Source organism: Rubrivivax sp. JA1026 (assembly GCF_011065555.1).
Classification (GTDB): domain Bacteria; phylum Pseudomonadota; class Gammaproteobacteria; order Burkholderiales; family Burkholderiaceae_C; genus Rubrivivax; species Rubrivivax benzoatilyticus.
In genome coordinates this window covers 166317-393122 of record NZ_JAALCQ010000001.1, presented here as the reverse complement: position 1 = coordinate 393122, position 226806 = coordinate 166317, and the positions used below count along the sequence as shown (strand labels likewise).

The window sequence follows — 226806 nt, the reverse complement described above, 5'->3', positions numbered from 1 at the left end:
GCGCACCCGCAGACGGTAGCGCGCCAGGCCGCCGTCGGCATCACCCGCCTCGGCCTCGAACACCAGGCCGCAGCGCCGCGACACCCGGCCATCGGCATGGCGCGCGAGCAGCGCCAGCGGCCGGCCGAGCATCGGCGCCAGATCCAGCGTGGCGTCGGCGGCACGGCAGGCGAGCTCCATCTCGCCGGGCTCGTTCAAGCCCTCGCGGGCCGCCCAGGCCTCCAGTTGCAGGCCCGGCGGCAGGTCGGGCGCGTGCAGCAGGAAGCGCGCGCCCCCCTCGGTCCCGGCCGACGCCGGCCCGCCGCCTCGCCGGCCGGGCGGAGGCGGAATCGACGTCGGGGCGGAGCGCTGGAACATCGTCGGACGGCACTCAGGACGCCGCCGGACGCGACGGCACGCCATCGTAGGCAGGCGCCTTCGGCGGCCACTCCCCACGGCGGAGGCGCCGCCGCGAGCCCCCTCCGCGGAGGGATGGTCGCAGCAGACCGGGTCGGCACACTGCCACGGCCCACCCCGAGTCAGCCCACGCGGAGCCACCATGTCCAGTCCGGTCGTCCTCGTCGCCGTCCTGCTGTACTTCGCCGCCGTCAGCGGCGTGCTCGGCCTGATCATGCTGCCCCACTGGCAGGCCCAGGCCGGGCGGCTGGTGGTGCGCGCATGGCAGCGGCTGCGCCCGGGGCAAGAGCTGGTGCTGCCGGCCGGCCTGCGAAAGCTCGGGCGGCCGTTCGCCGCGCTTCACGCCGGCCTCGAGGCCGACCGCCTGCCGCCGCACCTGATGCTGCTCGGGCTGCTGACGGCGGTCGTCATCGCCGCGGGCCCGGTCGCCGGGTTGCTGCTGCACGAGCGTATCGGGGCCCGTCTGCCACTGGCCAGCTTCGGCACGCCGTCGGCGGCGGACGATCGCATCGCGCCGCGGCTGGCGCCTGCGATGGTGGCCGAGCCTTTGCCACCCGCCTGGCTGCACGAGGCTGGCCAGCCGCGCGGTCAGGAGCACGGTGCCGATCGCGACTGGTCGAAACTGCAGCCGCAGTTCCGGCGCCGGCTCGTCGCGCTGTTCGAGATCGCGCAGGAGCGCCACGGTTACCAGGTCGTGCTGATGGAAGGCCACCGCAGCGCCGAACGTCAGGCCCGGCTGGCAGCACTCGGTCCGGCCACCACCCTCGCCGGCCCCGACCGCAGCCGCCACCAGGCCGGCCTCGCGGCCGACCTCGCCTTCGTGCGCGACGGCCGCCTGCACTGGTCCGAACGCGACCCGTGGACGCTGCAGGCCTACCGGCACATCGGCGAGATCGCGACCTCGCTCGGCCTGCAATGGGGCGGCCACTGGACGTCGTTGCGCGACCTGGCCCATGTGGAATGGCGGGATCGGGAGCCGGCGTCGGCGCCCGGCGCGCCGCCGTCCGCGGCCGTGCTCGCCTCGGCGCGCTGATCCAACGCCACGACGATGTCCCGCGCCTACGTCCGTGTCGGCGACCGCACCAGCCACGGCGGCGTCGTGCTGGCCGGCAGCCCGAACACCGAGCTCCAGGGCCGTGCGGTGGCCCGCGTCGGCGATCCGGTCAGCTGCCCGCGCAAGGGGCACGGCCAGCACAACCGCATCGTCAGCGGCGACCCACGCCTGCTGATCGACGGCCAGCCGGCGGCACGCGAGGGTGATCGCTGCGCCTGCGGCGCGCGGCTGCTGGCGTCGCAGACGACGGCGGGCGACTGACATGACCAGCGTCCCGTCTCCGCGCCGGCAGGCCGGCACGAAGCTCGCACGTCTGGCCGCAGCGGCCGGCGTGCTGCTGCTGGCCGCAGGCGCCTCGCTGGCTGCGGTGGCCGCAGGCGCGGGGCGCGCATGGGCTGCCAGCGCCGCACTCGTGGTGCTGCTGGTGGCCGCTGCGGGATGGGCGATCGACCAACACCGCGACCGTCGGCGCGCCCGGCAGCTCGAGGCGGCCGTCGCCGGCCAGGCGCCGGCCAGCGGCGGCGACGCCCTGCGCGAGCGCCTGCGCCTGGCGATGCGCACGCTGCGCCGCTCGCGCCTGGGCCAGGCGCACGGCCACGCGGCCCTGTACGCCCTGCCCTGGTACGTGGTGATCGGCGAGCCGGCGACCGGCAAGAGCAGCGCGGTGCTGGCCTCCGGGCTGGGTTTTCCGTTCGACGGGAGCGGCACGGCGGTGGGCGGCGTCGGCGGCACGCGCGACTGCGACTGGTTCTTCGGCTCCGAGGCCATCGTGCTCGACACCGCCGGGCGCTACGCGGTGCAGCCCGAGGACCGCGACGAGTGGCTCGAGTTCCTGCGCCTGCTGCGGCGCGCGCGGCCGCGGGCGCCGCTCGATGGCGTCGTGGTCGTCGCGAGCGTCGCCGAACTCGCCCGCCTGGGCGCCGACGGCATCGTCGCGCTGGCCCGCCGGCTGCGTTCGCGGGTCCACGAGCTGAGCGAGCGGCTGGAGATCGTGATGCCGGTCTACCTGGTGTTCACGAAGGCCGATCTGGTCGACGGCTTCGAGCCGTTCTTCGCCGACGCCGACGACACCGAACGTGAGCGCGTCTGGGGCAGCACGCTGCCCTGCCGCGATGCCGGCACGGCCAGCGCGGCGCAGCGTTTCGAGGCCGGGTTCGCCGCGCTGCGCCAGGGCCTGCGCGAGCGCGCGCTCGCCCGGCTGGGCGCCGAGGGCGGCGCGGCAGCGCCCCAGGTTCTCGGCTTCACGCTCGAGTTCGCCGCGCTCGAGCCGGCGCTGACGAGCTTCGTCGCCACGCTCTTCGACGACGACCCGTATCACCTGCGCCCGCTGCTGCGCGGCTTCTATTTCACCAGCGCGCTGCAGTCCGGCCAGGCCCGCCCGATGGCCTGCGCCGCAGTCGCGCAGCGCTTCGGCCTGGTCCCGGACACCGTCGCGACGGCAGCGCGGCGGCCCGGGCCGTCGGACGGACGGCCGTTCTTCCTGCAACCCCTGTTCGGCCGCGTGCTGGGGGGCGACCGCGGGCTGGTGCGCCGGCAGGCGTCGCCCCGCCGTCGCCGCCTGCAGCGTGCCGGTTTTGCCGCCTCGCTGCTGCTCGTGGCCGTGGCGCTGGGCGGCATGAGCACGTCCTACCTGGCAAACCGCAGCCTGGTCGCGGACACCGCCGCCGAACTCGAGCGCCTGGCGGCACGGGCATCCGAGGGAGACGATCCCGGCCCACGGCTGGCGGCCCTCGAAGGCCTGCAGCAGCGGTTGCAGGCGCTGCAGGCCTGGCGCGGCTCGGCGCCGTGGTCGCTGCGCTGGGGCCTGTACCAGGGCGAAGCCCTCGAGTCGCGGCTGCAGGCCGACTACCACGCCGGCCTGCAGGCGCTGCTGCTGGCGCCCGCCGCCCAGGCCCTCGAACGAGAGCTCGAGGCCTTCGCCGGCCGCGACCCGGCGTCACCGCCCTCCGGTGACGGCGACGCCGACGCCGCCTACGGCGCGCTGAAGGCCTACCTGATGCTGGCCGAACCCGGCCGCCGCGAGGCGGCACACCTGAAGGATCAGCTGACGCCGCGCTGGCGCGACTGGCTTGCGGCCCGCCGGGGCGCGGCGCTCGACGACGAGACGCTGCGACGCGCGCAGGCGGTGGCGGCGTTCGCGTTGTCGGGCGGCGGCAAGGCGGTCTTCCCGCCGCTGCCGCTGCGGGCCACGCTGGTCGACGCGGTGCGCCGGCGTCTGCACATGGCGCGCGACACACGCCCGCCGGAAGAACGGGTCTACGCCGAGATCCGGGAGCGTGCCGCGGCGCGTTACGCGCCGGTCACGCTGGCCGGCTTGCTCGGTGCCGCCGACGACACCCGCGCCCCGTTCAGCGGCGGCGAGGTGGTATCGGGCGTCTACACCGCCGAAGCCTGGCACGGGCTGGTGGAACCGGCGATCCGCGCGGCGGCCGAAGGGGCGCTGCAGCGGCAAGACTGGGTCCTCGACACCACGACCAGCGAAGACCTGTCGCTGCGCGGCAGCCCGCAGCGCATCCGGGAGGACCTGAGCGCGCGTTATCGGCGCGAACACGCCGCCGCATGGCAGCGCTTCGCCGACGGGCTGAGCGTCGGCCCATTCGCCGGCCCCGGCGACGCCGCAGCCGCGCTGGAGCGCCTGGCCGATCCGGCGCTGTCGCCGCTGCGCCGCCTGGTGCTGGCCATCGCACGGCAGACGCCGGCCGCGGAACACGAACTCGCGCCGGCCGTCGCCGGCAGCCTGGCGGCGTGGGCGCGCCACGCGATCGGCGGCGTGACACCCGGCGCCCAGGCGGCGACGCCGGTGGCGGGCCGCGCCTCGGGCGCCGACATCGCGGCGGCACTGGCCGACTTCGCCGCGCCCCGCCCGGCAGGCGAGGCACCGGCCGCGCTGGCACGCTACGAGGCGGCGCTGGGCCGGGTGCGCACACGCATGCAGGCACTGGCGCAGTCCGAAGATCCCGGCCCCGGGGCGCGAGACCTGCTCGCGGCCACGCTGGCCGACACCGAGAACTCGGAACTCGCGGCCGCGCTGCGCCTGAGCGAGGAACTGCTGGCTGCCGTGCCGACTGGCGCGCGCTCGCTGCTGCGCCCGCTGCTCGTGCGCCCGCTGTCGGCCAGCGTCGCGGTGCTGGTGCCACCCGCCGAAGCCGAGCTGAACCGGCGCTGGCAGGCCGAGGTGCACGACGGCTTCGCGCGCTCGCTGGCCTCGCGCTACCCGTTCGCGCCGGGTGCACGCGTCGAAGCCGCGGCCGAGGAGATCCTGCGCGTCTTCGGGCCGGCCGGCAGCATCGCGCGTTTCACCGACACCGCGCTGGGTCCGCTGGTCCTGCGCCGCGGCGACACGATCGAGCCGCGGCGCTGGGGCGACCTGGGCGTGCGCCTGCGTGTCGAGTTCACGCGCGGTGTGCCGGGCTGGCTGGCCGCCGACGGCGTGCCCGGGGCCGGGCGCGACGCCTCGACGGCCTTCCAGCTGCGGCCGCTGCCCAGCCCGGCGCTGGTCGAGTACACGGTCGAGATCGACGGCCAGACGCTGCGTTACCGCAACGCGGCCGCCGGCTGGGCCGACTTCGTCTGGCCGCACAGCAGCGCGGCGCCGGGCGTGCGCATCCGCGGCACGACGGCCGACGGCGCAGCGGTCGTCTTCGTCGACGCACCGGGCGCCTTCGGCCTGGACCGGGCCTTCGAACTCGCCGACCGTCGGCGGCAGGACGACGGCAGCACCGAGCTGGCCTGGACGCAGGACGGCCACACGCTGCGCCTGCGTCTGCGCCTGATGCGCGCCGCCGCCGGCGCCGGGGCCGCGGGGGCCTGGCGTGGCCTGCAGCTGCCCGCGCTGGTGGCCGGCCCCGTGAAGCCCGAGCCCGGCAACACCCGATGAACACCCGACTGCCCAGCAACACGATGCCGGTGCACGCCGCCTGCTTCGGCAAGCTGCCGTCGCAGCCCGACTTCGTGCGCGACAGCCGCCATCCCCGCCTGGAGGCCTGGATCGACCGCTGGCTCAGCCAGGCCCTGGAGTCGGCAGCGTCGGACGCCCACTGGAAGCGGCTCTACGACAGCGCCCCGGCGCTGGACTTCGCCGTGCTGGGGCCGGCGTCGCCCATCGCCGTCGCCGGCCACCTGCGGCCCAGCCGCGACGCCGCGGGCCGGCGCTTCCCGTTCGCCGTGGCGCTGCAGTGCGACAGCACGATGCCGAGGCTGCGTGCAGCGCGCGCGCCGCTGGTCTTCGCGCGCACCTGGCAGCGCTGCGCGGAGGCAGCCGGCCGCGCCGCGGCCCGGCCGCTGCGGCCGGCGGCGGTGGTCGAACACGAACTCGCGGCGCTGCGTGTGCCCGAGCCCTGGGACTACGAAGCGAGCTGCGCCGACCACGCCGCACTCGAAACCCTGGGCGGCCTGGAGGCAAGGCTGCGCCCGGCGCATCCCGAGATCGACCTGCGGGCCACGCTGCTGGCGCTGGGGGCCCTGCTGCAGCCGCTGGCACGCCGCGGGGCCGGCGTGCCGGCGCGAGGCCTGAGCCTGCCGCTGCCGTCGACGGCCGCCGAGCAGCCGGTCGTCGCCGCCTGGTGGACGTCACTGGTGGCCGACGCGCTGGGTGCCGCCGGCCACGACTGGCTGCTGCTGCGCCCCGGCGGCGGCGCAGGGGCGTCGCCGCGCCTGCTGCTCGAGTTCTCCGGCGCCTGTGCCGAAGCGCTGCAGGCCGCCTGGGACCCGCATCGCTGCGCCGAGCGTTACGTCGACCTCGCCGCCCCGGCCTGGGCCGAGGCGGTGGCCGAGCGCAACGAGCACACGCGCCGGCTCGCCGCCTACCTGAACCACGGCTCGCTGTCGCTGGCACTCGCCGCCGCCAGCTGGCGCGAGGCCTTCGCGGCCGATGGGCCATGAGGCGGGCCACCGTCCTCGCCATGGTGGCCTGGGCTGCCGGCCACGGCCACGCGGCCAGCGGCCGTGTGCTGCTCGACGGCGTGGTGCCAGACGAGGCAACGAAGCGGGCGATCGCCGCCCAGGCGCGCGAGGTCTTCGGCGCCGACCGTGTCGACGACCGGCTGCGCCTCGGGGCGGTGGCGGCCCCGCCGGGCTGGGCCGACGCGGCACGGCGCCTGGTGGTCCCGGCGTTGCGCCAGGTGGCACGCGGCGAGCTGACGCTGCACGGCCGGGACGCCCGCATCGAAGGCGAGGTCGCCGACGAAGCGGCACGGCGGGCGCTGCTGCGTGCGCTCTCCGCCCCCGCCGACGGCTGGCCGCTGCACGACGCGCTGCGCCTGAGCGCAGCGCCAACGGGTCGCGCGCCGCCGGTCCCGGTGCCCGGCGTCGAGTTCGAGCCCGGCAGCGCCCGGCTGACCGACGCCGGCATCGAACGCCTGGACGGCCTGCTGGCGGCGTTGAACCGCGCGCCGGCACGCCGCTTCGAGGTCGTCGGCCACACCGACGACGCCGGCCCCCGGGACCTCAACCTGGCGCTGTCGCGTGAACGCGCCGAGGCGGTGCGCGCGCACCTCGTCGCCCGCGGCGTGGCCGCAGCCCGCATCGAGGTCCGAGGCGCAGGCCCTGACGAGCCCGCAGCCGACAACGGCACGGCCGCGGGCCGGGCCCGCAACCGGCGCATCGAGCTGCGCCCGCTCGACTGACGCCGCCACGCCCCCGGGAGCCCCGCCCATGACCCCAGCAGACCTCCTGGCCCCGCTGCCCGGCGAAACCGGAACCGGAAGCGACCTCGCGCTCGGGCCCGAGTTCGAGGCCATCGCGCGCTGGCGCGAGGAAGACGATGCCACGCTGGCCCAGGGCGCGTGGCGCACCCCGCCGCGCCAGGCCGACTGGGACGCCGTGCAGCGCGAGTGCGCCGCCCTGCTGGCCACGCGCAGCAAGGACCTGCGGCTGGCCGGCTGGTGGGGCGAAGCCTCGGCCCGGCTGCAGGGCCCCGCCGGCCTGGCCGACGGGCTGGAGCTCGCCGCGGCCCTGTGCGAGCGTTTCGGCGCCGAGCTGCATCCGCGCATCGTCGACGGCGACACCGAACCGCGCGCCGCGGCGCTGGGCTGGTGGCTGTCGCGGGTGGTGCGCCTGGCCGGCACCGCGCCGGTGCTGCGCCTGGGGCGCCGCGGGCTGGGCATCGGCGAGCTGGAACTGCTGCGCCGGCGCGCGGCCCTGTCGGCGGACAACCCCGACGGCGCACACGGCGCCGTGCAGAAGGAGCTGAACCAGGCGCTGGCCACCGGCGTGGACCAGGCCGCGCACGGCCCCGCTGCCGCCCTGCGGCGCGCCCGCGAGGCGCTGTCGCGGCTGCAGGCCGTGTGCGACACGCAGCTGCAGGCGGACTGCCCCTCGTTCGACGCCGCCACCGACGCGCTGGAACAGGCCGCGGCCACCTGGGCGCGTTTTGCCCGCGACGGCGGCCTGGCGGTGCCCGATGTCGTCCGCCCCGCACACCCGCCGGGCGGTGGATCGACCGGCGGCCAGACCCTTCCGGAGAGCCGTTCGTCAGCCGCGGCGCCGCGGCCGGCCGGCCCGGACGACGACCCGGCCGGAGCATGGCACCGGCTGGAGAGCGGCGAGCCGCAGGGCCGGGACCAGGCGATCGCCCAGTTGCGCCAGATCGCCGAGTACCTGCACCGCACCGAGCCGCACAACCCGGCGGCCTATCTCGCCGACAAGGCGGCGCGCTGGGCCGGGCTGGCGCTGCACGCCTGGCTGCGCGAGGTGCTGGCCGACGAGCAGGCGCTGGCACGCCTGGAGACGACGCTCGGCGTCAGCCGCGGCGCGGACCCCGGGCACGAGGCGCGCTGAAACCGCCTGAAGAGCGGCTGGGACGGCTGGGACGACCGGAGTTGCAGGGATGGCCGGGACGGCCGGAGCAGTCGCAGCAGCCCCTTGCCGCGGCCGATGCCGGTCGGCATCCCGCGGCGAGGGCCGCGGCGACGGGCCGCTGCGGCTGCAGCTTGGCGCCGGCCTGTCGCAGGTCTGCGACCCGTGGACAGCCGAATCGATGATGCGGCCACGAGTCCGGTGGCAGGGCGCCTCCCGGCGCCCCGCCACCGGCTCAGCGCGGCGCGCTGGCCGCCGGCGCCGCCGCCGTGGTGGCGTCGGCCTCGCGCCAGCCGCCGCCCAGCACGCGGTACAGCGTGACCAGGTTCTGCGCCTGCAGCGCACGCACCTGGACCTCGCTCTGCTGCGCCGCGAACAGCGAACGCTGCGCGTCCAGCAGGTCGAGGTAGCTGGCCGCGCCGTTGCGGTAACGCAGCTCGGCCAGCTCGACGCGGCCCTGCTCGGCCTTCACCTGGGCCTGCAGCGCGGCAAGCTGCTCGCCCAGCGTCGCCCGGCCGGCCAGCGCGTCGGCGACCTCGCGGAACGCCGCCTGCACCGCCTTCTCGTACTGCGCGACGGCGATGTCGCGCCCGGCGTTGGCCGAGTCGAGGTTGGCGCGGTTGCGGCCGGCATCGAAGATCGGCAACAGCAGCTGCGGCGCGAAGGTCCAGCCGGTGCTGCCGCCCTTGAACAGGCCGCTCAGCTCGCTGCTCGCGCTGCCGGCGGTGGCCGTCAGCGTGATCTGCGGGAAGAACGCGGCACGCGCTGCGCCGATGCGGGCGTTGGCCGCGATCAGCTGCTGCTCGGCCTGCAGCACGTCGGGCCGGCGCGTCAGCACCTGCGACGGCAGCCCGGCGGGCAGTTCGGGCAGCGCCGCCTGCTCCGACAGCGGCAGCGCCGCCGGCAGGTCGCCCGGCAGCGGCTGGCCGAGCAGCAGCACGAGCGCGTTCTCGTCCTGGGCGCGCTGGCGCAGCAGCTGGGCGTGCGTTGCACGCGCCGCCTCGTACAGCGACTGCGCCTGGCGCAGGTCGAGCTGCGACGAGGCGCCGACGTCGAAACGCAGCTGCGTCAGCTTCAGCGACTCGGCGCGCGTGGCGAGCGTTTCGCGTGTCACGCGCAGCAGCTCGTCGTCGGCCTGCAGCGCCAGGCAGCCGTTGGCCACCGACGCGATCAGGCCGATGTGCACTGCCTTGCGCGCCTCCTCGGTGGCCAGGTAGCTGGCCAGCGCGGCGTTGTTCAGGCTGCGCACGCGGCCGAACAGGTCCAGCTCGTAGCTCGACACCGCCAGGCCGGCCTGGTAGGTGCTGTTGATGCCGGAGTCGGTGGACACGCGGTTGCCGCTGACGCCGACGCCGAGCGTCGGGAACAGATCGGCGCGCTGCACGCCGTACTGCGCCCGCGCCTGCTCGATGTTGAGCACGGCGACACGCAGGTCACGGTTGTTGGCCAGCGCGATGCCGACCAGGCGCTTCAGGCGTTCGTCGCGGAAGAACTGCTGCCAGGGCAGGTCGGCCGCGGCGACGGCGCCGGGCGCCGTCGTGCCGCCGGCCTCGGGGAAGGCGCCGGCCACCGGGGCGGCCGGGCGCTGGTAGTCGGGCGCCAGCGTGCCGCAGCCGGCGAGCCCCGCCGCGGCGACCAGCGTCAGGCCCGGAAAGATACGACGCGCGGCCATCACTTCTTCTCCTCGCCGGCCGCCGGGGCTTCGCCCTCGGCCGCCTCGTGCGCGTACATGCGCCGTTGTCGTTCGCTGCCCTTGAACATCTTGCGCACCAGCACGAAGAACAGCGGCGTGAAGAACACCGACAGCACGGTGGCGGTGAGCATGCCGCCCATCACGCCGGTGCCGATCGAGTTCTGGCTCGCCGAGCCCGCGCCGCTGGAGATCGCCAGCGGCAGCACGCCCAGGATGAAGGCCATCGAGGTCATGATGATCGGGCGGAAGCGCAGGTGCGCGGCCTCCAGCGCCGACTCGACCAGGCTCTTGCCCTGCGCGTGCAGGTCCTTCGCGAACTCGATGATCAGCACCGCGTTCTTCGCCGACAGGCCGATGATCGTGATCAGGCCGACCTTGAAGTACACGTCGTTCTCGAAGCCGCGCAGCAGCGTCGCCAGCGCGACGCCGACGACGCCCAGCGGCACCACGAGGATCACCGACAGCGGGATCGACCAGCTCTCGTACAGCGCCGCCAGGCAGAGGAACACCGCCAGCAGCGAGAACGCGAACAGGATCGTCGCCGTCGAGCCCGAGAGCTTCTCCTCGCGCGAGGTGCCGGTCCACTCGAAGGCGAAGCCCGGCGGCAGCTGGCCGGCCAGCCGCTCCATCTCGGCCAGCGCGTCGCCGGTGCTGTAGCCCGGCGCGGCCGCGCCGGCGATGCGCATCGCCGGATAGCCGTTGTAGCGCACCGTCTGCATCGGGCCGGTGACCCACTCGGTCGTCGTGAACGCCGACAGCGGCACCGGCTTGCCCGACGAGTTCAGCGCGTTGATGCGCAGCAGATCCTCGGGCTGCATGCGCGCCGGCGCATCGGCCTGGACGACGACACGCTGCATGCGGCCGGCGTTCGGGAAGTCGTTGACGTAGGACGAGCCGAGCGAGGTCGACAGCGCGGTGTTGATCGCCGAGAAGCCCACGCCCAGCGCCGCCGCCTTCTCGCGGTCGATGTTGAGCTTGAGCTGCGGCGCGTCTTCCAGGCCTTCGGGGCGCACGCCGGCGAGCACCTTGCTCTGCGAGGCCATGAACAGCAGCTGGTTGCGCGCTGCCAGCAGCGCCTCGTGGCCGTTGCCGCCGCGGTCCTGCAGCCGGAACGCGAAGCCGCTGGCCGAGCCCAGCTCGGGGATCGGCGGCGGGCTCACCGGGAAGATGAAGGCGTCGCGGATCTGCGAGAGCGCGCCGAACGCCCGGCCGACCAGCGCCTGCGCCGAGCCGGTGTGCAGGTCACGCTCGTCCCAGTCCTTCAGCGTGACGAAGCCCAGCGCCGCGTTCTGGCCGCTGCCCGAGAAGCTGAAGCCCATCACGCTGACCATGCTCGAGACCTCGGGCTGCTTGAGCATGAAGTCCTCGACCTGGCTCATCACCGCGCTGGTGCGCTCGGTGGTCGCGCCCGGGGGCAGCTGCACGTTGACGATCAGCGTGCCCTGGTCCTCGTTCGGCAGGAACGAGGTCGGCAGCCGCGCCATCAGCAGCGCCAGCGCGCCGCCGATCGCGGCGTAGATGATCAGCATGCGTCCGCCGCGGCGCAGCACCCAGGCCACGCGGCCCTCGTAGCCGCGCGCGGTGCGCGCGAACGTGCGGTTGAACCAGCCGAAGAAGCCGCCCTTCTCCATGTGGTGGCCGGCTTCGACGGGCTTCAGGAAGGTCGCGCACAGCGCCGGCGTGAACGACAGCGCCATGAAGGCCGAGAACAGGATCGAGGCCACCATCACCGCCGAGAACTGGCGGTAGATGTTGCCGACGGCGCCGCTGAAGAAGGCCAGCGGCACGAACACCGAGACCAGCACGACGGTGACACCGACGATGGCGCCCGAGATCTGGCCCATCGCCTTGCGCGTGGCCGCGCGTGGCGACAGCCCCTCGGTGCTCATGATGCGCTCGACGTTCTCGATGACGACGATCGCGTCGTCGACGACGATGCCGATGACCAGCACCATGCCGAACATCGTCAGCACGTTGATCGAGAAGCCCAGCCCCAGCAGCACCGCGAACGTGCCCAGCAGCGACACCGGCACCACGAGCGTCGGGATGATCGTGTAGCGGATGTTCTGCAGGAACAGGTACATCACGAGGAACACCAGGATCACCGCCTCGATCAGCGTCTCGACGACCTGCTTGATCGAGATGTCGACGAACTTGGAGCTGTCGTACGGGATCGTCGCCTTCACGCCCTGCGGGAAGTAGCGCGAGAGCTCGTCCAGCCGCTCCTTGACCGCCTTGGCGGTGGCCATCGCGTTGCCCGACGGCGACAGCTGCACGCCGATGCCGGTCGAGGCCTTGCCGTTCAAGCGCGCCTGCGTGGCGTAGGCCTGGGCGCCGAGTTCGACACGCGCGACGTCCTTCAGCCGCACGGTCGAGCCGTCGGCGTTGGCGCGCAGCACGATGTTGCCGAACTGCTCGACGGTCTTGAGCTGGCCGTCGACGACGACGGTGGCGAAGATCGGCTGGCCCGGCACGTTCGGCCGGTCACCGATCGTGCCCGAGGCGACCTGCGCGTTCTGCGCCTGGATCGCCGCGTTGACGTCGGCCGTCGACAGCTTGTAGCCGACGAGCTTGGCCGGGTCGATCCAGATGCGCATCGCGCGTTCGGTGCCGAACAGCTGCACCTGGCCGACACCGGGCACGCGCTGCAGCTCGGGCACGACGTTGCGCGCCGCGTAGTCGCCCAGCGCCACCGGGTCGTAGGCCGGGTTCTCGGAGGACAGGATCGTGAACAGCAGGAAGTTCGAGCGCGACTTGTCGACGCGCACGCCCTGCTGCGTCACCGCCTGCGGCAGCCGCGGCGTGGCGCGGCTCAGGCGGTTCTGCACGTCGACCTGGGCCAGGTCGGGGTCGGTGCCCGGCTCGAAGCTCAGCGTGATCGAGCCGCTGCCGTCGGCCTGCGCGACCGACTCCATGTAGATCAGGCCCGGCGAGCCGTTCATCTCGCGCTCGATGACGCTCAGCACGCTGTCTTCCAGCGTCTGCGCCGAGGCGCCCGGGTAGGCGGTCTGCACGACGATCGACGGCGGCGCGACCGAGGGGTACTGGGCCACCGGCAGCTGGGTGATCGCGACACCGCCGAAGACGATGACGAACAGCGCGATCACCCACGCGAAGACGGGGCGGTCGATGAAGAAACGTGCCATCTAGACGCCCCTCACTTGGCCGCCGAGGCCGGCGCCGAAGCCGCCGACGCCGCGGCCGCCGGCTGCGAGGCCACGGGGCTCCACGGCACCGGCTTGACGGCGGTCGCGCCGCGCAGCTTCTGGAAACCGTCGACGATGATCTTGTCACCCGCGGCGAGGCCCTCGAGCACGACCCACTGGCCGTCGCGGCCGCCGGCGATCTTCACCGGGCGCGGCGCGAACTTGCCGTCGTCGCCGACGACCAGCACCGTGTCGCCCTGGTTGCCGCGTGTCACCGCCTGCTGCGGCACGAGGATCGCGTCCGACGCGGCCGCCTGCTCCAGGCGCACGCGCACGTACATGCCCGGCAGCAGCGTGCCCTTCGGGTTGGGCAGCTCGGCGCGCAGCGTGATCTGGCCGGTGGTCTCGTCGACCGTCAGGTCGGAGAACAGCAGCTTGCCGGGCGTCGGGTGCACGCTGCCGTCGTCGAGCACGACACGCACCGGCACGGCGCCGCCGACACTCTTGAACTTGCCCGCGGCGATCGCCTGGCGCAGCCGCATCACGTCGGCCACCGGCTGCGTGAAGTTGACGTACATCGGGTCGATCTGCTGCACGACGGCCAGCTGCGTGGCTTCGCCCTGGCCGACGAGCGCGCCCTCGGTGACCAGCGCGCGGCCGACGCGGCCGGAGATCGGCGAGGTGACGGTGGCGTAGCCGAAGTTGATGCTGGCCGTCTGCACCGCGGCCTGCGCGGCGGCGACGTCGGCCTCGGCGGCCTTGGCCGCGGCGACGGCGTCGATGTAGTCCTGCTGGCTGATGGCGTTGGCCTTGACCAGCGGCTCGAAACGCTGGGCCTGGGCGCGCGCCTGGGTCAGCGAGGCCTCGGCGCGCGCGAGCTGGGCGCGGGCGCTGGCCAGCGACGCCTCGTACGGCGCCGGATCGATGCGGAACAGCACCTGGCCGGCCTTGACGTCGCTGCCTTCGGTGAAGCGGCGCTCGACGAGGATGCCGGCGGCACGCGCACGCACCTGCGCCACGCGCGAGGCCTCGGTGCGCCCGGGCAGCTCGGTCACGACGGGAACCGTCTGCACCGCCGCGGTGACGATGCCGACTTCTGGCGGCGGCGGCGCCTGGCCGCCGGCCTGGGCCGGGTCCTGCTTGGAGCAGGCGGCCAGCATCACGGCGGCGGGGACGGCCAGCAGCAGCGGCCATGCGAGCACGCGGCCCGGCGACTTCACGTCACGACGCATCGAGGACATGCGGAGAACCTTTCTTGTTCGCGAACCGGGGCGGACACTACCCCGAATGGCGCGGGGCCGTGCGTCAACCCCGTGACCAAAGCGCGGAACTATACATACAATCGTGGATGTATGTTTAAGACAGCCTGAAGAGATGGCCCGACGCACCAAGGAGGAAGCCGAGGCGACGCGCGAGCGCATCCTCGACGCCGCCGAGCAAGAGTTCCAGCAGCGCGGGGTGTCCGGCACCTCGCTGGAGGACATCGCGCGTGCCGCCGGCGTCACGCGCGGCGCCATCTACTGGCACTTCCGCGACAAGGCCGCGCTCTTCGAGGCCATGATGGACCGCGTCGTGCTGCCGCTGGAGACCGAGATGCTGCGCGCCGGCGACCCGGCCGTCGCCGACCCGCTGGCCCAGGTGCGGCTGGCGACGATGGGCGCGCTGCGCGCGGCCGTCGAGGACGAGCAGGCGCGGCGGGTGCTGGAGATCGCGCTGCACAAGGTCGAGTACGTCGACGAGATGCAGGGCGTGCGCGAGCGCCGCATCGCCTGCCTGGTCGACCGCATCGGCCACCTGGCCTCGATCTTCGAGCGGGCCCAGGCCGCGGGCCAGATCCGCCTGGCCCTTCCCGCCGCCGCCGCGGCCAGCGGCCTGCACGCGCTCGTCGACGGGCTGCTGCAGAACTGGATGCTCGACCCGGGCTCCTTCGACCTCGTCGTCAGCGGCGAGGCGCTGCTCGACGCCTACTTCCGCGGTCTGCAGACGCCGGCCTGAAGCCCCTCGGCCGCCGCGATACGGCGGGCAAACGGCGAGGCTGTCGATAGACTCGGCCGATGCCGCACGAGACCTCGCTGATCGCGACGATCGCCGCGGGGTTCGGCCTGGCCCTCGTGTTCGGCTACCTCGCGGCGCGCCTGAAGATGCCGCCGCTGGTGGGCTACCTGCTGGCGGGCATCGCCATCAGCCCGGCGACGCCCGGCTTCGTCGCCGACGTCGCGCTCGCGGGCCAGCTCGCCGAGATCGGCGTGATGCTGCTGATGTTCGGCGTCGGGCTGCACTTCTCGCTCGCCGACCTGCTGGCGGTGCGCCGCATCGCGGTGCCCGGCGCGATCCTGCAGATCGCCGTCGCCACCGCGCTGGGCATGGCCACCGCGAGCTTCTGGGGCTGGCGGCCGGCGGCGGCCTTCGTCTTCGGGCTGGCGCTGTCGGTGGCCAGCACCGTGGTGCTGCTGCGTGCGCTGGAGGCGCGCGGCCAGATCGACACCGTCAACGGCCGCATCGCGATCGGCTGGCTGGTCGTCGAGGACCTGGTGATGGTGCTGGCGCTGGTGCTGCTGCCGCCGGTGGCGGCGCTGCTGGACGGCCAGGCGCCGGTGGGCGAGGAGCTCGGCGAGACGCTGCTGTGGACGGCCGCCAAGGTCGGCGGCTTCATCGCGCTGATGCTGCTGGTGGGGCGCCGCGTGCTGCCCGGGCTGCTGTGGCTGGCCGCGCGCAGCAACTCGCGCGAGCTGTTCACGCTGTGCGTGGTCGCCGCCGCGGTCGGCGTCGCCTGGGGCTCGGCCAAGCTGTTCGACGTCTCGTTCGCGCTCGGCGCCTTCTTCGCCGGGATGATGATGCGCGAGTCGGAGTTCGCACGCCGCGCCGCCGACGAGTCGCTGCCGCTGCGCGACGCGTTCTCGGTGCTGTTCTTCGTCTCGGTGGGCATGCTGTTCGACCCGGCGATCCTGCTGGCCGAGCCGCTGCGCGTGCTGGCCGTCGTCGCCATCGTGATGCTGGGCAAGACCTTCGCCGCGATCGCCCTGGTGCTGGCCTTCCGCTACCCGCTGGGCAGCGCGATGACGGTCGGCGCCAGCCTGGCGCAGATCGGCGAGTTCTCGTTCATCCTCGCCGGCCTCGGCGTCACGCTGGGCGTGCTGCCGGCCGAGGGCAACAGCCTGGTGCTGGCAGGCGCGCTGATCTCGATCGCCGCCAACCCGCTGCTGTTCGCCGCGATCGAGCCGGCGATGGCCTGGCTGCGCGAGCGCTCGCCGGCGCTGCGCCGCTTCGAGGCCCGCGAGGACCCGCTGGCGGCGCTGCCCGATCACGTCGACACGCGCCGGCTCGAAGGCCTGGTCGTCGTCGTCGGCCACGGCCGCGTCGGCCGCGCGGTGACCGACGCGCTGCGCCAGGCGGCCGTGCCCTTCGTCGTCGTCGACCAGAACCGCGAGCGCGTGGAGGCCCTGCGCGAAGCCGGCGTGCATGCCGTCTGGGGCGACGCCGCCGAGCCGCTGGTGCTGGTCCAGGCCCACGTCTCGCGCGCCAGCGTGCTCGTCGTCGCGACGCCCGACACCTTCGACGTGCGCCGCGTCGCCGAGACCGCGCTGGCGCTGCGCCCGGGCATCGAGATCGTCGCGCGCTCGGCCGGCGCCGACGCCGACGCGCTGCTGCTGACCGCCGGCGTGGCGCGGGTCTTCGTCGCCGAGGCCGAGCTCGCGCGTGCGATCGCCGCCCATGCCGTCGCCCGCTGGCACGGCACCGGGCCGGCCTGAAGGCAACGCTTCTTTACGCGGGCAGCGGCACGGCGTCACCGACGGCTCGGCAAGAATCCAGCCGTCCGCCACCCGACACGCCGCCGCGATGACCGACCGCCGCCGTTCCGTCCCGCCCGTGCGCCCTGCCCTGCCGGCCCGCCGCGGCGCGCTCGCCCTGCTGCTGGCCACGCTGGCCGGTGGCGCCCATGCCGAAGGGGCAGGCCTCCTGGGGCTGGTGCGCCGCATGCGCGGCCAGGACGACGGCGAAGGCGACTTCGAGCGTGACGACGACGGCCGGGGCTCGGTCGTGCTGCCGCCCGGTGCACGGTCCGAGCTCGACCTCGCCTACGGCGACGACCCGGCGCAAAAACTCGACGTCTTCATCCCCGCCGGCGACGGCGGGCGCCGACCGATCCTGCTGATGGTGCACGGCGGCGCCTGGATGGTCGGCGACAAGGCCAACCGCGCCGTCGCCGCGGCCAAGGTGGCGCGCTGGCTGCCGCGCGGCTGGATCGTCGCCTCGACCAACTACCGCATGGACCGCCGCGCACCCGACCCGCTGCAGCAGGCCGACGACGTCGCCCGCGCACTGGCCTTCGTGCAGCGCCGCGCCGCCGGCTGGGGCGGCGACGGCGACCGCGTGCTGCTGATGGGCCACTCGGCCGGCGCCCACCTCGCCGCGCTGCTGGCCGCCGACCCGGCCATCGCCGAGCGCCGCGGCGCCCGGCCCTGGGCCGGCACCGTCGCGCTCGACAGCGCCGCGCTGGACGTCGCGCAGATCATGGAAGGCCGGCACTACCGCTTCTACGACCGCGTCTTCGGCCGCGACCCGGCGGTCTGGCGCGACAACTCGCCCTACCACCGCCTGGCCGGCACGCCGCGGCCGATGCTGCTGGTGTGCTCGTCGCGGCGCCAGGACAGCTGCGGCCAGGCCGAACGCTTCGCCGCCAAGGCGCAGGCCGCCGGGGCGCGCGTGCAGGTGCTGCCGGTCGACCTGAACCACGGTGGCATCAACGCCGAGCTGGGCCGGGACGTGCGCTACACCGAGCAGGTGGAAGCCTTCATGAAGTCGCTCGGGCTGTCCTGAGGCGCAGTCGTGCAGGCCGCTCGCCGGCCCGGCGGGTGTGAACTCCGACCGGCCCGCGCCGAGCAAGGATCGCGGCAACAGTCCAGAATCACAGAAATCCCAAGTCGACCTGCCGTCCCGGCAGCGCACGACCGCTGGGCCCGACTGCCAGTGCCGTGCCCGGCGCCTATTCGAGGCCGATGCCGCCAGCTCCCTTTCTGCTCACCCGACACGATCCGCTGCTCGTCGCGACCTCGCTCGCCGTCGCCGTGCTCGCGTCCTATGTCGCGCTGGACCTCGCGCGCCGGCTCGGCTCGGCCGCGGCCCGCCATCGCCGCAGCTGGTGGGCCGCGGGCTCGCTGGCGCTGGGCACCGGCATCTGGGCCATGCACTTCATCGGCATGCTGGGCTTCGACGCCGGCATCCCGCTGGGCTACCAGCGGGACCTGACGCTGGCGAGCTGGGTCGCCGCCGTCGCCGCCTCGGCGATCGCGCTCGGACTGGCGACCCGCGACCGGCTGACGCCGGCCACGCTGGCGGCCGGCAGCGCCTGCATGGCTGCGGGCATCGGCGCCATGCACTACCTCGGCATGGGCGCGCTGGACATCGTGCCCGGCATCGTCTGGGACATCCGGCTCGTCGGCGCCTCGATGCTGATCGCCTGGCTGGCGTCGGCGGTGGCGCTGTCGATCTTCTTCGTCCTGCGCCGCCACCAGGGCCCGCAGCGTCTGCGCCTGCAGCTGGCCTCGGCGCTGGTGATGGGGCTGGCCATCGGCGGCATGCACTACTGCGGCATGGCCGCGGCGCAGCTGCCGCAGGGGGCCATCTGCCTGAGTGCCGACGCGCTGGGCGGCGCGCCGCTGGCCATGCTGGTGAGCGTGGTCAGCGTGCTGCTGCTCGGCGGCACGCTGGCGCTGTCGGTGTCCGACACGCTGGCACGGGCGCGCGAGGCCCGGCTGCTGCGCTCGCTGGACGCGGCCCAGGACACGCTGCGCCGCAAGGCGCTGGAAGACCCGCTGACCGGCCTGCCCAACCGCGTGCTGTTCGAGGACCGCCTGCAGCACGCGCTCGCCCGGGTGTCCCGCGACGCGGCACCGCGCCGGCGCGGCGAGCGGCTGGCGGTGCTGTTCGCCAACGTCGACGGGTTCAAGCCGGTCAACGACTCGTTCGGCCATGAAGCCGGCGACGCCGTGCTGCGCGAGATCGGCCGGCGCCTGCGCGGCGTGAAACGCGACGCCGACACCTTCGCCCGGCTCGGCGCCGACGAGTTCGTCGCGATGGTCGAGGCGCGCGACGCCGAGGCCGCCGCGGTGGCGCTGGCGCAGCGTGTCGTCGACGGTTTCCGCCCCCCGTTCACGCTCGGCGGCCAGCCGGTGTCGCTGTCGTGCTCGGTCGGCATCGCGCTGTACCCGGACCACGACGACTCCGGCCAGCGCCTGCTGGGCTGCGCCAATGCCGCGATGGACGCGGCCAAGCGTGCCGGCGGCGGTTGTTTCACGGTCTACGAGTCGGCCATGTCCGGCGACGCCTCCGAGCAGCTGGTGCTGCAGCAGGCGCTGCGCCGCGCGATCGAGCTCGGCGAGCTGGCGCTGTTCTACCAGCCCAAGATCCGCGCCAACGGCGCCGCGGTGCACGGGCTGGAGGCACTGCTGCGCTGGCACCACCCGGAGCGCGGCCTGGTCAGCCCGGCGGTCTTCGTGCCGCTGGCCGAACGTTTCGGCCTCATCGGCACGATCGGCCACTGGGTGCTCGAGGCCGCCTGCGCGCAGCTGGCGCAGTGGCAGGCCCAGGGCCACGCGTGTCGAGTCGCGATCAACCTCTCGCCGCACCAGCTGCGCCAGACCGATCTGCCCGAGCGCATCGCCCAGGCCCTGCAGCGCCACGGGCTGCAGCCGTCCAGCCTGGTCTGCGAGATCACCGAGACGGCGATGATGGAGAACCTGGGCCCCGAACGCGGCGTGCTCGACGCCATCGCGGCGCTCGGCGTGTACGTCTCGATCGACGACTTCGGCACCGGCTACTCCAGCCTGGCCCATCTCCGCAACATCCCGGCACGCCAGCTGAAGATCGACCGCAGCTTCGTCGCCGATCTCGAGCAGGACGCCGACGCCCGCGCAGTGCTCGGGTCGATCGTGCAGCTGGCGCACGCGCTGCGCATGGAGGTCGTCGCCGAAGGCGTGGAAACGGCCGCCCAGCGCCGTCTGCTGGCCAGGATGGGCTGCGACCTGCTGCAGGGCTACCTCATCGCCCGGCCGATGCCGGCCGAGGCGGTGCTGCCGTGGATCACGGCCTTCGAGCAGGGCGTGCGAGCGGCGCGTGCCGACGAGGTGCCGTCGGTGCCCTGAGGCGGCCGGGCGCGGCCCGAAGCGCTCGCGGCGCCCGAGACGTCCCGCTTCTAAGCTCCGGCACCGGAAGCAAGAACGACCTGGACGTTCGCCGTGCCACGCACGCGTCCAAGTCGTTGATTCATCTGGTCGGGGTGACACGATTCGAACGTGCGACCCGCTGCGGCCAACGCAGTGGCGAGATCCTTTTGAATCAACGGCTTGGCGCGGATTCTGCCAACCGCAGCGGCCTCGAAGAGCAGGCTTGCTCCCTGGGAAGACCGGGCCGCGTCAGCCGTCTGAACACGCCTCGATCCGATAGCCGGCACCGGCGAACAGGGCGCAGAGATCGCCCGGTTCCCGACACACGACAGCCGTCACGATCCCGGAATGCCGATCTCGGCCGCCCGCGCGCGGATCCGTCCGACGACCTCGGCGAGATCACAGGAAGGCAACCTGTTCTTGCGCAGGAAGGCGGCCCACTGGGTGCGCTTGCCGGCATCGGTCGCGAAAGCCTCGCTGAGCCCGATCGGCAGTTCCGTCGGTAGCGGCATCAGACGACGCTCGAACGTTGCCACCACCGCGCGCCGCAGTTCAGCGGGCTCGATCTCGCCGGCCTGCAGCAGCAGGTCGAGGTCGAAGTAGTCCTTCATCCGGCTCTTGACCATGCCGAGCAGGCAGATGGCGTGCAGCTTCTCGGCGACGACGCAGGCCTTCGGATAGGCGCGCAGCGTGGCGGCTGGCAGATCGGGCAGCAGGCCCGGGTACAGGACGGGCGTCGGGGCCGGGGTCACGGCGTCGCCGTAGCCGACGTCGACCTGCAGCGTGATGCGTGCGGCATCCAGACTCGCGCACAGTTCGACGCGCACGCCGCCGTAGCGCGCGTCCTCCCGGATGACGCCGACGCGCACCGACCCGGCGTCGAACACGATCCCGTCATCGACCTCCACGGCACAGAGCGAGCGGAACACCGCGGCCAGTTGCTCCGGGTCGTCGGGCCCGAATCCCAGCAGGTCGGCGTCACGCGTGGGCCGGTGCGGCTGGCCGTACCAGAGTGCGAACAGCAGCGCCCCCTTGAGCACGAACTGCGGCCCGTGCTCCGAGGTGGCCAGGCGATAGAGCAGCCGCTCGATGCCGTAGCGCGTGAGGACGAGGTTGAAGTCCTCCTTCGATGCGTCGGCAATCTGCTTGAGCCGCGCGCGGATAGCCGCGGCGCGATTGGCGCTCATGCCGTGATCGACTCGATGTAGGGCCGCATCACCGCGGCCGCGCGGCGCTCCTGCGCATGGCGCCAGAGTTCGTCGAGCGTGAACTTGCGCTGGCGCCAGCCGTCGCGCAGCGCCTCCAGAGCGACGTCCAGGCCGATCTTGTTGCGAAAGCGAAAGCAGTCGACGACCGTGCGTGCGGCGTCGAACACCGGCACCGCGACGGCATCGACGTCGATGTGCACGACACCCGAGGCGAGCGCCGCGTCATTCATGCGCACGATGCGCACGCTGGGCTGGTCCAGCCGCGGCGCGCGCACGTTGTGCGGCACGGCCAGCCACACCTCGAACGGTGCCTGGGTGCCGATTTCGTGCACCCGCAGCGCCGACAGCAGGCAGACGACGCCCTTGGGGACGCGCAAAGCGACCTCGGCCAGCGAACGGTGTTCGCCGATCGGCACACCCGGCAGGCCATAGAGGCCGCGAGCATGTCTTTGAAGGCGACCGGCCTGCACGAGACGCGTGAGCACGACCGCCGGCAGCCCCCGGGCCGTGAGGTCACGCGGGCGCAGCAGACCGCGGTCGCGGGCGAGGCGAAGGACTTGCGATTCCTGCGTGAGGGGTGCCGCCATGGCACCAGTATGTTCTGAAAAATATGATTTTTCAAAAATTCTCATACAAAACAGAACACCACCAATGCCAGAACCTCACCACACACGATCTACGTCGAGCTGCGGGATCGCCTGCTGCCAATGGATTGCGTTCCAGCCCCTGCGGCCACCTGGGCAGATTCCGTCAAACGGCCAACAGCACCTGAAATGAAAAACGACCTGGACGTTCGCCGTGCCACGCACGCGTCCAAGTCGTTGATTGATGGTCGGGGTGACACGATTCGAACGTGCGACCCACTGCTCCCAAAGCAGTTGCGCTACCAGGCTGCGCTACACCCCGACGAAGCCGGCCATTGTAGCGGTCGGCCCCTGGCGAGCCGCTCGCCGCCCTGGGGGGTCAGATCCGTTCGGCCGGCGCCGGCAACTGCAGCTGGCGCGCCACCGCCATGCATTGGCGGATGTGCTGCTCGCAGACGATCTTCAGCGCCGAGAAGGTCAGCGCCGCCGACACCGCCTGGCCGGCCACCGGCACGACCTTGGCGGCCTGCTTGGTCGTCAGCCGCACGCCGACGGTGCGCACGATGCGCAGCACGAGGTCGCGCGTCACCAGCCGCCCGACCAGCACGCCACCGCCGACGCTGATCGCCTTGTAGACGACGAGGCGCCGGTCCGGCGCCAGGCGCTCGACCTGCTCGGCGCTGAGGCCGAACTCGGCGTTGATCTCGGGCAGCAGCTTGACCAGCGTGCCGACGTCGGTGATCCAGTCGATGCCCGGGATCGGCACCGCGGCGATGCCCGCCGCCACCAGCGCACGCCGCGTGACCAGGCGCCGCGCGCGGGCCGCGGCGGCCTCGATCTCGGCCTCGGTCCCCGGCACCACGACCCAGTCCGCCGGGGCGGCCATCGTCAGGGCCGGGCCGGCATCACGACGATGCCGTCTTCGTCGGCGACGACCCACTCGCCCGGCGCCACGCGCACGCCCTGCACCTGCACCGGCACGTCGCGCCGGCCTTCGTGGCGCTTGACCGTGGGCATCGGCATCGCGGCCAGCGCGCGGATGCCAACGTCGCAGGCGGCGAGTTCGGCCAGGTCGCGCACCGCACCGTCGACGACGAGGCCGGCCCAGCCGTTCTTCGCCGCCGCGGCGGCCAGGTTGCCGCCGACCAGCGCGCGGCGCAGCGAGCCGCCGCCGTCGACGACGAGCACCCGCCCGGCGCCCGGCTCGTCGAGCGCGGCCTTCACGAGGCTGTTGTCCTCGTGGCACTTGACCGTGCTCGCCGGGCCGGCGAAGCGCACGCGCCCGCCGTAGCTCGCGAACACCGGCGGCAGCACGCGGAAGTCGCCGCGGTCGTCGTCCTTGTGCCGGTCGCAGAGGTCGCAGGTGGAGAAGTCGTTCATCGTCGGTCCCCCTGGAAGAATGCTAATCGCGCCATGTCGACGGCCGCCAAAGCCCCATGCCGGCCGGCTATCGAGCCGGCTCGCGCGGCGCCGGCGGCAGCATCACGCGGTGCTCGCGCACCGACTTCAAGATGATCGAGGTCGAGGTCTCGGCCAGCAGGCACAAACGCGACACCACGGCGTCGAGGTGGGCGACGTCGGTGACCGCGATCTCCAGCATCCAGCTGTCCTCGCCGGTGATGTTCCAGGCGTTGACGACCTCGGCCGTCTGCTCGATCAGCTCGAGCATGCGCTCGTAGTCGGTGCGGCCCACACGCACCAGCGCGCGGATGCCGTAGCCCAGCGCGCCCAGGTTGACCGTCGCGCGGTAGCCGGTGATGACACCGGCGGCCTCCAGCTTGCGCACGCGTTCGGCCACCGCCGGCTGGCTCAGGTGCACACGCCGGCCCAGCTCGGCCAGGCTCAGCCGGGCGTCGGCCTGGAGTTCGGCGAGCAATCTCGTGTCATAGGCATCCAAGGCGCAGCTCATTCAGAACCTTTGTTTCGACGGCAGACAACCGCGATCACCTTCGATTCTGCATGGATCTCGGCTGAAGAGCTTTCTATCATCTCGCCCCATGTCAACCGCCGCCCTGCCCACCTCCGCCGCCCGGCTGTCGCCGCTGCTGCTGGCCTGCCTGGCCGCCACCTGGCTGATCTGGGGCTCGACCTACCTGGCGATCAAGTGGGCGCTGGTGAGCTTCCCGCCCTTTTTCCAGATGGGCACACGTTTCGTCGCCGCCGGGCTGGTGCTGGGCGCTTTCGCACGCTGGCGCGGCGCCGGCTGGCCCGACCGCGCGCAGTGGACCAGCGCCTTCATCCTCGGCGCGCTGATGCTCGGCGGCGGCTACGGCGCCACCGCGTACGCGCAGCAGAGCGTCAGCTCGGGTCTGGTCGTGGCCTTCATCGCCGTCGTGCCGGCGGTGGTCGCGCTGTTCGAGCTGCCTTACGGCCTGCGCCCGTCGCGGCTGGAGACGCTGGGCATCACCACCGGCCTGGCCGGCATCGTGCTGCTGACGCAAGGCGAAGGTTTCGGCGCTTCGGGCGAGGGCCTCGTGGCGATGACGATCGCCTGCGCCGCCTGGTGCGCCGGCAGCGTCTGGGCCAAACACGGGCTGCCGGGCGGCCGCCGGCTGGAGCTGGCGCCCGGCGCCGCCGGCTACGCCAGCCAGATGCTGGCCGGCGGGCTGCTGCTGATGGCCATGTCCTGGGCCGCCGGCGAGCAGCCGACGCTGCCGCCGGATGCCCGTTCGCTGGCCTGCTGGGTCTACCTCGTCGTCGCGGGCTCGCTGATCGGCTTCAGCGCCTACATGCTGCTGCTGCAGCGTGCCAGCACCGCGCTGGCCTCGAGCTACACCTTCGTCAACCCGGTGATCGCGATGGTGCTGGGCGTGACGATCGGCGGCGAGGTCGTCGGCGCCGGCGAGATGCTGGCCGCCGGCATCGTCACCGCCAGCGTGGTGCTGCTGCTGGCCGGACGGCGCTGACTCAGCGCCGGGCGGCCGCGGCGCGGATCTGCGCCAGCGTCGCGCGCGAGGTGCTGACCTCGACGTCGAGCTTCAAATGCAGCAGCGCCGGCTTGCCGGCTGCCAGCGCACGCTCCAGAGCAGCCTCGAAGTCGGCGGTCTTCTCGACGGTCTCCCCGGCCCAGCCGTACGCCCGCGCCAGCGCGGCGAAATCGGGGTTGCACAGCTCGCTGCCGCTGATGCGCCCCGGGTACTCGCGCTCCTGGTGCATGCGGATCGTGCCGTAGCTGCCGTTGTCGACGACGACGACCAGCAGCTGCTGCACGCCCGCGGCGCGCGCCGTGGCCAGCTCCTGGCCGGTCATCAGGAACTCGCCATCGCCGAGGAAGGCCACCGCCTGGCGCTGCGGCTGCAGCACCGCGGCGGCCACCGCGGCCGGCAGGCCGTAACCCATCGCGCCCGAGGTCGGCGCCAGCTGCGTGCGGCCGTGGTGCTGCAGCCCGGGGTAGCGCAGGAAACGATGGAGCCAGCCGCTGTAATTTCCGGCGCCGTTGGTCCAGACGGTGTCCTCGGGCAGGCGGCGCTGCAGCGTCTGCACGACAGCCGCCAGGTCCAGCGGCTCGACCGGCGTCGGCACCTGGTTGGCCTCGTAGTCGGCGCGCGCCGCGGCGGCCCAGGCGCCGTCGCGGCCCGGCGGCGCGGTCAGCGCCTCCAGCGCCTTGGCAGCGCTGCGCATCGAGGCCTGCAGCAGCAGGTCGGCGGCGTAGACGCGGCCCAGCTCCTCGGGGCCGGCGTGCACGTGTACCAGCGTCTGCGCCGGGCGCGGCGCCTGCAGCAGCGTGTAGCCGCCGGTCGTCATCTCGCCCAGGCGCACGCCGAGCGCGATGACGAGATCGGCGTCGCGCACCCGGGCGGCGAGCTTCGGATTGATGCCGATGCCGACGTCGCCGGCGTACAGCGGGTGGGCGTTGTCGAACGTGTCCTGGAAGCGGAAGCCGCAGGCCACCGGCAGCTGCCAGTTCTCGGCGAAACGCTGCAGCGCCGCCGCCGCTTCGGCGTCCCAGCCGCTGCCGCCGGCAATGACGATCGGCCGCTCGGCCTGCAGCAGCAGCCGGCGCAGGTCGCGCAAGGCGCCCGGCGCCGGCCAGGCCAGCGCCGGCTCGACACGCGGCAGCACCGGCGCGGCCGTCTCGCGCGTCAGCACGTCCTCGGGCAGCACCAGCACCACCGGGCCGGGCCGGCCCTGCATCGCGGTGTGGAAGGCGCGGGCGACGTACTCGGGGATGCGGTCGGCGTCGTGCACCTCGCCCACCCACTTGGCCATGCCCAGCGTGCCGGGGCCGAACATCTGGCGGTAGTCGACTTCCTGGAAGGCTTCGCGGTCACGCTGGTCGCCGGCGACCTGGCCGATGAACAAGACCATCGGCGTCGAATCCTGGAAGGCGGTATGCAGCCCGATCGCTGCGTTCGACGCGCCGGGGCCGCGCGTGACGAAGCAGACGCCGGGCCGCCCGCTCAGCTTGCCCTGGGCCTCGGCCATGAAGGCGGCGCCGCCTTCGTGGCGGCAGGCGACGAAGCGGATGTGCTCGCGGTGTTCGTGCAGGCCGTCGAGCACGGCGAGGTAACTCTCGCCGGGCACGCCGAAGCAGGTGTCCACACCCTGGGCGACGAGGGCCTCGACGACGGCGTGGCCGGCAAGGCGGGAGGCGGCGGTGCTGTGCATCGCGCGACTGTAGCCGCGCGGCGCACCGGCTTCAGGCCGGCGCCAGGCGGCGCCGGCGGTGCAGCGCCAGGCCAACGAAGGACGCCGACAGCACGCCCAGCGCCATTGCCGCCGCCGAGCCGCCGAACACCGCGTTCGGCAGGCCGGCGTCCATCAGCGCGCCGAACACCGGGGCCGACAGCGCGAAGCCGACGTCCAGCCCGGAGTAGACGGTGCCGTAGACGCGGCCGGTGGCGCCGGGCGGCGCCGCACGCTTGATCAGCATGTCGCGCGACGGGCCGGCAAGCCCGGTGCCGAAGCCGGCCAGCGCGGCGGCGGCCGCGGCCACGAGCCCCGGCAGCCAGCCGCTGGCGACCAGCAGCAGCAGCGCGGCAGCCAGCGCCATCGCGCCGGCGATCACGCGTTCCAGCCGCTCGGCGCGCGCCACCAGGAAGCCGCCGACGATCATGCCGGCGGCGCCGCAGAGCATGTAGCCGGTGACGACGAAGGCCGTCGTCGACAGCGGCAGCCCGTACATGCGCTGCAGCGCCGGGCTGGCGAAACTCTGGATCGCCGACAGCGCGGCCGTGGTCCAGAAGAAGAACGAGAAGCACAGCCAGACGCTGGGCAGCTTCAGGAAGGCCATCGGGTGCTCGGTCGCGCCGGCCACCGCGGCCCGCTGCACGTGGGCGTCGTGGTGGTCGTCGATCAGCTCGCGCTGTGCGACCAGCAGCACCAGCACCGCCGCGCCCAGCAGCGCGCAGCCCAGGTAGGCCGCGCGCCAGGAGCCGAAGGCCGCGGTCAGCCCGATCAGGAACACCGGCGCCAGCGCCCAGCCGAGGTTGCCGCTGATGCCGTGCACCGAGAACGCATGGCCCAGGCGCTGCGGCGAGATGCGGCGGTTGAGGATCGTGAAGTCCGCCGGATGCAGCGGCGCGTTTCCCAGCCCGGCCAGCACCGCGGCCAGCGCCAAGCCGGCGAAGCCCTGCGCCGCCGCCGCCGCCAGCGAGCCGGCGATGAAGCAGCCCATCGCGCCGTAGAGCACCGGCCGCGCGCCGATGCGGTCGACGACAAAACCCGCCAGCGCCTGGCCGACGCCCGAGACGACGAAGAACACCGTCACCAGCAGCCCGAGCTCGGCATAACTCAGGCCGAAGTCGCGGATGAAGGCCGGGAACATCGGCGGCAGCAGCAGGTGGAAGAAGTGCGAGCTGCCGTGCGCGAGGCCGATCAGCGAGATCGTCGCGACGTCGCGGCGCGCGTCGCCGGCAGACGGGGAGGCGGTCGGGGTCATGCGGCGCAGCGTAGCGGCGCCGCTGGCGGCGCAGTTACGATGGTCGGCCAACTTCTGTCGAGATCGTGCCACGCACCACCCGCCCCCGCGCCTCGCGCAGCGAACTGCCGCTGGACCCGGCGATCCACGCGCCCAGCGCCGCGCACCCGGTCTGGGTGCGCAAACGGCGCTTGAGCGCGGCGACACGCATCGTGCCGCACCGCCACCCGTGGGCGCAGGTGGCGTTCTCGGCCACCGGCGTGGTGCGCCTGACGGTGCCCGACCACACCTTCATCGTGCCGCCGACGCGCGTCGTCTGGGTGCCGCCCGACGTCGAGCACTTCGTCTCGGTCGTCGAGGACGCCGAGCTGGTGACGATGTACCTGCTGCAGGACGAGCCGCACGGCCCGCGGCCGCTGGACGGCGCGGCGGCCGCCGGCGACTGGCACCGCTGCCGCGTGCTGGAGGCCTCGCCGCTGCTGCGCGAGCTGGTGGCGCAGCTCGCCGACGAGGCGGTGGTGCAGGAGCCGGCGCGCGAGCAGTGCCTGGCCGCGCTGCTGCAGGACGAGCTGGCGCGCGCGCGGCCGCTGCCGCTGGGCGTGCGCCTGCCGGCCGACAAACGACTGCGTGCGCTGTGCGAGGCCGTCATCGAGCAGCCGACGCGGCACGAGCGCCTGGACGGCTGGGCCCGCGAGGCCGGCGCCAGCGTGCGCACCGTGGCGCGGCTGTTCCGCCAGGAGCTGGACACCGGCTTCGCCGAGTGGCGCCAGCAGGTGCTGCTGGCCAAGGCGCTGTCGATGGCCGCGGCGCGCCGGCCGATGGCCCACATCGCCGCCGAACTGGGCTACGCCAGCCCCAGCGCCTTCAGCGCGATGGTGCGGCGCGCCGTCGGCATGCCGCCCAGCCGTTTCTTCAACGCGGGCTGATCCAGCCCCGGCGGGTTGACTCCCGGCCTGCGGCCACAATCTGCCCTCTGCAGCGGCCGCAGGCCGCACGAGAAACACGATGGACACCGACGAGATCGTCTACGACTACACCCGCCAGGACGCCAGCGGCGCGAGTTGCACCGCGCACGCCTGGGCCAAGGTGCCCGCCGCGCTGCCGCCGGCCGAACGCGAAGCCGCCAAGGCGCGCATCGCCGAGCTGCTGAAGGCCCGCGACGCGGTGCTGGTGGCCCACTACTACGTCGATGGCGACCTGCAGGACCTGGCGCTGGCCACCGGCGGCATCGTCGCCGACTCGCTGGAGATGGCGCGTTTCGGCCGTGACCACGCGGCCAAGACGCTGGTCGTCGCCGGCGTGCGTTTCATGGGCGAGAGCGCCAAGATCCTGTCGCCCGACAAACGTGTGCTGATGCCCGACCTGGACGCCACCTGCTCGCTGGACCTGGGCTGCCCGGCCGACGAGTTCGCGGCGTTCTGCGACGCCCACCCCGAGCGCGAGGTCGTCGTCTACGCCAACACCAGCGCCGCGGTGAAGGCGCGTGCCGACTGGATGGTGACGAGCTCCTGCGCGCTGGCCATCGTCGAGCACCTGAAGAACCAGGGCCGCAAGATCCTCTGGGCGCCCGACCGCCACCTGGGCCGCTACATCCAGGAGCAGACCGGCGCCGACATGCTGATGTGGAACGGCGCCTGCATCGTGCACGACGAGTTCAAGGGCCTGGAGCTGGACCTGCTCAAGCGCGAGCACCCCGGCGCGATGGTGCTGGTGCACCCGGAGTCGCCGGCCTCGGTGGTCGCGCAGGCCGACGTCGTCGGCAGCACCTCGCAGCTGCTGAACGCGGTGATCCGCGGCGACGCGCCGGCCTACATCGTCGCCACCGACAACGGCATCCTGCACCGCATGCGCCAGCTGGCGCCGGGCAAGACGCTGATCGAGGCGCCGACCGCCGGCAACAGCGCCACCTGCAAGAGCTGCGCGCACTGCCCGTGGATGGCGATGAACGCGCTGCAGGGCGTGCTCGCCTGCCTGGAGCACGGTGCCGGCGAGATCACCGTGCCCGAGCCGACACGCGCCCAGGCGCTGGGCTGCATCGAACGCATGCTGGACTTCGTGCAGCGCCATCCGGCGGCCGTCGCGAAGCCGGCGCAAGGGTTTGTTCCGAACGTGGGGGCTGCATGAACGAGACGCTGGAGATCGCGCGCGAGCGCAACGTGCGCGACGCGATCGCCGAGGACCTGGGCGACGGCGACTGGACCGGCATGCTGGTGCCGGCCGAACGCCGCGTGAAGGCGCGTGTCATCGCGCGCGAACGCGCCGTGCTCTGCGGCCGCGACTGGTTCGACGCCGTGGTGCGCACGCTGGACCCCGAGGCGCGCATCGCCTGGCAGGTCGAAGAAGGCGACTGGATGACGCCCGACGCGCCCGTCGTCGAGATCGAGGCCCAGGCGCGGGCGCTGCTGGCCGCCGAGCGCCCGGCGCTGAACTTCATCCAGCTGCTGTCCTGCACCGCCACCGAGGCCCGCCGCCACGTCGAGGCGGTGGGCGGCGCCTCGCCGCTGCCCGAAGGCTGCGCGATCCTGGACACGCGCAAGACGATTCCCGGCCTGCGCCAGGCGCAGAAGTACGCGGTGCGCATCGGCGGCGGCCGCAACCAGCGTCTGGCGCTGTGGCACGGCATCCTGATCAAGGAGAACCACATCGCCGCGGCCGGCGGCGTCAGCCAGGTGCTGGCCAACGCGCGGGCGCTGAACGCCGGCGTCGAGATCCAGATCGAGGTCGAGACGCTGGAGCAGCTGCGCGAGGCGCTGGCCGCTGGCGCGACCAGCGTGCTGCTGGACAACTTCGACCTCGAGCGCATGCGCCAGGCGGTGGCGATCAACGAAGGCCGGGCGCTGCTGGAGGTCTCGGGCAGCGTGCAGCTGGAGCAGCTGCGGGCCATCGCCGCCACCGGCGTGCACCGCATCTCGATCGGCAAGCTGACCAAGGACGTGAAGGCGGTCGACTTCTCGATGCGCGTCGTCGAGGAGTTCTGAGCGCCGCACCCTCAAGTCCGGGCCTGCGGCGGCCGATAAAGCGCAGGCACGCAAACCCTCGCGAGGCTGCCCGATGAGCATCGATTTCACGTCGATCCACAACCACAACGAACGCGCCGTCTTCGAGGCCGTGCTGGCCGCAGCGCCGGCACATCCCGGCGTGGCCGGCAACGAGGAACTGCTGGCCGACGTCGCCTGCGTCGCGCTGAACCGGCTGCAGCCGCGTTACATCCGCCACGCCGTGGACTTCTCGTTCTATCTCAGCGAACGCGAGCGCAAGGACAGCGAGCACCAGATCGCCGAGGCGGTGGAGTTCGCCTTCGGCTTCGTCCAGGCCCGGGTGGCGATGCGCGCCCGCGGTTGATCCGGCGCAGGCGGCGCGTGCGCGCCGCCGCTGCCACGCTTCAGTGGCGCGGTCATCGGTCGATACAAGGGTTAACCCGGAGTCCTGACGGACTCCCCGCAACCTTGTCCTGAAGACCGATGAAGTACCTTCGTTCAGCCTCGCTGCGCGTGCGCCTGGTCGCCACGACCGCAGGCCTCGTCCTCGCCGGCCTCACCGGCCTCACCATCGTCAACGCGATCGGCGCCCGCACCGAGGCGCTGCTGCAGCTCGACACGCAGAGCACCGCGCTGGCGCGCGCGCACGCCGCCGACCTCGGCGGCTGGGTCGAGCAGCATCAGCGAGTCGTGCGATCGATGGCCGGCAGCGCCGCGGCGGCCGACCCGGTGCCCGCGCTGCAGCAGGCCGAGGCCGCCGGCGGCTTCGACACCACCTACGTCGCCCACGCCGACCGGCGCATCGAGTTCTCCAAGCCGCAGGATCTGCCGCCCGGCTACGACCCGACGGCGCGCCCCTGGTACCAACTGGCCGCGGCCGCCGCCGGCCAGCCGGTGCTGACCGCGCCCTACCTCGACGCGGCGACGAAAAAACTCGTCGTCACCTTCGCCCAGGCGGTGGACGACGGCCAGGCCGTCGTCGCCGGCGACGTGTTCATGGACGGCGTCGTCAAGGTCGTCGGCTCGATCCGGCCGACGCCGGGCACGAGCGCCTTCCTCGTCTCGCGCACCGGCCAGGTGGTGGTGCACGAGGACGCGGCACGCCTGCTCAAGCCGGCGGCCGAACTCTCGCCCGGGCTGGTGCCGCAGGCGCTGGCGGCGCTGGCCGGCCGTGACGGGCTGGCGGAGCTGGCCATCGCGGGCCAGCCGCGCCTGGTGCGCGCCGAACCGGTGGCCGGCACCGACTGGCTGCTGGTGCTGGCGCTGGACCGCGACGAGGCGCTGGCCGGCGTCATGGCGATGGTCTGGCGTTCGGTGGCCGCCAGCCTGGTGGTGACGGTCGTCGCGGTGCTGCTGCTCGCCTGGACACTGGGCCGCCAGCTGCGCCGCCTGCAGGCGCTGGAACACGCGATGGCCGAAGCCGCCTCGGGCGACGGCGACCTGAGCCGGCGCCTGCCCAGCGAGGGCGGCGACGAGCTCGCCAGCATCGCGCGCCACTTCAACGCCTTCGTCGCCAAGATCGAGCAGGCGGTGCGCCAGATCCGCGAAGCCAGCGACTCGGTGCACGTCGCCGCGGGCGAGATCGCCGGCGGCAACACCGATCTGTCGGCACGCACCGAGCAGACCGCCGCCAGCCTGCAGCGCGCCGCCAGCGCGATGCAGCAGATCAACGGCACCGGCCGCGAGAGCGCCGACTCGGCGCGTGTCGCGCACGATCTGGCGACCCGCGCCGCCGAGGTCGCGGCGCGCGGCGGCGAGGTCGTGCAGCGGGTCGTGACGACGATGGACGAGATCAACCAGGCCTCGCACCGCATCGCCGACATCACCGGCGTCATCGACGGCATCGCCTTCCAGACCAACATCCTGGCGCTCAACGCCGCGGTCGAGGCGGCGCGCGCCGGCGAGGAAGGCCGCGGCTTCGCGGTGGTGGCCGGCGAGGTGCGCGCGCTGGCGCAGCGCTCGGCGGCCGCGGCACGCGAGATCAAGGGCCTGATCGGCGCCTCGGTCGACAGGGTCGAGAACGGCGCCGCGCTGGTGGCCGAAGCCGGCCGCACGATGGAGGAGCTGGTCGCCGGCGTTCAGCGTGTCAACGACACGATCGCCGAGATCACCGCCGCCGCGGCGGCGCAGCACGAGGAGATCGTGCAGGCCGATGCCGCGGTCGGCGAGCTCGACCGCGCGACGCAGCAGAACGCGGCGCTGGTCGAGCAGTCGGCGGCCGCCGCGCAGTCGCTGCACGAGCAGGCCGAGCGCCTGGCCGGCGTCGTGCGGGGCTTCCGCCTCGGCTGATCAGCGTTTCGGGCTCTTGGCCGGGCGGATCAGCACGGTCGGGAAGCTGACCGGCAGCGTGTCCGGGAAGTCGCGGCTGAAGTGCAGGCCGCGGCTCTCGTGGCGGCGCAGCGCCGAGCGCACGATCAGCTCGGCGCAGCCGACGAGGTTGCGCAGCTCCAGCAGGTCGCGCGTGACGCGGAAGTTGGCGTAGTAGTCGTCGATCTCGTCGCGCAGCAGCTTGATGCGGTGCAGCGCACGCTCCAGCCGGCGCGTCGTGCGCACGATGCCGACGTAGTTCCACATCAAGAGGCGCAGTTCGTCCCAGTTGTGGGCGATGACGACTTCCTCGTCGGCGTCCTCGACCTGGCTCTCGTCCCAGGGCGGCGGCAAGGCCGGCAGGTGGCCATCGGTGGCCAGGATGCGCTCGGCGCAGGTGCGGCCGAGCACGGCGCACTCCAGCAGCGAGTTGCTCGCCAGACGGTTGGCGCCGTGCAGGCCGGTGTAGGCGGTCTCGCCGATCGCGTACAGGCCCGGCAGGTCGCTGCGGCCGTCGAGGTCGGTGACGACGCCACCGCAGCTGTAGTGCGCCGCCGGCACCACCGGGATCGGCTGGCGCGCGATGTCGATGCCGAGCTCCAGGCAGCGCGCGTGGATCGTCGGGAAGTGCGACTTCAGGAAGTCCTCGCCCAGGTGCGTGGCATCCAGCCACACGTGGTCCAGGCCATGTTTCTTCATCTCGAAGTCGATCGCGCGGGCGACGATGTCGCGCGGCGCGAGTTCGGCACGCTCGTCGTGCGCCGGCATGAAGCGCGTGCCGTCGGGCAGGCGCAGCAGGCCGCCTTCGCCACGCAGCGCCTCGGTGATGAGGAAGCTGCGCTCCTGCGGGTGGTACAGGCAGGTCGGGTGGAACTGCACGAACTCCATGTTCGCGACGCGGCAGCCGGCACGCCAGGCCATCGCGACGCCGTCGCCGGTGGCGGTGTCGGGGTTGCTGGTGTAGCGGTAGACCTTGCCCAGGCCGCCGGTGGCCAGCACCACGGCCGACGCGGCCAGCGTCTCGACGCGGCGCTTGTCCATGTCGAGCGCGTAGACGCCGTAGCAGCGCGGCGTCTCGTCGCGCTTGAGGTGGCGCGAGGTGATCAGGTCCACCGCCATCCAGCGCTCGCGCAGGCTGATGTTGGGGTGCGCGGCGGCGCGCGCCAGCAGCGCGTCGTGGATCGCGCGGCCGGTGGCGTCGGCGGCGTGGGCGATGCGGCGCACCGCGTGGCCGCCTTCGCGTGTCAGGTGCAAGCCCAGCGGGCCTTCGGGGTCGACCGAGAACGGCACGCCGGCGTCGACCAGCCAGGCGATCGCCGCGGCGCTGCGCTCGGCGATGAAACGTGCGGTGTTCTCGTCGACGAGGCCGGCGCCGGCCTCCTGCGTGTCGCGCACGTGCGACTCGATGCTGTCGTCCTGGCCGAGCACGCCGACGATGCCGCCCTGCGCCCAGGCGGTGGCACCTTCGCCCAGGGCGCGCTTGGCGAGCACGATGACCGGCCGTGTGTCGGCGATGTTCAGCGCGACGACCAGGCCGGCGAGGCCGGCGCCGACGACGACGACGGGCGCGGTGCCCGGAGAAGTGGAATCCGTGGACATGGTGGCGCGGCACACGACGGCCGCTGGTTCCCGTGAGGAGAGAGGCATTCTACGAACGCGCACTCGGCCGGCCGGCCGGCGGCGGGCGGAGCAGCCGACGTGAGCTGCAACCGCGGGAGCCCCCCTAGAGCGGCAATCCTTGATCGGCCCGCGCGGGCGCATTACCTATGATGACGCGAGCCGTCCGCCGGGCGGCCCCAGCCTCGTGCCATGACCCGATCCCACGACAAGCTCCCCTGGCCGCCGCCCGCCTACCGCTCCAGCCGCGACCCCGAACTGCTGTCGCCGGCGACGCAGATCGTGCGCGACCGCGAGGACTACCTCGGCCAAGGGCTGCGCGACATCGGCCGGCGCATCGCCGACGACCAGGTCGAGCTGTTCGTCAGCACCGATCCCGCGACCGCGCTGCAACAGCAGTTCGAGCGCCAGGCGCCGCAGTTCATCACGCTGCACGACGTCGGTACCAAGGCCTCGCTGCACCTGCTGGGCGCGCTGGCCGGTGCCGCCGGCGCACGCGTGCAGCGGCTGACGATCCGCCGCCAGGGCCACGGCGTCGCGCTGGCCGTCGTGCAGTTCGTCGAGGTGCCGCTGGCCGACGGCAACCACGTGCGCATCTACTCGACCGACCTCAACGCCGACACGCAGACGCGCCAGGCGCTGGCCCTGGTGCTGCTGGGCCGCAGCCGGCTGGGCGTGCTGATGGTCGGCGAGCTGCCGGCGCATGCGCTGCAGTCGACGCTGCAGCCGCTGCAGGACGCGATCGCGCGCGCCCCCTGGCCCAACCGCGACCTGCTGCTGCTGCCGCTGGCCGCCGCCGGCACGCTGGCGGCGCAGGCGGCACGCCTGGGCGGCAGCAGCGGCATCTCCGTGCGCGTGACGCCGCTGGCGGCACGCCCGAACGACGCCTGGTCCTTCATCAGCGGCGCCTGGAACCGCATGAGCGGCCACGGTGCCGCCCAGACCGCGCTGAACACCGACATCGAGCAGGCGCTGCCGCCGCCGCCGGTGCCGCTGCCCGAGGCGCCGACGATGGCGATGGACCTGATGCCGGCCGGGCCGGCGCTGTCCGGCAGCCGCCCGGGCGCGCCGGCAGCACCCGCCCGGCCGGTGGCCGCGCCGGTGGCGGCACTATGGGCCGACTACCTGCAGCGCTGCCTGGCGGTCAAGAGCGCGGTCAGCGGCTGCGTCTTCGACCTCGTGTCGCAGCGTGCGCTCGCGCATGCCGGCAGCACGCCGGCCTCGGAGCCGCTGGCCGCCCAGGGCTCGCTGCTGATCGACGCGATGGCCGGCGCCGCACGCTCGCTGGGGCTGGCCGGCGCCGCGCCGCAGGCGGCGATCAGCTTCGACCAGCAGCATCTGGTGCTGCAGCCGGTGCGCGGCCACCCGGGCATCGTGCTGCACCTGGTGCTGCACGGCAGCGCCAACGCGCTGACGCTGGCGCGCATGCAGCTCGAACGCCTGACGCCGCCGCCCAGCGGGGCGGTCTGAGGCATCGGCCCGCGGCACGGTAACTCGGGGGTAAGCGGCTCGCGCCTACCTTGGCTTCGGGGATGCCCGCCGGGCATCCGCAGCCAGGAGGTTCGCATGATGTCCATGACCGCCCGTCGTCTCGCAGCCCTTGCCGCCGCTGCGTCCTTGGCCGCCTGCGGCGGCGGGGGCGTTGGCGATCCGGCAAATCCTGAAACGCCCTCTGAACCCGGCTCGGCATCGACCGCCGCCGTCTGCTACGACGCTCAGCTTGGCGACAGCCCGGGATCCAGCTTCCGCGTGGCCTTCCGATCGTTCTCCGAGGGCGACAGCGAGACACTGGACTACGTCGACGTCGGCAGCGTCGCAGGCCCGGTCGACTTCAACGGCCATCAGGCCTACGAAACGACGGTGACGACCTTCTTCGGGACGCCCGAAGCGGTCACCGGCGTCTACCGGTACTACGGCCGGCGCACGGGCACGGCCGAACGCACGGACTACGGCCTGACCTACGGTACCGACGCAGACACCGTGTTCACGACGCTGCCCGAGGAACCGCCGGTGGTGGACACGACCTACGCATTGGAGCCCGGACAATCGGTCGCGCTGCACTACAGCCACACGCCGAACCTGCGTGTGACCTTCAAAGGCATCGAGCAGATCACCGTCCCCGCGGGAACCTACCAGGCGTGCCGCCTGCAGCTCGACAGCACGACGCCCGACTACTCCAACACGCATTGGCTGCTGGTCGGCACCGGCGTGCTCATCAAGGAAGTTCAGACCTCACCCGGCGATGCCGACTGGACAGCGGAAGCCACCGCGATCGAGGTGAACGGGCGGCGCCCCTGAAGCCTGACGCTGGCGTGCAAGGCCTTCCGGCCTTGCACGTCCCGCCTCAGTGAACCGTGCGTTCGAAGCTGAACTGGCCGTCGAGCACGTCCACCGGGATCACGTCCTTGGGCCCGAAGCGGCCCTGCAGGATCAGCTTGCTGACCGGGTTCTCGATGCGCTGCTGGATCGCACGCTTCAGCGGCCGGGCGCCGAACACCGGGTCGAAGCCGACCTTGGCCAGCTCGGCCAGCGCCGCCGGCGAGACCTCGAGCTTCATCTCCAGCTTCTCCAGCCGCGTCTCGAGCAGCTTCAGCTGGATCTTCGCGATGGCCTCGATGTTCTTCTCGTCGAGCGCATGGAAGACCACCGCCTCGTCGATGCGGTTCAGGAACTCGGGCCGGAAGTGGCTTTTCACCTCGCCCCAGACCGCTTCGCGCACGAGCTCGGTGGGCTGCCCGGCCATCTGCATGATCAGGTGCGAGCCCAGGTTGCTGGTCATCACGATGACGGTGTTCTTGAAGTCCACCGTGCGGCCCTGGCCGTCGGTCAGGCGGCCGTCGTCGAGCACCTGCAGCAGCACGTTGAAGACGTCCGGGTGCGCCTTCTCGACCTCGTCGAGCAGCAGCACGCTGTAGGGCTTGCGCCGCACGGCCTCGGTCAGCGCGCCGCCTTCGTCGTAGCCGACGTAGCCCGGCGGCGCGCCGATCAGCCGCGACACCGAGTGCTTCTCCATGTACTCGCTCATGTCGACACGGATCATGTGGTCCTCGCTGTCGAACAGGAACGAGGCCAGCGCCTTGCACAACTCGGTCTTGCCGACGCCGGTGGGGCCGAGGAACAGGAAGCTGCCCAGCGGCCGGTTCGGGTCGGACAGGCCGGCGCGGCTGCGGCGGATCGCATCGGCCACCGCGACGATGGCCTCGTCCTGGCCGACGACACGCTCGTGCAGACGGCTTTCCATCTGCAGCAGCTTGTCCCGTTCGCCCTGCATCAGCTTGCTGACCGGGATGCCGGTGGCGCGCGAGACGACCTCGGCGATCTCCTCGGCACCGACCATCGTGCGCAGCAGCTGCGGGCCCTGGCCGCCCTGGGCCTTGCCGGCCTCCTTGGCCTGGGCCTCCTTCAGGCGCTTCTCGAGCTCCGGCAGCTTGCCGTACTGCAGCTCGGCGACGCGGTTGAAGTCGCCCTTGCGCTTGAGTTCCTCGATCTGGAACTTGATGCGGTCGATCTCTTCCTTGACCTGGGCGCTGCCCTGGGCCTGGGCCTTCTCGGCGGTCCAGATCTCCTCGAGGTCGTTGTATTCACGTTGCAGCTTCAGCAGCTCTTCCTCGATCAGGCCGAGGCGGCGCTGCGAGGCTTCGTCCTGCTCCTTCTTCACCGCTTCGCGCTCGATCTTCAGCTGGATCATGCGCCGGTCCAGCCGGTCCATCGCCTCGGGCTTGGAGTCGATCTCGATCTTGATCTTGGCCGCAGCCTCGTCGATCAGGTCGATCGCCTTGTCGGGCAGGAAACGGTCGGTGATGTAGCGGTGGCCCAGCTCGGCCGCGGCGACGATCGCCGGGTCGGTGATCTCGACGCCGTGGTGGACCTCGTACTTCTCCTGCAGCCCGCGCAGGATGGCGACGGTGGCCTCGACGCTGGGTTCGTCGACCAGCACCTTCTGGAAGCGGCGTTCGAGCGCGGCGTCCTTTTCGACGTACTTGCGGTATTCGTCGAGCGTGGTCGCGCCGATGCAGTGCAACTCGCCGCGCGCCAGCGCCGGCTTCAACATGTTGCCGGCGTCGATCGCGCCTTCGGCCTTGCCGGCGCCGACCATCGTGTGCAGTTCGTCGATGAACAGGATGATGCGGCCCTCGTCGGCCGAGACCTCCTTCAGCACCGCCTTCAGCCGCTCCTCGAACTCGCCGCGGTACTTGGCACCGGCCAGCAGGCCGGCCATGTCCAGCGACAGCACACGCTTGTTCTTCAGCGACTCGGGCACCTCGCCGTTGACGATGCGCTGCGCCAGGCCTTCGACGATGGCCGTCTTGCCGACGCCCGGCTCGCCGATCAGCACCGGGTTGTTCTTGCTGCGGCGCTGCAGCACCTGGATCGCGCGGCGGATCTCGTCGTCGCGGCCGATCACCGGATCGAGCTTGCCCTGGCGGGCACGTTCGGTCAGGTCCAGCGTGTACTTCTTCAGCGCCTCGCGCTGGCCTTCGGCTTCGGGCGAGTCGACCTTCTGGCCGCCGCGCACGGCCTCGATGGCCGCCTCCAGCGACTTGCGCGTCAGGCCGTGGCCGCGGACGATGCCGCCGAGGTCGGTCTTGGCCTCGGCCAGCGCCAGCAGGAACATCTCGCTGGCGATGAACTGGTCGCCGCGCTTGGTGGCTTCCTTGTCGGCCGCCTGCAGCAGCGCCATCAGGTCGCGGCCAGGCTGCACCGGCTGGCCGCCGCCCTGCACCTGGGGCAGGTTGCGGATCGCGGTTTCCATCGCCGTCGTCAGCGCGCCGGTGTTGGCGCCGGCGCGCTCGAGCAGCGCCTTCGGGCCATCGGGCTGCTGCAGCATCGCCGCGAGCAGGTGCGAGGGCTCGATGTAGGGGTTGTCGCGCGCGACGGCCAGGCTTTGCGCGTCACCGAGCGCCTGCTGGAACGCCGTCGTCAGTTTGTCAGCACGCATGGGAATCCTCCGTTGCCCTGCAATTCGGGCTGGACGGCGGCTTTTCAAGCCCGCCGCCGCGTGCCGACGCACGCGTCAGAGGGAGTCGCCGAGCCGGCGGTAGTGTCCGCCCTGGTAGAGCAGCGGCGCCATCGGGGCGTCCGCCAGCCGGCAGACGCGGCCGATGAAGAGCACGTGGTCGCCGGCCGCCTGGGCCGAGACCGTCTCGCATTCGAAGACCGCGGCGCAGCCGGCGAGCACCGGCGCGCCGCCCTCGCCGGCGTGCCAGTCGCCTTCGCCGAACTTGTCGGGCACCGGCGAGGCGAAACGCCGCGACAGCCCGAGCTGGGCCTCGGACAGCACATTGACGGCGAAATGGCTCGCCTGGCGGAAGGCCGGCAGGCTGGGGCTGGCTTCGCGCAGCGACCACAACACCAGCGGCGGGTCCAGCGACACGGCCTGGAAGGAGCTGACGGTCAGGCCGACACGCTGGCCATCGGCATCGGCGCAGGTGACCAGCGTGACGCCGGTCGCGAAATGGCCCAGCGCGCGGCGCAGCTGCTTGGGGTCGGAGGGGTCCAGACGGTGCATCAGGCGTTCGCGGCGTTGTCCGAGTCCAGGCCCCAGCGGGCCAGCGCCGCGTCGTCGGCCGCGCGCGCGTCGACCCAGCGCGAGCCCTCGGGCGTCGTTTCCTTCTTCCAGAACGGCGCCTGGGTCTTCAGATAGTCCATCAGGAATTCGCAGCCCTCGAAGGCGGCGCGCCGGTGCGGGGCGGCGACGCCGACGAAGACGATGTTCTCGCCGGCCGCCAGGCGGCCGACACGGTGCACGACCCGCGCCGCCCGCAGGCCGAAACGGCCGACGGCGGCGTCGATCATGGCCTCGATGGCCTGCTCGGTCATGCCCGGGTAGTGTTCCAGTTCCAGCGCCTGCACGTCGTGAACGCCGTCACGGCCGCGCACGGTGCCGACGAAACCGACGACCGCGCCGGTGCCGGCGTCGGCCGCGTGAAGTGCCTGGAACAGCGCGCCGACGTCGAAGTCTTCGCCTTGGATCGCGACGCGCGCCACGTTCAGCCGCCGGTGACCGGCGGGAAGAACGCCACTTCGGCGCCGTCGCGCACGACCGCCGCCTCGTCGCTCATCACCTGGTTGAGTGCGCAACGCACCGCCCGCCCGCGCGCCAGCACGTCGGCGTAGGGGCCGCCGCGTGCAGCCAGGCCGTCACGCAGGCCGCCGAGCGTCGCGACATCGGGCAGCTCCACGGTCTCGCCGGGGCCGAGCGCCTCGCGCAGCGAGGCGAAGTAGCGCACTTGGATCTTCATCGGGCGATCAGTTCGGATAACGGCAGATAGCGTACCGTTTCGCCGGAAACGATGCGCTGGCCCGCCGGGATATCCACGAGGCCGTCTGCCCACGCGGCCGAGGTCAGCACGCCCGAACCCTGGTTGGGGAACAGGTCGAGCCCGCCCTGGTCGTTCAGGCGCACGCGCACGAACTCCCGCCGTCGGTCGGGGCGCGGCCAGTCGAAGTCGGCGCGCAGCGGCAGGCCCATCGGCAGCGCCGCCGGGGCGCCCTGCATCGCACGCAGCACCGTCGTCACGCAGAGCAGGTAGGTGACGAAGCTCGACACCGGGTTGCCCGGCAGCCCGACGACCAGCGCCGACGTGCCGTCGTCGCGGCGCACCGTGCCGAAGGCCAGCGGCCGGCCCGGCTTGATCGCCATCTGGAAGTGCTCCAGCGTGCCCTGGGCCTGGATCGCCGCCTTCAGGTGGTCTTCCTCGCCGACCGAGACGCCGCCGCTGGTGAGGATCAGGTCGTGGAAACGCGCCGCACGCTCCAGCGCCGTGCAGGTGGCGTCCAGGCGGTCGGGCACGATGCCCAGGTCGGTGACCTCGCAGCCGCCGGCCTGCAGCAGGCCGCGCAGCGTGTAGCGGTTGGAGTTGTAGATCGCGCCGGGCTTCAGCGGCTCACCGGGCATCACCAGCTCGTCGCCGGTGGAGAACAGCGCCACACGCGGGCGGCGGCAGACGGCCAGCGTCGCCGCACCGACCGAGGCCGCCAGGCCCAGGCCCTGCGGCGTCAGCCGGCGGCCCTTGTGCAGCACGATCGCGCCGTGCAGCACGTCCTCGCCGCGGCGGCGGATCCACTGACCGAAGGCCGGCAGCTCGCCGATGCGCACCGCGCCCAGGCCGTCGCCGGGGATCGCTTCGCAGCGCTCCTGCATGACGACGGCATCGGCGCCGGCGGGGATCTGCGCGCCGGTGAAGATGCGTGCCGCGGTGCCGCGGCGCAGCGGCTGGCCGACGACACCGGCCGGGATGCGCTGCGACACCGGCAGCACCGTGCCGGCGGCCGGCACGTCGGCGGTGTTGACCGCCCAGCCGTCCATCGAGCTGTTGTCGCCGGGCGGCACGTCGAGCATCGACAGCACGTTGACCGCCAGCACGCGCCCGAGCGCGTCGGCAGTCGGCACCGACTCGGTCTCGACGATGCGGTGCGGCGCGACACCGGCGACCAGCCGCGCCAGCGCCTCGTCCAGCGAGATCAGCGGCTGCGGCGCGTTCATCCGGCGTGGGCCTCGATGAAGGCCTTGACCGTCGCCGCGTCGGGCGGCACGACGGTGAAGCGGCGCGGCAGCGCCTCCAGCCCGGCCAGCGCCGCCGGGCGCGGCGGCACCGGCGCGTCGGCGCCCAGCGCCTCGGTGATCGTCGCGGCGAACTTGGCCGGCAGCGCGGTCTCGAGCACGATCATCGGCACGCCGGCGTCACGGTGCTCGCGCGCGACCTTCAGGCCGTCAGCGGTGTGGGTGTCGACGAGCACGCCGGTCTCGCGCCAGGTGGCGGCGATCGTCGCCAGGCGGTCGGCGTGCGTGCTGCGGCCCGAGACGAAGCCGAAGCCGGCGCAGCGTGCGTGCTCTTCGGCGGCGAGCGTGAAGCCGCCCTGCTGCGAGACGCCGGCGCCGAACAGCTCGCGCGTGCGCGCCGCGTCGCGGCCCAGCAGGTCGAAGACGAACCGCTCGAAGTTGCTCGCCTTGCTGATGTCCATCGACGGCGACGAGGTCTCGAAGGTCTCGGCGCTGCCGCGCACGCGATAAGTCCCCGTGCGGAAGAACTCGTCGAGCACGTCGTTCTCGTTGGTCGCCAGCACCAGGCGGTGGATCGGCAGGCCCATCATGCGCGCGACGTGGCCGGCGCAGATGTTGCCGAAGTTGCCCGAGGGCACGGCGAAGCTGACGCGCTCGTCGTTGCTCTTCGTCGCCTGGAAATAACCGGCGAAGTAGTAGACGACCTGGGCCAGCAGCCGCGCCCAGTTGATCGAGTTGACGGTGCCGATCTTGTGGCGGCGCTTGAACTCGAGGTCGTTGCTGACGGCCTTGACGATGTCCTGGCAGTCGTCGAACACGCCTTCGACGGCCAGGTTGTGGATGTTGGCGTCCTGCAGGCTGAACATCTGCGCCTGCTGGAACGGGCTCATGCGGCCGTGCGGGCTGAGCATGAAGACGTTGACGCCCTTCTTGCCGCGCATCGCGTACTCGGCGGCGCTGCCGGTGTCGCCGGAGGTGGCGCCGAGGATGTTCAGCGTCTCGCCGCGGCGGCCCAGCTCGTACTCGAACAGGTGGCCCAGCAGCTGCATCGCCATGTCCTTGAAGGCCAGCGTCGGGCCATTGGACAGGGCTTGCAGGCAGAGACCATCGCCCAGCGGCTTCAGCGGCGTGATCTCGGGCGTGCCGAAGACGGCCTCGGTGTAGGCGGCGTGCACCAGCCGCTTCAGGTCGGCGGCCGGGATGTCGTCGATGTAGAGCGACAGGATCTCGAACGCGAGGTCGGCGTAGGACAGGCCGCGCCAGCGCTGCAGCGTGGCCGGATCAACCTGCGGATAGTGCGTCGGCAGGTACAGGCCGCCGTCGGGCGCCAGGCCTTCGAGCAGGATGTCGGAGAAGCCGCGCGGCGTGAGGTCGCCGCGGGTGCTGAGGTACTTCACTTCAGCTCCTCCTTGCGGATGCGCACGATGGGGGCGAGCACCGTCGGCAGCGCCTGCATCTGCGCCAGCGCGGCGCGCATGCGGCCCTCGACGGTGTCGTGCGTCAGGATGATCAGGTCGGTCTGCTTCTCTCCCTCGGCACTCTCGCGCTGCAGCACGGCGTCGATCGAGATGTCGTGCTCGGCGAGGATGCCGGTGATCCGGGCCAGCACGCCGGCCTGGTCGGCGACCTGCAGACGCAGGTAGAACGAGGTGACGACCTCGTCGATGGCCAGGATCGGCGTGTCCTGCAGCGAGCCCGGCTGGAAGGCCAGGTGAGGCACGCGGTGGTCGGGGTCGGCGGTGTGCAGCCGGGTGATGTCGACCAGGTCGGCGATGACGGCGCTGGCCGTCGGCTCGGCACCGGCGCCCTTGCCGTAGTACAGCGTGCTGCCGACGGCGTCGCCCTGCACGACGACGGCGTTCATCGCGCCCTCGACGTTGGCGATCAGGCGCTGCGACGGCACCAGCGTCGGGTGCACACGCAGCTCGATGCCGCCCGCGCCGCCCGGCGCGGTCGCCAGGTCGTCGCGGCGCTTGGTGATGCCCAGCAGCTTGATGCGGTAGCCGAGCTGCTCGGCGTAGCGGATGTCGGCCGCCTGCAGCGCGGTGATGCCCTCGACATAGGCCTTGTCGAACTGCACCGGCACGCCGAAGGCGATGGCGCTCATGATCGTCGCCTTGTGCGCGGCGTCGACACCTTCGATGTCGAAGGTCGGGTCGGCCTCGGCATAGCCCAGCGCCTGCGCCTGCTTCAGCACCGCGGCGAAGTCCAGCCCCTTGGAGCGCATCTCCGAGAGGATGAAGTTGGTCGTGCCGTTGATGATGCCGGCCACCCACTCGATGCGGTTGGCCGTCAGGCCCTCGCGCAGCGCCTTGATGATCGGGATGCCGCCGGCCACCGCGGCCTCGAAGGCGACCATCACGCCCTGGGCGCGTGCGGCCTCGAAGATCTCGGTGCCGTGCACCGCCAGCAGCGCCTTGTTGGCGGTGACGACGTGCTTGCCGGCGGCAATCGCCTCCAGCACCAGCGTCTTGGCGATGCCGTAGCCGCCGATCAGCTCGACGACGATGTCGATCTCGGGGTTGGCGATGACCTCGCGCGCGTCGGCGACGACGCGGGCGCGGTCGCCGACGATGCCGCGGGCGCGTTCGACGTCGAGGTCGGCGACCATCGAGATCTCGATGCCGCGCCCGGCGCGGCGCCGGATCTCCTCCTGGTTGCGGTTGAGCACCGTGAAGGTGCCGCTGCCGACGGTGCCGATGCCGAGCAGGCCGACCTGGATGGGTTTCATGCGGGGTCTCTCCGGGAACGGGGGCCGACGCGGCGGCCCGGGTGGCTTAAAGGGAGTGGCGTTTGCGGTAGCCGGCGAGGAAGCGCTCGATGCGCCCGATGGCCTCGGTCAGGTCGTCCAGGTTGGGCAGGAAGACGAGGCGGAAGTGGTCGGGCTCGGGCCAGTTGAAGCCGGTGCCCTGCACGATCAGCACACGCTCCTGCTCCAGCAGCTCGTAGGCGAACTGCTGGTCGTCGGCGATCGGGTAGACCTTCGGGTCCAGGCGCGGGAACATGTACAGCGCCGCCTTCGGCTTGACGACGCTGACCCCGGGGATCGCGTTCATCATCTCCCAGGCCAGGTCACGCTGCTTGAGCAGCCGGCCGCCCGGGGCGACGAGGTCCTTGATGCTCTGGTAGCCGCCGAGCGCGGTCTGGATCGCCATCTGGCCGGGCGTGTTGGCGCACAGCCGCATCGAGGCCAGCATGTTCAGGCCCTCGATGTAGTCCCGGGCGTAGCGCTTCTCGCCGGAGACCACCATCCAGCCCGAGCGGTAGCCGCAGGAGCGGTAGTTCTTGGACAGGCCGTTGAAGGTGACGAAGAGCACGTCGTCGGCCAGCGAGGCGATGCTGGTGTGCTCGGCACCGTCGTACAGCGTCTTGTCGTAGATCTCGTCGGCGAAGACGATCAGCTGGTGCCGGCGCGCGATCTCGACGATGTCCTTCAGCAGGTCCACCGGGTACAGCGCGCCCGTGGGGTTGTTCGGGTTGATGACGACGATGGCCTTGGTGTTGGGGCTCACCTTGGCGCGGATGTCGTCGAGGTCGGGCAGCCAGCCCGAGCCTTCGTCGCAGCGGTAGTGCACCGGCGTGCCGCCGGACAGCGAGACGACCGCGGTGTGCAGCGGGTAGTCGGGCGCCGGGATCAGCACCTCGTCGCCGGCGTCGAGCAGCGCGTTCATGCTCATCGCGATCAGCTCGGAGGCGCCGTTGCCCAGGTAGACGTCGTCGACGGTCACGCCGGCGATGCGCTTCTCCTGGGTGTAGTGCACGACCGCCTTGCGCGGCGCGAACAGACCCTTGCTGTCGGTGTAGCCGGCGGCCACCTGCGACGGCAGGTTGTGGATCATGTCCTGGACGATCTCGTCCGGGGGCATCAGGCCGAAGGCGGCGACGTTGCCGATGTTCAGCTTGATGATGCGCTGGCCCTCCTCCTCCATCTGCCGGGCCTTGTCGAGCACCGGACCGCGGATGTCGTAACCGACGTTGGCGAGCTTGCTGGACTTGGCGATGGGCTTCAAGGCAGGCGGCTTTCGTGAGGGAACCTAGAATTATCCACGCATGAAATTCCAGCCGGACAGGTTCAGCGGCGCCAACGTGATCACGCGTCACGACGCCGGGCAGGTGTGGGTGGGGCCGAGCGCCTTCCTCCACAGCATCGTCGTGCCCTGGAAGGGGGCCGTGCTGCCCTGGGAGGCGCCGTCGCTGGACGCGCTGACCGCCGAGCACTTCGAGCGCCTCGCCGAGCTGCGCCCCGAGCTGGTGATCTTCGGCTCGGGCCGCAGGCTGCGATTCGTCTCGCCGGCGCTGTTGCGCCCGCTGATCGAGCGCCGCATCGGCGTCGAGACCATGGACACCGTCGCCGCGTGCCGCACCTACAACGTTCTCGCCGCGGAGGAACGCGAGGTTGTCGCGGCTCTCGTTTTGGAGGGCGATGGGTCGTAATGCAGGCGTTTTATAATCACGTGTTGAGCCGGCGACGGCTGCCTACGTTCCGAGAAAACCATCCATGACGCCCGTTGTCAACAAGACCCTTCCGGAATTCGAAGCCTTCGCGACCAGCGGCGTGAAGTTCACGCCTTCAGCGAACCTCGGCCACGCTGTGGTCCTGTACTTCTACCCGAAGGACGCAACGCCCGGCTGCACGACCGAGGCGATGCAGTTCCGCGACCACCATCAGGAATTCCTGAAGGCCGGCGCGGTCGTCTTCGGCGTGTCGCGCGACAACCTCGCGTCGCACGAGAAGTTCAAGCAGGCGCTGGAGCTGCCCTTCGAACTCATCGCGGACACCGAAGAGAAGCTCTGCCACATGTTCGGCGTGGTCAAGAACAAGATCATGTACGGCAAGAAGGTGAAGGGCATCGAGCGCAGCACCTTCCTCATCGGCGCCGACGGCGTGATGCGCGCCGAGTGGCGCGGCATCAAGGTTGCCGGGCACGTCGATGAAGTGCTCAAGGCCGTCAAGGCCCTCAAGCAGGCTGCCTGAGATCGAACGCCCGCGTGTCCGGCGCCGCCTCGGCGGTGCCCTCCTCCCGCTCCCGCCGAAAGCCGCACGGTCCGCCGTGCGGCTTTTTGCTTTCTCCTGAGCCCACCATGCCCCTGCCCAAGCCTCCGACGAAGAAAGCCGACCTGCTCGCCGCCGCCGACTACGAGGCGCAGGCCGCACCGAAGCCGCGCAAGCGCACGATCAAGGCCGCCGCGCCTCAGGCGGCCCCGGCCGAAGCCGCGCTGGAGCTGCACGACGGCGGCGCGGCCGTCGCCGCCCGCCGGCCGACCCCGGCGCCCGCACCCGCCGCCGCGCCCGCCCCGGTGCCGGCGCCACGCCCGCGCGTGCGTTCGCCGCGCGGCACCGGGCCGGTGAAGCTCTTCGTGCTCGACACCAACGTGCTGATGCACGACCCGACCTGCCTGTTCCGCTTCGACGAGCACGACGTCTTCCTGCCGATGATCACGCTGGAGGAGCTCGACGGCCACAAGAAGGGCATGAGCGAGGTCGCGCGCAACGCCCGCCAGGTCAGCCGCGAACTCGACGCGCTGGCCACCTTCACCGGCGAGAACGGCGCCGTCGACTCGACCGCCGGCATCCCGCTGGCCAAGACCGGCCACCGCGAAGCCGGCGGCAAGCTGTTCTTCCAGACCATGCTGCTGGACGTCAAGCTGCCGGCCGGGCTGCCGCAGGGCAAGGCCGACAACCAGATCCTGGGCGTCGTGCAGGCGCTGCGCGAGCAGCGCAAGGACCGCGAGGTCGTGCTGGTGTCCAAGGACATCAACATGCGCGTCAAGGCGCGCGCATTGGGCCTGCCGGCGGAGGACTACTTCAACGACAAGACGCTGGACGACGGCGACCTGCTCTACACCGGCGTGCTGCCGCTGCCGGCCGACTTCTGGGAGCGCCACGGCAAGACGATGGAGAGCTGGCAGCAGGGGGGCAACACCTTCTACCGCATCAGCGGCCCGCTGGTGCCGGCGCTGCTGATCAACCAGTTCGTCTACCTCGAGACGCCCGGGGCGGCGCCGCTGTACGCGCGCGTGGCCGAGATCACCGGCAAGACCGCGGTGCTGCGCACGCTGCGCGACTACACGCACGGCAAGAACGCCGTCTGGGGCGTCACCGCACGCAACCGCGAGCAGAACTTCGCGCTGAACCTGCTGATGGACCCGGAGTGCGATTTCGTCACGCTGACCGGCACCGCCGGCACCGGCAAGACGCTGATGACGCTGGCCGCGGGCCTGGCCCAGGTGCTCGACGAGCGCCGCTACAGCGAGATCATCGTCACCCGCGTGACGGTGCCGGTGGGCGACGACATCGGCTTCCTGCCCGGCAACGAGGAGGAGAAGATGGGCCCCTGGATGGGCGCGCTCGACGACAACCTCGAGGTGCTGGCCCGCAGCGACTCCAGCGCCGGCGAATGGGGCCGGGCGGCGACCAACGACCTGGTGCGCGCGAAGATCAAGATCAAGAGCCTGAACTTCATGCGCGGGCGCACCTTCCTGAACAAGTACGTGATCATCGACGAGGCACAGAACCTGACGCCCAAGCAGATGAAGACGCTGATCACGCGCGCCGGCCCGGGCACCAAGATCGTCTGCCTGGGCAACCTGGCGCAGATCGACACGCCTTACCTGACCGAAGGCTCCAGCGGCCTGACCTACGCCGTCGACCGCTTCAAGGGCTGGCCGCACGGCGGCCACCTGACGCTGGCACGCGGCGAACGGTCGCGCCTGGCCGACTTCGCCAGCGAGGTGCTCTGAACGGCCACGTTCAGAACTCGCGCACGCGCAGGAAGCTGGCGAAACGCGGCAGCCCGCCGGCCGTGCGCCCGCGGTAGCGGTAGCTGACGACCGTGCCGACCGGCGGCGGCGCCGCGCGTTCGGCGTCGCTGAAGCCGGTGCCGAGCAGGAACTCGGTGCCGTCGTCGGCGCGCACGCGCAAGGCGCCCATCCGGCCTTCGAGCCGGCCCTGGCCGCCGACGTGGCCGACGACCACCGCTTCGGCGTCCTGCTGCGGCTTGAGCTTGAGCAGCGCGTCGCTGCGGCCGGGCAACCAGAGCGCGTCGGCACGGTGCAGCACCAGGCCTTCGCCGCCGCCGGTCACGACCTCGTCGAGCCAGACGTTGAGCGCCGAGGCCGAGGCGACGCTGCGCTGCTCGACCGCGAAGAACGCGTTCGTGCCGCGCGCCAACTCGGCCAAGCGGCGCGCACGCTCGGCGAACGGCCCCGGCACGCCAGGCAGGTCGAAGACGCCGTAACGCAGCGCGCGCCAGCCGGCGTCGTCGGGCGACTCGCGCCGCACCAGGCCCGAGACGGCGTCGAAGGCGCCGCGGCCCAGCCACAGCTCGCCGTCCAGCGGCACCGGTGGCAGACGGGCGACGAAACCCGGCGGTGCGACGACCTCGCGGCCGCTGCGAAAGCGCAGCCGGCGGCCGTCCCAGACGGCGCGCACGCCGTCGAGCTTCTCGCTCACCAGGAACCCGGCCGGATCCAGGCCCTGCCGGGCTTCGCGCGCCAGCATCACGGCCGGCGGTGACACGGCCGCGGCCACCCGGGCCGACAGGCCGACGCAGGCCAGCGCGGCCGCGAGGAAATCACGTCGACTGAACGGCATTCGGCCCCCTTCGCATCAGCGTCGGGGGCCGAGTCTGGCGGCGCACGCGGCGCCGTTCCATCGCTCCGCGAAGCGCCCTCGGCGGAGGGCGCGGCGGATCAGGCGGCGGGCGTGACGAGGTCGCGGATCTGCTGCAGCGCCGTCGGGTCCTCGATGGTCGTCAGGTCGCCCGGGTCGCGGGCTTCGCAGACAGCCTGGATCGCCCGGCGCAGCAGCTTGCCGGAGCGCGTCTTCGGCAGCGTCGAGACGAAACGCACGCGCGCCGGGCGGGCGACGGCGCCGAGCTGCTCGTCGACGAGTTTCATGACCTCGCCTTCGAGCTTCAGCGCGTCGGCCTCGGTGGCGATCACCGACGGGTCCTTCAGCACCGCGAACGCCATCGCGACCTGGCCCTTCAGGTGGTCGGCGACGCCGACGACGGCGACCTCGGCGACCTTCGGGTGGCTGGAGATGCTCTCCTCGATCTCGCGCGTGCCCAGGCGGTGGCCGGCGACGTTGATGACGTCGTCGGTGCGGCCGAGGATGAAGAAGTAGCCGTCCTCGTCGCGGATGCCCCAGTCGAAGGTGCTGTAGACCAGCTTGCTGGGCACGCTGCTCCAGTAGGTGTTGACGAAACGCTTGTCGTCACGCCAGACGGTCTGCATGCAGCCCGGCGGCAGCGGGCCTTCGATCGCGACGACACCCTTCTGGCCGGCGCCCTTCAACTCCTCGCCGGTGTGCTCGTCGAGCAGCTTGACGTCGTAGCCGTAGACCGCCTTGCCCGGCGAGCCGAACTTGCTCTTCGCGGCCTCGACGCCGTTGCACAGGCTGAGGATGGGCCAGCCGGTCTCGGTCTGCCAGTAGTTGTCGATGATCGGCTTGCCCAGCGCCTCGGCGATCCAGGTCGCCGTCGGCTCGTCCAGCGGCTCGCCGGCGAGGAACAGCGCGCGCAGCGAGGACAGGTCGTGCTTCTTCAGCGCCGCCGGGTCCTGCTTCTTCAGCACGCGCACCGCGGTCGGTGCGCTGAACATCGAGGTGACCTTGTACTTCTCGACCAGGCTCCACCAGATGGCGGCGTCGGGGCGGATCGGCAGGCCTTCGTACATGATCGTCGCGCAGCCGCCGAGCAGCGGGCCGTAGATGATGTAGCTGTGGCCGACGACCCAGCCGATGTCGCTGGTCGAGAAGAAGGTCTCGCCCGGCTTGCAGAGGTAGATCTTCTCCATGCTGGCGGCCAGCGCGACGGCGTAGCCGCCGGTGTCGCGCTGCACGCCCTTGGGCTTGCCGGTGGTGCCGCTGGTGTAGAGCGTGTAGCTCGGGTGCGTGGCGTCCACCCACTCGCAGGGCACCTCGGTCTTGAAGTGGCACTCGCGCCAGCTGGCGTAGTCCTCGTCGCGGCCTTCGACGCGGTCGAAGGCGACGAGGCCGCGGTCGACCATCAGCACCTTCTGCGGCTTGTGGCCGGCGAGGCGGATCGCCTCGTCGAGCAGCGGCTTGTAGGGCACGACCTTGCCGCCGCGGCTGCCGGCGTCGGCGCTGACGATGACCGTCGGCTCGGCGTCGTCGATGCGGGTGGCCAGGCTGACGCTGGCGAAGCCGCCGAAGACCACCGAGTGCAGCGCGCCGATGCGCGTGCAGGCCAGCATCGCGAACGCCGCCTCCGGGATCATCGGCATGTAGACCAGCACCCGGTCGCCCTTCTTGACGCCCAGGCTCTGCAGCGTCGCCGCCATGCGCTGCACTTCGGCGTGCAGCTCGCGGTAGCTGTAGATGCGCTCCTGGTTGGTCTCGGTGGAGACGTAGATCAGCGCGTTCTGGTCGGCGCGCGTCGCCAGATGGCGGTCGACGGCGTTGTGGCAGAGGTTGGTCTCGCCACCGACGAACCACTTCGCGAACGGCGGCCGGCTGTAGTCGCAGACCTGCTCGAAGGGCTTGTGCCAGTCGATCAGCCTGGCCTGTTCGGCCCAGAACGCGTCGCGATCCTGCAGCGATCGACGATGAAACTCGGTGTAATCGGTCATCGTTGTCTCCTTGTTATCGGCGCGGATTAAGAGACCGGGCGCTGACGAGCGGCTGACTCAGTGGGCGATGCGCACCACGACACGCCCGGTGAGCTTGCCCTCCATCAATTCGACGGCCTTGGCGGCCACGTAATCCAGTGAAACCTCGCTCGCGATGCGCTCCAGCAGCCGCGGATCGAGGTCACGCGCCAGGCGCTGCCAGGCGGCTTCTCGGCGGGCCTTCGGCGCCATCACGCTGTCGATGCCGGCCAGCGTGACACCGCGCAGGATGAAGGGCGCGACGCTGGCCGGCAGGTCCAGGCCCTGCGCCAGGCCGCAGGCCGCGACGACGCCGCCGTAACGTGTCTGCGCCAGTGCGTTGGCCAGCGTGTGGCTGCCGACGGCGTCGACGACGGCCGCCCAGCGTTCCTTCTGCAGCGGCTTGCCGGGCGCGCTGAACGCGGTGCGGTCGAGCACCTCGGCGGCGCCGAGAGACCGCAGGTAGTCGGCGGCGTCGGCCTTGCCGCTGACGGCGACGACACGGTGGCCCAGCCGGGCCAGCAGCGCGATCGCGACGCTGCCGACGCCGCCGCTGGCGCCGGTGACCAGCACCTCGCCGTCACCGGCGACGACGCCGTGCGATTCGAGCGCCAGCACGCAGAGCATCGCCGTGTAGCCGGCGGTGCCGATGGCCATCGACTGGCGCGGCGTGAAGGCCGCCGGCAGCTTGACCAGCCAGTCGCCCTTGAGCCGCGCACGTTCGGCCAGACAGCCCCAGTGCGTCTCGCCGACGCCCCAGCCGTTGTGCACGAAGCGGTCGCCGGGCTTCCAGTCCGGGTGCGTGCTCTCCAGCACGGTGCCGGCGCCGTCGATGCCCGGCACCATCGGCCAGGCGCGCACGACCGGCGCGCGGTTCGTGATCGCCAGCGCATCCTTGTAGTTCAGCGTCGAGTACTCGGGCTGCACCAGCACGTCGGCGCAGTCGGCGCCCGGCAGGCGCGATTCGTCGATCTCCGCGAGGCGCGCGCCGAAGCCGCCCTCGCCCTTCTCCAACAGCCATCCACGGAACATGCGTTCCCTCCAGAAGAGTGCGCCAGGCCACGCGGCCGCCCCTGCGAAGCGTGCATCCGGCACGGCCGAGCATAGTGCCCCTGCCGGCGACGTTGACACTGCTGGGGCTGGCCCCTATGCTCGCCGGCCGATGCCCGTCCGTCTCCGCCTCCTCCGTCACTGCGTCGCCGGCCTTGCCGCCGCCGCGGTCTTCGGCGCCTCGGCGGCCCCGGACTCGCCGGCCACCCCCGCGCAGAACGGCGACGCCGTGATGCAGCTGCTGCAGCAGAAGGGCCTGGTGCCGTCGGCAGCGGCCGTGTCCGACACCACGCAGGGCATCGTCCAGCAGGTGCGCGACACCGCATCGGACCTGGTGATGTCGGCGATGAACTTCCTCGGCGTGCCCTACCGCCGCGGCGGCAACAACGCCGAAGAGGGCTTCGACTGCAGCGGCTTCACGCGCCACGTCTTCGAGCGCAGCCTGGGCCTGGTGCTGCCGCGACGCGCCGACCAGCAGGCCAAGGACGGCGCGCTGACCAAGGTCTCGCGCGACGAGCTCAAGCCCGGCGACCTCGTCTTCTTCAACACGATGCGGCGCGCCTTCTCGCACGTCGGCATCTACATCGGCGACGGCAAGTTCATCCACGCGCCGCGCACCGGCAGCGAAGTCCGCATCGAGGACATGCGCCAGTCTTACTGGATGAAGCGCTTCAACGGCGCACGCCGCGCCGACCTCGACGACGCTGCCCAGGTCGAGGCTGCCCCGCCCCGCCCCTGAGCGGGAGACCCCTGACCCGACGTCGGGGGCCCGAACCGGCAGAATCGCAGGATGGGCGAGAGCTTCATCCCTTTGGCCGACCTGCGAGCCCGCGCCACATCGCCCGTGGTGCCCCTCGACGCGACAGCGCCCGCCGGCCACCTGGCCGACCGCCTCGGGCGGCCGCTGCGTGACCTGCGCATCTCGGTCACCGACCGCTGCAACTTCCGCTGCGGCTACTGCATGCCCAGCGAGGTCTTCGACCGGCGCTACCGCTTCCTGCCGCACGACGCGCTGCTGAGCTTCGAGGAGATCACGCGCGTCGCATCGGTGTTCCTGGCCCACGGCGTGCGCAAGCTCCGCCTCACCGGCGGCGAGCCGCTGCTGCGCAAGCAGTTGCCCTCGCTGGTCGAACAGCTGGCTGCGCTGCGCACCGTCGACGGCACGCCGCCCGAGCTGACGCTGACGACCAACGGCAGCCTGCTCGCGCGGCTGGCCCGCCCGCTGCGCGAGGCCGGGCTGACGCGCGTGACGGTGAGCCTGGACGCACTCGACGACACGGTCTTCCGGCGCATGAACGACGTCGACTTCCCCGTCGCCGACGTGCTGCGTGGTGTCGACGCGGCGCTGGCCGCGGGCCTGGCGCCGGTCAAGCTGAACATGGTCGTGCGCCGCGGCATGAACGACCACGAAATCCTGCCGCTGGCGCGCCACGTGCGCGACACATGGGGCCCGGCGGTTCGGCTGCGTTTCATCGAGTACATGGACGTCGGCACGAGCAACGGCTGGCGCCTGGACGAGGTGCTGCCGTCGGAACAGCTGCGCGAGCGCCTGGACGCCGCCTTCGGCCTGGAGCCGCTGCTGCCGGCCTCGCCCGACGAGACCGCCGAGCGCTGGCGCTGGCGCGACGGGCGCGGCGAGATCGGCCTGATCTCCAGCGTCACCAAGGCCTTCTGCGGCGACTGCAGCCGCGCCCGGCTGTCGACCGAAGGCAAGCTCTTCACCTGCCTGTTCGCCACCCGTGGCCACGATCTGCGCTCGCTGCTGCGCGGCGGCGCCAGCGACGCGCAGATCGCCGCCGCGGTCGGCGGCGTGTGGTCGGCGCGCGCCGACCGCTATTCCGAGCAGCGCGGCGAGCACACCGCCGCGCCGGGCGAGCGCCGCATCGAGATGCACTACATCGGCGGCTGATGGCGGCCACGGCGATCTCGCGCGACGAGGTCACGGGCCTCGTGCTGGCCGGCGGGCTGGGACGGCGCATGGGCGGCGTCGACAAGGGCCTGCTCGCCTGGCAGGGCCGGCCGCTGGCGCAGCACGCGCTGCAACGGCTGGCGCCGCAGGTCGGCGCGCTGGCGGTCAGCGCCAACCGCCATCTCGACACCTATGCCGGCTTCGGCGTGCCGGTGCTGACCGACACGCTGCCGGGTTCGCTGGGGCCGCTGGCCGGGCTGCTGGCCGGCCTGCGCCACGCCCGCACACGCTGGCTGGCCGTGGTGCCCTGCGACGCGCCGTATTTCCCCGTCGACCTCGTCGCGCGCCTGGCGGCCGGCCTCGGCGGCGCGCCGATCGGCTACGCTCGCGCCGCGCGCACGCATCCGGTGTTCTGCCTCGTCGACACGGCGCTGGCCGAGACGCTGGAGGCGGCACTCGCCGGCGGCGAACGCCGCGTCGAGCACTGGCTGCGCGCGTCGGGCGGTGTCGCCGTCGATTTCGACGACGAGGCCGCGTTCGCCAACTTCAACACCCCGGAGACGCTGAACGATGGCTGAGGCCACGACGCCGATCGCGGCGATCGCCGACGACCTGGCCTGCCACGGCGAGACCGACCTGCCGCTGGCCGCGGTGCAGAACGCGCTCACCCGCCTGGTGCAGCCGGTCGCCGGCACCGAGACCGTGGCGCTGAAAGACGCGCTGGGCCGCGTGCTGGCCGCCGACCTGGTGTCGCCGCTGGACGTGCCGGCGCAGGACAACTCGGCGATGGACGGCTACTCGTTCGCCGGCGCCGCGCTGGCCGCCGACGGCCCCACGGTGCTGCCGGTCGCCGGCCAGGCGCTCGCCGGCCACGGCTTCGACGGCCCGGCGCCGGCCGGGGCCTGCATCCGCATCATGACCGGCGCACCGCTGCCGGCCGGCCACGACAGCGTCGTGCCGCAGGAGCTGGTGACCGTGGCCGACGGCCGCGTGACGATCCCCGCCGGCGCCGTGCGTGCCGGCCAGCACTGCCGCCGCCGCGGCGAGGACCTGCGCCAGGGCGGTGTCGCCGTGCCCGCCGGCCGCCGGCTGCGCGCGTCCGACCTGGGTCTGGCCGCGTCGCTGGGCCAGCCGACGCTCGTCGTGCGACGCCGGCCGCGCATCGCCTTCTTCAGCACCGGCGACGAGCTGACCGCACCGGGCGAGCCGCTGGCGCCCGGCGCCATCTACGACAGCAACCGCACGACGCTGGGCGCGCTGCTCGCCGGGCTGGGCGTCGACGCCGTCGACCTGGGCCGCGTGCGCGACGACCCGCAGGCCCTCGCCAACGCGCTGCGCGCCGGCGCCGACTGCGACGCGATCGTCAGCTCCGGCGGCGTCAGCGTCGGCGACGCCGACCACACACGCGCCGTGCTGGCCGGCGCCGGCGAGGTGCTGTTCTGGCGCATGGCGCTGCGCCCGGGCCGGCCGATGGCCGTCGGTCGGCTGCATGGCGGCACGCTGTACTTCGGCCTGCCGGGCAACCCGGTGGCGGCGATGGTGTGTTTCCAGGTGCTGGTGCGCGACGCGCTGCTGCGCCTGGGCGGCGCGACGCCGCGGCCGCTGCCGACCGTCGTCGCGCGCGCCGCGGTGGCGCTGAAGAAGCGCCCGGGCCGCAGCGAGTTCCAGCGCGGCGTGCTCTCGCGTGGCGCCGATGGCGACTGGGAAGTCGCGCCGACAGGCGACCAGGGCTCGGGCCTGCTCAGCAGCATGAGCCGCGCCGACGGCCTGATCGTGCTCGCGCACGAACGCGGGCCGGTGGCCGCCGGCGAGCGTGTCGAGGTGCTGCCCTTCGACTCGCTCGGCTGACGGCGGCGCTCAGGCGGCCGGGGCCGCCTCGGCCTCGGTGATCTCGCCCGGCACGCGTTCGCGCGCCAGCAGCGTGTAGACCGTCGGCACGACGAAGATCGTCAGCAGCGTGCCCAGCGACATGCCGCCGACGATGACCCAGCCGATCTGGTGCCGGCTCTCGGCGCCGGCACCGCTGGCCAGCGCCAGCGGCAGCGCACCCAGCACCATCGCGCCGGTGGTCATCAGGATCGGCCGCAGGCGCAGGCTGGCCGCCTCGACGACCGCCTCGCGCAGCGCCTTGCCCTGGCGGCGCAGCTGGTTGGAGAACTCGACGATCAGGATGCCGTGCTTGGTGATCAGCCCGACCAGCGTCACCAGCCCGATCTGCGAATAGACGTTCAGCGTGCCGCCGGAGAGCTTCAACGCCAGCAGCGCGCCGACCATCGACAGCGGCACCGACAGCAGGATCACGAACGGGTCGATGAAGCTCTCGAACTGCGCCGACAGGACGAGGAAGATGAACAGCAGCGCGAGCACGAACACCAGCCCCAGCGCGCCCGAGGACGCGCGGAACTCGCGGCTCACGCCGTTGAGCTCGGTCGCGTAGCCGGCCGGCAGCGTGCGCGCCGCGGCCTCGTCCATGAAGGCCAGCGCCTCGCCGAGCGAATAACCCGGCGCCAGCGACGCGGTGATGCTGACCGAGCGCCGCTGGTTGAAGTGGTTCAGCTCGCGCGGGCTGACCGACTCGCGCAAGCTCACCAGCGAGGACAGCGGCACCATCGCGCCGCTGTCGCTGCGCACGAAGAGCTTCTCGATGTCCTGCGGCGACGCCCGGCCGCTGGTGCCGGTCTGCAGGATGACGTCGTACTGCTCGGCGTCGCGCTTGTAGCGCGTGACGTTGCGGCTGCCGAGCATCGTCTCGACGGTGCGCGCGACGGTGCCCACCGAGACCCCCATGTCGGCGGCGCGCTGGCGGTCGACGTCGAGGTAGATCTCGGGCTTGTTCAGCTCCAGGTCGCTGTCGACCTGCACGAGGCCGGGGTTCTTCGCCATCTCGGCCATCAGCGCGCGCGTGGCCTGCGCCATGTTGGTGTAGGAGTCGCTGCTGACGACGACGAAGTTCAGCGGCCGCTCGCGGAAGCCCTGGCCCAGGCTGGGCGGCGTGATCGGGAAGACGTTGACGCCGGGCAGCTGGCGCACCTGGGGCAGCAGGGCCTGCGCCAGCTCCTGCGTCGTGCGTTCGCGTTCCGCCCAGTCGACGGTGCGCATCACCGCCGAGGCGGTGGAAACCTGGCCGCCGCCGACGAACATGAAGCGCCGGTCGAACTCGGGGAAGGTCGCGGCGATGCCGTCGAGCGCGTCGAGGTAGCGCGCGGTGTACTCCAGCGTCGAGCCGTCGGGCGCGCGCACCGGCATGATGATGACGCCGCGGTCCTCGATCGGCGCGAGTTCGCTCTTGGCCGTCAGGAACAGCCAGGCGCTGGCGCCGCCGCAGGCCAGCATCACCAAGACGACGGCCCAGCGCAGGTTCAGCGAGGCCACCAGCGCACGGCTGTAGGCCGCCGACAGGCGGTCCAGGCCGCGCTCCATCCAGCGGTCGAAGCGTGTCGGCTTCGTCTCGTGGCGCAGCAGCTTGCTGCACAGCATCGGCGTCAGCGTCAGCGCGACGAAACCCGAGACCAGCACCGCGCCGGCCAGCGTCAGCGCGAATTCGCCGAACAGCCGCCCGGTGCGCCCCGGCGTGAAGGCCAGCGGCGCGAACACCGCGGCCAGCGTCAGCGTCATCGCGACGACCGCGAAGCTGATCTCGCGCACGCCTTTCAGGGCCGCCTGGAACGGGCTCAGCCCTTCCTCGATGTGGCGGAAGATGTTCTCGAGCACGACGATCGCGTCGTCGACGACGAGACCGATCGCCAGCACCAGCGCCAGCAGCGTCAGCGTGTTGATCGAGAAGCCGGCCGCGGCGATCAGCGCGAAGCTGCCGATCAGGCTGACGGGAATCGTCACCAGCGGGATGAACGACGCGCGCAGCGTGCGCAGGAAGACGAAGACCACCAGCGCGACCAGCACCACCGCCTCGGCGATGGTGTGATAGACGGCCTTGATCGACCGGTCGATGAAGACCGAGTTGTCGTTGGCCAGCGTCGCGGTGACACCGGGCGGCAGCTCGCGCTGCAGCTCGGGCAGCAGCGCGCGCACGCCGGCAGCGACGTCCAGCGGGTTGGCGGTGGCGTTGCGGATCACGCCGGTGCTGACCGACGGCACGCCGTTCAGGCGCACGCGCGAGCGCTCGCTGGCCGCGCCTTCCTCGACCCGCGCGACGTCGCGCAGCCGCACCGTGTAGCCGCCGACGGTCTTCAGCGCCACCTGCTCGAACTGCTCGACGGTGTTGAGGTCGGTGCGCGCGGTGACGTTGAACTCGCGCTGGCGGCTCTCGATGCGGCCGGCCGGCACCTCCAGGTTCTGCGCCCGCAGCGCGTCCTCGACGTCCTGCACCGTCAGGCGGTGGGCCGCCAGACGGTCGGGGTCGAGCCAGACGCGCATCGAGTAGGCGCGGTCGCCGCCGATCTGCACGTCGGCGACACCGGGCACGGTCTGCAGCCGCGGCTTGATGACGCGGGTGATGACCTCGGTGAGCTTCAGCGGGTCGATGCCCTCGCCGGTGTAGGCGATCCAGACGGTGGGCGTGGCGTCGGCCTCGACCTTGGCGATGACCGGCTCGTCGACCGCGTCGGGCAGCCGCCCGCGCACGCGCGAGACGCGGTCGCGCACCTCGGCGGCGGCGGTGTCCGGGTCCTTCTCGAGCTTGAAGCGCACCGTGATCTGGCTGCGCTCGGTGCGCGAGATCGAGGTCATGATGTCGACGCCGTCGATGCCGGCGATCGAGTCCTCGAGCGGCTTCGTCACCTGGCTCTCGATGACCTCGGAAGCGGCGCCGACCAGCGTCGTCGACACCGTGACCACCGGCTCGTCGATCTTCGGGTACTCGCGCACCGTCAGCTCGCGGAACGAGACCAGGCCGATCAGCACCAGCAGCAGCGACATCACCGTCGCCAGCACCGGGCGGCGGATCGAGATTTCGGACAGGCGCACGGCGCGGCCCTCCGTCAGGCCGCGGCCGAGGCCGCGGCGGACGCGGGCGCCGCAGCCCCCGGGCGCAGCTCGACGGCGCGCACCGCCGGCTTGTCGCCGCGCAGCCGGGCGTGCCCGGCGGTCACGACCGCGTCACCCTCGGCGACACCGCCGAGCAGCTCGACGACGCCGGGCCGGCGCAGCCCGATGCGCGCCTCGACACGCTCGGCGCGCGCCGGGCCGTCGGCCTGGACCACCTTCCAGACGTACTGGCGGCCCCCTTCGGGCACCAGCGCCTCCTCGGGCACGACCAGCGCGTCCTCGCGCACCGCGAAGACGACGCGCGGCCGCGCGAACATGCCGGGCTTCAGCCGCGCGGTGGCGTCGGCGACACGCGCGCGCACCAGCACCGCGCGCCCTTCGGCGTCGACCTGGGTGTCCAGCGCCTCGATGCGGCCGACGAAGGACTGGCCGGGCAAGGCGTCCAGGTCCAGTGTCACCGCCTGGCCGGCGGCCAGGCGAGGCAGGTAGCGCTCGGGCAGCGTGAAGTCGACCGACAGCGAGGACAGGTCGTCCAGCGTGACGATGTCGGCACCGGCCTGCACGAAGCCGCCGAGGTCGACGCGGCGGATGCCGGCCGTGCCGTCGAATGGCGCGACCAGGCGCATGCGCTGCACCTCGGCGCGCGCCAGCGCGACCTGGGCCTCGGCGACGTCCAGCGTCGCGGCGTTCTGGTCCACCGCACTCTGGCTGATGAAACCCTGCGCGAGCAGCTCGCGGCTGCGCGCGAGGTTGGTGCGCGCGATCTGCGCCTGGGCCTGGGCCTGACGCAGCTGGGCCTGCTGCAGCGTGTCGTCGAGCTGCACCAGCAGCTGGCCGCGGCGCACGCGCTCGCCGTTGCGGAAACCGAAACCGGCGATGCGGCCGGCGACCTCGGGCCGCAGCACGACGGTCTGCGCGGCGCGCAGCGAACCCACGGCCTGGGCCTCGTCGGCCAGGCGCATGCGGCGCACGCGGCCGATCTCGACGGCCGTGGCATCCGTCGACGTGGCGGCACCGGCCGGCACCGCGGCAGACGCCGGAGCCGGGCCGCGCTGCTGCCACCACCAAGCCATCGTGCCGGCCAGCGCAATGCCGATCACCGCCACGAACGTATGAACCCGCTTCAAGACCGCTGCACTCCGTCGAAAGGCAAACCGCCGAATGTAGCGTTTCGTTGCGACCGCCCGTGCAGGCCGGCCCTCACGCCCGCCGAAGCCGGGGACATCAACGCCGCACGGACTCGCAGCCTCGGTTGGCCAGCGCGTCGGCGCGCTCGTTGCCGGGATCGCCGGCGTGGCCCTTGACCCAGTGCCAGGACGTGTCGTGCGAGGACGCCAGCGCGTCCAGTTGCTGCCAGAGCTCGGCGTTCTTCACCGGCTTCTTGTCGGCGGTGCGCCAGCCACGCTGCTTCCAGCCGTGGATCCAGCTCGTGATGCCGTTGCGCACGTACTCGCTGTCGGTGTAGATCGCGACCTTGCAGCGCCGCTTCAGGCTGGTGAGCGCCTGGATCACCGCCATCAGCTCCATGCGGTTGTTGGTCGTCAGCGGCTCGCCGCCCCAGAGTTCCTTCTCGTGCTCGCCGCTGCGCAGCCAGGCGCCCCAGCCGCCGGGGCCCGGATTGCCCTTGCAGGCGCCGTCGGTGTAGATCACCACTTCGTTCATTCAGATGTCCGCTTCCACCGGCTCGCGGTTCGCGACCGCGGCCGTCGCCGCCTTGACCCGGCGGCGTTCGTTCTTCAACAGGCCGACCAGGCGCATGCCGCGCACGCGCTTGACGGCCACCAGGAAATACGCCGCGCCCAGCACCGGCCACCAGCGGTCGCCCACCGGGTCCATCCACTCGAAACGCTGCAGCCAGCGCTCGGAGCTCAGCGGCGGCCGGTAGCAGCCGAAGCGCCCGCTCTCGATGTGAAAGCCCAGCAGCCGCAGCCAGTCGCGCAGCCGCCAGTAGCCGATGAACTCGCCGGCGCGCGGCAGGTAGGTGGGCTGGCCGCGGCCCAGGCCGATGCCGCGCCAGGCGTGGCCGGAACGCTGCCGCAGCGCCCACAGGCTCGCCGGGTTGAGCCCCGAGATGACGAGCCGGCCCTCGGGCACGAGGATGCGTTCGACCTCGCGCAGCAGCTGGTGCGGGTCGGCGGCCAGCTCCAGCGCGTGCGGCAGCACGACCAGGTCGACGCTGTGCTGCGGGAAGGGCAGCGCGTCGAACTCGCAGTACAGCGCCACCGGCGCCGGCTGCGTCGTGATCAGCGCGTCGCGCGGCGGCGGCAGCTCGATCGGCTCCGGCGTCACCAGCGAGCCGCAGGCCACCCAGCGGTGCGGCATGCGGTTGGCGCGCAGGCCCTGGATCTCGGGCAGGCCCAGTTGCAGCGCGTGAAACCCGAAAGCATCGGTCACCGCGCGGTCCAGGCGGTCCTGCTCCCACTCCAGCAGGTAGCGGCCGGCCGGGGATTGGAGCCAGACCCCCAACTCTATAATCGACTGGTCGCGCGTCATATGAATCTGGTCGCCCTCCCCGCCTTTGCCGACAACGTCATCTGGATGCTGCACGACGGCCACGACGCCGCGGTGGTCGATCCGGGGGACGCGGCGCCGGTGGCGGCCGAACTCGACGCCCGGGGCTTGCGCCTGGCGGCGATTCTAGTGACGCACCACCACGGGGATCACGTCGGCGGCATCGCCGCGCTGCGCCCCCGGCTGCAGGGCCCGGTCTGGGGCCCGGCGCGCGAAGACATTCCCACCCCCTTCGTGCCCGTGCACGGCGGTGACCGCATCGAGCTGCTGGGCCGGGCGTTCGAGGTGATCGACGTGCCCGGCCACACCGCCGGCCACGTCGCCTTCTTCGAGCACGGCGCTGCACGCGAGCCGCTGCTGTTCTGCGGCGACACGCTGTTCTCGGCCGGCTGCGGCCGGCTGTTCGAAGGCACGGCGGCGCAGATGGCGGCCTCGCTGGCCCGCCTGGCCGCGCTGCCCGACGACACGCGCATCTGCTGCGCCCACGAGTACACGCTCTCCAACCTGGCCTTCGCCGCCGCGGTGGAGCCCGGCAACGAGAAGATCGCGGCCTACACTGCGCTGTGTCAGGACCGGCGCGCCGCCGGCCGGCTCACACTCCCGGCGGTGCTCGGTCACGAGCGCGACGTCAATCCGTTCCTGCGCTGTCGCGAGGCCGCCGTCGTGGCCGCGGCCCGGGAACAGGGCGCCGCCTCCGGGCAGGAAGTCGACGTGTTCGCCGCACTGCGAAACTGGAAGAACCGATACCGATGACGCCTCCGACGACTTCGCTGCGGCGCTGCTGCGCCCTGGCTGCCGCAGCGCTGGCCGCCGCACTCGCCGGCTGCGCCGGCACGCCCCTGGCCGCCGGCGACGCCGCCGCGCCGGTTGCGGCCGCGACGCCGGCCGCCCCGACGTCTTCTGCCGCGCGCCGGGCCGACGGCCCGACCCCGGGCGCGCTGATCCTCTCGCGCGACGGCCAGCGCCAACCCGAGCTGGTGCCCGCCCCGCCGCTGGAGGGCGAGCCCGCCACCGTGTCCGACGCGACCCACGCCGACGCTGCCGCCGCCGACAACGACCTCTGGGTGCGCGTGCGCGGCGGCTTCACGATGGCCGAGCTCGACGACGACTACGTGCGCAAGTGGGAGCAGTGGTACGCCACGCGGCCCGACTACGTGCAGCGCATGGCCGAACGCGGCGGCCGCTACCTGTTCCACGTCATCGAGGAAGTCGAGCGTCGCGGCCTGCCGACCGAGCTCGCGCTGCTGCCCTTCATCGAGAGCGCGTTCAACCCGCAGGCGCTGTCCAGCGCCCGCGCCGCCGGCATGTGGCAGTTCATGCCGATGACCGGCCGCGACTTCGAGCTCAAGCAGAACCTGTTCCGCGACGACCGCCGCGACGTGCTGGCCTCGACGCGCGCCGCGCTCGACTATCTGCAGCGCCTGTACGGCCAGTTCGGCGACTGGCACCTGGCGCTGGCGGCCTACAACTGGGGCCAGGGCAACGTGCAGCGCGCCATCGCGCGCAACCTCAAGGCCGGCAAGCCCACCGACTACGCGTCGCTGAAGATGCCGGCCGAGACGCGCAACTACGTGCCCAAGCTGCAGGCGGTGAAGAACCTGGTCCTGCGCCCCGAGGCCTACTCGATCACGCTGCCGGCGCTGCAGAACCACCCGTTCTTCCTCAGCGTGCCGATCGAGCGCGACATCGACGTCGCGCTCGCCGCGCGCCTGGCCGGGCTGTCGCTGGAGGAGTTCCAGGCGCTGAACCCGCAGATGAACAAGCCGGTGATCCTGGCTGCGGCGACGCCGCGTGTGCTGCTGCCCTACGACAACGCCAACCACTTCGTCGAGCGGCTCAAGGAGCACCGCGGCCCGCTGGCCACCTGGACGGCCTGGGTCGCGCCGCGCACGCTGAAGCCGGCCGAGGCCGCGCGCCAGGTCGGCATGCCCGAGGCCCAGCTGCGCGAGGTCAACCGCATCCCGCCGCGCATGCTGGTCAAGGTGGGCTCGACGCTGCTCGTGCTGCGTGCCGCGCACGCCACCGAGAACGTCAAGGAACACGTCGCCGAGAACGCGATGATGGTGCTGGCGCCCGAGGCCCGGCCGCTGCGCAAGCTGACGCTCAAGGCCGGCCGCGGCGACACCGTGGCCACGGTGGCCAGGCGCTACAAGGTCAGCGCCGCGCAGGTCGCGCAGTGGAACGACGTCGGTCCGCGCGCGAGCTTCAAGCCGGGGCAGAAGATCGTCGTGATGGTCGCCTCCGGACCGGCCAAGGCCAAGCGCCCGGCCGCCAAGACGGCCTCGGCGAAGGTCAAGGTCAAGGCTCCGGCGGCCAAGACCCGGACCGCAGCGTCCAAGGCCAAGGCGTCGACCTCATCCAACGCGAAGAAGCCGCGCTGAGGCCGGCGCGCCCGGCATCCCCCGGGCGGCCACGCCCACGCGCCGAGGGGTCCGGCACGATGTGCGCCGTCGCCCGCGACAATGCGCCCAGACGCCCATGAACATCATCATCCTCGACGACTACCAGGACGCGGTGCGCAAGCTGCGCTGCGCGGCGCGGCTCGAGCCGCTGAACGCGAAGGTGTTCACCAACACGGTCAAGGGCATCGGCCAGCTGTCGGTGCGGCTGCGCGACGCCGACGTGCTGGTGCTGATCCGCGAGCGCACGCACTTCCCGCGGGCGCTGCTGGAGAAGCTGCCGCGGCTGAAGCTGATCTCGCAGACCGGGCGCGTCGGGCCGCACATCGACGTTGCCGCCTGCACGCGGCTGGGCATCGCGGTGGCCGAAGGTGTCGGCTCGCCGGTGGCGCCGGCCGAGCTGACCTGGGCGCTGATCATGGCCTCGATGCGCCGGCTGCCGCAGTACATCGGCAACCTCAAGCACGGCGCCTGGCAGCAGTCGGGGCTGAAGTCGGCGTCGATGCCGCCGAACTTCGGCATCGGCATGGTGCTGCACGGCAAGACGCTGGGCATCTGGGGCTACGGCCGCATCGGCCGCATGGTCGCCGGTTACGGCCGCGCGTTCGGCATGCAGGTCATGGTCTGGGGCAGCGAGGAGTCGCGCGAGCACGCCGTGGCCGACGGCTACGTCGCCGCCGAGAGCCGCGAGGCCTTCTTCGAGGAATGCGACGTGCTCAGCATGCACCTGCGGCTGGGCGAGACGACGCGCGGCATGGTCAAGCTCGACGACCTGGCGCGCATGAAGCCGACGGCGCTGTTCGTCAACACCTCGCGCGCCGAGATCGTCGAGGAGAACGCGCTCGTCTCGGCGCTGAACAAGGGCCGCCCCGGCATGGCCGCGGTGGACGTCTTCGAGAGCGAACCGATCCTCCAGGGCCACCCGCTGCTGCGCCTGGAAAACGCCGTCTGCACGCCGCACATCGGCTACGTCGAGCAGGACAGCTACGAAACCTACTTCGGCGCCGCGTTCGACAACGTCATCAACTTCGTCAACAACAACCCGACGAACATCGTCAACCCGGACGCGCTGAAGGTGCTGCGCTGAGGCGAGGCGGGCCCGGATTCAAGGCCGAGGTCCGAGGGCAGAAGTCTGAAGAAGTCTGGAAGTCTGGGGTCAGGTCTCTCAAGACCTGACCCCATCTTGCGCTTGACCCCATCTTGCGCTGAAGGTGCTCCGCTAACGCGAACAGCGAGCAGGCTCGGAATTCGTCCCCTCGGGGACAGACCGCCGCAGGCGGTCAGGGGGAGCGGCGGTGTCAACGCGCCTGACCGGATCCGGGTCTCCCGGTCCGGTCAGGTTGCCCCCCTCGGGGGGGGCGGCCGCCAGGCGGCCGGGGGCTCCATCACTTCGTGCCGAAGATCTTGTCGCCGGCGTCGCCGAGGCCGGGGATGATGTAGCCGTTCTCGTCGAGATGGCTGTCGATGGCCGCCGTCCAGCAGCGCACGTCGGGGTGCGCGGCGTCCAGCGCCTTGATGCCTTCGGGCGCGGCCACCAGCACCAGCGCGCGGATGTCGTTGCAGCCGCGGCGCTTGAGCAGGTCGACCGTCGCGATCATCGAGCCGGCGGTCGCCAGCATCGGATCGACGATCAGCGCGGTGCGCTCGTCGAGGTGGCCGACGAAACGCTCGAAGTAGTGCTCGGGCTGCAGCGTCTCGTGGTTGCGCGACAGGCCGACGACGCTGACCTTGGCGTTGGGCACCATGTCGAGCACGCCGTCGAGCATGCCGATGCCGGCGCGCAGGATCGGCACCACCGTGACCTTGCGGCCGGCGATCTGCTCGATCGTCGCGGGGCCGCTCCAGCAGTCGATCTCGATCGGCTCCAGCGGGAAGTCGGCCGTCGCCTCGTAGGCCAGCAGGCGCGCGATCTCGTTGGTCAGCTCGCGGAACTTCTTCGTCGAGATGTCTTTCTCGCGCAGCAGGCCGACCTTGTGGCGCACCAGCGGATGACGGACTTCGATGACAGGCATGTTGAAACTCGGAATTCGGTGATCCCGGCAGTGTAGCCAGTGGCCGCCGGCGCGAGCTTGCGACAGGTCGGCGCGGCTTCAGCGCGAACGCTGCCGCAGCGCCTCGTACAGGCAGATGCCGGCGGCCACCGAGACGTTCAGGCTCTCGACCGCGCCCTGCATCGGGATGCGCACCAGCTCGTCGCAGGTCTTGCGCGTCAGCTGGCGCATGCCGTGGCCCTCGGCGCCGAGCACCAGCGCCACCGGGCCGCTGAGGTCGACGTCGTAGATCGTCTTCGTCGCGTCGTCGGAGGTGCCGATGACGCGGATGTCTCGCTCCTTCATCTCGCCCAGCGATCGCGCGAGGTTGGTCACCATCAGATACGGCACGGTCTCGGCGGCACCGCTGGCGACCTTGGCCACCGTCGCGTTCAGGCCCACCGCGTGGTCCTTGGGCGCGACGACGGCGCAGGCGCCGGCACCGTCGGCCACGCGCAGGCAGGCGCCGAGGTTGTGCGGGTCGGTGACGCCGTCGAGCACCAGCACCAGCGGCGCGCCGGCCGCGGCGTCCAGTGCGTCGTCCAGCGAATGCGTAGCCGCCAGCGGCGTCACGCGCGCCACCACGCCCTGGTGGCGGCCGCTGCCGGCGAGCTGGGTCAGGCGCTCGCCGTCGCTGTCGACCAGCTTGGCGCCGGCGGCTTCGGCCCGCTCGACGAACTGGCGCATGCGCGCGTCGCGGCGCGTCGCATCGACGTGGATCTCCTTCACCGACTGCGGCGCGGTCTTCAGCCGCACCGTCACGGCGTGGAAGCCGAACAGGACCTTGTTGCTCACGGGGTTCACCTGGGAAAGCGCCCGCCGAAAGGCCGGCGGGACGAAGGCGCGCATCGTAGCCGCCCGGCGGCCCCGGACCTCAGCGCCCGATCAGCCCCAGCGACAGCAGCGCCGTCAGCGCGCCGATGAACACCGGCTGGTGGACCATGTAGAACGACAGCGACCAGCGTCCCAGCAACGCCAGCGGCGCCAGCCCGCGCGGCAGCGGCCCGGTGAACCAGCCGCGCCGCCGCGCCAGCGCCCACTGCCCGGCCGCCAGCCCCCAGAGCATCACGCCGCACCAGGGCAGCAGCGGCACGTAGTCCTCGGTGACGGGCTTGTGCGTCACGAGGCCGACCCAGTTGCTCCAGCGCGTGTCGAAGAACGGGTGCTGCCAGACGAACGGCAGCACGATCGCCACGGCGCCCAGCAGCCACAGCCAGCGTCCCAGCGGCGCGGCCAGCCGGGAGAGGATCAGCATCAGCGCGATGCCGTGCAGCACGCCGAAGCTGATCCAGCTGTGCGGGAACATCGTCGCCGAGCCGGCGCTGACCAGCAGCGCGCAGCCCGCCACCTGCGCCCAGCGGCGCCAGAAACGCGGCCAGCGCTGGCCGGCGTCCAGCGCCGCGGCCTGGCCCAGGCCGGCGCAGAACAGGAACAGGCTGACGATGCAGGTTCGCTGCACGGTCCACAACGGGTCGCCGAAGAAGTCCTGGCGCGGGTCGAGCAGCCGGAAGTGGTTCAGGTCGAACACGAAGTGGTAGGCCGCCATCCAGACGATGGCCGCCCCGCGCAGCGCGTCCAGGCGGTCGAAGCGTTCAGCCCGGCGATTCATGCCGTCTTCTCGTAGACGTCGGCGAAGCCCTGCCCGTCCCAGGCGTAGAGCAGGTGCGCGGCGTGCAGGCAGGGCCCGGCGCCGCGCGGGCGGAAAAGGCCGACACATTCGCCGCCGGCGTGGCGCACGCTGCGGTAGACGACGCCGTGCGAGCCGGCAGCGCGCAGCGTGGCGGCCAGCGCACGCGAGGCGCTGTAATCGCCCGGCGCGTAGACCGCGTCGTCGACCGCGCCGGGCGGCCGCAGGTCGTGCAGCCGGGCGTCGATCGCCACGTGGTACAGCCGCATCGGCAGGTGCATCGGCGGCTGGCGCGTGGCGGCGAGGAAACGTGCGTGGTGGTGGCGCGTCTCGGCGATCGCCGTCTCGCGTTCGCGCGCGGCGTAGAACACGCCCCAGCGGCCGTCGGAGAAGCGGCTGCCCTCGGGGTTGACGTGCGTGAACGCGGCCATCACCGGGCCGCTGCCGGGGCCGAAGACACGCTCGGCGCGCGGCACACGCTCGACGTGGCCGAGCTCCTCGCGCAGGCGTTCGTTGGTCAGCGCCTCCAGCGCGTACAGCGCATCGAAGTCCTCGGCGTCGGCGACACGGTCGAACAGCGTCACCGACGGGTAGCGGGTCGGCACGATGCGGCAGGCCTGCGTCCAGCGGACGCGGCGGACGTCGGGCGTGTTCAGGACCAGCCGCCGCCGCGCACGCCGTCGAGGTAGCGGCGCACGAAGTGGAGGTCGCCGACGTTGCCGGCCAGCATGCGCTGCAACGCGCTGCGGCCGCCGAAGGCCTCGGCGCTGTTGGGCTGGCGCACCCAGGCGTCGGCCGCGGCCGGCTCGGGCAGCAGGATCTGCAGCGACTTGTAGATGCCCAGCAGGTTGGACAGGCGCTCCAGCGTGTCGCGCGACAGCCGCGCCTTCTCGGGGTGCTGGCGCCAGGCGAAGAAAGTCGAGCGCGCCGGCTGGCCCAGCAGCACCAGCTGCTCGTCGACGCTCAGGCCCCAGGCCTCGGCGATGCGCACGAAGGCACGCAGGCCGGCCGCGGCCAGACGTTCGTCGGAAACGTCGGCAAACGCAGGAGCGGATTCGGCGGCAACGAGGCGCATGGCATCCAGTATTGGACTACGGTCTCATGGTAGTCCAAAAACAGACACCGCACCAGAACGCGAACGCGTTCAGCCGCCATCGAGCTGGCGGCGCGCGGTCTCGTTGATCAGCCGCAGCTCGGCCAGCGTCGCGTCGAGGCCGGCGCGCTTGGCCTCGAGGTCGCGGATCGCCAGGTCGGTGCGTTCGACGACGTAGGCCAGTTGCTGGACACGGCCCTCGCCGTTGTCGCCGTAGAGATCCAGGTAGTGCTGGATCTCGGCCAGCGACGCGCCGATCGCCTTGCTGCGCAGGATCAGCGCCAGCCGCGCGCGGTCGCGACGGGTGTAGACGCGGGCGCCGTTGACACGCCGCGGCGCCAGCAGCCCCTTGTCCTCGTAGAAGCGGATCGTGCGCAGCGTGATGCCGAACTCGCGGCACAGCTCGGTGATGCCGAACAGCTCGCCGGTGTCGGTGTCGCGGTGCGACGCGACCACCGCCTGCGCGGCGGCGTCATCGGGTCGATCCGGGGTGTCGAGCATCGACGGATGCTAGACGATGCGCTGGAGCTTCAACGCGACGCTCATGTCGCCGCTGACCTTGATCTTGCCGGTCATGAAGGCGGTCGCCGGCTGCAGCTCGCCCTTGATCATCGCGACCAGGTTGTCGTGCGTGATGCCGACGGTGCAGTCGGTGTCGCGGTCGACGTTGTCGACGGTGTTCGGCACCGCCCGGCCGTCGATGACGACGACGCCGTCGGTGCCGCAGTCGAACTTCAGCGTCGCGTTCAGGCCGCTGGCCTCGCCGACCTTGCGGCGCAGTTCCTCGGTACAGGCGTGCAGGTCCATCGGATCGGGGCTCCCTGGGTTGGTGCGGCGCATCGTAGCCGGGGGGCATTCCGTTGAGATCATGGAAATCACCAACCCGTAACCCGGTTGACGTTAACGTAACCCTCGACGCCTAATGCCGCCGCATCACCACGATGGCGAGGCGCGATGAACGAGTCCGGCTACCGCAGCGTGTTCCGTCCCGGCCTGTTCGCCGGACAGCTGCACTGGGTCACCGGCGGCGGCAGCGGCATCGGCCGCTGCGTCGCGCACGAGCTGGCGGCACTCGGCGCCACGGTCGTCGTCAGCGGCCGCCAGGCCGAGAAACTCGAGCGTGTCGCCGCCGAGATCGCCGAAGACGGCGGCCGCTGCGAGACCGTCGTGCTCGACATCCGCGACGAAGAGGCCGTCAAGGCCGCCGTCGGCCGCGTCGTCGCCGAGCACGGCCCGGTCGCCGGCCTCGTCAACAACGCCGGCGGCCAGTTCCCGGCGCCGCTGCTGGCGATCTCGAAGAAAGGCTTCGACGCCGTCGTCGCCAACAACCTGACCGGCGGCTTTTTGATGATGCGCGAGGTCTTCCTGCAGAGCATGCAGGGCACGGGCGGCGCGATCGTCAACATGACCGCCGACTTCCGCAACGGCATGCCCGGCATGGGCCACAGCGGCGCGGCGCGTGCCGGCATGGCCAACCTGACGATGAGCGCGGCCTTCGAGTGGGCGCACGCCGGTGTGCGGGTCAACGCGGTCGCGCCGGGCTGGATCGCCTCCAGCGGCCTGGACCGCTACGGCCCGGAGATGAAGCCGATCATCGCCTCGCTGGCCGGCGAGGTGCCGCTGCGGCGGCTGGGTGTCGAGGCCGAAGTGAGTGCGGCCATCGTCTTCCTGCTGTCGCCCGCCGCAGCCTTCATCACCGGCGTCACCTTGCCGATCGACGGCGGCGCGCCGCTGGGCAACCAGAGCTTTCCGATGGGACGCACGGCGCGCTCGACACCGTTCGACGGTTTCCACCGCGCGACGACGCCCGAGGTGCTGCGCTGATGCCCGCGATCGCCTCCCGGCTGGACCCGCGTTCGCCCGCCTTCGCCGCCAACACGGCGCGCATGCACGAGCGCCTCGCCGAGGTGCGTGCGCTCGAAGCCAAGGTCGTCGCCGAGTCGGCCAGCAAGGCGGAGAAGTTCGCCGCGCGTGGCCAGCTGCTGCCGCGTGAACGTGTCGCGCGCCTGCTCGACCGCGGCAGCGACTTCCTCGAGCTGTCGCCGCTGGCCGGCCTGGGCATGCACGACGACGACGGCAGGAAAAGCGTGCTCGGCGGCGGCGCCATCGTCGGCATCGGCACCGTCGCCGGCCGGCGCGTGCTCGTCACCGCCAGCGACAGCGCCGTCAAGGGCGGCACGGTCGCGCCGATGGGGCTGAAGAAGGCGCTGCGCGCGCAGGAGCTGGCGCGCGAGAACAAGCTGCCGCTGGTGGCGCTGGTCGAGTCGGGCGGCGCCAACCTGATGTACCAGGCCGAGATCTTCGTCGACGGCGGGCGCAGCTTCGCCAACCAGGCGCGGCTGTCGGCCGCCGGCATCCCGCAGATCGCCGTCGTGCACGGCTCGTCCACCGCCGGCGGCGCCTACCTGCCGGGGCTGTCGGACTACGTCGTGCTGGTGCGCGGCCGCTCCAGCATCTACCTCGCCGGCCCGCCGCTGGTGAAGGCCGCGATCGGCGAGGACGCGACGGATGAAGAACTCGGCGGCGCCGAGCTGCACGCCCAGGTCACCGGCCTGGGCGAGTACCTGGCCGAGGACGACGCGCACGCGATCGAGCTGACGCGCGAGCTGCTCGGCCGCCTGCCCTGGGACACGGTCGGCGCCGCGCCCGCCGCGCCCGAGCCGCTGTACCCGGCCGAGGAACTGATGGGCGTCGTGCCGGCCGACGAGCGCACGCCCTACGACGTGCGCGAGGTGCTCGCGCGTCTCGTCGACGGCTCGGAATTCCTCGAGTTCAAGGCCGCCTACGCACCCGACACCGTCTGCGGCCACGCGCGGCTGATGGGCCACGACGTCGGCCTCGTCGGCAACAACGGCCCGATCCAGCCCGCGGGCTCGACCAAGGCGGCGCAGTTCATGCAGCTGTGCGACCAGTCGGGCACGCCGCTCGTGTTCCTGCAGAACACCACCGGCTACATGGTCGGCCGCGAGGCCGAACGCGCCGGCGCGATCAAACACGGCAGCAAGATGATCCAGGCGGTGGCCAACGTGCGCGTGCCGAAGTTCACCGTCGTGCTCGGCGGCAGCTACGGCGCCGGCAACTACGGCATGTGCGGGCGCGGTTTCGACCCGCGTTTCATCTTCGCCTGGCCCAGCGCACGCACCGCGGTGATGGGCGGCGCCCAGGCGGCGCAGGTGATGGACTTGCTGAACCGCCAGAAGCTCGAACGTTTGGGCCTGCCCGCCGACGAGAGCGCGCTGGCGGCGATGAGCGACGCGCTGCGCCGCCGCCTGGACGCCGAGAGCACGGCGCTGTTCGGCACCGCACGGCTGTGGGACGACGGCATCGTCGACCCGCGCGACACGCGCCGTGTGCTCGGCCTGTGCCTGACGCTGGCCGCCGAGGCGGCGCGCCGCACGCTGCGGCCCAACGCCTTCGGCGTCGCGCGCTTCTGATCCACGAGAACCCGAGGAGACACCCGATGCAGTTCACGCCCGAACACCGCCAGATCGAGGACATCGTCACCCGCTTCGTCGACAAGGAGCTGAACCCGCACGTCGCCGCCTGGGAGGCGGCCGAGGAGTTCCCCAGCCACGAGGTCTTCAAGAAGCTCGGCGACCTGGGGCTGCTGGGGCTGAAGTACCCGGCCGAATACGGCGGTGCCGGGCTGGACTTCAGCTACTCGATGGTGATGGCCGAGGCCCTGGGCGCCTGCCACTGCGGCGGCGTGCCGATGGCCATCGGCGTGCACACCGACATGGCGACGCCGGCGCTGGCGCGTTTCGGCAGCGAGGAACTGAAGCGTGAGATCCTCGTGCCGACGATCGCCGGCGATTACGTGGCCTGCCTGGGCGTCAGCGAGCCCGGCGGCGGCAGCGACGTCGCCGCGGTCAAGACGACGGCGCGCGCCGAAGGCGGCGACTACGTCATCAACGGCACGAAGATGTGGATCACCAACGGCCTGAAGGCCGACTGGTGCTGCCTGCTGGCCAACACCAGCGACGGCCCGCCGCACCGCAACAAGAGCCTGATCGTCGTGCCGATGGACGCACCCGGCATCACGCGGCAGAAGATCCGCAAGATCGGGATGCATTCGAGCGACACCGCGCAGCTGTTCTTCGACAACGTGCGGGTGCCGCGCCGGAACCTGATCGGCCAGGAAGGCATGGGCTTCACCTTCCAGATGCTGCAGTTCCAGGAGGAACGGCTGTGGGGCGCGGCCTCGTCGCTGAAGAGCCTGGACCGGCTGATCGACCTGACGATCGACTACACCCGCCAGCGCCAGGCCTTCGGCAAGCCCATCCTCGACAACCAGGTCGTGCACTACCGCCTGGCAGAGCTGCGCACCGAGGTCGAGGCGCTGCGCGCGCTGACCTACCGCGCCGTCGAGCTCTACGTCGCCGGCCAGGACGTCACGCGGCTGGCGAGCATGGCCAAGCTCAAGTGCGGGCGGCTGTCGCGCGAGGTCACCGACAGCTGCCTGCAGTACTGGGGCGGCATGGGCTACACGCCGGAGAACCCGATCTCGCAAGCCTGGCGCGACTCGCGCCTGGTGTCGATCGGCGGCGGCGCCGACGAGGTGATGCTGGGCATCCTCTGCAAGCTCGAGAACACGCTGCCGGGGCGTCGATGAGCACCCCGGTCGTCGTCCACGAAGACGCGCGCGGCGTGCTGACGCTGACGCTGTCGCGCCCCGAGGTGCGCAACGCGATGTCGCTGGAGATGGTGCTGGCGCTGCGCACGGCGCTGGCCGAGGCCGAAGCCGGCGGCCGCGTGCGTGTCGTCGTGCTGCGCGGCGCCGGCGGCCACTTCTGCGCCGGCGCCGACATCGCCGACATGGCCGCCGCGCGCGCCCGGCTCGACCAGGACCCGAAAGCGATCGAGAAGGTCAGCGCCGCCTTCGGCGAGCTCTGCGTCGCCTTCGCCGCCACCGGGCTGGCCACCGTCGTGCTGCTGGAAGGCAGCGTGATGGGCGGCGGCCTGGGGCTGGCCTGCGTCGCCGACGTCGCGCTGGCCGCCACCAGCGCCGTGTTCCGCCTGCCCGAGACCTCGCTCGGGTTGGTGCCGGCGCAGATCGCGCCTTGGCTCGTCGAGCGGCTCGGGCCCTCGCAGGCGCGGCGGCTGGCGGTCTGCGGCGGCAAGCTCGACGCGCACGCGGCGCTGGCCGTCGGCCTGGTGCACGAGTTGCACGCCACCGGCGCGCTCGACCATGCGCTGGAAGCGGTGCTGCACGACATCCTGCGCTGCGCGCCCGGCGCGGTGGCCGCCAGCAAGGCGCTGGTCGCGCAGGCGCGCTGGCAGCCCGCCACGGCGCTGGTGGCGCAGGCCGCCGAGGTGTTCTCGCGCGCCGCACTGGGGCCCGAAGGCGTCGAAGGCACGACGGCCTTCCTCGAACGCCGCCCCGCGGCCTGGGCGCCGCGATGAGCCGGCCGTTCGAGACCGTGCTCGTCGCCAACCGCGGCGAGATCGCCTGCCGCGTGCAACGCACGGCGCGCCGGCTGGGCTACCGCACGGTGGCCGTCTACAGCGATGCCGATGCCGGCGCGCCGCACGTGCGCCAGGCCGACGTCGCGGTGCGGCTGGGGCCGGGGCCGGCGTCGGAGTCCTATCTGAACGTCGCCGCGGTGCTGGACGCCGCGCGCCGCAGCGGTGCCGACGCCGTGCACCCCGGCTACGGTTTCCTGTCCGAACGTGCCGACTTCGCCGCAGCGGTCGAGGCCGCCGGGCTGGTCTTCATCGGCCCGCCGGCCGAGGCGATCCGCGCGATGGGCGACAAGGCCGGCGCCAAGCGCCGCATGCTGGCGGCGGGTGTGCCCTGCGCGCCGGGCTACCTGGGTGACGACCAGAGCGACGAACGCCTGACCGCCGAAGCCGAAGCCCTGGGCCTGCCGCTGCTGGTGAAAGCCGTGGCCGGCGGCGGCGGGCGCGGCATGCGCCTGGTGCGCCAGCCCGGCGAACTGGCCGCGGCGCTGGCCGGCGCACGCCGCGAAGCCGAGAGCGCTTTCGGCGACGGCCGGCTGATGCTGGAGCGGCTCATCACCGGCGCGCGCCACGTCGAGGTGCAGGTCTTCGCCGACGCCCACGGCCGCGCCGTGCACCTCGGCGAACGCGACTGCACGGCGCAGCGGCGGCGGCAGAAGGTCGTCGAAGAAGCGCCGTCGCCGATCGTCGGCACCGAGATGCGCGCCACGATGGGCCGCGACGCGGTGGCCGCGGCGCTGGCCGTCGGCTACCGCGGTGCCGGCACCGTCGAGTTCGTCGTCGACGCCGAGGGCCGGCACTTCTTCCTCGAGATGAACACCCGGCTGCAGGTCGAGCATCCGGTCACCGAGGCGATCACCGGGCTGGACCTCGTCGAATGGCAGCTGCGCATCGCCGCCGGCGAGCCGCTGCCGCTGACGCAGCAGCAGATCCGCTTCGACGGCCACGCCGTCGAAGCGCGGCTCTACGCCGAGGACCCGTACGCCGGCTGGACGCCGCAGACCGGGCGCGTGCTGCGCTGGCGGCCGGCGGACGCCGGCATCCGCGTCGATCACGGCCTGGCCGAGGGCGGCGAGGTGCCGCCGTACTACGACGCGATGGTCGCCAAGTTCGTCGCCCACGGCCGCGACCGCGCCGACGCGCTGCGCCGGCTGCGCCGCGCGCTGGCCGACGCGGTACTGGTCGGCCCGCGCCACAACGCGCGCTTCCTGCGCGAGCTGCTGGCGCACCCGGACTTCACCGGCGCGCGGATGACGACGACGCGGCTGGACGAATGGGCCGCGGCCGGCGAGCCGCTGTTGCGGCGCCCGCAACCGCCGGAGGCCGTCTGGCAGCTGGCGGCGGCGTTGCTCGGCGGTTCGGGAAGCCTGGGAAGCCTGGGGTCAGGTCTCACGAGACCTGACCCCGGATCGGTGGGGTCAGGTCTCGTGAGACCTGACCCCGCCTTGCGCGACCCCGCCTTGCGTGCCCCCGCCTTGCGGCCGCCCCCCCCGCTGCGGCCAGCCGGCCTCGCCCGGCTCGACCTCGTCGTCGACTGCGCCGGCGAGCGCCGCACGCTGCGCGCGCCGCCCGACGAGGTCCGCGTCCTCGAGCTCGACGCCGACGGCCGCGTGCGCTGGTGGCACGACGGCATGCAGCGCCAGGCCGTCGCGCTGCGCGACGGCGACACGCTGCATCTCGTCGTCGATGGCGACGTGTTCGCGTTCGCCGAGGCCTCGCCGTGGCCGGGCACCGACACCGCCAGCGACGCGTCGTGCGCCCGCGCCCCGGTCGCCGGCGTCGTCGCCCAGGTGCTGGTCGCGCCGGGAGAACGTGTCGCGGCCGGCCAGCGCCTGGCCTGCGTCGAGGCGATGAAGATGGAGATGTGGCTCGAGGCCGGCGCCGCCGGCCTCGTGCGCGCGGTGCACGCCGCCGCCAAGGACCCGGTCGCCGCCGGGGCGCTGCTGGTCGAACTGGAGCTGGACGCATGAGCCTCGAACCCGCGATCCTGACCTGCGCGCTGACCGGCGTGCTGACGAACCCCGACCAGCATCCGGTGCCGGTGACACCCGAGCAGATGGCGCGCGAGGCGCGTGCCGCCTTCGACGCGGGCGCCAGCGTGATGCACGTGCATCTGCGCGACCAGGCGCCGGGCCGGGGTTTCATGCCGAGCTGGGACCCGGAGCTCGCCGCCGCCGTCTGCGACGCGATCCGCGCGGCCTGCCCCGGCGTCATCCTCAACCTGACGACCGGCGTGCTCGGCCCCGACATAGCAGGCCCGGCGGCCTGCATCCGCCGCGTGCGCCCCGAGATCGCGGCCTGCAACGCCGGCAGCCTGAACTACCTGAAGCTGCGCGAAGACGGCCGCTGGGCCTGGCCGCCGATGGTCTTCGACAACCCGGTCGACAAGATCGAACGGTTCGTCGCCGTGATGCGCGAATGCGGCACGCACCCGGAGTTCGAGTGTTTCGACGTCGGCATCGTTCGCAGCGTCGGCCTGTTCGCCAAGGCCGGGCTGGTGGACGGCACGCCGGAGCTGAACTTCGTGATGGGGGTGGCCAGCGGCATGCCCTGCGACGCCGCGCTGCTGGCGCTGCTGCCGGGTTACGCGCCGCCGGGCGCCGTCTGGCAGGCGACGTTGATCGGCCGCGCCGAGATCTGGCCGGTGCACCAGCGCGCCGCCGAGCTGGGCGGCATGCTGCGCACCGGGCTCGAGGACACCTTCTACCTGCCCGACGGCCGGCGCGCACGCGGCAACGGCGAGCTGATCGAGGCGCTGGCCGACTGCGCGCGCCGCGCCGGGCGTGCGATTGCGACACCGGCGCAGGCACGCGCCCGGTTGGGACTCGCACCGTGACGACGACACCCGCCGCCCGCCGCAGCGCCGCCGAGCAGCAGCGGCTGGAAGCGGCCTTCACCGAGATGTTCGAGCAGCAGATCGTCTTCAACCGCGTGCTCGGGCTGAAGGTCGAGTCGCTGGCGCCGGGCGACGTGCGGCTGTCGTTCACGATGCGGCCCGAGCTGATCGGCCACTTCCTGCACCAGCGCCTGCACGGCGGCGCGATCTCGGCGACGCTGGACGCCACCGGCGCGCTGGCGCTGATGGTCGCGATCGCCGAACGCCACCCCGCCGACGACGCCCAGCAGGTGCTGCAGCGTTTTGCGCGCATGGGCACGATCGACCTGCGCACCGACTTCCTGCGCCCCGGGCTGGCGCCGCGCTATGTCGCGCAGGCCGAGGTCACGCGCCTGGGCGGGCGTGTCGGCTCGACTCAGATGCGGCTGGTCGACGACAGCGGCCAACTGATCGCCACCGGCGCCGGCTCGTACATCGTCAGCTGAACGGCGGCTTGGGGTCAGGTCTCATAAGGCGGCTTGGGGTCAGGTCTCATAAGACCTGACCCCGATTTCCGTCAGCTGAACGGCGGCAGGCTGGGGTCAGGTCTCACAAGACCTGACCCCGCACTCCAAGACCTGACCCCGCACTCCAGCTGAGAAAATCGGCGCCGACAAGGCCACGTGGGGGCCGCCGGGCCCCGCATCAACGATGAGACACACGCCGATCGCCCTCGCCTTCCTCCTCGCCGGCCTGGCGCTGCCGCTGCAGGCGCGCACCGAAGCCGGCCCGCGGCCGATCACGCCACGCGGCGCGCTGTCGGCCGAGGAGACGGCCCACATCGAACTCTTCCGCAAGGCATCACCCTCGGTCGTGCACATCACGACGCTGGCGGCGCGGCGCGACTTCTTCTCGCTCAACGTGCAGCAGGTGCCGGCCGGCACCGGCACCGGCTTCGTCTGGGACGAGGCGGGCCACATCGTCACCAACTTCCACGTCATCCAGGGCGGCAGCGGCGCCCAGGTGACGCTGGCCGACCAGACGAGCTTCGACGCCGAACTCGTCGGCGCCTTCCCCGACCGCGACCTCGCGGTGCTGCGCATCAAGGCACCGCGCGAGAAGCTGCCGCCGATCGCCATCGGCTCCAGCCGCGAGCTGCGTGTCGGCCAGCGGGTCTACGCGATCGGCAATCCCTTCGGCCTGGACCAGACGCTGACCACCGGCATCGTCAGCGCACTGGGCCGCGAGATCGAGTCCTTCAACAACCGCACGATCCGCGGCGTGATCCAGACCGACGCGGCGATCAACCCCGGCAACTCCGGCGGCCCGCTGCTCGACAGCGCCGGCCGGCTGATCGGCGTGAACACGCAGATCGCCAGCCCCAGCGGCGCCAGCGCCGGCATCGGCTTCGCAATTCCCGTCGACGAGGTCAACCGCATCGTGCCGCGGCTGATCCGCGACGGGCGTTTCCTGCGCCCGGCGATCGGCGTCACCGCCGGGCCGGCCAACCTGACACGCGCGCTGGGCCTGCCGCGCGGCGTGCCGCTGGTGCAGGTGCAGCCGGGCAGCCCGGCGGCCAAGGCGGGGCTGAAACCCTTCCAGCGTGGTCGCGGCTCGCAGATCGTCGCCGGCGACGTCATCACCGCGGTGGCCGGCGAAGCGGTCGACAGCCTGGACGACATCCTGTCACTGCTGGAGACGCGCCAGCCGGGCGAACGCGTGACGCTGACGGTCTGGCGCGCCGGCCAGTCGCGCAGCGTGACGGTGACGCTGGGCAGCGCCGAGTAGCTCAGGTCGGCAGGACGATCTCGACGTCGTCGTCGGGGCCGGACTTGGCCGCCGGTGGCGACGCGGCCTCGCCGGGCTGCGACAGCATCGTCTGAGGCAGCGGTTCGGCCGGAGCTTCGGCCGGTGCCGCGCCGAGCACCGGCAGCACCGGCGGCGGCGAAGGCGGTGCCGGCGGATGGGAGCGCGCCAGCGCCGCCGGCACGCTGCCGAAGGTGGGCTTGGGCTTGGCCGGCTTGGGCCGCGGCAGCGGCGGCAGCGGCAGGTCGCGCCAGCCGTCCCAGCCAGGCGGCAGCACACCGGGCGGCGGCGGGGAGATCTCCTCGAGGATGTTGCCTGCGGCGTCGGTCACGGTGACCTGCTGGGCGACCGAGTTCGCGGCCAGCGCACGGCCGAAACGCCGCGCCACCGACAGGTCGCTGTGCCAGATCTGGGCGTGTTTGACGAGCCGCCCGTCGCTGTCGCGCCCGACCTCGACGACACGGTACAGCGGACCCTCGCTGCGCCCTTGCTGGCGCGAGAGTTCGCGGCGTACCTTGTCCAGCAGTTCGGCGCCGGCCGGCTCCTGGCCGTCGGCCTTGCCCTCGGCCATCACGTTTCCATCGGTTGTGCAGCCGGGCAGCATAGCGGCGGCACGCCGGCCGCATCGCGCATCCGACGTTCGATGGGGTCTTGACGACCGGCCGGTCGTGGACAAATCACGGCCGCCGCGGCGCCGACGCGGCGAGCGGCTGCGCTAGCATCGCGCCCCATGAAAGTCGTCTGCCTCGACCTCGAAGGGGTGCTGGTCCCCGAGATCTGGATCGCGTTCTCGCAACGCACCGGCATCGCCGCCTTCTCGCGCACGACGCGCGACGAGCCCGACTACGACAAGCTGATGCGCTGGCGCCTGGCGATGCTGCGCGAGCACGGCCTGAAGCTGGCCGACATCCAGGACGTCATCGCCGGCATGGCGCCGTTGCCCGGCGCGCGCGAGTTCCTCGACGACCTGCGCTCGCGCTACCAGGTGATCATCCTGTCGGACACCTTCTACGAGTTCGCCGACCCGCTGATGCGCCAGCTCGGCCGGCCGACGCTGTTCTGCCACCGGCTGGAGATCGACGCCGAAGGCTACGTCGCCGACTACAAGCTGCGCCAGCCCGACCAGAAGCGCCACGCGGTCAACGCACTGAAGTCGCTGAACTTCCAGGTCATCGCCGCCGGCGACTCGTACAACGACACCGGCATGCTCGGCGCAGCCGACGCCGGCTTCTTCATCCACCCGCCCGAGAGCATCGTCGCGCAGTTCCCGCAGTTCCCGGTGAACCGCAACTACGACGAGCTGAAGGCGTCGATCGACGGCGCGGCCCAGCGCTTGCGCGGCTGAGCGCAAGCCGCTCATAGCCGGAATGCCGCAGGAACATCAAGCAGCCGCCGTGGACCGGCTCTGCCGGGACACCGGCGGCGCCCCCTTGAGGGGGAGCGCCGAAGGCGCTTCGGGGGTGGTCCATTCCGTGCGCGACACGTTGGAACTGCTCGCGCCGGCGCGCGACGCCGACGTCGGCATCGAAGCCGTCAACCACGGCGCCGACGCCGTCTACATCGGCGGCCCGAGCTTCGGCGCGCGCGACAAGGCGGGCAATGCGCTGGCCGACATCGAACGCCTGGCGCGCCATGCGCACCGCTGGAACGCGCGCGTCTTCGTCACGCTGAACACCATCCTGCGCGACGACGAGCTGGAAGACGCGCGCCGCCTGGCCTGGGACGTCTGGCGTGCCGGCGCCGACGCGCTGATCGTCCAGGACATGGGCCTGCTGGAGCTGGACCTGCCGCCGATCCAGCTGCACGCCAGCACGCAGACCGACATCCGCACGCCGGAGAAAGCGCGTTTCCTGCAGGACGCCAGCTTCTCGCAGCTGGTGCTGGCGCGCGAGCTGACGCTGGCCGAGGTGCAGGCCATCGCCGCCGCCGCGCCCGGCGTCGTGCTGGAGTTCTTCGTGCACGGCGCGCTGTGCGTCGCCTACAGCGGCCAGTGCTACATCAGCCACGCGCACACCGGGCGCAGCGCCAACCGCGGTTCGTGCTCGCAGGAGTGCCGGCTGCCGTACACGGTGACCGACGCCCAGGGCCGCATCGTCGCGCACGAGAAGCACGTGCTCTCGCTGAAGGACAACGACCAGGGCGCCAACCTGCCGGCGCTGGTGGCCGCCGGCGTGCGCAGCTTCAAGATCGAGGGCCGCTACAAGGACATGGGCACGGTGAAGAACGTCACCGCGCACTACCGCCAGTTGCTCGACCGGCTGCTCGACGAACGTCCCGACCTGCGCGCCGCGTCCAGCGGCCGCTGCCGCTACACCTTCACGCCCGACCCGGCGCGCAGCTTCAACCGCGGCGCGACCGACTACTTCGTCAACGGCCGCCAGAGCGACATCGGCGCCTTCGACACGCCCAAACACGCCGGCGTCGAGATCGGCCACGTCACCCGCGTCGGCAAGGACCATTTCGACCTCGTGCTCACCGACGCCTCGGCGGCGCTGAACAACGGCGACGCGCTGACCTGGTGGGACCGCCAGGGCGAGCTGCAGGGCGTGCCGGTCAACGTCGCGACGCCGCTGGGTGGCCGCACCTGGCGCGTGCAGCCGAACGCCCCGATCGAGACGCTGAAGGACCTGCGCCGCGACGCCGCGATCAGCCGCAACCGCGACATGGCCTGGGACCGGCTGCTGGAGAAGAAGTCGGCCGAACGCCTGATCCCGGTCGACCTGCGTTTCGAGGCCAGCGGCCAAGGCTACGTGCTGCAGCTCGTCGACGCCGACGGCCACTACGCGCATGCCGAGGTCGTTCACGAGCATCAGCGCCCGAAGGACGCGGCGCGCAACGAAGCCACGCTGCGCGAGAACCTCGCGCGCCTGGGCGGCACGATCTTCGAGGCGCGTGCCGTCGACATCGTGGCGCCGTGGTTCGTGCCGGCCTCGGTGGCCAACGCGCTGCGCCGCGACGCCGTCGCGGCGCTGGAAGCGGCACGCGCCGCGGCCTTCGAGCCGCTGCCGCGTGCGACGCCGAAGGACCCGCCGGCGCCCTACCCCGAGGACACGCTGAGCTATCTGGCCAACGTGCACAACACGAAGGCCGCAGCGTTCTACGCCCGCCACGGCGTCAAGGTGATCGAAGCGGCCTACGAGAGCCACGAGCGCAGCGACGAAGTCAGCCTGATGATCACGCGCCACTGCGTGCGCTGGTCGCTGTCGCTGTGCCCCAAGCAGGCCAAGGGCGTCATCGGCGTGCAGGGCACGGTGCGCGCCGAGCCGCTGACGCTGGTCTCCGGCGGCGAGCGCCTGACGCTGCGCTTCGACTGCAAGCCCTGCGAGATGCACGTCGTCGGCCGCATCAGGAAGAGCGTGTTGCGCGAGGCCAAGGCGCAGCCGGTGAGCTTCTACCGGACGCGGCCGGCGGCTCGCGTCTGAGACCGCCGCGACAGGCTGGGGTCAGACAGCCTGGACAGCCTGGGGTCAGGTCTCACGAGACCTGACCCCGGTCTCCCGCAGTCTCGTGGGGTCAGGTCTTACGAGACCTGACCCCGGTCTTCTCGGTCTTCGGCGGGCGGGCTGAGCCGCCGCGTCAGCGGCGGTCGACCAGCGCGTGGGCGATCGTGCCCAGGTCGACGTATTCGATCTCGCTGCCGGCCGGCACGCCGCGTGCCAGGCGCGTGACCTTCAGGCCGCGGGCGCGCAGCGCCTGGGCCAGCGCGTGTGCGGTGACCTCGCCTTCGGCGGTGAAGCTGGTGGCCAGGATGACCTCCTGCACCGTGCCGTCGCTGGCACGTTCGATCAGCTCGGCGGCGCCGATGTCGCCGGCGCCGACGCCGTCCAGCGGCGACAGCCGGCCCATCAGCACGAAGTACAGGCCGCGGTAGCCGCCGCTGCGTTCCAGCGCGTGCTGGTCGGCCGGCGTCTCGACGACACACAGCAGCCGGCCGTCGCGCTCGGGATCACGGCAGACCGGGCAGACCTCGTCTTCGGTGAAGGTGTGGCAGCGCGCGCAGTGGTGCACACGCTCGGCAGCCACGTCCAGCGCATGCGCGAGGCGGCGCGCGCCATCGCGGTCGTGCTGCAGCAGGTGGAAGGCGACGCGCTGCGCCGACTTCTGGCCGACACCCGGCAGCCGCCGCAGCGCCTCGATCAGCGCGTCGAGCGCGGTGTCGGCCACGGGCAGCAGGTCAGAACGGGAACTTCATGCCCGGCGGCATCGGCATGCCGGCGGTCAGCTTGCCCATCTTCTCGGCGCTGATCTCGTCGGCACGGCGCACGGCGTCGTTGAACGCGGCGGCGACCAGGTCCTCGAGCATGTCCTTGTCGTCGGCCAGCAGGCTGGGGTCGATGCTCAGGCGGCGCACGTCGTGCTTGCAGGTCATCACGACCTTCACGAGGCCGGCGCCCGACTGGCCCTCGACCTCCAACTGCGCCAGCTCTTCCTGGGCGCGCTTCATGTTTTCCTGCATCGCCTGGGCCTGCTTCATCAGCCCGGCGAGGTGGCCCTTCATCATCGTCGTGTCCTTTCGTGGCGGCCTCGGGGCCGCGGAAAACGCGGGATTATCGTCGTGCGGCAGCGCCGCTCAGACCGGCTTGATCGAGTTCGGCACCAGGCGCGCCGTCGGGAACTGGCGCATCAGCTCCAGCACCACCGGGTCGTGCCGGATGGTGTGCTCGGCCTCCTGCTGGCGGCGCGTGCGCTCCCAGGCGTCGCGGCGGGCCGGCGTGTCCTCCGGCGAGCCCGGCTCGAGCACCAGATCGACCGGGGCGCCGAGCTCGGCGGCCATCGCGGCGGCGAGCTTCTCGCGCAGCGCATGGGTGCGCAGCGACTCGCGTTCGACCTGCAGCCGCCAGCGTTGCGGCGTGGCCGTCTCGTCGACTTCGGCCAAGCCGCCCTGCCAGGCCAGTTCACGCAGCAGCGCCGAAACCGCGCCACGTTCGGCCATCGCCTGGCACAGCGCATACCAGCGGTCGCCCAGCGGCGTGCGCGGCGGCGGCGCCGGCGGCTCGTCGCGGCGCACCGGGCGCGGGCGGCGTTCGACGGGAGGCGGCTCGTCGGCGGCCGGCTCGCAGGCCATGGCCTCGACCGGTTCGGGCACGGGCTCGGGCGACGACGGCGCGCGGGCGGGTGCCGGCACCGCGTCGGCGAACTCGCCTTCGAGCGGCGGCTCCTCGTCCATCCACGGCGGAAGGTCGTCGTGGCGCGGGGCGGCGCGTTCGGGCGCCGCTGCCGGCACCGGCGCGGGCGCTTCGGGGCGACGCTCGGCGACGGGCGCCGGGGCGCGCACGGGCGCAGGAGCGGACGCGGCAGGCTGGCGCAAAGGCTCGGCCACCGGAGCCACCGGAGCCACCGGAGCCGGCCGGGGCGGCGCGACCGGAGCCACCGGCGCGGCCACCTTGGCCACCGGCATCGTCATCGCCGGCGGCGACGGCGCGCGCAGCGGCGCCGAGCGCGGCGTCTCGCGCGGCGGCACCGGCGCGGCGCCGGCCGGCGGGAAGGCCAGCAGGCGCAGCAGCACCATCGTCAGCGCGCCGTACTCGTCGCTCATCAGCGCCAACTCGCTGCGGCCGTGCAGCGCAATGCTGTAGAGCAGCTGCGTCTCGTCAGGCGGCAGCACGCCGGCCAGCGCACGCGCGTCCTCGGTGTCCGGGTCCTGCGCATCCAGCGCGCCGGGCACGGCCTGCTCGACGGCCATCTGCTGCAGCAGCGAGGCCAGCTCCTCCAGCGTCGCCGACGCCGACAGCCCCATCGCCCGCAGCGCGTCGACGGTGGCCAGCACCGCGGCGCCGTCGCGTGCGGCCAGCGCCTCGACCAGCCGGCGCGCATGGCCGCGGTCGACGCTGCCCAGCATGGCGCGCACCACGGCTTCGTCGACGCGACCGCCGCCGTAGGCGATGGCCTGGTCGGTCAGCGACAGCGCGTCGCGCATCGAGCCGCGCGCGGCGCGCGACAGCAGGCGCAGCGAGGGCTCGTCGTGCGGCACGTGCTCGGCGGCCAGCACCTTCTGCAGGTGCTCGTGCACGGTCTGCGGCGCCATCGGCCGCAGGTTGAACTGCAGGCAGCGCGACAGCACCGTCGGCAGCATCTTCTCGGGGTCGGTCGTCGCGAGCACGAACTTCAGGTACTCGGGCGGCTCCTCCAGCGTCTTCAGCAGCGCGTTGAAGGCGTCCTTCGTGAGCTGGTGCGCCTCGTCGATCATGAAGACCTTGAAGCGGCCGATGCCGGGCTTGTAGGCGGCGCGCTCGATCAGGTCGCGGATCTCGTCGATGCTGCGGTTGCTGGCCGCGTCGAGCTCGATGTAGTCGATGTAGCGGTCGGCGTCGATCTCGGTGCAGGCGCTGCAGACGCCGCAGGGATGCGCGGTGATGCCGCCGGTGCCGTCGGGCCCGGTGCAGTTCAGGCTCTTGGCCAGGATGCGCGAGACGGTGGTCTTGCCGATGCCGCGCGTGCCGGTGAAGAGGTAGGCGTGGTGCAGCCGCTGCTGCTCCAGCGCGTTGCTCAGCGCACGGACGACGTGCTCCTGGCCGACCATCTGGTCGAAGCTGCGGGGACGATATTTGCGCGCGAGGACGACGTAGCTCACCGGGCCATTCTACGGGCGGGGGGCGATAATCCCGGCCCATGCAAGCACCCGCCAACACTCCGCTGAGCTACGAGCAGTCCGGCGTCGTCTACGACCTGATCGACCCGCTCAAAGTGGCCGCGCAGCGCGCCGCCGCCGCCACCGCCCCGCATCTCGCGGGCCACGGCTTCACCGAGGTGAAGGCCTCGCGCGGCGAATCCGCCTACGTCGTCGACGTCGGCCCGTTCTACCTCGCCAGCATCGTCGAATGCCTGGGCAGCAAGGCCCTGGTCGCCGACGAGATGCACAAGCTCACCGGCCGCAGCTACTACTCGGCAATAGCCCAGGACACGATCGCGATGGCGGTCAACGACCTGATCACCGTCGGCGCCACGCCGCTGGTCGTGCAGGCCTACTGGGCCGCCGGCGGCAGCGACTGGTTCGGCGACGCCGAACGCGCGCAGGCGCTGGTGGCCGGCTGGAAGGCGGCCTGCGACACCTGCCGCGTCGCCTGGGGCGGCGGCGAGACGCCGGCGCTGGCCGGCATCGTCGAGAGCGGCCGCATCGACCTGGCCGCCTCGTGCACCGGCATCGTCAACCCGAAGCAGCGCCTGTCGCTGGGCGACGAGCTGGAGCCGGGCAACGCCATCGTGCTGCTGGCCTCCAGCGGCATCCACGCCAACGGCCTGAGCCTGGCGCGCAAGCTGGTCGAGCGCCTGCCCGAGGGCTACCTGACCGAGGTCGAACCGGGCCTGACGTACGGCGACGCGCTGCTCGCGCCGACGACGCTGTATTCGCCGGTCACCGAAGCGCTGGCCGCCGCCGGCGTGCGTGTGCGCTACGCCGCCAACATCACCGGCCACGGCTGGCGCAAGCTGCTGCGTCACCCGGGCAGCTTCACCTACCGCATCACGGCAGTGCCCAAGGTGACGCCGGTGCTGGCCTTCATCCAGCGCCACGCCGGCCAGGACGACGCCGAGGCCTACGGCACGCTGAACATGGGCGCGGGCTTCGCGCTCTACGTCGCCGCCGCGGACGCCGAGCGCACCGTCGAGATCGCGCGCGCCCAGGGCATCGAGGCCCTCGTCGCCGGCCGTGTCGAGGCCGGCCCCAAGCGCCTGATCGTCGAGCCGCTGGGCATCGAGTGGGGCGACGACGCGCTGCAGCTGCGCTGACGAGGCCATGGCCCGCGGTGCCACCTGGGCACCGTCGGGCCGGCCGCGCACTGCGGCTAGAATGCGCCGTGACGGGCCTCCCCGCATGGAAGCGCGCCCAACCGGGTCAGGTGGGGAACCAAGCAGCCCTAAGCGTTGCAACCAGTGCCGGGGGTAAGGCTCGTCACCCTCCCTCTCTGACGCCAGTCGGCCCGCCATCGCGCGCCGCCGATGGCGCACCGGGGCTGCGATTCACGCACCCTGACACGGATCAAAAAGTCGACATGACACAGCCCCCTGCCCTCTGGCCGGGCGTTGACGTTCGCCGTTTCCATCTGTAATTTCGCGGCCCTGCAGGCGTTCGACCTGCAGCCACAAAATCACAGGGAAACAATGAAGAAGATCGCAATGATCGCCGCCGCCGTTCTGGCCTGCGGCGCCGCGCAAGCTCAAACGAATGCATCGCCGATTTACGGCGAAGTGGGCTATTCGATGCTGAACGCCGACGTCGCCGGCGTCGACCTCGACTTCGGCATGATCCGCGGCATCCTCGGCTACGAAATCCACCCGAATGTCGCCATCGAAGCCATGCTGGGTCTCGGCACTTCCGACGATTCGGTCAGCTTCGAAGGCGAAACCCTCAAGCTGAAGGTTCAGCGCACCTACGGCCTGTACGTCAAGCCGAAGGTCGAGGTCGCCGAGGGCCTGGAACTGTTCGGCCGCATCGGCTTCGCCGAAAGCAAGGTCAAGGCGACGGTCGTCGGCTACGGCAGCGCCTCGGACAGCGACAACGACTTCTCGTTCGGCGCCGGCGTGAAGTACACGTTCTCGAAGAACGTGTACGGCGTGCTGGATTACATGCGCTATTACAACAAGGACGACATCAAGGTCGACGGCTTCACCTTCGGCGTCGGCTACAAGTTCTGACCCCCACATCGACCGACGTCACGGGCCCGCCACTGGCGGGCCTTTTTCGTTCACCGTTCGCGTTGGCGTCGCACGCCATTACCGAGAAACAATGCGCCGCCGCGAAACAAGACGCGGCCGACGCCCCGGCACCGGACACGGCCGCCGTTCGTCCGCCCGTTGCACCAGATTTCGCCACGGCGACCGGGGCATGCCGCGACAATGGGCGACCGCCCTCACGACGCGACGGCCGAACCGATGATCCGAATAGCGATTTGCGACGACGTCCCGGACGAACTGCAACACCTGTCGTCGCTGACCCGCCGCTACCTCGGCGAACACGAGCTCGACGCGGAGGTCTGCACCTTCGCCCACCCCGACGCGCTGCTCGACGCCCTCGCGACGAAGAGCTTTCACCTCTACCTGCTGGACATCGTCATGCCGATGGTCAGCGGCCTGGAGCTCGGCCAGGAGATCCGCCGCGTCGACCGCGAGGCGCAGATCGTCTACACCACGACCGAGCCGCAGTTCGCGCTGCGCGCCTATGCCGCCCAGCCGCTGGCCTACCTCGTCAAGCCGATCGCCGAGGCGCCGCTGTTCGAGGCGCTGGCGCTGGCCGTCGCCAAGGCCGACGTGCACGATGACCGGACCTTCAGGGTGAAGAGCGGCGACGGCCTGCGTGTGCTGCGGCTGGCCGACATCGCCTGCTGCGAATACCAGGATCACACCGCCGCCGTCACCCTCAGGGACGGCGACCGGATCGTCAGCCGGACCTTCCGCGAGAGTTTCGCGGAGCACTGCGCGCCGCTGCTCGAGGACCGCCGCTTCGTGCAGTGCCACGCGGCCTACGTCGTCAACCTGCGCCACGTCGAGCGCTTCAGCCGGGACAGCTTCTCGCTGCGCCACGGCAAGCTCGTGCCGATCGCCGAAAAACGCTACGCGGCGGTGCGCGACGCGTACCTGGATGATCTGGCGGGGCGGCCTTGAGCGAGCATTTTCCGGATCTGCTGCGGGCGCTCGTCACCGACGTCATGCTGATACTGCTGCTGTGCACGATGGCGATGCCGAAGTATCGCGACAAGAGAATCTACATCGCGGCGACGGCACTGATTCTGGCGGCGAACCTCGGCGCGAACTATTACTTCTATCTGAACGGAGACTACACCGCGGTCTTCTACGTCGATCTGGCGATGCTGCTCGTCATCGCCATCGTTATGAAACCGCTGTTCAGCGACAGCGTCATGCAGTGGTGTTTCAGCTACATCACCATGATCAATATCTACGCGGCGATCGTCTTCCTCAGCTACTACTTCCGGGCGGTGCTGCCCGATCCAGAGTACGGCAACACGCTGCTGCGCTTTCTCCTGTTCGCGGCGGTGATCCTGGCCTTTCGCCGCTGGGTGTCGGCGCTGTACCGGCGGGTGCTGGACAACTGGCCGGTCTACATCCTGCCGGCGACGGCGCTGCTGCTGTGTTTTCTCGGCCACTTCTTCGGCGGCGACATCCAGCAGATGCTGACGGACAACGGCTCGCCGCTGTTCTTGCTGACCCTGCTCGGCCTGTCGATCTACGTCGCCATCGTGCATTCGCTGAAGACGATCACGGCGCAGTACCGGATGCGTGAACACCACCTCGTGATCGCGGCCGAGCGCCAGTATCTGCAGCTGGCGACGACGGGCATGGCGGCGCGGCTGCAGCTGATGGAAACGGCGGCGCTGCAGAACAGCCGCGCGGCGCACGACCGTCGCCACTTCAACCACGTGCTGCAAGGCCTGCTCGAGCGCGGCCAGACGGCCGAAGCCACCGCCCTGCTGCGCAGCGAGGACCGGCCGGCGCCCGAACTCGCCAGGGTGTTCTGCGAGAACCCGGTGGTGAACGCGGCGGTCAGCCACTACGCCGGCCTCGCCGAGCAGGCCGGCATCCGCACCGAGATCAGCCTCGAGGTGCCGGCCGAACTGAAGGTCGACGCGCTGGCGCTGTCGATGGTGGTGTCGAACCTGATGGAGAACGCGCTGCAGGCCTGCACGCGCCTGCCCGAGGGGCAGACGCCTTACCTGCGCTTCATCGCCCGCAACGCCGGACGGCTGCTGCTCGAGATCGAGAACTCTTGCAGCGCCGACACCGCGCTCGACGACGCCGGCCAGCCGGTCGTGCGGCGCGAAGGCCATGGCATCGGCAGCCGGAGCGTCGCGGCCTTCGCCAAGACACACGACGCGGAGCTGCTGTACCGCGTCGAGAACGGTTCGTTCCGCGTCCGGCTGCTGATCTAGAACGGCCCGCCGGGGGTTGCCCGAGCGCAAGCCGGGAACGCCGCAGGCGGAATCCGAAAGAGAATTCGGGAACTGTTCACGACATACCCAGCAAAGGGCCGTGACGGCGAACTCCGGAGTTTTCGCCGCAGGATTTCAAAGCGCTCCCGACAAACCGCTTTTGAGTGCAAAAGCCAGCCACTGGAGTGCACCGGCAATTTCCCGCAAGGGCGCGCGCTAGCATTTGGAGCATATCTTCAGAAGACACCCGCCGGTTGTCGGAGGTCCACATGACTTTCTCCCGCAGAAACTTCCTCAAGACCCTCGGCGCCGGCACCGGCGCGTGCCTCGCGACGCTGAATCTCTCCGGCTGCTGGGACGACGGCTCCGAACCGGCGTCGGACGCCACCCCGCTGTGGGCCGCCGGCAGCAGCCGCGACAAGATCGTCGTCATCAGCGACCTGCACCTGGGCATCGACGACCGCTACACCGAGACGCTGGACAACCGGCCGCTGCTGGTCAGGTTCCTGCAGTGCCTGCAGAACACCCGCGACGTGCGCGAGCTGGTCATCGCCGGGGACTTCCTCGACGAATGGTTCCTGCCGGTCGAGTACCCGAGCCACACCGACCAGGTGCAGTTCTACCGGGACGTCATCGCGAACAACGTCGAGGTCTTCAAGGAACTGAACCGGGTGATCTCCAGCGGCATCCGGCTGGTCTACGTGCCCGGCAACCACGACCTGACGCTCGAAGCCGCCGTGCTGCAGGCCGCGATCCCGCGCCTGGTGCAGGCCCGCGACGTCCGCGGGCTCGGCGCCTACTACACCGGCGACCGCCGCGAGATCGTCATCGAGCACGGCCACCGCTACGACGTGTTCTCGGCGCCGGACACGCTGACCAATGCCGAGCTCTGCGGCAACGCCGACACCTTCCTGCCCGCCGGCTACTTCTACGCGCGCTACGCCGCCACCTGGGTGCTGCAGGACAAGCCCAGCGTGCCGAAGATCCTGCCGACGGTCACGAACATCCCCGACGAGTCGGACGTGGACCAGTACGGGGCCTTCCTCTACCACTCGGTGCTGAGGGACATCTCGACGCGCATGACGCCGTACCAGGGCGTCGAGGAAAAGATCTTCGACATGCGCATCTGCGGCTTCAACGACCGCTACAGCTATCTGGACTTCTATCCGGCGCAGCAGGCCGACGGCACGATCACCGCGCCGGTGCTGTTCCGCAACATCCAGCGCACCTGGGCCGACCGGCAGACGCTCAACGGCGTGAAGGTGCCCAGCAGCTTCGTCAGCGCGGTCAAGGGCGCGATCAAGTACGAGTACTTCTACGCCCAGGCCCGCGCGCAGTACCTCGAGAACCCGGACGAGAACGTCGACGTCGTCGTCTTCGGCCACACCCACGTGCCCACGTTCCGCGAGCTGGCCAACGGCAAGTGCTACCTCAACTCCGGCACCTGGGTCGACGACAACGTCGACTACGACAGGGCCCCGCGCACCTTCGTGGTCCTGTCGACCGGCGCCAGCGGCCAGAAGGCGGTCCTGAGCTTCGTCGACGAAGGCACGGTGAACGACATCACCGCGAGCGTCTCCGGCCACGACGAGTGACGGCGACGGCGACGGCGCCGCCGCGAGGCGGCGCTCAGCCGCGCTGGCGGAAGGCCATCACCGCCTGGTTGCGCAGCGTGCGCAGCAGCGCCAGTTCCTTCTCGCCGAGCCCGGGCGTGCCGGGCTCGGCCTTGTCGGCGTAGATCAGCGCGAAGGTCGAGTTCTTCAGCGTCATCGGCAGCAGCAGGAACGACGGCGCCGCCACCTGCTCGCGGTACCAGGCCGGCAGCCGGGCGACGATGTTGGCGGCGGTGGCGTCGGCGATCAGCGTGTCCATGCCCTTGGCGCAGACGGCGGCGAACAGGTCCGGCGTCGGGCCGGGGCGCAGCGGCACGCGGAAGACGCGGCTCACGGCGTCGACGCCCTCGCCCAGCCCGAAGCGGCCGGTCAGCGTCTCGGTCTTCGGGTCGCGCAGGCAGAAGACGATGCGGCGGAAGTCCAGCGCCCGGTACATGGTCTCCAGCACCATGCGCAGCACCTCGTTGAGCCGGAAGTCGTCGGCGACCATGGTGTTGGTGATGTCCTGGATGCCGGCGGCGAGCACGTCGACCATCGCCGGCGGCGCCGGCGCGACGCGGCCCTGGGTGTCCTGCGCCACGGCCACGGTCTGGGCGTCGAGTTGCAGGGCGGACAGCGTGTCGGCCTCCTCGGCCGGGGCCTGCGCCTGCAGCAGCCGCCGCGCGCGCGCGCCGCGTGCGGTCTGCACGCCCATCGCCGGCACCAGTTCGGCCAGGCGCTGGCGCGCGGTGTCGGCAGCCTTGACGATGTCGCGCGCGGCCATGCCCAGCCCCGGCGCGTAGCGCGCGCCGAGCTCGGCCAGGCGCTCGGGCAGCGCCTCGGGCTCGAGGAACAGCATCGCGTCGGCCATCTCGTTGCCCAGCCGGCCGAGCCAGCGCTGGCGCTCGACGCCGCGCTCGACCGGGCGCGCGGGCGCCTCGCCCTCGGGCGCGCGCATCGTGCGCAGCAGCGTCTCGGGCAGCCCCCAGGAGCGCGCGATGCCGACGCCCAGCTCCTCGAAGCCGATGCCCAGCACCCGTGCGGCCGCCGCCTCGTGCACCCGGGCCGGCGCGTCGCGGCCGTCGAGCAGGCCGCGGATCTGCTCGGCCTCCTCGGGGAAGTAGTACTCGGTCAGCATGCGGCCGAGGTTCTGGAACATCGAGCCGAGGAAGGTCTCCTCGCCGTCGCGCGCGCCGGCGCTCAGCTCGTCGGCCAGCGTGCCGGCCATCAGCGCCCGCAGGAACTCCTCCTTGAGCTGGCTGGCGTGCGCCTTGTCGCGCATGTGCTCGAGCAGCACCAGCGACAGCGCCATGTCGCGGATCGTCGCGAAGCCGACCAGCGCGACGGCGCGCGAGACCGTGCTGACGGCGCCGCCGGCGGTGCTGAAGTGGGCGGTGTTGACGACACGCAGCAGCTTGTTGGTCAGCGCGACGTCCTTGAGGATCTCGGCCGACAGCCGCGCCAGCGTGTCGGTCTCGGAGGTGGCCACGCGCTGGATGCGCACCACCGACTCCGACAGCGCCGGGAAGTCGCCCTTGCGGCGCATGCGGCGCAGCAGGAAGTCCAGCGTGCCGTGGCCGGCCGCGGCCGGCGACTCGGCGTCGGTGTCCGGGTCCAGCCAGCGCGTCAGCGCCGCGTGCAGCTCCTGCACCGAGGCGTAACGCAGGCGGGTGTCGCGTTCGAGCGCGCGGCGCACGGCGGCACGCAGCGTGTCCTCCACCGGCGCCTGCGCCGGGATGTCGAGGTCCTCGTGCTGCACACGCTCGATCGCCCGGCGCGGGTCGCGCTCGGGCAGCAGCCGCGTGCCGCCCAGCATCTCGCCGAGCACGACACCGGCGGAGAAGACGTCGAGCGCCGGGGTCGGGCGTTCGCCGCGCGCCGCCTCGGGCGACAGATAGCCCGGCGTGCCGACGATGACGCCGCGGTGGGCGCCGCCGGCGTCCAGCCGGGTGGCGATGCCGAAGTCCATGACCCGCGGCCGGCCGTCCTCGCCGAGCAGCACGTTCGACGGCTTGAGGTCGCGGTGCACGATGCCCTGGGCGTGCGCCGCGGCCAGCGCGTCGAGGATGCCCAGCATCAGCGTCACCGCCTCGCGCGCCGGCAGCGCGCCGCGCTCGCGCAGCGTCTCGGCCAGGGTGCGGCCCGGCACGTACTCGAAGACGAAGTACGGCTGGCTGCCGTGGCGGTCGGCCTCGAAGACCGGCACGACGTTCGGGTGGCTCAGACGGCTGACGCTGCGCGCCTCGTGCAGCCAGGCATCGACATCGCTGCCGTCGGCGCCGGCGTTGAGCAGCTTGAGCGCGACCTCGCGGTCGAGCCGGGGATCGTGGGCCAGCCAGACGCTGGCCTGGGCCCCGCGGCCGAGTTCACGGCGCAGCTCGAAGCGCCCGACGCGGGCCCCGGGTGTCACGCGCGGCCACCCGTCGCGGCCGGGCGCGCCGGCGGCGGCTCGGCGCCGGCCGGGCGCAACGAGGCCGCGACCGCGTCCTGCAGCTCCTTGGCCGACAGCCCCAGCGCACGCGCATAACGCAGCGCGACGCGCTGCAGCGCCGGGCCGCTCGCCGCCCCCGCCGTCGCGAGCACGTCGACGATCTCGTTGCCGGCGCTGGCGACCTGGCGCAGCAGCTCGGTGTCGTCGTCGGCATGGCGCACCGGCGTCTCCAGCGGCAGCCGGCGGATCATGTGCAGCACCGTGTCGTCCAGGCCCCAGTGGCGGGCGACGGCGAGTCCCAGCGATTCGACGTCGATGCCCAGCACAGCGAAGGCCGCAGCCTGCTCGTTCATGCCCGGGTCCTCGCGCTCGGCGCCCGGTGCCGGCAGCATCAGGCGGCGGATCTGCTGCGCCTCGTCGGGGAAGTGGTACTGCAGCACCAGCCGGCCGAGGTTCTGCAGCATCGCGAGCAGCGTCACGACCTCGGCGTCGTAACCCGCCGGGCGCAGCGCCGCGGCGATGCGCCCGGCGCGCTTGACCTGGGCGATCAGCTGCAGCAGGTCGGCCGCGGCGTGCTCGGACAGCGGCCCCGGCCAGGGGCGCAGCGCGGTCGCCGCGCGGCGCACGCCGTCGATGCCCAGCATCGCGATCGCGCGGCGCACCGTCAGCACCGGCCCGCTGCCCGAGACCTGGGCACCACGCACGTGGGCGGTGTTGACGGCGCGCAGCAGCTCGAAGGCCAGCGCCAGATCCTGCAGCGCGACCTCGGCGATCTCGTCGGTGCGCTGGCGCTCCATCGCGCCCAGCCGGTTCAGCCGCCCGGCGGCACCGGGCTGCGCCGGCAGCACGCCGGCGGCGCGCAGCCGGTCGGACAGCAGCGCCAGCGCGCCGCCGCCGCCGGCCTCGGTCTCGATCCAGCCTTCGAGCGCCCGCGACAGCGTGCGGGCGGTGCGGTAGCGCTGGCGCTCCTGGCGGTCGGTGGCGCGGTTGACGATGGCGCGCAGCGGCTCGGGCACCAGCTGCGCGGTCGCCCAGGGCAGGCGGACGATCTCGCGCCCCAGCGGCGGCAGGCGTTCGACGACGCGGCCGGTGTCGGGCTCGTCCAGCGCATGCTGACCGGCCAGCGCATGGTGCAGCAGCAGGCCGGCAGCGAGCACGTCGCGCTGGGAGGCGTCACGCTGGCCGGCCAGCGTCGGCGCCGCACCGGTCGGGGCGGCGACCTCGAGCCCGGCCAGCCGCACGCGGCCCTGGTCGTCGGCCAGCACGGCAAAACCCTGCAGATCCTGGTGCGCGACGCCGGCCTGGTGCGCGAAGGCCAGCCCGGCCAGCAGCTGCACGAAGATCCCGGCGCATTCGGACGCCGGCAGGCCCTGCGGGCCGACGCGCTCGCCCAGCGTGGCCAGATCGTCGGCGTCGTAGGCGACATAGGGCCAGCCGTCCTGGACGCCGATGTCCACGGCGACGGCCAGATGGGGATGCTGCAGCCGCGAGGCACGCTGCACGGTCTCGGTCCAGCGTTCGAGCGCCGCGAGGTCGGCCGGCTGCGCCCTGGGCAGCAGCAGCAGCAACTCGCGCCCGCCCCGCGTGTCGGCGACCCGCCAAGCCATCGTGCGCTCGCTCTTGCCGACGAGCCGCAGCAGTTGGTAGGAGCCGAAGTGGCGCACCGCACCCGCGCGCGGCGTCGCCTCCGTGGCTGGAACGGGGTTGGACATGTAAGCGATTGGAATCCGCGGACGGCCGGCACGATAACCCGATGTGCCGGGCGAATCGCGCCCAGTTCGTGGGCGCCACCGCGCCCCTGGGCTATCGCGGCGATAGCCGCAGGCGGCACGGCGCCGCCGGGGCTTTGTGCAAGAATCCGCCGGCCCTGCCCGCCGTCCGCTGCGGGCCGTCCTCCCTCCCAGCGCCCGCCTGCCGGCCTCACCGCGGCACCCGGAGACCAATCCCCATGAGCAGCGAATTGATCAAGCACGTCACCGATGCGTCGTTCTCCAGCGACGTCCTGCAGTCCGACAAGCCCGTCCTCGTCGACTACTGGGCCGAGTGGTGCGGCCCCTGCAAGATGATCGCCCCGGTGCTCGACGAACTGGCGCCGGCCTACGACGGCCGCCTGCAGATCGCCAAGATGAACGTCGACGAGAACCGCGAAGTGCCGGCCAAGTTCGGCATCCGCGGCATCCCGACGCTGATGATCTTCAAGGGCGGCCAGCTCGCCGCGACCAAGGTCGGCGCGCTTTCCAAGGCACAACTGTCGGCCTTCATCGACAGCCATCTATAATGCGGCCGATCGGCGCCTGAGCAGCACGCTCGCCGGCGCCGACGGTACGCCCCCCGCCCCGCTGCCGCCGGCTCACCCGCCGGCCTCCTGATCGGCAGCGATTCGCGGGCCAGGCTCCCCCCTTCAGCCTCTCGACGCCTCGGCGCCCTGCCCCGACCACGGGCACGCGCCACGCGTGACCAGGGTCTCGACCCATGCATCTGTCCGAACTGAAAGCGCAGCACGTCTCCGAGCTCATCAAGATGGGCGAAGCGCTGGAAATCGAGAACGTCGCCCGCCTGCGCAAGCAGGAGCTGATGTTCGCGATCATGAAAAAGCGCGCGAAGGCCGGTGAACAGGTCTTCGGCGACGGCGTGCTCGAAGTCCTGCCCGACGGCTTCGGCTTCCTGCGCTCGATCGAAGCCAGCTACATGGCCTCGACCGACGACATCTACCTGTCGCCGAGCCAGATCCGCCGCTTCAACCTGCACACCGGCGACATGGTCGAAGGCGAGGTGCGGGTGCCCAAGGACGGCGAGCGCTACTTCGCCCTCGTGAAGGTCGACCGCGTCAACGGCGTGACCCCGGAGGAGAGCAAGCACAAGATCATGTTCGAGAACTTGACGCCGCTCTTCCCGAAAGAGCAGTTCAAGCTCGAGCGCGACAACCTCAAGGGCGAGGAGAACATCACCGGTCGCATCATCGACCTCATCGCCCCGATCGGCAAAGGCCAGCGCGCGCTGCTCGTCGCCCAGCCCAAGACCGGCAAGACGGTGATGATGCAGCACCTGGCGCACGCCATCGTCGCCAACCACCCCGAGGTGCACCTCATCGTGCTGCTCGTCGACGAGCGGCCCGAGGAAGTGACCGAGATGCTGCGCACCGTGCGCGGCGAGGTCATCAGCTCGACCTTCGACGAGCCGGCCGCACGCCACGTGCAGGTCGCCGAGATGGTGATCGAGCGCGCCAAGCGCCTGGTCGAGCTGAAGAAGGACGTCGTGATCCTGCTCGACTCGATCACCCGTCTGGCCCGCGCCTACAACAACGTCCTGCCCTCGTCGGGCAAGGTGCTGACCGGCGGCGTCGACGCCAACGCGCTGCAGCGCCCGAAGCGTTTCTTCGGTGCCGCGCGCAACGTCGAGGAAGGCGGCTCGCTGACGATCATCGGCACCGCGCTGATCGACACCGGCAGCCGCATGGACGAGGTGATCTACGAAGAGTTCAAGGGCACCGGCAACTGCGAGATCCACCTCGATCGCCGCATGGCCGAGAAGCGCGTCTACCCGTCGATCCTGATCAACAAGTCGGGCACCCGCCGCGAGGAGCTGCTGCTCAAGCCGGAGATCCTCCAGAAGACCTGGATCCTGCGCAAGCTGCTCTACCCGATGGACGAGATCGAGGCGATGGAGTTCATCCTCGACAAGATGAAGGCGACCAAGAACAACCTGGACTTCTTCGACATGATGCGAAGAGGCGGGTGAGCCGGACCGGCTCGCGTCGTCTTCCGCGCGCCCCGGGCGCGCACACGGGGCCCCAAGGGGCCCCGTTTCACGCTAGAATCAGCGGTTTTTCCGCCACCGGGCAAGTGCGCCGATGTTTCGGCGTGGCTGCCACACCTGCACTCGAGAGGCACCATGAAAGAAGGCATCCACCCGAACTACCGCGAGGTCTGCTTCCAGGACCTGTCCAACGGCTTCAAGTTCGTGACGCGTTCGTGCGTTCAGACCAAGGAAACGATCAAGCTGGACGACGGCCGTGAACTGCCGCTGGTGAAGCTCGAAACGACGAGCGAGACGCACCCGTTCTACACCGGTACGCAAAAGAGCGTGGACAACCTGGGCGGCCGCGTCGAGAAGTTCCGCAACAAGTTCGCGCGCATCGGCCTCAAGAAGTGAGGCATGCCCGCCGGGGCCGGCTCTCGGCCCCCGCAGGACAAGGCAGCCTCGGCTGCCTTTTCTTTTTCCGGCCGTCTTCAAGCATCATCGTCCCCCGGTGAGCAGCCCCAATCCCGCCCTCGTCACCCAGCGCGGCGCACGCTCCCTGCCGCGGCTGGCCCTGCTGGTGTTCTGCGCGGCCTACGTGCTGCCGGGCGTCTTCCATCGCGACCCCTGGCGCAACGCCGACCTCGTCGCCTACGGCGTGATGGCAGCCATCGCCGAGGGCCGCACGACCTGGCTGTCACCGACACTCGGCGGCGTGGGCGCCGACGCGGCGCTGCTGCCGCACTGGCTGGGCGCGCTGGCGATCCAGTGGCTGGGGCCGCTGTTCGGCGACGGCGCCTTCGCCGCGCGCATCCCGTTCGCGCTGCTGCTGGCGCTGGCGATGGTGCTGGTCTGGTACACCACCTACTACCTCGCCCGCACCCAGGCGGCGCAGCCGGTGGCCTTCGCCTTCGGCGGCGAGGCGGACCCGGTGGACTACGCGCGCGCGATCGCCGACGGCGCGCTGCTGGCGCTGATCGCCACGCTGGGCCTGCTGCAGCTGGGCCACGAGACGACGCCCGAGCTCGGGCAGCTGGTCGGCATGGGCCTGTTCATGCTCGCGCTGGCGATCGCGCCGTTCCGGCGCTGGCAGCCGCGCGTGGCCGTCGTCGCCGCGCTGCTGGTGCTGGCCGGCAGCGGCGCGCCGTCGCTGGCGCTGGGTGTCGGCCTGGGCGGCATGCTGGTCTGCTGGCGCTCGGCCTACGACAGCGTGCGCCGCTTCGTGCCCTGGGTGGCCGCGGCGACGCTGACCTCGGGGGCGCTGGCCGCCTGGCTGGGCGCCTGGCACTGGCGCGCCTCCTGGCCCGACGCCGACGACGCCGTGACGCTGGCGCGCCAGTGGGCCTGGTTCCTGTGGCCGGCCTGGCCGCTGGTGCTGTGGACGCTGTGGCAGTGGCGCCGCCACCTGACGCACCGCCACATCTCGGTGCCGCTGGTCACGGTCGTCGTCGCGATGGTCTCGGCCATCGCCACGAACATGAACGACCGCGTGCTGATGCTGGCCATCCCCGGGCTGGCGGTGCTGGCGGCGTTCGCGCTGCCGACGCTCAAGCGCGCGAGCTCGGCGGCGATCGACTGGTTCTCGATGTTCTTCTTCACGTTCGGGGCGGTCGCGATCTGGTTCTTCTATGTCGCGATGCAGACCGGCGTGCCGGCCAAGCCGGCGGCCAACGCGCTGCGCCTGGTGCCGGGCTTCACGGTGCGCTTCGAACCCGTCGAGCTGGCCTTCGCCGCGGCCGGCACGCTGGCCTGGCTGTGGCTGCTGCGCTGGCGCACCGGCCGCCACCGCGAGGCGCTGTGGAAGAGCATGGTCATCCCGGCCGGCGGCGTGGCGCTGTGCTGGCTGCTGATGATGACGCTGTGGCGTGCGCCGCTGGACTACGCGCGCAGCTCGCGGCCCGAGATCGAGCAGATGCAGCATCACCTGCCCGCCGGCAGCTGCCTCGCGGCACCGGCGGCGCCGGCGGTCGCGGTCGCGGCGCTGGAGGTCTTCGGCCGCTACCGCGTCGACGCCCGGCCCGACGCCGCCGGCGGCGACTGCGGGCATCTGCTGTACCGCGTGCGGGGCCTGAAGGCGCCGCCGGCGCCGGCCGGCTGGCAGCACGTCGCCACCTTCCAGCGCATGAACGACCGCGGTGAACGCCTGGCGCTGTACCGGCGTCAGCCGACCGCGGCCGGCGAGGCGGCCGCCGCGACACGCTGACGCAGCCGCGCCGCCGGGAACACCAGCCTGAAGCACGAGCCCTTGCCGGGCTCGCTGCGCACGTCGATCTCGCCGCCGTGGCGCTGCACGACGTGCTTGACGATCGACAGCCCCAGCCCGGTGCCGCCGGTCTCGCGCGAGCGGCTGCCGTCGACGCGGTAGAAACGTTCGGTCAGCCGCGGCAGGTGCTCGCGCGCGATGCCGACGCCGGTGTCGGCGACCTCGATCTCGGCGCTGCCGTCGTCGCGGGCGTGAAAACGCAGGTCGATGCGGCCGCCTTCGGGCGTGTAGCGCACGGCGTTGCCGACGAGGTTGCCGATCGCGCTGAGCAGCTCGGTCTCGCTGCCGGCGATCTCGAAGTCCTCGCCGCCGGCGGCGTCGATCTCGTGGCGGCCGGCCGACAGCGCGCGGCCGTCGGCCTCGGCGCGGCGCAGCAGCGCGGACACCGATGACCAGCGGTCCGGCGGCGGCCGCGGGCTGCCTTCGAGCTGCGCCAGCGTCAGCAGGTCGGCCACCAGGGCCTGCATGCGGTCGGTCTGCTGCGCCATCAGCTTGAGCACACGCTCGCGCTCGACCGGCGTCAGCGGCAGCGAGGCCATGGTCTCGACGAAGCCGGCGAGCACCGTCAGCGGCGTGCGGATCTCGTGCGAGACGTTGGCGACGAAGTCGCGCCGCATCGCGTCGGCCCGTTCGCGCTCGGTGACGTCCAGCGACAGCACCAGGCGCAGGCCTTCGCCGTACTCGCGCACGATGACCGAGAAGCTGCGCCGGCCCAGCGGGTCGACGAGGGACAGCGTGTCGGAGAAGTCGCCGGCCTGCAGGAACTGCACGAAGGCCGGCTGGCGCACGAGGTTGGTGACGCGCTGGCGCCGGTCGCGCACCGGGTCGAGGCCGAAGTGGTCGGCGGCCACCGAGTTGCACCACTCGATCTGGCCGCCGGCGTCGAGCAGCATGACGCCGTTGGGCGAAGCCTCGATCGCCGACAGGAACTGCTCCAGGCGCTCGCGCTCGCGTTCGATCTGCGCCTCGCGCTGGCGCAGCGCGCGCTCGACCCGGTAGCCGAGCTCACCCCAGAAACCGGTATCGCGCGGCGCGCCACGCGCCTGGTCGCCGCGCAGCCAGCCCAGCAGACGCCGGCCGCGCCAGCCCTCGACCGCGGCCGCCAGCGCAGCGAAGAAGGCGGCGCCCAGCGGCGCGCCCAGGCCGGGCTGGCCGACGGAGCGCCCGACGACGTCACCGACCAGCGCACCGAGCGCGCCGGCGAGCATCGCCCAGACGGCGCGCGACAGCAGTGCACCCATGAGGGATCAGGCGGCGACGCTGCCCAGCTGCTGCGTCATGCGGTAGCCCGCACCACGCACGGTCTCGATCAGCGCCGAACACTGCGCCGGCGCCAGCGCCTCGCGCAGGCGCTTGACGTGCACGTCGACCGTGCGCTCCTCGATGAACACGTGGTCGCCCCAGACGCGGTCGAGCAGCTGCGCGCGGCTGTGCACACGCTCGGGGTGCGTCATCAGGAAGTGCAGCAGGCGGAACTCGGTCGGGCCCATCTTGACCTCGCGCAGCTCGCCGTCGACGCGGCGCGTGACGCGGCGCGTGGCCGGGTCCAGGCGCAGGCCGGCGACCTCGACCGGGCTGTCCAGCGCCTCGGGCGCCTTGCGCCGCAGCACGGCACGCATGCGCGCCAGCAGCTCCTTCGGCGAGAACGGCTTGGTCAGGTAGTCGTCGGCGCCGGCGTCGAGGCCGGCGATCTTGTCGGCCTCCTCGTTGCGCGCCGTCAGCATGATGATCGGGATCTCGCGCGTGCGCGTCTCGGCACGCCAGCGGCGCGCCAGCTGCAGCCCGCTCTGGCCGGGCAGCATCCAGTCGACGAGCACCAGGTCGGGCAGCACGCGGTCGACGGCGGCCTGGGCCTGGTCGGCCGTGGCGGCGACCGTGACCTCGTAGCCGGCGTGGCGCAGGTTGATCGAGATGAGTTCGGCGATCGCCGATTCGTCTTCGACGACGAGAACGTGGCTCATCGTGCCTCCTTGTGCCTCAGCGCACGACGTTCTCGACCGCCTCGACCGAGGCGTGCCGCACGTCCGTGCCCTTGACGACGTAGATGATGGCTTCGGCGAGGTTCTTGGCGTGGTCGCCCACCCGCTCGATGGCCTTGGCGACGAAGACCAGGTCGATGCTCGAGGAGATCGTGCGCGGGTCTTCCATCATGTAGGTGATCAGCTTGCGCAGCAGGCCGTCGAACTCCTGGTCGATCTGGTCGTCCTGCTTGAGCACCTCGAGCGCACGCGCGGTGTCCAGGCGGGCAAAGGCGTCGAGGGCCTTGCGCAGCTGGGCGAGCGCCAGGTTGGCCTCGAAGTCCAGGTCGGCCACCGGCAGGCGCAGCCGGCTGGAGACGCCGGTGTTGATCAGGCGCTGCACGGTGCGCGCGATGCGCGCGGCTTCGTCGCCGACACGCTCGAGGTTGCCGATCGTGCGGCTGACGGCGATCAGCAGGCGCAGGTCGCGCGCGGTCGGCTGGCGGCGGGCGATGATCGCCGACAGGTCGCGGTCGATCTCGACCTCGAACTGGTTGACCCGCTCCTCCTGCTGCAGCACCTGCGAGGCGGTCTCGCCGCTGAACTGCGTCAGCGCGTAGATCGCCTGCGCGACCTGGGCCTCGACGAGGCCGCCCATCTCCAGCACGCGGTTGGAGATACCGCTGAGCTCGGCGTCGAATTGCGTCGAAAGGTGTTTGTCGGTCATGGTCGGGTCCTCGACGCGGGGGGCATCAACCGAAGCGGCCGGTGATGTAGTCCTCGGTGTCCTTCTTCTTCGGCTTCATGAAGATGTCGGTCGTGGCGCCGAACTCGACCAGGTCGCCGAGGTACATGTAGGCGGTGTAGTCGGAGCAGCGCGCCGCCTGCTGCATGTTGTGGGTGACGATCATCACCGTGTAGTCGGCCTTGAGCTCGTGGATCAGCTCCTCGATCTTGCCGGTGGAGATCGGGTCCAGCGCCGAGCAGGGTTCGTCGAGCAGCAGCACCTCGGGCTTGATGGCGATGCCGCGCGCGATGCACAGCCGCTGCTGCTGGCCGCCCGAGAGGCCGGCGCCGCTCTGGCCGAGCTTGTCCTTGACCTCGTTCCACAGCGCCGCCTTCTTCAGCGCCCACTCGACACGCTCGTCCATCTCGACGCGCGGCAGCGACTCGAACAGCCGCACGCCGAAGGCGATGTTGTCGTAGATCGACATCGGGAACGGCGTCGGCTTCTGGAACACCATGCCGACCTTGGCGCGGATCAGCGAGACGTCGGTCTTGCTGCCGAGGATGTTCTCGCCGTCGAGCAGGATCTCGCCCTCGGCGCGCTGCTCCGGGTAGAGCTCGAACATGCGGTTGAAGGTGCGCAGCAGCGTGCTCTTGCCGCAGCCCGACGGGCCGATGAAGGCCGTGACCTTGCGCTCGGGGATGTCGAGGTTGATGCGCTTCAACGCATGGAAGTTGCCGTAATAGAAGTTCAGGTCGCGCACCGAGATCTTGACCTTCTCGGTGGTCGGCAGGTCGACGGGTCGGTCCATCGCGGAGAGCCTTATTGCTTGTTGCGGAACAGCACGCGGGCGAGGATGTTCAGCCCGAGCACGCCCAGCGTGATGAGGAAGACGCCGGCCCACGCGAGCTTCTGCCAGTTCTCGTAGGGGCTCATCGCGAACTTGAAGATCGTCACCGGCAGGCTGGCCATCGGCTGGCTGACGTCCAGCGTGAAGAACTGGTTGGACAGCGCGGTGAACAGCAGCGGTGCGGTCTCGCCGGAGATGCGCGCCAGCGCCAGCAGCACGCCGGTGACGACGCCGGCCAGCGAGGCCTTCAGCGTCACCGAGGCGATGACCTTCCACTTCGGCGTGCCCAGCGCGTAGGCGGCTTCGCGCAGCGAGTTCGGGATCAGGCCGAGCATGGTCGCCGTCGTGCGCACGACGACCGGGATGACGATCAGCGCCAGCGCCAGCACGCCGGCGAAGGCCGAGAAGCTGCGGGTGTGCGCCACCACCGCCGAGTAGACGAACAGGCCGATGACGATCGACGGCGCGGACAGCAGGATGTCGTTGATGAACTCGGTGGTGCGGCCCAGCCAGGTGCGCTGGCCGTACTCGGAGAGGTAGATGCCGCAGAGCACGCCGATCGGCGTGCCCAGCAGCGTCGCCAGACCGACCATGACCAGCGAGCCCACGATGGCGTTGGCCAGGCCGCCGGTCTCGGCCAGCGGCGGCGGCGTCGAGACGGTGAAGACCTGCAGCGTCAGCCCGGCATAGCCCAGGCGCACGGTCTCGACGAGGATCCAGACCAGCCAGAAGACGCCGAAGGCCATCGCCGCCAGCGCCAGCGTCAGCGCGATGACGTTGACGCGCTTGCGCCGCGCGTGCATGGCCAGGCGGCCGGCGCCGAAGGAGTCGGCGAGGCTCATGAACGGCTCCCTTCACCCTTGCGCAGCCGCACCAGCAGCAGGCGCGAGAAGGCCAGGACGACGAAGGTGATGAGGAACAGCACGAGGCCCAGGTAGATCAGCGAGGCCTGGTGCAGGCCGGCCTCGGCTTCGGCGAACTCGTTGGCCAGCGCCGAGGTGATGCTGTTGGCGGCCTCGAACAGCGACAGCGAGTCGAGCTGGTTGAAGTTGCCGATGACGAAGGTGACGGCCATCGTCTCGCCGAGCGCGCGGCCCAGGCCGAGCATGATGCCGCCGACGACGCCGGTCTTGGTGTAGGGCAGCACGACCTTCCAGACGACCTCCCAGGTCGTCGCGCCCAGGCCGTAAGCCGATTCCTTGAGCAGCGGCGGCGTGACGTCGAAGACGTCGCGCATCGTCGCGGCGATGAACGGGATCACCATGATCGCGAGGATGATCCCCGCCGACAGGATGCCGATGCCCACCGGCGGGCCGCTGAACAGCGCGCCGAGCACCGGCACCTCGCCGAACAGCGACTGCAGCGGGCCCTGGACGTAGGTGGCCAGGATCGGCCCGAAGACCAGCAGACCCCACATGCCGTAGACGATCGACGGCACCGCGGCGAGCAGCTCGATGGCCGTGCCCAGCGGCCGCTTCAGCCACTTGGGCGCCAGCTCGGTGAGGAACAGCGCGATGCCGAAGCTCACCGGCACCGCGATCAGCAGCGCGATCAGCGAGGTGGCGATCGTGCCGTAGATCATCACCAGGCCGCCGAACTTCTGCTGCACCGGGTCCCAGTCCTTGGACCAGAGGAAACCCAGGCCGAACTCCTGGATCGCCGGCGCAGCGCCGATCAGCAGCGAGATGATGATGCCGGCCAGCAGCGCCAGCGTGAGAAGCGCGGCGCCATGGGCCAGCGCCGAGAACAGCGCGTCGGCCCAGGGACCGTCCCGCCGCTTGCGCGGCGGCTGGCCCTTCGGGGCCGCTCGTGCCATGTCGCGATCCTGCTCGTAGGGGGTCGCGGGGAGTGTAGCGGCCAAGAGGAGCTCCGGTTCCCTGGTGACGTGACGATCGGACAGGCGATTACTTGAAGGCGATCGCCTTGCCGGCGCCGTCCTTCAGCTCGGCCGCCCACTGCTTGCGGATCAGGTCCTTGACCGAGGCCGGCAGCGGCACGTAGTCGAGTTCCTCGGCCATCTTGTCGCCGTTGGTGTAGGCCCAGTCGAAGAACTTCAGCGAGGCCGCCGCGCTGGCCGGCTTGTCCTGCGCCTTGTGCATCATGATGAAGGTCGCGCCGGTGATCGGCCAGCTGTCCTTGCCGGGCTGCTCGGTCAGCACCTGATAGAAGCTCTTGGCCCAGTCGGCACCGGCGGCGGCGGCCTTGAAGGCGGTGTCGTCCGGGGCGACGAAGCTGCCGGCCTGGTTCTTCAGCAGCACGTGCGCCATCTTGTTCTGCTTGGCGTAGGCGTATTCGACGTAGCCGATCGAGTTCGGCAGGCGCTGCACGAAGGCCGAGACGCCTTCGTTGCCCTTGCCGCCGGCGCCGGTCGGCCAGTTCACGGCCGTGCCTTCGCCGACCTTGGCCTTCCACTCGGCGTTCACCTTCGACAGGTAGTTGGTGAACAGGAAGCTGGTGCCGGAGCCGTCGGCGCGGCGCACCGGGGCGATCTTCGAGTCGGGCAGCGACACGCCCGGGTTCAGCGCGGCGATCGCCGGGTCGTTCCACTTCTGGACCTTGCCCAGGTAGATGTCGCCCAGCACCTGGCCGGTGAGCTTGAGCTGGCCCGGCTTGATGCCGGCGACGTTGACCACCGGCACGACGCCGCCGATCACCGTCGGGAACTGGATCAGGCCGTCCTTGGCGAGCTCGGCGTCGGCCAGCGGTGCGTCGCTGGCGCCGAAGTCGACGGTCTTGCCGCGGATCTGGCGCATGCCGGCACCCGAGCCCACCGACTGGTAGTTGATGCGCACGCCGGTGGCCTTGTTGTAGGCGTCGGCCCACTTGGCGTAGATCGGGGCGGGGAACGAGGCGCCGGCGCCGGTCACGTCCTGGGCCCAGGCGAAGGAGGTGCCGAGCGCCATCGTGGCGGCCAGCGCGATACCGCGGGACAGATTCAGAGTCATCGATTGCACCTTGTGGAGGGTGGGGTGAGGTCCTGACGTTCGGGCTGGACTCTAGAAAGGCTTCGTGACGGCGCTGTGACACCTGCCGAAAGGACTGTCATCGACGCGATCCCGTCACGCGGAGGTCACGGGAACGTCACGAACGCCGCCTAGCCTTGCGCCGGACGATTTCCCTTCAGACCGGAGACCTTTCGATGACCCGCACTCCCCGCCTCTTTCTCGGCGCCCTGGCGCTGACCGCCTCGGCCTGGCTCGCCGGTTGCGCCACCACGCCGGCGCCGACGACGATCGCCGACACCGCGGCGCGCACGCCCGAGCTGTCGACGCTGAACCGCCTGATCCAGGAAGCCGGCCTCGCCGACACGCTGCGCGGCGCCGGCCCGTACACCGTCTTCGCGCCCAGCGACGAGGCCTTCAAGGCCGTCCCGGCCAAGACCATGGCCGAGCTGTCGACGAACAAGGAACTGCTGAAGTCGGTGCTCGGCTACCACGTGCTGCCGGGCAAGGTGACGGCCGCCGAGGTCAAGGACGGCCAGGTCGCGACGCTGCAGGGCGCCAAGGTCGCCGTCTCGCACGCCGGCGACTTCGTCACCGTCGACGAGGCGCTGGTGCAGAAGGCCGACGTGCCGGCGACCAACGGCGTGATCCACGTCGTCGACCGCGTGCTGATGCCGCCGAAGAAGTGATTGAAAAGGGCCGCCCGAGGCGGCCCTGTCGCACGATGACGAGCCGCCCGGCCTCCCGGCCCGCGGCTCGTCGTGCGTTCAGCCGCGCACGGCGGCCGCGGCCAGGCGCTCGGCGCAGCGGCGGCCCAGTTCGCCGTCGCGCGCCTCGACCATCACACGCAGCACCGGCTCGGTGCCCGAGGCGCGGATCAGCACCCGGCCACCGTCGCCGAGTTCACGCTCGACGGTCTCGCGCACGTCCTGCAGCGCGGCGTTGCGCGTCCAGTCGCTGCCCTCGGGCAGGCGGACGTTGAGCAGCGTCTGCGGGAACAGGTCCACGCCTTCGAGCAGCGCGGCCAGCGGCCGGCCGGCGCGACGCACCGCCTGCAGCACCTGCAGCGCGCTGACGATGCCGTCACCGGTGGTGTGGCGGTCCAGCGCCAGCAGATGGCCGGAGCCTTCGCCGCCGAGCTGCCAGCCGCGCGCGGCCAGTTCCTCGAGCACGTAGCGGTCGCCGACCTTGGCGCGCACCATCGGCACGCCGCGGCGCTGCAGCGCCTGCTCGACGGCGATGTTGGTCATCAGCGTGCCGACGACGCCCGGCACCACCTGGCCCTGCGTCAGGCGGTCGTGGGCCAGCACGTACAGCAGTTCGTCGCCGTTGTAGAGCCGGCCCTGGGCGTCGACCATCAGCAGCCGGTCGGCGTCGCCGTCCAGCGCCACGCCGTAGTCGGCGCAGTGCTCGGCGACGGCCGCCACCAGCGCCTTCGGCGAGGTCGCGCCGACGCCGGCGTTGATGTTCAGGCCGTCGGGCTCGCAACCGATCTTCACGACCGTGGCGCCGAGCTCGTGGAAGACGTCGGGGGCGACGTGGTAGGCGGCGCCGTGCGCGGCGTCGACGACGATCTTCAGCCCGCGCAGCGACAGGCTGTGCGGCACGGTGCTCTTGCAGAACTCGATGTAGCGGCCGCTGGCGTCGGCGAGGCGGCGCGCCTTGCCCAGACCGGCGGAGTCGACCCACTGCGCCGGCTCCTGCAGCGCGGCCTCGACCTCGCGTTCCCACTCGTCGGGCAGCTTCTCGCCGGCGGCGGAGAAGAACTTGACGCCGTTGTCGGCGAACGGGTTGTGCGAGGCGCTGATGACGACGCCCAGATCCAGCCGCAGCGCGCGTGTCAGGTAGGCGACGCCGGGGGTCGGCAGCGGGCCGCTCAGCAGCACGTCGACACCGGCCGAGGCAAAGCCGGCTTCCAGCGCCGACTCGATCATGTAGCCCGAGATGCGGGTGTCCTTGCCGACGAGCACCGTCGGGCGTGCGCTGCTGCGGCGCAACACGCGGCCGACCGCGTGGCCCAGGCGCAGCATGAAGTCCGGCGTGATCGGGGCGCGGCCGACGGTGCCGCGGATGCCGTCGGTGCCGAAATAGGTTCTGCTCATGGGGTGATTGTCGCGGTTGGCGGCGGCGCCCGGCGCCCCCGCAAGCGTGGATTTGAGCCAGCTCAGGCGGCCGGGCGGCGGCAGCAGGCCACCGCCGACCAGACCTTGAGCGCATCGACGGTGGCGCCGACGTCGTGCACGCGCACGATGCGCGCCCCGCGTTCGACGGCCATCAGCGCCGCGGCGACGCTGGCCGCCAGGCGCTCGCCGGCCGGCCGGCCGGTCAGCTGGCCGAGCGTGCCCTTGCGCGACCAGCCGACCAGCAGCGGCATCTGCAGGTCCAGCAGCTCGCGCTGGCGCGCCAGCAGTTCGAGGTTGTGCGCGGCGGTCTTCGCGAAGCCGACGCCGGGGTCCGCGGCGATGCGCTCGCGCGCGATGCCGGCGGCCTCCAGCGCGGCCGCCCGCTCGCGCAGGAAGCCGGCGACCTCGGCGACGACGTCGTCGTAGTCGGTCAGCGACTGCATCGTGGCCGGCTCGCCGCGCATGTGCATGACGCAGACGCCGGCCGTCGGGTGCGCCGCCACCGCCTCGAGGGCACCGGGGCGCAGCAGCGAGCGCACGTCGTTGACGATGTCCGCCCCGGCCGCCAGCACCGCGCGCATGACCTCCGGGCTGCTCGTGTCGACCGAGACCGGAACGCCCAGCGTCACGGCGTGGCGCACCACGGGCAGCACGCGCGCCAGTTCCTCGTCGACGTCGGGCGCCACCGAGCCGGGCCGGGTGGACTCGCCGCCGATGTCCAGGATGTCGACGCCCTGCTCGACCAGCGCGTCGCAGTGCGCCCGGGCCGCGTCGGCGTCACGGTAGCGCCCGCCATCGGAGAACGAGTCGGGCGTGGCGTTGACGATGCCCATCACGCGCGGGCGCGACAGGTCGATGCGGAAACGTGCGGTCTGCCAGACGGTGGCGGAAGCGGACATCCTGGGTGGAGCGGTTGAGTCGTCGAGAGAGGCAGTGTGCCTTGGTGGCGCGGAGGCGGGACGGGCCGCCGAACTCAGGGGTCAGGTCTCGGCCGAACTCAGGGGTCAGGTCTCACGAGACCTGACCCCGTTCTTCAGCTGGGGTCAGGTCTCGTGAGACCTGACCCCGAATGCCGGCGCTCAGCGGAAACGAACGCGGGGCCCGAAGGCCCCGCGTTCCCGGCGTCGTGCGAGCTCAGACCGTCGCCGGCGTGCCGTCCGGATGCGCCGGCGGCGTGGTGCCGCCGCCCTTGTTGGCCGACGGCGTCCAGTCCTTCGGCGGGCGCGGCGGCTTGCCGGACATGATGTCGTCGATCTGCTCGGCGTCGATCGTCTCCCACTCGAGCAGCGCCTGGGCCATCGAGTGCATCTTGTCCTGGTGGTCCTCGATCAGCTTGCGCGCAACGACGTAGCGCTCGTCGATGATGCGGCGGATGACCTCGTCGACCTTGCGCATGGTCTCCTCGGACATCGTCGTCGTCTTGGTCACCGAACGGCCGAGGAAGACCTCGCCTTCGTTCTCGGCATAGACCATCGGGCCCAGCTCGTCGGTCATGCCGTAGCGCGTGACCATGTCGCGCGCGATCTGCGTCGCACGCTCGAAGTCGTTGCTGGCGCCGGTGGTCATCTGGTTCATGAACACCTCTTCGGCGATGCGGCCGCCGAACAGCACCGAGATCGTCGACAGCATGCGCTCCTTGTCCATGCTGTAGCGGTCGCCTTCGGGCAACTGCATCGTCACGCCCAGCGCACGGCCGCGCGGGATGATCGTCACCTTGTGCACCGGGTCGGTCTTGGGCAGCAGGCGCGCGACGAGCGCGTGGCCGGCCTCGTGGTAGGCGGTGTTCTTGCGCTCCTCCTCGGGCATGACCATGGACTTGCGCTCGGGGCCCATCATGATCTTGTCCTTGGCCTTCTCGAAGTCGACCATCTCGACGACGCGGCCGTTGCGGCGCGCAGCGAAGAGGGCCGCCTCGTTGACCAGGTTGGCCAGGTCGGCACCGGAGAAGCCCGGCGTGCCGCGTGCCAGGATGTCGGCACGGATGTCCTGGCCGACCGGCACCTTGCGCATGTGCACGTTGAGGATCTGCTCGCGGCCGCGCACGTCGGGCAGCGTCACGTAGACCTGGCGGTCGAAACGGCCCGGGCGCAGCAGCGCCGGGTCAAGGATGTCGGGCCGGTTGGTGGCCGCCATCACGATGACGCCGAGGTTGGTCTCGAAGCCGTCCATCTCGACGAGCATCTGGTTCAGCGTCTGCTCGCGCTCGTCGTTGCCGCCGCCCAGGCCGGCACCGCGGTGGCGGCCGACGGCGTCGATCTCGTCGATGAAGATGATGCAGGGCGCGCTCTTCTTCGCCTGCTCGAACATGTCGCGCACACGCGCCGCGCCGACGCCGACGAACATCTCGACGAAGTCGGAGCCGGAGATGCTGAAGAACGGCACCTTGGCCTCGCCGGCGATGGCCTTGGCCAGCAGCGTCTTGCCGGTTCCCGGAGGGCCGACCAGCAGCACGCCGCGCGGGATGCGCCCGCCCAGCTTCTGGAACTTCTGCGGGTCCTTCAGGAAGTCGACGAGTTCCTTGACCTCTTCCTTGGCCTCGTCGCAGCCGGCGACGTCGGCGAAGGTGGTCGAGTTGTTGGCCTCGTCGAGCATGCGCGCCTTGCTCTTGCCGAAGCTGAAGGCGCCGCCCTTGCCGCCGCCCTGCATCTGGCGCATGAAGTACACCCAGACGCCGATCAGCAGCAGCATCGGGCCCCAGCTGACGAGGATGCTCATCAGCACCGAGGGCTCCTCGCGCGGCTTGACGTCGAACTTGATGCCGTTGTTGATCAGGTCGCCGACGAGGCCGCGATCAAGGTAGGTCGCCGTGCTGCGCAGGCGCTTGTCGTCCGTCGTCGTCGCGATGATCTCGGTGCCGCCGCCGGGGTTCTCCTGCAGCGTGACCGACTTGATGCGCTTGCTGCGCACTTCCTCGAGGAAGTCGGAGTAGCCGATCTGGTTGCCCGCCGCCGCCCCCCGGTCGAACTGCTTGAAGACGGTGAAGAGCACGAGGGCGATCACCAGCCAGACGGCGACCTTGGAAAACCACTGATTGTTCACCGCGGCTCCTTCTCCAGTTCAACGGCGCGGAAGGCCACCACGCGGGCCAACCGAATTCCACGGTAGGTGGGGATCATTCTATTCGACACAAGGGTATGGGCCTGGACGAGAAAAACCGGGTGAAACACCACCGGACAGCGTCATTTTCCGCTGTCGGCGACGCCCTTGCCGTTCTTGGGGCCGATGCCGACCAGAAAGGTCTCGGCCGACTTGTCGCGCGAGGCCTTGGGCTTGATCGGCTTGACGACGCGAAAGCTGTCCTTGAAGAGCTTGACGAGCTGGCTGTAGCCGCTGCCGTGGAAGGCCTTGCAGACCAGCGCCCCTTCGGGCTTGAGGTGCTGGAGCGCGAACTCGACCGCCAGTTCCACCAGGTGCGCGATGCGCGCCGCGTCCGACACCGGAATGCCCGACAGGTTGGGCGCCATGTCCGAGACGACGATGTCGACCGGACGGCCGGCGAGCTCGGCGGCCAGGCGGGCGGCGACCTCGTCCTCGCGGAAGTCGCCCTGCAGGAAGGTGACGCCTTCGATCGGCTCGAAGTCGAGGATGTCCAGCGCGATGATCGTGCCGTCGAGCGCGCCCGCCGCGGCGCCTTCGGGTGCGAAGCGGCGGCGCAGGTACTGGCTCCAGGCGCCGGGCGTGGCACCCAGGTCGACGGCCACCTGGCCGGGCTTGATCAGCCCGAGGGCCTCGTCGATCTCCTTGAGCTTGTAGGCGGCACGCGAACGATAGCCGTCGCGCTGGGCTGCCTTCACGTACGGATCGGTCAGGTGATCGTGCAGCCAGGCTCGATTGACGCGTTTGCTCTTCGATGATTTCATTCGTCGGTCGATAATACGGCGATGCCCGCCATTGAACTCACGCCTGCCGAGCGCAAGCAACACCGCGCCGACGCCCACCACCTCGACCCGGTCGTCCTGATCGGAGCCGACGGCCTGACCCCCGCGGTGGTCAAGGAGACCGACGCGGCGCTGAACGCCCACGGACTGATCAAGGTCCGCATCTTCTCCGACGACCGCAACGCCCGTGCGGCGATGATGGCCCAGCTGGCCGGCGAGCTGAACGCCGCGCCGGTGCAGCAGATCGGCAAGCTGCTGGTGCTGTGGCGCCCGATCCCGGCCAAGGAGAAGACCGAGCGCGAGGACCGCAAGCCGGGGCCGCGTGTCGTCAAGCTGGTCAAGTTCTCCAAGAGCGGCAACCACCGCGCGACGGTCACGAAGGTCAAGGTCTATGGCAACCAGCGGGTCACCGCCGGCGGCCAGATCAAGCGCGTGAAGCCGCGCGCCACCAGCGTCAAGAAGAAGGTCTCGGACTGAGCGTCGCGCGCCAGGCCAGCACCATCACGAGGATGCACTTGAGCGCGTAGAACGCGCTGCTGATCGCATGCAGGGCGCCGAACGACAACGGCCCCTGCCCCAGGCGCGCCGCCGGCATCATCGGCTGGATGACGAAGTAGCCGGCGACGGTGCAGAAGATCGCACCCAGCGCCAGGCCGAAGCCCCACGAGAACTGCGCGCCGCCATCACGCCGCACGCAGGCACGCTCCAGCAGCACCATCACGACGCCCAGCGCGAGGCTGGTATAGGCTTCCTGCGCCAGCATGCGCGCGGCCAGCCGGCCGGCGTCGGCCTGCGGCAGCAGCGCGAACCCCGCCGGCGTCGCCAGCAGCGCGACGCACAGCAGCCAGCCGGCCCACAGGCCCGGCAGCAGGCGACGCCAGCGCTGCAGCGCCATCGTCAGATGTACTTCACCTCGACGATCTCCCAGTGCCTGACGCCGCCCGGCGCCTGCACCTCGGCGACGTCGCCGGCCATCTTGCCGATCAGCGCGCGCGCGATCGGGCTGCTGATCGAGATGCGGCCCTCCTTCAGGTCGGCCTCGTCGTCACCGACGATCTGGTAGGTGACCTCGGCCCCGGTGTCCTCGTCGGCGAGGTCGACCGTGGCGCCGAAGACGACCTTGCCGCCGGCGTCCAGCGCCGACGGGTCGATGACCTGGGCCGCGGCGAGCTTGCCCTCGAGCTCCTTGATCCGGCCTTCGATGAAGCCCTGCTTGTCCTTGGCCGCGTCGTACTCGGCGTTCTCGGACAGGTCGCCCTGGGCACGAGCCTCGGCGATGGCCTGGATGACCGCATGGCGCTCGACGGTCTTCAGGCGTTGCAGTTCTTCCTTCAGCTTTTCGGCGCCGCGCCGGGTCAGGGGGATGGTGGCCATGGTGAGCGTCTTGTGTTCGGACAAAGTGAATCCGCCGCAGGGGCCCGGTCGGGCGCCTGCGGCGGATCAGCGAAGGGCCGGAGTCTAATTCAGTTCCGCGTGCAATTCCTGCAGCGAAAGCACTTCGAGGTCATCCTGGTGCTTCAGCGCCTCGGTGGCCGCCTCGCTGCCGGCCATCGTCGTGTAATAGGTGACACGATTGGCCAGAGCCGCCGTACGGATATAACGCGAATCTGCAATCGCCGTGCGCGTTTCGTCCACCGTCGTGAAGACCAGCTGCACCTCGCCGGCCTTGACCTTGTCGGCAATGTGCGGGCGGCCGTCCTTGACCTTGTTGACGAGCTTCACCGGCACGCCGGCGTCGGCGATCGCCTGCGCCGTGCCCTTGGTGGCGAGCACCTCGTAGCCGAGGTCGACCAGATCGGCGGCGACCTTCACGGCGCGCTGCTTGTCGCTGTTCTTCACCGTGATGACGACCGTGCCCTTCTCGGGCAGGCGCGAACCGGCGCCGAGCTGGCTCTTCAGCATCGCCTCGCCGAAGGTCCTGCCGACGCCCATCACCTCGCCGGTCGAGCGCATCTCCGGGCCGAGGATCGGGTCGACGCCGGGGAACTTGTTGAACGGGAAGACCGCTTCCTTGACGCTGAAGAACGGCGGCACGATCTCCTCGCCGATGCCCTGCTCGTCCAGCGACCGCCCGGCCATGCAGCGCGCGGCGATCTTGGCCAGCGGGCGGCCGGTGGCCTTGCTGACGAAGGGCACGGTGCGCGAGGCACGCGGGTTCACCTCGAGCACGTAGACGACGGCGTCGTCGCCCTCGCCCTGGACGGCGAACTGGGTGTTCATCAGGCCGACGACGCCCAGCGCCTTGGCCATCGCCGCGGCCTGGCGGCGCATCTCGTCCTGCAGCGCCGGCGACAGCGAGTACGGCGGCAGCGAGCAGGCCGAATCGCCGCTGTGGATGCCGGCGGCCTCGACGTGTTCCATGATGCCGCCGATCAGCACCTTGCCCGTCGCGTCGGCGATGCAGTCGACGTCGACCTCGACGGCGTCGTCGAGGAAGCGGTCGAGCAGCACCGGGCTCTTGTCGCTGACCTTGACCGCCTCGCGCATGTAGCGCTCGAGGTCCTTGTCGCCGTGCACGATCTCCATCGCGCGGCCGCCGAGCACGTAGCTCGGGCGCACGACCAGCGGATAGCCGATCTCGTGGGCCAGCGCCAGCGCCTGCTCCTCGGTGCGCGCGGTGCGGTTGGGCGGCTGCTTCAGGCCGAGCTCGTGCAGCAGCTTCTGGAAGCGCTCGCGGTCCTCGGCGATGTCGATCGAGTCGGGCGTCGTGCCGATGATCGGCACGCCGGCGCGCTCGAGGTCCAGCGCCAGCTTCAGCGGCGTCTGGCCGCCGTACTGGACGATGACGCCGACCGGCTTTTCCTTGTCGACGATCTCCAGCACGTCTTCCAGCGTCACGGGCTCGAAGTACAGGCGGTCGCTGGTGTCGTAGTCGGTCGACACGGTCTCCGGGTTGCAGTTGACCATGATGGTCTCGTACCCGTCCTCGCGCATCGCCAGCGCCGCGTGCACGCAGCAGTAGTCGAACTCGATGCCCTGGCCGATGCGGTTGGGGCCGCCGCCGAGCACCATGATCTTCTTCTTGTCGGTGGGCTCGGCCTCGCACTCCTCGTCGTACGTGGAGTACATGTAGGCGGTCTGCGTCGCGAACTCGGCGGCGCAGGTGTCCACGCGCTTGTAGACCGGGCGCACGCCCAGTTCGTGGCGGCGCGCGCGCACCGCGTGCTGGTTCGTGCCCAGCAGCTTGGCCAGACGCTTGTCGGAGAAGCCCTTGGCCTTCAGCCAGCGCAGTTCGGCGGCCGACAGCGCGGCCAGGTCGGCACGCGCGGCGACCTGCTGCTCGGTGGCCACCAGGTCCTGGATCTGGGCCAGGAACCACGGGTCGACCGCGGTCTCCTCGAAGACCTCGTCCAGCGTCATGCCGATGCGAAAGGCGTCGGCCAGGAACAGGATGCGCTCGGGGCCGACGTTGCCGATCTCGTCGACGATCTCGTCGCGGTCGGTGCTGCGCTCGGTCAGGCCGTCGATGCCGGTCTCCAGGCCGCGCAGCGCCTTCTGGAAGCTCTCCTGGAAGGTGCGGCCCATCGCCATCACCTCGCCGACGGACTTCATCTGCGTCGTCAGGTGCGGGTCGGCGGCGGGGAACTTCTCGAACGCGAAGCGCGGGATCTTGGTGACGACGTAGTCGATCGAGGGCTCGAAGCTGGCCGGCGTCGCGCCGCCGGTGATGTCGTTCTTCAGCTCGTCGAGCGTGTAGCCGACAGCCAGCTTGGCCGCGACCTTGGCGATCGGGAAGCCGGTGGCCTTGGACGCCAGCGCCGACGAACGCGACACACGCGGGTTCATCTCGATGACGATCAGGCGGCCATTGTTCGGATTGACCGAGAACTGGACGTTGGAGCCGCCGGTGTCGACGCCGATCTCGCGCAGGATCGCGATCGACGCGTTGCGCATCAGCTGGTATTCCTTGTCGGTCAGCGTCTGCGCGGGCGCCACGGTGATCGAGTCACCGGTGTGGATGCCCATCGGGTCGAGGTTCTCGATGGAGCAGACGATGATGCAGTTGTCCGCACGGTCGCGGACGACTTCCATCTCGTACTCCTTCCAGCCGATCAGCGACTCCTCGATGAGCAGTTCCTTGGTCGGCGAAAGGTCGAGGCCGCGCTTGCAGATCTCCTCGAACTCCTCCGGGTTGTAGGCGATGCCGCCACCGGTGCCGCCCATCGTGAAGCTCGGGCGGATGACCATCGGGAAGCCCGTGCCGCCGATCTCGGACTGGATGCGCCGCTGCACCGCGAGCGCTTCCTCCATGCTGTGCGCGATGCCGCTCTTGGCCGATTCCAGCCCGATGGCCGTCATCGCGTCCTTGAACTTCATGCGGTCTTCGGCCTTCTCGATCGCGTGCTCGTTGGCGCCGATCATCTCGACGCCGTACTTGGCGAGCACGCCATGGCGGTGCAGATCCAGCGCGCAGTTCAGCGCCGTCTGGCCGCCCATCGTCGGCAGGATCGCGTCGGGGCGCTCCTTGGCGATGATCTTCTCGACGACCTGCCAGGTGATGGGCTCGATGTAGGTGACATCGGCCATCTCCGGGTCGGTCATGATCGTCGCCGGGTTGCTGTTGACGAGGATGACCTTGTAGCCCTCCTCGCGCAGCGCCTTGCAGGCCTGGGCGCCGGAATAGTCGAACTCGCAGGCCTGGCCGATGATGATCGGGCCGGCGCCGATGATGAGGATCTTGTGGATGTCGTTGCGCTTGGGCATGGGTCAGGCTCTCTCTTGCATCAGCGCCACGAAGCGGTCGAACAGGTAGCCGATGTCGTGCGGGCCGGGGCTGGCCTCGGGGTGTCCCTGGAAGCAGAAGGCCGGGCGGTCGGTGCGGGCCAGGCCCTGCAGCGTGCCGTCGAACAGGCTGACGTGCGTGGGGCGCAGGTTGGCACCCAGCGTCTTCTCGTCGACCGCGAAGCCGTGGTTCTGGCTGGTGATGCTGACGCGGCCACTGTCCAGGTCCTTCACCGGATGGTTGCCGCCGTGGTGGCCGAACTTCATCTTGAAGGTCTTCGCACCCGAGGCCAGGGCCATGATCTGGTGGCCCAGGCAGATGCCGAAGGTCGGCACGCCGGCGTCGATGATCTCGCGCGCCGCGGCGATGGCGTAGTCGCAAGGCTCCGGGTCCCCGGGGCCGTTGCTGAGGAAGACGCCGTCGGGCTTGAGCTTGAACACCTCGGCGGCCGGCGTCTTCGCCGGCACGACGGTGACGCGGCAGCCGCGGTCGGCCAGCAGGCGCAGGATGTTGCGCTTGACGCCGAAGTCGTAGGCGACGACGTGGAACTTCGCGTCGGTCAGCGTGCCGTGGCCACGGCCGAGCTGCCAGGAGGTCTCGGTCCACTCGTAGGGCGCGTCGGCCGACACGACCTGAGCCAGGTCCAGCCCGGCCATCGACGGCGCGGCCTGGGCGGCGGCGACGGCGGCGGCGATCTCGGCTTCACCGACGACGGTGCCGGGCACGAAGCTGACGATGCAGCCGTTCTGCGCGCCGGTCGTGCGCAGCACGCGCGTCAGGCGGCGGGTGTCGATGCCGGCGATGGCCACCGTGCCCTCGCGCTCGAGGTACTGCGCCAGCGACAGCGTGGCGCGGAAGTTGGAGACGCGCAGCGGCAGGTCCTTGATGACCAGGCCGGCGGCGTGAACCTTGGCGGCCTCGACGTCTTCCTCGTTGACGCCGACGTTGCCGATGTGCGGATACGTCAGCGTGACGATCTGCCGGCAATAGCTCGGGTCGGTGAGGATTTCCTGGTAGCCGGTGAGCGCGGTGTTGAACACCACCTCGCCGACGGTCCGACCGGGCGCGCCGATCGAGGTACCGAGGAAGGTCGTGCCGTCTGCGAGTGCGAGGAGTGCGGGGGGCAGGACGGGCAGCAAGTGAAAAGCTCCGGGATTCGCGCGCCCAGCGCCACCCGGTGAAGGGTGGTCCGAGGGGGAAACCGACGACGGAGTTTCGCTAGGGCTGCGGTGATGGCGGGTAAACCTGCTGAGTATAGCCGATTCGTGGCACCCACCGGTCAACGATCGTGATACAGCCCCGTGGCCGCAGCCGCGGAGGCGGCACTTCCCGCCGCCTGCCCCGCCGGGAGAACAGCCCAGGGCGCCGCGGGGCCATTCGACGAATGACGGAACCTACAATTGCTTTCCGACTCAAAGAGTCGTCTTTGTCACAACCCCCTTCGGAGGTCTGATGGATCGCACTTCGCCCACCTACGGCGGTTTCGCAGGCGGCGGCGTTCTGACCGCGCAGCGCAACCGCGTCCTGCGCAACACCTATGCGCTGCTCGCGCTGTCTCTCGTGCCAACCGTGCTCGGTGCCTGGATCGGCGTCACCACCGGCATCACGGCCAGCCTCGGCATGGGCATGAGCGCGCTGGTCTTCCTCGGCGGCGCGTTCGCGTTCATGTTCGCGATCGAGAAGACCAAGAACTCGGCGGCCGGCGTCGGCGTGCTGCTCGGCTTCACGTTCTTCATGGGCCTGATGCTGTCGCGCATGCTGGCGGCCATCCTCGGCTTCTCGAACGGCGCGTCGCTGATCATGACCGCCTTCGGCGGCACCGCGGCGGTGTTCTTCGCGATGGCCTCGCTGGCCACGGTGGTCAAGCGCGACCTGTCGAACCTGTCGAAGTTCCTGTTCGTCGGCGCGATCCTGCTGCTGGTCGCTGGCGTCATCAACATCTTCGTGCAGTCCAGCGCGCTGATGCTGACGCTGTCGGTCGCCGCGATCGGCATCTTCTCGGCCTTCATGCTGGTCGACGTCAAGCGTGTCATCGACGGCGGCGAGACGAACTACATCAGCGCCACGCTGGCGATCTACCTGGACATCTACAACGTGTTCCAGAGCCTGCTGATGCTGCTGGGCATCTTCGGCGGCGAACGCGACTGACGCTCGCACGAGCAACGAAAACGGGGCCCGAGGGCCCCGTTTTTCTTGTGCGTCGCGGACGCGTCAGCCAGCCTCGGGCGCGACTTCCACCCCGGCGAGCTCCGGCTGCGCCTCGCCCTCGGGGCGCGGGCCGAGCGCCGCCTCGGTGCGCTCGAACACCGCGACGCTCTCGACGTGGGCGGTGTGCGGGAACATGTTGACGACGCCCGCGGCGACGCAGCGGAAGCCCGCCAGGTGCACGATCAGCCCGGCGTCGCGCGCCAGCGTCGCCGGGTTGCAGCTGACGTAGACGATGCGCCGCGGCGGCGTCCAGCCCTCGCGGCCGCGCAGCTCGGCCAGCGACTTGGCGAGCGCGAACGCGCCTTCGCGCGGCGGGTCCACGAGCCAGGCGTCGGCGGCGCCGCTGGTCATCAGCTCGTCGGCGCTCATCTCGAACAGGTTGCGCGCGGCAAAGCTGGTGTTGGCCGACAGCCCGTTGGCGGCGGCGTTGTCGCGCGCCCGCTGCACCAGCGTCTCGCTGCCTTCGATGCCGTGCACCGCGGCCGCACGCCGCGCCAGCGGCAGCGTGAAGTTGCCCAGGCCGCAGAACCAGTCGACGACACGTTCGTGCGGCTTCGGGTCGAGCAGCCGCACCGCGCGGTCGACGAGCACGCGGTTGATCTGCGGGTTCACCTGCGTGAAGTCGGTCGGCTTGAACGGCATCGTCACGCCGTACTCCGGCAGCGAGTAAGAGAGCTGCGGCCCACCGTCGTCGAGACGGTGAACGGTCTCCGGCCCCTTGGGCTGCAGCCACCACTGCACACCGTGCTCGGCACCGAAGGCGCGCAGCCTGGCCGCATCGCCGGCCGACAAGGGCTCGAGGTGGCGCAGCACCAGCGCGACGACCTCGTCGCCGGCGGCCAGCTCGATCTGCGGCAGGCGGTCTCGCTGCTCCATCGCGCCGACCAGCTCGCGCAGCGCCGGCAGCATCGCGCTGACCTGGGCCGGCAGCACCGGGCACTCGAGCATGTCGGCGACGTAGCGCGACTTGCGCTCGTGAAAACCCACCAGCACCGTGCCCTTCTTCGGCACGTAGCGCACCGACAGCCGCGCGCGCCAGCGATACCCCCAGGCCGGCCCGTGAACCGGGCGCAGCAGCCGCTCGGGCCTGACCTTGCCGAGATGCCAGAGGTTGTCCTCCAGCACCCGCTGCTTGACGGCGACCTGGGCCGACGGATGCAGGTGCTGCATCTTGCAGCCGCCGCAAGCGCCCGCATGCAGCCCGAAGTGGGCGCAGCCCGGGCGCACGCGCTGCGAACTCTCGCGTGCCAGCGCGGAGAGCACGCCCTGCTCCCACTGGTTCTTGCGCCGCGCGACCTGCACCTGCACGGTCTCGCCCGGCAGCGCGCCTTCGATGAACACCACCTTGCCGTCGGCGCGATGCGCGACGCCCTGGGCCTCGAGGTCGAGCGACTCGACCTGCAGCCAATCCGTACCTGAACTCATGCCCCGATTATCCCGGGCCGGCGCCCCGACTCAGAACAGCGCGTCGCGATCGACGCCACGGCGCATCATGCGGCGCTTGAGCTTGAGCAGGGCTTCCTGCTGGATCTGGCGGATGCGCTCGCGCGTGAGGCCCAGTCGCACGGCCAGTTCCTCCAGCGTCTCGGGCTCGCGATCGTGCAGGCCGAAGCGGCCGGCAAGCACCTCGCGCTCGCGCTCGTTGAGCTCGGCCAGACCGTGGTCCAGCAGGTGCACGGCCTCGCGGCTGAGCGTCAGACCGAGCGGGTCGACGGCATCGTCGTCGGCCACCGTGTCGAGCATCGACTCGCCGCCTTCGCGCTCCAGCGGCATGTCCAGCGAGGTCGGCTGCTCGGCGAGTTTCAGCAGCTCGGCGACCTCGTCGACCGGGCGACCCAGCGCCGCGGCGACCTCGTCGACCGAGACCGGCCGCTCGGCCTCGCCATGGCGCGAAGACTCCAGCGCCCGGCGCGCCTTGAGCACCTGGTTGAGCTCGCGCACGACGTGCACCGGCAGCCGGATCAGCCGGGCCTGGTGCATGATCGCCCGCTCGATGCTCTGCCGGATCCACCACGAGGCGTAGGTCGAGAAGCGGAAACCGCGCTCGGGCTCGAACTTGCCGGTGGCGTGCATCAGGCCGAGGTTGCCTTCCTCGATCAGGTCGATCATCGGCATGCCGCGGCCGACGTAGTGCTTGGCGATGCTGACGACGAGGCGCAGGTTGCGCTCGATCATCGTCTGGCGCGCCGCGAAGTCGCCGGCGCGTGCACGCACCGCGGTCGCGTGCTCCTCCTCGGCACTCATCAGCGGCGCGCGGCGGATGTCGCGCAGATAGCTCTGCAGCGTGTTGCCGTGCTCGGCCTCGCCGTCGGCGGGCGGCGGGGACGCCGCGAGTTCGGGCGCCTCGGGGGCGGCGCCCGGCTCGAACGTGTCGGAGCCTTCGGCGGGGCCGTCGTGCGCATCGCGCCGCGTGACCATCCGCCCGGCTCCGCGTGCGCTACCGCGAGGGCAGCAGCTTCGCCGGATCGACCGGCTTGCCCTGGCGCCGGATCTCGAAGTGCAGCTGCACCCGGTCGGCATCGCTGGAGCCCATCTCGGCGATCTTCTGGCCGCGGCGCACGACCTGGTCTTCCTTCACCAGCAGCGTCTGGTTGTGCGCGTACGCGGACAGGAAGGTGGCGTTGTGCTTGACGATGATGAGGTTGCCGTAGCCGCGCAGGCCGGAGCCGGCATAGACGACACGGCCGTCGGCGGCGGCGAAGACCGGATCGCCGGCCTTGCCGGTGATCGCCAGGCCCTTGCTGCGCAGCTCGTCGAAGCCGGCGGCCACATGGCCCGAGGCAGGCCAGGTCCAGTTCAGGTCGTCGTCACCGTCACGCGCGGCCGGAGGCGGCGACGACGGTGCCGGGGTGGCGACCGCGGAGGGCGCGCTCGTCGACGGCGTCGCCGACGACGCGGCGGTCGACGCACCGGAGGCCGGCGCGCCCACCGGCCGGGCCTCGGTGCGGCCCGGCGGCAGCACCGGGCGCACGACGACGGCCGAGGTCTCGGCCGCCGGCGGCACCACGCGCACCACCTGCCCGACCTCGATGCGGTCGGGGTTCTCGAGGTTGTTCCAGCGGGCGATGTCGCGCCAGTTCTGGCCGTTCTCCAGGCCGATGCGGATCAGCGTGTCGCCGGGCTTGACGGCGTAGTAGCCGGGCTTGCCGAGGTTCTCCTGGCCGGGCGGCGGCTTCACTGCGGCGTCGGCGGCGGCGACAGGCGCGGTGCCGCGGCCGCCGCGGTCCTCGACCGGGGCGCGATGCGTCGGGCTGGCGCAGCCGGCCACCAGGGCGGCGAGGACGGCCATCGGCAGCAGGGCGGACGCGGGGCGGCCCCGGGTCACGCGACGATTCAACTCTTGGGGTGCGTCGTAGGTCATGCCGTGCCGGATTTTAGAGGGACGAAATGGACGGCATCGTGAATCTGGCGCCTCAGCCCTTCGGGGCGGCGGTCGACGACGACGAGCACCTGTCCGCCCAGGGCCGGATCGTGCATCGGGGCGACGAGGCGCCCGCCTTCGGCCAGCTGGTCGAGCCAGGCGGCCGGGATGTCCTCGCCGCCGGCGGCGGCCACGATGCTGTCGTAAGGGGCCAGCGGTGCATGCCCGAGGCGGCCGTCGCCGTAGAGCAGGCGCAGGTCGCCGGGCAGGCGCAGTGCGGCCAGGTTCTCGCGGGCCTTGTCGTGCAGCGGCTTCAGGCGCTCCATCGAGACGACGCGGCGCGACAGCTGCGCCAGCAGCGCCGTCTGGTAGCCGCAGCCGGTGCCGATCTCCAGCACGCGGCCGAGCTGGCCGGCGGCCGCGGCACGTTCGCCGCCGAACAGCAGCGCGAGCATGCGGCCGACCACCGAAGGCTTGGAGATCGTCTGGCCGAGGCCGATCGGCAGGCTGGTGTCCTCGTAGGCCTGGATCGCCAGCGCGCTGTCGACGAAGTGGTGGCGCGGCACCGCGGCAAAGGCGCGCAGCACCGGCTCGCAGCGCAGGCCGTCGGCGTGCAGGCGGGCCACCATGCGCTCGCGCACCGCGGGCGAGTCCAGCCCCAGCCCGCTGGGTGCGACGCGGCGTGCGGCGTCGCGCGCCGCGTCGTGCAGCAGGCGCTGCGGGCGCAGCACGTCGGTGGCCGGCCGCGCCGGTGAACGCGGCTGCACGTGGTGCAGCCCGAGCGGAAAGCGCGGCGGCTTGGTGGTCACCGGGGCACCCCTCGGCCTTCGGCCGGTCCCGCCAGGCGGGAACGAGCCCCGGACATGTCCTGCGGGCTCGCTGGGGCACCCTTCGGCCTGGCGGCCGGTCCCGCCGAGCGGGAATGAGCCCCGGACATGTCCTGCGGGCTCATGCCAGCGGCACACCCAGCCGGGACGCCCAGGCGCCACGCATCGCGTGGTCGGTCAGATCGACCTGCAGCGGCGTGATCGACACCGCGCCGTGGGCGACGGCGTGGAAATCGGTGCCTTCGCCGGCGTCGCGCGCGTCGCCGGCCGGGCCGATCCAGTAGATCGGCTCGCCACGCGGGTTGGTCTGGTGGATCACCGGCTCGCTGGCGTGGCGGCGGCCCAGCCGCGTGACCAGGCGCGGCAGCGACGCCGCGTCGGCGCGGTTGGGGATGTTGACGTTCAGCAGCCAGGGCCCGCTGGGCGGGCCGCCGGCGAGCACCTGCTCGACGATGGCCCGTGCCGTCGCGGCGGCGGCGTCGAGGTGGGTCCAGCCCTTCTCCACCTGCGAGAAGGCGATCGCCGGGATGCCAAACAGGTAGCCTTCCATCGCCGCAGCGACGGTGCCCGAGTACAGCGTGTCGTCGCCCATGTTGGCACCCTGGTTGATGCCCGAGAGCACCAGGTCGGGCTTGTGCGGCAGCAGCCCGGTCAGCGCGACGTGCACCGAGTCCGACGGCGTGCCGTTGACGACGCGGAACCCGCGCACCGGCTCGCCTCGCGCCTCGAACACCGACAGCGGCCGGTTCAGCGTCAGCGCGTTGGAGGTGCCGCTGGCGTTCTGCTCCGGGGCGATGACGTCGATCGTGCCCAGGCCCTCGCAGGCCTTGACCAGCGCGGCGATGCCGGGGGCCAGATAACCGTCGTCGTTGGCGATCAGGATGCGCATCGGGGCATTGTAGGGAGTCGCCCGGACGTCGCCTTCGCGACGGCCTGCCGGTGCCGCGCTGCCTAAGATGCCCGCGGCACTCGACAGGAGACGACGATGAAGGCCTGGCTCTGTGAATCGTTGGACGGCGTGGCCGGCCTGCAATGGCGCGAACTGCCGACACCCGAGCCGGCACCCGGCGAGGTGCGCGTGGCGATCCGCGCCGCGAGCCTGAACTTCCCCGACCTGCTGATCGTCGAGGGCAAGTACCAGGCGCGGCCCGCCCTGCCCTTCGTGCCTGGCGCCGAGTTCGCCGGCGTCGTCGAGGCGCTCGGCGAGGGCGTGACGACGCTGGCCGTCGGCCAGCCGGTGGCCGTGATCGGCACGCATGGCGGCTTCGCCACCCACGCCTGCGTCGACGCCGGCCGGGCGATCGCGCTGCCGCCGGGCTTCGTGCTGGAGGACGCGGCGGCCTTCGCCTTCACCTACGGGACCTCGCACCACGCGCTGATCGACCGCGGCGGCCTCGTCGCCGGCGAGACGGTGCTGGTGCTGGGGGCCGCCGGGGGCGTCGGCAGCGCGGCGCTGCAGATCGCCAAGGCGGCCGGGGCGCGGGTCATCGCCGCCGCGTCCAGCGCCGAGAAATGCGCGCTGTGCCGCGAGCTGGGCGCCGACGCGACCATCGACTACTCGGTGGACAAGCTGCGCGACGCGCTGAAGGCGCTGACCGGCGGCCGCGGGCCGGACCTCGTCTACGACCCGGTCGGCGGCGACCTGGCCGAGCCGGCGCTGCGTTCGATCGCCTGGCGCGGGCGCTACCTCGTCGTCGGCTTCGCCGCCGGCACGATCCCGGCGCTGCCGTGGAACCTCGCGCTGCTCAAGGGCGCGTCCATCGTCGGCGTCTTCTGGGGCGAGTTCGTGCGCCGCGAACCGCAGGCCAGCGCCGCGGCGATCGGCCAGCTCGCGCGCTGGTACGCCGAGGGCCGCGTCAAGCCGGTCGTCGGCGCCCGCTTCGCCCTCGAAGACTTGCCCCAGGCTTACGAACGCATGGCCTCACGGCGCGCCCTGGGCAAGCTGCTGGTCGACTGCGGCAACTGAGGCAGGGGGTGCACCTGTCCGGGCGCGAAGCGAACGCGCTAGGATGACGGCCGAGCGAATAAGGGGGAGGTCGGCTATGGCCGTCAAGGTGCTGATCCTGGAAGACAACCCGGTGGCGCGCAGCTTCCTTTGCCGGGTCGTTCGCGAGAGCTTCAGCGATGCGAACCACATCACCGAGGCCGGCGATCTCGAGTCGGCGCGCCGCCAGATCACGCTGGCCGGCGGCGCCACCGGGCTGCACGGCGTCGATCCGTTCAAGCTCATCCTGATCGACCTGGAACTGCCCGACGGCAACGGCATGGAGCTGCTGGCCGAGCTGGCGCACTACCCGGCGACGAAGATCGTCACGACGCTGTACTCCGACGACGAGCATCTCTTCCCCGCCTTGCAGCACGGCGCCGACGGCTACCTGCTGAAGGAGGACCGCTTCGAGGTCCTGGTCGAGGAGCTGCAGAAGATCGTGCGTGGCCAGCCGCCGCTGTCGCCGGCGATCGCACGCCGCCTGCTGACCCACTTCCGCCAGGGCGCCGGCCCCGACCTGCCGCCGGACAGCGGCTTCGTCAGCACGACCGGCTTCACGACCAGCCGGCCGGTGCCGATGGAGAAGGCGCTGCCCGAGCACGAGCGCCTGACGCCGCGCGAGAGCGAAGTGCTCACCTACCTCAGCAAGGGCTTCACGATCAAGGAGATCGCCAGCCTGATGGGCATCAAGTGGTTCACCGTCAACGACCACATCAAGTCCATCTACAAGAAGCTGAACGTCTCCAGCCGCGCCGAGGCCGCGGTGCTGGCGAGCAAGCAGGGCCTGGTCTGAGCCCGCGGCGGCGCCGCACCGCCGCTGCCCCATCGCCATGACGGAACGTCCCGCCGTCCCCGGCGATTCGAGTTTCGACAACACCCCGCTGGAGCCGGCGCTCGGCCGCGAGCTGCCCGTCCAGCGCCCAGGCTGGCGGCGCCAGCTGCTGGTGCTGCTGGCCGTGGCGGGCGGCCTGGGCATCCTCGCGCTGGCGCGCTGGCTGGCGGCGATCCCGTCGCTGGACATCGTGCTGCTGCCCACCGTCAGCGGCCCGCCGACGGTGCTGTCGACCTCGATCCCGGCGCTCGAGCCGATGGTCGGACGCGCACCGATCGTGCTGCGCAACGCCGACGGCCGGGAACTGCAGGTCGACGAGATGCTGACCGAGCGCTCGCCGCGCTGGCAGGTCGACGACACCATGCGCGCCCAGCTGATCGCCCGGCAGGAGGCGCTGGCCGCGGTGCTCGAGGGCCGCGAGGTCTTCGTCGAGTTCCGCAACGGCATCGAGGTGCCGGTGCCCGCGCGGCCGCGCGGCTACGGCGGCCTCGGGCTGCTGTTCTGGCCGCTCGCCGGGCTGGCGCTGGCCGTCGCGCTGGTCGGCGCCTTCGTCGTGCTCGCCCGGCCCCAGGGGCGCAACCTGCTGTACCTGACGGTCGTGCTGTGCCAGGCAGCGACGCTGCTGATCATCGCCGTCGGCTCGATGCGAGGGCTGGGACTGCCGGCCGGATTCGCCACCCTGGAGCCCATCGCGCGCATGGCGCTGGACCTGGCGACCGGCGCCGCGGTGCTGCACGCCTTCACGCTGCACCCGCGCCCGCTGCCGCACCGGCTGGTCATCGCGGCGGCCGGCTGGCTGCCGGTGCTGCTGCTGCCGGCGCTGGCGCACGCGGGCGGGCTGCAGCAGGTCTGGTGGTGGACCCAGGGCACGATGCTGGCGCAAGGCGCGGCGGCATTGGCGACGATCAGCTGGTCGTACCGCCTGGAGCCCAATCCGTTCTCGGCGGTGCTGCGGCGGCTGGGCTTCATCGCCGTCGGCGCCTTCGCCCTCGTGACGCTGGGCATGGCCGCTGCCGCCGGCACGCCGGGGCCGCCCGGCACGATCGCCGCGGCCGGCTCGCTGATCTGGACGCTGTTCCTGAGCTCGCTGCTGCTGCTGGTGCCCTTTCTGTCGCGCTCGCGGCTGGCGCTGCGCGAGCTCGCGATGCTGGCGGGCATCGGCACGATCGCGATCTCGCTGGACCTGCTGTTCGTCGCCATCTTCTCGCTCGGCCAGCTGACGTCGCTGACGCTGGCGGTTCTGCTGGCGCTGGGGGCCTACACCGTCTCGCGCCAATGGATCCTGAACCAGACGATCGGCGCCGAGGTGCTGACCACCGAACGCAGCTTCGAGCAGCTCTACCGCGTCGCACGCGAGCTGCAGAAGCAGCCGGCACGCTACTCGACGCTGGTCGCCGAGCTGCTGCGCGACCTGTTCGAGCCGCTGGAGGTGCTGCGCCTGGAACGCGACTCGCCGCGTGCCTCGGTCGTCGGCGGCGGCGCCGCGCTGATCGTGCCGGTGCGCGGCGCCCGCGGCGGCAGCCGGCCGCTGTCGCTGGTGCTGCGTTTCGCGCGCCGCGGCCAGCGCCTGTTCTCGCGCGACGACGCGCGACTGGCCGAGCGTGTCGTCGAACAGCTGCGCCGTGCGGTGGCCTATGACCAGGCCGTCGAACGCGGACGCAACGAGGAACGGCTGCGCATCGCCCAGGACCTGCACGACGACATCGGGGCCCGCCTGCTGACGCTGATGTACCAGTCGCCGACACCGGAGATGGAGGACTACATCCGCCACACGCTGCTGGACCTGAAGACCCTGACGCGCGGCCTGGCCGCAGCCGAGCACCGGCTGTCGCACGCCGCGGCCGAGTGGAAGGCCGACCTGACCCAGCGCCTGACGGCAGCCCAGGTGCAGCTCGGCTGGTCGGTGGAGTACGACCGCGACGTCCGCCTGACCGTCGTGCAGTGGTCGGCGATCACGCGCGTGATCCGCGAGCTGGTGACGAACGCGCTGTACCACGGCCACGCCACGCGCGTGGACGTCCAGGTGATGCTTGCCGGCGCGCGGCTGACGCTGGCCGTCAGCGACGACGGCGACGGCCGCGACCCGCAGTCCTGGGCCCACGGCCTGGGCATGGGCGGCGTGCGCAAGCGCGTGAAGCTGCTCGCCGGCGAGGTGCGCTGGCGCGAGAACACGCCGCGCGGCATCGTCTGCGAGGTCCTCGTGCCGGACTTCCAGGCGCCCGAGGACGACGCCTGAGCCTCAGCGGCGCCAGCGCCGGCGCAGGTCCAGCAGGTGCGCGACGCCGGCGGCGGCCAAGCCGGTGGCCACCCAGGTCCAGGAGGCACCTGACAGGGCCGCCCTGACCGCCAGCATCAGCGCCAGGCCGGCGCAGAGGTTGGCGACGAACTCGCGCGGCGCCAGGCCGCGCCCAGTGCGCGCGTGCCAGACCCAGAGCGCCAGGCCCTCGAGCAGCGTGACGGCGATGACGATGTCGACGAGCGCCACGCCGCCGTCGTCAGACCCGGGCCAGGCCCAGCAGGTGCGCGATGTCCTTGAAGAAGATGCGCACGTGGGCCATCGGCTTGCGCCGCGTCAGCCGCTTGTTCATGTACGAGTCGAAGGTCAGCTGCTGCACGTCCTTGTCCTTGCAGATGCTGACGAAACGCTCGCGGCGCTTGTCGCTGGAGTACCAGAAGCGCTGCATGACGCCGAGGATCCAGAACACGCGGCCGTGCTCGCGCATGAAGTTGCGGCGCGCGCCGGCCAGCGCCTTGGCGTCGCCGGTGCGCAGCATCTCCAGCACCGCCTCGGCGGCGAAGCGGCCACCGGCCAGCGCGTAGTAGATGCCCTCGCCCGAGGCCGGCGCGACGACGCCCGAGGCGTCGCCGGCGAGCACGACGTCGCGGCCGTTGTCCCAGCAGCGCAGCGGCTTCAGCGGGATCGGCGCGCCTTCGCGGCGGATCGTCCTGCAGTTGGCCAGGCCGGCGTCCTCGCGCAGCTTGGCGGTCGCGTTGCGCAGCGAGAAGCCCTTGTCGGCGCTGCCGGTGCCCACGCTCATCGTCTTGCCGTGCGGGAACACCCAGCCGTAGAAGTCCGGCGAGATCGTGCCGCGGTAGTAGACGTCGCAGCGGTTGGGGTCGTAGTCGGGGTGGCCGGGCTCGGGCGCCTCGATGATCTCGTGGTAGGCGAAGACGTACTCGATCTCGTTCGCGCAGGCGATCTGCTGGCGCGCGACCTCCGAGCGGGCGCCGTCGGCACCGATGATCGCGCGGGCGCGCACCGCGGCCTCCTGGCCTTCGCCGCGCTCGCCCTTGTCGTGCGGGCGGTAGCGCACGATGGCGCAGCCGTCGGTGTCGCGGTCGATGCGCTCGAAGGTGCCGGTGCGGCGCTCGGCGCCGCACTGGCGCGCACGCTCGCGCAGCCACTCGTCGAAGTGCTCGCGGTCGACGAGGCCGACGTAGCCGTTCTCGATGTGGATGTCCACCTTGACGTCGCTCGGCGAGATCATACGGGCGCACAAGGCCTTGGCGACGATCAGCTCGTCGGGAATGCCGAAGTCGCGGATCGCGCGCGGCGGAATCGCCCCGCCGCAGGGCTTGATGCGGCCGGCACGGTCCAGCAGCAGCACGCTGCGGCCCTGCCGCGCGATCTCCGTGGCCGCCGTGGCGCCAGCCGGACCGCCGCCGACGACGACGACATCGAAGGTCTCCAGTTGCATCTCACTCCACCTTTGCCACCGCGGGTTCAGCATAAAGGCGCGGCGTCGCGGTGGCGCGAGGCCGGGCATCGATCTTGGCCGCCAGGAAGGCGGACACGACAAACAGCAGCGCTTCGGCAGCGAAGACGCTGGAATAGGCGACCGAGGGCTCGCCCAGCAGCCAGTGCGCGAGGTCGCTCGCGCCGGTGCCGATCACGCCGCCCAGGCCGAAGGCGACGGCCTGCGCCGCCCCCCACAGCCCCATGCGCACGCCCTCGCGGCGTTCCTTGCCCTCGCCGGCCAGGCGCATCATCGAGCCGACCGCGGCGATCGAGAACGCGCCGTTGGCCACGCCGAGCAGGAACACCGTGGCCTTGAACGGCCAGCCCGGGCCGACGATGCCGGCACCGGCCAGCGACAGCAGGCACAGCGCCGAGGCGAGGCAGCCGCCGATCGACCAGGTGCGCAGCGTGCCCAGGCGCTGGCCGGCCAGCGCCACCAGGATCATCCCGGCGAGCACGCCGCCGTGCTGCATGCCCGACAGCGAGGTCGACTCGCCCGGCGTGAAGCCGAAGACGGTGCCGGCGAAGGGCTCGAGGATCAGGTCCTGCGCGCTGAACGCCAGCATCGACACGAAGATGAAGACCGTGAAGCGGCGGGCATCGGTCTCGGCCCAGACCTCGGCCAGCGCCTGGCGGAAGTCGGGCTTGGCCTCGGCCTCGGCCGGCGCCGGCCGGCCCTCGCCCTCGACGCGCCACAGCGCGAGCGTGGCGACGACGAACGCGGCGACGGCCACCCCGGTGACGACGACCATCAGCCGCGCCGGCGAGTACGGGTCGAGCAGCTTGCCGGCCACGCCGGCGGTCACCGCCAGGCCGAGGATCATCATCATCCAGACGATGGTCGCGGCCGGCGCGCGGCGATGCTCGGGCACACGCTGCGCCAGCAGCACCAGCAGCGAGGTGCCGGCCGCGCCGACGCCCAGGCCGATGACGACGAAGGACACGAAGGCCGCAGCGATGCCGGGCACGCGCGCCACCGGGATCAGCGCCACCGAGGCCGCGGCGCCGATGCCGCCGGCGGCCAGTACCGCCAGGCCGCCGACGATCCACGGCGTGCGCCGGCCGCCGACGTCGGAGCCGAAGCCCATGCGCGGACGCATCATCTGCACCATGTAGTGCACCGCCACCAGCAGCCCCGGCAGCAGCGCCGGCAGCGCCAGCTCGACGACCATGATGCGGTTCAGCGTCGAGGTCGTCAGCACCACCATCGCGCCGATGCAGGCCTGCACCAGACCCAGGCGGAAGACGGTGAACCAGCCGAAGTGCGCGGCGCTCACACCAGGCCCCCGGTCGCGCGCAGCGCGAAGGCGCTGACCATCATGCCGCTGACGAACAGCGGCACGCCGAAGCCGCTGTAGAACAGCGCGCGCTTGACCGGGTCCTTCAGGAACCAGGCCATCAGCACGAACTGCGCGACCAGCAGCGCGCCGATCGCCGCGGCGTGCCAGACGGCCCCCCACTGCACCAGCATGCCGATGACGACGACCTGCGGCACCGCCATCACGATGCAGGCCGTGCGCGCCGCGCCGTCGACGCCCAGGCGCACCGGCAGCGAGCCGACGCCCATCTTCTTGTCGCCCTCGATGGCCTTGAAGTCGTTGAGCGTCATGATCCCGTGCGCGCCGATGCTGTAGAGCAGCGCCAGCGCCAGCGAGTGCGAAGCCGGCATCGCGCCGCCGGCCATCACCGCCGCGCCCGTCACCCAGGCCAGGCCTTCGTAGGAGATGCCGCAGGCGGCGTTGCCCCACCAGCCGTTCTGCTTGAGGCGCACCGGCGGCGCGCTGTAGGCCCAGGCCAGGATCAGCCCCAGCACCGCGGCACCGAAGCCCCAGGGCCCGAGCTGCGTGGCGACCAGCAGCGACAGCGCCGTCCAGCCGATCGCGATGTACAACCCCCAGCGGCCGGGGATGCGGCCCGAGGGGATCGGACGGTTGGGTTCGTTGATCGCGTCGACGTGACGGTCGAACCAGTCGTTGACGGCCTGGCTGGTCGCGCAGACCAGCGGCCCGGCGAGCAGCACGCCGAGGAAGACGAGAAACCAGTTCGCCGTGATCGACTGTCCCGATGCGACGACGCCGCACGAGAAGGCCCACATCGGAGGGAACCAGGTGATCGGTTTGAGCAACTCCGCTACAGCGGACAACGCGGGCCTTGCCATGGGGCTGAATCTTGCGCTTGACAAAACAGAGCGTCAATTATCGTTGACACAATCCCTGCCTTAGGACAAGCTCTGCGAATGCTGATGAAGTCGGATGCCGCAGCCACGGGCGCGGCCGGAAAGCAGGATCCCCAGGCGCCGGTGGCGCTGGTCGTGGGCAGCGGGTTCGGCGGCATGGCCGCCGCGGTGCGTCTGGCCGCCAAAGGCTACCGCGTCACCGTTCTCGAGAAGCTCGACGCCCCCGGTGGCCGGGCCTACGTGCACCGCCGCGAAGGCCACGTCTTCGACGCCGGGCCCACCATCGTCACCGTACCCTATCTCTTCGACGAGCTGTGGGCACTGGCCGGGCGCAAGTTCAGCGACGACATCGAGCTGAAGTCGCTCGACCCGTTCTACCGCATCCGCTTCGACGACGGCGACCACTTCGACTACAGCGGCGACCCGGCGCGCATGCGGGCCGAGGTGCGGCGCATCAGCCCGTCGGACGCCGAGGGCTTCGAACGCTTCATGCGCGAAGCCGACCAGTGTTACGAGCTGGGCTTCCGCTCGCTGGGCGACAAGGCCTTCGACACCGTCGGCGACCTGATCAAGGCCGCGCCGCTGATCATCAAGTTGCGCGGCTGGCGCAGCCTGCACCAGATGGTGTCCAGCCACCTGAAGCACCCCAAGCTGCGCGTCGCGATGAGCCTGCAGTCGCTGCTCATCGGCGGCAACCCGTTCTCGGTGACCAGCATGTACGCGCTGGTCAACGCGCTCGAGCGCCAGTGGGGCGTGCACTGGGCGATGGGCGGCACCGGCGAGCTGATCCGCGGCCTGGTCAATGTCTTCGAGGGCATGGGCGGCACGGTGCGGCTGAAGGCCGAGGTCAAGCGCATCGAGATCGACAACGGCGTCGCCACCGGCGTCACGCTGGCCGACGGCGAGCGCATCCCGGCGGACATCGTGGTCTGCAACGGCGACACCGGCTACCTGTACAAGAACCTCGTCGACGCACGCTGGCGCAAGCACTGGACCGACAACCGCATCGAACGCGGCCACTACTCGATGGGCCTGTTCGTCTGGTACTTCGGCACCGACCGCCGCTACGACGACGTGCCGCACCACATGATGGTGCTGGGCCCGCGCTACCGCGAGCTGCTGGACGACATCTTCCGCAAGAAGAAGCTGGCCGGCGACTTCAGCATCTACCTGCACCGCCCGACGGCCACCGATCCGTCGATGGGCCCCGAGGGTTGCGACACCTTCTACGCGCTGTCGCCGGTGCCGCACCTGGACAGCGGCACCGACTGGACGACGCAGGCCGAGCCCTATCGCCAGGCGATCCAGGAGGCGCTGGAGCGCACCGTGCTGCCGGGGCTGGGGCAGCACCTGCGCGTCTCGTTCTGCACCACGCCGCTGGACTTCCAGCACCGGCTGCTGTCGTACAAGGGCGCCGGCTTCGGCCTGGAGCCGCTGCTGCTGCAGAGCGCCTACTTCCGCCCGCACAACCGCAGCGAGGACGTGAAGAACCTGTTCATGGTCGGCGCCAGCACCCACCCGGGCGCCGGCGTGCCGGGCGTCATCATGTCGGCCAAGGCGCTGGAGTCGGTGCTGCCCGACCCGGCGACGTTCCGCCGCTGAAGCGCAGGACGACGGCCGGCGACTGCCGGCCGTTCTACTTCTCGGCTTCGGCCGTGGTGCTGCTGCCCAGGTCACCCAGGCCGTAGCGGCGCAGCTTCACGTACAGACTCTGACGCGACAGGCCGAGCATCTCGGCCGCCGACGCGCGGTTGTCGCGCGTGAGCTCGAGCGCGGCCTCGATGCACAGCTGCTCGATCAGGTCAGTCGTCTCGCCGACGATGTCCTTCAGCGGCACGCGGCCGACGAGCTCGGTCAGCTGACCGACCGAACGCGGCAGCTCGCGCGTCGTGCGCGCGTCGTGGCCCGCCAGACGGCGGCCGACGTCGCGGATCGTGAAGCCGAGGAAGGGCCGGTCACCCTGCCCGACCATCGTCGCCGAGATCTCGACGTCGGTGACGGCACCATATTCGCCGCGCAGCGTCGTCGCGAACAGCCTCACCTGGCCGCGCTGGCGCAGGTTGGAGATCATCACGCTCAGGTCGACGCCGGTGCGGCCCAGCCAGCGGTCCAGCGTCTCGCCGCGCACCTGCTCCTCGGTCGTCAGCTGGGCCAGCTCGACGAACGCCGGGTTGGCCGAGATCACGCGGCCTTCGAGGTCGGTGACGACCAGGCAGTCGGGCGCGCTCTGCACGAGCTTGAGCAGCATCGACCCGGTCGACGGCGCCATCTCGGCGACCACCTGCGACTGCACACGCGACAGGCGCACCAGGAAGTGCGAGACCAGGTCCTGGCGATAGGTCGACACCGCGACACTGACCTCGCCGCGGCCGTCGACCAGCTCCGCCCGGCCTTCGTCGGCGCGACCGGTGGCGCGCACGCCGGCCAGCAGCAGATTCAACTGCTCGGCCGTGCGGGGATCGACACCGGTCGGGAAGGTCAGCCCGACGAGGCTTGCGGCGCCGCCGTCGGCCAGCAACCGGGCCGCGGCCGGGTTGGCCTCGAGAATCTTCTGCGTCGTCGCGTCGACGACCAGCACCGCTTCCGACGCCACCTGGAAGAGATGGCGATAGCGCGTCTCGGCGTGGCGGAACTTCCAGTAGTCGCGCTCCATCGCCTGCTGGGCCTCGACCAGACGCTGCTGCAGCGCCGCCACGGCACGCAGGTCGCGGCCGAACGCGAGGATCGAACCCGGCCGGTCGCCGTCGACGCCGTTCAGCCGCACGGCGACGAACAGCAGCGGGATCTCGCGGTCACCGGGGAGGACGAAATTCAGATGGCGCCAGCGGATCGCGCCGACCGCGTCGGGCGCGGCCTCGCGCAGCAGCGCCTCGACCTTGTCACGGCTCTCGGGCGTGACGATGTCGATCCAGCGCTTGCCGATCCACTCGGCGCCGGCCTCGCGGGCGAAGTCCTCGCCACCACAGGCGAGGTCGCACACGACACCCTGGGCATCGATGACCAGCGTAATGTCGTTCGCAACCGACAGCAGCGACCCGGCCGTCGCGGCGGTCACGCCGCCGAACGTCTTCTCCGGTGCTCCAAACGGTCTCATTCGGAGACCCGCCTTTCAGCTCATAAAAACTGCGTTGATCGAAACAGCAGCACTTGGTTCATGCAGCAGCTTCCCGAAATCAGGTTCGTGGCGTCGCCCGCTCATGGCCGCACCGCTTTCGCGGCCACCAGGCGCGCTGCCAGTGCCGGGGCCTCGCGCGCGTCATGCGCGGTGCCATCGGCGCCGAGTTCGACAGCACGCTCAGGGTGCAGCGCAAAGACCGGGCCGCCGACGATGACCGCCAACCCGCGGTTGCGGGACGCACGGCGCATCGTCGTGATGCCGTCGCGCAGCCAATCCAGCCGCGCCTCGACGCCGACGGACACGCCGACGACATCGAACCACTCCCGGCGCACCCGGCGCACGGGGTCGACACTGCGGCTGTCGAGTTCGCAGACCACCTCCCAGCCGGACTGGCGGAAGAACTCGGCGACCATCGACAGGCCGAAAGTGTGTTGTTCCCCCGGGGCCGGCAGCAGCAGCGCGCGGCGGCCCTCGGCGGGCAGATGCAGATCGTGGCCGAGCGAGGGACTCAGCCCGCGCATGATGCGGTGCAGGCGGCCCAGCGCGACGGTGACGTCGCTGAACATCACCAGGTCCTGCTCCCACATCTCGCCGAGCCGCCGGGCAGCCGGCGCCAACAGATCAAGATAGAGGGTCTCGACGGGGACGCCGCGCTCGCGCAGATCGGCGATCATCTCGAGCCAGCCCGCATCCCCCGGAGCGAGCGCGAACTCGATGAAGCGCGACAGGTCGTCGTCGGCCACGCGGGCCGACGGGTCGACGCGCCCGCCACGCCCCAGCAACGGCACCACCTCGCCTTCGAGGGGGCGGCCGGCACGCGCCGGCGGCAGCACGAGACGACCATCGGGAGACAACACCTGGACACCGTCGACAGCCGATGCCGGATCGACCCTCGCGGCGCAGGCGGCCGGGCTCACGGCCGCTCTCCGCGTCGCGAAAGGCATTGCCGGGAGCGCGGGGCCCGCGACACGGACGCACCTGCCGCCGCGCGCGTGAAACGCGTCTGCGGACCGGCTTTTCCGGCGTCCATCATGCGAGCGACTCCCCTGGCGCGGGCGAACTGAACCCGCATGAGTCAAGAGTAGTGTCAGGTTCGCATGACGTCAACCCCTGTTGACATCAGGGGTGTCCCCGTCTAGATTCTGCGTCATGGGTCAAAGGACCAAACTCGACCGCGGACCCACGGCGCCGCGCGTGCCTCCGCTGTACACGCCCGAAGAGCGCATTCGGCGCGACCGCTCGCCCTGGACGATCGTCCAGGCCGTGCTCGCGCCGCTGCAGTTCTTCGTCTTCCTCGTCAGCCTCGTGCTCGTCGTGCGCTACCTGATCACAGGTCAAGGGCACGACGCGGCGACGATCTCGATCGTCGTCAAGACGCTGCTGCTCTACACCATCATGGTCACGGGCGCGATCTGGGAGAAGGACGTCTTCGGCGTCTACCTCTTCCACCCTTCCTTCTATTGGGAAGACGTGTTCAGCATGCTGGTGCTGGCGCTGCACACGGCCTACCTCGTGGCGCTGGCCACTGGCTGGCTTGATGCGCGTCAACAAATGTGGCTGGCACTCGCAGCGTACGCGACCTACGTCATTAACGCCGGGCAGTTCCTCCTTAAGCTCCGGGCCGCGCGATTGAGCGCCCAGTCGGAAGCCTACGCATGAATGCCGTCATCGACATCGCCCCTGCCCCGATGCAGCAGGGCTGTGGCGACGCCCCTGTCCTGCGCGAACGCGGGCAGCGCGAGGTGTTCTGCGGTCTCGCGGGCATCGTCTGGCTGCACCGCAAGATCCAGGACGCCTTCTTCCTCGTCGTCGGGTCGCGCACCTGCGCCCACCTGCTGCAGTCGGCCGCCGGCGTGATGATCTTCGCCGAGCCGCGTTTCGCCACCGCGATCATCGACGACCGCGACCTCGCCGGCCTGGCCGACGCCAACGCCGAGCTCGACCGCGTCGTCACGCGCCTGCTCGAGCGCCGGCCGGACATCAAGATGCTGTTCCTGGTGGGCTCGTGCCCGTCGGAAGTCATCAAGCTCGACCTGTCGCGCGCCGCCGAGCGCCTGTCGCGCAGCTTCTCGCCGCGCGTGCGCATCCTTTCCTACACCGGCAGCGGCATCGACACCACCTTCACGCAGGGCGAAGACACCTGCCTGGCGGCGCTGGTGCCCGAACTGCCGGCCAGCGACGAGCGCGCACTGATGGTCGTCGGCGCGGTCGCCGACATCGTCGAGGACCAGTTCCGCCGCGTCTTCGACGGCCTGGGCGTGGGCCCGGTCCACTTCTTCCCCGCCCACCGTGCCGGCGAGATGCCGCCGGTCGGCCCGGGCACGCGCTTCGTGCTGGCCCAGCCCTTCCTGGCCGACACCGCACGCGCGCTGGAACTGCGCGGCGCCAAGCGACTGCCGGCGCCGTTCCCGTTCGGCGCCGAAGGCACGACGCTGTGGCTGCAGGCCATCGCCCGCGAGTTCCAGGTCGAGGCGACGAAGTTCGTCTCGGTCGTCGGCCCGCGCCGCGAACGCGCCGCCCGCGCGCTGGCCCGCCACCGCGTCCTGCTCGAGGGGCGCAAGGTCTTCTTCTTCCCCGACTCGCAGCTCGAGGTGCCGCTGGCCCGCTTCCTCGCGCGAGAGATGGGCATGGTGCCGGTCGAAGTCGGCACGCCCTACCTGCACCGCCAGCTGGTCGCGCCCGAACTGGCGCTGCTGCCGGCGGGTACCCAGCTTTCCGAGGGCCAGGATCTCGAGCGTCAGCTCGACCGGTGCCGCGCCGCCCGCCCCGACATCGTCGTCTGCGGCCTGGGCCTCGCGAATCCGCTGGAAAGCGAGGGGCTCACGACCAAGTGGTCGATCGAGCTCGTGTTCACGCCGGTGCACGGCTTCGACCAGGCAGCCGACCTGGCCGAGCTGTTCACCCGCCCGCTCGCCCGGCGGATGAAACTGGTCGCCTGACATGCAGTTGACGCTCTGGACCTACGAAGGCCCGCCGCACGTCGGCGCGATGCGGGTCGCCACCGCGATGGACGACGTGCACTACGTGCTGCACGCGCCGCAAGGCGACACCTACGCCGACCTGCTGTTCACGATGATCGAACGGCTGCCGCGCCGCCCGCCGGTCACGTACACGACCTTCCAGGCGCGTGACCTGGGCAGCGACACCGCCGAACTCTTCAAGACCGCCTGCGCCCAGGCGGTCGAGCGCTTTCGCCCGAACGCGCTGCTGGTCGGTGCCTCGTGCACGGCCGAGCTGATCCAGGACGATCCGGGCGGCCTCGCCCGTGCGCTGGCGCTGCCGATCCCCGTCGTCCCGCTGGAGCTGCCGTCGTACCAGCGCAAGGAGAACTGGGGCGCGTCCGAGACCTTCTACCAGGTCGTGCGCACGCTGGCCGGCCCGAACGCCCCCGCGCCCGGCACGCCGCGGCCCGCACGCGAGCCCGGTGCCAAGCCGAGCTGCAACATCCTCGGCCCGACCGCGCTGGGCTTCCGCCACCGCGACGACGTGCGCGAGATCACCGGCCTGCTGAACGAGCTCGGCATCGAGGTCCGCACCGTCGCGCCGCTGGGCGCCTCGGCCGACGACATCGCCCGCCTGGGCGAGGCCGACTTCAACGTCGTGCTCTACCCCGAGACGGGCGGACAGGCGGCGAGCTGGCTGCAGCGCTTCTTCGGCCAGCCGTTCACGAAGACGATCCCGATCGGCGTCGGCGCGACCAAGGACTTCATCGCCGAGGTGCTCGGCCTGGCCGGCCTGCCGGCCGACACGCCGCTGCCCGACGCGCTGTCGCGCTCGCCCTGGTACTCGCGTTCGGTCGACTCGACCTACCTCACCGGCAAGCGCGTGTTCATCTTCGGCGACGCCACGCACGTCGTCGCCGCGGCGCGCGTGGCGCACCAGGAGATGGGCTTCACCGTCGTCGGCCTGGGCACCTACAGCCGCGAGTTCGCCCGCGACGTGCGCGAGGCGGCCAAGCTCTACGGCGTCGAGGCGCTGATCACCGACGACTATCTGGAAGTCGAGGCCAAGGTGGCCGAGCTGCACCCCGAGCTGGTGCTGGGCACCCAGATGGAGCGCCACATCGCCAAGCGCCTGGGCGTGCCCTGCGCGGTGATCTCGTCGCCGGTGCACGTGCAGGACTTCCCCGCGCGCTACTCGCCGCAGATGGGCTTCGAGGGCGCCAACGTCCTGTTCGACAGCTGGGTCCACCCGCTGATGATGGGCCTCGAGGAACACCTGCTGACGATGTTCCGCGGCGACTTCGAGTTCCACGACGGCGCCGCGGCCTCGCACCTCGGGCGTGCCGCCGTGCCGGCGCCGGCCGCCGCGCCCGCCGCCGCCGAAGCCCCCGAGCCCGCCCCCGACATCCCCGCTGCGGCCGTCACGGCCGCGCCCGCCGCCTCCGCTCCGATCGCCGTCGCCCAATGGGCACCCGACGCGCAGAAGGAACTGCAGAAGATCCCGTTCTTCGTGCGCGGCAAGGCCCGTCGCAACACCGAGCGATTCGCCGCCGAACGCGGCCTCGCGACCATCACCGTGGAAACGCTGTATGACGCCAAGGCGCACTTCGGGCGTTGACGCGACGCCCATCCGGGTCGTCATCGTCACGATGGACACCCACCTGGCGAGCGCTGCGGAGCGCGCGCGGGTCAACCTCCGCCGCGTGCTGCCCGGCCTGGAACTGACGCTGCACGCCGCGTCGGAGTGGGCCAACGAGCCCGAAGGGCTGCAGCGCTGCATCGCCGACATCCGCCAGGCCGACATCGTCATCGTGACGATGCTGTTCCTGGAAGACCACTTCCTGCCGCTGATGCCGGTGCTGCAGGAGCGGCGCCTGCAGTGCGACGCGATGGTCTGCGCCATGTCGGCCGCCGAGGTCGTCAAGCTGACGCGCCTGGGCGGCTTCGACATGGACAAGCCGGCCTCGGGGCCGCTGGCGCTGTTGAAGCGCCTGCGCGGCAACAAGGACAAGGCCGCCACCGGCGGCGCCGCGCAGATGAAGATGCTGCGCCGCGTGCCGCAGCTGCTGCGCTTCATCCCGGGCACCGCCCAGGACGTGCGCGCCTATTTCCTGTCGCTGCAGTACTGGCTGGGCGGCTCCGAAGAGAACATCTTCAACATGGTGCGTTTCCTCGTCGACCGCTACGCGGCCGGCGAGCGCGCCGCGCTGCGCGGCCGCGGCAAGCCCGCGGCGCCGGTCGAGTACCCCGACATCGGCGTCTACCACCCGCGCATGAAGGGCCGCATCGGCGAGGACGCCGCGGCGCTGCCGACGGTCGTCAAGGACGGCGAATGCCAGGGCCGCGTCGGCCTGCTGCTGCTGCGCTCGTACCTGCTGGCCGGCAACGCGGCGCACTACGACGGCGTCATCGCGGCGCTCGAGGTCCAGGGCCTGCAGGTCGTGCCGGCCTTCGCCTCGGGTCTGGACTCGCGTCCGGCGATCGAACGCTTCTTCATGAAGGACGGCAAGCCGACGGTCGACGCCGTCGTCTCGCTGTCGGGCTTCTCGCTGGTCGGCGGCCCGGCCTACAACGACGCGCGCGCCGCCGAGGAGATCCTCGCCCAGCTCGACGTGCCCTACATCGCCGCGCACCCGGTCGAGTTCCAGACGCTCGGCGAATGGGGCGGCTCCGACCGCGGCCTGCTGCCGGTGGAAAGCACCATCATGGTCGCGATCCCCGAGCTCGACGGCGCGACCAGCCCGACGATCTTCGGCGGCCGCTGCGGCGCAGCCGGCACCACCTGCGCCGGCTGCGAGAAGGGCTGCCAGTTCACCAGCAGCGACAACTCGCAGGACATGCGCAGCTGCTCGGAACGCACCGCGATGCTGGCGGCCCGCGTGGCGCGCCTCGTGTCGCTGCGCCGCGCCCGCCGCGCCGAGCGCAAGGTCGCGATCGTCATCTTCAACTTCCCGCCCAACGCCGGGAACATCGGCACCGCCGCCTACCTGTCGGTCTTCGAGAGCCTGTACGAGACGCTCAAGGGCATGAAGGCCCAGGGCTACGCCGTCGAGGTGCCGGACAGCGTCGACGCGCTGCGCGACGCGGTGCTCAAGGGCAACGCGCAGACCTACGGCGCCGACGCCAACGTGCACGCCTTCATCCCGGTGGACGACCACGTCCGTCGCGAGCGTTACCTGAAGGAGATCGAGGCGCAGTGGGGCCCGGCGCCCGGCCGCCAGCTGACCGACGGCCGCTCGATCTTCGTGCTCGGCGCCCAGTTCGGCAACGCGCTGGTCGCGATCCAGCCGAGCATGGGCTACGAAGGCGACCCGATGCGCCTGCTGTTCGAGCGCGGCTTCGCGCCGACGCACGCGTTCTCGGCCTTCTACCGCTGGCTGCGCGACGACTTCAAGGCCGACGCGGTGCTGCACTTCGGCACCCACGGCGCGCTGGAGTTCATGCCCGGCAAGCAGACCGGCATGTCCGGCATGTGCTGGCCCGACCGCCTGATCTCGGACCTGCCGAACTTCTACCTCTACGCGTCGAACAACCCGTCCGAAGGCGCGATCGCCAAGCGCCGTGCCGCCGCGACGCTGATCAGCTACCTGACGCCGCCGGTGGCCCAGGCCGGCCTGTACCGCGGCCTGCTCGAGCTGAAGGCCTCGCTGGAGCGCTGGCGCGGGCTCGATCCCGACGCCGCCGAACGCGCCGAGTACGCCTCGGTGATCCAGGCCCAGGCCGCCGAACTCGAACTCACCGCCGCCGAACCGGCCTGGACGCCGGAACAGGCCGAGACCGAGGTCCAGCGCCTGACCTCGGCAGTGCTCGAGCTCGAGTACACGCTGATCCCGCACGGCCTGCACGTCGTCGGCAAGCCGCTGACCGAAGGCCAGCGTGTGGACATGCTGATGTCGATGGCCGGCGACACGCCGCCGGAGCGTTCGGTGGTCGAGGCCATCGTCGCCGGCAAGGCCGTCAGCGGCCACGACGACCTGGTGCGCGCCAACAAGCTGCTGGCGCTGGACACCGAGGTGCCGGGCATCCTGCGCGCGCTCGACGGCCGCTTCGTGCCGCCGGCGCCGGGTGGCGACCTGCTGCGCACGCCGGAGGTGCTGCCGACCGGGCGCAACCTGCACGGCTTCGACCCGTTCCGCATCCCCAGCGCCTTCGCCGTCAAGGACGGCACGCGCCTGGCGCAGCTGCTGCTGGACCGCCACGTCGCCGACGGCAACGCGCTGCCGGAATCGGTCGCGCTGGTGCTGTGGGGCACCGACAACCTGAAGACCGAAGGCGGCCCGATCGGCCAGGCCCTGGCGCTGATGGGCGCGACGCCGCGCTTCGACAGCTACGGCCGCCTCGCCGGCGCGACGCTGATCCCGCTGGAGCAGCTCGGCCGTCCGCGTGTCGACGTCGTCATCACGCTGTCGGGCATCTTCCGCGACCTGCTGCCGCTGCAGATCAAGCTGCTGGCCGAAGCCGCCTACCTGGCCGCCACCGCCGACGAGCCGGTCGAGCAGAACTTCGTGCGCAAGCACGCCCTGGCCTACATGCAGCAGCACGGCTGCGACATGGAGACCGCGGCGCTGCGTGTCTTCGGCAACGCCGACGGCACCTACGGCTCCAACGTCAACAACCTGGTCGAGAACGGCCGCTGGGACGACGAAGACGAGCTCGCCGAGACCTACAGCCGCCGCAAGGGCTTCGCCTACGGCCGCGCCGGCAAGCCGATGCAGAAGGCCGAGCTGCTGCAAAGCGTGCTCGCCGACGTCGACCTCGCCTACCAGAACCTCGACTCGGTCGAGCTGGGCGTGACGACGATCGACACCTACTTCGACACGCTGGGCGGCATCAGCCGCGCGGTGCGCCGCGCCAAGGGCGGCACCGCGACGCCGGTCTACATCGGCGACCAGACCAAGGGCGACGGCACCGTGCGCACGCTGTCCGAGCAGGTCGCGCTGGAGACCCGCACGCGCATGCTCAACCCGAAGTGGTACGAAGGCATGCTGGAGCACGGCTACGAAGGCGTGCGCCAGATCGAGGTCCACGTGACCAACACGATGGGCTGGTCGGCGACGACCGGTCAGGTGCAGCCCTGGGTCTACCAGCAGCTCACCGAGACCTTCATGCTCGACCCCGAGATGCGCGAACGCCTCGCGCGTCTGAACCCGGCCGCCTCGGCGAAGGTGGCCAATCGCCTGATCGAAGCGTCCGAGCGCCAGTACTGGAGCCCGGACCCCGAAGTGCTCGAAGCCCTGCGCCGTGCCGGCGAAGAGCTGGAAGACCGCCTCGAAGGTGTATACGAAGGAACTCCAGCATGACGATGACCCGGGGGCAGTACGCCCGGATGACGGAGACGCAGGCATGAGCACGGCCACGATCTCCCCCAGCCAGATCGGCCGCGGCGGACGCCCGGACGGCGAAGGCAGCGTTCAGGTGCAGATGGAAACCGGCGCCAAGATCGGCAACGCCAAGGTGTTCGCGATCTACGGCAAGGGCGGCATCGGCAAGAGCACGACGTCGAGCAACCTGTCGGTGGCCTTCAGCAAGCTCGGCAAGCGCGTGCTGCAGATCGGCTGCGACCCGAAGCACGACTCCACGTTCACGCTGACCAAGCGCATGGTGCCCACCGTCATCGACGTGCTCGAGACGGTGAACTTCCACCCCGAGGAGCTGCGTGTCGAGGACTTCGTCTTCGAGGGCACCAACGGCGTGATGTGCGTCGAGGCCGGCGGCCCGCCGGCGGGCACCGGCTGCGGCGGCTACGTCGTCGGCCAGACCGTCAAGCTGCTCAAGGAGCACCACCTGCTCGAGGAGACCGACGTCGTCGTCTTCGACGTGCTCGGCGACGTGGTCTGCGGCGGTTTCGCCGCCCCGCTGCAGCACGCCGACCGCGCGCTGATCGTCACCGCCAACGACTTCGACTCGATCTTCGCCGCCAACCGCATCGTCCAGGCGATCGGTGCCAAGGCCAAGAACTACAACGTGCGCCTGGGCGGCATCATCGCCAACCGCTCCGACGCCACCGACCAGATCGACAAGTTCAACGAGCGCATCGGCATGCGCTCGCTGGCGCGCATCCCGGCGCTGGACGTCATCCGCAAGAGCCGGCTGAAGAAGGCCACGCTGTTCGAGATGGAAGAAAGCCCCGAGGTGCTGGCGGTTCAGGCCGAGTACCTGCAGCTCGCCCAGCGTCTGTGGGACGGCGTCGACCCGCTGTACTGCGAGCCGCTGAAGGACCGCGAGATCTTCGACCTGCTGGGCTACGACTGATCGCCATGGACAACACCAGCTATCAGAACCGCCGCGGCGAGGTCGAGCACTACTTCGACCGCACCGCCGCCCAGACCTGGGCGCGGCTGACGTCCGACGCCCCGGTCAGCGGCGTGCGCGCCACCGTGCGCGCCGGCCGCGACCGCATGCGCACGACGCTGCTGTCGTGGCTGCCGCAGGACCTGCGCGGCCGGCGTGTGCTCGACGCCGGCTGCGGCACCGGCGCGGCCTCGATCGAACTCGCGCGCCGCGGCGCCGAGGTCGTCGCGATCGACCTGTCGCCGACGCTGGTCGGCTACGCCCGCGAGCGCCTGCCCGAGTCGCTGGGTCCGGGCTCGATCGACTTCCGCAGCGGCGACATGCTCGATGCGGCGCTGGGCCGCTTCGACCACGTCATCGCGATGGACTCGGTGATCCACTACGACGCGCCGGACGCCGTCGCGGCGCTGTCGCGGCTCGCCGAGCGCACCTCGACCTCGATGGTCTTCACCTTCGCGCCGCGCACCGCGCTGCTGTCGCTGATGTGGACCGTCGGCAAGCTGTTCCCGCGCGGTGACCGCTCGCCGGCCATCGTGCCGGTCGCGCCCGACCAGCTGCGTGCGCTGATGGCCGCGCACCCCGGGCTGAAGGACTGGCAGTGGGGCCGCAGCGAACGCGTCGCCAGCGGCTTCTACACCTCCCAGGCCACGGAGTGGAAACGCTCGTGAAGGCGACCCCGGCCCTGCCCGACCCGCTGCGCGAATGGCTGCAGCGTGTCGTGCCGCGCCTGATGCCTTTTGCCGACGCGGCCAGCCCCGGCCTGCCGCTGTCGCGCCTGCTGCGCCTGGCGCTGTTCCAGGTGTCGGTCGGCCTGGCCACCGCGCTGCTCGTCGGCACGCTCAATCGCGTGATGATCGTCGAGCTGGGCGTGCACGCCTGGATCGTCTCGATGATGGTCGCGCTGCCGATGCTGGCGGCGCCGTTCCGCGCCTTCGTCGGTTTCCGCTCGGACATCCACGCCTCGGTCATCGGCTGGCGCCGCGTGCCCTACATCTGGCTGGGCACGCTGATGCAGTTCGGTGGCCTGGCGATCATGCCGTTCGCGCTGCTGGTGCTGACCGGCCAGGGCCACCTCGGCATGGGCTGGGTCGGCCAGATCTTCGCCGCCGTCGCCTTCCTGCTCGTCGGCGCCGGCCTGCAGACCACGCAGACCACCGGGCTGGCCCTGGCCACCGACCTGGCCAGCGAGGAGTCCCGCCCGCGTGTCGTCGCGCTGATGTACGTGATGCTGCTGGTCGGCCTGGTCGGCGGCGGCATGACCTGCTCGGCCCTGCTGTCGGACTTCTCCGAGCAGCGCCTGGTCGAGGTCGTCCAGGGCGCCGCCGTGCTGACCGTCGCGCTGAACCTGATCGCCGTCTGGAAGCAGGAGGCGCGCGACCCGAACCGCCGCCGCAGCAAGGACCAGCCCGCGCCGGAATTCCGCACCATGTGGCGCGGCTTCATCGAGCAGCCGCAGGCCCGGCGCTTCCTCTGGATGGTCGGCCTGGGCACCGCGGCGTTCAACATGCAGGACATCGTGCTCGAGCCCTACGGCGGCGAGATCCTGAAGCTGAGCGTCGCCGCCACGAGCACGCTGACGGCCCTGCTGGCCGGCGGTGCGCTGGTCGCGTTCGCGCTCGCCGCACGCTTGCTGGCGCGCGGCTGGGATCCGCTGCGCGTCGCGGCGCTGGGTGCGGTCTGCGGGCTGCCGGCGTTCGCGCTGGTGGTCTTCGCCGCGCCGATGGATTCACCGGCGATGTTCCGCATCGGCACGGTGATGATCGGTTTCGGAGGCGGTCTGTTCTCGGTCGGCACGCTGACGGCGGCGATGGGAATGGAGCGCAAGGAGCACGTCGGTCTGGCCCTCGGCGCCTGGGGCGCCGTTCAGGCCACGGCTGCCGGCGGTGCGGTTGCAGCCGGCGGCGCGATGCGCGACCTCGTGTCGAGCATGGCGACGCAAGGCCTGCTGGGCCAGGTGCTGGTCAGCCCCGTGACCGGCTACAGCTTCGTGTATCACCTCGAGATGATCCTGCTGTTCGCGGCCCTGGTCGCGATCGGCCCGCTGGTGCGCCGCTCGGGGCGGCGGCAGCAGCCTGACCAAAACCAATTCGGACTGGCCGATTTCCCCGGCTAGCGAGATTCGCGAGAAGGAGAACCCCATGGAATCCGGTGCCATCACATCCTATGTCGACGTTGCGCAGCTCGTGCTGTACGCCTTCTGGGCGTTCTTCGCGGGCCTTTGCTATTACCTGATCCGCGAGAACCATCGCGAGGGCTACCCCGAGATGGACAGCGGCACGGGCCGCGGTGTCATCACCGGCTGGCCGGTCCCCGAGCCCAAGACGTTCAAGCTGGCCGACGGCCACGAGCACGTCGTGCCGAAGGCCGAGCCGTCGCAGGACAACCTCGCCGCCGAACCGGCCCACGGCTGGATCGGTGCCCCGCTGGTCCCGACCGGCAACCCGCTGCTGGCCGGCGTCGGCCCGGGCGCCTGGGCCGAGCGCGCCGACCGTCCCGACACGGACGCCGACGGCAACGCCCGCATCCTGCCGCTGCGCCTCGTCGAAGGTTTCGACGTCGCCAAGCAGGACAGCGACCCGCGCGGCAAGCCGGTCTTCGGCGCCGACGGCGTGCAGGCCGGCACGGTGACCGACCTGTGGGTCGACACGCCGGAAAACCTGTTCCGCTACATCGAGGTCGAGCTGAACGACGGGGCCCGCAAGGTGCTGCTGCCGATCAACTTCGCGATCCTCAAGCGTGACGCGGTCAAGGTCACGGCGCTGCTGGCCGGCCAGTTCGCCGACGTCCCGGCGACCAAGCATCCCGAGCAGGTCACGATGCTCGAGGAAGAGAAGATCTGCGCCTACTACGGCGCCGGCACGCTGTACGCCGAGCCGTCGCGGCAGGAGCCCCTGCTGTGACACACGGCCACCGGCACACCACCGGGCACGAGCACGAATACGAGCCCGTGCACGGACTGCCGGAGGTCCTCCCTGCCGAGGAGCACATCCTCTGGCAGGGCAGTCCTGACTGGCGCGCCCTCGCACGGCGCGCCTTTCACGTGCCTGCGCTGGTGCTGTACTTCGCCGCCGTCCTGGCGGCCCGTGCCGGTTACGTGCTGAGCCAGGGCGGCAGCGCCGGCGACGCACTGCGCGCGCTCGTGCTGCTGCTGCCTCTGGTCGTCTTCGCGCTCGTGCTGATCACCGGGCTCGCCTGGCTGACGGCGCGCGGCGCCGTCTACACCATCACCGACCGGCGCGTGGTCATGCGCATCGGCATCGTGCTGACGGTGACCTTCAACATTCCGTTCAAGCGCATCGCGGCCGCCGGCCTGCGCCGTCATCGCGACGGCAGCGGCGACATCCCGATCACGCTGCTCGGAACGGATCGCATCGCGTATCTGCACCTCTGGCCGCACGCCCGCCCGTGGCGCTACGCCAAGCCGGAGCCGATGCTGCGCTGCGTTCCCGATGCCGAGGCGGTGGCCCGGCAGCTGTCGGAGGCCTGGTCGCGGGCCAACGAGCTGCCCGCCGTGCCTGCCGCGGCGGCCGACGGCAAGCCTGCCGCCGGCAATCTCGCGGGCCAGGGTGCCGCTGCATGAGCGACACCACGTCCCGTTCCAACGACCTGCCCCGCACGCCGCTGATCGCCATCGGCGTGCTGCTCGTGGCCGTCATCGTCGGCGTTGCCGCGGTTCGCCTGAGCGGGCAGTCGATCCGCGCGCCCGACGGCGATGCCGTCGCGACGCGTGCCCTCCGGTTCGAGGATCGACCCGACGGCAGCATCGCCGTCATCGATGCGCGCGACGGCGCGCTGCTCGAATCGGTCCAGGGCGAGGCCGGGTTCCTCCGTGGGGCCCTGCGTGCACTCGCCCGCGAACGCATGAAGCGGGGCCTCGGCCCCGAGCAGGCGTTCGAACTCGTCGCCCGGAACGATGGCCGACTGACGCTGATGGACCCGGCAACGGGTGAGCGCATCGACCTGGAGTCCTTCGGCCCGACCAACGCCGGCGTGTTCGCGCGCCTGCTGAACGTCGAACCCCAGCCGGCTTCGGCCCGCTGAAACACCACGGAGACCCTCATGCTCGCGACCCCGACGATCGAATCACCCGAAGAGGCCGCCCGCCGGGCCAAGGAGAGCACGCTCCTGAGCCCGCGCTTCTACACCACGGACTACGCCGCGATGAACGCGATCGACGTCTCGTCGATCCGCGCGGAATGGGACGCGATGCTGGCCGAGTACGAGGGCGACAACAACCACGACCACTTCCAGCGCACGCCCGAGTTCGCGCAGGAGGTGGCCGAGCGTTTCTCCCAGGTGTCTCCGGAACTGCGCCAGGAGTTCCTGGACTTCCTGATCTCGTCGGTGACCTCCGAGTTTTCGGGCTGCGTGCTCTACAACGAGATCCAGAAGAACGTCGAGAACCCGGACGTCAAGGCGCTGATGCGCTTCATGGCGCGCGACGAGTCGCGCCACGCGGGCTTCATCAACCAGGCGCTGCGCGATTTCGGCCTGGGCATCGACCTGGGCGGCCTGAAGCGCACCAAGGCGTACACGTACTTCAAGCCGAAGTACATCTTCTACGCGACCTACCTGTCCGAGAAGATCGGCTACGCGCGCTACATCACGATCTACCGCCAGCTCGAACGCCACCCCGACAAGCGCTTCCACCCGATCTTTCGCTGGTTCGAACGCTGGTGCAACGACGAATTCCGCCACGGCGAATCGTTCGCGCTGATCCTGCGTGCCAACCCGCACCTGGTCTCGGGCGCCAACCTGCTGTGGGTGCGTTTCTTCCTGCTCGCCGTCTACACGACGATGTACGTGCGCGACCACATGCGGCCGCTGCTTCACGAGGCGATGGGGCTGGAGTCGACCGACTACGACTACCGCGTGTTCGAGATCACCAACGAGATCTCCAAGCAGGTCTTCCCGATCTCGCTGGACATCGACCATCCGGCCTTCCGTGCCGGCATGGAGCGCCTGGTGCGCGTGAAGACGGCGTTCGACGCCGCGAAGAAGCGGGGCGGCCTCGTCGGCCGCCTGCAGCAGGGTGCCTGGGCCGTGGCGGGTGCCGCGACCTTCGCCCGCATGTACCTGATCCCGGTGCGCCGTCACGCGCTGCCGGCGCAGGTGCGCATGGCACCGGCATGGTGAAAGCGAGGACATGATGCTGAGCGTGGCGATCCCGGTGCTGTTCGCGGTGTTCGTCTGGTGGTTCAGCACCGGGCTGATCCTGCTGCTGGACGGTCTGCCGCGGAAGACCTTCCGCTGGAGCCTGGTCATCTCGACCGCTCTGGCGGTGACGGCCTTCGGCGCCCTGGTCCACACCGCCGGCAACACGACGCCGGCCGACGCGTACTGCGCCTTCACCTGCGCGCTGCTGGTCTGGGGCTGGCACGAGCTGGCCTTCCTGACCGGCTGGATCACGGGCCCGCGCAAGACCGCGACGCCGCCCGGCGCGAGCACCTGGACACGCTTCATCCACGCCATCCAGGCCATCCTGTGGCACGAGATCGCGATCATCGGCGTCGGCATCGCGATCATCGCCGTCACCTGGGGCGAGCCCAACCAGGTCGGCACCTGGACCTATCTGGTGCTCTGGACGATGCGCGCCAGCGCCAAGCTGAACCTGTTCCTGGGCGTGCGCAACCTGAGCGAGGAGTTCCTGCCGGAGCACCTGAAGTACCTCGTCAGCTTCTTCCGCCGCCGCGCGATGAACCTGCTGTTCCCGATCTCGGTCACCGTGCCGACGATCGTGGCCGGCCTGATGGTCCAGGAGGCGCTGCTGCCCGGCACCAGCCCGGCGATGCATGTCGGCCTGCTGCTCGTGGCCACGATGCTCGGCATGGCCGTCATCGAGCACTGGATGATGGTGCTGCCGCTGCCCGTCGCCGCGCTGTGGCGCTGGGCGCTGCGTTCGCGCGAACCGGGGGAGCCGCGCGACCCGCCGCCGATGCTGGTGCCCCCGCCCGACAACAACCTGCTCCATGCCCGCTGACTTGCGCGTCTCGACCGAACTGCAGGCCTGCCGCGAACTGATGCGCGGCGGCTCCAAGTCCTTCTTCGCCGCCTCGCTGCTGCTGCCGCAACGCGTGCGCGCGCCGGCCACCGCGCTGTACGCGTTCTGCCGCGTCGCCGACGACGCCGTCGATCTGAGCGGCGACCCGCACGCCGCGATGGCCGAGCTGCGGTCGCGGCTGGACAAGGTCTACGCCGGCACGCCCGAGCCGATCGCCGCCGACCGCGCGCTGGCCTGCACCGTGCACCGGCACGGCCTGCCGCGCGTGCTGCTCGACGCGCTGCTCGAAGGTTTCCTCTGGGACGCCGAGGGCCGCCGCTACGAGACCGTCGCCGACGTCGAGGCCTACGGCGCACGCGTCGCCGGCACCGTCGGCGCCGCGATGGCGGTAATCATGGGCGTGCGCTCGCCGCAGGCGCTGGCCCGGGCCTGCGAGCTGGGCGTGGCGATGCAGTTCACGAACATCGCGCGCGACGTCGGTGAAGACGCCCGCAACGGCCGCCTGTACCTGCCGCGGCAGTGGCTGCGCGAGGCCGGACTGGACGTCGACGCCTGGCTGAAGAACCCCGTGCACTGCCCCGAGGTGGCGCAGACCGTGCGCCGGCTGCTGCGGGCTGCCGACGAGCTGTACGAACGCTCCGAGCACGGCATCGCCGCGCTGCCGCGCGACTGCCGCCCGGCGATCCGCGCCGCCCGGCTGGTCTACGCCGAGATCGGCCACCGCCTCGAGCGCGACGGCCTGGATTCGGTCAACCGCCGGGTCGTCGTGCCGGCCCGCCGCAAGGCCGCGCTGATGGCCGTCGCCGCGTCCGCGGCGCTGAACAGCCCCGGGCGGGCCCACGCCTCGATCCCGCCGCTGCCGGCCATCCAGTACCTGGTGGATGCCTCGGTCGCCTCGACCTCGGGCGCCTCGGCCACCCACCGCCCGCTGCCGCGCTCGTTCAACGAGCGGCTGGGCTGGGTGCTCGAGCTGATGGAACGCCAGGCGGCACGCCGCGGCGTCTGAAGGCGGCGCACCGGCGCCCGATGTTCGCGGGATTGCGGCCGACAATGATCAAGACCGCGTCCCGCGCCGTGCACAACTTGCGCGACGCCGACGGCGAAGCGCGCTAGATTGTCGCCATGCTCGAGAAGGTGTTCGCCGCGATCGGTCTGGCCGTCTGCATGGCCCTGCTGCTGGGCATGCTGGTCGGCCGCCAGCGTGTGAGCGCGATGCTGCAACGCACGCGCAGCGCCTGGCGCTGGAGCCGCCAGCGCCGGCACGCCGAGCGCGAGGCGGTCGAGGTCATCGAACGCGCCCGCCGCGGGGCCCCGAACGTCAAGCGCGAGGGCAACGTCTACCGCCCCAGCTCGTTCAACGGCCGCCGCGCCGACGACCACCAGGAATGAGCCGGCCCCCCCGGCCGGCCCCGCCGTCACCCCCGGCGCGGCATGCGCCAGGGCAGCATCAGCCGCACCGGCAGCGTGATCACGCGCGGCAGCAGCATGGTCTCGTGCACCGAGGTCACGACCTCGCCGAGCAGCCCCGAACGCACCATCGAGCGCGCGTAGAACGGCGTGTCCTCGAGCGTCTGCTCGACGACCGCCGGCACCCCCGGCTCGGTGCGCATCGTGCGGCCGATGCGCCACAGCGTCGTCGGCAACGGCTGGCGCGGCGGCGCCTCGAAGCTCTCGGTGCTGCCGTCGAGCAGGAAACGTTCGGCGATGACGCGGTCACCGTCGCGCTTCTGGCGCACGTCGTAGATCACCGCGGTGCTGCCGTCGGCCATCGTCGCGCGCGACCAGTCCCATTCGTGGAACGGCCGGTCGATCGGCTCGTCGCCCTCGTTCGAGTCGAGGTAGGCGTGGCCGCTCCAGCGCACGCGCGGGCTGTCGAGTTCGACCTCGATGCGGCTGCACGGCGCGATCGGGCCCCAGCGGTGGCGCCCGCCGCTGTCCAGCGAAGTGACGAAGCGGCACAGCGCCTTCGGCCAGACCCGCACCCTGCCCTTCACGCGGCGCGGGATCGGCACGCCGATCTCGTCGAACTCGACGAGCAGCGATTCGCCATCCCAGTGCAGCCGGCTCGGGCCGATGACGAACTCGTCGCGGCTGCGGCGCATCCAGCGCCGGCCGCGTTCGGTCATCGTCCAGCGCTTGCCGGCGTCGCCGTACAGCGCGAGGTTCAGCGCGCAGTGGTTCTCCGGGTCGGCGCGGTCGGCGTTCGGGCCGCCGGCCCAGGCGTAGTAAGGCGAGAAGACGCTGCCGACGAAGGCGATGAAGGTCAGGCCATGCCGCCCGTCGTCGCTGACCGCGTCGACATACCACCAGAGATAACCACCCGGCGGGACCGGCTGGTCGAATCGAGGTGCGCCATCAGCGTCTCGGCCGCCAACCGGCCGGACATCGCTGCCATCGGCACGCCCGGCCCCGGGTGGACACTCCCGCCCGCCAGATACAGCCCCGGCAGCCGGCTCGTCGACGACGCCCGATGGAACGAGGACATCCAGCCGTGTGTCGCCGGGCCGTAGAGCGCTCCCCCCGTCGCCGGGAACAGCCGCTCGAAGTCCGCCGGCGTCACCAGCCGGTGCGTCTGCGGGCTCCACTCGATCGACAGGCCGCACTCGCGCATCAGCGCCAGACTCCGCTGCTCGCATGGTTCGGTCTCCGAAACGTCGAAGGGTCGCCGGTCCCCGTCGGCTGGTGCATTGACCAGGCACAGCAGGCGCTCGGGGGCGTCCGACCCGATTCCTTCGTCGGTGCGATCCTGCGCACAGACGTAGACGGTGCCGCGCCGCGGCAGGCGGCGCTGGCGGAAGATGTCGTCGAACTCGGACGCGTAGTCCTCGTCGAAGAACACGTTGTGGCGCACCAGCGGGAAGCCGCTGGTGCGCGCGTTGACCAGCCAGGTCAGCGCCGACAGCGAGCGCCGCGCCGGCGCGACCGGCGCCGACGCCCGCCGCGCCGGGTCGCCCAGCAACCCCTGGGCCAGCGCGTTGACGTCGCCGTTGAACACCACCGAGTCGGCGGCGATCTCCTCGCCGTCGGACAGGCGCACGCCGACGGCGCGGCCATCGCGCACCAGCACCTGCTCGCAGCCGCAGCCGTAGCGCAGCTTGACGCCGCGCGCCTCGGCCAGCGCCGAGAAGGCCCGGGCGACGGCATGCATGCCGCCCTCGACGGCCCAGACGCCGTCGAGTTCGACCTGGGCGACGAGCATCAGCGTCGCCGGCGCCATCCAAGGCGACGCGCCGCAGTAGGTCGCGTAGCGCGCGAACAGCTGCTGCAGCTTCGGGTCGCGGAAGTGCCGCGACAGCGAGCGCCAGAGATTGGAGAACGGCCCGATCTGCATCAGCACCATCAGGCCGCGCGGGCCCAGGTCGCCGACCATGCTGCCGAGCGTCGGCCGCTCGGAGCGGATGTACGGGCCCTCGAGATGGTCGTAGAGCTGGCGAGCCTGGCGGCAGAAGCCGAGGAAACGCTGGGCCTCCTGCGGGCCGCTGAACTCGCCGATCGCCTCGGCGGAGCGCTGGATGTCGGCGAACAGGTCCAGGCGGGGCTCGTGCCCGCGCCAGGCGTGGCGTGCGAGCACGCCCAGCGGCTGCAGCTTCAGGTGGTCCTCGACCCTGGCGCCGGCGGCGGCGAAGATCTGGTCGAAGACCCAGCGCATCGTGAAGACCGTCGGGCCGGCGTCCACCGGCGCGCCGTCGACCATCACCTGGCGCATCTTGCCGCCCGGCGTCGCCGACTTGTCGACGAGCGTGACGTCGAGCCCGCGTGCGGCCAGCAGCAACGCGCTGGTCAGCCCGGCGATGCCGGCACCGACGACGACGACACGATGGGTGCGGGAGACATCAGCCATAACGGCGCCCCTTCCAGACGCCTTCGATCGCCAGCGGCACGAAGCGCACGAACATCGATTCGGAGAAGAAGTCGCGCGAGGCCTGGATCGCGCGCTGGTGCGCGCCGGTGCGCGCGTAGGCGTCCATCGCGGCGACGCTGTCCCAGACACTGAAGGTGGCCTGGCGCAGGAACGGCGCCTCGCCCAGGCCGACGGCCAGCCGGCAGCCACTCGCGCGCTCGAGCGAAACCTGCGAAGGCCCGGCGTTGGGCCAGAAACGGTGCGCCCGCGACAGCCGGATCGACGCTCGCGTCAATGCCGCGACCGGGCCGTCCACCGGCGCCGGTGCGCCGACACGCGGCTGCTGGCCATCCCAGGTGCCGCGCGCCGCGTACGGCCGCGCCTTGACGATGCAGAGCTCGCGCGCGTGGCGGCGGTATTCCTGGACGAGCTCGGAGTGCCCGATGAAAGCATCGGCCGCGGCCTCGTCCTCGAAAAGCACGAAAAGGCCCTGGCGCGTGGCGCTGGGCCGCAGCCCGAAGCCGCCTTCGTAGCCGGTGCCGAGTTGCTTGGCGAAGCGGGCGCCAGGCTCGCGACGGGCTGGCGCCCTGCCGGCGATGAAACGCCCGTAACCCCACAGCCGCGAGGCGGGCGCCACGTCGATGAGCAGCAGAACGAGCACGTCGCCACCGGCGGTGACCCGCGGCAACTCCTCGCTCGACAAAGAAGATGCCGCCGGGGCCTGTTGCGAGGCGCCGGCGGCAATGCTGAGTTCGTTCGTCATGCGGAACGGCCGCGGCGGGTGCCGCGGCCGCCGTTCAACACGTCACTTCGCGGCGGTGGCCACCGTGGCGACCGGAGCAGCCGACGCGGCGGCGTCGACCGGAGCGGCTTCCACGGCAGAGGCGGCGGGGGCCGCCGGAGCCGGCTTCAGGCCCGGGTAGTCCTTGGCCATCTGCGCGCCGTACAGCGGCTTGTAGGCGCCCTGGTGGCAAGTGGCGCAGTTGATCTTCGCCACGTCCCCGGTGGGGCCCAGCCGGTGGGCTGGGAAGGCCGAGGTCAGCCCTTGCATGAAGTTGTTGTTGAGGTCACGCGCCATGCGGATGCCGTACCAGGCCGTCGCGCGTTGCGGCGCGGCGTTCTCCCAACTGCCGAAGCCGTTGGTGTTGTGGCAGTACGTGCAATTGACACCCAGCGCGCCCGAGAAGTGCATCATCAGACCGTAGCTCTTCTCGGCCTGCTTGATGTCGGCCGTCGAAGTGCCCGCCGGCAGCGCCGTCGTCGCGTAGATCCGGACGTTCGTGTCTTCCTTCAGGAAGGTCGTGAACGGGTCGTACGGCAGCGAGGTCAGCCCGACGACCTTGGCGGCCTGGTTCTGGCCGTCGAGGTTGCCGATGAAGTCCGAACGCTTGTTCTGCGGCGCAGCGGTGAACCAGATCTCCTTCGGGACCGGCTGACCACGGTGGCAGGTGTAGCAGGTGACGCCGGTAGCGGCGACGTGCTGCGTCCACTGGGCGTTGATCTTCTGCGTCATCTCGAGCATCCGACGCGAGACGACCTTCTGGTACTTCGAGTCGTCGGCGAGGTTCTCGGTATGGCAGTAGTTGCAGCCCTCGGTCGGCGACACCCATTCGGTGATCGCCGCCATCTGCCGCGTGAACTCCGCGACCGACAGGTGGCCCAAAACCTTGACGTTCTGGAACACCTGGTTGGCGCGCGGGCCCGAATCGTCAGCCACCGGCGTTGCCACCGGGGCTTGCTGAGTCGGGATCTGCTCGGCCAGCGTGCGCGGGTTGACGATGTGCTGCATGCCGGTGCCGCGGTAGCCCCGCTGCACCGATTCCACCGGCGGACGCTCGCATCCCGCGAGCAGGACCGCCGCGGTCACGGCGACGGTAAGGGTCGTAAAACGAGCCGCGAGTGCCATCACTTGACTCCCTGCAGGGTGGCGGGGTCGATCGTGGGCGCGAACACCGCCGGGTAGGCCGGTGCCACGCCGTGCTTCACGGCCCACAGATACCAGTTGTCGACGACGGTACCCGACAGCAGGATGCCGATGCCGCCGCACAGCGGGCAGAGCACGGCGAACCACCACGCCCAGCGGTGGATCGACTCGGTCGTCGCGTTGAAGCCCATCGTCCAGCGCCAGAACAGCTGGGCGCGTTCCGAGGCGGTGCCACGGTCGGCGATCTGCTCCAGTTCACGCTCGCCACCGAAGCGGCTGACGGCCAGGATCGTCGCACCGTGCATCGCGAACAGAAGCGTCGCGCCGTACAGGAAGGCGATCGAGAGCGCGTGGAACGGGTTGTAGAACAGGTTGCCGTAGCGCAGCGAGAACGCGGCGGTCCAGTCCAGGTGCGGGAAGATGCCGAACGGCACGCCTTCCGACCAGCTGCCCATGGCGATCGGGCGGATGAAGCCCAGGACCAGGTACAGCCAGATGGCCGCAGCGAAGGCCCAGGCGACGTGCGTGCCCATGCCCAGGGCGCGGGCCCGGGTGTACATGCGAACCCACCACAGCAGGATCGAGATCGTCAGGAACAGACCGGCCATCAGCCACCAGCCACCGTCGTTCAGCGGCGGCAGGTTCAGGCCGTACTTCGGAGACGGCGGCTCCAGCGCCAGCCAGAAGAACTGGCGGCCGAACTCGATCGGGTTCCAGCCGACCTGGGCCAGCATGTTGAAGCCCATGATCATGATCGCCAGCGCGCCGAAGACCGCCGACAGGATGCCCAGGGGACCGAGGTAGATCGGCCCGATCTGCGCCATGCCCAGACGACCCAGCAGGTGGATCTGCCAAGGCTTCTTGCCGGTGCGCGGGCTGTCCCTCTCGGGCAGCGGCACACCCATGTGCGCCGGTCCTGCGACCTGCACACGCGTGAAGATGTTTTGATACTCAGCCATTGGGTTTCTCCTGAGCAGCTCAGTTGAGCGGCCACTGACTCCAGACGGGCAGATTCAGCCACCAGCCCCACCACTCCGGCCAGCCGCGGGTCCAGAACGGACCGCTGATCACGATACAGACCGCGCTCCAGAAGGCCGCCGACAGCGCCAGGAACAGACCCAGGCGGTGGATACCCAGCGAACCGATCGAATAACCGACCGCGTCGCGGAAGAACGTGTCTTCGTGGTCCGTCGTCTTCATCGGCTCACCCTTCTTCGGGTTGGCCGCCGACAGGATCAGGCCACCGTGCATCGACATCGCCAGCGTCGTCGTAAAGAAGAACGAGATCGCCAGCATGTGTGCCGGGTTGTAGTGGAAGTGCAGATATTGGTAGCCCACGTTCGACACCCAGTCCAGATGGCTGAAGATGCCGTACGGGAAGCCATGGCCCCAAGCGCCCATGAGAACCGGGCGGATGACGACCAGCGTGACGTAGGCCAGGATCGCGAAACTGAATGCGATCGGCACGTGGTACTGCATGCCGAGCTTGCGGCAGATCTCGACTTCACGCAGCGCCCAAGAGACGAATGCCCCGATGGCGCACACCGTGATGATCTGCCAGAGACCGCCTTCCATCAGCGGTGCCACGCCCAGCCCGTACTTCAGGTCAGGGGGCGCAATACTGATCTGCCAAAGATTCCACGTCGGCCCCTGCGAAGCGCCCCAGATGATCAACGCGGTTCCCAGGACCGAGAAGAAGAGCGTCGTCACGCCGAAGAAACCGACGTAGAACGGTCCGACCCAGAAGTCGAAGAGATCGCCCCCGACCAGCGTGCCGCCGCGCACCCGGTATTTCTTCTCGAAACTCAGCATTGCCATATTGATTCCTCCAACCGACGGGTCGCCACCGACAACCCGAACGGCGAGTTTGTTGTTGCAGCGGGTCGAAACCGGTCAAGACCGGTCTCGCCCGCATGCACTGGCGTGGCGCTTTTTACTTCGCCTGCGCCAGGGACGTCACTTCGGCAGGAACCGGGGCAACAGCCGTCGCCGCCGGCGCCTTCTTCGCGCCGTCCATCCAGTTGTACTTGTTCGTGCCCAGCAGCATCAGGTGAATCAGAACGGCGAGACCGAGAAGGAACACCGCCTGGGCCACCATGGCGCGCATCGGATCGAACAGACGCCAAATTCTCCACATAATCCAAGCTCCTATAGCAAATGCGACATGAAGGTATAAACCGCTGCCTTGACGCCGCCAAAAATAGATTTCACACCTTCAGCACCCGGCAACCAGGAACGCCAGTGCCAACCAAGCAATTGCCCGATGAGGGCAATGATCAGAAACGCCACGTAGCTGAGCGCGAAGATGATCCAGAAACTTCTGGAGTCACCCGCCGCGACCGGCTTCGGCATTGCAGATTCAAGATGGGCCATAACGCTCCCCAATGACGGGTCAAGCTATCAGGTACTTAGAGCCAGGGACGCCAGACCCAGACCAGGAAGTGAGCGACCACGGCGACCGCCGTGAAACCCACGAAACCCTGAACCCAGAACTTGTGGAACTCCTGGGCCTCGTCGTCGGTAAGCCCGGAGATCGAGCCCTTTCTTTCAGCCATGAGGAAACTCCTTCATAAGCGGCCAGATGGCCGCGTGCGCACAAGACCCGCGCACGGTGGGCAGCCGCGGCAGAGTGCCACGACATTCGGTTTGTCCACTGATCGCGGACAGGAACTGGTGAATGGAGCCCTTGATCACGCGGGCTCCTTCTGGCCGAGCAGCTGGCGCACGCGGGCCGCGGTGACGCGTTCCTCGCCGGCGGCGCCGGCTTCGCGTTCGGCGCGGTCGCGCAGCTGCTTGGCAGCGGAAATCTGGACCAGCACCGGCTGGCGGGCGACGTAGTCGCGCAGCACCTGCTGGGCCTCGTCGTCCCAGGGCCTGGAGTCGCCGCGGCGCGACGGCGTCGCGTCGATGCGGTCGAGCTCGGTGCCCAGCGGCAGGATGTTGAACAGCGCGTCGAAGAGCGCGTTGCAGAACTCCTGCACCAGGTAGGTCGCGCCGGCGTAGCCCATGAAGGGCGTGCCGGTGTGACGGCGGATGATCGCGCCGGGGAACGAGGCCGGAATATAGGCCGGCTTCGGACCATGGCCCGAGGTCGTTTCCGCCAGGTACATGCGCTCGTTGTAGCTGCCGAAGAGCACCAGCGGCGTCTTCGAGTGCACCAGCTCGCGCACGCTTTCGTTGTCGGTCTTCTCGCCGGCCTTGCGGGCGACGGCGAAGTTGCACGGCAGGCCCAGCTCGTCTTCGAGGAAGTGGCGGATGCCGCGGGCGTAGGTCTCGCCGGCGACGATGCCGAAGTTGGCGGTGCCGAAGAAGTCCTGCGTCACCGAGCGCCACAGATCCCAGATCGGCTTGAGCGTGGTGTGCTTCTCGCGCTCGATGAAGGGCTCGGGGTCCAGGTTCAGCAGGCGGCCGAGCTCGCGCAGGAACGCGGTCGTGCTGTGCATGCCGATCGGCGCCTGCAGGTACGGGCGCTCCAGCGCCTCGCACAGCATGCGGCCGTACTCGCGGTACATGCAGACGTTGACGTCGGCGTCGACCAGCTTGGGCACGTCGGCCAGGTGGCTGCCGAGCGGGAACACCATGTTCACCTCGGCACCGATGCCTTCGACCAGGCGGCGGATCTCGGCCAGGTCGCTCGGCATGTTGAAGGTGCCGTAGCTCGGGCCGATGATGTTCACGCGTGGCTTCTCGCCGGCCGGGCGCTGCTCGAACGGGGTGCGCTGCGGGATCTTGCGCAGGCCGTACTCGCTCCACAGCCAGAACATCGCGCGGTTGGCGCATTGCCACTGGTCTTCGTCGATCGTGCGCGGCAGGAAACGCTGGATCGTCGTGCCTTCGGGCGTCACGCCGCCGCCGATCATCTCGGCGATCGAGCCGGTGACGACGACGGCCGGGAGGTCCGGGTCGAGCGCCGCGTGGGCGCGCTTCATCGCGCCTTCGGTGCCTTCGCGGCCCAGTTCCTCTTCGCCGAGACCGGTGACGACGATCGGCAGCTCGTGCGGCGGCAGCGCGTCGGTGTAGTGCAGCACGGCGGTGGCCGGCAGGTTCTCGCAGCCCACCGGGCCGTCGATGACGACCTGCAGCCCCTTGATCGCGGTGAAGACGTACACCGCGCCCCAGTAGCCGCCCGCGCGGTCGTGGTCGATCACGTACATCAGATCATCTCCTCGGCCTTGCGGCGCTTCTGGAGCTTGATGACCTGACGGCGCGTGTCGGCCCGGAACTCGGGGCGCGACTGCGGAACGTCTTCCCAGACACCGGCGTTGTCGCCGGTGCCGACCTCGCCGAAGAACTCGCGCATCTGCTGGAAGCGCGACTTGTTGGCGATGGCCGCGTTGATGACCTGGGCCAGCGAACCAGCCCCGGCCGGGCCCATCAGCGGACGCGCGGAGATCAGGTTCGTGAAGTACAGCGCGGGGATCGTCGCCTGCTTGGCGGCCTGCACGACCGGCGTCGTGCCGATCGCCAGGTCGGGGCGGCATTCGCGCACCGCGGCGATGTCCTGCTCGAGCGAGGCGCGGTACTGCACGTGCACGCCGCGCGCCTGCAGCCATTCGAGGTCGGGCGCGCTCCAGGGCGTCTTCGGGCAGGCGGTGCCGACATAGGGCACCTCGGCGCCGCTCTCGACGAGCAGGCGCGCGACCAGCAGCTCCGAGCCTTCGTAGCCGGAGACGACGACACGGCCCTTGATCGGCGTGGCGGCCAGCGCGCCCTTGATCGCGCGAAGCCACTTGTTCTTCGACGCGTCGATCATCGCCTGCGGCACGTTGCAGGCGCGGCCGACGGCCTGCAGCCAGGCTTCGGTGCCATCGTGACCGACCGGTGCGGAAGCCACGATCGGGCGACCGGCGGTCTCGAACTCGCGCACGCTGGCGGTGTAGAACGGGTGGATCGCGGCGACGGCGGCGCAGTCCAGCGCGGCATACAGCTCGCGCCACTCACGCGTCGGCACCACCGGGCCGGCGGCCAGGCCCATCGGCTCGAGCATCATGCCGATGCCCACCGGGTCGGCCGGGAACATCTCGCCGAGCAGCGTGACGGTCGGCTTCTCGCTGACGCCGCCGCGCGGCGCGGCCACCGGGCCGGCCTCGGCTTCGCCACGCGCCACGCGCAGCATCGCGCCGGCGAGCACGTCCTTGGCTTCGGCGTGCGTCGGCACGCCGAAACCCGGCACGTCGATGCCGATGATGCGCACGCCGTCGATTTCCTTGGGCAGCAGGCGCAGCGGCACGCCCGAGGCACTGGGCACGCAGAGGTTGATGACGACGACGGCGTCGTACTGCTTCGGGTCGGCGAGCTTGTGGACGGCCTCGCGGATGTCCTCGAACAGCTTGCCGGTGACCAGCGTCTCGCTGCTGAACGGCACGTAGCCGATCGAGCGGCGCGCGCCGTAGAAGTGGGCCGTGAAGCTCAGGCCGTAGACACAGCAGGCCGAGCCCGACAGCACGGTCGCGGTGCGGCGCATGCGCAGGCCGACACGCAGCGAACCGAAGGCCGGGCACATGCTCTGCGGCTGGTCGTGCGGGCCGGCGCCTTCGGGCATCGGATAGTCGCGGGCGTACTGCTGCAGCATCTCGCCGTTGCCCGAAGCGGCGGCCGCGGCCAGCATCTGTTCCCGACCCGCGTGGCAACCCAGGCCGTCGTCGGCCACGGGCGCACCAGGATTGGAGACGTGTTGCTCGCTCATCGCGGGTCTCAGGCGGCGTCGTAGACGACTTCGAGCGTCGGGCGGACGATCTCGTCCTTGCCGAGCATGTCCTGCACGGTCGCCGGCTCGAGCACGACGTCGCGGCCGGTGCTCTCCGAGGAGAACAGGCCCAGCAGCGCGTCCTGCGACAGCGGCGTCGGACGCACCGGCGGCGCCTCGGCGACGTTGGTCGCGAGCTGCTCGAACAGCGGGCCCCAGGTCGTGCCCGGACGGGCGACGATCTCGTAGGCGGCGCTCTTGCGGCGGATGTCCTCGTTGGCCGGGATCGCGGCCAGCACCGGGATGCCGACGTTGGCGGCGAAGGCCTGGGCCTCGCCCGTGCCATCGTCCTTGTTGATCACCATGCCCGCCACGCCGACGTTGCCGCCGAGCTTGCGGAAGTACTCGACCGCGTTGCAGACGTTGTTGGCCACGTACAGCGACTGCAGGTCGTTGCTGCCGACGACGATGACCTTCTGGCACATGTCGCGGGCGATCGGCAGACCGAAGCCGCCGCAGACCACGTCGCCAAGGAAGTCGAGCAGCACGTAGTCGAAGCCCCAGTCGTGGAAGCCGAGCTTCTCCAGGGTCTCGAAGCCGTGGATGATGCCGCGCCCGCCGCAGCCGCGGCCGACCTCGGGGCCGCCGAGCTCCATCGCGAACACGCCGTCGCGCTTGAAGCAGACGTCGCCGATCGAGACGGCCTCGCCGGCCAGCTTCTTCTTCGAGCTGGTCTCGATGATCGTCGGCGTGGCCTTGCCGCCGAACAGCAGGCTCGTCGTGTCGCTCTTCGGGTCGCAGCCGATCAGCAGGACCTTCTTGCCCTGCTGAGCCATCATGTAGCTCAGGTTGGCGAGCGTGAAGCTCTTGCCGATGCCGCCCTTGCCGTAGATCGCGATGATCTGCGTGGTCTTGGTCACCGGGGCCGTGGATACCGCATCCGGTTCGATCGCCGCCTCGTTCTTCAGGCGCTCGTCGCGCATGAGGATGACGGGCGAGGTGGTCTGACTCATCGTGTACTGCTCCAGTCGAGGACCATCTTCAGGCAGTCCGGATCGCCGAAAGCCGTGCGGTAGGCGGCGTCGGCGTCGGACGGGCTGGCGTGGTGGGTGATCAGGCCGTCGAGCGACAGGCGCCCGGTCTCGGCCAGTTCCTTCACGGCCAGCAGGTCGGGGCGCTGCCATTCGGCAGCACACCGGATCTGGGCTTCGCGCATGAACGCCGGCGCGAAATTGAAGTGCAGCGGCTCGGTGTAGAAGCCGGCCAGCACGATCTCGCCACCGCGCGCCAGGCGCTCGACGAGACGATCAAGGATCGACGAGTCGCCGCTGACGTCGAAGATCGCGCGGTAGTCGCGGCGCGGATCTTCGTCGGGATGCACGACCGTGTAGCCGGTGGCACCCTCGGCACGCAGCGGGTTGGTTTCCCAGACGGTCGGCGCCGGGAAACCGGCGACGACGGTCATGCGCGCCAGCAGACGGCCGAGCACGCCGTGGCCGACGATCAGGTCGGGCGGCACGATCGGCGTGCGCTTGCCGCCGCCGGCCACCGAGTGGTAGGCGGTCGCGGCCAGCGCCAGCAGCACGGCTTGTTCACCCAGGCTGTCGGACACGGCGCAGACGCGCGAGTCCGCGACGACGACCCGCGACGCGGCACCGCCGAACAGGCCACGCACCTCGCCGTAACAACGGGCGCCGGGCACGAAGACGCGCTCGCCCACCTTGTGGTGCGCATCGGCGCCGGCCTGCACGACGCGGCCGACGGATTCGTAGCCAGGCACCAGCGGATAGCCCATGCCGGGGAAGGCCGGCATGCGACCGCTCCACAGCAGCTTCTCGGTACCGGTGGAAATCCCGCTGTACTCGATGTCGACGACCAGATCCTCGCCGGTCGGCGGCGTCAGCTCGAGTTCACGGAGAACCAGGCGCTCGGGCTGCTCGAGCACGATGGCTTGAGTCTTCATGCAGCCCTCCATGCCGAGAGCGGACGGACCATCGGCGGCATCACAGGCCACGTCGGCGAACGGTGCTTCATCGGCTTCAACATCACGACGTCATCTTAAGCTGACAGTTCAGTGTGTCAAGGTGGCTGGACATGCCTTAGATCAGGAAACCTTAAGCAGTGCAGCGCGCCACCAGGACACCCGCCTGCAGCGGCATGTGCGTGGGCAGGGAACGGACGCTGGCGAAGCCGGCTTCGTGCAGCAGCTGCGTCAGGCGGGCCGCCGAACGCGGACGGCCGCGGCCCATCGCGAGCAGGTAGAAGCCGAAGTACGCGTCGCCGATCGGCTCGACGCCGGGCACCTCGGCCATCGCCTCGGCGAGCACGAGCGTGCCGTTGTCCGGCAAGGCCCGGCGCACGTTCTTGAACAGCGTCAACACCCGTTCATCCGGATGGTCGAAGGCCACGCGGACGAGGGAGATCACGTCGGCACCACGCGGCAGCTCGTCGGCGAAGAAGTCGCCGCCGAAAGCCTGGGCGCGGCCGGCCAGACCCCAGCGCCGGAAGTTCTCGTTGGCACGCTCGGCGACGGCCGGCAGGTCGAAGACCCGCAGTTCGACACCCGGCACCTCGGCGGCCACGCAGCGCACGAAAGCGCCCTCGCCGCCACCGACGTCCATCAGCACCTTGTGCCGGCCGAAGCGGTAGGCGGCGATGACCTCGCGCGCCACCAGCGGCTGCGAGGCCGTCATCAGCTTGGAGTACTCGGCGACCTTCTCGGTGGCCAGCGTCGCCGGCAGGCCGGGGCCGGCATCGGCGGCCGCGGCATACGGCCAGTAGCCGGCCATCGCCGGACGCCCCTGGCCGCGCAGCAGCGCCACGGGGTCGGTCAGGTCGCCGTACAGCGTCGCGTGGTGCTCGACCATCGCCGTGATCGCCTCGTTGGCGACCAGCGGCGCGCCCAGCCGACCCAGCGTGACGAGGTCCCCGCTTTGCAGGTCCAGCAGCTCGAGCGAGTCGGCAGCCGCCACCAGGCGACGTGTCGCCTCCAGGCTCAGGCCGCAGCGCTCGGCGACGATGGCCAGCGGCAGCGGGCCGTCGGCCAGCATGCGGAACACGTCCAGGCGCACGCAGGCCAGCAGGATCTGCGAATAGACGAAGCCCGCCAGCAGGTCGAAGAGCTCGCGGGCGTGCTTGCGCGCCACCGGGCGGGTCAGCGGGAAGGCCGCGGCCCACTTCTGGAACCCGGGGCGGGCGATCGTGCGGTGCTTCCAGTCGCGAAAGCGTTCGGCCAGCGTCGGGGAACGGCGCGGCCCGGCCTGCGGCCTCGTCTCGGCTCGGTCCATCGGGATGTCAGGCGGTCTGGATCGTGGCGGCGCGGACCGCGGCGCGCTCGGCGGCGAGCGCTTCGATGTTGGCGCACCAGGCCTTGGGCACCAGGCGCTCGGACTCCATGCGCACGATCTGGCGCAGCATGCCGGCACCCTTGCAGTCGGGGATGGCGTCGATCGCGCCCTGCACCAGGCGCTCGAAATGTTCGACGGCGCCCACGAGGCCGTGCTGGATCGCCGAGCTCGGACGGCCGAGCGCGACGTCGCGGCCGACCGGCTTGCCGAGCTGCTCGGGGTCGGCGAGCGCGTCGCGCACGTCGTCGGCCACCTGATAGGCCTCGCCCAGCCAGTCGCCGAGCGCACGCCAGGTCTCGCCGTCACCACCCGAGGCCTGCGCACCGGCGGCCGTGGCCGCAGCGAACAGGGCGCCGGTCTTGGCGCGCTGGTAGTCGGACAGCGCGACACGCGGCTCGCACTCCCAGGCCTGGCCGGCAATGATGCCCAGCGGCGTGCCGACGCCGCGGGCCACGGTCTGCAGCACGCGCGCCATGCGCTCCGGGTGGCGGGCACCGGCGGCACCCAGGGTCTGGAAGGCGGTGACGATCAGCGCGTCGCCGGCGAGCACGGCCAGGCGTTCGCCGTAGGCCTTGTGCACCGAGGGCTGGCCCCGGCGCGTCGGCGCGTCGTCGAAACACGGCAGGTCGTCGTGCACCAGCGAGGCGCAGTGGATCAGCTCGATCGCCGACGCGGCGGCATCGGCCAGTTCGGGGTCGGTGTCGCCGTTGGCCATCGCGACAGCGATGCACAGCTGAGGACGGATGCGCGCACCGCCGGGAAACACCGCGTGGCGGATCGCCGCCGCCAGCTTCGGGGGGCAACCGGCGCCCTCTTGGGCGGCAACCGCCGCCTCCAGCGCCTGTTCGATGCGGGTCTGCATGTTCATCGACTTCCTCCGACGACCCGGCACCGGATGGCGCACCGCTGTAAGGTCGTCATGTCACCCCAAAGTGTCAACTGATTTTGACACGGGGCAGACCTCTGTCAAGAAAGCGGAACTGACGCGGCTCAAGACAGTCGCACGCTCCCTTTGGCCGAATGAAACACATGAAACTCACGCCTCTCATCCTCGCCACCAGCACCGTTTTCGCCGCTTCCGGCGCCCTCGCCGCGACGCCGGCCGAACTGGCCACCAAGGCCGGCTGCGCCGTCTGCCATCAGCCCGTCGCCAAGGGCCTGGGCCCCAGCTACCAGGAGATCGCGAAGAAGTACAAGGGTCAGGCCGGCGCCCCGGCCGTGATGGCCGAACGCGTGCGCAAGGGCAGCGTCGGCATCTTCGGCAAGGTGCCGATGACGCCGACCCCGCCGGCCCGCATCAGCGACGCCGATCTCAAGCTCGTGATCGACTGGATCCTCAAGACGCCTTGACGTCGGCCGCCGGCCGCGCCCGCGCGCGGCCGGTGTCGAAGGCCAGCGCGGCCTTGGCCAGCAGCGTGAAGACGAGCGCGCCGCAGGCCCAGATGCCGGCCGACACCAGCCACTCGCGCCAGCTCGGCGCGTACTCGAAGATCTCGCCCAGCGGCGTCGGGATGTAGCCGGGCACCACCAGGCCCATGCCCTTCTCGATCCAGATGCCGAGGAAGGCCAGGCCGCAGGCCAGCGCCAGCAGCCGCGGCGTGCGCCGCAGCGGGTGGATCGACAGGATCACCACCGCGACGACGTTCAGCGCCAGCGCGCTCCAGATCCAGGGCTGCAGCTGGCCGGCGCCGGCCAGGCCGAAGAACAGGTAGCGGATCGAGGCCGCGTGCGAGGTCTCGTTGTAGAAGTCGGTGAACAGCTCGACGCCGACGAAGAACAGGCTGATCTGCAGCGCCACCGTCATGACCACCGCCAGCAGGTCGATGACCGACTGCTTCACGGCCAACCCGCCCCAGCGGCGCAAGGCCAGCAGTGCCAGGATGATCAGCGCCGGCCCCGACGCGAAGGCCGAGGCGATGAAACGCGGCGCCAGCAGCGCGCTGTGCCACAGCGGCCGCCCGGCGTTGGCCGAGAACAGGAAGGCGGTGACGGTGTGGATCGACACCGCCCAGAAGATCGCGACCACGACCACCGGGAAGTAGCGCGCGGTCACCGGCTCCTCGCCGCGCCAGCGCGCGTGCAGCACGTAGGCCGGCAGCCCGAGGTTCAGCAGCAGGTAGCCGACGAGCACGACGACGTCCCAGGCCAGCATCGACTGCGGCCAGTTGAAGCGCCCGACCAGCGGCAGCATGTGCCAGATGCGCTCGGGCCGGCCGATGTCGACGGTGACGAAGAGCATCGCCGCGACCACCGCGGCGACCGCCAGCGCCTCGCCGTAGATGACGACCTGCTTGACGTCGCCTCGGTGGAACAGATAGGCCGGAATGACCAGCAGCACCGCCGCCGCCGCGATGCCGACGAGGAAGGCGAAGTTGGCGATGTAGAAGCCCCAGGAGACCTGGTCGCTCATCCCGGTGACGACCATGCCCTGCTGCAGCTGGCCGCCGTAGGCGAAGAGGCCGGCGGCGATCACCGCCGCCAGCGCGGCCAGCCAGCGCCGGTAGGCCGCGCCGCCGGAGGCCATCGCACGCAGGCCGTCGAGCACGAAGCGGGAGAGATTCATGCCGGACTCACCCGGTCGTCGCTGAAGTACCAGAACTTGGGCTCGGTGCCGAGGTCCTCCTTCAGCCGGAAGACGGTCTTGTGCTCGAGCACCCAGCGGATCTCGCTGTTCGGGTCGAGCAGGTTGCCGAAGATGCGTGCGCCGGTCGGGCAGGCTTCCTGGCATGCCGGCTGGCGGCCCTTGCGCGTGCGCTGGGTGCAGAAGTGGCACTTCTCGACGACGCCCCTGGGCCGCGGACGGTTGCCGAGGTAGCTGAGGTTCGGGTTGAACTCGGCCGCCGGGATCTGCGGCTCGGTCCAGTTGAAGTGGCGTGCCCAGTACGGGCAGGCCGTCATGCAGTAACGGCAGCCGATGCACCAGTCGTAGTCGACGACGACGATGCCGTCGGGCTCCTTCCAGGTGGCCTTGGTCGGACAGGCCTTCACGCAGGGCGGGTTGTCGCACTGCATGCACTGCACCGGCAGATACCAGTGGCCGGGCACCGGGACTTGCTTGGCGTCGTAGTAGTGCTCGGCCTTCTCCAGGTCCATCGTGCCGTCGGGCATCTGCAGCACGCGGATGTACTGCATCTGCGAGTCACGGCCGAGGTTGTTCTCCTTGACGCAGGCCTCGACGCAGTCGCGGTAGCCCTTGCACTTGCTGATGTTCAGCGCGTAGCCGAAGACGGTGTTCGGCAGCGGCGGCACGTCCTCGCAGCGGGCCTCGACGCCATAGCGGCGGCTGGCGTTGCGCTCGATGCGTTGCAGCGCGGCGTGGATCTCGTCCTTCGTCATGCGCTGGTAGTGGTCCTGCAGCAGGCTGCCCATCGCATCCTGCAGCGTCTGGCCACCCCAGGCGCCGGTGGCGTGGGCGGTCGCGGCGGCGCCGCCGGCGGCGGCCACGCCGGTGAGGAATCGGCGGCGCAAGGCTTGGAAGCCTGCGCCGTCGCCGCCGGGCGGATCGGGGTCGGGCTTGCGGTTCATCATCGGGCTCCGGAAGCGGCGCGCTGCCAGACGGGCGCGGCGTGCGCCGGCGTCAGCGCCGGGCGTTCGAGGCCGGCACGCACCGGCGGCGGCGGTGCGGCCTCGCGCGGCGGAATCTTGGGGTCGTGCGCGTCGTGGCAGTGCGTGCAGGCGTAGATCGTGCGGTCGCCCTGCCAGTTGGCGTCACGCTTGCCGTGGGCGCCGAAAGCCCAGTCGCGGTGGCGCGGGCCGTGGCACTGGCCGCAGACGAGCTGCGACTGGTCGAAGTCGACACGCCGGCCGTCGATGGTGCGCAGCCAGTCGCGGTCTTCGCCGACGTGGCAGTCCAGGCACCACATGCGGCCGCCGCCGTGCGGCAGCGAGGCGACGTGCGGCGCGGCGACCAGCGCCCGCGGCTGCTTGTTCAGCGGCAGCACCTTGTGGCACTGGCTGCACGGGTACAGCCCCAGGTGCGGCTTGCGCGGCACGACGCTGAAGGCCGGCGCGTCGGGATAGCCGCCGAAGACCAGCGGCTCCTGCGGGTCGGGCGCCTGCGGCGGCCGGTTGTCGCGCAGCGGACGGTGCGGCGGCGCGGTCTCGGTGGCCGGAACCACCGGCGCGGCGCCTGGCGCCAGGACGGGAGCCGCGGCGGCAGCTGCCGCATCGGCCTCGGACGGAAAGAGCGCCGGAAACCCCAGCGCGAGGACCAGGCCCACGGCCGCGGCACCGAATGCCGCCGCCGTGCGCCGTTTCAGCAACCGCACCGGGCGGACCTCCCTTCCGGCTGTGCGCCGGGTTCGTCGAGCTCGGTGCACAGCGCATGCAGCGCGTGGCGCCCGGTCTCGGTGACGACGATGCGGTCGTCGAACACACGCACGAGGCCGTCGGCCTCGCGCGCGGCCAGACGGCCGTACCCTTCTTCCAGCCCCTGCGCCTGCGCGGCAGGCAGCTCCAGCGAACACAGCAGGCGCTCGACGGCGGCGCGGCGCTGCACGCTGCCGGGCGTGGCCGGGCGCGCCTGGGCCACCGGCAGACGGCCGTGGCGCAGCGCGTTGCGCCAGGCGGCCTGCGAACCGTCGTTCCAGAACATCGCGCCGTCGACCTCGCCGACCGCGCCGACACCCAGGCCGATCAGCGGCGTGGCCGGCGCGGCGGTGTAGGAGATCAGGCTGCGGCGCAGCCGGCCGTCGTCCATCGCGTGCGACAGGTCGTCGTGCTCGAGCACGAACTGGTCGGCGCCGATCCAGCGGTAGCCGGCATTGCGCAGCATCTCGGCGCTGGCGCGCGCGAGTTCGGCCATCAGCGCCGGCGACGGCAGCGACTCGGTGTCGATCGCCACCTGCGCCGGCGCATGCCAGGGCCGGTGGTGGTAGCGCGCCAGACGGATGCGCTCGGGGCCCATCGCGATCAGGCGGTCGATCGTCGTGCACCAGCTGGCCATCGTCTGGCGCGGCAGACCGATCATGACGTCGAGGTTGATGTACTCGATGCCGGCCGAACGCGCGAGTTCGCAGACGTCGTCGATCAGCGCTGCCGACTGGCGCCGGCCGATGGCCTGCTGCACGCCGGGGTCGAGATCGAGCACACCCAGCGAGACACGGCGGAAGCCCAGCCCGCGCAGCACCTCGAACATCGTCTGGCTGACGCGGCGCGGGTCGCATTCGCAGGACATGTCGATGTCCGCCGGCATGCGCCACTCCGACTGCATCGCCTGCACCAGGCGCGCGAGCTGCGAGCCGGTCAGCTCGCTGGCGGTGCCGCCGCCGAGGTGGAACTGCAGCACCTCGCGCCGGCCGCCGAGCAGCTGCGCGACTTCGCGGATCTCCTCGACCAGGCCGGCGACGTAGTCGTCGATGACGTCGTCGGGCTGCGCGGCGCGGATGTCCCGGTCGCAGCAGAAGCAGTGCGCGGCGCAGAACGGCACGCGGGCCGACACCGCGATCGGCTCGTCGGCGCGCGCGGCCAGGCCACGCAGCGCGGCCTCGTACAGCGACCGGGCCGTCTGGGCCTCGCCGTGCGGCATCGCCTGCACCAGCGGATTGGAAGCCTGCGGCGGCTGCCAGCACATCGAGGCGCCGGCGTCGAGGTTCGCGATCTTCAGCACGCTGGCGGACGGGCGATGGGGGGTGCTGTCGTCGGGAGGGATGGGCGTTCTCATGAAGACATCTCGAACGCCGGTGCGCTTCGAGCCTGACCTAGGGGCGAACCTTAGTCACCCCGCCGACCCGTCGGTTGACACAGGTCAACGGGATGGACCGCTTCCGACGGGCTTTCGGCCGGGCAGTTAAAGTGTCGAGACCGCCTGACACCCCTTGCCCGAACGACCTCCGCACCCATGAACGATCCCACGCCGCTGTCGCGCAGTTTTGGCTATCAGAGCGTGGACGAGCGCGAGCGCGAGCAGCGCATCCGCCGCGTCTTCAGCGCCGTCGCGGCGCGCTACGACCTGATGAACGACCTGATGAGCTTCGGCATCCACCGGCTCTGGAAGCGTCGTTTCGTGCGCATGGCCGCGCCGCAGGCCGGCCAGCACATCGTCGACCTGGCCGGCGGCACCGGCGACGTCGCCGCGCTGATGGCCGCCGCCGACCGCCGCGTGACCGTCGTCGACCCGAGCGCCGAGATGATGGACGTCGGCCGCTCGCGCGGCCACGCCCACGTCGACTGGATGCTCGGCAGCGCCGAGCAGCTGCCGCTGGCCGACGCCTCGGTGGACACGCTGACGATCTCCTTCGGCATCCGCAACGCGACCCGCATCGACGACGCGCTGAAGGAGATCCACCGCGTGCTCAAGCCCGGCGGACGTTTCCTGTGCCTGGAGTTCTCGACGCCGGCGTGGTGGCTCAGGCCGTTCTACAACCTGTTCTCGTTCACCGTGATCCCGCGCCTGGGCGCGTGGATCGCCGCCTCGCCGGAGGCCTACACCTACCTGGTCGAGTCGATCCGGCGCTTCCCGGACCAGCCGCGTTTCGCGGCGATGATCTCCGCGGCCGGCTTCGAGCAGGTGCGCTGGCACGACCTCAGCTTCGGCATCGCCAGCGTGCACGTCGGCACCCGCCCGGCGGCGGCGGCGCCTTCCGGCACCGCTTGATGTTGCACAAGCAGCGCGTCGCCCCGCGACGCGGACAATCGAACCCTCGTTTTCCCTCGCCCGCACGGAGTCCGCGTACATGCCCGGAGACAGAGCCACGGTGAACAGCACGCGCGCGGTCCGCACCGGATCGGTCGAGGCGTGGGCCGTCGCCGTGCGGCCGCGCACGCTGCCGGTGGCCGTGAGCCCGGTGCTCGTCGGCGCGACGCTGGGCTTCGACCGCACCGGCGCGATCGACATGATCGCCGCGCTGCTGGTGCTCGGTGCCGCCCTGCTGATGCAGGTCATCACCAACATGCAGAACGACGTCGGCTACACGGTGCGCGGCGGCGAGAGCACCGGCACGCGCACCGGGCTGCCGCGCGCCACGGCCAACGGCTGGCTCAGCGTGCGCCACGTGCGCGCCGGCATCGTCGTCGCGGCGCTGCTGGCCGCGGCACTCGGCGTCGCGCTCGTCGCCTACCGCGGCTGGCCGGTGCTGGCCATCGGCGTGGCGTCGCTGCTGGCCGCGCTGGCCTACATGGGCGGCCCCAAGCCGATCGCCTACACGCCCTACGGCGAGCTGACGGTCTTCGTGTTCTTCGGCCTGATCGCCGTCGTCGGCACCGACTGGGTGCTGACCGGCAGCTTCGGCCTCGTGACCGTGCTCGCCTCGGTGGCGCTGGGTTCGGTGGCGGCGGCGGCACTGGCGGTGAACAACCACCGCGACATCGCGCACGACCGGCTCGTCGGCCGGCGCACCTTCGCCGTGACCTTCGGCGAAGCGGGCTCGGTGGCGCTGTACACGGTGCTGCTGCTGCTGCCGTTCGTGCTGCTCGTGCCGATGGCGCTGCTGTCGCAGTCCTGGACGCTGCTGCTGCCGCTGGTGCTGCTGCCGTCGACGCTGCAGCTGCGCCGCGACTTCGTGCACTGCCCGCGCGGCATCGCCTTCAACGAGATCCTGTTCCGCACCTTCCGCCTGGAGCTGTGGTTCGCCGCGCTGCTGTCCGCCGGCGCCCTGCTCGGCTCGATGATCGCCCGATGACGGGCGCACGCACCGAACGGGCCTAGGTCGTGCAGGTCCGCCGCAGCGCCTTGGTGGCCCGCCCGGCCAGCCACCTCTTCGACCTGATCGAAGGCGCCGAGCACTACCCGGCCTTCCTGCCCTGGTGCGCCGGCGCGACCATCCTCGTGCGCGACGACAGCGTGGTGTCGGCCGACATCAGCATCCGCTTCAAGGGCATGGGCTTCGAGATCCGCACGCGCAACCCGAAGCGCCGGCCGGAGTTCATGGCCATCCACCTCGAGCGCGGCCCGTTCCGCCGCTTCTACGGCGAATGGCAGCTGAAGGTGCTGGCCGAGGACGCCTGCAAGGTCAACTTCCTGCTCGACTACGAGTTCGACAGCGCGGTGATGACACGCATGGCCGGCCCGGTGTTCGACAAGATCGCCGACAAGCTGGTCGACGCCTTCGTGCAGCGTGCGGTCGACGTGCCGCCGCCGGTGCTGGCGCCGACCGCGCCGCCGCAAGCGCCGGCCGACGCGCCGCGTGCGCCCGACGCGGACTGGCCGCCGCCCTGAGGCCTTGAATCAGCCCACGCCGTGCTCGGCGAACCAGGCCAGCGTGCGTTTCCAGCCGTCCTGCGCCGCGTCGGGGCGGTAGCTCGGCCGGTAGTCGGCGTTGAAGGCGTGCCCCGCCTCGGGATAGACGACCAAGCGTGACTGCTTCGCCGCCACGCTGCCGCCGGCCAGCGCGGTCTTCATGCGCTCGACGCTGTCCAGCGGGATGCCGCCGTCCTGGCCGCCGTACAGGCCGAGCACCGGCGCACGCAGCTGCGACGCCAGTTCCACCGGCTGCATCGGCTGCAACGCCGTCTTGTCGCCGACCAGCCGCCCGTACCAGGCGACGCCGGCCTTCATCTGCGGGCTGTGCGCGGCGTACAGCCAGGTGACGCGCCCGCCCCAGCAGAAGCCGGTGATGCCGGCCTTCGTCGTGTCGGCGCCCTGCCCGCCCGCCCAGGCCACGCTCGCGTCGAGGTCGCGCATCACCTGCTCGTCGGGCACCTTGGAGATCACCTCGCTCATCAGGCGCGGGATGTCGGTGTAGGCGGCGGCGTCGCCCTGGCGCACGAAGAGCTGCGGCGCGACGGCGAAGTAGCCGGCCTTGGCGAAGCGCCGCGCGACGTCGGCGATGTGTGCGTGCACGCCGAAGATCTCGCTGACGACCAGCAGCAGCGGCGCGTTCGGGCGGTTCGCCGGCGCGGCGCGGTAGGCCGGCATGCGGAAGTCGCCGACCGGCACCGTGACCTCGCCGGCGACGAGGCCGGCGCTGTCGGTCGTGATCACCGTCTGCGCCACCACCGGCAGCACCGCGGCGGCAAACGTGCCGCCGACGGCGCCGCGCACGAAGTCGCGCCGGTTGGGGTCGCGTGGCGACACCAGGGAATCGAACTCGGCTTGCTGCATGTTCGCCTCCTTGACCTCAAACAAGTCGAGTCGATTCTAGGAAGGCCGTCACGGCGCCGTGAGAGGCCTCTTGCACAATCGGCCCATGGCCGACATCACCTCGCCCGACCTGCCGCTGGCCGCGGTCGACATGGGCTCCAACAGCTTCCGGCTCGAGATCGCGCAGATCCAGCGCGGCCGCTACCGCCGCAGCGACTACTACAAGGACATGGTCCGCCTCGGCGCGGGCCTCGACGACCAGGGCCTGCTGACCGAAGAAGCGGTGCAGCGCGGCCTGGACTGCCTGCGGCGTTTCGCCGCGCGCCTGACCGGTTTTGCGCCGGCGCAGGTGCGTGCGGTGGCGACGCAGACGCTGCGCGAGGCGCGTAACCGCGACGCCTTCCTGCTGCGCGCCCAGGAAGCGCTGGGCCACACGATCGAGGTCATCTCCGGGCGCGAGGAAGCACGGCTGATCTACGCCGGCGTCGCCCAGTTGCAGCCGGCCGACGAGCCGCGCCTGGTCGTCGACATCGGCGGGCGTTCGACCGAGCTGATCCTCGGCCGCGGCCGCACGCCGGTGAGCGCCGAGTCCTTCGCCGTGGGCTGCGTCAGCCTGTCGCTGCGTTTCTTCGGCGACGGCGGCATCGACGCCGAGGCCTTCCGTGCCGCCCGCGTGGCCGCCGGCGCCGAGCTCGAAGAGGCGATGGAGCCGTTCTCGTCGCGCCACTGGCAGCAGGCGCTGGGCTCGTCGGGCACCGCCGGCGCGGTGTCGCAGATCCTCGCCGCCAGCGGCGTCAGCGACGGCCGCATCACGCCCGAGGGCCTGGCCTGGCTGGAGCAGCGCTGCATCGCCGCCGGCCACGTCGACCGGCTCGACCTGCCGGGCCTCAAGCCCGAGCGCCGCGCCGTCATCCCCGGCGGCCTGGCGATCCTGCAGACGCTGGCCGAGAACTTCGGCATCGCCACGCTGTGGCCGGCCAAGGGCGCGCTGCGCCAGGGCGTCGTCGTCGACCTGCACGAGCGCCTGGCCGCGCTGCGGCGCAGCCACCCGAGCGACATGCGCGACGCCTCGGTGCACGAGCTGCAGCGCCGCTTCGATGTCGACGTCAAGCAGGCGCGGCGTGTCGCCACCGTGGCGCTGGCGCTGTTCGACGGCGTCATGCCGGACGCCGACGCCGAGGTCCGGCGCGAGCTCGGCTGGGCCTGCGACCTGCACGAGATCGGGCTGATGGTCTCGCACCACGACCACCACCGCCACAGCGCCTACCTGCTGGCGCACGTCGACGCGCCGGGCTTTTCGCAGAGCCAGCAGCGGCGCATCGGCCAGCTCGTGCTGGGCCAGCGTGGCGGCCTGCGCAAGATCGAGGATGCGCTCAGCAGCGAGTTGCTGGGCTGGCAGGTGATGTGCCTGCGGCTGGCGGCGATCAAGTGCCACGCACGGGCCGACGTCGACACCAAGGCGCTGGCGCTGCGTGTGCGCGGCCGCGACGCCGTGCTGGCCTACGACGCCGCCTGGGCCAAGGCCCACCCGCGCACCGTCTTCCTGCTGGAGGAAGAAGCCCAGACCTGGGCCCGCTCGGGGCCGCGCAAGCTGCTGCTGCCGCGCTGAACGCGGCGCCGCAGGCGCCGCGGCGTTTGCCGCGCTGACTCCTAGACCGCCTCGGGCCCGACGACGGCGTGCAGCACCACCTGCAGCGTGTCGCCGCGCTCGCGCGAGCGCAGCCACCAGACGCCGGCCTTGCGCACCGTCCAGGCCTGGATCTCGCCGGACAGCAGCAGCGCCGCGGTCAGGCCGAGGATCGGCTGGTGGCCGACGACGAGCACCGGCTCGCGCGCCTCGGGCCAGCGCGTGGCGTGCAGCAGCGCCTCGACCGAAGCGTCGGGCGCGAGCTCGGCCACGGTCTTGATGCGCCGCTCCAGCGCGGCAGCGGTCTGCTGCGCACGCCGCGCCGGACTGGCGAGCACCCGCGTGCCGGCCGGGAGCTGGCGATTGAGCCACGCGGCGACGCGCCGCGCCTGGCGTTCGCCCTTGGGCGTCAGCTCGCGCTCGAGATCGTTCTGGCCCTCGCGGGCGTCGAAGGCTTCGGCGTGGCGCCAGAGGATCAGGTCCATGCGGCGGCTCCGGTTCAGCGGTAGCGCCGTGTCAGCGCCTGCTGGGCGCTGATGCCGGCCTCGGCGACACGGCGGTAGGCGCCGTCGGCACCCAGCGTCCAGGCGTCGAGCTCGTCGTGCAGATAGGGCACCAGCGCCTCGTCGACGATGCGCTGGCGCAGCGCCGCGTCGCGCACCGGCCAGGCGAGCTCGATGCGGCGGAACATGTTGCGGCTCATCCAGTCGGCGCTGGACAGGTACAGCACCTCGTCGTCGTCGCCCTCGCCCCAGCGGAAGTACAGCACCCGGGTGTGTTCGAGGAAGCGGCCGACGACCGAGCGCACGCGGATCGTGTCGGTGTGCCCCGGCACACCCGGCGGCAGCATGCAGGCACCGCGGATCACGAGGTCGATCTTCGCGCCGGCGCGGCCGGCGTCCATCAGCGCCGCGATCAGCCCCGGGTCGGTCAGCGCGTTGACCTTGGCGACGATGCGCGCCGGACGGCCGGCACGCGCCGCCGCGGCGACCTGCGCGATGTGTGCGATCAGCCGGCGATGCAGCACGAAGGGCGCGGTCAGCATGCGCCGCATGCGCGTGCGGCCCTGGCTGGCAAGCTGCTGGAAGACGGCGTCGGCGTCGGCGGTCAGCTCGGGGTCGGTGCTGAGATAACCGAGATCGGTGTACAGGCGCGCGGTCTTCGGGTTGTAGTTGCCGGTCGACAGGTGCACGTAGCGACGCAGCCGGCCGTGCTCGCGCCGCGTCACCAGCATCAGCTTGGCGTGGGTCTTGAGGCCGACGACACCGTAGACCACCTGAGCGCCGACGGCCTCCAGGCGCTCGGCCCAGTTGATGTTGGCCTCCTCGTCGAAACGCGCGGTCAGCTCGACGACGGCCATCACCTCCTTGCCGCGGCGCGCCGCCTCGATCAGCAGGTCCATCAGCACGCTCTGGCTGCCGGTGCGGTAGATCGTCTGCTTGATCGCCAGCACGTCCGGGTCCTCGACCGCCTCGCGCAGGAACTGCACGACCGGCTCGAAGCTCTCGAACGGATGGTGCAGCACGACGTCGCCGTCGTGCAGCCGGTCGAAGATCGAGCGCCCCGGCGGCAGGTCGGCGGCCGGCCAGACCGGCTCGTAACGCGGGAAACGCAGATCGTCGCTGCCGGCCTGGTCGATCAGCTCGGTCAGGCGCGCCAGGTTGACCGGGCCGTTGACCTTGTACAGCGCGTACTCGGGCAGCTGCAGCTGGCGCAGCAGGAAGTCGTGCAGCTCCTGCGGGCAGCTGTGCACCACCTCCAGCCGGATCGCCAGGCCGAAGTGGCGCTTGCTGAGGTTGCTGCGCAGCGCCTGGCGCAGGTTGGTCACGTCCTCGGCGTCGTACTCCAGCTCCGAGTCGCGCGTGACGCGGAACTGCGAGAAGGACTCGACGCTGCGCCCCGGGAACAGCTCCTCCAGATGAGCGCGGATGACGCTGGTCAGCAGCACGAAGGCCTGGCGGCCGCCGCTGACCGAGTCGGGCAGGCGGATCACGCGCGGCAGCACACGCGGCACCTTGACGATGGCGATCGAGTTCTCGCGGCCGAAGGCGTCACGGCCGCCGAGCCGGGCGATGAAGTTCAGCGACTTGTTGGCCACCAGCGGGAACGGGTGGCTGGGGTCGAGCACCAGCGGCACCAGCAGCGGCCGCACCTCGCGCTCGAAGAAGCGGCGCACCCAGCGGCGCTGGGCCTCGTCGCGGTCGGCGTGGTTGACGACGACGATGCCGTGGCGCTGCAGCTCGGGCACGACCTCGTCGTTGAGCAGCGCGTACTGCTCGTCGATCAGTGCGTGCGCGGCGGCGGCGACCGCGGCCAGGTCCTCGCGCGAGACGCCGCCGCCGGGGCGGCGCGAGGCTTCGGCCAGGTCGGCGAACCGCACCTCGAAGAACTCGTCGAGGTTGGACGAGACGATGGTGACGTAGCGCAGCCGCTCCAGCAGCGGCACGTCGGGCCGGCGCGCCTGGGCGAGCACGCGGCGGTTGAACTGGAGGATGGAGCTTTCGCGGTTGAGCAGGGTCGGGGGCGGCGACACGGCGGCCGCAGGTGGCTCGCCCAGGTCGCCGACGCGCGTTTCGTCGGCCATGGCGTCAGTTTATGAACGCCGTGCGACAAAGCCGTGACACGGCGGGCGGGACTTTCACCGAGGCAGGCCCTGTGCCAGCACCGGCTCAGATCATGAACTGGCGGATCGAGCCGCAGACCGACAGCAGTTGCCGGTCGTCCATGCGTGCGAGGATGTTGCGGATGACGCCACCCATGAGCTTCTGCACGCCCGACAGCCCGATCGAGGCCGACTGCTGGACGACGAAGTTCGCCTGGGTGGCCTTCAGCGGCTGCAGGAAGTACTGCTCCATGCCGCTCTCGGTCAGCTCGAGCACCAGCGCGGTGAGCTGCGCTGAACAGGCGGAAGGTTTGTCGGCGCCCTCGACGCTGTCCAGCACCTGCAGCGTCTTCACGCGCAGCTCGTGCGAGTGGTGGAACCGCAGGAACGGGCGCACGGCCGGCGCGGCGGCCGGCTTGGGCTTGCGGCCCGTGGCGACCGGCGTGGCGGGCTTCGGCGACCTGGGCATCGGAGGCTCCTCGCTGCGGGGATGACGCATCGTACGCGGCACCCGGCGCGGCGGGCCGGCGGTCAGCCCAGCCATCGCGCCACGAGAGGAATCAACAAGGCCGCCAGCAGCACCTGCAAGCCCAGCGCCAGCCCGGCATAGGCGCCGGCGTCGGGGTGCACCTGCAGCGCGCGGGCCGCGCCGATGCCGTGCGCGGCCGTGCCGACCGCGAAACCGCGCACCGGCCACTCGGGCACCTTCAGCCAGGCGAACAGGTAGCGCGCCGACAGCGCGCCGACGAGCCCGGTCAGCACCGCGAAGCTCGCCGCCAGCGCCGGCACGCCGCCGAGTTGCTCGGCGATGCCCATCGCCACCGGCGCCGTCACCGACTTCGGCGCCAGCGAGCGGATCACCTCGGGCGGCAGCCCCAGCGCCCAGGCCAGCGCGACGGCGCTGCCGGCGGCCGCGGCGCCACCGACCAGCGCCGCCAGCACGAGCGCACGCCCGCGCCGGCGCACCTCGGCCGCACGCTGCCACAGCGGCCAGGCCAGCGCGACGACCGCCGGCCCGAGCATCACGTGCACGAACTGCGCGCCGGCGAAGTAGGCCGGATACGGCGTGCCGGTGGCCGCCAGCAGCGTGGCCAGCGCGAGCACCGACCACAGCACCGGATTGGCCAGCGGCGCGTGGTCCAGCCGGCGGTAGACGGCCTGGGCGGCGACGTAGACGGCCAGCGTCGCGGTCAGCCCGAACAGCGGCCGGGACGACAGGTAGACCCAGAGTTCGACGACCTCAGCCACCGCCCGCCTCCTCGCCGCGCAGCAGCCGGCGCAGCACCAGCGCGGTCACCGCCAGGCCGATCCAGGTCGAGACGACGATCACCGCCAGCAGCGCGACGCCGTGCTCGACCACCAGGTCCAGGTGGGCGACGACGCCGACACCGACCGGCACGAACAGCAGCGACAGGTGCGCCAGCAGGAAGCCGGCGGTGGCCTCGACCGGCTCGCGCACCGCCCGCCAGCGCAGCAGCGGCAGCAGCAGCACCATGCCGACGACCGGGCCGGGAAACGGCCACGCCAGCGCGTGGGTCAGCGACTCGCCGGCGGCCTGCAGCAACAGCAGCAGCGCCAGGCCTTGCAGTGGTTTCATCTTTCCTCACCGATGGACGAGGGAGACGGGGGAGACGGGGTCAGGTCTCTTGAGACCTGACCCCTGCAGCCTCGGAACGCCGCGGAAGATGGGGTCAGGTCTTGCAAGACCTGACCCCTGCAGCATGCCCCCGCGGCAAGCAACGTCGAAAGAACGATGTCAGTGAGCGCGCGCGGCCGAGACGGGAAAGACGGGGTCAGGTCTCTTGAGACCTGACCCCTGCAGCCTTGGAACGCTGCGGAAGACGGGGTCAGGTCTTGCAAGACCTGACCCCTGCCGTCTCCTGACCCCTGCCGTCTCCGGCCCGCCGCCAGCCGCGCCGCTCAGTGCGCCTCGTCCCAGTTGGCGCCGACGCCGACTTCGGCCAGCAGCGGCACCTTCAGCGCGGCGACGCCGGCCATCAGCCGCGGGATCGCGTCCTTCGCCCAGTCGAGCTCGGCCTCGGGCACCTCGAGCACCAGTTCGTCGTGCACCTGCATCACCATGCGCGTCGCGCGGCCGCTGGCGTCCAGCTCCTTCTGCACGGCGATCATCGCCAGCTTGATCAGGTCGGCGGCCGTGCCCTGCATCGGCGCGTTGATCGCCTGGCGCTCGGCGCCGCTGCGCCGCGGGCCGTTGCCGGAGTTGATCTCCGGCAGCCACAGCCGGCGGCCGAAGACGGTCTCGACATAACCCTTCTCCTTGGCGCGCACCCGGGTCTCGTCCATGTAGCGCTTGACGCCGGCAAAACGCGCGAAATAGCGGTCGATGTAGTCCTTGGCGGCCTTCTGCTCGATGCCCAGGTTGGCCGCCAGCCCGTAGGCGCCCATCCCGTAAATCAGCCCGAAGTTGATGACCTTGGCGTAGCGGCGCTGCTCGCTCGTCACCTCCGCCAGCGGCATGCCGAAGACCTCGGCGGCGGTCGCGCGGTGCACGTCCAGGCCTTCGGAGAACGCGCGCAGCAGGCCTTCGTCCTCGCTGATGTGGGCCATGATGCGCAGCTCGATCTGCGAGTAGTCGGCGCTCAAGATCACGTGCCCCGGCGGCGCGACGAAGGCGCGGCGCACGCGCCGGCCCTCGGGCGTGCGGATCGGGATGTTCTGCAGGTTGGGCTCGTTGCTCGCCAGCCGCCCGGTCACCGCCACCGCCTGCGCGTAGTTGGTGTGCACGCGCCCGGTGGCCGGGTTGACCATCGCCGGCAGCTTGTCGGTGTAGGTGCCCTTCAGCTTGGCCAGGCTGCGGTGCTCGAGGATGCGTGCCGGCAGCGGGTAGTCGGCGGCGAGCTCGGTCAGCACGTCCTCGTCGGTGCTCGGCGCGCCGCTGGCGGTGCGCTTCTTCACCGGCAGGCCGAGCTTGCCGAACAGGATCTCGCCGATCTGCTTGGGGCTGCCCAGGTTGAAGGGCTGCTCGGCGATCGCGTAGACCTCCTGCTCCAGCGCCACCATGCGCTCGGCCAGGTCGCGGCTCTGGCGCGCCAGCTCCTGCGGGTCGACGAGCACGCCGTGGCGCTCGATGCGCGCCAGCACCTCGGCCACCGGCATCTCGATGGCCTCGTAGACGCGGCGCAGCCCGGCGTCGGCCTCGATCTCGGGCCACAGCACCTGGTGCACGTGCAGCGCCATCTCGCTGTCCTCGGCCGAGTACTCGGTGGCGCGCGCGACGTCGACCTGGGCGAACGGGATCTGGTTCACGCCCTTGCCGCACAGGTCCTCGTAGGACAGGCCCTTGCGGCCGAGGTGGCGCTCGGCCAGGCTTTCCAGGCTGTGCGGCTTGTGCGCCTCGAGCACGTAGCTCTCGAGCATCGTGTCGTGGCGCACGCCGGCGAGCGCGATGCCGGCGTTGGCGAAGACGTGGCGGTCGTACTTCAGGTTCTGGCCGAGCTTGGCGCGCGAGGCGTCCTCCAGCCAGGGCTTCAGCCGCGCCAGCACGGCGTCCAGCGGCAGCTGCTCGGGCGCGTCGGGGCCGGCGTGCGCCAGCGGCACGTAGGCGCCGCGGCCGGGTTCGACGGCGAAGCTGATGCCGACGATGCGCGCCTTCATCGGCTCCAGCGAGTCGGTCTCGGTGTCGATGGCCACCAGCTCGGCGGCCTGCAGGCGTTCCAGCCAGGCGTCCAGGCGCTCCCAGGTTGTCACCGTCTCGTACTCGCGTGCGACGTCGATCGCCGCAGCCGCCGACACGGTGCCGGTCGCCGTCGCGGCGGGCACGTCGCCGCCGAGCTGGCCCTCCAGCTCGCGGCCCCAGGTCTTGAAGCCGTAGCGGCGGTAGAAGTCCAGGAGCCCGGCTTCGTCGGCGGGGCGCAGCGCCAGCGCGTCCAGCGCCGGCCAGCCGGGGACGTGGGCCGCGAGGTCGCAGTCGCAGGCCACCGTGACGAGGCGCCGGCCCTGCGGCAGCCAGTCCAGCGCGCGGCGCAGGTTCTCGCCGGCCACGCCCTTGATCGTCGCCGCGGCGGCCATCACGCCGTCGAGCGAGCCGTGTTCGGTGATCCACTTCACCGCCGTCTTCGGGCCGACCTTCTCGACACCCGGGATGTTGTCGACCGCGTCGCCGACCAGCGTCAGGTAGTCGACGATCCTCTGCGGCGGCACGCCGAACTTGGCTAGCACGCCGGCCGGGTCCAGCGTCTCGTTGCTCATCGTGTTGATCAGCGTGACGTGCTCGTCGACGAGCTGGGCCAGGTCCTTGTCGCCGGTGGAGACGACAACGCGGTGGCCTGCACGTTTGGCCACGCAGGCGAGCGTGCCGATCGCGTCGTCGGCCTCGATGCCGGGCACCTCGAGCACCGGCCAGCCGAGCAGGCGCACGACCTCGTGGATCGGCGCGACCTGCTGCGCCAGCGGCTCGGGCATCGACGGCCGGTGGGCCTTGTAGTCGGCATACCAGTCGTCACGGAAGGTCGGGCCCTTGGCGTCGAAGACGCAGACGGCGTGTTCGGCGGGCACCTGCTCGCGCAGGCGTTTCATCATCGCGACCATGCCGTGCAGGGCCCCGGTCGGGAAGCCGTCGGGCGACCGCAGGTCGGGCAGCGCGTGGTAGGCGCGGTAGAGGTAGCTGGAGCCGTCGACCAGCAGCAGCGTGGGGCGGGAGTCGTCCATCGCCCCATTGTCGGCCAGGCGAGGCGGCGGGCTGCGGCAGGCCGCCTAGAATCACGCCATGGCGCGACCGTTCCGCTTCCTCCTGCCGACGCTGGCCCTTGCGGCCGCGGCGGCCTCCGCCCCGGCGCAGACGGTGCTGCCGCCCGATGCCGCCGCGCAGGCGACGTCGGTGCCCGAGCCGGCCGTGCAGCGCCAGGTCTCCGAGGACGACCACGTGCGCATCGAGGAAGTCAAGGTGCGCGGCCAGACGCAGAGCATCGTCGTGCACGGCAAGGCGCCGGGCTCCAAGCCCTACGAGATCGTGCCGTCCAGCGGTTCGCGCGACCCCTCGCAGCCGGGCGATCCGGCGGGCCGGCGCGTCTGGCGCATGCTGTCGTTCTGACCGTGCGCACCGTGTCCGAGCCCCGCGCCGCGGCCGCGCCCGCGGGAGCCTGAAGTGGCCGTCTACACCGAAGTCGGCTTCGCCGAAGCCGACGCCCTGCTCCGCCGCCTGGGCCTGGGCGCGCTGACCGAGCTGCGCGGCATCCGCTCGGGCATCGAGAACACCAACTACTACGCGACGACGGCACGCGGCCAGTGGGTCGTGACGCTGTTCGAGCGCCTGTCGCGCGACGAACTGCCCTACTACCTGGCGCTGATGCAGCACCTGGCGCAGCACGGCATCCCGGTGCCGGCGCCGCAGGCCGATGCCGACGGCGGCCTGCTGCACACGCTGGCCGGCAAGCCGGCGGCGGTGGTCACGCGGCTGCCCGGCAGCCACCGGCTCTCGCCCGAGGCGCCGCACTGCGCCCAGGTCGGCGAAATGCTGGCCCGCGCCCACCTCGCCGTCGCCGACCTGCCGCTCGAGCAGCCGCATCTGCGCGGGCTGGACTGGTGGGCGGCCACGGTGCCCGAGGTGCTGCCCTTCGTCGACGCCGCGCAGGCCGCGCTGCTGCAGGACGAGCTCGCGTTCCAGCGGCAGCTCGCGGCCTCGGCAGCCGGCCAGGCCCTGCCGCGCGGCGCGATCCACGCCGACCTGTTCCGCGACAACGTGATGTTCGACGAGACCGCCGGCGAGGACCGCCTCTGCGGCTTCTTCGACTACTACTTCGCCGGCACCGACACGCTGCTCTTCGACATCGCCGTCTGCCTCAACGACTGGTGCGCCGACCTGACGACCGCCGGCCTCGACGAGGAACGGGCGCTCGCCTTCATGGCCGCCTACCAGGCCGTGCGCCCGCTGACGCACGCCGAGATCCGGCTGATGCCCGGCCTGCTGCGCGCCGCGGCCTTGCGCTTCTGGCTCTCGCGGCTGCGCGACTGGCACCTGCCACGCGACGCCGCGCTGCTGCAGCCCAAGGACCCGGCGCACTTCGAGCGCCTGCTGCGCGACCGCATCGACAACCCGTGGCATCCGCCGGCCACGCCCAGCTCCTGAACCCCCGCATGCCGCTGCAACTGAAGACCGTCGATCCCGCGCGTGGTGCGCGCTGGCTGCGCGACGCCTTCGCGCTCTACGCCCGCCGCCCGCTGGCCTTCACGGCGCTGTTCGCCGTGTTCCTGTTCGCGGCGCTGGCGGTGTCGCTGGTGCCCGTCCTCGGCGGCGTGCTGCAGATGATGTCGCTGCCGATGCTGTCGCTGGGCTTCATGGTGGCGTCGCAGTCGGCGCTGATCGGCGGGCCGGTGACGCCGGCGCAGTTCGTCGAGCCGCTGAAGGGCGACGCCCGGCGGCGCACCTCGCTGCTGGTGCTTTGCGCGCTGTACGGGCTGTGCGCGATCGCGATCCTGGTGATCTGCGACCTGGTGTCCGGCGGCGCGATGCAGCGCCTGCAGGAGCTGATGGCCCGGGGCACCGTGCCGCAGGAGGAACTCGACGCGCTGATGGCCGAGCCCGGCGTGACGACCGCGGCCTTCGTCGGCCTGGTGCTGGGCACGCTGCTGTCGGTGCCGTTCTGGCACGCGCCGGCGCTGGTGCACTGGGGCCGGCAGGGCGTCGCGCAGTCGCTGTTCTCCAGCACGCTGGCGGTCTGGCGCTGCAAGGGCGCGTTCTTCGTCTACGGCCTGGCCTGGTTCGTCGTCGCGACGGTCTTCGGCATCGTTGCGGCGCTGGTCTTCTCGCTGCTCGGCGCGCACAGCGCGGCCTCGATGCTGGCGCTGCCGGCGGGGCTGCTGTTCTCGACCGTGTTCTACGTCTCGCTGCTGTTCACCTTCAACGACAGCTTCGGCGGTGCCGACGCGGTGCGGCCGCCGGTGGAGCCGGCCGAGCCGGCCTGAGACCGCCCGGCCGGCACCCTGCCGGTCACTCGATCGGCGTCAGCTTGGCCATCGCCAGCAGCAGCCACTTGACGCCGTGGCGGCCGAAACGCACCTGGGCGCGCGCATCCTCGCCGCTGCCTTCGAGCGTGACGACCACGCCCTCGCCGAACTTGGTGTGGAACACCGCCTGGCCGGTGCGCAGCGGCGCCTGCCCGGCCGGCGCCGCCGGCGCCTTGGGCGTGAACGGCACCGGCTGCTGCCAGGGCTCGGCACGCTCGACGCGCCCGGCGCCGACGATGCCCGACAGCCCCTGGCCGCGGTCCCAGGCCTGGCGGTACTCGCGCGCGTAGCCCGAGCCGAAACCCTGCTGGCGCGGCGTCAGCCACTTCAGCGCGCCCTCGGGCAGCTCGTCGAAGAAGCGGCTCTTGACGTTGTAGCGCGTCTGGCCGTGCAGCATGCGCGTCTGGCTGAAGCTCAGGTACAGGCGTTTGCGAGCCCGCGTGATCGCGACGTACATCAGCCGCCGCTCCTCCTCGACGCCGTCGGCGTCGGACAGCGACTGTTCGTGCGGGAACAGGCCTTCCTCGATGCCGGTGATGAACACGGCGTCGAACTCCAGGCCCTTGGCCGAGTGCACCGTCATCAGCTGCACGGCGTCGGTGCCGGCCTGGGCCTGGTTGTCGCCGGCTTCCAGCGAGGCGTGCGTCAGGAAGGCCGCCAGCGGCGAGACGATCTCGCCGGTCTCGGCGTCGGGTGACGGGATCGCGGTCTCGCCGCCACCGGCCAGCGTGCCGGGGCCGTGTTCGTCCAGCGGCAGCGCCACCGCGTCCTTGCCGAAACCTTCCTGGGTGACGAAGCTCTCGGCGGCGTTGACCAGTTCCTGCAGGTTCTCGATGCGGTCCTGGCCTTCCTTCTCGGTGCGGTAGAAGTCCAGCAGCCCGCTCTCGTGCACCACGTGCTCGATGATCTCGCGCAGCGTCAGCCCCTGGGTGGCGCTGCGCATCGTGTCGAGCTTGTGCACGAAGCCCTGCAGGTTCAGGCCGGCCTTGCCCGGCACCGCGCCGACGCTCTGCGCCAGGCTGCGGCCGCTGGCCCGCGCCGCGTCCTGCAGCTGCTCGATCGAACGTGCGCCGATGCCACGCGCCGGGAAGTTCACGACGCGCAGGAAGCTGGTGTCGTCGTCGGGGTTCTCCAGCAGCCGCAGATAGGCCAGCGCGTGCTTGACCTCGGCACGCTCGAAGAAGCGCAGGCCGCCGTAGACGCGGTACGGAATGCCGGCGTTGAACAGCGCGCTCTCGATGACGCGGCTCTGCGCGTTGCTGCGGTAGAGCACGGCGATCTCGCTCCTCGGCATGCCGCCGCGGTGCAGCTCGCGCGCCTCGTCCAGCAGCCACTGGGCCTCGGCGTAGTCGCTGGCCGCCTCCTGCACGCGGATCGGCTCGCCGGGGCCGGCGTCGGTGCGCAGGTTCTTGCCCAGGCGCTGCGCGTTGTGCGCGATCAGCGCGTTGGCGGCGTCGAGGATGTTGCCGAACGAGCGGTAGTTCTGCTCGAGCTTGATGACGCTCCTGACGCGGTACTCGCGCTCGAAGTCGGCCATGTTGCCGACACGCGCGCCGCGGAAGGCGTAGATGCTCTGGTCGTCGTCGCCGACGGCGAACACGCCCTGGCCCTGGGCGCCCGGCGGCGCGAACATCTTCAGCCAGGCGTACTGCAGCCGGTTGGTGTCCTGGAACTCGTCGACGAGCACGTGGCCGAAGCGGCGGCGGTAGTGCTCGCGCAGCGGCTCGTCGTCGCGCAGCAGCTCGTAGCTGCGCAGCATCAGCTCGGCGAAGTCGACGACGCCTTCGCGCCGGCACTGCTCCTCGTAGGCCTCGTAGACCTGCACCAGCTTGCGCGTGTGCTCGTCGAAGGCCTCGACGGCGGCCGGCCGGCGGCCCTCTTCCTTCTGGGCGGCGATGAACCACGCCACCTGCTTGGGCACGAAACGCTCCTCGTCGAGGTTCATCGCCTTGACGACCCGCTTGACGGCCGAGAGCTGGTCGCCGCTGTCCAGGATCTGGAAGCTCTGCGGCAGCCCGGCGGCCTTCCAGTGGGCGCGCAGCAGGCGGTTGCACAGGCCGTGGAAGGTGCCGATCCACATGCCGCGCACGGCGAACGGCAGCATCGTGCCCAGCCGCGTCAGCATCTCCTTGGCGGCCTTGTTCGTGAAGGTGACGGCGAGCACGCCGCCCGGCGAGACCTGGTTGGTGGCCAGCAGCCAGGCGATGCGCGTCGTCAGCACACGCGTCTTGCCGGAGCCGGCACCGGCGAGGATCAGCGCGGGCACGGCCGGCAGCGTGACGGCGGCGAGCTGTTCGGGATTCAGGTTGCGCAGCAGCTGCGCGTCTTGGAGATGCATCCCGGGATTCTAGGAGCCGCCCCCTGCGGCCAGCACCGTGGCCAGAGCCGGCACCAGGCGCTCGTAGGCGTCCTCCTTGGGCACGACGACACGCACGCCGGCCTCGGCGGCCTGGGCGTGCAGCGCATCGTCGACGAAGCCCGAGCACAGCAGCACCGGCAGCGCCGGCGCCACCTGCACGATGCGGCGCGCGAGCTCGACACCCGAGGTGTCGGGCATGTTGTGGTCGGTGACGACGGCGTCGAAGCCGTCCGGCGAGCGCTCCAGCAGCGCCAGCGCCTCGCGGCCGGAGTCGCAGACCTGCACGCGGTAGCCGGCGCGGCGCAGCAGCTGGCCGTGCACCGCGGCGACGATCGGGTCGTCGTCGACGAGCAGCACGTGCGCGCCCGAGGCCGCGGGCCGAGGCGCCGCGGCCGTGCCGACGACCGGCGGCGGCGCCGGCTCGGGGGCCTCGGGCGACGGCAGATAGACGTGGAAGGTGCTGCCGGCGTCGAGCCGGCTGTCGACGCGGATCGCACCACCGTGGGCCAGCACGATGCCGTGCACCACCGACAGGCCCAGCCCGGTGCCCTTGCCCACCGGCTTGGTCGTGTAGAAGGGCTCGAAGATGCGCGACAGCACGTCGGGCGCGATGCCGTGACCGTCGTCGCGCACCCAGAGATGGGCGACGGGGCCCTCGGCCAGCGCCGGCTCGCCCAGCGCGCGCGCCTGCGCGGCGTCGAGACGCTCCAGCCCCACCTCGACGCGGCCGCCGATGGCCGGCAGCGCATGCCAGGCGTTGGTGGCGAGATTCAGCAGCACCTGCTGCAGCTGGGTGCCGTCGACGCGCACGGCCACCGGATCGGCAGGCAGCACGGCCCGCAGCTGCACGCCGGGCGGCACCATCGCGCGCAGCATGCCCAGCGTCTCCTCGATGACCGGCGCGGCCGGCTGCAGCGTCATCGCGCCGGTCTCGCCGCGGCTGAACTCGAGGATCTTGCGCACCAGCGCCACCGCGCGCAGCCCGGCCTGCATCGCCTGGTCCAGGTGTTCGTGCACCGGGCGCGACGCGGCCGCGTCCTCGCGCGCCAGCGTCAGCCGGCCCAGGATGCCGGCGAGGATGTTGTTGAAGTCGTGCGCGATGCCGCCGGCCAGCGTGCCGATGGCCTCCATCTTCTGCGTGTCGCGCAGCCGGCGCTCCAGGCGCTCGGCCTCGCGCCGCGCGGTGATGTCGGCGAAGGCGACGACGATGGACTCGAGCCGGCCGTCGTCGTCGACCAGCGGCACGGCGTTGCACAGCGCCCAGAGCTGGCGACCGTCGGGGCGGCGCAGGCCGATCACCATGTCGGCGATGCGCCGGCCGCTGCGGCGCACGCGCGGCGCCGGCAGCTCGTCGTGCGTCAGCGGCTCGCCGAGTTCGTCGACGACCTGCCAGTCGGCCTCGGGACGATCGCGCAGCGCCTGCTGGTCGGCCAGCCCGAGCATGGCCAGCGCCGCGGCATTGGCCTCGCGCACACGCAGGTCGGGTTCGTGCACGACGACGCCAGTCATCAGGTTGTCCAGCAGCGCGCGCAACCGGCGTTCGCTGGCGCGCAGCGCCTCCTCGGTGCGCTTGAGCTCGCCGATGTCGAAGGTGACGGCGAAGTGGCCGCAGACGGTGCCGTCGGCGTCGCGGTCAGGCAGCAGCGTGACCAGGGCGTGGCGCTGCTGGCCGTCGGCGGTCTTCATCGGCAGGTCGAAACGCACCGCCTCGCCGGCACGCACCCGGCGCAGGTAGGGCAGCCCGAAGCGGTGCAGCGGCTCGCCCAGCACCTCGGGAATGCTGCGGCCGACGACGGTCGCCGGGTCGAGTCCGAACCAGTCGCGGTAGGCGGCGCTGGCGAAGCGGTAGCGGCCGTCCAGGTCCAGCCGCGCCACCGGGCCCGGCAGCGCGTCGGTGATGCCGGCCAGCAGCCGCTCGCGCTCGCGCAGCGCCTGGCGGGCGACGTAGCGTTCGGTGACGTCGCTGAAGACGAGCACGACGCCGGTGACGCCGCCGTCGTCGCCGGGGATCGGCGCGGCGCTGTCCTCGATGTACAGACGCCGGCCGTCGCGCGCCAGCAGCGCCGTGTCGTTGGCCAGCGCGACGATGCGGCCGGTGGCGATGACCTGCTCGGCCGGGTTGGGCACCGGCTCGCCGGTGCGCTGGTTGACGATGCGGAAGACCTCGGTCAGCGGCCGGCCCAGCGCGTCGGCCTCGCTCCAGCCGGTCAGGCGTTCGGCCATCGTGTTCATGCGCGTGACGCAGCCGTCGCGGTCGGTGACGACGACGCCGTCGCCGATCGAGCGCAGCGTGATCGCCAGCCGGCGTTCGCTGGCCGCCAGCGCCTGCTGCTCGCGCATGCGGGTGTCGATGTCCAGCAGCGTGCCGGCCATGCGCAGCGGCCGGCCGTCGGCATCACGCTGCAGCACCTTGCCGCGGTCGAGCACCCAGATCCAGCGTCCGTCGGCGTGGCGCAAGCGGTAGAGCACCTCGTAGGCCGGGCTGCGGCCTTCGAGATGGCGGCGCTCGGCCTCGAGCACCGAATCGCGGTCGTCGGGGTGCAGGCGCTCGATCCAGACCGCCCGCATGTCGCGGCCGTCGGACGGCGGCAGCCCGAGGATCTCGCACCAGCGTTCGTTGACGGTGCCGTGGTCGCGTGTCCAGTCGTTGTCCCAGAGCCCCAGGTCGGCGCCGCGCAGCGCCAGCGACAGGCGCTCGGACTGCACGCGCAGCTGTTCCAGCGCCAGGCGCTGGCGCCGCTGCATGACCACCAGCCCGGCCGCCACGAGCGCCGACACCAGCAAGAAGGCGGCGGCGGCCAGCAGCGTCTGCGTGCGCCAGGGCTCGAGCACCGCGTCGATGCGGCGGCTGGTGCCGAACTCGATGTCGCCGCCCAGCGGCAGCTGCGGCGCACGCAGCGTCGCCAGCGCGAACAGGCGCTCGTCGCCCGACAGCACGCTGCGCGCGCGCTGCACGCTCAGGTTGCGGCCGCTGCCGCGGTGGGCGGCGAACGCCGGGCTGCTGCGCGCCAGGTCGACGCCGGCCAGCCCGGGCACCGGCGGCACGCTCAGCAGCAAGCGCCCGCCACCGTGCGCCAGCGACACCTGCATGTCAGGCGCGTAGCGCACCGCGCCGAGCACGGCCTCGGCGTGCGCGGCGTCGAGCTCGGTGCCGAGCCAGCCGCCGTCGGGCATCGTCAGCAGCATCAGCAGCCGGCGCCGGCCGCGCTCGTCCTCGTCGGGCGGCAGCAGGTACAGCAGGTCCGGGTCGCGTGACGCCGGCAGCACCGGGACCGTCGCGCCGGCGGGGATGTCGCGGCTGGAGGCAAGCACGCGGCCCGCGGCATCCAGCCGGAGCACGTCGCCGACCTGGGGCGTGGCGGCGGCGAAGGCACGCAGCGGTGCGGCGCCGGTCGGGCCGGCAAGGCCGGAGCGCAGCGCGATCAACGCGGAACGCGTCGCGCCGACCTGCAGCGCCAGCACCTCGCGCACCGCGCTGGCCTGGTCGGCCAGGCGCGCGCCCTCCGCCTCCAGGGCGTCGTCACGTGCGCGGACCCGTGCCCAGGCAAGCACGAGCGCGACGGCCAGCAACAGCAACGCGAGCGCGATGCGCTCCTGCCGAAGCCGCTGGCCCAGCTCCTCGATGGCAGTGTTCATGGCGCTGACCGGCTCGCGTCCCGTCGTTCCGGTCCCTGGTCACCTCTGACACGCAGCGTAACACGCAGGTCCTTCGGAGAACCCCGCGCCGCGCCCGCCGCGCGCCGCTGCGTAGAATCGGTCACCGGACTCGATTTCTTGCGTCCGGCACACCGGCCGCCGATTCAGTGCGCGCGCCGCCGCCGGCGCCCTGCAGCCGGGTCCATCGCCTCTCACGGATCACGGAGCCCGGCCATGGAAATCTTCGACTACGACAACATCCTGCTGCTGCCGCGCAAATGCCGCGTCGAAAGCCGCAGCGAATGCGACCCCTCGATCGTCTTCGGCGGACGCCGCTTCAAGCTGCCGGTGGTGCCGGCGAACATGAAGACGGTGCTCGACGAGACGATCGCCGAGATGCTCGCCGCGTCCGGCCACTTCTACGTCATGCACCGTTTCGACCTCGACAGCGTCGAGTTCGCGCGCCGCATGCGCGACAAGGGCCTGTTCGTGTCGATCAGCTCGGGCGTCAAGCCGCACGACCACGAGACCATCGACCGCCTGGCGGCCGACGGCGTCGGCGCCGACTACATCACGATCGACATCGCCCACGGCCACGCCGAGAGCGTGCGCAAGACGATCGAGCACATCAAGACGCGGCTGCCGCAGGCCTTCGTCATCGCCGGCAACGTGGCGACGCCCGAGGCCGTCATCGACCTCGAGAACTGGGGCGCCGACGCGACCAAGGTCGGCGTCGGCCCGGGCAAGGTCTGCATCACCAAGCTGAAGACCGGCTTCGGCACCGGCGGCTGGCAGCTGTCGGCGCTGAAGTGGTGCGCGCGTGTCGCGACCAAGCCGATCATCGCCGACGGCGGCATCCGCCACCACGGCGACATCGCCAAGAGCGTGCGCTTCGGCGCGACGATGGTCATGATCGGCTCGCTGTTCGCCGGCCACGAGGAGAGCCCGGGCCAGACCGTCGAGGTCGACGGCAAGCTCTACAAGGAGTACTACGGCTCGGCCAGCGACTTCAACAAGGGCGAGTACAAGCACGTCGAGGGCAAGCGCATCCTCGAGCCGATCAAGGGCCGCCTGGCCGACACGCTGCGCGAGATGCGCGAGGACCTGCAGAGCTCGATCAGCTACGCCGGCGGCAGCACGCTGGCCGACCTGAAGAAGGTCAACTACGTGATCCTCGGCGGCGAGAACGCCGGCGAACACCTGTTCATGTGACGTGAACACCCCGGCCGCCCAGGACAGCCCCGAAGCGGCCGACCGCGAGGCCGGCACGCTGCTCGCCGAGGCCGAGAAGCTCTACTACACCCGGCCGGCGCAGACGCTGCACCTGGCCGACCAGGCGCTGGCGCTGTCGGCCGCGCTGCCGCTGGCGACGCTGGCCGCGGCACGGCGTGTGCGCGGCCTGGGGCTGAGCTTCCTCGGCCGCCATGCCGAAGCGCTGGACGAGCTGCAGGCCGCTCGTGGCCTGGTGCCGTCCGGTGAACTGCAGCTCGAATGCCAGGTGCTGCGTGCGCTGGCCATCGCCTGCGACGAGGCCGGCGTGCTCGATGCCGCGCTCGAATGGGGCTCGCGTTCGGCCGAGATCGCCAGAACGCTGGGCGACCCCGTCCAGCTCGCCGGCACGCTGCTGAGCATCGGCGTCGTGCTGTCCAAGGGCGGCGATCCGGAAGCCGGCCTGGTGCAGTACCGCGAGGCGCTGGCGCTCTACGAGCGGGCCGGCGACGCCGCACGCAGCGTGCACGTGCTCAACAACATGGGCATCAACTGCAAGAACCTCGGCCGCCACGAGGAGGCGCTGCAGCACCTGCGGCAGGCGATCGAGATCGACGCCGGCCAGCCCGAGCCCGCGGGCGGCTGCGTCATCGCGCGGCTGAACATGGTCGAGCCGCTGCTCGCGCTGGCCCGGCGCGACGAGGCGCGCGCCGCGCTGGCCGAGGTCGTGCCGCGGGCCCAGGCAGCGGGCTACCCGAACGCCGAGTGTTTCGCCCTCGTGCTGCAGGGCGAGCTGCAGGCTGCCGACGGCGACGACGCCGGAGCCTGCGAGTCGCTGGAGCGTGCGGTGCGGATCGCGCTCGAACGCGGCAGCCGCCAGCACGTCGCACGCGCGCACAAGGCGCTGTGGGCGCTGCACAAGAAGGCCGGCCGCTTCGAGGCCGCGCTCGCGCAGCACGAGGCCTTCCACCAAGCCGAGCGCGCGCAGTTCAACGAGGACTCCGACCGCAAGCTGCGTGCGCTGCAGGTGCAGTACGACGTGGCCCGCGCGCGCCACGACGCGGCGATGGCCCGGCTGGAGAGCGCGCGCCTGGCCGAGCAGACGCGCACCGACCCGCTGACCGGTGTCGCCAACCGGCGCCAGCTCGACGAGCGCCTGCGCGACGAGTACGCGCGCGCCGCACGCCACGGCCACGCGCTGGCGGTGGCGATGATCGACATCGACGACTTCAAGCGCATCAACGACCGCCACGGCCACGCCGCCGGCGACGCCGTGCTGCGCGAGGTGGCGACGCTGCTGCGTGCGCACTGCCGCGACATCGACCTCGTCGCACGCTACGGCGGCGAGGAGTTCTGCGTCGTCTTCGTCGAAGCCTCGGCCAACGACGCGCTGCGCGCCTGCGAGGCGATGCGTGCGGCCGTCGAGGCCCACGACTGGTCGGCCGTCGCGCCGGAGCTGCAGCGCGTGACGCTGTCGACGGGCCTGGCCGAACGCGAGGAGGCCGACGGCCGCCAGGCGCTGGTGGCCGCCGCCGACGCCCGGCTCTACGAGGCCAAGCGCAGCGGCAAGAACCGCGTCGTGCCCGGCGCGCAGCCGGCCGCCTGAGCGGCGCGCTCCGGCGCCGTCAGCGCGCGATCATGCCGCGGCGCTCGTCGGGCTCGGGCTGGCGCCAGCCGCGCTGCGGCGCCGCCATCGCCCGGGCGCGGGCCCCGGCCGGGCAGGCGCCGGTGTCGGCGTAGGAGGCCGCCGCGGCCAGCAGCGGCTCGGCGGCGGCGCCCAGCGCTCGCGTGAAGTCCTCGGCCACGGCGCAGGTCGGCGCGAAGCCGTCGAAGTAGCGCCCTTCGTAGCGGGCGTTGACCGACTCGAAGTTGACGACGCTGTAGGTGCTGCCGCAGCCGTCGTCCTCGGGCAGGAAGCCGACCGGCTTGCCGCAGGTGGTGTCGCCGATCGCCACGACCTCGATGCCGACGCCGCGCAGGCCGTTGATGACCTGCTCGCTGGCCGAGCAGGTGCGCGGGCCGACGAGCACGAACACACGCGACACGCCGGCTGCGGCGGCCGGGTTCTGGAACAGGAAGCTCTGGTTGCTGCCCGGGTGGCGGTCGTTGTAGAGCAGCCGGGCGTAGGCCTGGCCCGCCTTGGCGGCGCCGGCGACGTAGGACGCGACCGTCGTGCCGACCGACACCAGGCCGCCGCCGTTGTAGCGCAGGTCGAGCACGATGTCGTCCACGCCGGCGGCGGCAAACGACGAGAAGGCCTGGGCCAGCGGCGTGTTGACCTGCGAGATCATGTCCTTGACGACGACGTAGCCCAGCTTGCGCCCGCCGGGGGTCGTCAGCGTCGTCGTCACCGGCACCGGCGCCAGCGCGTACTCGGAGGCCGTGACGCTGACGTCACGCGTCGCGCCGTCGCGGCGCAGCACCAGCGCCAGCGTGTCGCCGACGGCGTTGGCGGTCAGCACCGAGAAGCTGCCGTCGCTGATCAGCGCCGAGGCGCCGACGCCGTTGATCGAGACGATCTCGTCGCCGCGCACCACGCCGCGCCGCGCCGCGTCGGAGTTCGGCTCCACCGCCCGCACGTACAGCGGCTGGTCGGGGCGGCCCTCGACCTCGAGGCCGGCGACCGACAGGCCGTAGCCCATCGTGCGGCCCTCGCCCCAGAAGCGGTTGAAGTCGGCGGTGCTGTCGACGTAGCTCCAGCGGTCGGCCGGGAAGTCGGCGCTGCTGCCGGTGTACAGCAGCGCGTCGAAGTAGCCGTCCACGGTCGTGTAGCCGGCCGGGTCGGGACGCGGCGAGATCCGGTACCAGAAGTACCAGTCGGCCATGTAGTCGCGCAGCCAGACCTGGCGCGAGCGCACGCTGCACTCGCCGCCGGTGTCGCCGCCGCCGCCCCCGCCGCCGCAGGCCGCCAGCAGGGCGGGCAGCAGCGCCAGCGCGGCGCGGCGCAGGACGGTGGACGACGACACACGGACGGTCTGGCTCAAGGCGGAACTCCTGGGGGCGGCAACCTACAATCCCGATCTTCCCCCAATCGTCCGCCCGCGCGCGCCGTCCGTGCGCGCCGCGGCGTCCTTCCGCCGACGAGCCCCATGCCCGAACTCGCCAAGTCGTTCGAACCCGCCGCCATCGAAGCCCGCTGGGCCCCGGTCTGGGAATCCAGCGGCGCGCACGCGCCGACGCTGGACACCGCCAAGCCCTCGTTCTGCATCCAGCTGCCGCCGCCCAACGTCACCGGCACGCTGCACATGGGGCACGCGTTCAACCAGACGATCATGGACTCGCTGACGCGCTACCACCGGATGCGCGGCTTCAACACGCTGTGGGTCCCCGGCACCGACCACGCCGGCATCGCCACGCAGATCGTCGTCGAGCGCCAGCTGCAGGCCGTCGGGGAGTCGCGCCACGAACTCGGCCGCAAGAACTTCGTCGCCCGCGTCTGGGACTGGAAACACGCCTCGGGCGCGACGATCACGCGCCAGATGCGCCGCCTGGGCGACAGCGTCAGCTGGGACCACGAGTACTTCACGATGGACGACAAGCTCTCGCGCGTCGTCACCGAGACCTTCGTGCGCCTCTATGAAGAAGGCCTGATCTACCGCGGCCAGCGCCTGGTGAGCTGGGACCCGGTGCTGCAGTCCGCGGTCTCCGACCTGGAGGTCGCCAGCGAAGAGGAAGACGGTTTCCTCTGGCACATCCGCTACCCGCTGGAAGACGGCTCGGGCAGCCTGGTCGTCGCGACGACGCGGCCCGAGACCATGCTCGGCGACACCGCGGTGATGGTGCACCCCGAGGACGAGCGCTACACGGCGCTGATCGGCAAGCGCGTGAAACTGCCGCTCACCGAGCGCACGATCCCGGTCATCGCCGACGCCTACGTCGACCGCGAGTTCGGCACCGGCGTCGTCAAGGTGACGCCGGCGCACGACGCCAACGACTGGGCCGTCGGCCAGCGCCACGGCCTGCCGTCGATCGGCGTGCTGACGCTGCAGGCGACGATCAACGACAACGCGCCCGAGGCCTACCGCGGCCTGGACCGCTTCGAGGCGCGCAAGCGTGTCGTCGCCGACCTGGAGGCCCTGGGCCTGCTCGTCGAGACCAAGAAGCACCGCCTGATGGTGCCGCGCTGCGAACGCACCGGCCAGATCGTCGAGCCGATGCTGACCGACCAGTGGTTCGTCGCCGTCAACAAGCCCGGCGCCGACGGCAAGAGCATCGCTGCCAAGGCGATCGACGCCGTGTCCTCGGGCCAGGTGCGTTTCGTGCCGGAGCAGTGGGTCAACACCTACAACCACTGGATGAACAACATCCAGGACTGGTGCATCAGCCGCCAGCTCTGGTGGGGCCACCAGATCCCGGCCTGGTACGGTACGGGCGGCGAGATGTTCGTCGCACGCAGCGAGGAAGAAGCGCGTGAACGTGCCGCGGCGGCCGGCTACACCGGCGAGCTCAAGCGCGACGAGGACGTGCTCGACACCTGGTACTCGTCGGCGCTGGTGCCGTTCTCGACGCTGGGCTGGCCCGAGAAGACCGTCGAGCAGGAACTGTTCCTGCCGTCGTCGGTGCTCGTCACCGGCTTCGACATCATCTTCTTCTGGGTCGCCCGGATGATCATGATGACGACGCACTTCACCGGCAAGGTGCCGTTCCGCGACGTCTACATCCACGGCCTGGTGCGCGACGCGCAGGGCAAGAAGATGAGCAAGAGCGAAGGCAACGTGCTCGACCCGGTCGACCTGATCGACGGCATCGAGCTGCCGGCGCTGCTGGACAAGCGCACCACCGGCCTGCGCCGCCCCGAGACCGCGCCGCGCGTGCGCAAGGAGACCGAGAAGGAGTTCCCGGCCGGCATCCCCGGGTTCGGCGCCGATGCGCTGCGCTTCACGATGGCCAGCTACGCCAGCCTGGGCCGCAACATCAACTTCGACGCCAAGCGCTGCGAGGGCTACCGCAACTTCTGCAACAAGCTCTGGAACGCCACGCGTTTCGTGCTGATGAACTGCGAAGGCCAGGACTGCGGCCTCGGCGAGCAGGCCGACGCGGCCTGCGCCAGCGGCAGCTGCGGCGAGTACATGACGTTCTCGCCGGCCGACCGCTGGATCGTCAGCGAGCTGCAGCGTGTCGAGCAGGCGGTGGCCCAGGGCTTCACCGAGTACCGCCTGGACAACGTCGCCAACACGATCTACGCCTTCGTCTGGGACGAGTACTGCGACTGGTACCTCGAGATCGCCAAGGTGCAGATCGCCACCGGCGACGCCGCCGCGCAGCGCGCGACGCGGCGCACGCTGATCCGCGTGCTCGAGACCGTGCTGCGCCTGCTGCACCCGATCGCGCCGTTCATCACCGCCGAGCTGTGGGACACGGTCGCGCCGGTGGCCGGCCGCAAGGTGGCCGACTCGGTCGCCGGCGCGCCCTACCCCGTCGCCCAGCCGGAGAAGATCGACGCTGCGGCCGACGAGTGGGTGGCACGGCTGAAGGCCGTGGTCGGCGTGGTGCGCAACCTGCGCAGCGAGATGAACCTGTCGCCGGCCGAGCGTGTGCCGCTGGTCGCGTTCGGCGACGCAGCCTTCGTCGAGCAGGCCGCACCGCTGCTGAAGGCGCTGGCGCGCCTGGCCGAGGTGCGTGTGCCGGCCGACGAGGCGGCCTTCGCCGCCGCGACGCAGACCGCGCCGGTGGCGCTGGCCGGCGGCCTGCGGCTGGCGCTGCACGTCGAGATCGACGTCGAGGCCGAACTCGCCCGCCTGGGCAAGGAGATCACGCGGCTGGAAGGCGAGATCACGAAGGCCCGCGCCAAGCTCGCCAACGAGAGCTTCGTCGCGCGTGCGCCGGCGGCCGTGGTCGAGCAGGAAAAGGCGCGGCTGGACGGCTTCACGCAGGCGCTGGACCGCCTGCAAGCCCAACGAGCACGTCTGGCACCGTCTCGCTGAACGCCGCCTGGGGGTCGGCGACCCCCAGCAGCGAATCCAGCCGGCGCACCAGAGCCCAGGCGCCGCGGGCCCGCGCCTCGCGTGTCGAGGGCGCGAGCCGCGGCGTGACGTGCAAGGTGTCGACCTCGCTCAGCGGCCGCCCGGGGTCCAGCCAGCCGGGTTCCAGCCGGTCGAACCAGGCCGCGGCGATGCGCCCGCTCTTCAGCGCCGCAGCCAGCGCCGCCTCGTCGAACAGCGCCGCGGGCGACAGGCAGACCATCACCTGGTCACGCTTGCAGCTCTCGAGCAGGCGCTCGCCGAGCAGGCCGTGATAACGCGAGTAGTAGGCGAGCAGCACGACGACGACGTCGCAGGTCTCGAGCAGCTCGACCAGCGGCACCGGGCGGATGCCGGCCTGGCGCCAGGCGAGATCCGAGGCGTGCAGCGCCGGGTCGTAGCCGACGACCCGCGCGCCGAAGTTGCCGGCCAGCTGCGACAGCAGCCGCGCCGTCGGCGACATGCCGACGATGCCCACCGTCGACGACGACAGCTCGCGGCCGACGAAGACGCCGTGACCCTCGTGCACCGGCACGCGGCGCAGCAGCTGCAGCATCGCGGCGGTGGCGAACTCGGCCTCGGCCACCGACCCCGCGCCGGCCGGCTGCACGACGGCGATGCCGGCGCTCTCGCAGGTGATCAGGTCGATCGTGCCGGGGCCGCCCTCGAGCCGGCCGACCGCACGCAGCCCCGGCGCGGACAGCAGCAGGCGCGCGTCCATCGCCATCGTCGGCGGCACGACCACGGCCCGGGCCCGGGCGAGCAGCGCCTCGAAACGGCGAGGGTCCGAAGCCAGCGACGGGTCGAGGTGAACGGCACGTCGCTTGCCAAGCCAGTCGAGCGCCCGCTGCTCCAGCGGCTCGACGATCAGCACTTCCATGCAAAGACAGGCACTGACATGGGCCGAAGTCGGCTCGGCGGGTCGCGTGCCAGAATGAAATTCGAATCAACTCATTCTATGTAACCAAATGTTGGTCAAGAAGGCAATATTCCCGGTCGCCGGCCTCGGCACGCGATTCCTTCCGGCGACCAAGGCCCAGCCCAAGGAGATGCTGCCGGTCGTCGACAAGCCGCTGATCCAGTACGCCGTCGAGGAGGCCTATGCCGCCGGCGTGCGCGAGATGATCTTCGTCACCGGCCGCCACAAGCGCCCGATCGAGGACCATTTCGACATGACTTTCGAGCTCGAGGTGGCGCTGGAGCAGGCGAACAAGAAGGAGCTGCTGGAGGTCGTGCACAGCGTCAAGCCCGACGACATGGAGTGCATCTACGTGCGCCAGGCGCAGGCGCTGGGCCTGGGCCACGCGGTGCTGTGCGGCCGGCGCCTCGTCGGCAACGAGCCGTTCGCGGTGCTGCTGGCCGACGACCTGATGGTCGGCGAGCCGCCGGTGCTCCAGCAGATGGTCGAGCAGTTCGGCGAGTGGCGGGCCTCGATCCTGGCGGTGCAGGAAGTGCCGCAGGAACAGACGCGCCGCTATGGCATCGTCGACGGCACGCCGGTCAACGACCGCCTGGTCGACGTCACGCGCATCGTCGAGAAGCCGGCGCCGGCCGAGGCGCCGTCGCGGCTGGGCGTGGCCGGGCGCTACATCCTGACCCCGGGCGTGTTCCACGAGATCATGACCCAGCCGCGCGGCGTCGGCGGCGAGATCCAGCTCACCGACGGCATCGCCAGCCTGCTGCGGCGCGAGAAGGTCTTCGCCTACCGCTACGAGGGCAAACGTTTCGACTGCGGCAGCAAGGAAGGCTTCCTGCAGGCCAACGTCGAGCTGGCGCTGGCGCACCCGGAGCTGGGCCCCGGCTTCCGCGACTACCTGCGCGGACTGGAGCTGTAAGAGACGGCGGGCGCCGCCACAGCCGGCCCGCGTGAGATCGCGGCGGGACCGGGGTCAGGTCTCATGAGACCTGACCCCCCTTTAGCGCGAGACCGGCGGGAGTCCGGGGTCAGGTCTCACGAGACCTGACCCCGTCTCAGCGTGACCCCGTCAGCGGCGGCGCAGCCAATGCACGAACTCGGCGCCCTCGGCGTGCTGGTCGACGAGTTCGTTGCCGGTCTGGCGCGAGAAGGCCTGGAAGTCGCGCATCGACCCCGGGTCGGTGGCGACGACCTTGAGCACCTCGCCGCTGCTCATCACGGCCAGCATCTTCTTGGCCTTGAGGATGGGCAGCGGGCAGGTGAGCCCGCGGGTGTCGAGTTCCTTGTCGAAAGGCAGGGCGTCCATCGCGCCGGATTCTAGGCCGCTGGGGCCGCGTCATCGCGCGGCGGCCAGTCGATGAACACCGGCTCGTGACCACGCGAGCGCAACCAGTCGGCCAGCGCGTAGCCGGTGCCGGCGGGCCAGCAGCGCACCTCGGAAGGCTCGAACAGCCGGTACTCGGCGAGTTCGGGCGAAAGCCGGATCTCGCCGCGCGCCGTCGCATGCCAGGCGATGATGACCTGGTTCAGGCGCTGGAAGTCGTAGACGCCGACCAGTTCCAGCCGCTCGACCGTGAGGCCGGTCTCCTCGGCGACCTCGCGCCGGATGCCGTCCTGGGCGCTCTCGCCGGCCTCCATGAAGCCGGTGATCAGCGCGAACAGCCGCCCCGACCAGGCGGCGTTGCGCGCCAGCAGCAGCCGGCCGCCGCGGTCGGCGCACTCGACGATCGCCGCCAGCACCGGCGTCGGGTTGTTCCAGTGGGTCCAGCCGCAGGCCGGGCAGCGCCGCCGCGCCTTCGGGCCGCCGTCCTCGTCCAGCGTGATCCAGGCCAGCGCCGTGCCGCAGTGCAGGCAGAAGCGGGCTTCGTCGCCCATGGGGGCGGCGACGGCGTTCAAGCCGGGAAGACGCCGGTGGACAGGTAGCGATCGCCGCGGTCGCAGACGATGAAGACGATGGTCGCGTTCTCCACCGTGCGCGCGATCTGCAGTGCCACCCAGCAGGCGCCGGCCGCCGAGATGCCGCCGAACAGCCCTTCCTCGCGCGCCAGGCGGCGCGCCATGTCCTCGGCGTCGGCCTGGCTGACGAGCACCGTCTCGTCGACCGCCGCCGGGTCGTAGATCTTCGGCAGGTAGGCCTCGGGCCACTTGCGGATGCCGGGGATGCGCGAGCCCTCGGCCGGCTGGGCACCGACGATGCGCACCGCCGGATTGCGCTCCTTCAGGTAGCGCGAGACGCCGGTGATCGTGCCGGTGGTGCCCATCGCGCTGACGAAGTGCGTGATGCGCCCGCCGGTCTGCTCCCAGAGCTCGGGGCCGGTGCTCTCGTAGTGCACGCGCGGGTTGTCGGCGTTGGCGAACTGGTCGAGCACACGGCCCTTGCCGTCGTGCTGCAGGCGCTCGGCGAGATCGCGCGCGTACTCCATGCCGCCGGAGCGCGGCGTCAGGATGAGTTCGGCCCCGAAGGCCTTCATCGTCTGCGCACGTTCGATCGACAGGTCCTCCGGCATGATCAGCACCAGCCGGTAGCCGCGGATCGCCGCGGCCATCGCCAGCGCGATGCCGGTGTTGCCCGAGGTCGCCTCGATCAGCGTGTCGCCGGGCTTGATCTCGCCGCGCTCCTCGGCGCGCCGGATCATGCTGATTGCCGGGCGGTCCTTGACCGAGCCGGCCGGGTTGTGGCCTTCCAGCTTGCCGAGAATGACGTTGCCGCGGGCGGCGTTGTCGTCTCCGGGCAGGCGCTGCAGGCGCACCAGCGGCGTGCGGCCGATCGCGTCTTCCAGGGTCGGGTAGGCCGGTGCGGCCGTTGAATCCATCGTCGTCGCTCCTCGGCAGACATTGTGGCAGCGCCGGCGCCCGGCCGCCGGAACCCTGCATGACATAATCGTTCGAACCCCGGGCGAGCCCTGCTCCGCCCCGCGAGCCCGCGTGACGAAATCGGTAGACGTAGCGGATTCAAAATCCGCCGCCGCAAGGCGTGCCAGTTCGAGTCTGGCCGCGGGCACCACCCCACCCCGACCGTTTCCGCCGGGCGTGCCCGTCCGGCCCGATCCATGCCGCCGCTTCCCCCGGTCACCAAGACGCTGATCCTGATCTGCACGGCGGTGTTCTGCCTGCAGACCTTCGTGCCGCAATCGCTGACGCTGTGGCTGGCTCTGTGGCCGGTCGGCAGCGGGCTCTTCGGGCCCTGGCAGGTCGTCAGCTACGCCTTCCTGCACGGCGGCCTGTTCCACCTGTTCTTCAACATGCTGGGCCTGTGGATGTTCGGCTCCGAGCTCGAACGCGTCTGGGGCCAGAAGCGCTACCTGCAGTTCCTGCTCGCCGGCGCGCTGGCCGCGGCCGCGGCGCAGATGGCGGTGACGGCGATGACCGGCTCGCAGAATCCGACGATCGGCGCTTCGGGCGCGCTGTTCGCGCTGCTGCTGGCCTTCGGCATGCTGTTCCCGAACCGGCAGGTGATGCTGCTGATCCCGCCAATCCCGATGAAGGCCCGCACCTTCGTCGTCGTCTTCGGCGCGCTGGAACTGCTGCTGGGCTTCATGGACCGCGGCGACATCGCCCACTTCGCCCACCTGGGCGGCATGGTCGGCGGCTTCCTGATGATCCGCTACTGGCGCCGGCAGGCGCCGTTCGGCGGGCGCCGGCGCTAGAAGCCGGGCGGCTTCACCGCACGGTCTCTAGCCTCCGGCTCTGAACGTTGGGCTCCCCCGAGCCCCCTCCAGGAGGGTGCTCCAGCTCGCTCCGGAACACCCACCAGCCTCCCTCCGGGAGGGAGGCTCCGGTGGTTTGACGAAGTTTCGTAGCGATCAGCCCTTGGGCGCCAAGCCTTCCACGACCGTCGGGTAACGCAGCGCGACGCGCAGCTCGCGCTTGAGGCGGGTGTTGTCGAGCCGGCGCGACTCGCCCAGGAAGCTCATCGTCATCGCGCCCAGCGTGCGCCGGGCTTCGTCGCGGGTGACTCGCGGCGGCGCCGGCAGGCCGCAGACGCGGGCGACGAGCTCGTAGTAGTCGCCCATCGTGAACTCGCCGTCGTCGCTGGCGTGATAGACGCGCTGCGGCGCGGCGCGCAACAGCGTGGCGACACAGATGCGCGCCAGGTCGTCGGCGTGCACGTGGTTGGTGTACGGGTCGTGCGGCGGCAGCAGCAGCGGCGCGCCGCGGCGCACACGCTCGCGCGGGTCACCGCCTTCGCGATCGGGCGCGTAGATGCCCGGAACACGCAGCACCGCGACGCGCACGCCGTGACGGCGGCCGAAGCGCCGCACCTGTTCCTCGGCGTCGACACGCCGCCGGGCGCGCGGCGTGGCCGGCGCGACGGCGCGTGTCTCGTCGAAGCGTGCGCCGCCGGCGTCGCCGTAGACGCCGGTGGTGCTGGCGTAGACCAGCGTTTGCACGCGCCCCGCACGCGCCAGCGCCTGCAGCAGCGCACGCGTGCGCGGGTCGCCGTCGCCTTCGCCGGGCGGCGGCGCCAGATGCAGCACGAGGTCGGCGAGACCGGCCAGGCGGCCGAGCGTCGCCGGGCGGTCGAGGTCGCCGACGAGCGGCACGGCGCCCAGCGCCCGCAGCGCGGGCACGCGGTCGGGCGACGAGGTGAGCGCCAGCACGCGCCAGCGGCCGGCCAGGATCTGCAGGACGCGGCAGCCGACGTCGCCGCAGCCGACGATGAGCAAGGTGGGACGGGGCACAATGACGGGTGAGTTTACGTGTGCCGCCTGCCATGAGTTTCAGAGTCAAGGTCGAGCCCGCCGGGGTCGAGTTCGAGGTCCAGCGCGACGAGACGATGCTCGCCGCCGCCATCCGCCAGGGCGTGGGCCTGCCCTACGGCTGCCGCGACGGCGCCTGCGGCTCGTGCAAGTGCCGCCTGGTCGACGGCCGCGTCACGCACGGCGCGCACCAGCTGAAGGCGCTGACACCCGAGGAAGAGGCCGCCGGCCAGATCCTCAGCTGCTGCGCGGTGCCGCTGACCGACTGCGCCATCGAGGCGCGCGGCGTGCCCGCCGCCGGCCAGTTCCCGGTGCTGAAGATGCCGGTGCGTGTGCTGGCGATCGAACGCGCCGCGGCCGACGTCGCGGTGCTGAAGCTGCAGCTGCCGGCCAACCAGAACCTGCAGTACCGCGCCGGCCAGTACGTCGAGTTCATCCTGCGCGACGGCGTGCGCCGCGCCTACAGCATCGCCAACGCGCCGCAGCAGCTCGGCGAGCCGCCGGCCATCGAGCTGCACATCCGCCACATGCCGGGCGGCAGGTTCACCGATCACGTCTTCGGCGCGATGAAGGAACGCGAGATCCTGCGCCTGGAAGGCCCGCTGGGCAGCTTCTTCCTGCGCACCGACAGCACCAAGCCGATCGTGCTGCTGGCCAGCGGCACCGGCTTCGCGCCGGTGAAGGCGATCCTCGAGCAGATGCGGCTGGAGAAGATCGAGCGCCCGGTCGTGCTGTACTGGGGCTGCCGACGCCGCGCCGACCTGTATCGCCACGACTGGTGCGTCGAAGCCGCGGCGGCGATGCCGAACCTGCGCTACGTGCCGGTGCTGTCCGAACCGACGGCCGACGACGCCTGGGACGGCCGAACCGGCTTCGTGCACCAGGCCGTGATGGCCGACTGGCCCGACCTGTCGGGCCACCAGGTCTACGCCTGCGGCACGCCGGCGATGGTGGAGGCCGCGCAGCGCGACTTCGTCGCCCGCTGCGGCCTGCCGGCCGACGAGTTCTACGCCGATTCCTTCACCTCGGAGGCCGACAAGCACGGCCCGACCGCCTGATGATCTCCCGTCGCCACCTGCTCGCGGCCGGCGCGCTGGCCGCCACCGGCGCGCCGGCCTTCGCCGCCGACCACCGCCCGATCCGCCTCGTCGTGCCCTACCCGCCCGGCGGCCCGCTGGACACGGTGGCGCGTGCACTCGCCGAACGCGTCAAGGACAGCCTGGGTCAGGTCGTCGTCGACAACAAGCCCGGGGCCGGCGGCAACCTCGGCGCCGACTTCGTCGCCCGGAGCGCACCCGACGGCCACACGATCGTGATGGGCGCGGTCGCCACGCACGCCATCAACCCGTGGCTGTTCGCCCGGCTGCCGTACGACCCGGTGCGCGACTTCACGCCGATCACGCTGGTGGCCCAGGTGCCCAACGTGCTGGTGATGAACGCCGAGACCGCGGCGCGGCTGAAGATCGCGACGCTCGCCGACTTCATCGCCTACGCCAAGCGGCACCCCGGCCAGCTGAACTACGGCTCGGGCGGCAACGGCAGCGCCGGGCATCTGGCCGGCGAGATGCTGAAGTCGCTGGCCGGCGTCTACGCCGTGCACATCCCGTACGGCGGCGCCGCGCCGGCACAGCTGGCGCTGCTGGGCGGCCAGGTCGACTTCAACGTCGACAACCTGGCCGCGGCCTCGGCCAACATCCGCAACGGCAAGCTGAAGGCGCTGGCGGTGACGACGCCGCGCCGCGCCAGCGCGATGCCCGAGCTGCCGACCGCCGCCGAGGCCGGCCTGCCGGGCTTCGACATCAGCACCTGGTTCGGCCTCTTCGGCCCGGCCGGCCTGCCGGCGGACACGACGCAGCGGCTGAACAAGGCTTTCACCGACGCGCTGGCGGCGCCGGAGCTGAAGTCGCGCATGGCGACGCTGATGATCGAGCCGGCACCGACGACGCCCGAGCAGTTCGCGGCCTTCGCCAAGAGCGAGCTGGCGAAGTACCAGAAGGTCGTCCGGCTGTCGGGCGCCAGGGTCGACTGAGACCCGAAGCCGCGGTCGCGGCGGCGGGTCACGGATCACATGGACCCGTGACCCCGCACGATCACTTGCTGCCGGAGGACGTGGTGCCGGTCGTCTTCTTGGCGGGCGCCGTCTTGGCCGGCGTCGACGACTTGGCCGGCGTCGCGGCCTTGGCGGGGGCCGCCGGCTTGGTGGCGCCGTCCACGGACAGGCGGCCGCCGGTGCCCAGGCCGCCCTTGACGGTCTGGGCCTTGTAGTTGCGCAGGGCCTTGACCATCTGGTTGTAGGAGTCGGCGAAAGCCGCGACGATGACCTTGCCCTGCGGAGTCTTGGAGTAGGCACCGCCGCCCAGGCCGCCGAGCAGGCCGACACCACCCAGGATGCCGATGTCGAAGTTGCGCGCCGTGCCCTCGGCGGCCGAGACCTGCACGCCGGAGCGGTTGTCGATGAGCAGCAGCGTCGTCGACGCCTCGTTGGTCTGCACCGCACCGGCGATCGCGCCGGCCATGCCCGGCAGGAACGACGCCAGGCCGGCGCGGCCGGTGTTGCCGGAGAACTGGATCGACGGGCTCATCGTGTAGTCGGCCGCGACCACCTGGCCGCCACCGAAGTTGCTGCCCTGGCGCGACTCGCCGCTGCGCGCCAGGTTGCGCTCCATTTCCATGTTGCGCATCGCGCCGCCACGCTCGACGATGACGAAGCAGTTGCTCTGCTGGATCATCAGGCGCAGCACCGGCACGGTGGAGCCCAGGTTGTACTGGCTCAGCTGCAGGAACCAGGGTGCCGCGGTGTCTTCCTGCAGGGCCAGCGTGCCGAGCGACTCGGAGCACTTCTCGAGCGCGCCGTTGTCGCCCTCGGCGGTCTCGCCGCCGGCGGCGCCGGACACGGTGCCCTTGTTGGTACCCAGCGTCGGCGCCGTGGCCAGACACCCGCTCAGCAGCGCCGTTGCCGCCACGGCGACGGCGGACAGCAGCAGCGACCTCGGCACAGCCGACACGCGCTTGGCTTCAGACATGCATTCCTCCTCGATAAACCTGACTGACATCAGGAGCGCCCGCGGCACACGACCACGCGGCGTCCTCCCCTCGGATTCACGCTGCCGATGCTAGTCGGGTAAGGGGTTGTTGCAAGCATTCCGAGCGTGCCGCCCCCCCTATCGACGCAGGCGCGGTCACTCGCCCAGGTAAGCGGCACGCACCTTCGGGTCGTTGAGCAGCACCTTGGCGTCGCCGGTCATCGTGATCTCGCCCGAGTCCATCACGTAGCCGCGGTTGGCCAGCCCCAGCGCGCGGCTGGCGTTCTGCTCGACCAGCAGCACCGTCGTGCCGCGCTGGTGGATGTCGTTCACGACCTCGAAGATCTTGTCGACCATGATCGGCGACAGGCCCATCGAGGGCTCGTCGAGCAGCAGCACCTTGGGGCGTGCCATCAGCGCACGGCCCATCGCGAGCATCTGCTGCTCGCCGCCGGACATCGTGCCGGCGAGCTGGTTGCGGCGCTCCTTCAGACGCGGGAACAACGCGAACACCATCTCGATGTCGGCGTCGATCTCGTTGTCGTTGCGGATGAACGCGCCCATCTGCAGGTTCTCGACGATCGTCATGCGCGTGAAGGTGCCGCGCCCTTCGGGGACCATCACCAGGCCCTGCTTGACCAGGTCCCAGGCGCCCTGGCCGCGGATGCTGCGGCCCAGGTACTCGATCGTGCCTTCGGCCACCGGCTGGGTGCCGGTCACCGCCTTCAGCGTCGTCGTCTTGCCGGCACCGTTGGCGCCGATCAGGCTCACCAGCTCACCCTGGTGGACCTCGAAGTTCACGCCCTTGACGGCCTGGATGCCGCCGTAGGCCACCTTCAGACCGGTGACCTTCAACATCGTCGTGGTGCTCATGCTCAGTGTCCGCCCGCGCCCAGGTAGGCCTCGATGACCTTCTCGTTCTTCTGCACGTCCGCCGGGGTGCCCTCGGCGATCTGCTTGCCGTAGTCGAGCACGGTGACGCGGTCGCACAGCCCCATGACCAGCTTCACGTCGTGCTCGATGAGCAGGATCGTGCGGCCGTCGCGGCGGATGCGGTCGATCAGTTCGCGCAGCACGACCTTCTCGGTCGCGTTCATGCCCGCGGCGGGCTCGTCCAGCGCGATCAGCTTGGGGTCGGTGGCCAGCGCGCGCGCGATCTCCAGCCGGCGCTGGTCGCCGTAGGACAGCGTGCGCGCCTTGTACTCGGCGTACTTGCCGATGCCGACGTAGTCCAGCAACTCCTTGGCGCGCGCGGCGATCTCCGCCTCCTCGCGCTTGAAGCGGGCGGTGCGGAACACCGCGCCGCCGAGGCCCGACTTCGTGCGCACGTGGCGCCCGACCATCACGTTCTCCAGCGCCGTCATCTCGGCGAAGAGGCGGATGTTCTGGAAGGTGCGGGCGATGCCGGCCTTGGCCACCAGATGCACCGCGCTGGGCTTGTAGGGCTCGCCGCCGAGCTCGAACGTGCCGGCGTCGGGGATGTACAGGCCGGTGATGACGTTGAAGAACGTCGTCTTGCCGGCGCCGTTGGGGCCGATGAGGCCGTAGACCTGGCCCTTGCGGATCTCGATGCCGACGTCCGACAGGGCCTGCAGCCCGCCGAAGCGCTTGGAGACGCCTTGAACCTTGAGAATCGTTTCCGACATGTCGCTTCGCGTCCCTTCTCAGCGCATCAGCTTGGTGACCGGCCGCGGTGCGGCCTTGCCGTGTTCAGGCGAGGGCCACAGGCCGCGCGGACGCAGCAACATGATGGAGATCATCGCCAGCGCGATCAGCAGCTGGCGCAGGATGGCGGCGTCCAGCCGGCCGCCGGTCATCTCCTGCAGCGGGCCGGCGACATAGCGCAGCACCTCGGGCAGCGCGGCCAGCAGCACCGCGCCCAGGATGACGCCGGGGATGTGGCCCAGGCCGCCGAGCACGATCATCGCCACGATCATCACGCTCTCCTGCAGCGAGAACGACTCCGGCGACACGAAGCCCTGGAACGACGCGAACATCGAGCCCGACACGCCGCCGAAGGTGGCGCCCATGCCGAAGGCCAGCAGCTTCATGTTGCGCGTGTTGATGCCCATCGCCTTGGCGGCGATCTCGTCCTCGCGGATCGCCATCCAGGCGCGGCCGATGCGCGAGCGCTCGAGACGGTAGCTGATCAGCACGCTGAAGATCACCAGCGCCAGGAACAGGTAGTAGTACAGCGTGACCGCCGGCATCGTGAAGTCGCCGATCGTCACCGCCTTGCCGAACTCGAACCCGAAGATGTTCATCGGGTCGATGCGGTCGAGCCCGCGCGGCCCGTTGGTGATGTTCACCGGGTACTCCAGGTTGTTCATGAACACCCGGATGATTTCGCCGAAGCCCAGCGTGACGATCGCCAGGTAGTCACCGCGCAGCTTGAGCACCGGCGTGCCCAGCAGCACGCCGGCCAGCGCCGCCAATCCCGCTGCCAATGGGATGACCAGCCAGATCGGCGTGTGCAAGCCGTTGGGGAAGGCGTTGGCGATCCACTCGAAGTTCTCCATCAGGTGCGGAGACGCGAGCAGCGCGTACATGTAGGCCCCGACGGCGTAGAACGCGACGTAGCCCAGGTCGAGCAGGCCGGCGTAGCCGACGACGATGTTCAGGCCCAGCGCCAGCAGCACGTACAGCAGGGCCAGCGCCAGGATGCGCACCCAGCCCTGGCCGAACTGCTGCGCGAACAGCGGCAGGGCCAGCAGCGCCAGCGCGGCGATGATGAATAGGAAGAGCTTGTTCTTCATGGGAGTCGACCCGGAACTCAGGCGCGGTCGGCGACGCGTTCGCCGAGCAGGCCGGCGGGACGCAGCGTCAGCACGAGGATCAGCGCGACGAAGGCGAAGATGTCGGCGTAGTGGCTGCCGAGCACGCCGCCGGTGAGGTCACCGAGGTAGCCGGCGCCGATGGCCTCGACGAGGCCCAGCAGCAGGCCGCCGACCACCGCACCGGCGAGGTTGCCGATGCCGCCGAGCACCGCCGCCGTGAAGGCCTTCAGCCCGGGCAGGAAGCCCATCGAGTGCTGCACGGTGCCGTAGTTGGCGGCCCACATCACGCCGGCGACGGCGGCCAGCGTCGCGCCGATGATGAAGGTCGCGGAGATCACCATGTCCGGACGCACGCCCATCAGCGTGGCCACACGCGGGTTCTCGGCGGTGGCGCGCATCGCGCGGCCGAGCTTGGTGCGGTTGACCAGATACATCAGCGCCGACAGCACGACGACGGTGATGCCCAGGATCAGGCACTGCGTGACGGTGATGACCGGGCCGCCGAGGTCGATCGGATCGGTCGGCAGCAGCAGCGGATAGGGCTTGGGGTTCGGCTTCCAGATGATCATCGCGATGGTCTGCAGCAGCAGACTCATGCCCATCGCGGTGATCAGCGGGGCCAGCCGGGGCGCGTTGCGCAAGGGCTTGTAGGCCAGTTTCTCGATCGTGAAGTTCAGCGTCGAACAGATGACGATCGCCACGGGCAGCGAGATCAGCATCATCGCCCAGCCCGGCAGGCCCGAGTCGGCCATCAGGGTGACGACGGTCCAGCTCGTCAGCGCGCCCACCATCAACACTTCGCCGTGCGCGAAGTTGATCAGGTTGATGATGCCGTAGACCATCGTGTAGCCCAGTGCGACCAGCGCATACATGCTGCCGAGCACCAGACCGTTGATGATCTGCTGGAGGAATGTTTCCATCGAAAAGAAGTCTCCGGGGGTGATCCGCGCGGGCGTTCCGCGCGCCAGGGCAGTGCTAGCAAGAAGCCGGCCGGATCGTCTCAGTTTGTATGTAAAGCGAGGCTCGTCGGGCCTTCGACGCCGGCCGGACGTCGCGCAAGGGCGCGATTCTCGCCTGAAAACAAACGCTCACCCGGAAGTAGTCGCCGCATCGTCTAGCGCGCGAAGTTCTGCTAGGCGCTCGGCGATCCGGGCCTCCAGGCCACGTGCCGCCGGGGCGTAGAAGCGCCGGCCGACCAGGCCCTCGGGCAGGTAGCGTTCGCCGGCGGCGTAGCCTCCCGGCTCGTCGTGGGCGTAGCGGTAGCCCGCGCCGTGGCCCAGCGACTTCATCAGCTGGGTCGGCGCGTTGCGCAGGTGGTCGGGCACCGGCCGGCTGACGTCGCTGCGCACCAGCGCACGCACCTCGTTCCAGGCCTTGTAGACGGCGTTGGACTTGGGGGCGATCGCCAGATAGACCACTGCCTCGGCCAGCGCCAGCTCGCCTTCGGGCGAGCCCAGGCGCTCGTAGACCTCGGCGGCGTCCAGCGCCAGGCGCAGCGCGCGCGGGTCGGCCAGGCCGATGTCCTCGGCAGCCATGCGCACGATGCGCCGGGCGGCGTAGCGCGGGTCGGCACCGCCGTCGAGCAGGCGCGCCAGCCAGTACATCGCCGCATCGGGGTCGGAGCCGCGCACCGACTTGTGCAGCGCCGAGATCGTGTCGAAGAACTGGTCGCCGCCCTTGTCGTAGCGGCGCAGCAACTCGCCCAGCGCACGCTCGAGCACGGCCTCGTCGAGCTCGGGCACGTCGCCGGCGATGGCGACGAGGTTGTCGTAGGCGTTGAGCAGCCGGCGCGCGTCGCCGTCGGCGTGGGCGACAAGACGCGTGCGCGCGCTGTCGGTCAGCGGCGGCGCGCCGAGCAGCGCGCGGGCGCGGTCGAGCAGCACGCCCAGGTCCTCGTCGGCCAGCGACTTCAGCACGTGCACCGTGGCCCGCGACAGCAGCGCCGAGTTGACCTCGAAGGACGGGTTCTCGGTCGTCGCGCCGATGAAGGTGAACAGGCCCGACTCGACGTGCGGCAGGAAGGCGTCCTGCTGCGCCTTGTTGAAGCGGTGCACCTCGTCGACGAAGACGACGGTGGCCTGGCCGCGGCGGCGCGCGTCCTTGGCGAGTTCGACCGCGTCGCGGATGTCCTTGACGCCGGCCAGCACCGCCGACAGCACCAGGAACTGGGCATCGACCGAGCCGGCGACCAGCCGCGCCAGCGTCGTCTTGCCGACGCCCGGCGGGCCCCAGAGGATCATCGACGGGATGCGGCCGCTCTCGAAGGCCACTCGCAGCGGCCGGCCCGGGCCGAGCAGGTGCTGCTGGCCGATGACCTCGGCCAGCGTGTGCGGCCGCAGCCGCTCGGCCAGCGGCGCGCCGGGTTCGACGGCCGGCGCCGCGGCCGGGCGCGGCGGCGGTTCGTCGGCGAACAGGGAGTCCTGGGCGTCCATGACCGATTGTCGCCGAGCCCGAAATGCGCCCGGCCGGCGCCGCTTATCGCCGCTTCCGGCACCGCGCGCGCTGCACAGAATCTGCGCCGCGGCCGCCTGCCGGACCGCGACAGCACAAGACCTCCGGAAAAGGAGCCCGCATGAGCACCACCCTCGACCACCCGGCCGCGACCGGAGCCGACACCCACGACGCAGCCGCCGCCCAGGCCGCGCGCGAGTACCTGTCGTTCAAGCTCGGCGCCGAGGAGTACGGCATCGACATCCTGAAGGTGCAGGAGATCCGCGGCTACGAGCCGCCGACACGCATCGCCAATGCGCCGGTGTTCCTCAAGGGCGTCGTCAACCTGCGCGGCGTCATCGTGCCGGTGGTCGACATGCGGCTGCGCTTCGGCCTCGCCGATGCCGAGTACAACGGCTTCACCGTCGTCATCATCCTCAACGTCGCCGGGCGCACGGTGGGCATGGTGGTCGACTCGGTCAGCGACGTGCTCGAGCTCGCCGCCGGCCAGATCAAGCCGGCCCCGGAGTTCAGCGCCGCGGTCGACGCCAGCTACATCACCGGCCTGGGCACGCTGAAGACCGGCGACGACGAGCGCATGCTGATCCTGCTGGACATCGAGGCCCTGATGCGCAGCCCGGACATGGGGCTGATGGATCACGCCGGCGGCTGAGCCGGCGCCCCGGCGTCACTGCTCGAGCAGGTCGGCGCCGGCCGGCACCGTGAAGCGGAACCGCTCGGCCGGCAGCGCGACGCCGGCCTCGAAACCCTTGAAGTCCAGCCGCGAGCGCTGGCCGAAGCTGTCGACGATCTCGACGGCCGCCAACTCGGCGCCGCGGAAACCGACCTTCATCGACTTGAACGGCCCGTCGGGCGTGCGCGGCGTCGCCTGCGCCCATTCGAGCCCGCCCAGGCTGCCGCCGTTGGACAGCACGAAATCGGACTCCAGCGAACCGCCGGCCAGCAGCGCCGCCGGCGTCGCACCCAGCGCCTGCGACAGGCGGCGCGAACTGACCTGGTTCAGGTCGGGGTCGTGGATCCAGACTTTCTGGCCGTCGGCGACGATGGTCTGCTGGAAAGGCTTCTCGTAGCCGAAGCGGAAGCGGTCGGGGCGCGCGAACTCGAAGCGCCCGGAAGACGTCTTCTTGCGTGCGCCGTCCGGCGAGGTGACGGTCTGCGTGAACTCGGCGCGGCCGGTCTTCACGTCGCGCACGAAGGCGCGCAGCGTCTGCACGGCGTCGGCCTGCGCGGCGACGGTGGTGGCGGCCAGCGCCGCGGCGATCAGGAGCTTCTTCATTCTTCGCGTTTGGGCACCAGCAGGTCGCGGTTCCCGTTGTGTCCCATGGCCGAGACGAGGCCGGACTTCTCCATCTGCTCGAGCAGCCGCGCGGCACGGTTGTAGCCGATGCGCAGATGGCGCTGCACGAGCGAGATCGAGGCGCGGCGGTGCTGCAGCACGACCTGCACCGCCTGGTCGTACATCGAGTCGTCCTCGCCGCCGCCGCTGGGGCCGCCTTCGGGCATCGCGTCGGCATCGCCTTCGAGCGTGCCGCCTTCGAGGATGCCCTCGACGTAGTTGGCCTCGCCCTGGGTCTTCAGGTACTCGACGACGCGGTGCACCTCGTCGTCGCTGACGAAGGCGCCGTGCACGCGCACCGGCATGCCGCTGCCCGGCGGCAGGTAGAGCATGTCGCCCTGCCCCAGCAGCGCCTCGGCACCCATCTGGTCGAGGATGGTGCGGCTGTCGATCTTGCTCGACACCTGGAACGACAACCGGGTCGGGATGTTGGCCTTGATGAGGCCGGTGATGACGTCGACGCTGGGCCGCTGCGTCGCCAGGATCAGGTGGATGCCGGCGGCACGCGCCTTCTGCGCCAGGCGCGCGATCAGCTCCTCGATCTTCTTGCCGACGACCATCATCAGGTCGGCCAGTTCGTCGATGACGACGACGACGTGCGGCAGCCGCTCCAGCGGCTCGGGCTCCTCGGGCGTCAGGCTGAACGGGTTGCCGATCTTCTCGCCCTTGGCCTGGGCGTCGGCGATCTTCTTGTTGTAGCCGGCGAGGTTGCGCACGCCGAGCTTGCTCATCAGCTTGTAGCGCCGCTCCATCTCGCCGACGCACCAGTTCAGCGCGTTGGCCGCCTGCTTCATGTCGGTGACGACCGGCGCCAGCAGGTGCGGGATGCCCTCGTAGACGCTCATCTCGAGCATCTTCGGGTCGATCAGGATGAGCCGCACGTCGCGCGCCTCGGCCTTGTAGAGCAGGCTGAGGATCATCGCGTTGATGCCCACCGACTTGCCCGAGCCGGTGGTGCCGGCGACCAGGCAGTGCGGCATCTTCGCCAGGTCGGCGACGACCGGGTTGCCGACGATGTCCTTGCCCAGGCCCATCGTCAGCAGCGACGCGGCCTCGTGGTAGACCTGCGAGCCGAGGATCTCGGCCAGGCGGATCGTCTGCCGGCGCGCGTTGGGCAGCTCCAGCGCCATGTAGTTCTTGCCCGGGATGACCTCGACGACGCGGATCGAGATCAGCGACAGCGAACGCGCCAGGTCCTTGGCGAGGTTGACGATCTGCGCGCCCTTGACGCCGGTGGCCGGTTCGATCTCGTAGCGCGTGATCACCGGACCTGGCGACGCGGCGACGACACGCACCTCGACGCCGAAGTCCTTCAGCTTCTTCTCGATCAGCCGGCTGGTCATCTCCAGCGACTCGGGCGTCACGCTCTCCTGGCGGCCCGGCGCGGCGTCGAGCAGGTCGACCTGCGGCAGTTTGGTGTCGGTCAGCTCGACGAACAGCGGCTTCTGGCGCTCCTTGGCGACACGCTCGGACTTGGGAACCTCGACGACGGGCGGCTCGATGACGATCGGCACGTGCTCCTCGACGACCTGACGCTCGACCTCGACGACGTGCTCGCGCTCGCGCGTGGCCTGCTCGCCAATGCGACGGTCTTCTTCCTGCTCACGCACCTCGGCGCGGCGCTCGCGCAGGCCGTCGAAACGCTCGCCGATCGCGTCGGCCAGCTTCAGCCAGGAAAAGCGCAGCGCCAGCGCCAGCCCGGCGACCAGCACGACGATCCACAGCACGCCCGAACCGGCGAAACCCAGCCAGCGCATCGACAACGGCCCGAGCGTGTAGCCGAGCACGCCGCCGGAATGCCCGGGCAGCAGCGGCTCCAGGCGGTACAGCCGCGTCCATTCGAGCGCGGTGGCCGCCATCATCAGCAGCGCCAGGCCCGCCCAGAAGCGCAGCCGCGGGTGACCGGCTTCGGCCGGGGCGTCGTCACCGCTGCGCAGGGTCTGCGCCAGCAGCGACAGCCAGGCGCGCAGGCCCACCGGCACCAGCCACCAGGCCGAGAAGCCGAAGAGGAAATAGGCGAGATCGGCGACCCAGGCGCCAGCCAGGCCGGCGGCGTTGTGCACCGGCTCGCCGGTGCCGGAAGTGGTGAACGCGGGGTCGGCCGGGTGGTGGGTGGCCAGCGCCAGCACCAGCAGCAGCCAGGCCACCGCGCCGGCGAAAAGCAGCGCCTGCTGGCGCCAGCGCGCCGGGGCCGGAACCGGCCGCGGTGCCTTCGCCGCCGCGGCGCCGGCACCCAGGGATCCGAGCGGGAACGTCATGCGGCGATTGTGGCCGATCGCCCCGGCGGCCGCCGTGTCAGTCGGTCTGCAGCCGTTCCTTGATGATCACCGAGCCGTTCTCCTGGGTCTCGATGACGCCGCGGTCCTCCAGGTCCTTCATGACGCGGCTGACCATCTCGCGCGACGCGCCGACGACCTTGGCCATGTCCTGGCGCGAGACCTTGTGGCGGATGATCTTCGTGCCCTTGTCGTCCTCGGCCATGTCGAGCAGCGTGCGCGCGACGCGGCCGTAGACGTCCAGCAGCGCCAGCGACTCGATCTGGCGATCGGCGTTGCGCAGCCGGCGCACCAGCCCGCGCAGGATCGCGTAGGCCAGCGTCGAGCCCTCGGGCAGGCAGCGCGCGAAATCGGCGCGCTGCAGCACCAGCATGTCGGTCTGGATCTCGGCGCGCACGGTGGCCGAGTGCGGCTCGCCGTCGATCAGGCTCATCTCGCCGACGTAGTCGCCGGACTCGAGCACCGCCAGGATGACTTCGCGGCCGCGCGAGTCGGCGGTCAGCACGCGCGCCCGGCCGTTGAGGAGGATGAACAGCGCGTTGCTCTTGCGGCCCTGCTCGACCACGAGTTCGCCACGGCGGAACCGGCGCTTGACGACGCTGTCGGCGATCGCCTGGGCCTGTTCGGCCGTCAGCATCGAGAACAGCGGCACGCGCCGGATCAGATCCAGGTTCGAGAGCATCGACACGACGGGGACCTCCTTTTATGTATTTCCCCGCCCGACCGCGACGGCCGGGACGCGGAAAGTTATTCCCTATTGTGCCCATTGAGCGCATCGGGCTGCCGCGGCGCCTCGTGGGCGGTATCCTCGGACCGTCGGATCGGCGCGACGCCCGAGTTGCGCCCGGCTCCTTTTTCAGAGTTCCCATGACCCAGACCACCACCCACGCCCGCGTCCTGATCCTCGGCTCCGGCCCCGCCGGTTACACCGCCGCGATCTACGCCGCCCGCGCCAACCTCGAGCCGCTGCTCGTCACCGGCATCGCCCAGGGCGGCCAGCTGATGACGACCACCGAGGTCGACAACTGGCCCGCCGACGTCAACGGCGTGATGGGCCCGGACCTGATGCAGCGCTTCCAGCAGCACGCCGAGCGCTTCAACACGAAGATGGTCTTCGACCACGTCAACGCCGTCGACTTCTCGCAGCGCCCCTTCGTGCTGACCGGCGACTCCGGCCGGTACACCTGCGACACGCTGATCGTCGCCACCGGCGCCAGCGCCAAGTACCTGGGCCTGCCCAGCGAACAGGCCTTCATGGGCCGCGGCGTCAGCGGCTGCGCGACCTGCGACGGCTTCTTCTACCGCGACCAGGCGGTCTGCGTCGTCGGCGGGGGCAACACCGCCGTCGAGGAAGCGCTGTACCTGTCGAACATCGCGAGCACCGTGCACCTGATCCACCGCCGCGACAAGTTCCGCGCCGAGCCGATCATGGTCGACAAGCTGATGGACAAGGTGAAGGCCGGCAAGATCGTGCTGCACCTGTGGGCCACGCTCGACGAGGTGCTCGGCGACGCCAGCGGCGTGACCGGCGTGCGCCTGAAGTCGGTGAACGACGGCAGCACCGAGGAGCTGAAGGTCAACGGCTGCTTCATCGCCATCGGCCACCAGCCCAATACCGAGATCTTCAAGGGCCAGCTCGAGATGAAGGACGGCTACGTGCTGACCAAGGGCGGATCCGAGGGTTTCGCGACGATGACCAGCGTGCCCGGCGTCTTCGCCGCGGGCGACGTGCAGGACCACATCTACCGCCAGGCGATCACCAGCGCCGGCACCGGTTGCATGGCCGCGCTCGATGCCCAGCGCTATCTGGAGCAATCTGGGCTATAATTTTCGGCTTTGCTGCCTTTGATGGCCCGGCTCCGCTGGGAGCTCGGTATCTTTCGCAGGCGGCCATCACCCTCGAACCTTTCGGAGAAGCGTCATGGCACGCGTCTGTCAAGTCACGGGCAAGCGCCCGATGGTGGGGAACAACGTCTCCCACGCCAACAACAAAACGAAGCGTCGTTTTCTGCCCAACCTGCAGTACCGCCGCTTCTGGATGGAAAGCGAGAACCGCTGGGTGCGTCTTCGCGTGTCCAACGCGGCGCTGCGCCTGATCGACAAGGTGGGCATCGAGAAGGTCGTTGCCGACCTGCGTGCCCGCGGCGAAATCTGACAGACCGTTAGGAGAGCGACATGGCCAGCAAAGGCGGACGCGAAAAGATCAAGCTGGAGTCCACCGCGGGCACCGGCCACTTCTACACCACGAGCAAGAACAAGAAGACGACGCCCGAAAAGCTCGAATTCCTGAAGTTCGACCCGAAGGCTCGCAAGCACGTCCTGTACAAGGAAGTGAAGCTGAAGTGATCGGCCGGCCGCCATCCGGCGGCGCGGACCAAGACAACGGGGCCTTCGGGCCCCGTTTGTTTTGCGTACGGCTCACGAACGGGGTCAGGTCTTGCCTTTTGCGGCGCCGGTGGCGCTTCCTGCAAAACGCAAGACCTGACCCCGGGAGGCCTGACCCCGGGAGGCCTGGGCGCTTCGCCCGCCACGCGGCAGAGCTGCCGGCAAGGAAAAAGGGGCCGCGAGGCCCCTTTGCCGTTCGGGCGCCCTGCCCTCAGGCGCGCGCCGAACGCAGCTTCAGCGAGAACTCCTGCAGCGCAGCGATGCCGCTGTCCTCGGCCTTGCGGCACCAGGCCTGCAGGTCGGCGACCAGTTGATCGGCGGAGACGTTGGTGCGCGTCCACAGCGCGCGCAACTCCTCGCGCATCGCCACCAGCTTGGCCAGGCTCGGGTTGTCGCCCAGCGCCTGCGACAGCTGCGGCCGCACGCCGTGCGGGATCTTGTCCTCGTCGCGGTGTAGCCAGGTCTTGGCGAGCACCAGATGGCGCCAGTGCGCACTGTTCTGGGCACCTTGCGCCTTCAGCCGCGCCAGCTCGGCGCGCACGGCGCGGCGCATCTCCTTGGCATAGCCCGCCATCACCTCGTAGCGGTTGGCGATCAGCGCGTCCAGCGTCTGGCCGTCGGCCACCGGCTTGAGCTCACCCAGCGCCAGCCGCGGCGGAGTCTTGCGCACCTTGGCCAGCCCCAGCGTCTGCATGCCGCGGATGTAGACCCAGCCGATGTCGAACTCGTAGCGCTTGACCGAGAACTTGGCCGAGGTCGGATAGGTGTGGTGGTTGTTGTGCAGTTCCTCGCCGCCGATCAGGATGCCCCAGGGCGAGATGTTGGTCGACGCGTCGGCCGCCTCGAAGTTGCGGTAGCCCCAGAAGTGGCCGATGCCGTTGATGATGCCGGCGGCATGGATCGGGATCCACAGCATCTGCACCGCCCAGACCGTCGCGCCGACGGCACCGAAGAGCAGCAGATCGACGATCAGCATCAGCGCCACACCCTGCCAGCTGAAGCGGCTGTAGAGATGACGCTCGATCCAGTCGTCGGGCGTGCCATGGCCGTACTTCTTCAGCGTCTCGCCGACCTTGGCCTCGGCGCGGTAGAGCTCGCTGCCGGTCAGCAGCACCGTCTTGATGCCGCGGGTCACCGGGCTGTGCGGGTCTTCCTCGGTCTCGCACTTCGCGTGGTGCTTGCGGTGGATCGCGACCCACTCCTTGGTCACCATGCCGGTGGTCAGCCAGAGCCAGAAGCGGAAGAAGTGCGAGACGACCGGGTGCAGGTCGAGTGCGCGGTGCGCCTGCGAGCGGTGCAGGAAGATCGTCACCGCGGCGATCGTCACGTGCGTCACGACCAGCGTGAAGAGCACGATCTGCCACCACGACGCGCCGAGCAGCCCGTGGGCGAGCCCATCGACGAGGACGTCGTGGAAGGTCAACAACTGGGTCATCGCGTCTTTCGCCTTGCGTTATCTCAAACCAGGCATTGTACGAGCCTGTTTTTGCAAGGTGATTTGCGATTTCGCCTGGCTTTCAGGCGCTGATCGTGGCAAGCGCGGCCGCGCCGCGGCGTCAGCGCCGCTGCCAGACGGCGGCGAAGAAGCCGTCGGTGCGGTGGCGGTGCGGCCACAGGCGCAGGCAGCGGTCCTGCACCAGCTCGTCGGCACGCTCGACGCCCTGCTCACGCAGCAGCTCGGCAGCGTCCAGGCGCACGAAGTCGCGGCCGTGTTCGGCGTCGAACGCGGCGACGATCTCCTCGTTCTCCGCCGTCAGCAGGCTGCAGGTGGCGTAGACCAGACGGCCGCCGGACTTGGGCAGGCGCGAGGCGCTGGCCAGGATGGCCTGCTGCTTGGCCTGCAGCTCCTGCACCGCCTTGGGCGACTGGCGCCACTTCAGGTCGGGGTTGCGGCGCAGCGTGCCCAGGCCCGAACACGGCGCGTCGATCAGCACGCGGTCGATCTTGCCGGCCAGGCGCTTGACGCGTTCGTCGCGCTCGTGCGCGATCTGCGCCGGATAGACGTTGGACAGGCCGCTGCGCGCCAGCCGCGGCTTCAGGTTGTCCAGGCGGTGGCCCGAGACGTCGAAGGCGTAGAGGCGGCCGGTGTTGCGCATCATCGCGCCCAGCGCCAGCGTCTTGCCGCCGGCGCCGGCGCAGAAGTCGACGACCATCTCGCCGCGTTTGGCACCGGTCAGCAGCGCCAGCAGCTGGCTGCCCTCGTCCTGCACCTCGACGCTGCCGTTGGTGAAGAGTTCGAGCTTGTTCAACGCCGGCTTGCCGTCGACGCGCAGGCCCCAGGGCGAATACGGCGTCGGCTCGGCGGTGATGCCGGCGGCGGCCAGGGCCTTGGCGGCTTCGTCGCGTTTGGTCTTCAGCGCGTTGACGCGCAGGTCCAGCGGCGCCGCGGCGTCCATCGCCTGCACCAGCGGCCAGAACTCCTCGCCGAGCTGCGTCTGCAGCGCGCCGGCCAGCCAGTCGGGCAGGTTGTGGCGCAGCTTGTCGGCCAGCGTCGTGCGGTCGACGGTGTTGACCTGGGCCAGCCACTGCTGCTCGTGCGGGCCGAGCGCGCCACGCAGGAAGTTGTCGCCGCCCTGCCAGCCGAGGATCGCCAGCCGGCGCTCGAGCGCGCCGCTGCCGCTTTGCGCCAGGTGCGCGAGCAGCAGGCGCTGGCGCAGCACGTTGTAGGCGGTCTCCGCGAGCGCGTGGCGGTCGCGCGCACCGAGCGCGCGGTGCTGGCGGAAGAACGCGGAGACGACGGCGTCGGCCGGCTGGTCCAGGCGCAGCACGCTGCGCAGCAGTTCGGTGGCGAGGTCGAGCAGGGCGTTCGGATGCATAGGGGCGCGATTATCCCGTGAGCGCGGCCCGCGCCCCGGATCGGGGCGCGACGGCGGCTGCCGCGGGCGGTTCAGACGAGCAGTTGGGCCTGGCCGTCGCGCTGGCGCACGACGCCGCCGTCGACGACCAGCGCGCCTTCGACGAACCAGCGCACGGCCTGCGGGTAGATGACGTGTTCGGCGGCGAGCACCCGGTCGGCCAGCGCCGCCTCGTCGTCGCCCGGCAGCACCGGCACCACGGCCTGCATGACGATCGGCCCGTGGTCGAGCTCGGGCGTCACGAAGTGCACGGTGGCGCCGGCGGCCTTGCAACCGGCCTCGATCGCGCGGCGATGCGTGTGCAGCCCCGGGAAGGCCGGCAGCAGCGACGGGTGCACGTTCAGCATGCACCCGGCGTAGCGGCGCACGAAGGCGTCGCCGAGGATGCGCATGAAGCCGGCGAGCACGACGAGGTCGGGCTCGTGGCGGTCGATCTCGGCGGCCAGCGCGGCGTCAAAGGCCTCGCGGTCACCGGCGAAGCCGCGGTGGTCGACGACGGCCGTCGGCACGCCGTGCGCGGCGGCGAAGGCCAGCCCCGAGGCGTCGGGCCGGTTCGAGACGACGGCCGCGACGAGCGCCGGCCAGCCTTCGGCGGCACAGCGCTGGACGATCGCCTCCATGTTCGAGCCGCGGCCGGAGATCAGGATGACGATGCGCTTCATGGGGCGCGCAGTGTAGCGAGCGGCCCCCCGCGACCTGAGACAATCGACGTTTTCCTTGTCCCGGCAAAACTCCATGCGACCCCGCGTTCTCTCGGGCATGCGCCCGACCGGCTCCCTGCACCTCGGCCACTACCATGGCGCGCTCAAGAACTGGGTGCGGCTGCAGGACCAGTACGACTGCTTCTATTTCGTCGCCGACTGGCACGCGCTGACCACGCACTACGAAGAGCGTGACGTCATCGAGAAGAACGTCTACGAGATGGTGATCGACTGGCTCGCCGCCGGCCTGGACCCGGAGAAGAGCACGATCTTCATCCAGAGCCGTCTGCCCGAGCACGCCGAGCTGTTCACGCTGCTGGCGATGGGCACGCCGCTGGGCTGGCTCGAACGTGTGCCGACCTACAAGGACCAGATGGACAAGCTGAAGGACCGCGACCTCGCGACCTACGGCTTCCTCGGCTACCCGCTGCTGCAGGCCGCCGACATCCTGATCTACAAGGCCGCCTACGTGCCGGTCGGCGAAGACCAGGCCTCGCACGTCGAACTGACGCGTGAATGCGCGCGGCGCTTCAACAGCCTCTACGGCCGCGCACCCGACTTCGCCGAGCAGGTGGCAGCGACGCTGGCCAAACTCTCCAAGGACGACCAGCGCTACTTCGAGAAGCAGCGCAAGGCCTTCGGCGAGACCGGTGCCGCCGAGGCGCTGGCCAAGGGCGAAGGCATCCTGAAGAAGGCGGCAGGCCAGGTCGAGGGCTGGACGGCGCACGACAGCGAACTGCTGGCCGGCCACCTGAAGGGCAGCGGCAAGAGCATCCTCGTCGAGCCGCAGGCGCTGTACACCGAGAACGCGCGCCTGCCCGGCCTGGACGGCGCGAAGATGAGCAAGAGCTACGGCAACGCCGTGCTGATGCGCGACGACCCGGACACCGTGGCCAAGAAGGTGCGCGGCATGGTCACCGACCCGGCGCGCGTGCGCCGCACCGACCCGGGCACGCCGGAGAAGTGCCCGGTCTGGGCCTTCCACAAGGTCTACAGCGACGAAGCGACCCAGAGCTGGGCCAGCCAGGGCTGCACGTCGGCCGGCATCGGCTGCCTGGAGTGCAAGCAGCCGGTCATCGACGCGATCGTCAAGGAACAGCAGCCCTGGCGCGAACGCGCCGCAGCCTTCACCGCCAACCCCAAGCAGGTGCACTGGATCGTCGAGATGGGCACCGAGCGTGCGCGCACGGTGGCCCGGCAGACGATGAAGGACGTCCGGGAAGCCATGGGCATTTCTTACTGATCCCCCCCGGAGCGCTCACGCGCTCCCCCCCAGGGGGGCGCCGCCAGCGGCCCGGCAAAGCCGGGCCGCGGCGGCCGCTTGAGGCGCCGTGTGCGTGCTGGCGGGGATTGAAGGTGCGCTGCTCTGGCAAACGCTTCTTCGCGGAGTGAGTGCGCGTTGATGGCCCGCCGCGGCGGGCGATAGACCGAGCAAGGAGACACGATGGCGCTGCAGACGATCGAACTCGACCCGGGCGTGACGCCGGTGGCCACGGTCATCGTGCTGCACGGGCTGGGCGCCGACGGCACCGACTTCCTGCCGATGGCCGACGAGCTGCGGCTGGAGGCGCTGGGGCCCGTGCGCTGGGTGCTGCCGCGCGCGCCCGAACGGGCGGTGACGATCAACGGCGGCTACCGCATGCGCGCCTGGTACGACATCCTCGGGCCGGACGCGCCGCGCCGTGAAGACGAGGCCGGGCTGCGCGAGTCCTTCGCCGCGGTGCAGGCGCTGGTCGAGCGCGAGATCTCGCGCGGCGTGCCGGCTTCGCGCATCGTGCTCGCCGGCTTCTCGCAAGGCTGCGCGATCACGCTGGGCGGCGGACTGCGCCTGCCGCACCGGCTGGCCGGCCTGGCCGGGCTGTCGGGTTATCTGCCGCTGCCCGAGACACTGGCCGCCGAACGCCACCCGGCGAGCACCGGCACGCCGGTCTTCCTGGCCCACGGTCGCGACGACGGCGTCGTGCCGCTGGTGCGCGGCCAGGCGGCGCGCGAGGCGCTGCGCCGCGAAGGCTTCGAGGTCGAGTGGCACGACTACCCGATGGAACACTCGGTCTGTCTCGAGGAAGTGCAGGCGCTGCAGCGCTGGCTGCTGAAGGTGCTGGCCTGAGCCGGCGGCGTCAGCCGAACCAGCCCTGCAGGTACCAGCCGCCGGCTGCGTCGTCGGCCGGCAGGCGTTCGCGGTAGACCCAGACCAGCGCGCCGTCCTCGGCCTGGGCGACGAAATAGTCGCGCACCGCCAGGCCGCCGTCCCACCAGCCCGATTCGATGCGCTCCGGCCCGGCCAGCACACGCAGCGGCCGGCCCTGCCATTGCGGGCGCTCGTGGCGCTCGGGCAGCGGCTGCGGTGCGTCCAGCAGCCACACCGGGCGGTGCAGCGCGGCGCGCCGGCGCCGTGCGGCTGCAGGCACGACCGGCGCGGCACGCGCCAGCAGCGAGGCGATCAGGGCCTGTGCCGGGTCGGTTGCCGGTTCAGGCGGTGCAGCGACCTGCGCCACCACCCGCGGCGGGGCTGACGGGTGCCGGCCGTGCCGCACCGACGGCGCCGGCACGCGCCCCAGCGGCAGCAGCCGCGTGCCGCATTCCGGGCGGTGGTCGGGCTGCGGCGCCAGGCGCAGCACCTGCTCGTCGCCCAGACGCGCGCGCAGGCGCTCCAGCAGGCGCAGCAGGCCTTGCGCCTGGCCCTGGCGCGACGGGAACAACTCGGCGTTCGGCGCCGGCGCGTGCACCGCCTCACGGCATTCGAGTTCCAGCTCCAGCGTCGGCGCCACCAGTTCCAGCCGGCCCAGGCGCTCGCGCAGCAGCAGTTGCAGGTGCCCGGGGTCGAGCGAAGGCTCGGCCAGCTCCAGCCGCAGCCGCGTGGCCGGCAGCGCGTCGCCACGGCAGCGGTCGTGGCGCATGCCCAGCGTGAAGGCGGCGATGCGCACCTGGCGCGCCTGCGCCCAGGCCACCAGCCGCGCCAGCAGCACGCCGGCGCCGTGCAGCACCTGGGCCGTGGTGTCGGCACGCGCGAAGAGCTCCAGCCGGCTCTCGAAGACCGCCGGCGGCACGAGCGGCTCGCGCGGGTCGGCGGCGTGGCCCAGCGTCTGGTCGAGTTCGGCCAGCAGCGTGGTGCCGAAGCGGCGGGCGACGCCGTCGCGCGGCAGCGCCTGCAGTTCGCCCAGCGTGTGCACGCCCATGCCCTGCAGCACCGCGGCGTGCTCGCGCCCGGCGTCCAGCAAGGCCAGCGGCGCGCCGGCCAGCACGGCCTGCAGCGCCGCCAGCCGGTCGCCCGGCAGGAGCATGAAGCCCGTTTGATCGCCCCGCCAGCGCGCCAGCAGCGAGGCGGCGCGCGCCGTGGGCGCGCTGGCGAGGGCCAGTGCATGCCCCAGCGGCTCGACGGCGGCCTGCAGCCGCTGCAGCAGCCGCGGCCCGCCGCCGAAGCAGCGCAGGCTGGCCGCCACCTCCAGCAACACCGTGGCCGGCGGCTCCGGCACGACCATCGGCGTGAAGGCCAGCGCGGCGTGTGCCAGCGCCGTCAGCGCGGCGGCGTCGCGCACCGCGTCGGCCTCGCCGTGCACCAGATCGGGCGCCAGCGCCAGCGCGGTGCCACGCCGCATGCCGGGCTGCACACCGCGTTCGGCGGCCCGGCGGTCGACGACGGCGATGCGGTGCGCGGCCAGCAGCGCCAGCGGCCGGGCGGCCTCGGCCGCACCCAGCGTGGCGCGCCAGGACTCCAGCGACAGCCGCGGGGCGTGCAGCGCGATCCAGAACACGGGGAGCCTCCGGCGGAACGGCTGGTGGGCAACGCGAACGGGCGAACAGGAGAACGGGCGAACGGCCGGACAGGTGGGCAGACGGCAACGCCGACACCGGGCCCTGCCGCGGCACCCCGACGCTCGCCCGCGCGCCCACGGCGCCCGGTCAGCCGCCCTCGCCCTCCGCGTCGTCGATCGGCTCGGCCAGGTGGGCGCGGTTCGTCGGCGCCGCATAAGGTTCGGGCCAGAACTCGACCAGGCGGCGCACACGGCCGGCGGCGAGATCGCAGTCGAAGAACGAGATCACACGCGCCTGCTGCACGCCGTCGGT

Annotated in this window: 203 protein-coding genes, 2 tRNA genes and 1 other RNA gene (2 of these 206 running past the window's edge); 91 read left to right on the top strand and 115 right to left on the bottom strand. The window is 71.3% G+C overall.

Annotation, left to right across the window (positions count from 1 at the left end):
• Window positions 1-357, bottom strand: the 5' portion of a protein-coding gene (locus G5B56_RS01805) for a contractile injection system protein, VgrG/Pvc8 family (protein WP_029718454.1). 2262 nt of this gene lie to the left of the window's left edge; only the first 357 of its 2619 coding nucleotides appear in the window; its start codon is at window positions 355-357; its stop codon lies off the left edge, out of view.
• A gap of 181 nt (window positions 358-538) precedes the next feature.
• On the opposite strand from G5B56_RS01805, the gene G5B56_RS01800 reads away from it, so the two are divergent.
• From G5B56_RS01800 to tssA, 6 genes are read left to right on the top strand one after another with little or no spacing between them, the layout of a single operon-like run.
• Window positions 539-1429 (top strand): M15 family metallopeptidase, encoded by an 891-nt coding sequence (locus tag G5B56_RS01800; protein ID WP_164962137.1) that lies wholly within the window; start codon window positions 539-541, stop codon window positions 1427-1429.
• Between the two features lie 15 nt (window positions 1430-1444).
• Window positions 1445-1711 (top strand): PAAR domain-containing protein, encoded by a 267-nt coding sequence (locus tag G5B56_RS01795; protein ID WP_009855712.1) that lies wholly within the window; start codon window positions 1445-1447, stop codon window positions 1709-1711.
• Window position 1712: 1 nt separating this feature from the next.
• On the top strand, window positions 1713-5327 hold the full coding sequence (gene tssM / locus G5B56_RS01790) for a type VI secretion system membrane subunit TssM (RefSeq protein WP_164962136.1): 3615 nt from the start codon (window positions 1713-1715) through the stop codon (window positions 5325-5327).
• Window positions 5324-6331 (top strand): type VI secretion system-associated protein TagF, encoded by a 1008-nt coding sequence (tagF, locus tag G5B56_RS01785; protein WP_164962135.1) that lies wholly within the window; start codon window positions 5324-5326, stop codon window positions 6329-6331. The genes tssM and tagF overlap by 4 nt, the downstream gene beginning before the upstream one ends.
• On the top strand, window positions 6328-7074 hold the full coding sequence (locus G5B56_RS01780; protein WP_240920620.1) for an OmpA family protein: 747 nt from the start codon (window positions 6328-6330) through the stop codon (window positions 7072-7074). Before tagF ends, G5B56_RS01780 begins: the two co-directional genes overlap by 4 nt.
• Before the next feature lie 28 nt (window positions 7075-7102).
• Window positions 7103-8227 (top strand): type VI secretion system protein TssA, encoded by a 1125-nt coding sequence (gene tssA / locus G5B56_RS01775; RefSeq protein ID WP_164962134.1) that lies wholly within the window; start codon window positions 7103-7105, stop codon window positions 8225-8227.
• Between the two features lie 253 nt (window positions 8228-8480).
• Here the strand turns inward: tssA and G5B56_RS01770 are convergent, their stop codons facing one another.
• Genes G5B56_RS01770 through G5B56_RS01760 form a run of 3 tightly spaced genes read right to left on the bottom strand, consistent with a single transcriptional unit; the run spans window position 8481 to window position 14325 of the window.
• The gene (locus tag G5B56_RS01770) at window positions 8481-9917 is read right to left on the bottom strand and encodes an efflux transporter outer membrane subunit (RefSeq protein ID WP_164962133.1); all 1437 of its coding nucleotides are present in this window, start codon (window positions 9915-9917) and stop codon (window positions 8481-8483) included.
• Window positions 9917-13084: an efflux RND transporter permease subunit gene (locus G5B56_RS01765; protein ID WP_029718453.1), complete on the bottom strand. Its 3168-nt coding sequence runs from the start codon at window positions 13082-13084 to the stop codon at window positions 9917-9919. The genes G5B56_RS01770 and G5B56_RS01765 overlap by 1 nt, the downstream gene beginning before the upstream one ends.
• A gap of 11 nt (window positions 13085-13095) precedes the next feature.
• Window positions 13096-14325: an efflux RND transporter periplasmic adaptor subunit gene (locus G5B56_RS01760; RefSeq protein ID WP_164962132.1), complete on the bottom strand. Its 1230-nt coding sequence runs from the start codon at window positions 14323-14325 to the stop codon at window positions 13096-13098.
• A 133-nt stretch (window positions 14326-14458) separates the two neighbouring features.
• On the opposite strand from G5B56_RS01760, the gene G5B56_RS01755 reads away from it, so the two are divergent.
• The 4 genes from G5B56_RS01755 to G5B56_RS01740 all read left to right on the top strand — a co-directional run bounded on the left by G5B56_RS01755 (window position 14459) and on the right by G5B56_RS01740 (window position 20226).
• Entirely contained in the window at window positions 14459-15079 is a 621-nt protein-coding gene (locus G5B56_RS01755) for a TetR family transcriptional regulator (protein WP_009855705.1), read from the top strand.
• A 59-nt stretch (window positions 15080-15138) separates the two neighbouring features.
• Window positions 15139-16833, top strand: coding sequence for a cation:proton antiporter (locus G5B56_RS01750; RefSeq protein ID WP_164962131.1), 1695 nt, complete (start codon window positions 15139-15141; stop codon window positions 16831-16833).
• 118 nt (window positions 16834-16951) lie between these two features.
• Window positions 16952-17902: an alpha/beta hydrolase gene (locus G5B56_RS01745; RefSeq protein WP_240920619.1), complete on the top strand. Its 951-nt coding sequence runs from the start codon at window positions 16952-16954 to the stop codon at window positions 17900-17902.
• Between the two features lie 179 nt (window positions 17903-18081).
• Window positions 18082-20226, top strand: coding sequence for a bifunctional diguanylate cyclase/phosphodiesterase (locus tag G5B56_RS01740; protein ID WP_009855702.1), 2145 nt, complete (start codon window positions 18082-18084; stop codon window positions 20224-20226).
• A 356-nt stretch (window positions 20227-20582) separates the two neighbouring features.
• Here G5B56_RS01740 and G5B56_RS01735 read toward each other — a convergent pair whose 3' ends face one another.
• From G5B56_RS01735 to G5B56_RS01710, 6 genes are all read right to left on the bottom strand, one after another.
• Window positions 20583-21434, bottom strand: a complete 852-nt coding sequence (locus tag G5B56_RS01735) for a nucleotidyl transferase AbiEii/AbiGii toxin family protein (protein WP_164962129.1) — start codon at window positions 21432-21434, stop codon at window positions 20583-20585.
• Complete coding sequence (locus tag G5B56_RS01730; RefSeq protein ID WP_164962128.1) at window positions 21431-22042, bottom strand: type IV toxin-antitoxin system AbiEi family antitoxin domain-containing protein; 612 nt, start codon at window positions 22040-22042, stop codon at window positions 21431-21433. Before G5B56_RS01730 ends, G5B56_RS01735 begins: the two co-directional genes overlap by 4 nt.
• A gap of 242 nt (window positions 22043-22284) precedes the next feature.
• Window positions 22285-22361 (bottom strand) — tRNA-Pro (locus G5B56_RS01725).
• Between the two features lie 57 nt (window positions 22362-22418).
• A complete protein-coding gene (locus G5B56_RS01720; RefSeq protein WP_164962127.1) occupies window positions 22419-22925 on the bottom strand; it encodes a hypothetical protein in 507 nt (168 codons plus the stop codon).
• Window positions 22926-22927: 2 nt separating this feature from the next.
• Entirely contained in the window at window positions 22928-23419 is a 492-nt protein-coding gene (gene rraA / locus G5B56_RS01715) for a ribonuclease E activity regulator RraA (protein WP_009859132.1), read from the bottom strand.
• A 67-nt stretch (window positions 23420-23486) separates the two neighbouring features.
• Window positions 23487-23948: an Lrp/AsnC family transcriptional regulator gene (locus tag G5B56_RS01710; RefSeq protein WP_029718791.1), complete on the bottom strand. Its 462-nt coding sequence runs from the start codon at window positions 23946-23948 to the stop codon at window positions 23487-23489.
• 88 nt (window positions 23949-24036) lie between these two features.
• On the opposite strand from G5B56_RS01710, the gene G5B56_RS01705 reads away from it, so the two are divergent.
• On the top strand, window positions 24037-24945 hold the full coding sequence (locus G5B56_RS01705; RefSeq protein ID WP_164962126.1) for an EamA family transporter: 909 nt from the start codon (window positions 24037-24039) through the stop codon (window positions 24943-24945).
• 1 nt (window position 24946) lies between these two features.
• On the opposite strand, the gene G5B56_RS01700 is transcribed toward G5B56_RS01705, so the two are convergent.
• Together G5B56_RS01700 and G5B56_RS01695 are read right to left on the bottom strand one after the other, a co-directional pair.
• Window positions 24947-26647 carry a thiamine pyrophosphate-binding protein gene (locus tag G5B56_RS01700; protein WP_164962125.1) on the bottom strand — a complete coding sequence of 567 codons (1701 nt, stop codon included), beginning with the start codon at window positions 26645-26647 and terminating at the stop codon, window positions 24947-24949.
• A gap of 31 nt (window positions 26648-26678) precedes the next feature.
• The gene (locus G5B56_RS01695; protein WP_009859128.1) at window positions 26679-27920 is read right to left on the bottom strand and encodes an MFS transporter; all 1242 of its coding nucleotides are present in this window, start codon (window positions 27918-27920) and stop codon (window positions 26679-26681) included.
• Between the two features lie 65 nt (window positions 27921-27985).
• Here G5B56_RS01695 and G5B56_RS01690 point away from each other — a divergent pair, with 65 nt between their 5' ends.
• The 5 genes from G5B56_RS01690 (at window position 27986) to G5B56_RS01670 (ending at window position 33166) form a co-directional block, all read left to right on the top strand.
• The gene (locus tag G5B56_RS01690) at window positions 27986-28825 is read left to right on the top strand and encodes a helix-turn-helix domain-containing protein (RefSeq protein WP_009859127.1); all 840 of its coding nucleotides are present in this window, start codon (window positions 27986-27988) and stop codon (window positions 28823-28825) included.
• A gap of 79 nt (window positions 28826-28904) precedes the next feature.
• Window positions 28905-30023, top strand: a complete 1119-nt coding sequence (gene nadA / locus G5B56_RS01685) for a quinolinate synthase NadA (RefSeq protein ID WP_009859126.1) — start codon at window positions 28905-28907, stop codon at window positions 30021-30023.
• Window positions 30020-30877: a carboxylating nicotinate-nucleotide diphosphorylase gene (gene nadC, locus G5B56_RS01680; protein ID WP_009859125.1), complete on the top strand. Its 858-nt coding sequence runs from the start codon at window positions 30020-30022 to the stop codon at window positions 30875-30877. Before nadA ends, nadC begins: the two co-directional genes overlap by 4 nt.
• Window positions 30878-30950: 73 nt before the next feature.
• Entirely contained in the window at window positions 30951-31241 is a 291-nt protein-coding gene (locus tag G5B56_RS01675) for a late competence development ComFB family protein (protein ID WP_009859124.1), read from the top strand.
• A gap of 119 nt (window positions 31242-31360) precedes the next feature.
• Window positions 31361-33166, top strand: a complete 1806-nt coding sequence (locus G5B56_RS01670; protein WP_164962124.1) for a methyl-accepting chemotaxis protein — start codon at window positions 31361-31363, stop codon at window positions 33164-33166.
• Here the strand turns inward: G5B56_RS01670 and nadB are convergent, their stop codons facing one another.
• Window positions 33167-34783, bottom strand: a complete 1617-nt coding sequence (nadB, locus tag G5B56_RS01665) for an L-aspartate oxidase (protein WP_029718792.1) — start codon at window positions 34781-34783, stop codon at window positions 33167-33169.
• Window positions 34784-34993: 210 nt separating this feature from the next.
• On the opposite strand from nadB, the gene G5B56_RS01660 reads away from it, so the two are divergent.
• Together G5B56_RS01660 and G5B56_RS01655 are read left to right on the top strand one after the other, a co-directional pair.
• Window positions 34994-36271, top strand: a complete 1278-nt coding sequence (locus tag G5B56_RS01660) for a hypothetical protein (protein ID WP_164962123.1) — start codon at window positions 34994-34996, stop codon at window positions 36269-36271.
• Between the two features lie 96 nt (window positions 36272-36367).
• Entirely contained in the window at window positions 36368-37099 is a 732-nt protein-coding gene (locus tag G5B56_RS01655) for a hypothetical protein (RefSeq protein ID WP_138938940.1), read from the top strand.
• A gap of 46 nt (window positions 37100-37145) precedes the next feature.
• On the opposite strand, the gene clpB is transcribed toward G5B56_RS01655, so the two are convergent.
• The 8 genes from clpB to G5B56_RS01615 form a co-directional block, all read right to left on the bottom strand.
• A complete protein-coding gene (gene clpB, locus G5B56_RS01650; RefSeq protein WP_164962122.1) occupies window positions 37146-39740 on the bottom strand; it encodes an ATP-dependent chaperone ClpB in 2595 nt (864 codons plus the stop codon).
• A gap of 75 nt (window positions 39741-39815) precedes the next feature.
• Window positions 39816-40310, bottom strand: coding sequence for a flavin reductase family protein (locus G5B56_RS01645; RefSeq protein WP_164962121.1), 495 nt, complete (start codon window positions 40308-40310; stop codon window positions 39816-39818).
• Window positions 40310-40789: a molybdenum cofactor biosynthesis protein MoaE gene (locus G5B56_RS01640; RefSeq protein WP_009859117.1), complete on the bottom strand. Its 480-nt coding sequence runs from the start codon at window positions 40787-40789 to the stop codon at window positions 40310-40312. Before G5B56_RS01640 ends, G5B56_RS01645 begins: the two co-directional genes overlap by 1 nt.
• Before the next feature lie 2 nt (window positions 40790-40791).
• Window positions 40792-41043 (bottom strand): MoaD/ThiS family protein, encoded by a 252-nt coding sequence (locus G5B56_RS01635; RefSeq protein WP_164962120.1) that lies wholly within the window; start codon window positions 41041-41043, stop codon window positions 40792-40794.
• Window positions 41040-42287 carry a gephyrin-like molybdotransferase Glp gene (gene glp, locus G5B56_RS01630; RefSeq protein ID WP_164962119.1) on the bottom strand — a complete coding sequence of 416 codons (1248 nt, stop codon included), beginning with the start codon at window positions 42285-42287 and terminating at the stop codon, window positions 41040-41042. The genes G5B56_RS01635 and glp (G5B56_RS01630) overlap by 4 nt, the downstream gene beginning before the upstream one ends.
• Window positions 42284-43702, bottom strand: coding sequence for a threonine synthase (thrC, locus tag G5B56_RS01625; protein ID WP_164962118.1), 1419 nt, complete (start codon window positions 43700-43702; stop codon window positions 42284-42286). The genes glp (G5B56_RS01630) and thrC overlap by 4 nt, the downstream gene beginning before the upstream one ends.
• Window positions 43699-45036, bottom strand: coding sequence for a homoserine dehydrogenase (locus G5B56_RS01620; RefSeq protein WP_009859113.1), 1338 nt, complete (start codon window positions 45034-45036; stop codon window positions 43699-43701). Before G5B56_RS01620 ends, thrC begins: the two co-directional genes overlap by 4 nt.
• 46 nt (window positions 45037-45082) lie before the next feature.
• Entirely contained in the window at window positions 45083-46315 is a 1233-nt protein-coding gene (locus G5B56_RS01615) for a pyridoxal phosphate-dependent aminotransferase (RefSeq protein ID WP_009859112.1), read from the bottom strand.
• Window positions 46316-46355: 40 nt separating this feature from the next.
• Between G5B56_RS01615 and G5B56_RS01610 the strand changes: the two genes are divergently transcribed.
• From G5B56_RS01610 to G5B56_RS01600, 3 genes are all read left to right on the top strand, one after another.
• Entirely contained in the window at window positions 46356-46739 is a 384-nt protein-coding gene (locus G5B56_RS01610; RefSeq protein WP_164962117.1) for an Mth938-like domain-containing protein, read from the top strand.
• A gap of 64 nt (window positions 46740-46803) precedes the next feature.
• Complete coding sequence (locus G5B56_RS01605) at window positions 46804-47280, top strand: peroxiredoxin (RefSeq protein ID WP_009859110.1); 477 nt, start codon at window positions 46804-46806, stop codon at window positions 47278-47280.
• A 107-nt stretch (window positions 47281-47387) separates the two neighbouring features.
• Window positions 47388-49046: a PhoH family protein gene (locus tag G5B56_RS01600; RefSeq protein WP_164962116.1), complete on the top strand. Its 1659-nt coding sequence runs from the start codon at window positions 47388-47390 to the stop codon at window positions 49044-49046.
• Between the two features lie 10 nt (window positions 49047-49056).
• Here the strand turns inward: G5B56_RS01600 and G5B56_RS01595 are convergent, their stop codons facing one another.
• From G5B56_RS01595 to G5B56_RS01585, 3 genes are all read right to left on the bottom strand, one after another.
• Window positions 49057-49899 carry a DNA ligase gene (locus G5B56_RS01595; protein WP_009857651.1) on the bottom strand — a complete coding sequence of 281 codons (843 nt, stop codon included), beginning with the start codon at window positions 49897-49899 and terminating at the stop codon, window positions 49057-49059.
• A 98-nt stretch (window positions 49900-49997) separates the two neighbouring features.
• Window positions 49998-51926, bottom strand: a complete 1929-nt coding sequence (locus G5B56_RS01590; RefSeq protein WP_310733799.1) for a propionate--CoA ligase — start codon at window positions 51924-51926, stop codon at window positions 49998-50000.
• A gap of 30 nt (window positions 51927-51956) precedes the next feature.
• Window positions 51957-52949 carry an MDR family oxidoreductase gene (locus G5B56_RS01585; protein WP_164962114.1) on the bottom strand — a complete coding sequence of 331 codons (993 nt, stop codon included), beginning with the start codon at window positions 52947-52949 and terminating at the stop codon, window positions 51957-51959.
• A gap of 130 nt (window positions 52950-53079) precedes the next feature.
• Between G5B56_RS01585 and G5B56_RS01580 the strand changes: the two genes are divergently transcribed.
• The 4 genes from G5B56_RS01580 to glp (G5B56_RS01565) are packed head-to-tail and all read left to right on the top strand — an operon-like array spanning window position 53080 to window position 56724.
• Window positions 53080-53706 carry a C40 family peptidase gene (locus G5B56_RS01580; protein WP_164962113.1) on the top strand — a complete coding sequence of 209 codons (627 nt, stop codon included), beginning with the start codon at window positions 53080-53082 and terminating at the stop codon, window positions 53704-53706.
• Window positions 53707-53757: 51 nt separating this feature from the next.
• Complete coding sequence (moaA, locus tag G5B56_RS01575) at window positions 53758-54876, top strand: GTP 3',8-cyclase MoaA (protein ID WP_164962112.1); 1119 nt, start codon at window positions 53758-53760, stop codon at window positions 54874-54876.
• On the top strand, window positions 54876-55454 hold the full coding sequence (mobA, locus tag G5B56_RS01570) for a molybdenum cofactor guanylyltransferase MobA (protein WP_164962111.1): 579 nt from the start codon (window positions 54876-54878) through the stop codon (window positions 55452-55454). The genes moaA and mobA overlap by 1 nt, the downstream gene beginning before the upstream one ends.
• Window positions 55447-56724, top strand: a complete 1278-nt coding sequence (glp, locus tag G5B56_RS01565; RefSeq protein ID WP_164962110.1) for a gephyrin-like molybdotransferase Glp — start codon at window positions 55447-55449, stop codon at window positions 56722-56724. Before mobA ends, glp (G5B56_RS01565) begins: the two co-directional genes overlap by 8 nt.
• A gap of 9 nt (window positions 56725-56733) precedes the next feature.
• On the opposite strand, the gene G5B56_RS01560 is transcribed toward glp (G5B56_RS01565), so the two are convergent.
• The 4 genes from G5B56_RS01560 to G5B56_RS01545 all read right to left on the bottom strand — a co-directional run bounded on the left by G5B56_RS01560 (window position 56734) and on the right by G5B56_RS01545 (window position 62313).
• Window positions 56734-59799, bottom strand: coding sequence for an efflux RND transporter permease subunit (locus G5B56_RS01560; protein ID WP_164962109.1), 3066 nt, complete (start codon window positions 59797-59799; stop codon window positions 56734-56736).
• 14 nt (window positions 59800-59813) lie between these two features.
• Complete coding sequence (locus tag G5B56_RS01555) at window positions 59814-60926, bottom strand: efflux RND transporter periplasmic adaptor subunit (RefSeq protein WP_164962108.1); 1113 nt, start codon at window positions 60924-60926, stop codon at window positions 59814-59816.
• A 118-nt stretch (window positions 60927-61044) separates the two neighbouring features.
• Window positions 61045-61482: a ribonuclease HI gene (gene rnhA, locus G5B56_RS01550; RefSeq protein ID WP_009857660.1), complete on the bottom strand. Its 438-nt coding sequence runs from the start codon at window positions 61480-61482 to the stop codon at window positions 61045-61047.
• Complete coding sequence (locus G5B56_RS01545; RefSeq protein WP_029718794.1) at window positions 61483-62313, bottom strand: class I SAM-dependent methyltransferase; 831 nt, start codon at window positions 62311-62313, stop codon at window positions 61483-61485.
• Between G5B56_RS01545 and gloB the strand changes: the two genes are divergently transcribed.
• From gloB to G5B56_RS01530, 3 genes are all read left to right on the top strand, one after another.
• Complete coding sequence (gene gloB / locus G5B56_RS01540) at window positions 62314-63084, top strand: hydroxyacylglutathione hydrolase (RefSeq protein WP_009857662.1); 771 nt, start codon at window positions 62314-62316, stop codon at window positions 63082-63084.
• Window positions 63081-64712, top strand: a complete 1632-nt coding sequence (locus tag G5B56_RS01535; RefSeq protein WP_240920617.1) for a transglycosylase SLT domain-containing protein — start codon at window positions 63081-63083, stop codon at window positions 64710-64712. Before gloB ends, G5B56_RS01535 begins: the two co-directional genes overlap by 4 nt.
• Before the next feature lie 97 nt (window positions 64713-64809).
• Window positions 64810-65817 (top strand): D-2-hydroxyacid dehydrogenase family protein, encoded by a 1008-nt coding sequence (locus G5B56_RS01530; RefSeq protein ID WP_164962107.1) that lies wholly within the window; start codon window positions 64810-64812, stop codon window positions 65815-65817.
• A gap of 298 nt (window positions 65818-66115) precedes the next feature.
• On the opposite strand, the gene upp is transcribed toward G5B56_RS01530, so the two are convergent.
• From upp to G5B56_RS01495, 7 genes are all read right to left on the bottom strand, one after another.
• On the bottom strand, window positions 66116-66742 hold the full coding sequence (upp, locus tag G5B56_RS01525; RefSeq protein WP_164962106.1) for a uracil phosphoribosyltransferase: 627 nt from the start codon (window positions 66740-66742) through the stop codon (window positions 66116-66118).
• A gap of 78 nt (window positions 66743-66820) precedes the next feature.
• Window positions 66821-67609 (bottom strand): 23S rRNA (guanosine(2251)-2'-O)-methyltransferase RlmB, encoded by a 789-nt coding sequence (rlmB, locus tag G5B56_RS01520; protein ID WP_164962105.1) that lies wholly within the window; start codon window positions 67607-67609, stop codon window positions 66821-66823.
• Window positions 67610-67634: 25 nt separating this feature from the next.
• Window positions 67635-68369: a DUF1624 domain-containing protein gene (locus tag G5B56_RS01515; RefSeq protein WP_164962104.1), complete on the bottom strand. Its 735-nt coding sequence runs from the start codon at window positions 68367-68369 to the stop codon at window positions 67635-67637.
• Window positions 68366-68992 carry an RES family NAD+ phosphorylase gene (locus tag G5B56_RS01510; protein ID WP_009857799.1) on the bottom strand — a complete coding sequence of 209 codons (627 nt, stop codon included), beginning with the start codon at window positions 68990-68992 and terminating at the stop codon, window positions 68366-68368. Before G5B56_RS01510 ends, G5B56_RS01515 begins: the two co-directional genes overlap by 4 nt.
• Before the next feature lie 47 nt (window positions 68993-69039).
• A complete protein-coding gene (locus G5B56_RS01505; protein WP_009857800.1) occupies window positions 69040-69462 on the bottom strand; it encodes an MbcA/ParS/Xre antitoxin family protein in 423 nt (140 codons plus the stop codon).
• Between the two features lie 69 nt (window positions 69463-69531).
• Window positions 69532-69981, bottom strand: a complete 450-nt coding sequence (locus tag G5B56_RS01500) for a MerR family DNA-binding transcriptional regulator (RefSeq protein ID WP_009857801.1) — start codon at window positions 69979-69981, stop codon at window positions 69532-69534.
• Between the two features lie 9 nt (window positions 69982-69990).
• Window positions 69991-70287, bottom strand: a complete 297-nt coding sequence (locus tag G5B56_RS01495; protein ID WP_164962103.1) for an SCP2 sterol-binding domain-containing protein — start codon at window positions 70285-70287, stop codon at window positions 69991-69993.
• 147 nt (window positions 70288-70434) lie between these two features.
• Here G5B56_RS01495 and G5B56_RS01490 point away from each other — a divergent pair, with 147 nt between their 5' ends.
• From G5B56_RS01490 to G5B56_RS01455, 8 genes are all read left to right on the top strand, one after another.
• A complete protein-coding gene (locus tag G5B56_RS01490) occupies window positions 70435-71304 on the top strand; it encodes an SDR family oxidoreductase (RefSeq protein WP_164962102.1) in 870 nt (289 codons plus the stop codon).
• Complete coding sequence (locus G5B56_RS01485) at window positions 71304-72914, top strand: acyl-CoA carboxylase subunit beta (RefSeq protein ID WP_164962101.1); 1611 nt, start codon at window positions 71304-71306, stop codon at window positions 72912-72914. The genes G5B56_RS01490 and G5B56_RS01485 overlap by 1 nt, the downstream gene beginning before the upstream one ends.
• 26 nt (window positions 72915-72940) lie before the next feature.
• Entirely contained in the window at window positions 72941-74092 is a 1152-nt protein-coding gene (locus G5B56_RS01480; RefSeq protein ID WP_164962100.1) for an acyl-CoA dehydrogenase family protein, read from the top strand.
• Entirely contained in the window at window positions 74089-74883 is a 795-nt protein-coding gene (locus G5B56_RS01475; protein ID WP_164962099.1) for an enoyl-CoA hydratase/isomerase family protein, read from the top strand. Before G5B56_RS01480 ends, G5B56_RS01475 begins: the two co-directional genes overlap by 4 nt.
• Window positions 74880-76910, top strand: coding sequence for a biotin carboxylase N-terminal domain-containing protein (locus G5B56_RS01470; protein ID WP_164962098.1), 2031 nt, complete (start codon window positions 74880-74882; stop codon window positions 76908-76910). Before G5B56_RS01475 ends, G5B56_RS01470 begins: the two co-directional genes overlap by 4 nt.
• A complete protein-coding gene (locus tag G5B56_RS01465) occupies window positions 76907-77776 on the top strand; it encodes a 3-keto-5-aminohexanoate cleavage protein (protein ID WP_164962097.1) in 870 nt (289 codons plus the stop codon). The genes G5B56_RS01470 and G5B56_RS01465 overlap by 4 nt, the downstream gene beginning before the upstream one ends.
• A complete protein-coding gene (locus G5B56_RS01460) occupies window positions 77773-78261 on the top strand; it encodes a thioesterase family protein (RefSeq protein ID WP_009857810.1) in 489 nt (162 codons plus the stop codon). Before G5B56_RS01465 ends, G5B56_RS01460 begins: the two co-directional genes overlap by 4 nt.
• 205 nt (window positions 78262-78466) lie before the next feature.
• Window positions 78467-79543 carry a S1C family serine protease gene (locus G5B56_RS01455; RefSeq protein ID WP_164962096.1) on the top strand — a complete coding sequence of 359 codons (1077 nt, stop codon included), beginning with the start codon at window positions 78467-78469 and terminating at the stop codon, window positions 79541-79543.
• 1 nt (window position 79544) lies between these two features.
• Here G5B56_RS01455 and G5B56_RS01450 read toward each other — a convergent pair whose 3' ends face one another.
• Window positions 79545-80132, bottom strand: coding sequence for a hypothetical protein (locus G5B56_RS01450; RefSeq protein ID WP_164962095.1), 588 nt, complete (start codon window positions 80130-80132; stop codon window positions 79545-79547).
• A 159-nt stretch (window positions 80133-80291) separates the two neighbouring features.
• Here G5B56_RS01450 and thrH point away from each other — a divergent pair, with 159 nt between their 5' ends.
• Together thrH and G5B56_RS01440 are read left to right on the top strand one after the other, a co-directional pair.
• On the top strand, window positions 80292-80906 hold the full coding sequence (gene thrH / locus G5B56_RS01445; protein WP_009857813.1) for a bifunctional phosphoserine phosphatase/homoserine phosphotransferase ThrH: 615 nt from the start codon (window positions 80292-80294) through the stop codon (window positions 80904-80906).
• Window positions 80907-81033: 127 nt separating this feature from the next.
• Complete coding sequence (locus tag G5B56_RS01440; RefSeq protein ID WP_164962094.1) at window positions 81034-82983, top strand: U32 family peptidase; 1950 nt, start codon at window positions 81034-81036, stop codon at window positions 82981-82983.
• Window positions 82984-83137: 154 nt separating this feature from the next.
• On the opposite strand, the gene recR is transcribed toward G5B56_RS01440, so the two are convergent.
• From recR to dnaX, 3 genes are all read right to left on the bottom strand, one after another.
• On the bottom strand, window positions 83138-83725 hold the full coding sequence (gene recR, locus G5B56_RS01435; RefSeq protein WP_009857815.1) for a recombination mediator RecR: 588 nt from the start codon (window positions 83723-83725) through the stop codon (window positions 83138-83140).
• Window positions 83726-83735: 10 nt separating this feature from the next.
• Window positions 83736-84062 carry a YbaB/EbfC family nucleoid-associated protein gene (locus G5B56_RS01430; protein WP_009857816.1) on the bottom strand — a complete coding sequence of 109 codons (327 nt, stop codon included), beginning with the start codon at window positions 84060-84062 and terminating at the stop codon, window positions 83736-83738.
• Window positions 84063-84131: 69 nt separating this feature from the next.
• A complete protein-coding gene (gene dnaX, locus G5B56_RS01425; RefSeq protein ID WP_164962093.1) occupies window positions 84132-86132 on the bottom strand; it encodes a DNA polymerase III subunit gamma/tau in 2001 nt (666 codons plus the stop codon).
• 38 nt (window positions 86133-86170) lie between these two features.
• On the opposite strand from dnaX, the gene G5B56_RS01420 reads away from it, so the two are divergent.
• The 6 genes from G5B56_RS01420 to G5B56_RS01395 all read left to right on the top strand — a co-directional run bounded on the left by G5B56_RS01420 (window position 86171) and on the right by G5B56_RS01395 (window position 92036).
• Window positions 86171-87286, top strand: coding sequence for an AIR synthase-related protein (locus tag G5B56_RS01420; protein WP_164962092.1), 1116 nt, complete (start codon window positions 86171-86173; stop codon window positions 87284-87286).
• 70 nt (window positions 87287-87356) lie between these two features.
• Window positions 87357-87454, top strand: an RNA gene (gene ffs, locus G5B56_RS01415) — signal recognition particle sRNA small type.
• A 126-nt stretch (window positions 87455-87580) separates the two neighbouring features.
• Entirely contained in the window at window positions 87581-88192 is a 612-nt protein-coding gene (locus G5B56_RS01410; RefSeq protein WP_240920615.1) for a porin family protein, read from the top strand.
• 237 nt (window positions 88193-88429) lie between these two features.
• A complete protein-coding gene (locus G5B56_RS01405) occupies window positions 88430-89158 on the top strand; it encodes a LytTR family DNA-binding domain-containing protein (protein ID WP_240920613.1) in 729 nt (242 codons plus the stop codon).
• On the top strand, window positions 89155-90441 hold the full coding sequence (locus tag G5B56_RS01400) for a sensor histidine kinase (protein WP_009857172.1): 1287 nt from the start codon (window positions 89155-89157) through the stop codon (window positions 90439-90441). The genes G5B56_RS01405 and G5B56_RS01400 overlap by 4 nt, the downstream gene beginning before the upstream one ends.
• A 269-nt stretch (window positions 90442-90710) precedes the next feature.
• Window positions 90711-92036 carry a metallophosphoesterase gene (locus G5B56_RS01395; protein ID WP_240920612.1) on the top strand — a complete coding sequence of 442 codons (1326 nt, stop codon included), beginning with the start codon at window positions 90711-90713 and terminating at the stop codon, window positions 92034-92036.
• A 34-nt stretch (window positions 92037-92070) separates the two neighbouring features.
• On the opposite strand, the gene G5B56_RS01390 is transcribed toward G5B56_RS01395, so the two are convergent.
• The gene (locus G5B56_RS01390; RefSeq protein WP_164962089.1) at window positions 92071-94443 is read right to left on the bottom strand and encodes a serine/threonine protein kinase; all 2373 of its coding nucleotides are present in this window, start codon (window positions 94441-94443) and stop codon (window positions 92071-92073) included.
• Window positions 94440-96176, bottom strand: a complete 1737-nt coding sequence (locus tag G5B56_RS01385) for an HDOD domain-containing protein (RefSeq protein WP_206026734.1) — start codon at window positions 96174-96176, stop codon at window positions 94440-94442. The genes G5B56_RS01390 and G5B56_RS01385 overlap by 4 nt, the downstream gene beginning before the upstream one ends.
• A 236-nt stretch (window positions 96177-96412) precedes the next feature.
• On the opposite strand from G5B56_RS01385, the gene trxA reads away from it, so the two are divergent.
• The 4 genes from trxA (at window position 96413) to G5B56_RS01365 (ending at window position 100405) form a co-directional block, all read left to right on the top strand.
• Entirely contained in the window at window positions 96413-96742 is a 330-nt protein-coding gene (gene trxA, locus G5B56_RS01380; protein ID WP_009857169.1) for a thioredoxin TrxA, read from the top strand.
• A 194-nt stretch (window positions 96743-96936) separates the two neighbouring features.
• Entirely contained in the window at window positions 96937-98202 is a 1266-nt protein-coding gene (gene rho / locus G5B56_RS01375) for a transcription termination factor Rho (protein WP_009857168.1), read from the top strand.
• A gap of 153 nt (window positions 98203-98355) precedes the next feature.
• Window positions 98356-98616, top strand: coding sequence for a type B 50S ribosomal protein L31 (locus tag G5B56_RS01370; RefSeq protein WP_009857167.1), 261 nt, complete (start codon window positions 98356-98358; stop codon window positions 98614-98616).
• Window positions 98617-98713: 97 nt separating this feature from the next.
• Window positions 98714-100405 carry a hypothetical protein gene (locus G5B56_RS01365; protein WP_164962088.1) on the top strand — a complete coding sequence of 564 codons (1692 nt, stop codon included), beginning with the start codon at window positions 98714-98716 and terminating at the stop codon, window positions 100403-100405.
• On the opposite strand, the gene phoR is transcribed toward G5B56_RS01365, so the two are convergent.
• From phoR to pstS, 7 genes are all read right to left on the bottom strand, one after another.
• Window positions 100363-101706: a phosphate regulon sensor histidine kinase PhoR gene (gene phoR, locus G5B56_RS01360; protein WP_029718805.1), complete on the bottom strand. Its 1344-nt coding sequence runs from the start codon at window positions 101704-101706 to the stop codon at window positions 100363-100365. The two genes, G5B56_RS01365 and phoR, sit on opposite strands and share 43 nt — an antisense overlap.
• A 6-nt stretch (window positions 101707-101712) precedes the next feature.
• On the bottom strand, window positions 101713-102426 hold the full coding sequence (gene phoB / locus G5B56_RS01355) for a phosphate regulon transcriptional regulator PhoB (RefSeq protein WP_009857162.1): 714 nt from the start codon (window positions 102424-102426) through the stop codon (window positions 101713-101715).
• Between the two features lie 16 nt (window positions 102427-102442).
• Window positions 102443-103150, bottom strand: a complete 708-nt coding sequence (gene phoU / locus G5B56_RS01350) for a phosphate signaling complex protein PhoU (protein WP_009857161.1) — start codon at window positions 103148-103150, stop codon at window positions 102443-102445.
• A 25-nt stretch (window positions 103151-103175) separates the two neighbouring features.
• On the bottom strand, window positions 103176-103961 hold the full coding sequence (gene pstB / locus G5B56_RS01345) for a phosphate ABC transporter ATP-binding protein PstB (RefSeq protein ID WP_009857160.1): 786 nt from the start codon (window positions 103959-103961) through the stop codon (window positions 103176-103178).
• Window positions 103962-103972: 11 nt separating this feature from the next.
• Window positions 103973-104842, bottom strand: a complete 870-nt coding sequence (pstA, locus tag G5B56_RS01340; RefSeq protein ID WP_009857159.1) for a phosphate ABC transporter permease PstA — start codon at window positions 104840-104842, stop codon at window positions 103973-103975.
• A complete protein-coding gene (gene pstC, locus G5B56_RS01335; protein WP_009857158.1) occupies window positions 104839-105816 on the bottom strand; it encodes a phosphate ABC transporter permease PstC in 978 nt (325 codons plus the stop codon). Before pstC ends, pstA begins: the two co-directional genes overlap by 4 nt.
• Before the next feature lie 88 nt (window positions 105817-105904).
• Window positions 105905-106945 carry a phosphate ABC transporter substrate-binding protein PstS gene (gene pstS / locus G5B56_RS01330; protein WP_164962087.1) on the bottom strand — a complete coding sequence of 347 codons (1041 nt, stop codon included), beginning with the start codon at window positions 106943-106945 and terminating at the stop codon, window positions 105905-105907.
• Window positions 106946-107139: 194 nt separating this feature from the next.
• Between pstS and G5B56_RS01325 the strand changes: the two genes are divergently transcribed.
• The gene (locus G5B56_RS01325; RefSeq protein WP_009857156.1) at window positions 107140-107631 is read left to right on the top strand and encodes a fasciclin domain-containing protein; all 492 of its coding nucleotides are present in this window, start codon (window positions 107140-107142) and stop codon (window positions 107629-107631) included.
• 78 nt (window positions 107632-107709) lie between these two features.
• On the opposite strand, the gene glmM is transcribed toward G5B56_RS01325, so the two are convergent.
• From glmM to G5B56_RS01305, 4 genes are all read right to left on the bottom strand, one after another.
• Window positions 107710-109044, bottom strand: a complete 1335-nt coding sequence (gene glmM, locus G5B56_RS01320) for a phosphoglucosamine mutase (RefSeq protein ID WP_009857155.1) — start codon at window positions 109042-109044, stop codon at window positions 107710-107712.
• A gap of 62 nt (window positions 109045-109106) precedes the next feature.
• Window positions 109107-109964: a dihydropteroate synthase gene (gene folP, locus G5B56_RS01315; protein ID WP_164962086.1), complete on the bottom strand. Its 858-nt coding sequence runs from the start codon at window positions 109962-109964 to the stop codon at window positions 109107-109109.
• Between the two features lie 235 nt (window positions 109965-110199).
• On the bottom strand, window positions 110200-112104 hold the full coding sequence (gene ftsH, locus G5B56_RS01310; RefSeq protein ID WP_009857153.1) for an ATP-dependent zinc metalloprotease FtsH: 1905 nt from the start codon (window positions 112102-112104) through the stop codon (window positions 110200-110202).
• Window positions 112105-112244: 140 nt separating this feature from the next.
• Window positions 112245-112925 carry an RlmE family RNA methyltransferase gene (locus G5B56_RS01305; RefSeq protein WP_029718806.1) on the bottom strand — a complete coding sequence of 227 codons (681 nt, stop codon included), beginning with the start codon at window positions 112923-112925 and terminating at the stop codon, window positions 112245-112247.
• Between the two features lie 21 nt (window positions 112926-112946).
• On the opposite strand from G5B56_RS01305, the gene G5B56_RS01300 reads away from it, so the two are divergent.
• A complete protein-coding gene (locus G5B56_RS01300; protein WP_009857151.1) occupies window positions 112947-113420 on the top strand; it encodes a YhbY family RNA-binding protein in 474 nt (157 codons plus the stop codon).
• Here the strand turns inward: G5B56_RS01300 and G5B56_RS01295 are convergent.
• The 4 genes from G5B56_RS01295 to carA form a co-directional block, all read right to left on the bottom strand.
• Window positions 113398-113838: a DUF4149 domain-containing protein gene (locus tag G5B56_RS01295; protein ID WP_164962085.1), complete on the bottom strand. Its 441-nt coding sequence runs from the start codon at window positions 113836-113838 to the stop codon at window positions 113398-113400. The genes G5B56_RS01300 and G5B56_RS01295 overlap by 23 nt on opposite strands.
• A gap of 2 nt (window positions 113839-113840) precedes the next feature.
• Window positions 113841-114317: a transcription elongation factor GreA gene (greA, locus tag G5B56_RS01290; protein WP_164962084.1), complete on the bottom strand. Its 477-nt coding sequence runs from the start codon at window positions 114315-114317 to the stop codon at window positions 113841-113843.
• Window positions 114318-114401: 84 nt separating this feature from the next.
• The gene (carB, locus tag G5B56_RS01285; RefSeq protein ID WP_164962083.1) at window positions 114402-117647 is read right to left on the bottom strand and encodes a carbamoyl-phosphate synthase large subunit; all 3246 of its coding nucleotides are present in this window, start codon (window positions 117645-117647) and stop codon (window positions 114402-114404) included.
• Window positions 117648-117650: 3 nt separating this feature from the next.
• Window positions 117651-118805 (bottom strand): glutamine-hydrolyzing carbamoyl-phosphate synthase small subunit, encoded by a 1155-nt coding sequence (carA, locus tag G5B56_RS01280; RefSeq protein ID WP_009857146.1) that lies wholly within the window; start codon window positions 118803-118805, stop codon window positions 117651-117653.
• A gap of 313 nt (window positions 118806-119118) precedes the next feature.
• Between carA and G5B56_RS01275 the strand changes: the two genes are divergently transcribed.
• Window positions 119119-119814: a Bax inhibitor-1/YccA family protein gene (locus G5B56_RS01275; protein ID WP_009857145.1), complete on the top strand. Its 696-nt coding sequence runs from the start codon at window positions 119119-119121 to the stop codon at window positions 119812-119814.
• Window positions 119815-119877: 63 nt separating this feature from the next.
• Here G5B56_RS01275 and rlmD read toward each other — a convergent pair whose 3' ends face one another.
• The 5 genes from rlmD to surE form a co-directional block, all read right to left on the bottom strand.
• On the bottom strand, window positions 119878-121299 hold the full coding sequence (gene rlmD / locus G5B56_RS01270; protein ID WP_164962082.1) for a 23S rRNA (uracil(1939)-C(5))-methyltransferase RlmD: 1422 nt from the start codon (window positions 121297-121299) through the stop codon (window positions 119878-119880).
• 30 nt (window positions 121300-121329) lie between these two features.
• Window positions 121330-122292: an RNA polymerase sigma factor RpoS gene (gene rpoS, locus G5B56_RS01265; RefSeq protein WP_009857143.1), complete on the bottom strand. Its 963-nt coding sequence runs from the start codon at window positions 122290-122292 to the stop codon at window positions 121330-121332.
• A 19-nt stretch (window positions 122293-122311) separates the two neighbouring features.
• Entirely contained in the window at window positions 122312-123163 is an 852-nt protein-coding gene (locus tag G5B56_RS01260) for a peptidoglycan DD-metalloendopeptidase family protein (RefSeq protein WP_164962081.1), read from the bottom strand.
• Window positions 123164-123231: 68 nt separating this feature from the next.
• Entirely contained in the window at window positions 123232-124044 is an 813-nt protein-coding gene (locus tag G5B56_RS01255; protein ID WP_164962080.1) for a protein-L-isoaspartate(D-aspartate) O-methyltransferase, read from the bottom strand.
• A 139-nt stretch (window positions 124045-124183) separates the two neighbouring features.
• A complete protein-coding gene (surE, locus tag G5B56_RS01250) occupies window positions 124184-124951 on the bottom strand; it encodes a 5'/3'-nucleotidase SurE (protein ID WP_164962079.1) in 768 nt (255 codons plus the stop codon).
• A 96-nt stretch (window positions 124952-125047) separates the two neighbouring features.
• Between surE and G5B56_RS01245 the strand changes: the two genes are divergently transcribed.
• The 3 genes from G5B56_RS01245 to G5B56_RS01235 all read left to right on the top strand — a co-directional run bounded on the left by G5B56_RS01245 (window position 125048) and on the right by G5B56_RS01235 (window position 129117).
• Window positions 125048-126028 (top strand): NADPH:quinone oxidoreductase family protein, encoded by a 981-nt coding sequence (locus tag G5B56_RS01245; protein ID WP_009857139.1) that lies wholly within the window; start codon window positions 125048-125050, stop codon window positions 126026-126028.
• A 76-nt stretch (window positions 126029-126104) separates the two neighbouring features.
• On the top strand, window positions 126105-126842 hold the full coding sequence (locus G5B56_RS01240; RefSeq protein ID WP_029718809.1) for a response regulator transcription factor: 738 nt from the start codon (window positions 126105-126107) through the stop codon (window positions 126840-126842).
• Between the two features lie 37 nt (window positions 126843-126879).
• A complete protein-coding gene (locus G5B56_RS01235; RefSeq protein ID WP_164962078.1) occupies window positions 126880-129117 on the top strand; it encodes a sensor histidine kinase in 2238 nt (745 codons plus the stop codon).
• Window positions 129118-129120: 3 nt separating this feature from the next.
• Here G5B56_RS01235 and G5B56_RS01230 read toward each other — a convergent pair whose 3' ends face one another.
• From G5B56_RS01230 to chlG, 4 genes are read right to left on the bottom strand one after another with little or no spacing between them, the layout of a single operon-like run.
• Entirely contained in the window at window positions 129121-129366 is a 246-nt protein-coding gene (locus tag G5B56_RS01230; RefSeq protein WP_009857136.1) for a hypothetical protein, read from the bottom strand.
• A 10-nt stretch (window positions 129367-129376) separates the two neighbouring features.
• A complete protein-coding gene (locus G5B56_RS01225; RefSeq protein WP_009857135.1) occupies window positions 129377-130579 on the bottom strand; it encodes a geranylgeranyl diphosphate reductase in 1203 nt (400 codons plus the stop codon).
• A gap of 1 nt (window position 130580) precedes the next feature.
• Window positions 130581-131897: a BCD family MFS transporter gene (locus G5B56_RS01220; protein WP_164962077.1), complete on the bottom strand. Its 1317-nt coding sequence runs from the start codon at window positions 131895-131897 to the stop codon at window positions 130581-130583.
• Complete coding sequence (chlG, locus tag G5B56_RS01215) at window positions 131894-132778, bottom strand: chlorophyll synthase ChlG (protein WP_081467614.1); 885 nt, start codon at window positions 132776-132778, stop codon at window positions 131894-131896. The genes G5B56_RS01220 and chlG overlap by 4 nt, the downstream gene beginning before the upstream one ends.
• Before the next feature lie 78 nt (window positions 132779-132856).
• On the opposite strand from chlG, the gene G5B56_RS01210 reads away from it, so the two are divergent.
• On the top strand, window positions 132857-134398 hold the full coding sequence (locus G5B56_RS01210) for a phytoene desaturase (protein WP_009857132.1): 1542 nt from the start codon (window positions 132857-132859) through the stop codon (window positions 134396-134398).
• A gap of 34 nt (window positions 134399-134432) precedes the next feature.
• Here the strand turns inward: G5B56_RS01210 and ppsR are convergent, their stop codons facing one another.
• Both ppsR and G5B56_RS01200 read right to left on the bottom strand, forming a co-directional pair.
• On the bottom strand, window positions 134433-135851 hold the full coding sequence (ppsR, locus tag G5B56_RS01205) for a transcriptional regulator PpsR (protein WP_230248133.1): 1419 nt from the start codon (window positions 135849-135851) through the stop codon (window positions 134433-134435).
• 140 nt (window positions 135852-135991) lie between these two features.
• Window positions 135992-136831, bottom strand: a complete 840-nt coding sequence (locus G5B56_RS01200; RefSeq protein WP_138938828.1) for a B12-binding domain-containing protein — start codon at window positions 136829-136831, stop codon at window positions 135992-135994.
• Window positions 136832-137108: 277 nt separating this feature from the next.
• Here G5B56_RS01200 and bchF point away from each other — a divergent pair, with 277 nt between their 5' ends.
• The 14 genes from bchF (at window position 137109) to G5B56_RS01130 (ending at window position 152537) form a co-directional block, all read left to right on the top strand.
• Window positions 137109-137573, top strand: a complete 465-nt coding sequence (gene bchF / locus G5B56_RS01195; RefSeq protein ID WP_037290597.1) for a 2-vinyl bacteriochlorophyllide hydratase — start codon at window positions 137109-137111, stop codon at window positions 137571-137573.
• The gene (locus G5B56_RS01190; protein WP_009857128.1) at window positions 137570-138853 is read left to right on the top strand and encodes a ferredoxin:protochlorophyllide reductase (ATP-dependent) subunit N; all 1284 of its coding nucleotides are present in this window, start codon (window positions 137570-137572) and stop codon (window positions 138851-138853) included. Before bchF ends, G5B56_RS01190 begins: the two co-directional genes overlap by 4 nt.
• A gap of 1 nt (window position 138854) precedes the next feature.
• Complete coding sequence (gene bchB, locus G5B56_RS01185; RefSeq protein ID WP_164962075.1) at window positions 138855-140474, top strand: ferredoxin:protochlorophyllide reductase (ATP-dependent) subunit B; 1620 nt, start codon at window positions 138855-138857, stop codon at window positions 140472-140474.
• Window positions 140446-144156 carry a magnesium chelatase subunit H gene (locus G5B56_RS01180; protein ID WP_029718811.1) on the top strand — a complete coding sequence of 1237 codons (3711 nt, stop codon included), beginning with the start codon at window positions 140446-140448 and terminating at the stop codon, window positions 144154-144156. The genes bchB and G5B56_RS01180 overlap by 29 nt, the downstream gene beginning before the upstream one ends.
• A gap of 43 nt (window positions 144157-144199) precedes the next feature.
• On the top strand, window positions 144200-145108 hold the full coding sequence (gene bchL / locus G5B56_RS01175; RefSeq protein ID WP_009857125.1) for a ferredoxin:protochlorophyllide reductase (ATP-dependent) iron-sulfur ATP-binding protein: 909 nt from the start codon (window positions 144200-144202) through the stop codon (window positions 145106-145108).
• A 5-nt stretch (window positions 145109-145113) separates the two neighbouring features.
• Window positions 145114-145815 carry a magnesium protoporphyrin IX methyltransferase gene (bchM, locus tag G5B56_RS01170; RefSeq protein WP_009857124.1) on the top strand — a complete coding sequence of 234 codons (702 nt, stop codon included), beginning with the start codon at window positions 145114-145116 and terminating at the stop codon, window positions 145813-145815.
• Window positions 145812-147260, top strand: coding sequence for a BCD family MFS transporter (locus G5B56_RS01165; protein WP_206023466.1), 1449 nt, complete (start codon window positions 145812-145814; stop codon window positions 147258-147260). The genes bchM and G5B56_RS01165 overlap by 4 nt, the downstream gene beginning before the upstream one ends.
• Before the next feature lie 25 nt (window positions 147261-147285).
• On the top strand, window positions 147286-148047 hold the full coding sequence (gene puhA, locus G5B56_RS01160; protein WP_009857122.1) for a photosynthetic reaction center subunit H: 762 nt from the start codon (window positions 147286-147288) through the stop codon (window positions 148045-148047).
• A complete protein-coding gene (puhB, locus tag G5B56_RS01155; RefSeq protein WP_009857121.1) occupies window positions 148044-148727 on the top strand; it encodes a photosynthetic complex putative assembly protein PuhB in 684 nt (227 codons plus the stop codon). Before puhA ends, puhB begins: the two co-directional genes overlap by 4 nt.
• On the top strand, window positions 148724-149188 hold the full coding sequence (gene puhC / locus G5B56_RS01150; protein WP_009857120.1) for a photosynthetic complex assembly protein PuhC: 465 nt from the start codon (window positions 148724-148726) through the stop codon (window positions 149186-149188). Before puhB ends, puhC begins: the two co-directional genes overlap by 4 nt.
• 18 nt (window positions 149189-149206) lie before the next feature.
• The gene (acsF, locus tag G5B56_RS01145) at window positions 149207-150283 is read left to right on the top strand and encodes a magnesium-protoporphyrin IX monomethyl ester (oxidative) cyclase (protein WP_164962074.1); all 1077 of its coding nucleotides are present in this window, start codon (window positions 149207-149209) and stop codon (window positions 150281-150283) included.
• A 10-nt stretch (window positions 150284-150293) separates the two neighbouring features.
• On the top strand, window positions 150294-151127 hold the full coding sequence (gene puhE / locus G5B56_RS01140) for a putative photosynthetic complex assembly protein PuhE (protein WP_009857118.1): 834 nt from the start codon (window positions 150294-150296) through the stop codon (window positions 151125-151127).
• Window positions 151117-152154, top strand: a complete 1038-nt coding sequence (locus G5B56_RS01135; protein ID WP_009857117.1) for a phytoene/squalene synthase family protein — start codon at window positions 151117-151119, stop codon at window positions 152152-152154. Before puhE ends, G5B56_RS01135 begins: the two co-directional genes overlap by 11 nt.
• 116 nt (window positions 152155-152270) lie before the next feature.
• Complete coding sequence (locus G5B56_RS01130) at window positions 152271-152537, top strand: hypothetical protein (RefSeq protein WP_009857116.1); 267 nt, start codon at window positions 152271-152273, stop codon at window positions 152535-152537.
• A gap of 26 nt (window positions 152538-152563) precedes the next feature.
• Here the strand turns inward: G5B56_RS01130 and G5B56_RS01125 are convergent, their stop codons facing one another.
• The 15 genes from G5B56_RS01125 to G5B56_RS01055 all read right to left on the bottom strand — a co-directional run bounded on the left by G5B56_RS01125 (window position 152564) and on the right by G5B56_RS01055 (window position 166814).
• Complete coding sequence (locus G5B56_RS01125) at window positions 152564-153274, bottom strand: hydroxyneurosporene synthase (protein ID WP_009857115.1); 711 nt, start codon at window positions 153272-153274, stop codon at window positions 152564-152566.
• Between the two features lie 137 nt (window positions 153275-153411).
• Complete coding sequence (gene crtD, locus G5B56_RS01120; protein WP_009857114.1) at window positions 153412-154989, bottom strand: 1-hydroxycarotenoid 3,4-desaturase CrtD; 1578 nt, start codon at window positions 154987-154989, stop codon at window positions 153412-153414.
• Complete coding sequence (locus tag G5B56_RS01115; RefSeq protein WP_164962073.1) at window positions 154982-155752, bottom strand: spheroidene monooxygenase; 771 nt, start codon at window positions 155750-155752, stop codon at window positions 154982-154984. Before G5B56_RS01115 ends, crtD begins: the two co-directional genes overlap by 8 nt.
• A 42-nt stretch (window positions 155753-155794) precedes the next feature.
• The gene (gene pufC / locus G5B56_RS01110; RefSeq protein ID WP_009857112.1) at window positions 155795-156856 is read right to left on the bottom strand and encodes a photosynthetic reaction center cytochrome PufC; all 1062 of its coding nucleotides are present in this window, start codon (window positions 156854-156856) and stop codon (window positions 155795-155797) included.
• A 38-nt stretch (window positions 156857-156894) separates the two neighbouring features.
• A complete protein-coding gene (gene pufM / locus G5B56_RS01105) occupies window positions 156895-157872 on the bottom strand; it encodes a photosynthetic reaction center subunit M (protein ID WP_029718815.1) in 978 nt (325 codons plus the stop codon).
• A gap of 19 nt (window positions 157873-157891) precedes the next feature.
• A complete protein-coding gene (gene pufL, locus G5B56_RS01100) occupies window positions 157892-158725 on the bottom strand; it encodes a photosynthetic reaction center subunit L (protein ID WP_009857110.1) in 834 nt (277 codons plus the stop codon).
• Between the two features lie 121 nt (window positions 158726-158846).
• On the bottom strand, window positions 158847-159050 hold the full coding sequence (pufA, locus tag G5B56_RS01095) for a light-harvesting antenna LH1, alpha subunit (protein ID WP_029718817.1): 204 nt from the start codon (window positions 159048-159050) through the stop codon (window positions 158847-158849).
• An 11-nt stretch (window positions 159051-159061) separates the two neighbouring features.
• Window positions 159062-159265, bottom strand: coding sequence for a hypothetical protein (locus G5B56_RS01090; RefSeq protein WP_009857108.1), 204 nt, complete (start codon window positions 159263-159265; stop codon window positions 159062-159064).
• Between the two features lie 56 nt (window positions 159266-159321).
• Window positions 159322-159468: a light-harvesting antenna LH1, beta subunit gene (gene pufB, locus G5B56_RS01085; protein ID WP_009857107.1), complete on the bottom strand. Its 147-nt coding sequence runs from the start codon at window positions 159466-159468 to the stop codon at window positions 159322-159324.
• Window positions 159469-159603: 135 nt separating this feature from the next.
• Window positions 159604-161067 (bottom strand): chlorophyllide a reductase subunit Z, encoded by a 1464-nt coding sequence (gene bchZ, locus G5B56_RS01080; RefSeq protein ID WP_009857106.1) that lies wholly within the window; start codon window positions 161065-161067, stop codon window positions 159604-159606.
• Window positions 161067-162599, bottom strand: a complete 1533-nt coding sequence (bchY, locus tag G5B56_RS01075) for a chlorophyllide a reductase subunit Y (RefSeq protein ID WP_029718818.1) — start codon at window positions 162597-162599, stop codon at window positions 161067-161069. The genes bchZ and bchY overlap by 1 nt, the downstream gene beginning before the upstream one ends.
• Window positions 162600-162607: 8 nt before the next feature.
• Window positions 162608-163612 (bottom strand): chlorophyllide a reductase iron protein subunit X, encoded by a 1005-nt coding sequence (locus G5B56_RS01070; protein ID WP_009857104.1) that lies wholly within the window; start codon window positions 163610-163612, stop codon window positions 162608-162610.
• On the bottom strand, window positions 163609-164562 hold the full coding sequence (bchC, locus tag G5B56_RS01065) for a chlorophyll synthesis pathway protein BchC (protein WP_037290611.1): 954 nt from the start codon (window positions 164560-164562) through the stop codon (window positions 163609-163611). Before bchC ends, G5B56_RS01070 begins: the two co-directional genes overlap by 4 nt.
• Window positions 164563-164713: 151 nt before the next feature.
• The gene (locus G5B56_RS01060) at window positions 164714-165886 is read right to left on the bottom strand and encodes a methyltransferase (protein ID WP_164962072.1); all 1173 of its coding nucleotides are present in this window, start codon (window positions 165884-165886) and stop codon (window positions 164714-164716) included.
• A gap of 7 nt (window positions 165887-165893) precedes the next feature.
• Window positions 165894-166814, bottom strand: a complete 921-nt coding sequence (locus tag G5B56_RS01055; protein ID WP_009857101.1) for a polyprenyl synthetase family protein — start codon at window positions 166812-166814, stop codon at window positions 165894-165896.
• 161 nt (window positions 166815-166975) lie between these two features.
• Here G5B56_RS01055 and G5B56_RS01050 point away from each other — a divergent pair, with 161 nt between their 5' ends.
• Window positions 166976-167296 carry a c-type cytochrome gene (locus G5B56_RS01050; RefSeq protein ID WP_009857100.1) on the top strand — a complete coding sequence of 107 codons (321 nt, stop codon included), beginning with the start codon at window positions 166976-166978 and terminating at the stop codon, window positions 167294-167296.
• Here G5B56_RS01050 and dsrP read toward each other — a convergent pair.
• The 4 genes from dsrP to G5B56_RS01030 form a co-directional block, all read right to left on the bottom strand.
• The gene (dsrP, locus tag G5B56_RS01045; RefSeq protein WP_009857099.1) at window positions 167283-168509 is read right to left on the bottom strand and encodes a sulfate reduction electron transfer complex DsrMKJOP subunit DsrP; all 1227 of its coding nucleotides are present in this window, start codon (window positions 168507-168509) and stop codon (window positions 167283-167285) included. The genes G5B56_RS01050 and dsrP overlap by 14 nt on opposite strands.
• Window positions 168506-169471 (bottom strand): 4Fe-4S dicluster domain-containing protein, encoded by a 966-nt coding sequence (locus G5B56_RS01040; protein ID WP_164962071.1) that lies wholly within the window; start codon window positions 169469-169471, stop codon window positions 168506-168508. The genes dsrP and G5B56_RS01040 overlap by 4 nt, the downstream gene beginning before the upstream one ends.
• The gene (locus G5B56_RS01035; protein WP_009857097.1) at window positions 169471-170064 is read right to left on the bottom strand and encodes a hypothetical protein; all 594 of its coding nucleotides are present in this window, start codon (window positions 170062-170064) and stop codon (window positions 169471-169473) included. Before G5B56_RS01035 ends, G5B56_RS01040 begins: the two co-directional genes overlap by 1 nt.
• Before the next feature lie 137 nt (window positions 170065-170201).
• Window positions 170202-171608, bottom strand: a complete 1407-nt coding sequence (locus G5B56_RS01030) for a coproporphyrinogen-III oxidase family protein (protein ID WP_081467612.1) — start codon at window positions 171606-171608, stop codon at window positions 170202-170204.
• Between the two features lie 177 nt (window positions 171609-171785).
• On the opposite strand from G5B56_RS01030, the gene ubiE reads away from it, so the two are divergent.
• The 3 genes from ubiE (at window position 171786) to G5B56_RS01015 (ending at window position 174101) form a co-directional block, all read left to right on the top strand.
• Window positions 171786-172541 carry a bifunctional demethylmenaquinone methyltransferase/2-methoxy-6-polyprenyl-1,4-benzoquinol methylase UbiE gene (ubiE, locus tag G5B56_RS01025; RefSeq protein WP_009857095.1) on the top strand — a complete coding sequence of 252 codons (756 nt, stop codon included), beginning with the start codon at window positions 171786-171788 and terminating at the stop codon, window positions 172539-172541.
• Between the two features lie 100 nt (window positions 172542-172641).
• Window positions 172642-173565 carry a 1,4-dihydroxy-2-naphthoate octaprenyltransferase gene (menA, locus tag G5B56_RS01020; protein ID WP_164962070.1) on the top strand — a complete coding sequence of 308 codons (924 nt, stop codon included), beginning with the start codon at window positions 172642-172644 and terminating at the stop codon, window positions 173563-173565.
• 53 nt (window positions 173566-173618) lie between these two features.
• A complete protein-coding gene (locus tag G5B56_RS01015) occupies window positions 173619-174101 on the top strand; it encodes a type II toxin-antitoxin system RatA family toxin (protein ID WP_240920610.1) in 483 nt (160 codons plus the stop codon).
• Between the two features lie 9 nt (window positions 174102-174110).
• Here the strand turns inward: G5B56_RS01015 and G5B56_RS01010 are convergent, their stop codons facing one another.
• Window positions 174111-174986 (bottom strand): dienelactone hydrolase family protein, encoded by an 876-nt coding sequence (locus tag G5B56_RS01010; RefSeq protein WP_164962068.1) that lies wholly within the window; start codon window positions 174984-174986, stop codon window positions 174111-174113.
• Window positions 174987-175071: 85 nt separating this feature from the next.
• Here G5B56_RS01010 and ppx point away from each other — a divergent pair, with 85 nt between their 5' ends.
• Window positions 175072-176574, top strand: coding sequence for an exopolyphosphatase (gene ppx / locus G5B56_RS01005; RefSeq protein WP_164962067.1), 1503 nt, complete (start codon window positions 175072-175074; stop codon window positions 176572-176574).
• A 41-nt stretch (window positions 176575-176615) separates the two neighbouring features.
• Here the strand turns inward: ppx and G5B56_RS01000 are convergent, their stop codons facing one another.
• The 6 genes from G5B56_RS01000 to polA all read right to left on the bottom strand — a co-directional run bounded on the left by G5B56_RS01000 (window position 176616) and on the right by polA (window position 183862).
• Complete coding sequence (locus G5B56_RS01000; RefSeq protein ID WP_009857090.1) at window positions 176616-177077, bottom strand: histidine phosphatase family protein; 462 nt, start codon at window positions 177075-177077, stop codon at window positions 176616-176618.
• Between the two features lie 14 nt (window positions 177078-177091).
• The gene (ppk1, locus tag G5B56_RS00995; RefSeq protein ID WP_164962066.1) at window positions 177092-179176 is read right to left on the bottom strand and encodes a polyphosphate kinase 1; all 2085 of its coding nucleotides are present in this window, start codon (window positions 179174-179176) and stop codon (window positions 177092-177094) included.
• A gap of 85 nt (window positions 179177-179261) precedes the next feature.
• Window positions 179262-179663: a hypothetical protein gene (locus G5B56_RS00990; protein ID WP_009857088.1), complete on the bottom strand. Its 402-nt coding sequence runs from the start codon at window positions 179661-179663 to the stop codon at window positions 179262-179264.
• Between the two features lie 62 nt (window positions 179664-179725).
• Window positions 179726-180442, bottom strand: coding sequence for an LrgB family protein (locus G5B56_RS00985; protein ID WP_009857087.1), 717 nt, complete (start codon window positions 180440-180442; stop codon window positions 179726-179728).
• On the bottom strand, window positions 180435-180791 hold the full coding sequence (locus G5B56_RS00980) for a CidA/LrgA family protein (protein WP_009857086.1): 357 nt from the start codon (window positions 180789-180791) through the stop codon (window positions 180435-180437). Before G5B56_RS00980 ends, G5B56_RS00985 begins: the two co-directional genes overlap by 8 nt.
• 323 nt (window positions 180792-181114) lie before the next feature.
• Window positions 181115-183862 carry a DNA polymerase I gene (gene polA, locus G5B56_RS00975; protein ID WP_009857085.1) on the bottom strand — a complete coding sequence of 916 codons (2748 nt, stop codon included), beginning with the start codon at window positions 183860-183862 and terminating at the stop codon, window positions 181115-181117.
• A gap of 58 nt (window positions 183863-183920) precedes the next feature.
• Here polA and G5B56_RS00970 point away from each other — a divergent pair, with 58 nt between their 5' ends.
• From G5B56_RS00970 to G5B56_RS00960, 3 genes are read left to right on the top strand one after another with little or no spacing between them, the layout of a single operon-like run.
• Window positions 183921-184244 (top strand): hypothetical protein, encoded by a 324-nt coding sequence (locus G5B56_RS00970; protein WP_009857084.1) that lies wholly within the window; start codon window positions 183921-183923, stop codon window positions 184242-184244.
• A 54-nt stretch (window positions 184245-184298) separates the two neighbouring features.
• Window positions 184299-185279 (top strand): homoserine kinase, encoded by a 981-nt coding sequence (locus G5B56_RS00965; RefSeq protein ID WP_009857083.1) that lies wholly within the window; start codon window positions 184299-184301, stop codon window positions 185277-185279.
• Window positions 185280-185287: 8 nt separating this feature from the next.
• On the top strand, window positions 185288-186115 hold the full coding sequence (locus G5B56_RS00960) for a BPSS1780 family membrane protein (protein WP_164962065.1): 828 nt from the start codon (window positions 185288-185290) through the stop codon (window positions 186113-186115).
• 25 nt (window positions 186116-186140) lie between these two features.
• Here G5B56_RS00960 and G5B56_RS00955 read toward each other — a convergent pair whose 3' ends face one another.
• Together G5B56_RS00955 and G5B56_RS00950 are read right to left on the bottom strand one after the other, a co-directional pair.
• Complete coding sequence (locus tag G5B56_RS00955; protein WP_009857081.1) at window positions 186141-188495, bottom strand: UvrD-helicase domain-containing protein; 2355 nt, start codon at window positions 188493-188495, stop codon at window positions 186141-186143.
• 9 nt (window positions 188496-188504) lie between these two features.
• The gene (locus G5B56_RS00950; protein ID WP_164962064.1) at window positions 188505-192152 is read right to left on the bottom strand and encodes a PAS domain S-box protein; all 3648 of its coding nucleotides are present in this window, start codon (window positions 192150-192152) and stop codon (window positions 188505-188507) included.
• 234 nt (window positions 192153-192386) lie between these two features.
• Here G5B56_RS00950 and G5B56_RS00945 point away from each other — a divergent pair, with 234 nt between their 5' ends.
• Both G5B56_RS00945 and G5B56_RS00940 read left to right on the top strand, forming a co-directional pair.
• Window positions 192387-193364 (top strand): GMP reductase, encoded by a 978-nt coding sequence (locus G5B56_RS00945; protein WP_009857079.1) that lies wholly within the window; start codon window positions 192387-192389, stop codon window positions 193362-193364.
• Window position 193365: 1 nt separating this feature from the next.
• Window positions 193366-194967: a diguanylate cyclase gene (locus G5B56_RS00940; RefSeq protein ID WP_009857078.1), complete on the top strand. Its 1602-nt coding sequence runs from the start codon at window positions 193366-193368 to the stop codon at window positions 194965-194967.
• Window positions 194968-194986: 19 nt separating this feature from the next.
• Here G5B56_RS00940 and G5B56_RS00935 read toward each other — a convergent pair whose 3' ends face one another.
• Window positions 194987-196345 (bottom strand): S41 family peptidase, encoded by a 1359-nt coding sequence (locus G5B56_RS00935; RefSeq protein ID WP_164962063.1) that lies wholly within the window; start codon window positions 196343-196345, stop codon window positions 194987-194989.
• Window positions 196346-196450: 105 nt separating this feature from the next.
• Between G5B56_RS00935 and G5B56_RS00930 the strand changes: the two genes are divergently transcribed.
• Entirely contained in the window at window positions 196451-199285 is a 2835-nt protein-coding gene (locus G5B56_RS00930; RefSeq protein ID WP_164962062.1) for a valine--tRNA ligase, read from the top strand.
• Here the strand turns inward: G5B56_RS00930 and G5B56_RS00925 are convergent.
• Window positions 199227-200201 (bottom strand): D-isomer specific 2-hydroxyacid dehydrogenase family protein, encoded by a 975-nt coding sequence (locus tag G5B56_RS00925; RefSeq protein ID WP_009857075.1) that lies wholly within the window; start codon window positions 200199-200201, stop codon window positions 199227-199229. The genes G5B56_RS00930 and G5B56_RS00925 overlap by 59 nt on opposite strands.
• An 88-nt stretch (window positions 200202-200289) precedes the next feature.
• Between G5B56_RS00925 and galU the strand changes: the two genes are divergently transcribed.
• Entirely contained in the window at window positions 200290-201156 is an 867-nt protein-coding gene (galU, locus tag G5B56_RS00920) for a UTP--glucose-1-phosphate uridylyltransferase GalU (RefSeq protein ID WP_009857074.1), read from the top strand.
• Between the two features lie 150 nt (window positions 201157-201306).
• Here galU and G5B56_RS00915 read toward each other — a convergent pair whose 3' ends face one another.
• Genes G5B56_RS00915 through cysM form a run of 3 tightly spaced genes read right to left on the bottom strand, consistent with a single transcriptional unit; the run spans window position 201307 to window position 203050 of the window.
• Window positions 201307-201543: a sulfurtransferase TusA family protein gene (locus tag G5B56_RS00915; protein WP_009857073.1), complete on the bottom strand. Its 237-nt coding sequence runs from the start codon at window positions 201541-201543 to the stop codon at window positions 201307-201309.
• Between the two features lie 11 nt (window positions 201544-201554).
• Complete coding sequence (locus G5B56_RS00910) at window positions 201555-202112, bottom strand: NUDIX domain-containing protein (RefSeq protein WP_009857072.1); 558 nt, start codon at window positions 202110-202112, stop codon at window positions 201555-201557.
• Window positions 202113-202129: 17 nt separating this feature from the next.
• On the bottom strand, window positions 202130-203050 hold the full coding sequence (gene cysM, locus G5B56_RS00905; RefSeq protein WP_009857071.1) for a cysteine synthase CysM: 921 nt from the start codon (window positions 203048-203050) through the stop codon (window positions 202130-202132).
• 106 nt (window positions 203051-203156) lie between these two features.
• Here cysM and G5B56_RS00900 point away from each other — a divergent pair.
• Window positions 203157-203241, top strand: a tRNA-Leu gene (locus G5B56_RS00900).
• 46 nt (window positions 203242-203287) lie between these two features.
• Window positions 203288-203884 carry a rhomboid family intramembrane serine protease gene (locus tag G5B56_RS00895; RefSeq protein ID WP_009857070.1) on the top strand — a complete coding sequence of 199 codons (597 nt, stop codon included), beginning with the start codon at window positions 203288-203290 and terminating at the stop codon, window positions 203882-203884.
• 156 nt (window positions 203885-204040) lie between these two features.
• On the opposite strand, the gene G5B56_RS00890 is transcribed toward G5B56_RS00895, so the two are convergent.
• A complete protein-coding gene (locus tag G5B56_RS00890; RefSeq protein ID WP_029718614.1) occupies window positions 204041-204919 on the bottom strand; it encodes an SDR family oxidoreductase in 879 nt (292 codons plus the stop codon).
• A gap of 32 nt (window positions 204920-204951) precedes the next feature.
• On the opposite strand from G5B56_RS00890, the gene G5B56_RS00885 reads away from it, so the two are divergent.
• Complete coding sequence (locus G5B56_RS00885) at window positions 204952-205995, top strand: CDP-6-deoxy-delta-3,4-glucoseen reductase (RefSeq protein WP_009857068.1); 1044 nt, start codon at window positions 204952-204954, stop codon at window positions 205993-205995.
• Entirely contained in the window at window positions 205995-206966 is a 972-nt protein-coding gene (locus G5B56_RS00880) for a tripartite tricarboxylate transporter substrate binding protein (RefSeq protein WP_164962061.1), read from the top strand. The genes G5B56_RS00885 and G5B56_RS00880 overlap by 1 nt, the downstream gene beginning before the upstream one ends.
• Window positions 206967-207027: 61 nt before the next feature.
• Here the strand turns inward: G5B56_RS00880 and G5B56_RS00875 are convergent, their stop codons facing one another.
• From G5B56_RS00875 to G5B56_RS00850, 6 genes are all read right to left on the bottom strand, one after another.
• A complete protein-coding gene (locus G5B56_RS00875) occupies window positions 207028-207960 on the bottom strand; it encodes a CsgG/HfaB family protein (RefSeq protein ID WP_164962060.1) in 933 nt (310 codons plus the stop codon).
• A gap of 156 nt (window positions 207961-208116) precedes the next feature.
• Window positions 208117-208833 (bottom strand): ABC transporter ATP-binding protein, encoded by a 717-nt coding sequence (locus G5B56_RS00870; RefSeq protein WP_230248163.1) that lies wholly within the window; start codon window positions 208831-208833, stop codon window positions 208117-208119.
• Between the two features lie 2 nt (window positions 208834-208835).
• Window positions 208836-209606: an ABC transporter ATP-binding protein gene (locus tag G5B56_RS00865; RefSeq protein WP_009857064.1), complete on the bottom strand. Its 771-nt coding sequence runs from the start codon at window positions 209604-209606 to the stop codon at window positions 208836-208838.
• An 18-nt stretch (window positions 209607-209624) separates the two neighbouring features.
• Window positions 209625-210716, bottom strand: a complete 1092-nt coding sequence (locus G5B56_RS00860; protein ID WP_009857063.1) for a branched-chain amino acid ABC transporter permease — start codon at window positions 210714-210716, stop codon at window positions 209625-209627.
• A gap of 17 nt (window positions 210717-210733) precedes the next feature.
• Window positions 210734-211657, bottom strand: coding sequence for a branched-chain amino acid ABC transporter permease (locus tag G5B56_RS00855; RefSeq protein ID WP_009857062.1), 924 nt, complete (start codon window positions 211655-211657; stop codon window positions 210734-210736).
• 168 nt (window positions 211658-211825) lie between these two features.
• Window positions 211826-213169, bottom strand: coding sequence for a replication-associated recombination protein A (locus G5B56_RS00850; protein WP_009857061.1), 1344 nt, complete (start codon window positions 213167-213169; stop codon window positions 211826-211828).
• A gap of 140 nt (window positions 213170-213309) precedes the next feature.
• Between G5B56_RS00850 and G5B56_RS00845 the strand changes: the two genes are divergently transcribed.
• Window positions 213310-213840 (top strand): chemotaxis protein CheW, encoded by a 531-nt coding sequence (locus G5B56_RS00845; RefSeq protein WP_009857060.1) that lies wholly within the window; start codon window positions 213310-213312, stop codon window positions 213838-213840.
• A 15-nt stretch (window positions 213841-213855) separates the two neighbouring features.
• Here the strand turns inward: G5B56_RS00845 and lolA are convergent, their stop codons facing one another.
• The 3 genes from lolA to G5B56_RS00830 are packed head-to-tail and all read right to left on the bottom strand — an operon-like array spanning window position 213856 to window position 217488.
• The gene (gene lolA / locus G5B56_RS00840) at window positions 213856-214464 is read right to left on the bottom strand and encodes an outer membrane lipoprotein chaperone LolA (protein ID WP_009857059.1); all 609 of its coding nucleotides are present in this window, start codon (window positions 214462-214464) and stop codon (window positions 213856-213858) included.
• A complete protein-coding gene (locus G5B56_RS00835; protein WP_009857058.1) occupies window positions 214461-216782 on the bottom strand; it encodes a DNA translocase FtsK in 2322 nt (773 codons plus the stop codon). Before G5B56_RS00835 ends, lolA begins: the two co-directional genes overlap by 4 nt.
• A gap of 37 nt (window positions 216783-216819) precedes the next feature.
• Window positions 216820-217488, bottom strand: coding sequence for a Crp/Fnr family transcriptional regulator (locus G5B56_RS00830; RefSeq protein WP_009857057.1), 669 nt, complete (start codon window positions 217486-217488; stop codon window positions 216820-216822).
• A gap of 179 nt (window positions 217489-217667) precedes the next feature.
• On the opposite strand from G5B56_RS00830, the gene trxB reads away from it, so the two are divergent.
• The 3 genes from trxB (at window position 217668) to rpmG (ending at window position 219146) form a co-directional block, all read left to right on the top strand.
• Complete coding sequence (gene trxB, locus G5B56_RS00825; RefSeq protein ID WP_164962059.1) at window positions 217668-218627, top strand: thioredoxin-disulfide reductase; 960 nt, start codon at window positions 217668-217670, stop codon at window positions 218625-218627.
• A 94-nt stretch (window positions 218628-218721) separates the two neighbouring features.
• Window positions 218722-218955: a 50S ribosomal protein L28 gene (gene rpmB / locus G5B56_RS00820; RefSeq protein ID WP_009857055.1), complete on the top strand. Its 234-nt coding sequence runs from the start codon at window positions 218722-218724 to the stop codon at window positions 218953-218955.
• A gap of 20 nt (window positions 218956-218975) precedes the next feature.
• Window positions 218976-219146: a 50S ribosomal protein L33 gene (gene rpmG, locus G5B56_RS00815; RefSeq protein ID WP_009857054.1), complete on the top strand. Its 171-nt coding sequence runs from the start codon at window positions 218976-218978 to the stop codon at window positions 219144-219146.
• A 250-nt stretch (window positions 219147-219396) separates the two neighbouring features.
• Here the strand turns inward: rpmG and G5B56_RS00810 are convergent, their stop codons facing one another.
• From G5B56_RS00810 to purN, 3 genes are all read right to left on the bottom strand, one after another.
• Complete coding sequence (locus tag G5B56_RS00810) at window positions 219397-220620, bottom strand: acyl-CoA desaturase (RefSeq protein ID WP_029718615.1); 1224 nt, start codon at window positions 220618-220620, stop codon at window positions 219397-219399.
• Between the two features lie 121 nt (window positions 220621-220741).
• Window positions 220742-222001 carry an RsmB/NOP family class I SAM-dependent RNA methyltransferase gene (locus G5B56_RS00805; protein ID WP_009857052.1) on the bottom strand — a complete coding sequence of 420 codons (1260 nt, stop codon included), beginning with the start codon at window positions 221999-222001 and terminating at the stop codon, window positions 220742-220744.
• A gap of 71 nt (window positions 222002-222072) precedes the next feature.
• Window positions 222073-222702 carry a phosphoribosylglycinamide formyltransferase gene (gene purN / locus G5B56_RS00800; RefSeq protein ID WP_164962058.1) on the bottom strand — a complete coding sequence of 210 codons (630 nt, stop codon included), beginning with the start codon at window positions 222700-222702 and terminating at the stop codon, window positions 222073-222075.
• 73 nt (window positions 222703-222775) lie between these two features.
• Between purN and G5B56_RS00795 the strand changes: the two genes are divergently transcribed.
• Entirely contained in the window at window positions 222776-223984 is a 1209-nt protein-coding gene (locus G5B56_RS00795; RefSeq protein ID WP_029718616.1) for a tryptophan--tRNA ligase, read from the top strand.
• 201 nt (window positions 223985-224185) lie between these two features.
• A complete protein-coding gene (locus G5B56_RS00790) occupies window positions 224186-224848 on the top strand; it encodes an alpha/beta hydrolase (RefSeq protein WP_164962057.1) in 663 nt (220 codons plus the stop codon).
• A gap of 10 nt (window positions 224849-224858) precedes the next feature.
• Here G5B56_RS00790 and G5B56_RS00785 read toward each other — a convergent pair whose 3' ends face one another.
• Entirely contained in the window at window positions 224859-226493 is a 1635-nt protein-coding gene (locus tag G5B56_RS00785) for a DNA polymerase Y family protein (protein WP_164962056.1), read from the bottom strand.
• Between the two features lie 148 nt (window positions 226494-226641).
• Window positions 226642-226806 carry the 3' portion of a nuclear transport factor 2 family protein gene (locus G5B56_RS00780; protein ID WP_240920609.1) on the bottom strand. The gene runs 333 nt beyond the window's last position, so the window shows 165 of its 498 coding nt (coding positions 334-498); the start codon falls outside the window, past its right edge; the stop codon is at window positions 226642-226644.

Excerpts from the sequence above, each read along its gene's own strand:
- G5B56_RS01800 (WP_164962137.1), top strand. The coding sequence starts at position 539 with ATGTCCAGTCCGGTCGTCCTCGTCGCCGTCCTGCTGTACTTCGCCGCC.
- G5B56_RS01795 (WP_009855712.1), top strand. The coding sequence starts at position 1,445 with ATGTCCCGCGCCTACGTCCGTGTCGGCGACCGCACCAGCCACGGCGGC.
- tssM (WP_164962136.1), top strand. The coding sequence starts at position 1,713 with ATGACCAGCGTCCCGTCTCCGCGCCGGCAGGCCGGCACGAAGCTCGCA.
- tagF (WP_164962135.1), top strand. The coding sequence starts at position 5,324 with ATGAACACCCGACTGCCCAGCAACACGATGCCGGTGCACGCCGCCTGC.
- G5B56_RS01780 (WP_240920620.1), top strand. The coding sequence starts at position 6,328 with ATGAGGCGGGCCACCGTCCTCGCCATGGTGGCCTGGGCTGCCGGCCAC.
- tssA (WP_164962134.1), top strand. The coding sequence starts at position 7,103 with ATGACCCCAGCAGACCTCCTGGCCCCGCTGCCCGGCGAAACCGGAACC.
- G5B56_RS01770 (WP_164962133.1), bottom strand. The coding sequence starts at position 9,917 with ATGGCCGCGCGTCGTATCTTTCCGGGCCTGACGCTGGTCGCCGCGGCG.
- G5B56_RS01765 (WP_029718453.1), bottom strand. The coding sequence starts at position 13,084 with ATGGCACGTTTCTTCATCGACCGCCCCGTCTTCGCGTGGGTGATCGCG.
- G5B56_RS01760 (WP_164962132.1), bottom strand. The coding sequence starts at position 14,325 with ATGTCCTCGATGCGTCGTGACGTGAAGTCGCCGGGCCGCGTGCTCGCA.
- G5B56_RS01755 (WP_009855705.1), top strand. The coding sequence starts at position 14,459 with ATGGCCCGACGCACCAAGGAGGAAGCCGAGGCGACGCGCGAGCGCATC.
- G5B56_RS01750 (WP_164962131.1), top strand. The coding sequence starts at position 15,139 with ATGCCGCACGAGACCTCGCTGATCGCGACGATCGCCGCGGGGTTCGGC.
- G5B56_RS01740 (WP_009855702.1), top strand. The coding sequence starts at position 18,082 with ATGCCGCCAGCTCCCTTTCTGCTCACCCGACACGATCCGCTGCTCGTC.
- G5B56_RS01735 (WP_164962129.1), bottom strand. The coding sequence starts at position 21,434 with ATGAGCGCCAATCGCGCCGCGGCTATCCGCGCGCGGCTCAAGCAGATT.
- G5B56_RS01730 (WP_164962128.1), bottom strand. The coding sequence starts at position 22,042 with ATGGCGGCACCCCTCACGCAGGAATCGCAAGTCCTTCGCCTCGCCCGC.
- G5B56_RS01720 (WP_164962127.1), bottom strand. The coding sequence starts at position 22,925 with ATGGCCGCCCCGGCGGACTGGGTCGTGGTGCCGGGGACCGAGGCCGAG.
- rraA (WP_009859132.1), bottom strand. The coding sequence starts at position 23,419 with ATGAACGACTTCTCCACCTGCGACCTCTGCGACCGGCACAAGGACGAC.
- G5B56_RS01710 (WP_029718791.1), bottom strand. The coding sequence starts at position 23,948 with ATGAGCTGCGCCTTGGATGCCTATGACACGAGATTGCTCGCCGAACTC.
- G5B56_RS01705 (WP_164962126.1), top strand. The coding sequence starts at position 24,037 with ATGTCAACCGCCGCCCTGCCCACCTCCGCCGCCCGGCTGTCGCCGCTG.
- G5B56_RS01700 (WP_164962125.1), bottom strand. The coding sequence starts at position 26,647 with ATGCACAGCACCGCCGCCTCCCGCCTTGCCGGCCACGCCGTCGTCGAG.
- G5B56_RS01695 (WP_009859128.1), bottom strand. The coding sequence starts at position 27,920 with ATGACCCCGACCGCCTCCCCGTCTGCCGGCGACGCGCGCCGCGACGTC.
- nadA (WP_009859126.1), top strand. The coding sequence starts at position 28,905 with ATGGACACCGACGAGATCGTCTACGACTACACCCGCCAGGACGCCAGC.
- nadC (WP_009859125.1), top strand. The coding sequence starts at position 30,020 with ATGAACGAGACGCTGGAGATCGCGCGCGAGCGCAACGTGCGCGACGCG.
- G5B56_RS01675 (WP_009859124.1), top strand. The coding sequence starts at position 30,951 with ATGAGCATCGATTTCACGTCGATCCACAACCACAACGAACGCGCCGTC.
- G5B56_RS01670 (WP_164962124.1), top strand. The coding sequence starts at position 31,361 with ATGAAGTACCTTCGTTCAGCCTCGCTGCGCGTGCGCCTGGTCGCCACG.
- nadB (WP_029718792.1), bottom strand. The coding sequence starts at position 34,783 with ATGTCCACGGATTCCACTTCTCCGGGCACCGCGCCCGTCGTCGTCGTC.
- G5B56_RS01660 (WP_164962123.1), top strand. The coding sequence starts at position 34,994 with ATGACCCGATCCCACGACAAGCTCCCCTGGCCGCCGCCCGCCTACCGC.
- G5B56_RS01655 (WP_138938940.1), top strand. The coding sequence starts at position 36,368 with ATGATGTCCATGACCGCCCGTCGTCTCGCAGCCCTTGCCGCCGCTGCG.
- clpB (WP_164962122.1), bottom strand. The coding sequence starts at position 39,740 with ATGCGTGCTGACAAACTGACGACGGCGTTCCAGCAGGCGCTCGGTGAC.
- G5B56_RS01645 (WP_164962121.1), bottom strand. The coding sequence starts at position 40,310 with ATGCACCGTCTGGACCCCTCCGACCCCAAGCAGCTGCGCCGCGCGCTG.
- G5B56_RS01635 (WP_164962120.1), bottom strand. The coding sequence starts at position 41,043 with ATGAAGATCCAAGTGCGCTACTTCGCCTCGCTGCGCGAGGCGCTCGGC.
- glp (WP_164962119.1), bottom strand. The coding sequence starts at position 42,287 with ATGAACGCGCCGCAGCCGCTGATCTCGCTGGACGAGGCGCTGGCGCGG.
- G5B56_RS01620 (WP_009859113.1), bottom strand. The coding sequence starts at position 45,036 with ATGAAACCCATCCAGGTCGGCCTGCTCGGCATCGGCACCGTCGGCAGC.
- G5B56_RS01610 (WP_164962117.1), top strand. The coding sequence starts at position 46,356 with ATGAAATTCCAGCCGGACAGGTTCAGCGGCGCCAACGTGATCACGCGT.
- G5B56_RS01605 (WP_009859110.1), top strand. The coding sequence starts at position 46,804 with ATGACGCCCGTTGTCAACAAGACCCTTCCGGAATTCGAAGCCTTCGCG.
- G5B56_RS01600 (WP_164962116.1), top strand. The coding sequence starts at position 47,388 with ATGCCCCTGCCCAAGCCTCCGACGAAGAAAGCCGACCTGCTCGCCGCC.
- G5B56_RS01595 (WP_009857651.1), bottom strand. The coding sequence starts at position 49,899 with ATGCCGTTCAGTCGACGTGATTTCCTCGCGGCCGCGCTGGCCTGCGTC.
- G5B56_RS01585 (WP_164962114.1), bottom strand. The coding sequence starts at position 52,949 with ATGTTCCGTGGATGGCTGTTGGAGAAGGGCGAGGGCGGCTTCGGCGCG.
- G5B56_RS01580 (WP_164962113.1), top strand. The coding sequence starts at position 53,080 with ATGCCCGTCCGTCTCCGCCTCCTCCGTCACTGCGTCGCCGGCCTTGCC.
- moaA (WP_164962112.1), top strand. The coding sequence starts at position 53,758 with ATGGGCGAGAGCTTCATCCCTTTGGCCGACCTGCGAGCCCGCGCCACA.
- mobA (WP_164962111.1), top strand. The coding sequence starts at position 54,876 with ATGGCGGCCACGGCGATCTCGCGCGACGAGGTCACGGGCCTCGTGCTG.
- glp (WP_164962110.1), top strand. The coding sequence starts at position 55,447 with ATGGCTGAGGCCACGACGCCGATCGCGGCGATCGCCGACGACCTGGCC.
- rnhA (WP_009857660.1), bottom strand. The coding sequence starts at position 61,482 with ATGAACGAAGTGGTGATCTACACCGACGGCGCCTGCAAGGGCAATCCG.
- G5B56_RS01545 (WP_029718794.1), bottom strand. The coding sequence starts at position 62,313 with ATGACGCGCGACCAGTCGATTATAGAGTTGGGGGTCTGGCTCCAATCC.
- gloB (WP_009857662.1), top strand. The coding sequence starts at position 62,314 with ATGAATCTGGTCGCCCTCCCCGCCTTTGCCGACAACGTCATCTGGATG.
- G5B56_RS01535 (WP_240920617.1), top strand. The coding sequence starts at position 63,081 with ATGACGCCTCCGACGACTTCGCTGCGGCGCTGCTGCGCCCTGGCTGCC.
- G5B56_RS01530 (WP_164962107.1), top strand. The coding sequence starts at position 64,810 with ATGAACATCATCATCCTCGACGACTACCAGGACGCGGTGCGCAAGCTG.
- upp (WP_164962106.1), bottom strand. The coding sequence starts at position 66,742 with ATGCCTGTCATCGAAGTCCGTCATCCGCTGGTGCGCCACAAGGTCGGC.
- rlmB (WP_164962105.1), bottom strand. The coding sequence starts at position 67,609 with ATGCGCGCCTTCGTCCCGCCGGCCTTTCGGCGGGCGCTTTCCCAGGTG.
- G5B56_RS01515 (WP_164962104.1), bottom strand. The coding sequence starts at position 68,369 with ATGAATCGCCGGGCTGAACGCTTCGACCGCCTGGACGCGCTGCGCGGG.
- G5B56_RS01505 (WP_009857800.1), bottom strand. The coding sequence starts at position 69,462 with ATGCGCCTCGTTGCCGCCGAATCCGCTCCTGCGTTTGCCGACGTTTCC.
- G5B56_RS01500 (WP_009857801.1), bottom strand. The coding sequence starts at position 69,981 with ATGCTCGACACCCCGGATCGACCCGATGACGCCGCCGCGCAGGCGGTG.
- G5B56_RS01495 (WP_164962103.1), bottom strand. The coding sequence starts at position 70,287 with ATGGACCTGCACGCCTGTACCGAGGAACTGCGCCGCAAGGTCGGCGAG.
- G5B56_RS01490 (WP_164962102.1), top strand. The coding sequence starts at position 70,435 with ATGAACGAGTCCGGCTACCGCAGCGTGTTCCGTCCCGGCCTGTTCGCC.
- G5B56_RS01485 (WP_164962101.1), top strand. The coding sequence starts at position 71,304 with ATGCCCGCGATCGCCTCCCGGCTGGACCCGCGTTCGCCCGCCTTCGCC.
- G5B56_RS01480 (WP_164962100.1), top strand. The coding sequence starts at position 72,941 with ATGCAGTTCACGCCCGAACACCGCCAGATCGAGGACATCGTCACCCGC.
- G5B56_RS01475 (WP_164962099.1), top strand. The coding sequence starts at position 74,089 with ATGAGCACCCCGGTCGTCGTCCACGAAGACGCGCGCGGCGTGCTGACG.
- G5B56_RS01470 (WP_164962098.1), top strand. The coding sequence starts at position 74,880 with ATGAGCCGGCCGTTCGAGACCGTGCTCGTCGCCAACCGCGGCGAGATC.
- G5B56_RS01465 (WP_164962097.1), top strand. The coding sequence starts at position 76,907 with ATGAGCCTCGAACCCGCGATCCTGACCTGCGCGCTGACCGGCGTGCTG.
- G5B56_RS01455 (WP_164962096.1), top strand. The coding sequence starts at position 78,467 with ATGAGACACACGCCGATCGCCCTCGCCTTCCTCCTCGCCGGCCTGGCG.
- G5B56_RS01450 (WP_164962095.1), bottom strand. The coding sequence starts at position 80,132 with ATGGCCGAGGGCAAGGCCGACGGCCAGGAGCCGGCCGGCGCCGAACTG.
- thrH (WP_009857813.1), top strand. The coding sequence starts at position 80,292 with ATGAAAGTCGTCTGCCTCGACCTCGAAGGGGTGCTGGTCCCCGAGATC.
- G5B56_RS01430 (WP_009857816.1), bottom strand. The coding sequence starts at position 84,062 with ATGATGAAGGGCCACCTCGCCGGGCTGATGAAGCAGGCCCAGGCGATG.
- G5B56_RS01420 (WP_164962092.1), top strand. The coding sequence starts at position 86,171 with ATGCAAGCACCCGCCAACACTCCGCTGAGCTACGAGCAGTCCGGCGTC.
- G5B56_RS01405 (WP_240920613.1), top strand. The coding sequence starts at position 88,430 with ATGATCCGAATAGCGATTTGCGACGACGTCCCGGACGAACTGCAACAC.
- G5B56_RS01395 (WP_240920612.1), top strand. The coding sequence starts at position 90,711 with ATGACTTTCTCCCGCAGAAACTTCCTCAAGACCCTCGGCGCCGGCACC.
- G5B56_RS01385 (WP_206026734.1), bottom strand. The coding sequence starts at position 96,176 with ATGTCCAACCCCGTTCCAGCCACGGAGGCGACGCCGCGCGCGGGTGCG.
- trxA (WP_009857169.1), top strand. The coding sequence starts at position 96,413 with ATGAGCAGCGAATTGATCAAGCACGTCACCGATGCGTCGTTCTCCAGC.
- rho (WP_009857168.1), top strand. The coding sequence starts at position 96,937 with ATGCATCTGTCCGAACTGAAAGCGCAGCACGTCTCCGAGCTCATCAAG.
- G5B56_RS01370 (WP_009857167.1), top strand. The coding sequence starts at position 98,356 with ATGAAAGAAGGCATCCACCCGAACTACCGCGAGGTCTGCTTCCAGGAC.
- phoR (WP_029718805.1), bottom strand. The coding sequence starts at position 101,706 with ATGGGTGCACTGCTGTCGCGCGCCGTCTGGGCGATGCTCGCCGGCGCG.
- phoB (WP_009857162.1), bottom strand. The coding sequence starts at position 102,426 with ATGAGCCACGTTCTCGTCGTCGAAGACGAATCGGCGATCGCCGAACTC.
- phoU (WP_009857161.1), bottom strand. The coding sequence starts at position 103,150 with ATGACCGACAAACACCTTTCGACGCAATTCGACGCCGAGCTCAGCGGT.
- pstB (WP_009857160.1), bottom strand. The coding sequence starts at position 103,961 with ATGGACCGACCCGTCGACCTGCCGACCACCGAGAAGGTCAAGATCTCG.
- pstA (WP_009857159.1), bottom strand. The coding sequence starts at position 104,842 with ATGAGCCTCGCCGACTCCTTCGGCGCCGGCCGCCTGGCCATGCACGCG.
- pstC (WP_009857158.1), bottom strand. The coding sequence starts at position 105,816 with ATGGCACGAGCGGCCCCGAAGGGCCAGCCGCCGCGCAAGCGGCGGGAC.
- pstS (WP_164962087.1), bottom strand. The coding sequence starts at position 106,945 with ATGACTCTGAATCTGTCCCGCGGTATCGCGCTGGCCGCCACGATGGCG.
- G5B56_RS01325 (WP_009857156.1), top strand. The coding sequence starts at position 107,140 with ATGACCCGCACTCCCCGCCTCTTTCTCGGCGCCCTGGCGCTGACCGCC.
- glmM (WP_009857155.1), bottom strand. The coding sequence starts at position 109,044 with ATGAGCAGAACCTATTTCGGCACCGACGGCATCCGCGGCACCGTCGGC.
- folP (WP_164962086.1), bottom strand. The coding sequence starts at position 109,964 with ATGTCCGCTTCCGCCACCGTCTGGCAGACCGCACGTTTCCGCATCGAC.
- G5B56_RS01305 (WP_029718806.1), bottom strand. The coding sequence starts at position 112,925 with ATGAAATCATCGAAGAGCAAACGCGTCAATCGAGCCTGGCTGCACGAT.
- G5B56_RS01300 (WP_009857151.1), top strand. The coding sequence starts at position 112,947 with ATGCCCGCCATTGAACTCACGCCTGCCGAGCGCAAGCAACACCGCGCC.
- G5B56_RS01295 (WP_164962085.1), bottom strand. The coding sequence starts at position 113,838 with ATGGCGCTGCAGCGCTGGCGTCGCCTGCTGCCGGGCCTGTGGGCCGGC.
- greA (WP_164962084.1), bottom strand. The coding sequence starts at position 114,317 with ATGGCCACCATCCCCCTGACCCGGCGCGGCGCCGAAAAGCTGAAGGAA.
- carB (WP_164962083.1), bottom strand. The coding sequence starts at position 117,647 with ATGCCCAAGCGCAACGACATCCACAAGATCCTCATCATCGGCGCCGGC.
- G5B56_RS01275 (WP_009857145.1), top strand. The coding sequence starts at position 119,119 with ATGGATCGCACTTCGCCCACCTACGGCGGTTTCGCAGGCGGCGGCGTT.
- rlmD (WP_164962082.1), bottom strand. The coding sequence starts at position 121,299 with ATGAGTTCAGGTACGGATTGGCTGCAGGTCGAGTCGCTCGACCTCGAG.
- rpoS (WP_009857143.1), bottom strand. The coding sequence starts at position 122,292 with ATGGTCACGCGGCGCGATGCGCACGACGGCCCCGCCGAAGGCTCCGAC.
- G5B56_RS01260 (WP_164962081.1), bottom strand. The coding sequence starts at position 123,163 with ATGGCCGTCCTCGCCGCCCTGGTGGCCGGCTGCGCCAGCCCGACGCAT.
- surE (WP_164962079.1), bottom strand. The coding sequence starts at position 124,951 with ATGCGCATCCTGATCGCCAACGACGACGGTTATCTGGCCCCCGGCATC.
- G5B56_RS01245 (WP_009857139.1), top strand. The coding sequence starts at position 125,048 with ATGAAGGCCTGGCTCTGTGAATCGTTGGACGGCGTGGCCGGCCTGCAA.
- G5B56_RS01240 (WP_029718809.1), top strand. The coding sequence starts at position 126,105 with ATGGCCGTCAAGGTGCTGATCCTGGAAGACAACCCGGTGGCGCGCAGC.
- G5B56_RS01235 (WP_164962078.1), top strand. The coding sequence starts at position 126,880 with ATGACGGAACGTCCCGCCGTCCCCGGCGATTCGAGTTTCGACAACACC.
- G5B56_RS01225 (WP_009857135.1), bottom strand. The coding sequence starts at position 130,579 with ATGCAACTGGAGACCTTCGATGTCGTCGTCGTCGGCGGCGGTCCGGCT.
- chlG (WP_081467614.1), bottom strand. The coding sequence starts at position 132,778 with ATGGCAAGGCCCGCGTTGTCCGCTGTAGCGGAGTTGCTCAAACCGATC.
- G5B56_RS01210 (WP_009857132.1), top strand. The coding sequence starts at position 132,857 with ATGCTGATGAAGTCGGATGCCGCAGCCACGGGCGCGGCCGGAAAGCAG.
- G5B56_RS01190 (WP_009857128.1), top strand. The coding sequence starts at position 137,570 with ATGAATGCCGTCATCGACATCGCCCCTGCCCCGATGCAGCAGGGCTGT.
- bchB (WP_164962075.1), top strand. The coding sequence starts at position 138,855 with ATGCAGTTGACGCTCTGGACCTACGAAGGCCCGCCGCACGTCGGCGCG.
- G5B56_RS01180 (WP_029718811.1), top strand. The coding sequence starts at position 140,446 with ATGACGCCAAGGCGCACTTCGGGCGTTGACGCGACGCCCATCCGGGTC.
- bchL (WP_009857125.1), top strand. The coding sequence starts at position 144,200 with ATGAGCACGGCCACGATCTCCCCCAGCCAGATCGGCCGCGGCGGACGC.
- bchM (WP_009857124.1), top strand. The coding sequence starts at position 145,114 with ATGGACAACACCAGCTATCAGAACCGCCGCGGCGAGGTCGAGCACTAC.
- puhA (WP_009857122.1), top strand. The coding sequence starts at position 147,286 with ATGGAATCCGGTGCCATCACATCCTATGTCGACGTTGCGCAGCTCGTG.
- puhC (WP_009857120.1), top strand. The coding sequence starts at position 148,724 with ATGAGCGACACCACGTCCCGTTCCAACGACCTGCCCCGCACGCCGCTG.
- acsF (WP_164962074.1), top strand. The coding sequence starts at position 149,207 with ATGCTCGCGACCCCGACGATCGAATCACCCGAAGAGGCCGCCCGCCGG.
- puhE (WP_009857118.1), top strand. The coding sequence starts at position 150,294 with ATGATGCTGAGCGTGGCGATCCCGGTGCTGTTCGCGGTGTTCGTCTGG.
- G5B56_RS01135 (WP_009857117.1), top strand. The coding sequence starts at position 151,117 with ATGCCCGCTGACTTGCGCGTCTCGACCGAACTGCAGGCCTGCCGCGAA.
- G5B56_RS01130 (WP_009857116.1), top strand. The coding sequence starts at position 152,271 with ATGCTCGAGAAGGTGTTCGCCGCGATCGGTCTGGCCGTCTGCATGGCC.
- G5B56_RS01125 (WP_009857115.1), bottom strand. The coding sequence starts at position 153,274 with ATGACCGAACGCGGCCGGCGCTGGATGCGCCGCAGCCGCGACGAGTTC.
- crtD (WP_009857114.1), bottom strand. The coding sequence starts at position 154,989 with ATGGCTGATGTCTCCCGCACCCATCGTGTCGTCGTCGTCGGTGCCGGC.
- G5B56_RS01115 (WP_164962073.1), bottom strand. The coding sequence starts at position 155,752 with ATGACGAACGAACTCAGCATTGCCGCCGGCGCCTCGCAACAGGCCCCG.
- pufM (WP_029718815.1), bottom strand. The coding sequence starts at position 157,872 with ATGGCTGAGTATCAAAACATCTTCACGCGTGTGCAGGTCGCAGGACCG.
- pufL (WP_009857110.1), bottom strand. The coding sequence starts at position 158,725 with ATGCTGAGTTTCGAGAAGAAATACCGGGTGCGCGGCGGCACGCTGGTC.
- pufA (WP_029718817.1), bottom strand. The coding sequence starts at position 159,050 with ATGTGGAGAATTTGGCGTCTGTTCGATCCGATGCGCGCCATGGTGGCC.
- G5B56_RS01090 (WP_009857108.1), bottom strand. The coding sequence starts at position 159,265 with ATGCCGAAGCCGGTCGCGGCGGGTGACTCCAGAAGTTTCTGGATCATC.
- pufB (WP_009857107.1), bottom strand. The coding sequence starts at position 159,468 with ATGGCTGAAAGAAAGGGCTCGATCTCCGGGCTTACCGACGACGAGGCC.
- bchZ (WP_009857106.1), bottom strand. The coding sequence starts at position 161,067 with ATGTACGTGATCGACCACGACCGCGCGGGCGGCTACTGGGGCGCGGTG.
- bchY (WP_029718818.1), bottom strand. The coding sequence starts at position 162,599 with ATGAGCGAGCAACACGTCTCCAATCCTGGTGCGCCCGTGGCCGACGAC.
- G5B56_RS01070 (WP_009857104.1), bottom strand. The coding sequence starts at position 163,612 with ATGAGTCAGACCACCTCGCCCGTCATCCTCATGCGCGACGAGCGCCTG.
- bchC (WP_037290611.1), bottom strand. The coding sequence starts at position 164,562 with ATGAAGACTCAAGCCATCGTGCTCGAGCAGCCCGAGCGCCTGGTTCTC.
- G5B56_RS01060 (WP_164962072.1), bottom strand. The coding sequence starts at position 165,886 with ATGGACCGAGCCGAGACGAGGCCGCAGGCCGGGCCGCGCCGTTCCCCG.
- G5B56_RS01055 (WP_009857101.1), bottom strand. The coding sequence starts at position 166,814 with ATGAACATGCAGACCCGCATCGAACAGGCGCTGGAGGCGGCGGTTGCC.
- G5B56_RS01050 (WP_009857100.1), top strand. The coding sequence starts at position 166,976 with ATGAAACTCACGCCTCTCATCCTCGCCACCAGCACCGTTTTCGCCGCT.
- dsrP (WP_009857099.1), bottom strand. The coding sequence starts at position 168,509 with ATGAATCTCTCCCGCTTCGTGCTCGACGGCCTGCGTGCGATGGCCTCC.
- G5B56_RS01040 (WP_164962071.1), bottom strand. The coding sequence starts at position 169,471 with ATGAACCGCAAGCCCGACCCCGATCCGCCCGGCGGCGACGGCGCAGGC.
- G5B56_RS01030 (WP_081467612.1), bottom strand. The coding sequence starts at position 171,608 with ATGAGAACGCCCATCCCTCCCGACGACAGCACCCCCCATCGCCCGTCC.
- ubiE (WP_009857095.1), top strand. The coding sequence starts at position 171,786 with ATGAACGATCCCACGCCGCTGTCGCGCAGTTTTGGCTATCAGAGCGTG.
- G5B56_RS01010 (WP_164962068.1), bottom strand. The coding sequence starts at position 174,986 with ATGCAGCAAGCCGAGTTCGATTCCCTGGTGTCGCCACGCGACCCCAAC.
- ppx (WP_164962067.1), top strand. The coding sequence starts at position 175,072 with ATGGCCGACATCACCTCGCCCGACCTGCCGCTGGCCGCGGTCGACATG.
- G5B56_RS01000 (WP_009857090.1), bottom strand. The coding sequence starts at position 177,077 with ATGGACCTGATCCTCTGGCGCCACGCCGAAGCCTTCGACGCCCGCGAG.
- ppk1 (WP_164962066.1), bottom strand. The coding sequence starts at position 179,176 with ATGGCCGACGAAACGCGCGTCGGCGACCTGGGCGAGCCACCTGCGGCC.
- G5B56_RS00990 (WP_009857088.1), bottom strand. The coding sequence starts at position 179,663 with ATGCCCAGGTCGCCGAAGCCCGCCACGCCGGTCGCCACGGGCCGCAAG.
- G5B56_RS00980 (WP_009857086.1), bottom strand. The coding sequence starts at position 180,791 with ATGAAACCACTGCAAGGCCTGGCGCTGCTGCTGTTGCTGCAGGCCGCC.
- polA (WP_009857085.1), bottom strand. The coding sequence starts at position 183,862 with ATGGACGACTCCCGCCCCACGCTGCTGCTGGTCGACGGCTCCAGCTAC.
- G5B56_RS00970 (WP_009857084.1), top strand. The coding sequence starts at position 183,921 with ATGGCGCGACCGTTCCGCTTCCTCCTGCCGACGCTGGCCCTTGCGGCC.
- G5B56_RS00960 (WP_164962065.1), top strand. The coding sequence starts at position 185,288 with ATGCCGCTGCAACTGAAGACCGTCGATCCCGCGCGTGGTGCGCGCTGG.
- G5B56_RS00955 (WP_009857081.1), bottom strand. The coding sequence starts at position 188,495 with ATGCATCTCCAAGACGCGCAGCTGCTGCGCAACCTGAATCCCGAACAG.
- G5B56_RS00950 (WP_164962064.1), bottom strand. The coding sequence starts at position 192,152 with ATGAACACTGCCATCGAGGAGCTGGGCCAGCGGCTTCGGCAGGAGCGC.
- G5B56_RS00945 (WP_009857079.1), top strand. The coding sequence starts at position 192,387 with ATGGAAATCTTCGACTACGACAACATCCTGCTGCTGCCGCGCAAATGC.
- G5B56_RS00930 (WP_164962062.1), top strand. The coding sequence starts at position 196,451 with ATGCCCGAACTCGCCAAGTCGTTCGAACCCGCCGCCATCGAAGCCCGC.
- G5B56_RS00925 (WP_009857075.1), bottom strand. The coding sequence starts at position 200,201 with ATGGAAGTGCTGATCGTCGAGCCGCTGGAGCAGCGGGCGCTCGACTGG.
- galU (WP_009857074.1), top strand. The coding sequence starts at position 200,290 with ATGTTGGTCAAGAAGGCAATATTCCCGGTCGCCGGCCTCGGCACGCGA.
- G5B56_RS00915 (WP_009857073.1), bottom strand. The coding sequence starts at position 201,543 with ATGGACGCCCTGCCTTTCGACAAGGAACTCGACACCCGCGGGCTCACC.
- G5B56_RS00910 (WP_009857072.1), bottom strand. The coding sequence starts at position 202,112 with ATGGGCGACGAAGCCCGCTTCTGCCTGCACTGCGGCACGGCGCTGGCC.
- cysM (WP_009857071.1), bottom strand. The coding sequence starts at position 203,050 with ATGGATTCAACGGCCGCACCGGCCTACCCGACCCTGGAAGACGCGATC.
- G5B56_RS00895 (WP_009857070.1), top strand. The coding sequence starts at position 203,288 with ATGCCGCCGCTTCCCCCGGTCACCAAGACGCTGATCCTGATCTGCACG.
- G5B56_RS00885 (WP_009857068.1), top strand. The coding sequence starts at position 204,952 with ATGAGTTTCAGAGTCAAGGTCGAGCCCGCCGGGGTCGAGTTCGAGGTC.
- G5B56_RS00880 (WP_164962061.1), top strand. The coding sequence starts at position 205,995 with ATGATCTCCCGTCGCCACCTGCTCGCGGCCGGCGCGCTGGCCGCCACC.
- G5B56_RS00875 (WP_164962060.1), bottom strand. The coding sequence starts at position 207,960 with ATGTCTGAAGCCAAGCGCGTGTCGGCTGTGCCGAGGTCGCTGCTGCTG.
- G5B56_RS00870 (WP_230248163.1), bottom strand. The coding sequence starts at position 208,833 with ATGAGCACCACGACGATGTTGAAGGTCACCGGTCTGAAGGTGGCCTAC.
- G5B56_RS00865 (WP_009857064.1), bottom strand. The coding sequence starts at position 209,606 with ATGTCGGAAACGATTCTCAAGGTTCAAGGCGTCTCCAAGCGCTTCGGC.
- G5B56_RS00860 (WP_009857063.1), bottom strand. The coding sequence starts at position 210,716 with ATGAAGAACAAGCTCTTCCTATTCATCATCGCCGCGCTGGCGCTGCTG.
- G5B56_RS00855 (WP_009857062.1), bottom strand. The coding sequence starts at position 211,657 with ATGGAAACATTCCTCCAGCAGATCATCAACGGTCTGGTGCTCGGCAGC.
- G5B56_RS00850 (WP_009857061.1), bottom strand. The coding sequence starts at position 213,169 with ATGGACGCCCAGGACTCCCTGTTCGCCGACGAACCGCCGCCGCGCCCG.
- G5B56_RS00845 (WP_009857060.1), top strand. The coding sequence starts at position 213,310 with ATGAGCACCACCCTCGACCACCCGGCCGCGACCGGAGCCGACACCCAC.
- lolA (WP_009857059.1), bottom strand. The coding sequence starts at position 214,464 with ATGAAGAAGCTCCTGATCGCCGCGGCGCTGGCCGCCACCACCGTCGCC.
- G5B56_RS00835 (WP_009857058.1), bottom strand. The coding sequence starts at position 216,782 with ATGACGTTCCCGCTCGGATCCCTGGGTGCCGGCGCCGCGGCGGCGAAG.
- trxB (WP_164962059.1), top strand. The coding sequence starts at position 217,668 with ATGACCCAGACCACCACCCACGCCCGCGTCCTGATCCTCGGCTCCGGC.
- rpmB (WP_009857055.1), top strand. The coding sequence starts at position 218,722 with ATGGCACGCGTCTGTCAAGTCACGGGCAAGCGCCCGATGGTGGGGAAC.
- rpmG (WP_009857054.1), top strand. The coding sequence starts at position 218,976 with ATGGCCAGCAAAGGCGGACGCGAAAAGATCAAGCTGGAGTCCACCGCG.
- G5B56_RS00810 (WP_029718615.1), bottom strand. The coding sequence starts at position 220,620 with ATGACCCAGTTGTTGACCTTCCACGACGTCCTCGTCGATGGGCTCGCC.
- G5B56_RS00805 (WP_009857052.1), bottom strand. The coding sequence starts at position 222,001 with ATGCATCCGAACGCCCTGCTCGACCTCGCCACCGAACTGCTGCGCAGC.
- purN (WP_164962058.1), bottom strand. The coding sequence starts at position 222,702 with ATGAAGCGCATCGTCATCCTGATCTCCGGCCGCGGCTCGAACATGGAG.
- G5B56_RS00795 (WP_029718616.1), top strand. The coding sequence starts at position 222,776 with ATGCGACCCCGCGTTCTCTCGGGCATGCGCCCGACCGGCTCCCTGCAC.
- G5B56_RS00790 (WP_164962057.1), top strand. The coding sequence starts at position 224,186 with ATGGCGCTGCAGACGATCGAACTCGACCCGGGCGTGACGCCGGTGGCC.